General features: G+C 44.6%; 212 protein-coding genes, 4 tRNA genes, 24 pseudogenes, 4 riboswitches and 1 other annotated feature (2 of these 245 cut by a window edge). Of the genes and pseudogenes, 85 read left to right on the plus strand and 155 right to left on the minus strand.

Going from position 1 to position 230686, the window contains the following annotated elements; all coding sequences use genetic code 11:
* The 6 genes from efeB to cidR form a co-directional block, all read right to left on the minus strand.
* Positions 1–787 carry the 5' portion of an iron uptake transporter deferrochelatase/peroxidase subunit gene (efeB, locus tag NSQ09_RS04120; protein WP_341030588.1) on the minus strand. The gene continues 464 nt to the left of window position 1, outside the view, so 787 of the gene's 1251 nt are visible here — the first part of the coding sequence; its start codon is at positions 785–787; its stop codon lies off the left edge, out of view.
* An 18-nt stretch (positions 788–805) separates the two neighbouring features.
* On the minus strand, positions 806–1963 hold the full coding sequence (gene efeM / locus NSQ09_RS04125) for an iron uptake system lipoprotein EfeM (RefSeq protein WP_041334544.1): 1158 nt from the start codon (positions 1961–1963) through the stop codon (positions 806–808).
* Positions 1960–3405: a ferrous ion permease EfeU gene (efeU, locus tag NSQ09_RS04130; RefSeq protein ID WP_341032485.1), complete on the minus strand. Its 1446-nt coding sequence runs from the start codon at positions 3403–3405 to the stop codon at positions 1960–1962. Before efeU ends, efeM begins: the two co-directional genes overlap by 4 nt.
* 156 nt (positions 3406–3561) lie before the next feature.
* A complete protein-coding gene (gene thiE / locus NSQ09_RS04135; protein WP_257986295.1) occupies positions 3562–4230 on the minus strand; it encodes a thiamine phosphate synthase in 669 nt (222 codons plus the stop codon).
* Positions 4227–5045: a hydroxyethylthiazole kinase gene (thiM, locus tag NSQ09_RS04140; RefSeq protein WP_341030589.1), complete on the minus strand. Its 819-nt coding sequence runs from the start codon at positions 5043–5045 to the stop codon at positions 4227–4229. The genes thiE and thiM overlap by 4 nt, the downstream gene beginning before the upstream one ends.
* A gap of 7 nt (positions 5046–5052) precedes the next feature.
* Positions 5053–5958, minus strand: coding sequence for a cidABC operon transcriptional activator CidR (gene cidR, locus NSQ09_RS04145; RefSeq protein ID WP_003227377.1), 906 nt, complete (start codon positions 5956–5958; stop codon positions 5053–5055).
* Between the two features lie 105 nt (positions 5959–6063).
* On the opposite strand from cidR, the gene NSQ09_RS04150 reads away from it, so the two are divergent.
* From NSQ09_RS04150 to NSQ09_RS04165, 4 genes are all read left to right on the plus strand, one after another.
* A complete protein-coding gene (locus NSQ09_RS04150) occupies positions 6064–6450 on the plus strand; it encodes a CidA/LrgA family holin-like protein (RefSeq protein ID WP_003227375.1) in 387 nt (128 codons plus the stop codon).
* A complete protein-coding gene (locus NSQ09_RS04155) occupies positions 6432–7109 on the plus strand; it encodes a CidB/LrgB family autolysis modulator (protein WP_341030590.1) in 678 nt (225 codons plus the stop codon). Before NSQ09_RS04150 ends, NSQ09_RS04155 begins: the two co-directional genes overlap by 19 nt.
* A gap of 103 nt (positions 7110–7212) precedes the next feature.
* Complete coding sequence (locus tag NSQ09_RS04160; protein WP_341030591.1) at positions 7213–8415, plus strand: MFS transporter; 1203 nt, start codon at positions 7213–7215, stop codon at positions 8413–8415.
* A gap of 33 nt (positions 8416–8448) precedes the next feature.
* On the plus strand, positions 8449–8646 hold the full coding sequence (locus NSQ09_RS04165) for a YwbE family protein (protein WP_014481283.1): 198 nt from the start codon (positions 8449–8451) through the stop codon (positions 8644–8646).
* A 32-nt stretch (positions 8647–8678) separates the two neighbouring features.
* Here NSQ09_RS04165 and NSQ09_RS04170 read toward each other — a convergent pair whose 3' ends face one another.
* The gene (locus NSQ09_RS04170) at positions 8679–9866 is read right to left on the minus strand and encodes a class I SAM-dependent rRNA methyltransferase (protein ID WP_041351283.1); all 1188 of its coding nucleotides are present in this window, start codon (positions 9864–9866) and stop codon (positions 8679–8681) included.
* 120 nt (positions 9867–9986) lie between these two features.
* Here NSQ09_RS04170 and glxA point away from each other — a divergent pair, with 120 nt between their 5' ends.
* The gene (glxA, locus tag NSQ09_RS04175; RefSeq protein ID WP_014481285.1) at positions 9987–10367 is read left to right on the plus strand and encodes a glyoxalase GlxA; all 381 of its coding nucleotides are present in this window, start codon (positions 9987–9989) and stop codon (positions 10365–10367) included.
* A 49-nt stretch (positions 10368–10416) separates the two neighbouring features.
* Here the strand turns inward: glxA and celB are convergent.
* Positions 10417–11749 (minus strand): annotated as a pseudogene (gene celB, locus NSQ09_RS04180) (PTS cellobiose transporter subunit IIC).
* A gap of 226 nt (positions 11750–11975) precedes the next feature.
* Here celB and NSQ09_RS04185 point away from each other — a divergent pair.
* From NSQ09_RS04185 to sacY, 3 genes and pseudogenes are all read left to right on the plus strand, one after another.
* A pseudogene (locus NSQ09_RS04185) lies at positions 11976–13729 on the plus strand (S8 family serine peptidase).
* 426 nt (positions 13730–14155) lie between these two features.
* Positions 14156–15535 (plus strand): SacY negative regulator SacX, encoded by a 1380-nt coding sequence (gene sacX / locus NSQ09_RS04190; protein ID WP_017697037.1) that lies wholly within the window; start codon positions 14156–14158, stop codon positions 15533–15535.
* A gap of 53 nt (positions 15536–15588) precedes the next feature.
* Entirely contained in the window at positions 15589–16431 is an 843-nt protein-coding gene (sacY, locus tag NSQ09_RS04195) for a transcription antiterminator SacY (RefSeq protein ID WP_003227349.1), read from the plus strand.
* 52 nt (positions 16432–16483) lie between these two features.
* Here sacY and NSQ09_RS04200 read toward each other — a convergent pair whose 3' ends face one another.
* Both NSQ09_RS04200 and NSQ09_RS04205 read right to left on the minus strand, forming a co-directional pair.
* Positions 16484–17344, minus strand: a complete 861-nt coding sequence (locus NSQ09_RS04200; RefSeq protein WP_015714932.1) for a glycosyltransferase family 8 protein — start codon at positions 17342–17344, stop codon at positions 16484–16486.
* Between the two features lie 109 nt (positions 17345–17453).
* A pseudogene (locus NSQ09_RS04205) lies at positions 17454–18094 on the minus strand (YwaF family protein).
* A gap of 216 nt (positions 18095–18310) precedes the next feature.
* Between NSQ09_RS04205 and ywaE the strand changes: the two are divergent.
* From ywaE to ywaD, 3 genes and pseudogenes are all read left to right on the plus strand, one after another.
* Positions 18311–18826, plus strand: a complete 516-nt coding sequence (gene ywaE / locus NSQ09_RS04210) for a tyrZ transcriptional regulator YwaE (RefSeq protein WP_003243598.1) — start codon at positions 18311–18313, stop codon at positions 18824–18826.
* Positions 18821–19035, plus strand: a binding site (T-box leader). Its footprint overlaps the gene before it by 6 nt.
* 41 nt (positions 19036–19076) lie before the next feature.
* A pseudogene (tyrS, locus tag NSQ09_RS04215) lies at positions 19077–20291 on the plus strand (tyrosine--tRNA ligase).
* Between the two features lie 155 nt (positions 20292–20446).
* Positions 20447–21814, plus strand: coding sequence for an aminopeptidase YwaD (gene ywaD / locus NSQ09_RS04220; RefSeq protein WP_341032486.1), 1368 nt, complete (start codon positions 20447–20449; stop codon positions 21812–21814).
* Between the two features lie 29 nt (positions 21815–21843).
* Here ywaD and ywaC read toward each other — a convergent pair whose 3' ends face one another.
* Positions 21844–22476 carry a GTP pyrophosphokinase YwaC gene (gene ywaC / locus NSQ09_RS04225; RefSeq protein ID WP_003244564.1) on the minus strand — a complete coding sequence of 211 codons (633 nt, stop codon included), beginning with the start codon at positions 22474–22476 and terminating at the stop codon, positions 21844–21846.
* A 209-nt stretch (positions 22477–22685) separates the two neighbouring features.
* Between ywaC and NSQ09_RS04230 the strand changes: the two genes are divergently transcribed.
* A protein-coding gene (locus tag NSQ09_RS04230) for an IS3 family transposase (protein ID WP_087614167.1) occupies positions 22686–23875 on the plus strand; the annotation gives its coding sequence in 2 pieces (ribosomal slippage) (positions 22686–22986 and positions 22986–23875; 1191 coding nt in all).
* A 55-nt stretch (positions 23876–23930) separates the two neighbouring features.
* On the opposite strand, the gene NSQ09_RS04235 is transcribed toward NSQ09_RS04230, so the two are convergent.
* Both NSQ09_RS04235 and NSQ09_RS04240 read right to left on the minus strand, forming a co-directional pair.
* Positions 23931–24857 (minus strand): 1,4-dihydroxy-2-naphthoate polyprenyltransferase, encoded by a 927-nt coding sequence (locus NSQ09_RS04235; protein ID WP_144453756.1) that lies wholly within the window; start codon positions 24855–24857, stop codon positions 23931–23933.
* A gap of 162 nt (positions 24858–25019) precedes the next feature.
* Positions 25020–25154 carry a hypothetical protein gene (locus tag NSQ09_RS04240; RefSeq protein WP_003227332.1) on the minus strand — a complete coding sequence of 45 codons (135 nt, stop codon included), beginning with the start codon at positions 25152–25154 and terminating at the stop codon, positions 25020–25022.
* Between the two features lie 149 nt (positions 25155–25303).
* Here NSQ09_RS04240 and NSQ09_RS04245 point away from each other — a divergent pair, with 149 nt between their 5' ends.
* From NSQ09_RS04245 to NSQ09_RS04275, 7 genes and pseudogenes are all read left to right on the plus strand, one after another.
* A complete protein-coding gene (locus NSQ09_RS04245; protein WP_003227330.1) occupies positions 25304–25453 on the plus strand; it encodes a teichoic acid D-Ala incorporation-associated protein DltX in 150 nt (49 codons plus the stop codon).
* Between the two features lie 17 nt (positions 25454–25470).
* The gene (dltA, locus tag NSQ09_RS04250; protein WP_095010531.1) at positions 25471–26982 is read left to right on the plus strand and encodes a D-alanine--poly(phosphoribitol) ligase subunit DltA; all 1512 of its coding nucleotides are present in this window, start codon (positions 25471–25473) and stop codon (positions 26980–26982) included.
* Positions 26979–28166 (plus strand): D-alanyl-lipoteichoic acid biosynthesis protein DltB, encoded by a 1188-nt coding sequence (gene dltB, locus NSQ09_RS04255; protein WP_017697248.1) that lies wholly within the window; start codon positions 26979–26981, stop codon positions 28164–28166. Before dltA ends, dltB begins: the two co-directional genes overlap by 4 nt.
* 16 nt (positions 28167–28182) lie before the next feature.
* Entirely contained in the window at positions 28183–28419 is a 237-nt protein-coding gene (dltC, locus tag NSQ09_RS04260; RefSeq protein ID WP_003227325.1) for a D-alanine--poly(phosphoribitol) ligase subunit DltC, read from the plus strand.
* Positions 28419–29597 carry a D-alanyl-lipoteichoic acid biosynthesis protein DltD gene (gene dltD / locus NSQ09_RS04265; protein WP_003227323.1) on the plus strand — a complete coding sequence of 393 codons (1179 nt, stop codon included), beginning with the start codon at positions 28419–28421 and terminating at the stop codon, positions 29595–29597. The genes dltC and dltD overlap by 1 nt, the downstream gene beginning before the upstream one ends.
* Before the next feature lie 90 nt (positions 29598–29687).
* Positions 29688–30445 (plus strand): annotated as a pseudogene (locus NSQ09_RS04270) (SDR family oxidoreductase).
* A gap of 108 nt (positions 30446–30553) precedes the next feature.
* Positions 30554–31906, plus strand: a complete 1353-nt coding sequence (locus NSQ09_RS04275) for an IS1182 family transposase (protein WP_014478984.1) — start codon at positions 30554–30556, stop codon at positions 31904–31906.
* Here the strand turns inward: NSQ09_RS04275 and NSQ09_RS04280 are convergent.
* Positions 31903–32040 (minus strand): hypothetical protein, encoded by a 138-nt coding sequence (locus NSQ09_RS04280; protein WP_341030592.1) that lies wholly within the window; start codon positions 32038–32040, stop codon positions 31903–31905. The two genes, NSQ09_RS04275 and NSQ09_RS04280, sit on opposite strands and share 4 nt — an antisense overlap.
* A 121-nt stretch (positions 32041–32161) precedes the next feature.
* On the opposite strand from NSQ09_RS04280, the gene NSQ09_RS04285 reads away from it, so the two are divergent.
* A complete protein-coding gene (locus tag NSQ09_RS04285; RefSeq protein WP_003244231.1) occupies positions 32162–33253 on the plus strand; it encodes a branched-chain amino acid aminotransferase in 1092 nt (363 codons plus the stop codon).
* A 33-nt stretch (positions 33254–33286) separates the two neighbouring features.
* Here NSQ09_RS04285 and licH read toward each other — a convergent pair whose 3' ends face one another.
* The 7 genes from licH to NSQ09_RS04320 form a co-directional block, all read right to left on the minus strand.
* Complete coding sequence (licH, locus tag NSQ09_RS04290; protein WP_341030593.1) at positions 33287–34615, minus strand: 6-phospho-beta-glucosidase LicH; 1329 nt, start codon at positions 34613–34615, stop codon at positions 33287–33289.
* Positions 34612–34944, minus strand: a complete 333-nt coding sequence (licA, locus tag NSQ09_RS04295) for a PTS lichenan transporter subunit IIA (protein ID WP_003227313.1) — start codon at positions 34942–34944, stop codon at positions 34612–34614. The genes licH and licA overlap by 4 nt, the downstream gene beginning before the upstream one ends.
* A gap of 18 nt (positions 34945–34962) precedes the next feature.
* The gene (licC, locus tag NSQ09_RS04300) at positions 34963–36321 is read right to left on the minus strand and encodes a PTS lichenan transporter subunit IIC (protein WP_341030594.1); all 1359 of its coding nucleotides are present in this window, start codon (positions 36319–36321) and stop codon (positions 34963–34965) included.
* 15 nt (positions 36322–36336) lie between these two features.
* Entirely contained in the window at positions 36337–36645 is a 309-nt protein-coding gene (gene licB / locus NSQ09_RS04305; protein ID WP_003218755.1) for a PTS lichenan transporter subunit IIB, read from the minus strand.
* Between the two features lie 128 nt (positions 36646–36773).
* Positions 36774–38699 carry a transcriptional regulator LicR gene (gene licR, locus NSQ09_RS04310; RefSeq protein ID WP_341030595.1) on the minus strand — a complete coding sequence of 642 codons (1926 nt, stop codon included), beginning with the start codon at positions 38697–38699 and terminating at the stop codon, positions 36774–36776.
* Positions 38700–38861: 162 nt separating this feature from the next.
* Positions 38862–39020 (minus strand): hypothetical protein, encoded by a 159-nt coding sequence (locus tag NSQ09_RS04315; RefSeq protein WP_009968374.1) that lies wholly within the window; start codon positions 39018–39020, stop codon positions 38862–38864.
* A gap of 28 nt (positions 39021–39048) precedes the next feature.
* Positions 39049–39639 carry a DNA-3-methyladenine glycosylase gene (locus NSQ09_RS04320; protein WP_003227303.1) on the minus strand — a complete coding sequence of 197 codons (591 nt, stop codon included), beginning with the start codon at positions 39637–39639 and terminating at the stop codon, positions 39049–39051.
* Positions 39640–39767: 128 nt separating this feature from the next.
* Here NSQ09_RS04320 and katX point away from each other — a divergent pair, with 128 nt between their 5' ends.
* Positions 39768–41411: a catalase KatX gene (gene katX / locus NSQ09_RS04325; RefSeq protein WP_015250908.1), complete on the plus strand. Its 1644-nt coding sequence runs from the start codon at positions 39768–39770 to the stop codon at positions 41409–41411.
* A 103-nt stretch (positions 41412–41514) separates the two neighbouring features.
* The gene (locus tag NSQ09_RS04330; protein WP_015250907.1) at positions 41515–42717 is read left to right on the plus strand and encodes an MFS transporter; all 1203 of its coding nucleotides are present in this window, start codon (positions 41515–41517) and stop codon (positions 42715–42717) included.
* On the opposite strand, the gene NSQ09_RS04335 is transcribed toward NSQ09_RS04330, so the two are convergent.
* Entirely contained in the window at positions 42714–43550 is an 837-nt protein-coding gene (locus NSQ09_RS04335; protein WP_129134101.1) for an ABC transporter permease, read from the minus strand. The genes NSQ09_RS04330 and NSQ09_RS04335 overlap by 4 nt on opposite strands.
* A pseudogene (locus tag NSQ09_RS04340) lies at positions 43547–43783 on the minus strand (ATP-binding protein DrrA1-3 family domain-containing protein); the annotation flags it as partial. The pseudogene NSQ09_RS04340 and the gene NSQ09_RS04335, both read right to left, overlap by 4 nt.
* A 1-nt stretch (position 43784) precedes the next feature.
* Here NSQ09_RS04340 and NSQ09_RS04345 point away from each other — a divergent pair.
* Positions 43785–45209: pseudogene (locus NSQ09_RS04345) on the plus strand (aldehyde dehydrogenase family protein); the annotation flags it as partial.
* A 41-nt stretch (positions 45210–45250) separates the two neighbouring features.
* On the opposite strand, the gene NSQ09_RS04350 reads toward NSQ09_RS04345, so the two are convergent.
* The gene (locus tag NSQ09_RS04350) at positions 45251–46087 is read right to left on the minus strand and encodes a YitT family protein (protein WP_144453774.1); all 837 of its coding nucleotides are present in this window, start codon (positions 46085–46087) and stop codon (positions 45251–45253) included.
* Between the two features lie 79 nt (positions 46088–46166).
* Positions 46167–46269, minus strand: a riboswitch (guanidine-I (ykkC/yxkD leader).
* 390 nt (positions 46270–46659) lie between these two features.
* Here NSQ09_RS04350 and NSQ09_RS04355 point away from each other — a divergent pair.
* Positions 46660–47202: a DUF4352 domain-containing protein gene (locus tag NSQ09_RS04355; protein WP_041054187.1), complete on the plus strand. Its 543-nt coding sequence runs from the start codon at positions 46660–46662 to the stop codon at positions 47200–47202.
* Positions 47203–47273: 71 nt separating this feature from the next.
* Here NSQ09_RS04355 and galE read toward each other — a convergent pair whose 3' ends face one another.
* Positions 47274–48293 (minus strand): UDP-glucose 4-epimerase GalE, encoded by a 1020-nt coding sequence (gene galE / locus NSQ09_RS04360; protein WP_017697231.1) that lies wholly within the window; start codon positions 48291–48293, stop codon positions 47274–47276.
* 227 nt (positions 48294–48520) lie between these two features.
* Here galE and NSQ09_RS04365 point away from each other — a divergent pair, with 227 nt between their 5' ends.
* From NSQ09_RS04365 to NSQ09_RS04405, 9 genes are all read left to right on the plus strand, one after another.
* Complete coding sequence (locus NSQ09_RS04365; protein WP_029726184.1) at positions 48521–48994, plus strand: DUF1453 family protein; 474 nt, start codon at positions 48521–48523, stop codon at positions 48992–48994.
* Positions 48995–49011: 17 nt separating this feature from the next.
* Entirely contained in the window at positions 49012–50232 is a 1221-nt protein-coding gene (gene yxjM / locus NSQ09_RS04370; RefSeq protein WP_341030596.1) for a two-component system sensor histidine kinase YxjM, read from the plus strand.
* The gene (gene yxjL / locus NSQ09_RS04375) at positions 50219–50875 is read left to right on the plus strand and encodes a two-component system response regulator YxJL (protein ID WP_017697228.1); all 657 of its coding nucleotides are present in this window, start codon (positions 50219–50221) and stop codon (positions 50873–50875) included. The genes yxjM and yxjL overlap by 14 nt, the downstream gene beginning before the upstream one ends.
* Before the next feature lie 49 nt (positions 50876–50924).
* Positions 50925–52157, plus strand: coding sequence for a peptidase T (gene pepT / locus NSQ09_RS04380; protein WP_038429865.1), 1233 nt, complete (start codon positions 50925–50927; stop codon positions 52155–52157).
* 104 nt (positions 52158–52261) lie between these two features.
* The gene (locus tag NSQ09_RS04385; RefSeq protein WP_003227241.1) at positions 52262–52390 is read left to right on the plus strand and encodes a hypothetical protein; all 129 of its coding nucleotides are present in this window, start codon (positions 52262–52264) and stop codon (positions 52388–52390) included.
* Between the two features lie 298 nt (positions 52391–52688).
* Positions 52689–52943 (plus strand): hypothetical protein, encoded by a 255-nt coding sequence (locus NSQ09_RS04390; RefSeq protein ID WP_072592570.1) that lies wholly within the window; start codon positions 52689–52691, stop codon positions 52941–52943.
* Between the two features lie 128 nt (positions 52944–53071).
* Positions 53072–53560, plus strand: coding sequence for an LURP-one-related/scramblase family protein (locus NSQ09_RS04395; RefSeq protein ID WP_014481330.1), 489 nt, complete (start codon positions 53072–53074; stop codon positions 53558–53560).
* 65 nt (positions 53561–53625) lie between these two features.
* Positions 53626–53732: riboswitch (SAM riboswitch) on the plus strand.
* A gap of 82 nt (positions 53733–53814) precedes the next feature.
* Positions 53815–54948 (plus strand): 5-methyltetrahydropteroyltriglutamate--homocysteine S-methyltransferase, encoded by a 1134-nt coding sequence (locus tag NSQ09_RS04400; protein WP_014481331.1) that lies wholly within the window; start codon positions 53815–53817, stop codon positions 54946–54948.
* A gap of 68 nt (positions 54949–55016) precedes the next feature.
* Positions 55017–55123: riboswitch (SAM riboswitch) on the plus strand.
* Positions 55124–55200: 77 nt separating this feature from the next.
* Positions 55201–56337 carry a 5-methyltetrahydropteroyltriglutamate--homocysteine S-methyltransferase gene (locus NSQ09_RS04405; protein WP_341030597.1) on the plus strand — a complete coding sequence of 379 codons (1137 nt, stop codon included), beginning with the start codon at positions 55201–55203 and terminating at the stop codon, positions 56335–56337.
* Between the two features lie 49 nt (positions 56338–56386).
* Here NSQ09_RS04405 and NSQ09_RS04410 read toward each other — a convergent pair.
* The 5 genes and pseudogenes from NSQ09_RS04410 to NSQ09_RS04430 all read right to left on the minus strand — a co-directional run bounded on the left by NSQ09_RS04410 (position 56387) and on the right by NSQ09_RS04430 (position 60970).
* Positions 56387–57152 (minus strand): annotated as a pseudogene (locus tag NSQ09_RS04410) (3-hydroxybutyrate dehydrogenase).
* A gap of 16 nt (positions 57153–57168) precedes the next feature.
* A complete protein-coding gene (locus NSQ09_RS04415; RefSeq protein ID WP_017697224.1) occupies positions 57169–57819 on the minus strand; it encodes a CoA transferase subunit B in 651 nt (216 codons plus the stop codon).
* Complete coding sequence (locus NSQ09_RS04420; RefSeq protein ID WP_017697223.1) at positions 57816–58532, minus strand: CoA transferase subunit A; 717 nt, start codon at positions 58530–58532, stop codon at positions 57816–57818. Before NSQ09_RS04420 ends, NSQ09_RS04415 begins: the two co-directional genes overlap by 4 nt.
* Positions 58533–58555: 23 nt before the next feature.
* Positions 58556–59968: a GntP family permease gene (locus NSQ09_RS04425; RefSeq protein ID WP_144453780.1), complete on the minus strand. Its 1413-nt coding sequence runs from the start codon at positions 59966–59968 to the stop codon at positions 58556–58558.
* Between the two features lie 153 nt (positions 59969–60121).
* Positions 60122–60970, minus strand: a complete 849-nt coding sequence (locus NSQ09_RS04430; protein ID WP_341030598.1) for a putative RNA methyltransferase — start codon at positions 60968–60970, stop codon at positions 60122–60124.
* Positions 60971–61355: 385 nt separating this feature from the next.
* Positions 61356–61457, plus strand: a riboswitch (purine riboswitch).
* Positions 61458–61584: 127 nt separating this feature from the next.
* On the opposite strand from NSQ09_RS04430, the gene NSQ09_RS04435 reads away from it, so the two are divergent.
* Positions 61585–62778 carry a NupC/NupG family nucleoside CNT transporter gene (locus NSQ09_RS04435; protein ID WP_014481340.1) on the plus strand — a complete coding sequence of 398 codons (1194 nt, stop codon included), beginning with the start codon at positions 61585–61587 and terminating at the stop codon, positions 62776–62778.
* A gap of 39 nt (positions 62779–62817) precedes the next feature.
* Here NSQ09_RS04435 and NSQ09_RS04440 read toward each other — a convergent pair whose 3' ends face one another.
* The 3 genes from NSQ09_RS04440 to NSQ09_RS04450 all read right to left on the minus strand — a co-directional run bounded on the left by NSQ09_RS04440 (position 62818) and on the right by NSQ09_RS04450 (position 66017).
* The gene (locus NSQ09_RS04440) at positions 62818–63489 is read right to left on the minus strand and encodes a DUF3298 and DUF4163 domain-containing protein (protein WP_017697295.1); all 672 of its coding nucleotides are present in this window, start codon (positions 63487–63489) and stop codon (positions 62818–62820) included.
* Between the two features lie 127 nt (positions 63490–63616).
* Positions 63617–63907 (minus strand): hypothetical protein, encoded by a 291-nt coding sequence (locus NSQ09_RS04445; protein WP_014478421.1) that lies wholly within the window; start codon positions 63905–63907, stop codon positions 63617–63619.
* Positions 63908–63956: 49 nt separating this feature from the next.
* The gene (locus NSQ09_RS04450) at positions 63957–66017 is read right to left on the minus strand and encodes a catalase (RefSeq protein WP_341030599.1); all 2061 of its coding nucleotides are present in this window, start codon (positions 66015–66017) and stop codon (positions 63957–63959) included.
* A gap of 200 nt (positions 66018–66217) precedes the next feature.
* On the opposite strand from NSQ09_RS04450, the gene citH reads away from it, so the two are divergent.
* Entirely contained in the window at positions 66218–67498 is a 1281-nt protein-coding gene (gene citH, locus NSQ09_RS04455; protein WP_003227205.1) for a citrate transporter CitH, read from the plus strand.
* Between the two features lie 158 nt (positions 67499–67656).
* Here the strand turns inward: citH and bglS are convergent, their stop codons facing one another.
* From bglS to NSQ09_RS04470, 3 genes and pseudogenes are all read right to left on the minus strand, one after another.
* Complete coding sequence (gene bglS / locus NSQ09_RS04460; RefSeq protein ID WP_015483903.1) at positions 67657–68385, minus strand: beta-glucanase; 729 nt, start codon at positions 68383–68385, stop codon at positions 67657–67659.
* 295 nt (positions 68386–68680) lie between these two features.
* Positions 68681–69514 (minus strand): annotated as a pseudogene (gene licT / locus NSQ09_RS04465) (transcriptional antiterminator LicT).
* A gap of 94 nt (positions 69515–69608) precedes the next feature.
* On the minus strand, positions 69609–70289 hold the full coding sequence (locus NSQ09_RS04470; RefSeq protein WP_341030600.1) for a hypothetical protein: 681 nt from the start codon (positions 70287–70289) through the stop codon (positions 69609–69611).
* 206 nt (positions 70290–70495) lie between these two features.
* On the opposite strand from NSQ09_RS04470, the gene NSQ09_RS04475 reads away from it, so the two are divergent.
* Positions 70496–71782, plus strand: coding sequence for an MFS transporter (locus NSQ09_RS04475; RefSeq protein ID WP_341030601.1), 1287 nt, complete (start codon positions 70496–70498; stop codon positions 71780–71782).
* Between the two features lie 18 nt (positions 71783–71800).
* Here the strand turns inward: NSQ09_RS04475 and dbpA are convergent, their stop codons facing one another.
* The 23 genes and pseudogenes from dbpA to NSQ09_RS04590 form a co-directional block, all read right to left on the minus strand.
* Positions 71801–73240: an ATP-dependent RNA helicase DbpA gene (gene dbpA / locus NSQ09_RS04480; RefSeq protein WP_341030602.1), complete on the minus strand. Its 1440-nt coding sequence runs from the start codon at positions 73238–73240 to the stop codon at positions 71801–71803.
* Between the two features lie 81 nt (positions 73241–73321).
* Positions 73322–74470, minus strand: coding sequence for a rhamnogalacturonan acetylesterase (locus NSQ09_RS04485; RefSeq protein WP_038428036.1), 1149 nt, complete (start codon positions 74468–74470; stop codon positions 73322–73324).
* 129 nt (positions 74471–74599) lie between these two features.
* Positions 74600–74788 (minus strand): hypothetical protein, encoded by a 189-nt coding sequence (locus tag NSQ09_RS04490; RefSeq protein WP_341030603.1) that lies wholly within the window; start codon positions 74786–74788, stop codon positions 74600–74602.
* Positions 74789–74818: 30 nt separating this feature from the next.
* Positions 74819–74950, minus strand: a complete 132-nt coding sequence (locus NSQ09_RS04495; RefSeq protein WP_015714975.1) for a hypothetical protein — start codon at positions 74948–74950, stop codon at positions 74819–74821.
* 17 nt (positions 74951–74967) lie between these two features.
* On the minus strand, positions 74968–75420 hold the full coding sequence (locus NSQ09_RS04500; protein ID WP_029318613.1) for a hypothetical protein: 453 nt from the start codon (positions 75418–75420) through the stop codon (positions 74968–74970).
* A 15-nt stretch (positions 75421–75435) separates the two neighbouring features.
* Positions 75436–75732 (minus strand): YxiJ family protein, encoded by a 297-nt coding sequence (locus NSQ09_RS04505; protein ID WP_341030604.1) that lies wholly within the window; start codon positions 75730–75732, stop codon positions 75436–75438.
* A 26-nt stretch (positions 75733–75758) separates the two neighbouring features.
* Positions 75759–76247 carry a DUF2716 domain-containing protein gene (locus tag NSQ09_RS04510; RefSeq protein WP_163135978.1) on the minus strand — a complete coding sequence of 163 codons (489 nt, stop codon included), beginning with the start codon at positions 76245–76247 and terminating at the stop codon, positions 75759–75761.
* Positions 76248–76264: 17 nt separating this feature from the next.
* On the minus strand, positions 76265–76717 hold the full coding sequence (locus tag NSQ09_RS04515) for a hypothetical protein (RefSeq protein WP_341032487.1): 453 nt from the start codon (positions 76715–76717) through the stop codon (positions 76265–76267).
* A 72-nt stretch (positions 76718–76789) separates the two neighbouring features.
* Positions 76790–77116 (minus strand): annotated as a pseudogene (locus NSQ09_RS04520) (DNA-binding protein); the annotation flags it as partial.
* Between the two features lie 122 nt (positions 77117–77238).
* On the minus strand, positions 77239–77655 hold the full coding sequence (locus NSQ09_RS04525; protein ID WP_003227174.1) for a YxiG family protein: 417 nt from the start codon (positions 77653–77655) through the stop codon (positions 77239–77241).
* A 50-nt stretch (positions 77656–77705) separates the two neighbouring features.
* On the minus strand, positions 77706–78074 hold the full coding sequence (locus NSQ09_RS04530; RefSeq protein ID WP_009968394.1) for a hypothetical protein: 369 nt from the start codon (positions 78072–78074) through the stop codon (positions 77706–77708).
* Entirely contained in the window at positions 78068–78538 is a 471-nt protein-coding gene (locus tag NSQ09_RS04535; RefSeq protein ID WP_095844083.1) for a YxiF family protein, read from the minus strand. The genes NSQ09_RS04530 and NSQ09_RS04535 overlap by 7 nt, the downstream gene beginning before the upstream one ends.
* Positions 78539–78863: 325 nt before the next feature.
* Entirely contained in the window at positions 78864–79292 is a 429-nt protein-coding gene (gene wapI / locus NSQ09_RS04540; protein WP_003227169.1) for an immunity protein WapI, read from the minus strand.
* Positions 79293–79353: 61 nt separating this feature from the next.
* Positions 79354–86358 (minus strand): tRNA nuclease WapA, encoded by a 7005-nt coding sequence (gene wapA / locus NSQ09_RS04545; RefSeq protein WP_341030605.1) that lies wholly within the window; start codon positions 86356–86358, stop codon positions 79354–79356.
* Between the two features lie 165 nt (positions 86359–86523).
* Positions 86524–87459, minus strand: coding sequence for a DMT family transporter (locus NSQ09_RS04550; RefSeq protein WP_129138094.1), 936 nt, complete (start codon positions 87457–87459; stop codon positions 86524–86526).
* Positions 87460–87609: 150 nt separating this feature from the next.
* Positions 87610–88056, minus strand: coding sequence for a universal stress protein (locus NSQ09_RS04555; RefSeq protein ID WP_046161034.1), 447 nt, complete (start codon positions 88054–88056; stop codon positions 87610–87612).
* Positions 88057–88158: 102 nt separating this feature from the next.
* Entirely contained in the window at positions 88159–89568 is a 1410-nt protein-coding gene (gene bglH / locus NSQ09_RS04560) for an aryl-phospho-beta-d-glucosidase (RefSeq protein ID WP_306373003.1), read from the minus strand.
* A 22-nt stretch (positions 89569–89590) separates the two neighbouring features.
* Positions 89591–91420 carry a PTS beta-glucoside transporter subunit IIABC gene (gene bglP, locus NSQ09_RS04565; RefSeq protein ID WP_017697580.1) on the minus strand — a complete coding sequence of 610 codons (1830 nt, stop codon included), beginning with the start codon at positions 91418–91420 and terminating at the stop codon, positions 89591–89593.
* A gap of 419 nt (positions 91421–91839) precedes the next feature.
* Positions 91840–92178, minus strand: a complete 339-nt coding sequence (locus NSQ09_RS04570) for a hypothetical protein (RefSeq protein WP_015250873.1) — start codon at positions 92176–92178, stop codon at positions 91840–91842.
* Positions 92179–92194: 16 nt separating this feature from the next.
* Positions 92195–93811, minus strand: coding sequence for a T7SS effector LXG polymorphic toxin (locus NSQ09_RS04575; protein WP_341030606.1), 1617 nt, complete (start codon positions 93809–93811; stop codon positions 92195–92197).
* 19 nt (positions 93812–93830) lie between these two features.
* Entirely contained in the window at positions 93831–94100 is a 270-nt protein-coding gene (locus tag NSQ09_RS04580) for a YwqI/YxiC family protein (protein WP_213419891.1), read from the minus strand.
* Positions 94101–94111: 11 nt separating this feature from the next.
* The gene (locus NSQ09_RS04585) at positions 94112–94477 is read right to left on the minus strand and encodes a YwqH-like family protein (RefSeq protein WP_003218945.1); all 366 of its coding nucleotides are present in this window, start codon (positions 94475–94477) and stop codon (positions 94112–94114) included.
* Between the two features lie 321 nt (positions 94478–94798).
* Positions 94799–95230 (minus strand): very short patch repair endonuclease, encoded by a 432-nt coding sequence (locus NSQ09_RS04590; RefSeq protein WP_341030607.1) that lies wholly within the window; start codon positions 95228–95230, stop codon positions 94799–94801.
* Between the two features lie 153 nt (positions 95231–95383).
* On the opposite strand from NSQ09_RS04590, the gene NSQ09_RS04595 reads away from it, so the two are divergent.
* Entirely contained in the window at positions 95384–96490 is a 1107-nt protein-coding gene (locus NSQ09_RS04595; RefSeq protein ID WP_341030608.1) for a DNA cytosine methyltransferase, read from the plus strand.
* Between the two features lie 83 nt (positions 96491–96573).
* On the opposite strand, the gene NSQ09_RS04600 is transcribed toward NSQ09_RS04595, so the two are convergent.
* The 3 genes and pseudogenes from NSQ09_RS04600 to abnB form a co-directional block, all read right to left on the minus strand.
* Positions 96574–98574: a Z1 domain-containing protein gene (locus NSQ09_RS04600; RefSeq protein WP_041334044.1), complete on the minus strand. Its 2001-nt coding sequence runs from the start codon at positions 98572–98574 to the stop codon at positions 96574–96576.
* 11 nt (positions 98575–98585) lie between these two features.
* On the minus strand, positions 98586–99545 hold the full coding sequence (locus NSQ09_RS04605) for a restriction endonuclease PLD domain-containing protein (RefSeq protein ID WP_341030609.1): 960 nt from the start codon (positions 99543–99545) through the stop codon (positions 98586–98588).
* Positions 99546–99668: 123 nt separating this feature from the next.
* Positions 99669–101034: pseudogene (abnB, locus tag NSQ09_RS04610) on the minus strand (arabinan endo-1,5-alpha-L-arabinosidase AbnB).
* 16 nt (positions 101035–101050) lie between these two features.
* Here abnB and hutU point away from each other — a divergent pair.
* From hutU to NSQ09_RS04630, 4 genes and pseudogenes are all read left to right on the plus strand, one after another.
* A pseudogene (gene hutU / locus NSQ09_RS04615) lies at positions 101051–102439 on the plus strand (urocanate hydratase); the annotation flags it as partial.
* A 12-nt stretch (positions 102440–102451) separates the two neighbouring features.
* Entirely contained in the window at positions 102452–103717 is a 1266-nt protein-coding gene (gene hutI / locus NSQ09_RS04620; protein WP_048655064.1) for an imidazolonepropionase, read from the plus strand.
* Positions 103710–104345 (plus strand): annotated as a pseudogene (gene hutG, locus NSQ09_RS04625) (formimidoylglutamase); the annotation flags it as partial. The gene hutI and the pseudogene hutG, both read left to right, overlap by 8 nt.
* A 1-nt stretch (position 104346) precedes the next feature.
* A pseudogene (locus NSQ09_RS04630) lies at positions 104347–104454 on the plus strand (hypothetical protein); the annotation flags it as partial.
* A 40-nt stretch (positions 104455–104494) separates the two neighbouring features.
* Here the strand turns inward: NSQ09_RS04630 and NSQ09_RS04635 are convergent.
* The 17 genes from NSQ09_RS04635 to NSQ09_RS04715 all read right to left on the minus strand — a co-directional run bounded on the left by NSQ09_RS04635 (position 104495) and on the right by NSQ09_RS04715 (position 121026).
* Positions 104495–105796 carry a pyrimidine-nucleoside phosphorylase gene (locus tag NSQ09_RS04635; RefSeq protein WP_003227132.1) on the minus strand — a complete coding sequence of 434 codons (1302 nt, stop codon included), beginning with the start codon at positions 105794–105796 and terminating at the stop codon, positions 104495–104497.
* Between the two features lie 29 nt (positions 105797–105825).
* On the minus strand, positions 105826–107007 hold the full coding sequence (gene nupC, locus NSQ09_RS04640; RefSeq protein WP_003244143.1) for a nucleoside permease NupC: 1182 nt from the start codon (positions 107005–107007) through the stop codon (positions 105826–105828).
* Positions 107008–107087: 80 nt separating this feature from the next.
* Positions 107088–107759 (minus strand): deoxyribose-phosphate aldolase, encoded by a 672-nt coding sequence (gene deoC / locus NSQ09_RS04645; protein WP_003227127.1) that lies wholly within the window; start codon positions 107757–107759, stop codon positions 107088–107090.
* 105 nt (positions 107760–107864) lie between these two features.
* A complete protein-coding gene (gene deoR, locus NSQ09_RS04650) occupies positions 107865–108806 on the minus strand; it encodes a DNA-binding transcriptional repressor DeoR (RefSeq protein WP_003227124.1) in 942 nt (313 codons plus the stop codon).
* 133 nt (positions 108807–108939) lie between these two features.
* The gene (locus NSQ09_RS04655) at positions 108940–109767 is read right to left on the minus strand and encodes a DUF1206 domain-containing protein (RefSeq protein ID WP_015385093.1); all 828 of its coding nucleotides are present in this window, start codon (positions 109765–109767) and stop codon (positions 108940–108942) included.
* Positions 109768–109839: 72 nt separating this feature from the next.
* Positions 109840–110952 carry an ethanolamine utilization protein EutH gene (eutH, locus tag NSQ09_RS04660; protein ID WP_216995648.1) on the minus strand — a complete coding sequence of 371 codons (1113 nt, stop codon included), beginning with the start codon at positions 110950–110952 and terminating at the stop codon, positions 109840–109842.
* 69 nt (positions 110953–111021) lie between these two features.
* Positions 111022–112359, minus strand: coding sequence for an MmgE/PrpD family protein (locus tag NSQ09_RS04665; protein WP_086344509.1), 1338 nt, complete (start codon positions 112357–112359; stop codon positions 111022–111024).
* Positions 112356–113498 (minus strand): N-acetyl-sulfur-metabolite deacetylase SndB, encoded by a 1143-nt coding sequence (gene sndB, locus NSQ09_RS04670; RefSeq protein ID WP_144453117.1) that lies wholly within the window; start codon positions 113496–113498, stop codon positions 112356–112358. Before sndB ends, NSQ09_RS04665 begins: the two co-directional genes overlap by 4 nt.
* A 16-nt stretch (positions 113499–113514) precedes the next feature.
* Positions 113515–114264: an amino acid ABC transporter ATP-binding protein gene (locus NSQ09_RS04675; protein WP_014481395.1), complete on the minus strand. Its 750-nt coding sequence runs from the start codon at positions 114262–114264 to the stop codon at positions 113515–113517.
* A 12-nt stretch (positions 114265–114276) separates the two neighbouring features.
* Entirely contained in the window at positions 114277–114951 is a 675-nt protein-coding gene (locus NSQ09_RS04680) for an amino acid ABC transporter permease (protein WP_003227111.1), read from the minus strand.
* A 22-nt stretch (positions 114952–114973) separates the two neighbouring features.
* The gene (locus tag NSQ09_RS04685) at positions 114974–115768 is read right to left on the minus strand and encodes an amino acid ABC transporter substrate-binding protein (protein WP_101169692.1); all 795 of its coding nucleotides are present in this window, start codon (positions 115766–115768) and stop codon (positions 114974–114976) included.
* Between the two features lie 24 nt (positions 115769–115792).
* Positions 115793–116290, minus strand: coding sequence for a sulfur-containing aminoacid acetyltransferase SnaB (gene snaB, locus NSQ09_RS04690; protein ID WP_014478464.1), 498 nt, complete (start codon positions 116288–116290; stop codon positions 115793–115795).
* A gap of 13 nt (positions 116291–116303) precedes the next feature.
* Entirely contained in the window at positions 116304–117629 is a 1326-nt protein-coding gene (locus tag NSQ09_RS04695) for an LLM class flavin-dependent oxidoreductase (protein ID WP_003242500.1), read from the minus strand.
* Between the two features lie 431 nt (positions 117630–118060).
* Positions 118061–119047, minus strand: coding sequence for a penicillin V amidase (gene yxeI / locus NSQ09_RS04700; RefSeq protein WP_095010517.1), 987 nt, complete (start codon positions 119045–119047; stop codon positions 118061–118063).
* A gap of 154 nt (positions 119048–119201) precedes the next feature.
* Complete coding sequence (gene yidA, locus NSQ09_RS04705) at positions 119202–120014, minus strand: sugar-phosphatase (protein WP_003243315.1); 813 nt, start codon at positions 120012–120014, stop codon at positions 119202–119204.
* A 39-nt stretch (positions 120015–120053) separates the two neighbouring features.
* Positions 120054–120611: a hypothetical protein gene (locus NSQ09_RS04710; RefSeq protein WP_014481401.1), complete on the minus strand. Its 558-nt coding sequence runs from the start codon at positions 120609–120611 to the stop codon at positions 120054–120056.
* On the minus strand, positions 120592–121026 hold the full coding sequence (locus tag NSQ09_RS04715; RefSeq protein ID WP_003244165.1) for a YxeF family protein: 435 nt from the start codon (positions 121024–121026) through the stop codon (positions 120592–120594). Before NSQ09_RS04715 ends, NSQ09_RS04710 begins: the two co-directional genes overlap by 20 nt.
* 88 nt (positions 121027–121114) lie before the next feature.
* Here NSQ09_RS04715 and cotNE point away from each other — a divergent pair, with 88 nt between their 5' ends.
* Positions 121115–121480 carry an inner spore coat protein CotNE gene (gene cotNE / locus NSQ09_RS04720; RefSeq protein WP_003227093.1) on the plus strand — a complete coding sequence of 122 codons (366 nt, stop codon included), beginning with the start codon at positions 121115–121117 and terminating at the stop codon, positions 121478–121480.
* A 247-nt stretch (positions 121481–121727) separates the two neighbouring features.
* Positions 121728–122081: a hypothetical protein gene (locus NSQ09_RS04725; RefSeq protein WP_003242469.1), complete on the plus strand. Its 354-nt coding sequence runs from the start codon at positions 121728–121730 to the stop codon at positions 122079–122081.
* Between the two features lie 43 nt (positions 122082–122124).
* Here the strand turns inward: NSQ09_RS04725 and NSQ09_RS04730 are convergent, their stop codons facing one another.
* A complete protein-coding gene (locus NSQ09_RS04730) occupies positions 122125–122523 on the minus strand; it encodes a hypothetical protein (protein WP_003243293.1) in 399 nt (132 codons plus the stop codon).
* Positions 122524–122700: 177 nt separating this feature from the next.
* On the opposite strand from NSQ09_RS04730, the gene NSQ09_RS04735 reads away from it, so the two are divergent.
* Positions 122701–123666, plus strand: coding sequence for an iron-hydroxamate ABC transporter substrate-binding protein (locus NSQ09_RS04735; protein ID WP_014481404.1), 966 nt, complete (start codon positions 122701–122703; stop codon positions 123664–123666).
* A gap of 40 nt (positions 123667–123706) precedes the next feature.
* Here the strand turns inward: NSQ09_RS04735 and NSQ09_RS04740 are convergent, their stop codons facing one another.
* From NSQ09_RS04740 to iolA, 15 genes are all read right to left on the minus strand, one after another.
* Complete coding sequence (locus tag NSQ09_RS04740; protein WP_003227084.1) at positions 123707–124054, minus strand: YxeA family protein; 348 nt, start codon at positions 124052–124054, stop codon at positions 123707–123709.
* A 13-nt stretch (positions 124055–124067) separates the two neighbouring features.
* Positions 124068–125936 (minus strand): ABC transporter permease YxdM, encoded by a 1869-nt coding sequence (gene yxdM, locus NSQ09_RS04745; RefSeq protein ID WP_341030610.1) that lies wholly within the window; start codon positions 125934–125936, stop codon positions 124068–124070.
* A complete protein-coding gene (yxdL, locus tag NSQ09_RS04750) occupies positions 125911–126684 on the minus strand; it encodes an ABC transporter ATP-binding protein YxdL (protein ID WP_017696087.1) in 774 nt (257 codons plus the stop codon). Before yxdL ends, yxdM begins: the two co-directional genes overlap by 26 nt.
* A 143-nt stretch (positions 126685–126827) precedes the next feature.
* Positions 126828–127805 carry a two-component system sensor histidine kinase YxdK gene (gene yxdK / locus NSQ09_RS04755; protein ID WP_015385109.1) on the minus strand — a complete coding sequence of 326 codons (978 nt, stop codon included), beginning with the start codon at positions 127803–127805 and terminating at the stop codon, positions 126828–126830.
* On the minus strand, positions 127802–128491 hold the full coding sequence (gene yxdJ, locus NSQ09_RS04760; protein WP_003243527.1) for a two-component system response regulator YxdJ: 690 nt from the start codon (positions 128489–128491) through the stop codon (positions 127802–127804). Before yxdJ ends, yxdK begins: the two co-directional genes overlap by 4 nt.
* Positions 128492–128598: 107 nt before the next feature.
* Positions 128599–129471 carry a 6-phospho-5-dehydro-2-deoxy-D-gluconate aldolase gene (iolJ, locus tag NSQ09_RS04765; protein ID WP_014478478.1) on the minus strand — a complete coding sequence of 291 codons (873 nt, stop codon included), beginning with the start codon at positions 129469–129471 and terminating at the stop codon, positions 128599–128601.
* Between the two features lie 20 nt (positions 129472–129491).
* A complete protein-coding gene (gene iolI / locus NSQ09_RS04770; protein WP_041054239.1) occupies positions 129492–130328 on the minus strand; it encodes a 2-keto-myo-inositol isomerase in 837 nt (278 codons plus the stop codon).
* 85 nt (positions 130329–130413) lie between these two features.
* A complete protein-coding gene (locus tag NSQ09_RS04775) occupies positions 130414–131283 on the minus strand; it encodes a sugar phosphate isomerase/epimerase family protein (RefSeq protein WP_014481413.1) in 870 nt (289 codons plus the stop codon).
* A gap of 19 nt (positions 131284–131302) precedes the next feature.
* Entirely contained in the window at positions 131303–132337 is a 1035-nt protein-coding gene (gene iolG / locus NSQ09_RS04780) for a bifunctional inositol 2-dehydrogenase/D-chiro-inositol 1-dehydrogenase (protein ID WP_017696085.1), read from the minus strand.
* Positions 132338–132359: 22 nt separating this feature from the next.
* Positions 132360–133676, minus strand: a complete 1317-nt coding sequence (gene iolF / locus NSQ09_RS04785; protein ID WP_017696084.1) for a myo-inositol transporter IolF — start codon at positions 133674–133676, stop codon at positions 132360–132362.
* Between the two features lie 14 nt (positions 133677–133690).
* Positions 133691–134584, minus strand: a complete 894-nt coding sequence (gene iolE, locus NSQ09_RS04790) for a myo-inosose-2 dehydratase (protein ID WP_017696083.1) — start codon at positions 134582–134584, stop codon at positions 133691–133693.
* Between the two features lie 16 nt (positions 134585–134600).
* Positions 134601–136514 (minus strand): 3D-(3,5/4)-trihydroxycyclohexane-1,2-dione acylhydrolase (decyclizing), encoded by a 1914-nt coding sequence (iolD, locus tag NSQ09_RS04795; RefSeq protein ID WP_017696082.1) that lies wholly within the window; start codon positions 136512–136514, stop codon positions 134601–134603.
* A 32-nt stretch (positions 136515–136546) separates the two neighbouring features.
* Positions 136547–137524: a 5-dehydro-2-deoxygluconokinase gene (iolC, locus tag NSQ09_RS04800; protein WP_015250849.1), complete on the minus strand. Its 978-nt coding sequence runs from the start codon at positions 137522–137524 to the stop codon at positions 136547–136549.
* Between the two features lie 23 nt (positions 137525–137547).
* Positions 137548–138363 (minus strand): 5-deoxy-glucuronate isomerase, encoded by an 816-nt coding sequence (gene iolB / locus NSQ09_RS04805; protein ID WP_003243247.1) that lies wholly within the window; start codon positions 138361–138363, stop codon positions 137548–137550.
* Positions 138364–138437: 74 nt separating this feature from the next.
* Positions 138438–139901: a methylmalonate-semialdehyde dehydrogenase gene (gene iolA / locus NSQ09_RS04810; RefSeq protein WP_032676940.1), complete on the minus strand. Its 1464-nt coding sequence runs from the start codon at positions 139899–139901 to the stop codon at positions 138438–138440.
* A 416-nt stretch (positions 139902–140317) separates the two neighbouring features.
* On the opposite strand from iolA, the gene iolR reads away from it, so the two are divergent.
* From iolR to NSQ09_RS04835, 5 genes are all read left to right on the plus strand, one after another.
* Positions 140318–141073: a myo-inositol utilization transcriptional regulator IolR gene (gene iolR / locus NSQ09_RS04815; RefSeq protein WP_003227050.1), complete on the plus strand. Its 756-nt coding sequence runs from the start codon at positions 140318–140320 to the stop codon at positions 141071–141073.
* Positions 141074–141126: 53 nt separating this feature from the next.
* Positions 141127–142059 carry an aldo/keto reductase gene (locus NSQ09_RS04820; RefSeq protein ID WP_041333996.1) on the plus strand — a complete coding sequence of 311 codons (933 nt, stop codon included), beginning with the start codon at positions 141127–141129 and terminating at the stop codon, positions 142057–142059.
* A gap of 258 nt (positions 142060–142317) precedes the next feature.
* Positions 142318–142968 carry a hypothetical protein gene (locus NSQ09_RS04825; RefSeq protein WP_041338088.1) on the plus strand — a complete coding sequence of 217 codons (651 nt, stop codon included), beginning with the start codon at positions 142318–142320 and terminating at the stop codon, positions 142966–142968.
* A 3-nt stretch (positions 142969–142971) separates the two neighbouring features.
* Positions 142972–143280, plus strand: coding sequence for a DUF2653 family protein (locus NSQ09_RS04830; RefSeq protein WP_041338090.1), 309 nt, complete (start codon positions 142972–142974; stop codon positions 143278–143280).
* A 237-nt stretch (positions 143281–143517) separates the two neighbouring features.
* The gene (locus NSQ09_RS04835) at positions 143518–144903 is read left to right on the plus strand and encodes a sugar porter family MFS transporter (RefSeq protein ID WP_144453107.1); all 1386 of its coding nucleotides are present in this window, start codon (positions 143518–143520) and stop codon (positions 144901–144903) included.
* 42 nt (positions 144904–144945) lie between these two features.
* On the opposite strand, the gene htpG is transcribed toward NSQ09_RS04835, so the two are convergent.
* Positions 144946–146826, minus strand: coding sequence for a molecular chaperone HtpG (gene htpG / locus NSQ09_RS04840; RefSeq protein ID WP_341030611.1), 1881 nt, complete (start codon positions 146824–146826; stop codon positions 144946–144948).
* A 167-nt stretch (positions 146827–146993) separates the two neighbouring features.
* On the minus strand, positions 146994–147245 hold the full coding sequence (locus NSQ09_RS04845) for a hypothetical protein (RefSeq protein ID WP_014481429.1): 252 nt from the start codon (positions 147243–147245) through the stop codon (positions 146994–146996).
* Between the two features lie 116 nt (positions 147246–147361).
* On the opposite strand from NSQ09_RS04845, the gene NSQ09_RS04850 reads away from it, so the two are divergent.
* A complete protein-coding gene (locus tag NSQ09_RS04850; RefSeq protein ID WP_003227042.1) occupies positions 147362–148183 on the plus strand; it encodes an SDR family oxidoreductase in 822 nt (273 codons plus the stop codon).
* 29 nt (positions 148184–148212) lie between these two features.
* On the opposite strand, the gene NSQ09_RS04855 is transcribed toward NSQ09_RS04850, so the two are convergent.
* Positions 148213–149355, minus strand: a complete 1143-nt coding sequence (locus tag NSQ09_RS04855; RefSeq protein ID WP_015250844.1) for a TetR/AcrR family transcriptional regulator — start codon at positions 149353–149355, stop codon at positions 148213–148215.
* 142 nt (positions 149356–149497) lie between these two features.
* Here NSQ09_RS04855 and NSQ09_RS04860 point away from each other — a divergent pair, with 142 nt between their 5' ends.
* Positions 149498–150835, plus strand: coding sequence for an aldehyde dehydrogenase family protein (locus tag NSQ09_RS04860; RefSeq protein ID WP_003227040.1), 1338 nt, complete (start codon positions 149498–149500; stop codon positions 150833–150835).
* 186 nt (positions 150836–151021) lie between these two features.
* Positions 151022–151488, plus strand: a pseudogene (locus tag NSQ09_RS04865) (RDD family protein).
* 43 nt (positions 151489–151531) lie between these two features.
* Here the strand turns inward: NSQ09_RS04865 and NSQ09_RS04870 are convergent.
* Entirely contained in the window at positions 151532–152764 is a 1233-nt protein-coding gene (locus NSQ09_RS04870) for a PQQ-binding-like beta-propeller repeat protein (RefSeq protein ID WP_341032489.1), read from the minus strand.
* A 100-nt stretch (positions 152765–152864) separates the two neighbouring features.
* Positions 152865–153314, minus strand: a complete 450-nt coding sequence (locus NSQ09_RS04875; protein ID WP_257182412.1) for a DUF5391 domain-containing protein — start codon at positions 153312–153314, stop codon at positions 152865–152867.
* A gap of 231 nt (positions 153315–153545) precedes the next feature.
* On the opposite strand from NSQ09_RS04875, the gene NSQ09_RS04880 reads away from it, so the two are divergent.
* Positions 153546–154001, plus strand: coding sequence for an RDD family protein (locus NSQ09_RS04880; RefSeq protein WP_015250840.1), 456 nt, complete (start codon positions 153546–153548; stop codon positions 153999–154001).
* A 29-nt stretch (positions 154002–154030) separates the two neighbouring features.
* On the opposite strand, the gene NSQ09_RS04885 is transcribed toward NSQ09_RS04880, so the two are convergent.
* The 3 genes from NSQ09_RS04885 to yxaF all read right to left on the minus strand — a co-directional run bounded on the left by NSQ09_RS04885 (position 154031) and on the right by yxaF (position 157029).
* Positions 154031–155239 (minus strand): DUF418 domain-containing protein, encoded by a 1209-nt coding sequence (locus NSQ09_RS04885; protein ID WP_003227027.1) that lies wholly within the window; start codon positions 155237–155239, stop codon positions 154031–154033.
* A 107-nt stretch (positions 155240–155346) separates the two neighbouring features.
* Positions 155347–156360, minus strand: a complete 1014-nt coding sequence (gene qdoI, locus NSQ09_RS04890) for a quercetin 2,3-dioxygenase (protein WP_038428088.1) — start codon at positions 156358–156360, stop codon at positions 155347–155349.
* A gap of 93 nt (positions 156361–156453) precedes the next feature.
* Entirely contained in the window at positions 156454–157029 is a 576-nt protein-coding gene (gene yxaF, locus NSQ09_RS04895) for a transcriptional regulator YxaF (protein ID WP_087614830.1), read from the minus strand.
* Between the two features lie 130 nt (positions 157030–157159).
* Here yxaF and NSQ09_RS04900 point away from each other — a divergent pair, with 130 nt between their 5' ends.
* Positions 157160–158230, plus strand: a complete 1071-nt coding sequence (locus NSQ09_RS04900; RefSeq protein WP_341030612.1) for an SDR family oxidoreductase — start codon at positions 157160–157162, stop codon at positions 158228–158230.
* 73 nt (positions 158231–158303) lie between these two features.
* On the opposite strand, the gene NSQ09_RS04905 is transcribed toward NSQ09_RS04900, so the two are convergent.
* Positions 158304–159454 (minus strand): IS3 family transposase gene (locus tag NSQ09_RS04905; protein ID WP_087614160.1). Its coding sequence is split into 2 segments (ribosomal slippage): positions 158304–159181 and positions 159181–159454, totalling 1152 coding nucleotides; the frame shifts between segments, so codons are not numbered across the junction.
* Between the two features lie 122 nt (positions 159455–159576).
* On the minus strand, positions 159577–160008 hold the full coding sequence (locus tag NSQ09_RS04910; protein WP_003243994.1) for a MarR family winged helix-turn-helix transcriptional regulator: 432 nt from the start codon (positions 160006–160008) through the stop codon (positions 159577–159579).
* A gap of 226 nt (positions 160009–160234) precedes the next feature.
* On the opposite strand from NSQ09_RS04910, the gene NSQ09_RS04915 reads away from it, so the two are divergent.
* Positions 160235–160639: a CidA/LrgA family holin-like protein gene (locus tag NSQ09_RS04915; protein ID WP_017697266.1), complete on the plus strand. Its 405-nt coding sequence runs from the start codon at positions 160235–160237 to the stop codon at positions 160637–160639.
* Entirely contained in the window at positions 160609–161301 is a 693-nt protein-coding gene (locus NSQ09_RS04920; protein ID WP_017697265.1) for an LrgB family protein, read from the plus strand. Before NSQ09_RS04915 ends, NSQ09_RS04920 begins: the two co-directional genes overlap by 31 nt.
* A gap of 39 nt (positions 161302–161340) precedes the next feature.
* Here NSQ09_RS04920 and NSQ09_RS04925 read toward each other — a convergent pair.
* Positions 161341–162346, minus strand: a pseudogene (locus NSQ09_RS04925) (polysaccharide pyruvyl transferase family protein).
* A 92-nt stretch (positions 162347–162438) separates the two neighbouring features.
* Positions 162439–163587 (minus strand): glycerate kinase, encoded by a 1149-nt coding sequence (locus tag NSQ09_RS04930; protein ID WP_017697264.1) that lies wholly within the window; start codon positions 163585–163587, stop codon positions 162439–162441.
* Positions 163588–163782: 195 nt separating this feature from the next.
* On the opposite strand from NSQ09_RS04930, the gene gntR reads away from it, so the two are divergent.
* The 6 genes from gntR to ahpF all read left to right on the plus strand — a co-directional run bounded on the left by gntR (position 163783) and on the right by ahpF (position 171449).
* Positions 163783–164514, plus strand: coding sequence for a gluconate operon transcriptional repressor GntR (gene gntR / locus NSQ09_RS04935; protein ID WP_015715035.1), 732 nt, complete (start codon positions 163783–163785; stop codon positions 164512–164514).
* Positions 164507–166048, plus strand: coding sequence for a gluconokinase (gene gntK / locus NSQ09_RS04940; RefSeq protein ID WP_015715036.1), 1542 nt, complete (start codon positions 164507–164509; stop codon positions 166046–166048). The genes gntR and gntK overlap by 8 nt, the downstream gene beginning before the upstream one ends.
* A gap of 28 nt (positions 166049–166076) precedes the next feature.
* The gene (gene gntP, locus NSQ09_RS04945) at positions 166077–167423 is read left to right on the plus strand and encodes a gluconate permease GntP (RefSeq protein ID WP_003243139.1); all 1347 of its coding nucleotides are present in this window, start codon (positions 166077–166079) and stop codon (positions 167421–167423) included.
* A 22-nt stretch (positions 167424–167445) separates the two neighbouring features.
* Positions 167446–168852 carry a decarboxylating NADP(+)-dependent phosphogluconate dehydrogenase gene (gnd, locus tag NSQ09_RS04950; protein WP_017697263.1) on the plus strand — a complete coding sequence of 469 codons (1407 nt, stop codon included), beginning with the start codon at positions 167446–167448 and terminating at the stop codon, positions 168850–168852.
* A gap of 490 nt (positions 168853–169342) precedes the next feature.
* Positions 169343–169906, plus strand: coding sequence for an alkyl hydroperoxide reductase subunit C (ahpC, locus tag NSQ09_RS04955; protein ID WP_015483942.1), 564 nt, complete (start codon positions 169343–169345; stop codon positions 169904–169906).
* Between the two features lie 13 nt (positions 169907–169919).
* On the plus strand, positions 169920–171449 hold the full coding sequence (gene ahpF / locus NSQ09_RS04960) for an alkyl hydroperoxide reductase subunit F (protein WP_043858375.1): 1530 nt from the start codon (positions 169920–169922) through the stop codon (positions 171447–171449).
* A 111-nt stretch (positions 171450–171560) separates the two neighbouring features.
* On the opposite strand, the gene bglA is transcribed toward ahpF, so the two are convergent.
* From bglA to NSQ09_RS04975, 3 genes and pseudogenes are all read right to left on the minus strand, one after another.
* Complete coding sequence (gene bglA / locus NSQ09_RS04965) at positions 171561–173000, minus strand: 6-phospho-beta-glucosidase BglA (RefSeq protein WP_069964434.1); 1440 nt, start codon at positions 172998–173000, stop codon at positions 171561–171563.
* A gap of 85 nt (positions 173001–173085) precedes the next feature.
* Positions 173086–173235: a PTS glucose transporter subunit IIA gene (locus tag NSQ09_RS04970; RefSeq protein WP_224588604.1), complete on the minus strand. Its 150-nt coding sequence runs from the start codon at positions 173233–173235 to the stop codon at positions 173086–173088.
* Positions 173236–173258: 23 nt separating this feature from the next.
* A pseudogene (locus tag NSQ09_RS04975) lies at positions 173259–173415 on the minus strand (PTS transporter subunit EIIB); the annotation flags it as partial.
* Positions 173416–173567: 152 nt separating this feature from the next.
* On the opposite strand from NSQ09_RS04975, the gene NSQ09_RS04980 reads away from it, so the two are divergent.
* Positions 173568–174278 carry a GntR family transcriptional regulator gene (locus tag NSQ09_RS04980; RefSeq protein WP_341030613.1) on the plus strand — a complete coding sequence of 237 codons (711 nt, stop codon included), beginning with the start codon at positions 173568–173570 and terminating at the stop codon, positions 174276–174278.
* Between the two features lie 28 nt (positions 174279–174306).
* Positions 174307–174465, plus strand: a complete 159-nt coding sequence (locus NSQ09_RS04985) for a hypothetical protein (protein WP_009968424.1) — start codon at positions 174307–174309, stop codon at positions 174463–174465.
* A 133-nt stretch (positions 174466–174598) separates the two neighbouring features.
* Here the strand turns inward: NSQ09_RS04985 and NSQ09_RS04990 are convergent, their stop codons facing one another.
* Both NSQ09_RS04990 and NSQ09_RS04995 read right to left on the minus strand, forming a co-directional pair.
* Positions 174599–175321 (minus strand): peptide ABC transporter permease, encoded by a 723-nt coding sequence (locus tag NSQ09_RS04990; RefSeq protein ID WP_003226987.1) that lies wholly within the window; start codon positions 175319–175321, stop codon positions 174599–174601.
* A gap of 20 nt (positions 175322–175341) precedes the next feature.
* Positions 175342–175971, minus strand: a complete 630-nt coding sequence (locus tag NSQ09_RS04995; protein WP_014481448.1) for an ATP-binding cassette domain-containing protein — start codon at positions 175969–175971, stop codon at positions 175342–175344.
* A 448-nt stretch (positions 175972–176419) separates the two neighbouring features.
* Here NSQ09_RS04995 and fbp point away from each other — a divergent pair, with 448 nt between their 5' ends.
* Positions 176420–178345: a fructose-1,6-bisphosphatase gene (fbp, locus tag NSQ09_RS05000; protein ID WP_141237702.1), complete on the plus strand. Its 1926-nt coding sequence runs from the start codon at positions 176420–176422 to the stop codon at positions 178343–178345.
* 247 nt (positions 178346–178592) lie between these two features.
* Here fbp and NSQ09_RS05005 read toward each other — a convergent pair whose 3' ends face one another.
* From NSQ09_RS05005 to NSQ09_RS05020, 4 genes are all read right to left on the minus strand, one after another.
* A complete protein-coding gene (locus tag NSQ09_RS05005) occupies positions 178593–179447 on the minus strand; it encodes an HNH endonuclease (RefSeq protein WP_095844101.1) in 855 nt (284 codons plus the stop codon).
* Positions 179448–179703: 256 nt separating this feature from the next.
* Positions 179704–181281 (minus strand): RNA-directed DNA polymerase, encoded by a 1578-nt coding sequence (locus NSQ09_RS05010; protein ID WP_341030614.1) that lies wholly within the window; start codon positions 181279–181281, stop codon positions 179704–179706.
* Positions 181282–181330: 49 nt separating this feature from the next.
* Positions 181331–181810 (minus strand): 23S rRNA (pseudouridine(1915)-N(3))-methyltransferase RlmH, encoded by a 480-nt coding sequence (gene rlmH / locus NSQ09_RS05015; protein ID WP_003243164.1) that lies wholly within the window; start codon positions 181808–181810, stop codon positions 181331–181333.
* Positions 181811–181890: 80 nt separating this feature from the next.
* Positions 181891–182061 (minus strand): CxxH/CxxC protein, encoded by a 171-nt coding sequence (locus NSQ09_RS05020; protein WP_003219122.1) that lies wholly within the window; start codon positions 182059–182061, stop codon positions 181891–181893.
* A gap of 184 nt (positions 182062–182245) precedes the next feature.
* Between NSQ09_RS05020 and NSQ09_RS05025 the strand changes: the two are divergent.
* Positions 182246–182658: pseudogene (locus NSQ09_RS05025) on the plus strand (hypothetical protein).
* Between the two features lie 33 nt (positions 182659–182691).
* Here NSQ09_RS05025 and fdhA read toward each other — a convergent pair.
* The 6 genes and pseudogenes from fdhA to NSQ09_RS05055 form a co-directional block, all read right to left on the minus strand.
* Positions 182692–183918: a formaldehyde dehydrogenase, glutathione-independent gene (gene fdhA, locus NSQ09_RS05030; protein ID WP_187956287.1), complete on the minus strand. Its 1227-nt coding sequence runs from the start codon at positions 183916–183918 to the stop codon at positions 182692–182694.
* Positions 183919–183980: 62 nt separating this feature from the next.
* Positions 183981–184151, minus strand: a complete 171-nt coding sequence (locus NSQ09_RS05035; protein ID WP_041850289.1) for a hypothetical protein — start codon at positions 184149–184151, stop codon at positions 183981–183983.
* 104 nt (positions 184152–184255) lie between these two features.
* Positions 184256–184504, minus strand: coding sequence for a DUF2651 family protein (locus NSQ09_RS05040; protein ID WP_071578873.1), 249 nt, complete (start codon positions 184502–184504; stop codon positions 184256–184258).
* A gap of 15 nt (positions 184505–184519) precedes the next feature.
* Entirely contained in the window at positions 184520–185683 is a 1164-nt protein-coding gene (locus tag NSQ09_RS05045; RefSeq protein ID WP_341030615.1) for a hypothetical protein, read from the minus strand.
* A 9-nt stretch (positions 185684–185692) separates the two neighbouring features.
* Positions 185693–186430 (minus strand): YiiX/YebB-like N1pC/P60 family cysteine hydrolase, encoded by a 738-nt coding sequence (locus NSQ09_RS05050; RefSeq protein ID WP_341030616.1) that lies wholly within the window; start codon positions 186428–186430, stop codon positions 185693–185695.
* Positions 186431–186570: 140 nt separating this feature from the next.
* Positions 186571–187041, minus strand: a pseudogene (locus NSQ09_RS05055) (GNAT family N-acetyltransferase).
* 109 nt (positions 187042–187150) lie between these two features.
* On the opposite strand from NSQ09_RS05055, the gene rapG reads away from it, so the two are divergent.
* Together rapG and NSQ09_RS05065 are read left to right on the plus strand one after the other, a co-directional pair.
* Entirely contained in the window at positions 187151–188248 is a 1098-nt protein-coding gene (rapG, locus tag NSQ09_RS05060; protein WP_017695778.1) for a response regulator aspartate phosphatase RapG, read from the plus strand.
* Entirely contained in the window at positions 188249–188365 is a 117-nt protein-coding gene (locus tag NSQ09_RS05065; protein WP_003226961.1) for a Phr family secreted Rap phosphatase inhibitor, read from the plus strand. It abuts the gene before it with no gap.
* Positions 188366–188601: 236 nt separating this feature from the next.
* Here NSQ09_RS05065 and rocF read toward each other — a convergent pair whose 3' ends face one another.
* The 3 genes from rocF to rocD form a co-directional block, all read right to left on the minus strand.
* On the minus strand, positions 188602–189492 hold the full coding sequence (rocF, locus tag NSQ09_RS05070) for an arginase (RefSeq protein WP_003226959.1): 891 nt from the start codon (positions 189490–189492) through the stop codon (positions 188602–188604).
* A 73-nt stretch (positions 189493–189565) separates the two neighbouring features.
* Complete coding sequence (locus NSQ09_RS05075; protein WP_341030617.1) at positions 189566–190969, minus strand: amino acid permease; 1404 nt, start codon at positions 190967–190969, stop codon at positions 189566–189568.
* Between the two features lie 222 nt (positions 190970–191191).
* Positions 191192–192397: an ornithine aminotransferase gene (gene rocD / locus NSQ09_RS05080; RefSeq protein WP_014478537.1), complete on the minus strand. Its 1206-nt coding sequence runs from the start codon at positions 192395–192397 to the stop codon at positions 191192–191194.
* A 237-nt stretch (positions 192398–192634) separates the two neighbouring features.
* Between rocD and rocR the strand changes: the two genes are divergently transcribed.
* Positions 192635–194020, plus strand: coding sequence for an arginine utilization regulatory protein RocR (rocR, locus tag NSQ09_RS05085; protein ID WP_017695782.1), 1386 nt, complete (start codon positions 192635–192637; stop codon positions 194018–194020).
* On the opposite strand, the pseudogene NSQ09_RS05090 reads toward rocR, so the two are convergent.
* A pseudogene (locus NSQ09_RS05090) lies at positions 194002–195464 on the minus strand (ATP-binding protein). The gene rocR and the pseudogene NSQ09_RS05090 sit on opposite strands and share 19 nt — an antisense overlap.
* Positions 195461–196144, minus strand: a complete 684-nt coding sequence (locus NSQ09_RS05095) for a response regulator transcription factor (protein WP_048654834.1) — start codon at positions 196142–196144, stop codon at positions 195461–195463. The pseudogene NSQ09_RS05090 and the gene NSQ09_RS05095 overlap by 4 nt, the downstream one beginning before the upstream one ends.
* A 211-nt stretch (positions 196145–196355) precedes the next feature.
* Here NSQ09_RS05095 and NSQ09_RS05100 point away from each other — a divergent pair, with 211 nt between their 5' ends.
* Complete coding sequence (locus NSQ09_RS05100) at positions 196356–197255, plus strand: PepSY domain-containing protein (protein WP_041337903.1); 900 nt, start codon at positions 196356–196358, stop codon at positions 197253–197255.
* A gap of 161 nt (positions 197256–197416) precedes the next feature.
* Positions 197417–197917 (plus strand): PepSY domain-containing protein, encoded by a 501-nt coding sequence (locus tag NSQ09_RS05105; RefSeq protein WP_129138048.1) that lies wholly within the window; start codon positions 197417–197419, stop codon positions 197915–197917.
* On the opposite strand, the pseudogene NSQ09_RS05110 reads toward NSQ09_RS05105, so the two are convergent.
* The 14 genes and pseudogenes from NSQ09_RS05110 to dnaB all read right to left on the minus strand — a co-directional run bounded on the left by NSQ09_RS05110 (position 197914) and on the right by dnaB (position 209330).
* A pseudogene (locus NSQ09_RS05110) lies at positions 197914–198043 on the minus strand (hypothetical protein). The gene NSQ09_RS05105 and the pseudogene NSQ09_RS05110 sit on opposite strands and share 4 nt — an antisense overlap.
* A gap of 20 nt (positions 198044–198063) precedes the next feature.
* Positions 198064–199266, minus strand: coding sequence for a serine protease HtrC (gene htrC, locus NSQ09_RS05115; RefSeq protein WP_341030618.1), 1203 nt, complete (start codon positions 199264–199266; stop codon positions 198064–198066).
* A gap of 81 nt (positions 199267–199347) precedes the next feature.
* Complete coding sequence (locus NSQ09_RS05120) at positions 199348–200142, minus strand: MBL fold metallo-hydrolase (RefSeq protein ID WP_003226939.1); 795 nt, start codon at positions 200140–200142, stop codon at positions 199348–199350.
* Positions 200143–200163: 21 nt separating this feature from the next.
* On the minus strand, positions 200164–201006 hold the full coding sequence (walI, locus tag NSQ09_RS05125; RefSeq protein WP_003244037.1) for a WalRK two-component regulatory system regulator WalI: 843 nt from the start codon (positions 201004–201006) through the stop codon (positions 200164–200166).
* Complete coding sequence (walH, locus tag NSQ09_RS05130) at positions 200993–202360, minus strand: WalRK two-component regulatory system regulator WalH (protein WP_341030619.1); 1368 nt, start codon at positions 202358–202360, stop codon at positions 200993–200995. The genes walI and walH overlap by 14 nt, the downstream gene beginning before the upstream one ends.
* Positions 202350–204185 carry a cell wall metabolism sensor histidine kinase WalK gene (gene walK / locus NSQ09_RS05135; protein WP_009968432.1) on the minus strand — a complete coding sequence of 612 codons (1836 nt, stop codon included), beginning with the start codon at positions 204183–204185 and terminating at the stop codon, positions 202350–202352. Before walK ends, walH begins: the two co-directional genes overlap by 11 nt.
* Before the next feature lie 7 nt (positions 204186–204192).
* On the minus strand, positions 204193–204900 hold the full coding sequence (gene walR / locus NSQ09_RS05140) for a cell wall metabolism DNA-binding response regulator WalR (RefSeq protein WP_069837943.1): 708 nt from the start codon (positions 204898–204900) through the stop codon (positions 204193–204195).
* Positions 204901–205282: 382 nt separating this feature from the next.
* Positions 205283–205355: transfer RNA gene (locus NSQ09_RS05145), tRNA-Phe, on the minus strand.
* Positions 205356–205390: 35 nt separating this feature from the next.
* Positions 205391–205467, minus strand: a tRNA-Asp gene (locus NSQ09_RS05150).
* 81 nt (positions 205468–205548) lie between these two features.
* Positions 205549–205620: transfer RNA gene (locus NSQ09_RS05155), tRNA-Glu, on the minus strand.
* Positions 205621–205629: 9 nt separating this feature from the next.
* Positions 205630–205705: transfer RNA gene (locus NSQ09_RS05160), tRNA-Lys, on the minus strand.
* Positions 205706–205928: 223 nt separating this feature from the next.
* The gene (gene purA / locus NSQ09_RS05165) at positions 205929–207221 is read right to left on the minus strand and encodes an adenylosuccinate synthase (RefSeq protein ID WP_069837900.1); all 1293 of its coding nucleotides are present in this window, start codon (positions 207219–207221) and stop codon (positions 205929–205931) included.
* A gap of 205 nt (positions 207222–207426) precedes the next feature.
* A complete protein-coding gene (locus tag NSQ09_RS05170) occupies positions 207427–207810 on the minus strand; it encodes a VOC family protein (RefSeq protein ID WP_226465749.1) in 384 nt (127 codons plus the stop codon).
* A gap of 155 nt (positions 207811–207965) precedes the next feature.
* A complete protein-coding gene (dnaB, locus tag NSQ09_RS05175) occupies positions 207966–209330 on the minus strand; it encodes a replicative DNA helicase (protein WP_003226923.1) in 1365 nt (454 codons plus the stop codon).
* A 169-nt stretch (positions 209331–209499) separates the two neighbouring features.
* Here dnaB and NSQ09_RS05180 point away from each other — a divergent pair, with 169 nt between their 5' ends.
* On the plus strand, positions 209500–209700 hold the full coding sequence (locus tag NSQ09_RS05180; RefSeq protein ID WP_003226922.1) for a DUF2188 domain-containing protein: 201 nt from the start codon (positions 209500–209502) through the stop codon (positions 209698–209700).
* Between the two features lie 47 nt (positions 209701–209747).
* Here the strand turns inward: NSQ09_RS05180 and NSQ09_RS05185 are convergent, their stop codons facing one another.
* Positions 209748–209951, minus strand: a complete 204-nt coding sequence (locus tag NSQ09_RS05185) for a hypothetical protein (protein WP_003244312.1) — start codon at positions 209949–209951, stop codon at positions 209748–209750.
* 120 nt (positions 209952–210071) lie between these two features.
* Here NSQ09_RS05185 and NSQ09_RS05190 point away from each other — a divergent pair, with 120 nt between their 5' ends.
* The 3 genes from NSQ09_RS05190 to NSQ09_RS05200 all read left to right on the plus strand — a co-directional run bounded on the left by NSQ09_RS05190 (position 210072) and on the right by NSQ09_RS05200 (position 213656).
* Positions 210072–210212: a YycC family protein gene (locus NSQ09_RS05190; protein ID WP_144453085.1), complete on the plus strand. Its 141-nt coding sequence runs from the start codon at positions 210072–210074 to the stop codon at positions 210210–210212.
* Positions 210213–210284: 72 nt separating this feature from the next.
* Positions 210285–211493: a CynX/NimT family MFS transporter gene (locus NSQ09_RS05195; protein WP_017695789.1), complete on the plus strand. Its 1209-nt coding sequence runs from the start codon at positions 210285–210287 to the stop codon at positions 211491–211493.
* Between the two features lie 105 nt (positions 211494–211598).
* A complete protein-coding gene (locus NSQ09_RS05200) occupies positions 211599–213656 on the plus strand; it encodes a glycosyltransferase family 39 protein (protein ID WP_213383755.1) in 2058 nt (685 codons plus the stop codon).
* 37 nt (positions 213657–213693) lie between these two features.
* Here the strand turns inward: NSQ09_RS05200 and rplI are convergent, their stop codons facing one another.
* The 4 genes from rplI to NSQ09_RS05220 all read right to left on the minus strand — a co-directional run bounded on the left by rplI (position 213694) and on the right by NSQ09_RS05220 (position 217459).
* Entirely contained in the window at positions 213694–214143 is a 450-nt protein-coding gene (gene rplI / locus NSQ09_RS05205) for a 50S ribosomal protein L9 (RefSeq protein WP_003226915.1), read from the minus strand.
* Positions 214140–216119, minus strand: coding sequence for a cyclic-di-AMP phosphodiesterase GdpP (gdpP, locus tag NSQ09_RS05210; RefSeq protein WP_003242517.1), 1980 nt, complete (start codon positions 216117–216119; stop codon positions 214140–214142). The genes rplI and gdpP overlap by 4 nt, the downstream gene beginning before the upstream one ends.
* A gap of 36 nt (positions 216120–216155) precedes the next feature.
* The gene (locus tag NSQ09_RS05215) at positions 216156–217085 is read right to left on the minus strand and encodes a YybS family protein (RefSeq protein ID WP_003226911.1); all 930 of its coding nucleotides are present in this window, start codon (positions 217083–217085) and stop codon (positions 216156–216158) included.
* A 224-nt stretch (positions 217086–217309) separates the two neighbouring features.
* Entirely contained in the window at positions 217310–217459 is a 150-nt protein-coding gene (locus NSQ09_RS05220) for a hypothetical protein (protein ID WP_003226909.1), read from the minus strand.
* Between the two features lie 145 nt (positions 217460–217604).
* On the opposite strand from NSQ09_RS05220, the pseudogene cotF reads away from it, so the two are divergent.
* Positions 217605–218087: pseudogene (gene cotF, locus NSQ09_RS05225) on the plus strand (spore coat protein CotF).
* A gap of 31 nt (positions 218088–218118) precedes the next feature.
* Here cotF and hypR read toward each other — a convergent pair.
* On the minus strand, positions 218119–218496 hold the full coding sequence (gene hypR, locus NSQ09_RS05230) for a transcriptional regulator HypR (RefSeq protein ID WP_014478546.1): 378 nt from the start codon (positions 218494–218496) through the stop codon (positions 218119–218121).
* A 205-nt stretch (positions 218497–218701) separates the two neighbouring features.
* On the opposite strand from hypR, the gene NSQ09_RS05235 reads away from it, so the two are divergent.
* On the plus strand, positions 218702–219631 hold the full coding sequence (locus tag NSQ09_RS05235) for a manganese-dependent inorganic pyrophosphatase (protein ID WP_017695792.1): 930 nt from the start codon (positions 218702–218704) through the stop codon (positions 219629–219631).
* A gap of 32 nt (positions 219632–219663) precedes the next feature.
* Here NSQ09_RS05235 and NSQ09_RS05240 read toward each other — a convergent pair whose 3' ends face one another.
* Complete coding sequence (locus NSQ09_RS05240; protein ID WP_069837904.1) at positions 219664–220110, minus strand: DUF6376 family protein; 447 nt, start codon at positions 220108–220110, stop codon at positions 219664–219666.
* A gap of 90 nt (positions 220111–220200) precedes the next feature.
* Positions 220201–220434: a hypothetical protein gene (locus NSQ09_RS05245; protein ID WP_257986356.1), complete on the minus strand. Its 234-nt coding sequence runs from the start codon at positions 220432–220434 to the stop codon at positions 220201–220203.
* A gap of 100 nt (positions 220435–220534) precedes the next feature.
* Between NSQ09_RS05245 and NSQ09_RS05250 the strand changes: the two are divergent.
* Together NSQ09_RS05250 and NSQ09_RS05255 are read left to right on the plus strand one after the other, a co-directional pair.
* Positions 220535–221838, plus strand: a pseudogene (locus NSQ09_RS05250) (MFS transporter).
* A gap of 160 nt (positions 221839–221998) precedes the next feature.
* The gene (locus NSQ09_RS05255; protein ID WP_021481086.1) at positions 221999–222736 is read left to right on the plus strand and encodes a MerR family transcriptional regulator; all 738 of its coding nucleotides are present in this window, start codon (positions 221999–222001) and stop codon (positions 222734–222736) included.
* A gap of 37 nt (positions 222737–222773) precedes the next feature.
* Here NSQ09_RS05255 and NSQ09_RS05260 read toward each other — a convergent pair whose 3' ends face one another.
* Together NSQ09_RS05260 and NSQ09_RS05265 are read right to left on the minus strand one after the other, a co-directional pair.
* Entirely contained in the window at positions 222774–223562 is a 789-nt protein-coding gene (locus tag NSQ09_RS05260) for a hypothetical protein (protein WP_326046014.1), read from the minus strand.
* Positions 223563–223629: 67 nt separating this feature from the next.
* Positions 223630–224019, minus strand: coding sequence for a YybH family protein (locus tag NSQ09_RS05265; protein WP_326046013.1), 390 nt, complete (start codon positions 224017–224019; stop codon positions 223630–223632).
* Between the two features lie 145 nt (positions 224020–224164).
* Between NSQ09_RS05265 and NSQ09_RS05270 the strand changes: the two genes are divergently transcribed.
* Complete coding sequence (locus NSQ09_RS05270; RefSeq protein WP_341030620.1) at positions 224165–225004, plus strand: pentapeptide repeat-containing protein; 840 nt, start codon at positions 224165–224167, stop codon at positions 225002–225004.
* A 32-nt stretch (positions 225005–225036) separates the two neighbouring features.
* Here the strand turns inward: NSQ09_RS05270 and NSQ09_RS05275 are convergent, their stop codons facing one another.
* Positions 225037–226251 carry an MFS transporter gene (locus NSQ09_RS05275; RefSeq protein ID WP_168768977.1) on the minus strand — a complete coding sequence of 405 codons (1215 nt, stop codon included), beginning with the start codon at positions 226249–226251 and terminating at the stop codon, positions 225037–225039.
* Between the two features lie 187 nt (positions 226252–226438).
* Between NSQ09_RS05275 and NSQ09_RS05280 the strand changes: the two genes are divergently transcribed.
* The 3 genes from NSQ09_RS05280 to NSQ09_RS05290 all read left to right on the plus strand — a co-directional run bounded on the left by NSQ09_RS05280 (position 226439) and on the right by NSQ09_RS05290 (position 228336).
* Positions 226439–227317, plus strand: coding sequence for a LysR family transcriptional regulator (locus NSQ09_RS05280; protein ID WP_341030621.1), 879 nt, complete (start codon positions 226439–226441; stop codon positions 227315–227317).
* A 13-nt stretch (positions 227318–227330) separates the two neighbouring features.
* Entirely contained in the window at positions 227331–227774 is a 444-nt protein-coding gene (locus NSQ09_RS05285; RefSeq protein WP_017695802.1) for a GNAT family N-acetyltransferase, read from the plus strand.
* Positions 227775–227856: 82 nt separating this feature from the next.
* On the plus strand, positions 227857–228336 hold the full coding sequence (locus NSQ09_RS05290) for a DUF2798 domain-containing protein (protein WP_341030622.1): 480 nt from the start codon (positions 227857–227859) through the stop codon (positions 228334–228336).
* Between the two features lie 24 nt (positions 228337–228360).
* On the opposite strand, the pseudogene NSQ09_RS05295 reads toward NSQ09_RS05290, so the two are convergent.
* From NSQ09_RS05295 to NSQ09_RS05305, 3 genes and pseudogenes are all read right to left on the minus strand, one after another.
* Positions 228361–228503: pseudogene (locus NSQ09_RS05295) on the minus strand (LysR family transcriptional regulator); the annotation flags it as partial.
* 7 nt (positions 228504–228510) lie between these two features.
* On the minus strand, positions 228511–229173 hold the full coding sequence (locus NSQ09_RS05300) for an MBL fold metallo-hydrolase (RefSeq protein WP_144453899.1): 663 nt from the start codon (positions 229171–229173) through the stop codon (positions 228511–228513).
* Positions 229174–229343: 170 nt separating this feature from the next.
* The gene (locus tag NSQ09_RS05305) at positions 229344–229796 is read right to left on the minus strand and encodes a MarR family transcriptional regulator (protein ID WP_003226875.1); all 453 of its coding nucleotides are present in this window, start codon (positions 229794–229796) and stop codon (positions 229344–229346) included.
* Between the two features lie 119 nt (positions 229797–229915).
* On the opposite strand from NSQ09_RS05305, the gene NSQ09_RS05310 reads away from it, so the two are divergent.
* Together NSQ09_RS05310 and NSQ09_RS05315 are read left to right on the plus strand one after the other, a co-directional pair.
* Complete coding sequence (locus NSQ09_RS05310) at positions 229916–230362, plus strand: GNAT family N-acetyltransferase (RefSeq protein WP_129138052.1); 447 nt, start codon at positions 229916–229918, stop codon at positions 230360–230362.
* Positions 230359–230686, plus strand: the 5' portion of a protein-coding gene (locus tag NSQ09_RS05315; protein ID WP_017695807.1) for a YczE/YyaS/YitT family protein. It continues 275 nt past the right edge of the window; the window shows 328 of its 603 coding nt (coding positions 1–328); the start codon lies at positions 230359–230361; its stop codon lies off the right edge, out of view. The genes NSQ09_RS05310 and NSQ09_RS05315 overlap by 4 nt, the downstream gene beginning before the upstream one ends.

Consider the following 230686-nt stretch of genomic DNA (forward strand, 5'->3'; position numbering starts at 1 on the left):
CACCGGACTGAACCCACACGATCGAGTTCATCAAGCTGTCATCCTCCGTGCTCTGGTTGCCTGTTCCATCTTTAAACCCGAAGAGATTGCGCGGTGTTTCGCCATTTTTTCCTCCGCTTAAAAAGCCTTTGTTCACAAAGCGGACCTCACAAGTGCCGACCGCTTGATTTAGCAGGTTACGCAGCGCGTGAAACGCCACTTGCTCGTCGTCTGCACATACTTGAATGCAGATGTCCCCTCCTCCCTGCTTTTCATCCAGGTTGTCATTGGGCATCGCTGGAAGAGCGGCTAGGTGCTTCGGCTTTTTGCTTTTCAGCCCGAAGCGGTCCTTTCCGTCTTTTTCAAAAAAGCCAGGCCCGAATCCGAATGTGACCGTTAAGTTGGAAGGGGATAAATCAGCAGACTCACCTGTATCCTGCGGCGGCAGATACTGATTTCTCTGCTCCGCTGACATTTTCTTGCCAGATGTCAGCATCTGTGTGAGACTTGTCCAGTTTCTAAATAACGTAATGATGTCGCTTTTGTCTTTTGCTGTTACATCCAGTGCAGCAAAATAGACATACGTCTGATGGGCAGTTGTGATTCCGGCCTGATGCTTTCCGTAAAACGGAACAATCTGCTCCTCCTCTTTTTCATCCTTTTTCGATGGCTTAGCCGCGGTCTGCACAAGCCGAGCGAGTCCGCCGAGTCCGCTGGCACCGATCGCAACGGCTGCCCCCGCCATTGCCCCCCATTTTAAAATGTCCCGTCTGTGAATTTGTTCTGACTTTTTTTGTTCATCGCTCATGCTGTTACAAAACTCCTTTTATAGCACATTCGCAATCTTCGACATGGTTTCAGAAAGAGTCGTCAGCTTTGTGCTCAGCTCTCTGATTTGCTTTTCACTTAATTTATCATAAGACGTATAGGACTGATCATTTGTTTTGTATTTTGCCATTAAAACTTCAAATTCGCTGAACTCCGTATCCAGTTTTTCCGTCAAGTCGGTGTGATCTTTTACAAGCGCGCTTTTCACTGTTTGATAAACGGCTTCGGAGCCTTCCACATTTGCCATAAGGTCAACTAAATCAATTCGTGAGTAGCGCTCTTCTTCTCCCGTGATTTTCGAAATTCCGGCTTCGTTCAGAAGCTCCATCGCGCCTGCAACAATTTGTTCAGGTGTTAATTTCAGTGATTGAACTGAACCGTCAAGCTCTTTTACATCCTTGAGAAGCTGGTCAGCTGTTGCCTTTTCCCCGGAAATATCTTGATCCTTCCAAATGGCCTTCTCAAGCTTATGGAAGCCTGTCCATTTGTCTCCTTCTTCAACATCGTTTTCTCGTGCATCAATTTTCGGGTCAAGATCTCCAAGGCTTTCAGCGATCGGTTCGATACGCTCGTAATAAACACGCGCTTTCGCATATAACGTTTTAGATTTTTCGATATCACCGGATTTCACAGCACTCGTAAATGCTTCAGTCGCTTTGACAAGCTGGCCACTCTGCTTTTTGACATAGCCTTTATACTCATCTGCTGCTTTTGCCAGCTGATCGCTAGCCTTTTTGCCGCTCTTCTTCGCTTCTGTCAGGTCTTCTAAGGACGCTTTCAATGACTCGGATTCTGTCTTGATTTTTGCTGTATCCGGTTTGTCTTTTTGCGCTTCTGTGTAGATTGGCTGAAGATGTTTTTCGATTTCTGTATATTCGAATGGATAGTCGCTGCGAATGTCGTTTTCAAAGGAAAGCCAGTAGCTGTTTAACTCTTTCCCCTTCTTTTCAATCTCTTTTTGGTCTCCTTTTTCCGCTGAGTCATTCAGCTTGGAAATGATGGTTTCCATTTTATTTACGGATGCGGTGATTTCTTTAGTGACCCCGCTTTTTTCAGATGAAGCTTTTTCTTTAGTTGAAGATGTGTCGTTGGCTCCGCAGCCTGCGCACAGCGCAAGGATGCATCCGGCTGATACAGCGATTTTTGTGAAATTCATTTTGTCAGTTCCTTTCCGTTTGTAAAATGTTTTGCCGCTTCTGAAACAAGCGCAATCAGTAAAAAGAGGAAAATCAACATTTGCGGAATCGTGCTGTACACAGACGGATAAATTCCCAGCACCGATACAGACGGCAGCCAGCTTTCTGCATCAGACGGAAGAATGCCCGCCAGTTGAAGGCTGTGAACGCCGGTTCCGAGAAATTTCACGCACATATACAGGACAACCGCCATTGATAGAAGAAAAAACGGCTTCAATGGAATGCGCATTCCGAGCTTGATCATCAGAACACCGACGATGACGAGAATGATAAGCCCTGCGGCAGTTCCGCCGATCAGTTCAGTGAGCGGGAGCTTCCCGACAAGCCCGATGAAAAAGATGACCGTTTCGAGACCTTCTCTTACAACTGCCAGAAATGCAATGAGCGCAAAGGAAAGCAGGCTTCGTTTTTTTAGTGCCTGTGACTTCTGGATATTGATTTTTTCTCTCCATTTATCCATTGAGGCATTTCTGTGCAGCCACACCCCGACATACAAAAGCATGACAGCGGACAGTACGCCGGTAACGCCGCCAAGCAAGAAATTGTTTTCTCCGAATACACTGGAGGAGAACAGAACCGTGACACCGATGCCGGCTGCTAAGGAAACAGCCATGCCGGCGGACGCCCCGCCCCAGATCCATGTCGAGGAACGCGTAACCCGCGCTTTTTTTGTCATGGTTAATAGCGCTCCGATGACAAGGAGGGCCTCCATTCCTTCACGAATCGGGATCAGCGCCGCATCCCACCAGCTGTAGCTGCTTGAAGCGATCGGCTCGAGCAATTGAATCATTTCGTCAATTTGCTTTGATACCTTTTCAGGATGGCTGCCGATCTCCGCCTTCATCAGCGCCAGATTTTCCTCCGATGTCGTATAGGCTTCTTTCGATTGGGACACGACATCTCCCTCAACAGCGAGCCAGGATGTAACTAAATTGTCGATTGCGGATGACGCTTCATCCAATTGTTTTTTTTCTATGAACTGTTTTGTGTCTTTCAAGCTTTGTATATAGGCTGTTAAGGACGCCCTTGATTGACCTGAGGATGTCTTTTTCAGCACGACAGCCTGCTGGTATGTTTCTAAATGAGATGAAAGCTCTTCAAGCTGTGATTTGAGCTTGCCTGCGTCTTGATTGATAAAAGAAAGAGAAATCATCGCGATATTCGCGTCCATTTCACTGTGAGAAGAAAGGTTTTCTTTCTTAATAGAAGGTTCTTCTTTTTTCCACTTCGCTTTGAAGGTTTCAAACGTTTGTTGTGCCGAGTCTATATCTCCGTCTTGTACGGATTTGATCATTTGCTTGTTTAATTGAATTAATGCAGCGATCGGATCATCTTCCGCATGTGCCGCAAAACCGAAAACCATCAACAAGCTAAATAAAATAAGCGCCAGCCCCCGAGTCATCATGCTCCTCCTATAATTGAAAATGATTATCATTATATAACATAATCATAGCCAGTTCCTGTTCTTTGTCAATTAAAATTTGAAGGTCTGAAAACCTTGATGGAAAGCAAAAAAGCTGTCCTTTTACAGAACAGCCTTTTGAAGGAAGATGAACGATTATCTTTCTGTTTTATATGTTTGAATTTCCTCACGAAACTTGCGTGCAGCACTCTCAGGATCCTCCGCCTGACTGATGGCGCTGATCATACTGACACCATCGGCCCCCGCTTGGATAACAGGTGCGGCATTATCTATTGTGATGCCGCCGATGCCGACAATTGGAATGCTGATGCCTTGACGGCGCACTGCTTCGATAAGAGATACACCCTGTACCGCGCTCGTATCCTTTTTCGTTTCAGTCGGATAGATCGGCCCAAGCCCGACATAATCCGCTCCGTCTTCTTCGGCTTGCTTCACCTCAGACATCGTATGAGCGGAAACGCCGAGATTCATATCACCTATGGCAGCTCTTACCTCTTTCGCATTTGCGTCTTCCTGGCCGATGTGGATACCGTCAGCTTTCAGCTTCAGAGCCAATTCCACATCATCATTGACAATGAACGGAACACCAGCTTCACGGCAGGCTGCCTGCGCTTTTTCAGCAAATTCAATCCGAGCCTCTCCTGTCAGCGCATCCCCGCCTTTTTCGCGGAACTGGTACAGGGTGGCACCGCCTTTTAACGCTTTTTGTACAACTGTAACAGGATCGGCTTTCGTATTGTTTGACCCCATAATGAAGTAAACAGATAATAACTCTTTCATCATTTCCCGAGAAATACGAGTCATGAGACAGTCACCCTTTCTATAGTCGCCCATTCTTGGACGTCTTGTTCAGTAACAGTTGAAAGCTTGTTCAGCAATTCAATCTGAAAGCTTCCAGGGCCTTGGTCAGCCGTCTGCTGTGCGGCAAGCTGAGCGGCGACCCCATACGAAGTAATGGCCGCAATAGCAGCAAACAATGGATTTTCTTCCACAGCGCAAAACGCACCGACGACGGAAGTCAGCAGGCAACCGGCGCCTGTCACTTTTGTCAGCAGCTTGTGGCCGTTATGAAGGGTATATACATTTGATGTATCGGCAATGACATCGACTTCACCAGTAATCGCAATGACCGTGTTTAGCTTTTGTGCCGCCTGCTGAGCCAGCCGGATGATGTCGCCTCCGCCTTCACCTGCATCAACACCTTTGATCAGCCAATCCGTCACACCGACGGTATGGGCAATTTCCGCCGCATTTCCTCTGATTGCAGCAAGGCGAACCTCACGAATGATGTCACGTGCCGATTCAGTTCGGAACGGTGTTGCTCCGGCACCGACAGGATCAAGAATGACGGGAACGCCATGTTCATTAGCTGATTTTCCCGCGATGATCATCGCTTCGACTGACTCCTTGCTCAGCGTTCCGATATTTAAAACGAGTGCACCCGCAATTTTCGCCATATCGGCGACCTCTTCTTTTGCGTACGCCATAACGGGCGATGCGCCGAGCGCGAGCAGGCCGTTTGCTGTGAAATTCGTTACGACATTGTTGGTTATGCTATGCACCAGTGGGCTATGCCGGCGGACAGCCGTAAGACATTTTGCTGCTGATTGTGCATCCATGTTTGCATCATCCTTTACTATCTTTTTTCGGGTCCCATAAATACGATTTCGTATGTTCGAGCCAAGCTCTGGCCGCAAACGACAAGTACCGGTCCTTTCTCCAAATAATGGCGAGGTGCCAAGGGATGACCGGATCGACAAGCGGAATGACTTTCACTTTTTCCGGGTCAAGGCCGCGGCAGATCCGTTCCGGCAAAAGCCCGATCCCAAGGTTTGCTGATACCATCTCACTGATAAAATCCCATTGTGATGTTTCATAAATGATATGGGGCCGGAACCCAGCCTTGATACATTCCGTCATAATTCGGTTGTGCAGGACAAAATCCTCCCTGAAGAAAATAAAAGGCTCGTCCTTCAACTCACGCAGCTGACATTCTTTCTCATCAGCCAGCCGGTGGGAAGGGTGAACGACAAGCATTAAGGTTTCTTTTACGATTGTAAACGAATGAAAGATATCTTCGTTTGCGGGAAGGACCACAACGCCGATATCAAGAGAGCCGTCCCCGACACCTTCTTGGACTTTTATAGAACCGTCTTCGACTAGCTGAAAGGTGACATTCGGATAGTTTTCACGGAAATCGCCGAGCACTCTCGGGAAAAACCCCGATCCGATCATCGGCGGCAGTCCAATCCGTACGTGCCCTTTCTTGACTTCCATAATATCATTTAATTCTGACGTCAGGTTTTGAAATGATTTAATGATTTCCTGCGCCTGCACATACATGCTATGACCGGCATCAGTCAGTTCCACCTGCCTGCCGTTTCGGTAAAACAGTTCAATTCCGAGCTCTTCTTCTAAATTTTTGATCATTTTTGATATCGTCGGCTGAGAAACATAAAGGGATTGGGAAGCCTTCGTAAAACTTTTTAAACGGGCGACTTCCAAGAAATATGTTAAATGGCGGATATCCATGTGCTTCACCCTTTCTATAGACAAAAGGAATACTTCTTATTCTTAATATATATTTTACCTATAGCGAGACCTTATGTACAATAAGTATATAAGGGAGGCATCAAAATGAAAAAACTGTTGCTAACCGTTATTCAAATCGCTCTGTTATTTATATTTGCTCGGCTGATTAATTGGGTGACAGCCCTTCTTCATATAAATATTCCCGGCAGTATAATAGGGATTGTGATTCTTTTCACATTATTGCACTTTAACATTATCAAGCTTGAATGGATAGAGCTTGGTGCAGCGTGGCTTCTCGGGGAGCTGCTTTTATTTTTTATCCCGTCTGCCGTCGGAGTGATTGAATACGGAGACATTATGTCGAAATTTGGTGTCAGCATTCTGCTTGTTGTCATCATCAGCACGTTTGTCGTGATGGTGTCTACAGGAACGCTTACACAACTCATTGCAAAGAGAAAGGAGAAAAAGCATACGTGTTCATCGGAATTGTAAGTTTGTTTTTAACGGTTTTGGTGTATTTAGGAGCAAAAAAGGTATATCAACGCTTTCCGCGTGTTTATACGTCTCCGCTATTGGTGACGCCCGCCGTGTTAGTCGGTCTGCTGCTGCTGGTGAATGTCCCGTACGAGTCCTATAATCTCGGCGGCGGATTGCTGACCGATATGCTACAGCCGGCCACCGTGACATTCGCGATCCCGCTATATAAATATTTCCCTGTTTTAAAGAAATACGCAGTGGAAATTATTTTGAATGTGGCCGTCGGTTCATGCATCGCGATTATTTCTACCGCTCTTATTGCGAAATGGCTTCACCTCGGCACCGGCTTAATTGACAGCCTCGTCCCGAGATCAGTGACAACGCCGATCGCGATGAACGTATCTGAAATGATCGGCGGAATGCCTGCCGTCACAGCCGTGTTTGTGATTTTAACCGCTTTGCTCGGCACAGTGATCGGTCCGATGGTCATCCGTTATTTCCGCATTGATAACGAAATCGCGCGGGGCGTGCTGCTCGGCACAAGCGCGCACGGAGCGGGAACGTCAAAGGCATTTGAGCTTAGCTCTGTGTCCGGCACGATTTCCAGCGTATCGATGATCTTAGCTGCGATTATGACGCTTTGCGCGGCGCCGTTTTTGCTTTCATTTATGTAAAAAACTGTCCTCTCGAGGGCAGTTTTTTTATGTGCTTCCCCTTATTGAAAAGCTGGCGAATTCCAATATAATGTATTTTGCGGATACCAAAGGAGGCACCCTGATGCACAACTTGCAGGTGAGGCGGTATTACGCCGCGTTAAAAGGATTTTATTTGTTTGCTTTTCTCGGTACGGGCAGCATGATTCCCTTACTCAGTATGTATTTAACGAAGGAACAGCATTTAAGCGGATCACAGGTCGGCTTGATCATGTCGCTGGGCCCGATTGTGATGATTTTCTTTCAGCCGTTTTGGGGCATGCTGAGCGACTATACGCAAAAAACGAAAGGCCTGCTGGCGGTTTGCACATCAATCACAGGCATCATTGGATTAGCCTATATTGCGTTTGACGGTTTCCCTCTGTTTATTTTGATTGCGGCCTGTTTTGCAGCCTTTCAAAGCACGATTATTCCACTTTCGGACAGCATTTCACTAAGGTACACACAAGAAACAAACGGCAACTACGGCGGAATCCGCCTGTTTGGTTCTCTCGGCTTCGGCGTCGCGGTGTTTGCCATGGGACAGGTGACGAACCAGCTGTACCCCATTCACGTGATCTTTATCTTTGGCTGTGCCTTTCTGTGCATTGCCGCCATATTGGCTTCTCAAATGCCGGGCCAGCAGAAAACGAAAACAAAGGTCAATATCCGCAAAGGATTCCGGGAGCTTATCAGCAACAAAACCTTCCTCATCTTTATGATCATCACCTTTACGACATTTGCTCCAAACTTAGCGAACAATACGTATTTCAGTCTTTTTCTGGACAAAAGCGGCGCGTCTCTTTCCGCTATCGGCATTTTATTTTTCATCGGCGTGATTTCAGAAATACCATTTATGCGGTTTGCCCAAACATTTATAGATAAAATGGGGCTGCTCAACGTCATTATGCTGTCAGGCGGAGTCTCATTATTCAGGTGGGCGCTCTATTTCACGGCGCCTTCACTATGGATCATATATGTGACGGTCTTTCTTCAGGGAGTGGCCATCGGTTTATTTATCCCGGCGGCGCTTCAATATGTGAAAAAGATTACCCCAAGACACGTTGAAGCGACGGCGCTGACCATGTACGCCGCCATCGGCAACGGGTTCGGCAACTGGTTCTGCACATTTGCAGGCGGGTACATTTTTGACTACGTGTCGATTTTCGCAGTCTACTTGCTTTTTGGCATTCTGAGCATAGCAGGCTTTTGCCTGACATTATATTTAATGAAGGCTGAAAAAAACAAACATACACTTCATCAGCCGGCTGTTACTTTTAAACCATAATGACTATAATGAACAAAAGAAAGGATGTGCGTTATGAACGGGCAAGAGCGAAACAGCATTTCGAAAGGGTTGCAGGTGGATATTGTATTGAAAGAGGATCAAAAAACAGGAAAACTGACACGAGGGACAGTGAAGGATATTTTGACGAAATCAAGCTTTCATCCGCACGGCATTAAAGTCCGGCTTGAAGATGGCCGCATCGGCCGCGTCCAGCAGATCATTTCTACATAAAAAAGCTGCCCCCGAAAAGGGCAGCTTTTTCATTATTTTTTCTGCAGAAGGACCACTTTCAAGTAGTTGCCTTCCGGAAATGCCGAAATCGTTTTGAAATCCTCCGGCAGCGTAAATTCCTCAATGATGGTGTAGCGTTCGTTTGTTTCTTTAAATGCGGCATCGATAAAGCCTTTGAATTTCTTCATGCCAAATGCGCTGCTGTTTGTAGAGGCAACAATGACACCCTTGTCAGCAGTGATGGCGATCGTTTCCTTCAGCAGGTTTTTATAATCCTTGGCCGCGCTGAAGGTGCGTTTTTTTGTGCGCGCAAAGGAAGGCGGATCGAGAATAATCAGATCAAAGCGCAAATCCTTTTTTGCAGCATATGAAAAATAGTTAAAAACGTCCATCACTTTAATGTCGTGCGCTTCGTAATCCAGCTTGTTCACGCTGAATTGCTCGATCGTTTTGGCAAGGCTTCGGTTTGCCACGTCGACGCTTGTTGTTTTCTCCGCTCCGCCAAGCGCCGCCGCCACGGAGAATGCACCCGTATAAGAAAATGTATTTAAAACGGTTTTCCCTTTTGCATAGCGGTCTCTGATCGCCTTGCGCACATGTCTCTGATCCAAAAAGATGCCCGTCATGGCGCCTTCATTCAAATCCACCGCGTATTGAATGCCATTCTCCTGGATGATGATCGGGAACTCGCCTCTTTTCCCTTTCACGAAGTCATCATCTTCAACGTATTGTCCAGCTGTGTCGAAGCGTTTTTTCTCGTAAATCGCTTTATAATCAAGATCCATCTCATCCAAAGCGGAAATCAGCATGTCTTTAAAGGTGTAAACCCCCTTGCTGTACCATTGAATCAGCAGGTAGCCGTCATAATAGTCGATGGTGACGCCGCCGACACCGTCGCCCTCACCGTTGAACAGGCGGAAAGCTGTTGTATCTTGAGCCTCAAATAGTTTGGCGCGCGCTTGGGCCGCTTTTGTTAATTTGGTGAGAAAAAATGCCTGGTCAACCTGTTCATGTTTATTGCGGGTAAGCGTCCAGCCGACCCCTTTGTTTTGCAGGCCATAATAGCCCCGCGCGAGAAACTCGCCGCTCTCAGATACGATGTCAACGAGGTCTCCTTCTTTCATGTGCCCCGCACTCCCTGCGAGAGCTTCTTTTTCAATAAGGGGATAGCCTTTTTTGATTTTGGCAGCGTGTGCTTTTTTTAGGGTGAGTAGCTTCATATATGTCGTCCTCTTTCCGTTTGCTTTCTCTTATCGTACCACAAAACGCCAAGATGTCTGCATTGACAGAAAGGAAAGGTTTTTCTACGATAGACAAAAAGAGTTACGAGGAGGAGCAGCATGGCAAAACGAATTGACCATACAGGCATCATGGTAAGAGATATTAACGCGTCCATCACATTTTATGAAGAGGTACTCGGCATGAAATTGAAGGATCGCATCACACACACGAACGGTGTAATCGAGCTTGCATTTCTTGGCTTTGAAGACGGACCGGAAACAGAAATTGAACTGATTCAAGGCTACAGCAGCGAGCTTCCCGCTGAAGGAAAAGTGCACCACATTGCCCTGCTGACTGATGACATCGCGGCTGAATATACAAAAGCGAAAAAAATGAACGCAAAATTTATCGACGAGGAGATCACAACACTTCCAAACGGATACCGTTATTTCTATATCGAAGGCCCTGACGGTGAGTGGATTGAGTTCTTTCAGCGGTAATAAAAAAGCAGCATAACGCTGCTTTTTTATTATTTAAACACTTACATCACTACACATTTTTATCCCCAGATTCAACCGCACTCTCTTCCCGCCATTTTTGATGATCCCATATTCTGAAAAACGGATAGTAGATGGCACAGGTGATCAGCAGATTTACCAGCTGCATAACGGCGCCCGACATCTTTCCGCCTGTCGCCAGGTAACCTGATATGAGCGGCGGCATCGTCCATGGCACCGCGATTCCGGCCGGTCTTGCCACCAGCCCGGTGCTCATGCCGATATAAGTCGAGGTAATCGTGAGGAGCGGTGCGATGATAAATGGGACAATAAGGAGCGGATTCATGACAATCGGCATGCCGAAAATGATCGGCTCGTTGATATTAAAAAGCGCGGGCCCAATCCCTAATCGGCCAAGCTGCTTCAATTTGTTTGCTGCGGGAGCGCACAAGCATCGTCAGGACAAGCGCCAGCGTCGCCCCGCTCCCGCCGACATTGATCCAAATTTGAAAAAACTGAGTCGTAAAAATACTCGGCAGCGCCTCGCCCGCTTGGAAGGCAAGACGGTTGGCATCCATCGCGCCGTACCAAATCGGCGCCATGATTCCGCCAATGATGGAAGCCCCGTGAATCCCGCACGACCAAAGCAGCATCTGTACAAATTCAGCAATCAGGCTTCCGCCGAGACTGCCGCCAAGGATGGAAAGCGGTGTGCCAAGCAGGTCTCCTACGACATTGTGCAGACTCTGAAAAGGTGTCATTTCAATCAGAAGACGCGCCAGCCATACGAGAAGCACAATGATAAAGCCGGGAATCAGCGCGACAAATGATTTGCTTACCGCAGGCGGCACACCGTCTGGCATTTTGAAGACGATATTTTTTTGAATAATGCACCGATAGATTTCGGTTGAAAACAAGGCGATCAGCATGGCGACAAATAAGCCCTTGCTGCCAAGCAGCGTGATCGGGATTCCGCCCCCTACCATGATGGGTTCCGTTGAGCCATCCGGTGTAAACGGCACCTCAAACGGCGTTGCCAATAGAAATGCGGCAATTGAAATCGCTCCGGCCGAAAGGGCATCGACACCATAGCTTTCCGCCAGCCGATAGGCGATCCCGAAAGCGGCGATCATCGCCATAATATCAAACGAAGCATTGACGGGATATCCGAGCTTATCAGCCCACTCCTTCCCAAACACACTCGCCATGAAATCAGCATACCCCGGAATCGGCAGGCTCGTTAAAATCAAGAAGACAGACCCGATAATAATCAGCGGCATGGTCAGGATAATTCCGTCACGCAAAGCGCTGAGATGCCGCTGTCCGGCAATTTTCCCGGCGACAGGCATTATTTTTTCCTCCATTACCCGAGTGAATGCGCTCATCTTAAAAGCCCCCTTTTCACATTGCTTTGTGAACAACCTCCGCAATGTTTTCTTTATCTTATTTTGAAAACGTTTACAAATTCATTTGGAAAATTTCCTCTTCCTGCGGAAAAAATCTGCATTTTGCCAAACAATCCTGTCTATGAAAAATTTTTTCCTTCTAACTATTAATCTCTCTTTTTTCTCCGATATATATATCAAACATCATAGAAAAAGGAGATGAATCATGAAAAACATGTCTTGCAAACTTGTTGTATCAGTCACTCTGTTTTTCAGTTTTCTCGCCATAGGCCCTCTCGCTCATGCGCAAAACAGCAGCGAGAAAGAGGTTATTGTGGTTTATAAAAACAAGGCCGGAAAGGAAACCATCCTGGATAGTGATGCTGATGTTGAACAGCAGTATAAGCATCTTCCCGCGGTAGCGGTCACAGCAGACCAGGAGACAGTAAAAGAATTAAAGCAGGATCCTGATATTTTGTATGTAGAAAACAACGTATCATTTACCGCAGCAGACAGCACGGATTTCATAGTGCTGTCAGACGGCACTGACACCTCTGACAACTTTGAGCAATGGAACCTTGAGCCCATTCAGGTGAAACAGGCTTGAAAGGCAGGACTGACAGGAAAAAATATCAAAATTGCCGTCATTGACAGCGGGATCTCCCCCCACGATGACCTGTCGATTGCCGGCGGGTATTCAGCTGTCAGTTATACCTCTTCTTACAAAGATGATAACGGCCACGGAACACATGTCGCAGGGATTATCGGAGCCAAGCATAACGGCTACGGAATTGACGGCATCGCACCGGAAGCACAAATATACGCGGTTAAAGCGCTTGATCAGAACGGCTCGGGGGATCTTCAAAGTCTTCTCCAAGGAATTGACTGGTCGATCGCAAACGGGATGGACATCGTCAATATGAGCCTTGGCACGACGTCAGACAGCAAAATCCTTCATGAGGCCGTGAACAAAGCATATGAACAAGGTGTTCTGCTTGTTGCCGCAAGCGGTAACGACGGAAACGGCAAGCCAGTGAATTATCCGGCGGCATACAGCAGTGTCGTTGCTGTTTCAGCAACAAACGAAAAGAATCAGCTTGCCTCCTTCTCAACAACTGGAGATGAAGTTGAATTTTCAGCGCCGGGGACAAACATCACAAGCACTTACTTAAACCAGTATTATGCAACAGGAAGCGGAACATCCCAAGCGACACCGCACGCCGCTGCCATGTTTGCTTTGTTAAAACAGCGTGATCCTGCCGAGACAAACGTCCAGCTTCGCGAGGAAATGCGGAGAAATATCGTTGATCTTGGTACCGCAGGCCGCGATCAGCAATTTGGCTACGGCTTAATCCAATATAAAGCACAGGCAACAGATTCAGCGTACGCGGCAGCAAAACACAGCAAACCGTTGATACAGCACAAACCGCCATCAACAAGCTGCCAAACGGAACAGACAAAAAGAACCTGCAAAAACGCTTAGACCAAGTAAAACGATACATCGCGTCAAAGCAAGCGAAAGACAAAGTTGCGAAAGCGGAGAAAAGCAAAAAGAAAACAGATGTGGACAGCGCACAATCAGCAATTGGCAAGCTGCCGGCAAGTTCAGAAAAAACGTCCCTGCAGAAACGCCTTAACAAAGTAAAGAGCACCAATTTGAAGACGGCACAGCAATCCGTATCTGCGGCTGAAAAGAAATCAACTGATGCAAATGCGGCAAAAGGACAATCAGCCGTCAATCAGCTTCAAGCAGGCAAGGAAAAAACGGCATTGCAAAAACGGTTAGACAAAGTGAAGAAAAAAGTGGCGGCGGCTGAAGCAAAAAAAGTGGAAACTGCCAAGGCAAAAGTGAAGAAAGCGGAAAAAGACAAAACAAAGAAATCAAAGGCATCCGCTCAGTCTGCAGTGAATCAATTAAAAGCATCCAATGAAAAAACAAAGCTGCAAAAACGGCTGAACGCCGTCAAACCGAAAAAGTAACCAAAAACCTTTAAGACTTGCATTCCAGGTCTTAAAGGTTTTTTACATTCTAAGAAAATCGTACACAACCTTTTTCCCATCCGCCTCACAGGCTTTTCATACTATTGCTATACAGCCATGAACAGCATAAAATGAACGTTATTACAGTTATCACCACATATGGCGGGATTGTGACTGGGCAGGCAGGCAAGACCCAATGATGCAAAGGGAGTATTAGTGCCTAAAAAGCAGGGCATTTTAACTCTTCTTTTCGTGTTGGGCTCATAACGGCGCCTTGGACAACCCCTATTCTAATGCTCCGTCGTCGACGCGGGCATTTTTGTCATTTTCAGCCGGTATTTCTCACTTTTTTCATTTTGATTGTCAACTTTTCATTTGATACGATGAACAAGCCGACTTTTCTTCAGCAAAGGAGGTTTTGATTGCTTGCATAAAGAGATTGCAAAAGAATTACTGCTGCTCGCAGGAGGAAAAAACAATATTATCAGCATCAGCCATTGTACGACCCGTATTCGTTTTGATGTAAAGGACGAGACGAAAATTGATATACATGCCATTGAGAACCTGCAAGGTGTGCAGGGCACCTTTTTCCGTTATGGGCTTTTCCAGATTATCTTCGGAGCAGGCGTCGTCAACAAAATATATAAAGAAGTCGTTCATGTATGGGAGAACGCGCCTTCTGAAGAACCTGTCCACCAGAAAAAAGCCAGCCGGAAGCTGAACCCTGCCGCAGCTTTTGCGAAAACACTGTCCGATATTTTTGTGCCGATTATTCCGGCAATAACAGCAAGCGGCCTGCTCATGGGGCTGATCGGCATGATTAAGGTGTTTCACTGGTTCGCTGCCGGCAGCCCATGGATTAAAATGCTCGACCTCGTGTCCAGCACAGCCTTTATTTTACTGCCGATTTTAGTCGGCTTCAGTGCCGCACGGCAATTTGGCAGCAACCCATACCTAGGGGCAGTGATTGCAGGGCTTTTGACGCATCCTGATCTGCTGGACCCCTCTATGCTCGGCAGCAAAACCCCGTCTTCTTTAGACATATGGGGGCTTCATATCCCAATGATGGGCTATCAGGGTTCCATGATACCGATTCTTCTTTCCGTTTTTGTCATGAGCAAAATTGAGAAGCTATTAAAATCGATTGTGCCGAAGTCGCTTGATGTCGTGATCATTCCCTTTATTACGGTCATGGTGACAGGATGCCTCGCGCTGATTGTGATGAATCCCGCCGCGTCCATCATCGGCCAGATCATGACACAATCGATCGTCTATATTTATGATCACGCCGGCATTGCCGCCGGAGCTCTTTTCGGCGGCATCTACTCCACCATCGTCCTATCTGGATTGCATCATAGCTTTTATGCAATTGAGGCAACGCTGCTTGCTAATCCGCATGTCGGTGTCAACTTTTTAGTGCCGATATGGTCGATGGCGAATGTGGCCCAAGGCGGAGCGGGGCTTGCGGTATTCCTCAAAACGAAACAATCAAGCCTGAAAAAAATTGCGCTCCCCGCTTCTCTGACCGCGTTTTTAGGCATTGTTGAGCCGATTGTATTCGGGGTAAATCTCAAATTGATCCGTCCCTTTATCGGAGCAGCCATCGGCGGTGCTATTGGCGGAGCATACGTGGTTGCGGTACAAGTTGTGGCAAATTCCTACGGGCTGACAGGCATTCCGATGATTTCAATCGTGCTGCCGTTTGGCGCCGCTAATTTTGTTCATTATATGATCGGTTTCTTGATCGCAGCCGTCTCTGCTTTTATAGCTACATTGTTTCTCGGGTTTAAAGAAGAGACAGAATAACTGGATTTATTCGTTTTCATTCATAAAACGGGGGATGAAAGGACAAAAAAGCTATGAAAATTAAAAGAATCTTAAATCATAATGCTATCGTCGTAAAGGATCAAAATGAAGAGAAGATTCTCTTGGGTGCAGGAATTGCGTTTAACAAAAAGAAGAATGATATTGTCGATCCGTCAAAAATAGAAAAAACCTTTATCAGAAAAGATACACCTGACTATAAGCAGTTCGAAGAGATTTTAGAAACATTGCCTGAAGACCACATTCAGATTTCTGAGCAAATTATCTCTCATGCCGAAAAAGAGCTGAACATCAAAATCAACGAGCGCATTCATGTTGCTTTTTCAGACCATCTTTCTTTTGCGATTGAACGCCTGAGCAATGGGATGGTTATCAAAAATCCGCTGCTGAATGAAATCAAAGTCCTTTATCCAAAGGAGTTCCAGATCGGCTTATGGGCCAGAACACTGATTAAAGATAAACTGGGGATTCACATTCCTGATGATGAAATCGGCAATATCGCCATGCATATCCACACAGCAAGAAACAATGCCGGCGATATGACACAAACGCTTGATATTACAACAATGATTCGTGATATTATCGAGATTATCGAAATTCAACTGTCTATTAATATCGTTGAAGATACCATCTCTTATGAACGGCTTGTGACCCATCTCCGCTTTGCCATTCAGCATATCAAAGCAGGCGAATCCATTTACGAGCTGGACGCAGAAATGATCGACATCATTAAAGAGAAGTTTAAGGATGCCTTCCTGTGTGCCCTAAGCATCGGCACCTTTGTGAAGAAGGAATACGGCTTTGAATTTCCTGAAAAAGAATTGTGCTACATCGCCATGCATATTCAGCGGTTCTACCAACGGTCAGTCGCACGCTGAGACAAACAAAAAACGCTTTTGATCATCTCAAAAGCGTTTTTTTATATCTGTATTATTGGTTGATCGCCGGATTCCCAATCGTATTCCACTTCGTATAGGACATGTAATGGAAATACTCATCGCGATACGGATGTTTTGTATTGGAGTTCCAAGGCTTTTCTCCGCCGCAGAAGTGCACGATTGCCGGGTTTTCTCTCGTTTCATTATATTGCTTCCGCCCTAACAGAGTCGATGGGGTTTTCAGCTTTAACATGATATAGGTTTGAGCGTTCCAGCGCGGATGAAGTTCATACCACTGATCATACAAGATCGCATTCAGTGCATCTTGGTCATGCAGCACAAGAAAGTCTTCGTCTGGGTGTTCATTGATAAAGTTGATGACTTTTTCTGTGATGTTTTGCTTTCTCCAAGACTCAAAATCAATAATCATGATACCTGAGTTAAAATACTTCCCTGTATCAGTGACGTTCATTTCTTTCAGGCGTTCATGCTGCCCCGCATCCTCAACAGCGGCTACGGTGTATGGCGCAATGTCTAAGTCCCATAGCTTAGAAATATCCTCTAGGACAAGCGCATCACAATCGATGTAAATCATTCGTTTGATGCTTTCATCCTTAATTAAGTCGGGAATCGAAATGCGGTAATACGCGGCTTTTGTAATATGGCTGCTCTCTACCGCATGTTCATACATTTTGGTATCCACTTCTAAAAACTCAATCGGCACTCCGAATTTCAAAGTGGTTTCTTCCAGTCTTTTTTTGTTATCAGGCTTAATTCCGCCATCAATGACGTATAATTTTACCTCTCTCTCCTGATCCATGTTAGTCAATAAAGAAACGAACATCCCACCTAAATGACGAGCATAATTATCATCTGCGCATGATACGATATGCATGATTTCATCTTTCCTCAATGGTATTCATCTCCCTTTTTGTTGTACAAGTTACATACCCTTTTTCAAAAAAATAAACACGTTCTCCGACATTTTTTTAAACAGAATGTGTGATACAACAAAAAAGGTGTCATTTTTTGAAGATGCGATAAAGCCAATAAAGAATGAAAAAGCTTGCGATCGTGATGGCTTCAGCCGAGACGATATACCATGGCCATGGCCCGAGAACATCTAAGAGAGAGGATCCGCCCGGTTTTTTCGTCAAATACATATAATTCGCGCCAAGCCAGCGATCAATCAGGAAAATACAGACGCCGTACACATTAACAAGCAGGACTGTCACCCATAACGAGCGCTGGCCCATTCTGTTGGTGCCAATCACAGCCATCAGCAGACAGGATAAAAACACAGACCCGTGAGAAATAAAAAAGAGGATATATGCGGAAATGAAAACATTCCGAGGTCAGGAGTGGCAAGAGCCTGAATCGAACTGCCGATGCCGGCAAAAAACAAAAACACAAACAGCTTTCTGCTTTTTGTCACTAACATAATAGCTGACAAATACACCGACAGGTCACTAAGCTGGAGAGGCAATGAAGTGCGCACCGACCACCTGCCCGTGGCGACCATCCATATTTGATAGCCGATTTGCGAACCAAGCAAAAGAAACACAAACAGAGAACGCAAAAACCGGCTGGCCCTCGGCTGCTTGACCCCATCTTGGAACAAAAACAACAGAATGGCCAAAAGGGCGATAATCGCTAACGTCACTACGTGCTCTGTCGAAAACAGATGAAACGGATCATGCTTATAGTCGGATTGAACATATTTTTGCAAAACTGCACCCCCGTTTTCGGGTTTTTGTTTATTTTGGCGTTGTTTGGGCTTTTTTTATTCAACCGATATATGGGCTTGAAGTTCACACCAGACTCTGTTAAAATTCGTTTCATAGCTAATGATTCTGATAATTTAAGGCAGGCCTAAAAAATGGAACGTTCACATCAACATCAGCAGCTTCGGAAGGAAGAACACGATACACTTTCTAAGCTCAAACAAATGCCCGTCGAGTCACTCAACCTGGAAGCCATTTCGATCGCTACGAATTTGTATCGGTCTGCACAAAGGCTCCGTGTCAAAATGGAGACTGAGGTTCTTTCTACCTATAACCTTTCTTGGACCGCTTTCTCCATTCTTTATGATCTATGGGTATGGGGAGCGCTCGAAACGAGAAAAATCGCTGAGCTGTCAGGGATATCTACAGCTACAGCAAGCAACGTGATCAAAACGCTCGAAAAAAAGAGTTTTTGCCGTAAAAGCATCGACACAAGAGATCGGCGACTCGTGTTTGTCTCTATCACCGATTCCGGCAAACAAGCAATCGAAGAACTCTACCCGGAGTTTCACAAAGGGGAAACAGAGCTCATTGCGGGAATGACGAAGGACGAACAGAAAATATTGACAGGGCTGCTTAGAAAGGTAGCTGACAATCTTCATACAACATAAGCTTTGACGGGAATCCAGTAGCGGTTTGTCTCCCTGTTTCAGAGAGCCGGCGGAAGGTGCGAGCCGGCACACAGCAAACGTGAATTACCTCCCCGAGCTTTCTTTGTGAACCTTAAAAGTAGCAAAGAACGGGAAACCGTTATTCGAATGAGCGGAAGACAATGTCTTCAACCAGGGTGGTACCGCGTGCATTGAGCCACGTCCCTTATCGGGATGGGCTCTTTTTTGTGTTTGTAAAAAAGGAGGAAAAATGATGAGAACATTTGAGCAGCTCACAGCGTCACAGCAAAAAGAGGTAGAAAGACAGCTTCAGCTATACATGACAGGCGCCCACGAAGTCATACCGCCGGAGGAATTAAATCAATTTCCACAGGCACGCCGCTTAAAATTAAGCTCGGATTAGATCCGTCTGCACCGGATGTACATTTGGGCCATACGGTTGTGTTAAATAAGCTTCGCCAATTTCAAGAAAACGCAGCTGTTAATTGGGGATTTCACAGGAAAAATTGGTGATCCGACCGGAAAATCGGCAGCCAGAAAGCAACTGACTGATGAAGAAGTTCAGCACAATGCCAAAACCTACTTTGAGCAATTTGGAAAAGTGCTTGATCCAGAAAAAGTCGAGCTTCACTATAACTCAAAATGGCTGAAAATATTGAATCTGGAAGATGTCATTGAATTAGCAGGGAAAATAACGGTAGCCCGCCTGATGGAGCGCGACGACTTTGAAGAACGCATCGCCATGCAAAAACCAATCTCACTGCATGAATTCTTTTACCCATTGATGCAGGGCTATGATTCTGTCGTTCTCGAAAGTGATATTGAATTAGGCGGAACGGATCAGCATTTCAATGTCCTCATGGGGCGGCATTTCCAAGAACGATACAACAAAGAAAAACAAGTCGTCATCCTTATGCCGCTCTTGGAAGGCTTGGATGGCGTCGAGAAAATGTCGAAGTCGAAACACAACTACATCGGCATTAACGAACATCCAAACGACATGTACGGAAAAACGATGTCACTGCCCGACAGTCTGATGAAAAAATACATCCACTTGGCGACAGACTTAGAGCTTGAAGAGAAAAAACAGCTCATAAAAGACTTAGAAACCGGCGCAGTTCATCCGCGTGATGCCAAAATGCTTTTAGCCAAAACAATCGTCCGAATGTATCACGGAGAGAAAGCAGCAGAAGCTGCCGAACACTCGTTTAAAACAGTCTTTCAGGAAAACAGCCTGCCGGAAGATATACCAGCCGTAAACTGGAAAGGCGAAAAAACGATAGCGATGATTGATCTGCTCGTCAAGCTAAAACTCCTCTCTTCGAAGAGCGAGGCGCGCCGCATGATTCAAAACGGCGGTGTACGTATAGACGGAGAGAAAATAACAGATGTTCACGCCAAAGCAGAGATAAGAGAGAATATGATCATCCAAGTCGGCAAACGCAAGTTTTTAAAGCTCCAATAGTCTGATATTCCGAAACGCTTATGACCCTTCATTCATAAGCGTTTTTTTGCAGGTATAAAGCACTGTCTTTTCAAAAACGCTCTTCATCTTGCAGGAAACTCCTTTAGCATCCCGAAATATTCCCCAACCATACATTTAGGGGAGGTTTATTTTTGATGAAAAAGCTTTTGACTGTAATGACGATGGCTGTTTTAACTGCCGGCACACTGCTCTTGCCGGCACAGAGTGTCACCCCTGCCGCACACGCTGTACAAATATCAAATAGCGAGCGCGAGCTTCCATTCAAAGCAAAGCATGCGTACTCTACCATTTCTCAGCTAAGTGAAGCAATCGGCCCCAGAATAGCCGGAACTGCAGCTGAAAAAAAGAGTGCCCTATTGATCGCCTCATCAATGAGAAAATTAAAGCTTGATGTGAAGGTTCAACGATTCGACATTCCTGACCGGCTTGAGGGAACTCTGTCTTCAGCAGGACGCGATATTCTTCTCCAAGCGGCGTCCGGTTCAGCTCCGACTGAGGAACAAGGGCTGACGGCCCCGCTTTACAATGCGGGATTGGGCTATCAAAAGGACTTTACCTCTGACGCCAAGGGCAAAATCGCTTTAATTTCCAGAGGAGACCTGACTTATTACGAGAAAGCCAAAAATGCCGAAGCCGCCGGAGCAAAAGCTGTCATCATTTATAACAACAAAGAAAGCCTCGTGCCTATGACGCCAAACCTGTCGGGAAATAAAGTCGGCATTCCGGTCGTCGGCATTAAGAAAGAAGACGGCGAAGCACTTACCCAGCAAAAAGAAGCCACCTTAAAACTAAAAGCATTCACAAACCAAACCTCTCAGAACATCATCGGAATTAAAAAACCAAAGAACATCAAACATCCAGACATTGTGTACGTGACGGCCCATTACGACAGTGTTCCTTTTTCACCCGGAGCAAATGACAACGGCTCAGGAACCTCTGTTATGCTGGAGATGGCGCGTGTCTTAAAAAGCGTTCCATCTGATAAAGAACTCCGCTTTATCGCTTTCGGCGCCGAAGAGCTCGGCCTGCTCGGCTCCTCTCACTATGTAGATCATCTATCGGAAAAAGAGCTGAAACGAAGCGAAGTGAACTTCAACTTAGATATGGTAGGCACAAGCTGGGAAAAAGCGTCTGAGCTGTATGTCAACACATTGGACGGCCAATCTAACTATGTTTGGGAATCCAGCCATACGGCTGCTGAAAAAATTGGGTTTGACAGCCTGTCTCTGACACAGGGAGGATCATCTGATCATGTGCCATTCCACGAAGCCGGCATTGATTCCGCCAACTTTATTTGGGGAGACCCGGAAACAGAAGAAGTTGAGCCGTGGTATCATACCCCCGAAGACTCGATCGAACATATCAGCAAAGAACGCCTCCAGAAAGCAGGAGATCTTGTGACAGCCGCAGTCTATGAGGCTGTGAAAAGAGAGAAGAAACCCAAAACCATTAAGAAACAAATGAAGGCGAAAGCATCTGACATTTTTGAAGATATCAAATAAAAAAAGACGGCACTTGGGTGCCGTCTTTTCTAATCCACTTCTTTCTTAATCCCCAGCATTTTCTCATCTAGGTAATGGGCAATCTCCGCGGCTTCCTTCAGCTCATCTGTTAATTGCTTAGGAACGTCATTGTTCAATTTATAATAAATTTTATGTTCAAGGCTCGCCCAGAAATCCATCGCGATTGTCCGGATTTGAATTTCTGCTTTGACGTATTCCACACGGTTCGTTAAATTCACAGGCATCTCAATGATTAAATGCAGGCTTCGATAGCCATTCGGTTTGGGTGTCTGGATATAATCCTTTACCTTTACGATTCTCAAATCTTCATGCTGCTTCAACACATTCACGACATTATAAATGTCAGAAATAAAGGAACAGATGATGCGCACGCCGGCAATGTCGTGAATATGCTCCTTCATTTCCTTCGTCGTAATCTCACAGCCCTTTCTCATTAACTTATTCACGATGCTTTCAAAGCTTTTAACACGGGATTTTGTATGTTCAATCGGGTTGTGTCCGTGAATGAGGTTATATTCCTGGCTGATAATTGAGAACTTTGTATCGAGCGCATCTAGCGCAAATTTATAAACTAATAATTCATTTTTCCAATCTTCCATTACTGTTTTTAAATCGTCCATATGTGTTACAGATAAATCCATTTTCGTCATCTCCTTTAACGGAACTTTATCCGCTGTCCATGTACTAGACGTCCCTGTCTGCTGCAAGGTTCTATGATTTTTTTTACAAAATGCGGTCGATTGTAACAAAAAAAGACCGCACGAAACTGATATTATCCCCTCTAAGTAGACAGTGTAAAAAGCCCGCTTTTCAAAAGTGGCTGTTACACTATACGTGGAGGGGATTTTTTATTGCGAGAAAAGGGCAACACTTTCAGCACTATACGAAAGAATTTAAGATGAAAGCTGTCAAAATGTACGAGGAAGGAAACAAAAGCTATAACACGTTAGCTGAAGAATTAGGGCTTCGAAGTTCAACCCAGCTCAAAAATTGGGTGAAAACATATCGGGAAGGCAAGTCTTTTGATGATCAAAGGGGAAAAGATACAAAGTCAGACAATCCTTTTATTGGACGCCCTAAAACAACGTTTAAAAGTGTTGAGGAAGAACGAGATTATTTAAAGGCACAGGTCGAATACCTAAAAAAGCGCTATCCAAATCTGCATGGGGAGGACGGATTTTGAAGGCAGCACGATTTGAAGCTGTTCACGAATTGAAGGACCGTTATCCGATTACATGGCTGGTATGTATCGCCAAAGTGTCACGGTCAGGGTACTATAAATGGCGCAAGGCTCAAAGGTTTCGAATGGCAAGGCAACAGAGAGATCAGATCATAAAAGAGCACATCATGGCGATTCATCATTCACGCCCTTTCTATGGCTATCCTCGGATTACTGTCGCTTTAAAGAAAGAAGGTTTCTGCGTCAACCATAAGCGTGTTTACAGATTGATGAGAGAGATGAACATCCACTCGATTATTCGAAAAAAGCGTCGTTATTTTGGAAGAAAGGCATCGGTTGTCCTGCCAAACCGGCTTAACCGAGAATTTCAAACCAATCAGCCTAATCAGTTATATGTAACCGATATTACCTATATTGCTTGCGGACAACGATTCTATTATCTTTCTGCAGTACAAGATCTTTACAACAATGAGGTTGTCGCATGGAAACTGTCAAAGCGAAATGATCTTGAACTGGTGATGAAAACAGTGGAAAGTTTAACAGCTCAACGGGATGTCCAAGGGGCCATTCTCCACTCTGATCAAGGATTCCAATACACAACAAAAGCATATCAAAAGCGACTTGAAACCGTTGGTTTGAAGGGCAGCCATTCCCGTAAGGGAAACTGCCTGGATAACGCCTGTATCGAATCATTTTTCTCGCACCTCAAAACAGAGAATACATACTTTTCTTCATGCCAAACTGAAAAAGAGCTCCACAAAAGCATTAAAGATTACATCCAGTTCTATAATCACGAACGATTCCAGAAAAAATTAAACCAGTGTGCTCCGGTAGAATACCGTAACACACTGGTTGCTTAGGCTTTTTATGGCTGTCTACTTGACAGGGGTAAGACCAAACGAGCGGTCTTTTTTATTATCGGAAATAGCTGATCAATAATCCGATCGAGAGCAGGAATCCGAAAAATGTATTTGTTTGGGCTGTTGATTTCATTGCGACAATCGGCATTTCTTTTTGGACGAAGCCCTTCACTGCCTGAACCGGCTTAGGCACGCTCAAAAAGACGACAAACAGCCATGGGCTTGCGGCACCGGTAATAACCAAGCCGACAACCCAGATATAAGCGACGGCAAATGACACAGCTAACAGAGTAACAGCTCCCTTATGCCCCATCAAAATCGCCAATGTTTTGCGTCCGCCTTTTTTGTCCTCTTCAATATCACGAATGTTGTTCGACAGGTTAATCGCGCCGACAAGAATCGCAATCGGGATGGAAATCAAAATGCTTTGCGTGTTGATCATATCTGTCTGAATGAAAAACGAAATCAGCACAAACACCGAACCCATGCAAATGCCTGAGAATAATTCACCGAATGGCGTGTACGCGATCGGCAGCGGCCCGCCTGTATACAGGTAGCCGATCGCCATGCCAACGAGGCCGATCAAAGCGAGCCACCAGCTGCTGCTCGCACAAATATAGACACCGAGCAAAATGGCAATCCCGTATGAGGCAAGAGCTAATTGCAAAATCGTTTTAGGCTTCATTCCGTGGCGTACAATTGCCCCTCCGATTCCGACTGATTCTGCTGTATCTAACCCGCGTTTAAAATCATAGTATTCATTAAATAAGTTCGTCGCGATCTGGATCCATAGGCAAGAAAACAGCATAGCCAAAAACAGCAGCAGATCAACCTTCACATAAAACATCGCCAAAACGGTTCCGAGCAGCACAGGCACAAACGATGCGGTTAACGTATGAGGACGGGTTAACTGCCAAAGGATCTGCCCCATGCTTTCTTTTTGCGGCGCTGTCTGACCCTCACCCTTATTTGTTTGGTTCATCTTCCTCTTCCTTTCTATTAAAAGGCTTACTTTTTTTCAGCCGGCAGCTTAATAAAAAACTCCTTTTGCTTCCCTATCTATCATAATGACTTCTCCCTTATTTCACAAGATACCGCAAGAAGGCGTTTTCTTTCTTATTATACGCTTCTCGCCCTGATTTCATTAGGTTTCTGCTTTCACTTGAACGAACAGGTACAGAAAAATTTTTTTAAGTACATTACACTTTTTAAAAGTTAAAAAGATCTTTTGACTCCAGGTATCTTTTCCTTTATTATGAATCAGCTCGAAACATTCCATTCTTGCCCTTGCAGGTATAAAGATTCATTTTCAAAAACATACGCCGATATATTAATTTGAGGGAGATTAGGGAAAAAATGAAACTTTTTGAGCATCTGATCGTCAAATAATCATGTGATTGTCGAAAAAACGGGAAGGGAATTTTTGATATGCTGCAATTAATGAAACAGCTGTATGAAAAACCCGCTGTCAAGTGGACATGTCATACAGGCTTTTATTTGATGATACTGCTTGTTTTGTTTTTTATGTATGGTTTTCACACCGCGAATACCGGTTCATATATTTATAACGATTTCTAATTGGAGAGAGAATAACTATGAAACTTTTACATGCTATTCAAACACATGCGGAAACTTATCCGCAAACCGATGCCTTCCGCTCTCAAGGCCAGTCGCTCACGTATCAGGAATTATGGGAGCAGTCTGACCGCGCGGCTGCCGCGATCCAAAAACGCATTTCTGGGGAAAAGAAATCTCCTATCCTTGTGTACGGCCACATGGAGCCGCACATGATCGTTTCCTTCTTGGGAAGTGTCAAAGCGGGACATCCTTATATTCCGGTTGACCTGTCTATTCCGTCCGAACGGATTGCGAAAATTATCGAAAGCTCTGGAGCAGAATTGCTGATCCATGCAGCAGGACTCTCAATTGATGCAGTCAGCCAGCAGATTCAGACAGTTTCTGCGGAAGAACTGCTGGAAAACGAAGGCGGCTCTGTCATCCAAGATCAATGGGTTAAGGAACACGAGACGTTTTATATCATTTACACTTCCGGGAGCACAGGAAATCCGAAAGGCGTGCAGATTTCCGCTGCGAATCTTCAAAGCTTCACAGACTGGATTTGTGCAGACTTTCCAGTCAGCGGAGGAAAAATATTTTTAAACCAAGCACCGTTCTCATTTGATTTGTCTGTCATGGACCTATATCCGTGCCTTCAATCAGGCGGGACTTTACATTGCGTGACAAAGGATGCTGTGAACAAGCCGAAAGTCTTATTTGAAGAGCTGAAGAAGTCCGGGCTGAATGTGTGGACATCAACACCTTCCTTTGTGCAAATGTGCCTGATGGATCCGGGTTTTTCACAGGATCTGCTGCCTCATGCGGACACATTTATGTTTTGCGGAGAGGTTCTTCCGGTTTCTGTGGCAAAAGCGCTGCTTGAGCGTTTTCCGAAAGCGAAGATTTTTAATACGTACGGCCCGACTGAAGCGACAGTGGCTGTCACATCGGTTGAAATTACGGATGACGTCATCAGCCGCAGCGAATCGCTTCCAGTGGGCTTCGCCAAACCAGATATGAACATTTTCATTATGGATGAACAGGGACAGCCGCTTCCTGATGGAGAAAAAGGAGAAATCGTCATTGCAGGGCCGAGTGTAAGCCGAGGCTACCTTGGTGAGCCAGAGCTGACGGAAAAAGCGTTTTTCTCTCATGAAGGCCAGTGGGCATACCGAACTGGCGATGCCGGCTTTATTCAAGACGGTCAGATTTTCTGCCAAGGACGTTTGGATTTTCAGATTAAACTTCACGGCTATCGAATGGAGCTGGAGGAAATCGAGTTCCATGTCAGACAGTCACAGTACGTTCGCTCTGCAGTCGTGATTCCTTATCAGCCAAACGGAACAGTTGAGTACCTGATCGCTGCTATTGTGCCTGAGGAGCATGAGTTCGAGAAGGAATTCCAGCTGACAAGCGCTATTAAAAAAGAGCTTGCCGCTTCTCTTCCGGCATATATGATCCCGAGAAAATTTATCTATCAGGATCACATTCAAATGACGGCTAACGGCAAAATTGACCGAAAACGCATTGGCGAAGAGGTTCTTGTATGACGCCTTACAGCTCGTTTTTATTCTTTATACTGCTTGGCATTCTTCTTCTGCCGACGATCATTCTCGGCTTAAACGGAAAAAGATTTCAAGCATACAACATGTTCATATCTATCATTATATTGGCTTTAATTTTTTCGCACGACTTACACGGGGTCATCGCGCTGTGCCTGTTTACAATATGGCAGGTGCTCCTGATCAGCGGCTATCTGGCATACCGGCAGAAAGCGAACAGCGGCTTTGTCTTTTGCGGGGCTGTTATCGCGTCTATTCTGCCTTTATTTCTGTCAAAAATATGGCCGTTTCTTTCACACCCGCAGCCGCATCATCCGCCGCATAACCTGATCAGCTTTTTAGGGATTTCATATTTAACCTTTAAAGGCGTTCAGCTGATTATGGAAGCAAGAGACGGACTGCTGAAAGAACAGCTGCCATTGCACCGCCTGCTGTATTTCATCCTGTTTTTCCCGACGATTTCCTCCGGCCCGATCGACAGATACCGCCGGTTCGTCAAGGATGAACAGAAGGCTTGGACGAAAGAAGAATACGCCGACCTGTTGTATACGGGAATCCATAAAATCTTCATCGGTTTCCTGTATAAATTTATTATCGGCTACGCGATCAATACGTACTTCATCATGAATCTTCCCGCAATCACGCACAATAAGATTCTTGGGAACCTGCTGTACATGTACGGCTACAGCATGTATTTATTCTTTGATTTCGCCGGCTACACGATGTTTGCCGTCGGGGTCAGCTACATTATGGGCATTAAATCACCAGAAAACTTTAATAAACCATTTATCAGTAAAAATATTAAAGATTTCTGGAATCGCTGGCATATGTCTCTGTCATTTTGGTTCAGAGATTATGTGTTTATGAGATTCGTATTTTGGATGACTAAGAAAAAGTGGATCAAAAACCGTATGGCCGTCTCAAACATCGGGTATTTCCTGCTGTTTATGCTGATGGGGGTTTGGCACGGGCTCGCGCCGCAATATATCATTTACGGCCTCTATCACGCCGTTCTGATGACGTGTTACAACTTTTTCGAGAAGTGGAATAAGAAATATAAATGGCTGCCGTCCAACCGCTGGACAACCATTTTCGCTATTGTGATCACATTCCATTTCGTTTGCTTCGGGTTTTATATTTTCTCAGGAAAACCATTTCATCACCACCATTAAAGGAGATTAGAAAGCTATGGATTTTAAACAAGAGGTATTAGACGTTTTAGCAGAGGTTTGCCAGGATGACATCGTAAAGGAAAATCCTGATATTGAAATTTTTGAAGAAGGTTTGCTTGATTCTTTTGGAACAGTAGAATTGCTGCTTGCGATTGAAAACCGTTTTGATATTTTAGTGCCGATCACTGAATTTGACCGGGACGTTTGGAATACACCTAACAACATTGTAAATCAGCTGTCTGAGTTGAAATAATGAAAAAGCGTTTTTTCGGTCCAATTATTTTGGCGTTTATTCTATTCGCAGGCGCCATCGCAATTCCATCTTCATGGCTGACAGGCTTCATCACCGATAAGCGTGTGAAAGAGTCAGCAACAGCCTTGAATCCGAGTATGTTTCAAGGGCTATATTTACAAGATCAGATGCTCAAAGATCCGACATATCTTCCGATTTACGGGTCTTCTGAGCTTTCTCGGCTGGACGAGTTCCACCCATCTAATTATTTTCAGGTAAACAATGAGGGATTCACGCCATACCTTGTCGGCAAAGGCGGATCCCAGTCATTGATTCATTCTTTAAACTTCGCTGCCCATATGGATCAGCTGAAGGGCAAAAAAATCGTATTCATCGTGTCTCCGCAATGGTTTATTAAGCGCGGGTCTGATGAACAGCATTTCGCGCCGAACTATTCTGCGCTGCAAGGGCTTGATTTGGCATTTAACGATCAGATCGACCCTGAAATTAAAAAGAAAATGATGAAACGCATGCTTCGCTTTAAGGCTGTGCAAAACGATGCCATTCTTTCTGAGCTGTACAAAGCAATGGTAAACGGCCAGACGTGGAAAGTGAACGCGCTGAAGCCGGCGGCGAAAGTGTATTACAGCATGCTGGAAAAGAAAGATCTGTATTATTCAACGACAGAATCATCCGGGCCAAAGCGCTATATCTCGCAGTCAGTAAAGGATAAGTCATGGTCTGAATTGAATAAACTAGCGGATCAATCGGGCAAACGCCACTCCGGTTCTAACGATTTTCACATCGACAACCCTGTCTATAAAAAGCTGAAGCCGAAAGTGCCTAAGCTGAAAGGGAAAAACAAAGGAAGATCGTATGCGGTGTCACCGGAATATGGCGACTTTGAAATGATGCTCGATATCCTGAAGGATGCGGGCGCAGAGCCTATGTTTGTCACCATTCCTGTTAACGGGAAATGGTACGATTACACGGGCTTCCCGAAAAAAGGACGCACTGACTATTACAAAAAGGTAAATAAACAAATCAGAGCGAAGGGTTTCCAGGTTGCTGATTTCTCAGGGCATGAATATGACCCGTATTTCATGAAAGACACCATTCACATCGGCTGGAAAGGCTGGGTGTATGTCGATAAAGCAATTGACGAATTTTATAAAACCGGAAAAGTCACTTCATCCTGAGCATCTCATAGGACGCGGCTGCATATTTCCTGCTAAGATTTGAAATAGTAAAGGAATCACAGCCAACTTAATTAAGAAGTGTTACATCCAATGAAGATGACAGGCAATACGGTTTTAATCACAGGGGGTTCTGCTGGCATCGGGCTTGAACTGGCCAAGCGCCTGCTGGAGCTCGGCAATGAAGTTATCATTTGCGGGCGCAGCGAAGCACGTCTTGCAGAAGCGAAGCAGCAGCTCCCAAACATCCATACAAAGCAATGTGATGTTGCAGACCGTTCGCAGCGGGAAGCATTGTATGAATGGGCTTTAAAGGAATATCCGAACTTGAATGTTCTCGTCAACAACGCCGGCATTCAAAAGGAAATTGACTTTAAAAAGGGACAGAGGATCTTTTTGTGGACGGTGATGAAATTGAACTTAATTTCCAAGCGCCTGTCCATTTATCCGCCCTTTTCACACCTCATTTGATGAAGCAGCCTGAAGCGGCAATCGTTCAGGTCACATCCGGGCTTGCGTTTAACCCGTTAGCTGTTTATCCGGTGTACTGCGCAACAAAAGCGGCACTTCACTCGTTCTCGCTTACGCTCAGACACCAGCTCCGCGACACGAGCGTGGAAGTGATTGAAATGGCACCGCCTATGGTGGACACGGGCTTAAACCAAAAATCACGCGATAAACAAGGCCTGACGTACCGGGGCATTTCATCTGAAGAATATGTTCAATATTTCTTGGACGGCTTGAAGGAAGGCAAACAGGAGATTACAAATGAACGTGTTGAAGGTCTTCGTGATGCCACTCGCGCCGATTATGACAGGTTATTCGAGCAAATGAACACGCAGGAGAATTAATTTCTCCTCAGGCTGTCGAGAAAATCTCGTCAGCCTTTATTTTTCCTTAAAATATCCATTCTTCTGTAATAAAATAAAAGAAAGACTTAAAAGGACGGTGTCTTTCTCATGTTCCACACAAGAAACTCTTCTCAAAACACAGCCGAATTTGTTCTGCTTGACCAACTCGTTGAAGAGGATCACCTGCTTCGGAAAATTGATAAACACATAGACTTCTCTTTCATCATTGAAAAGGTGAAACCTTACTACAGTGAAAACAAAGGCCGCCCCTCACTTGATCCGCTTATTTTATTTAAAATGATGTTTATCGGATACCTCTATGGTATCCGTTCAGAAAGACAGCTTGAAAAAGAAATTTACTACAATATGGCGTACAGATGGTTTCTCGGATTGAACATAAACGACCCGGTTCCACACCACTCCACCATCAGCTGGAACAGACGCACACGCTTTAAAGATACAACCATCTTCCAAGACATTTTTGATGAGATCGTTCTTCAGGCCATCAATCATGACATGGTGGGCGGACGAGTCCTATTCACCGACTCCACACACCTTAAAGCCAATGCCAACAAGCATAAATACACAAGAAAAACAATTGCGCAGGATACCCAAAACTATATCAAGGATTTAAATGAAGCCATTCAAGAGGATCGGGAGGAACACGGAAAAAAACCATTAACAGCCAAAGAGGAGGTGAAAGCTGAAAAAGAGATCCGCCACAGTACAACCGATCCGGAAAGTGGCTATCTGTATCGTGAAAACAAACCAGAAGGTTTTTTCTATTTAGATCACCGCACAACAGATATGAAATACAACATTATCACCGATGCCTACGTCACACCTGGAAATGTCCATGATTCTGTGCCTTATCTTGACCGATTAGACCACCAAATCGCACGATTTGGTTTTCAAGTAGAAGCCGTCGCCCTTGATTCCGGATATTTAACGACTCCGATCTGTAAAGGATTATCTGACCGCCAAATCTTTGGTGTCATCGCACATAGACGTTATCACCCTATCCGAGGCTTGTTTCCAAAATGGAAATTTCATTATGACAGTGAACAAGACAGATACATTTGTCCAAATCACCAAACACTTACATACTCAACAACTGACCGAAAAGGCTACCGGTCATATAAATCAAATCCTGAAATATGTTCCTCATGCCCACTGCTTGAAAACTGTACAAAATCAAAGAATCGGCAGAAAGTGATTACTCGACATGTATGGGAAGATCATAAAGAAAAGGTCAGACAAAATCGCTTGTCTGTTTCAGGAAAAAACCTCTACAAAAAAAGAAAAGAAAAAATAGAGCGAAGCTTTGCAGATTCAAAACAGCTGCATGGGCTTCGCTATTGCAGGTTGAGGGGAAAACGAAATGTGAGTGAACAAGTTCTCCTCACAGCCGCATGCCAGAACATGAAGAAGATTGCCACATACCTAGCCAAGCAAGGCTAGGCATGTGGGAGCGCTTTTTCTGCATCTGAAACCTGGTGAATATCTAAAGAAACAGTATAAAACAAAAAAGCTTGTAGAAAAAACATCGTTTTCTCTACAAGCTGAGGAGAATTAATTTCTCCTGCTTTTTTCATATGAATTTCTTACAAATTTGAGCAAACCTATTGCGATTATTTGTTGAAGGTATACAATAGAATATAATTATTTTCAAATAAGTTTGATAATATAAACAATTTAACAGCAGGGAGATTGACCATGACTAAACAAACGATTCGCGTTGAATTGACATCAACAAAAAAACCGAAACCAGACCCAAATCAGCTTTCGTTCGGAAGAGTGTTTACAGACCACATGTTTGTAATGGACTATGCGGCAGATAAAGGTTGGTACGATCCAAGAATCATTCCTTATCAGCCCTTATCAATGGATCCGGCCGCAATGGTCTATCACTACGGCCAAACCGTGTTTGAAGGGTTAAAGGCTTACGTGTCAGAGGATGACCATGTTCTGCTTTTCAGACCGGAAAAAAATATGGAACGCCTGAATCAATCAAACGACCGCCTCTGCATCCCGCAAATTGATGAAGAACAGGTTCTTGAAGGCTTAAAGCAGCTTGTCGCAATTGATAAAGACTGGATTCCAAATGCGGAGGGCACGTCCCTTTACATCCGTCCGTTCATCATCGCAACCGAGCCTTTCCTTGGTGTTGCGGCATCTCATACGTATAAGCTCTTGATCATTCTTTCTCCGGTCGGCTCTTATTACAAAGAAGGCATTAAGCCGGTCAAAATCGCTGTTGAAAGTGAATTTGTCCGTGCGGTAAAAGGCGGAACAGGAAATGCCAAAACCGCAGGAAACTATGCTTCAAGCTTAAAAGCGCAGCAGGTCGCCGAAGAGAAAGGATTTTCCCAAGTGCTCTGGCTGGACGGCATTGAGAAGAAATACATCGAAGAAGTCGGAAGCATGAACATCTTCTTCAAAATCAACGGTGAAATCGTAACACCGATGCTGAACGGGAGCATCCTGGAAGGCATTACGCGCAATTCAGTCATCGCCTTGCTTAAGCATTGGGGCCTTCAAGTTTCAGAACGAAAAATTGCGATCGATGAGGTCATCCAAGCCCATAAAGACGGCATCCTGGAAGAAGCCTTCGGAACAGGTACAGCAGCTGTTATTTCCCCAGTCGGCGAGCTGATCTGGCAGGATGAAACACTTTCGATCAACAACGGTGAAACAGGAGAAATCGCAAAAAAACTATATGACACGATTACAGGCATTCAAAAAGGCGCTGTCGCAGACGAATTCGGATGGACGACCGAAGTCGCAGCGCTGACTGAAAGCAAGTAAGAAAAAAGCCGGCCCATTACAGGCCGGCTTTTTTTACGCTTCAATTTTGTTGAAAAACTGCGGCAGATACGCTTTGTGCGCCTCCAGCATTTCATCTAAAATCTGTTTGGCCACAGTATTGGACGGGACAAGCGGGTTAATCGTCATGGCAAGGAGTGCAGTTTGGTAGTCACCTGTAACTGCCGCTTCTGCCGCGACACGTTCAAAGGATTTGATTTGCTGGACGAGGCCACGGACAGACACCGGCAAGTCGCCGACAGCAATTGGCTTAGGGCCAGTTTTCGTCATCACACAGTTCACTTCAACTGCGGAATCGTCTGGAATGCTCGCTATTGCACCATTATTGATCGTGTTCACCGGCTGAATGTCATGTTTATCATTATAAATGGAGCTGATTAAGTTACATGCTGCATCACTGTAGTAAGCTCCGCCCCGTTTTTCCAGCTGCGGCGGTTTGATCGCAAGGTTCGGATCTTTATAAAGCTCGAACAGCTCTTTTTCGACCTTCTGTACGACTTCTGCGCGGGTGCCCTCCGTTTGTGATGCTTCCAGTTCGTGCTCCAGCATCTCTTTTGTTTTGAAATAGTAACGGTGATAGCCGCAAGGGATGACATTGAGCGCTTTTAAGAAATCCGGTTCCCATTCGGCGCCTGAGATATTTTTCATTGTCATCGCGTTTTTCGGGTTGCCCATCGCCTCGATGACTTGCTCCTTCACACTTACGCCGTCCAAGAAAACATCCAGCCCAAATACCATATGGTTCAGTCCGGCGAATTGGACTTCTACGCGGTCCACATCTACATCAAGCGCTTTGGCTACGCCCATTTTGATGCCGATTGGAACATTACAGAGACCGACGACTTTCTTCAGGTTGGAGTAGCGAAGCAAGGCTTCTGTTACCATGCCGGCAGGGTTTGTGAAGTTAACAAGCCAAGCGTTCGGGCAAAGCTCTTCTATGTCCTTTGCGATCTCAAGGATGACCGGAATTGTGCGCAATCCTTTAAACAGGCCTCCCGGGCCGTTTGTTTCCTGGCCAATCACTCCGTATTTTAGCGGAATGCGCTCATCCTTTGCTCTTGCCTGCAAAAGTCCGACACGGAATTGGGTCGTGACAAAGTCTGCGTCTTTCAGCGCTTTTCTCCGGTCGAGCGTAAGATGAATGTCGATCGGGACGCCAGCTTTTTCAACCATCCGTTTGGCGAGTGTGCCGACAATATTCAGCTTTTCTTCGCCCTCAGGGATATCGACGAGCCATAATTCGCGCACAGGCAGCTCATCATACCGTTTAATAAACCCTTCCACTAGCTCGGGCGTATAGCTTGAACCTCCGCCAATCGTTACAATCTTCAATCCTTTTGTCATATGCTTGCTCCCCTTTGCTCGGTGATTTTTTCATATAACTCAATGATCTCTGCAGCCATATCCTTCACTGTCATTGCATTCATTAAATGATCCTGTGCATGAACCATCAGAAGCGTCATTTCCGTCTTTTCTCCGCCCGCTTCATTTTGGATCAGCTCTGTCTGATAATGATGGGCTTTTGACAATTCTTCAGCAGCGTCTTGAAGCTTTTTCCGCGCTTCTTCTGCGTCACCGCTTTTCGCAGCGGCAATGGCCTCCATTGCGGAGCTCCTACCGTTTCCTCCGTGAAGGATGATTTGAAAAATGATTTGTTCCATTTCCTCATTCACACGATTCACTTCCTTTCTCTACAGAGCCGCTTCTTTGTCATCTGATGCTGCAGGCGTTTGGACCAGCTCCAGATCGTTTTCTTCTTTCAGCTTCTGCTTATCCCACATTCTGAAGAATGGATAGTAGACAACAAAGGACACGGCGATATTAATGGCTTGCATGACCGCGCCTGAGACTTTTCCTCCTGTCGCCAAGTAGCCTGAAAAGATCGGCGGCATGGTCCACGGCACTGCGATACCCGCCGGTTTTGCGACAAGGCCGGTGCTCATTCCGATGTACGTAAGTGTCACTGTGACAAGCGGTGTGATGATAAACGGAAGTAAGAGCATTGGGTTCATGACGATCGGCATTCCGAATATAATCGGTTCGTTAATATTGAAGATGGCCGGGCCGACCGCAAGCTTCCCGAGCTGCTTCATTTGTTTGCTTCGGGCGCGCAGGAACATCGTGACAACCAGTGCCAATGTGGCGCCGCTTCCGCCAATATTGACCCAGATATCGAAAAATTGCTGGGTGAAAATCTTAGGAAGCTCCTCACCGGCTTGGAATGCGATCCGGTTGGCATCCATTGCGCCGTACCAAATCGGTGCCATGACGCCGCCGACAATGTTTGCAACGTGAAGGCCGCAGGCCCATAAAAGCATTTTGACGGCTTCGGCGACAAGGCTTCCTCCAAGGCTTCCTCCCAGAATGGAAAGCGGAGTCCCCAATAAAACGCTTACAATATTATGAAGGCTTTCAAACGGTGTCGCTTCAACAATCAGCCGGGCTGCCCAAATCAGGAAGATGACGGCAAAGCCGGGGATTAACGCGACAAATGACTTGCTTACCGCCGGCGGAACACCGTCCGGCATTTTGAAGACTAAATTGCGCTGGATAATGAGGCGGTAAATCTCTGTGGACACCATTGCGATAATCATGGCGACAAACAGGCCTTTGCTTCCCATGAGCGAAAGCGGAATCCCGCCGCCAACCATGATTTCTTTCGTCGCGCCATCCGGCATAAACGGCACTTGATAAGGTGTTGCTAATAAAAATGCCGCAAGGGAAATGGCTCCGGCCGACAAGGCATCAACGCCGTATTTCTCGGCGAGCCGGTAGGCGATGCCGAACGCGGCGACAAGACCCATAATTTCAAAGGTCGCGTCGACTGGGTAGGCCAGTTTTTCAGACCAGGAGCTGCCAAACGTTTTTGCCATAAACTCAGCGTATCCCGGGATCGGGAGGTTGCCAATGATGAGGAAAAAGGAACCGATGATAATCAGGGGCATCGTGAGGATGATACCATCACGCAGCGCCTGCAAATGACGCTGTCCCGCAATTCTTCCCGCTATAGGCATGACCTTTTCTTCTAAGATCTGATTGACTTTATTCACATAGCCCGCCCCTCTCTATGACACATGTCCAAGCTGTTCAGCTGATTTCAGCACTTCCGCCCCATTGCACGTGCCATAATGGACGGTATTAATGACGTCTACCGGAACCCCCTTTGACTCTCCTAATTTTTTGAGCTGCGGAAGCATGTAACGGACTTGCGGACCAAGAAGCAATACATCCGCTTTATCGATATGATTTTGTACAGAATCGCCTGAAACTGCCCAAATGGTATAGTCTTTTCCCTGTTCCTGCGCACTTTTTTCCATCTTGCTCACCAGTAAGCTAGTAGACATGCCTGCTGCACAAACGAGTAATATATTCATGTAAAAGACCCCCTAAAGTTTGATCAATTTTGTAATGTCCTGCTGTTGCTATCATCATATTATGAAATCGCTTTCATAAACACTCAGGGTTTTTCCGCAGGCAACGGAAAAAAGGTATATACAGGCTGTCAGCTCAGCATTTTTTGGTCAAACACATCCGAAAGCTCTTGATATGAACGGCATTTGATCAGCTGGTTTACCGCCGCCGGGTCATCCAAAATGCTGCCAAGCAGTTTATACATGCTTTGCAAATCCGCTTTGTTCTCCTTTTCGACACAAAGCAGACAGACAAATTGAACTCGCTGACTCTCCCAATCGATCGGTTTTTTGAGCGTACAAACGGCCCAAAACGTTGTTTTCGTCTGCGGAACAAGCGGGTGCGGGATGGCAACAAGATTGCCAAAACACGTTGGCGACATGTCTTCTCTTTCAAAAATGGAATCTATGATTTCTTCATCGGCAAAGCCGCATTCGACCGCTTTCTGCCCTAAAAATTGAATCACTTCTTCTTTTGAGCGCAGATCCTCCTGAAAAAAAACGAGTTCTTTTTTTAGGTAGCGATTGGCTTTTTCCTTTTCATCACTCAGAATAGATTCTATTTTTGTAAAGTCAGTTCCGCCTAAGATGGTGTTAACCTTCAGTACTGGTACAGGGAGCTCTTTTTTAATCGGAATGGTGCTGATGACAAAATCAATTGATTCGTAGGACATTTGATCAAGACTATAATACTCAGCCGTTCCAAGAATATCGAGCCGCTTGCCGAAATGGGAACGCAGTTTTTCGCGCAGAAGCTGGGCGCTTCCGGCTCCCGATGCGCATACAATGATACAGCGTTTCGGCGGGCTTTCTGTTTTTTTTCGTTCAATCGCGGCGCCAAAGTGGAGAGCCAAATATCCAATTTCGTTTTCATGAATCTCAATATCCGTTTGTTCCTTTATCACGATTCCGGCAATGATCCCGGCTTCAAAAGCGAGTGGATAATGTTCCTTGATCGCTGCCAGCATCGGATTCCGAAGATTCATGCCGTATCGGTTGCGGGTGATCGCCGGCTTCATATGCAGGGCCAAGCCGATTTTCAGCTCTTTGTCATGCAGGATGCCAAGCTTCAGTTCACGATCAACAGCTTTGATCATGGCAAGTGTCAGCTGATCGGTTTCCTCTTCTATTGAAAATGTGTCCTCTCCGCATTGTGATTGTGTCATTCGTTTTGTGCCAAGGAGATGCATGGTGATGTAGGCCGTCTCGTCTTTCGGAAATGTAACGGCAAGCGCTGATTCCAGCTCTTTTACGATGGCTTCTGCAGCCTGGTACTCCTTTTGATGCAGGATATGATCCATATCTTTCGGGAAAAGAGATACATAGTTTTCCGTTCTGATCCGTTTACAGGAGATCGCGATATGGATAATGAGGTTATTCAGTCCCATGTTGGACAGAGGGATGCGGTCGTTTTTCATTTTTTTCAAGATGGCGGAACGGATGATCTCAATTTCTTCTTTTGGCAAAATATCAGCCTTTTCATTCAAAACATCTATCTCCATTTCTCTTTCATCAACAATGTACTCCGCCATGCAGTACCTCATCTGCACCTCGTCCCCGCGCAGCTTGAAGCCGTAATTCGGACGTGTTTCCATGACGATGCGGTAAGGCAGCAGACGTTTCTTTACTTCCTTTAAATCCGTTTGGAGTGTAGATTTTGAGATAAATAGTTCTTCAGCAAGTTCATCGAGCTTGAGATAATGGTCCGCCAGCAGCAGACGTTTCATAAGATAGGCCATTCTCTCCTCCGGCAATACCGGCAGGCCCTTTTTTTGCTGAAATACATCTTGCAGCAGTGTTCTGAATACTTGCTCGTCATCAATGCGGAGCTTGTAGCCGGAGCCTCTTACAGATTGTACAAAGGCACCGTGGCCGCTTAGCACACCTTGCAGTTCCTTTATATCATTGCGGACTGTCCGCGTCGTTACGTTTAATTGCGCGGCAAAAAACGAACTTGTCACCGGGGCTTCAGCCGCCATCAGCAAGCGCAGAATATCACGAAGTCGCCCATGAAGCATGAGAAAAACCTCCTATCTAGTAGATGCAGGGATTCAGTGAATAGGCAGAAAGGATGATGAAGGGATGCGAAATGTATATAAATTCTATAATGGAGAGAATGGCAAGTCAATGAGCATCCGGAGGACTAGAGGGAAAACTGACCTATAAAAAAACAGCCGGGGTCAGCCGGCTGTTCTAGATGCGGACATATTCTTTTGTTTAGACGCCTTGCGGTCCTTCATGATTTTTCGAACAATCGGGTAAATGACCGGCGCCCATTTGATAACGGTTTTGATCATCTTTTTCAAAGCTCCGATTCTCCCTTCTTTTTTCTCAACCATTCCCCTGATTGCCTCTTCCTTAAACATGCTAACGCGACACGTACCTGTTTCCCGTCACCCAGAAACGCCATGGATAATCGCGTGCCTCCCCGCTGTTGTCAATGCCGATGCGCGGGCCGGTTGAAATTGCTTCCGGTGTGTACCCGCTTTCGATGTAAAGCGGCTGTTCCGTGATCCAGCGTCCGTAGTCATTCATCGTGACGCCAAGCGCTTTCGTCAGCTTTCCTGGTCCGTTTGTCCATTCCCTCGGACTCCTGCCCGGCCTTCTCTCCTCCATTAACAGCTGGCCTTCATGCGGCTCAATCGCCCTGATTAATACCGCTTGCGGGACATCCTCTTCCGCGGCAACGACATTCAGCAATGTATGGGTGTGCATCACGTATGTATATACCCGCCCAGCTTCTGCAAACATGATCTCAGTCCGCTTCGTCCGGCGGTTGTTAAAGCTGTGGGCCGCTCTGTCTCCAGCCCCCATATAGGCCTCTGTTTCCACAATATAGCCTGACGCTGTGCCTTCGTCTGTTTCTTTTACAAGAAGGCAGCCCAGAAGCGATGGGGCAAGCTCAAGAGCGGTTTTTTGATAAAACGTGATGGGCAGCGGATTTTTTTCTCTCGTCACGAATCGACCTCTCCTTTTACCGATTTTTGTACATTGTACCATTCCCGAAGCAGATCAAAAAAAACGGCTGTTTTAAAATCTTTCCATTCAGGGAATATTGTTACCGTTCAAAAAAGGAGGGCCAACCATTGAAAGATGATCATCAAAACAAGCAGCACCAAACAAATGCCCAAGGAAGCGAGGAAGCGCTTTCCCATAAGACATCCGGGAAAAACGAGTCAGAGGATACCTTAACGAATAGGCAGGGGCATCCTGTTACTGACAACCAGAATGTGAGAACCGTCGGGAATAGAGGGCCTACAACACTTGAGAACTATGATTTTCTCGAAAAGATCAGCCACTTCGACCGGGAACGCATCCCTGAGCGGGTTGTTCATGCCAGGGGAGCAGGTGCACACGGGTATTTTGAAGCGTACGGAAGCTTCGGAGACGAACCGATTTCAACATACACAAGGGCCAAGCTCTTTCAGGAAAAAGGCAAGAAAACACCGGCATTTGTCCGTTTTTCAACTGTGAATCATGGAAAACACTCGCCTGAAACATTGAGAGACCCGCGCGGTTTTGCTGTAAAGCTATATACAGAAGACGGAAACTGGGATTTGGTCGGAAACAACCTGAAAATCTTTTTTATCCGCGACCCGCTGAAATTTCCGGATCTTGTACACGCATTTCAGCCTGATCCAGTGACAAACATCCAGGATGGTGAACGTATCTTCGATTTCATTTCTCAATCTCCTGAAGCGACACACATGATCACCTTCTTGTTTTCGCCTTGGGGCATTCCGGCCAACTACCGGCAAATGCAGGGTTCAGGCGTACATGCCTATAAATGGGTGAATGAGGAGGGCAAGGCCGTTCTCGTGAAATACCATTTTGAACCGAAGCAGGGCATCCGCAACCTGACACAGAAGGAAGCAGAAGAGATTCAAGGGAAAAACTTTAACCATGCCACACAGGATTTATATGACGCGATTGAAAATGGCGATTATCCAGAGTGGGAAGTGTATGCACAAATCATGAGCGATGATGAGCATCCTGAACTGGACTTTGATCCTCTTGATCCGACAAAACTGTGGTATAAAGACGATTTTCCATGGAAACCGATCGGCAAATTGGTTCTGAACAAAAATCCGGAAAACTACCATGCGGAAGTGGAGCAAGCTTCATTTGGAACGGGGGTGCTTGTCGACGGGCTTGATTTTTCAGACGACAAATTGCTCCAGGGGCGTACGTTTGCCTACTCTGATACGCAGCGCTACCGTGTAGGCGCAAATTACCTGCAGCTTCCGATCAACTCGCCGAAAAAGCATGTCGCCACCAACCAGGAAGGCGGGCAGATGCAATATCGGGTCGATAGAGCAGAAGGACAAAACCCGCACGTCAACTATGAGCCATCCATTATGGGCGGGCTGAAGGAAGCGAAGCAGGACGGAAAAGACCATACGCCGCATGTCGAAGGTGATGTAAAGCGTGAAGCGATTGACAGAACAAACAACTTCGGACAGGCTGGAGAAACGTACCGGAGATTTACTGAATTTGAGCGGAACGAATTGATTACGAATTTGGTGAATACGCTTTCTACGTGCCGAAAAGAAATTCAGGATCAAATGATTGAGAATTTCACAAAAGCTGATCCTGACTACGGAAAACGTGTAGCAGAAGGGCTAAAAAAGGTTTCCGAAAACAACAGCAACGGGCCGATCGGCACAACTGAAACGGAACAGGCTGCAAAGCAGGCTGAACAGGAGAGCCATCCATCTGATCCGTATTAACAACAGCGAACAGGGCTTTTTTTGAAGCCCTGTTTTTTTATTTTTCTATTGAAACGCTTTCAACAATTGTGTTGTACTGGAAGGAAAGGGGTGGAGAGATACGATGGAATTACAGCAGGACTTGATTCCTCAGAAAAAAACAATCGGCGCCTTAGATCACGCCGTTTTTTTATGCATGGTATTTTGTTTCTGGTTTTCAGGCTATATTTACGTTCCTGTATTCAGTCTGTATTTGGAGGATCTGCACTTTTCATATGGCGCAATCGGCATCATTCTCGGCAGCTACGGGGTCACGCAAATCCTTCTGCGATTCCCGCTCGGCCTTTTGTCAGACATCCTGTTTTCCTTGCGCAAGCAATTGTTAATTGCCGGGTTCGGCTTTTCCGTCCTCAGCAGCCTGCTTTTTCTGATGTTTGATTCTTTCTTCTTCGTGCTGGCCGCCCGGCTTTTCGCGGGAATCACTGCTTCTACGTGGGTGATGGCGACCATTTTATACGCACATTATTTCAACAATGGCAATGCATCAAAAGCAATGGGCATCATGCAGTTTTTTACCGTCATGCCTCAGTTTGCCAGCATTGTGTTCTGCGGGCTCGCCGCAGCCCATTTAGGGAGGCAGGTTCCTTTTTGGATGGCGCTGGCAGCTTCTGCCGCAGGTCTGGTGATCTGCTGCTTTATTCAGGATCCGTCTGCTCCTCCCGCAAACCGTGGCACCATTCGTGTCAATCAGTACATCAAAGATACATTGCGGCTGCCAAAGCTGAAGCTTTTCACCATCCTGTCTATGACGGCCCATGCCGTATTATTTATCACAGTGTTTGGTTTTACGCCGCTTTACATGAATCAGCTCGGAATGGGCGACGCGGAGCTTCTTTGGGTGATGAGCGCCTTTTTCCTCCCACACGCAGCCGCCACATTAAGCTTTGTGTTTCTGCGCTTTACAAGCCGTATCGCTTACTTCGTGATGCTCATTAGTTTCGCTGTCACCGGGGTCTGTTTGCTATACGTTCCTTTTTCAGCTGCATTGTTCACGGTTTGCATCACACACGCCTGTATCGGACTGGCGCTCGGCTTCGTTTTTCCTCTGCTGCTAAGCCATGTCGTCGAAATCAGTTCTGCCCGTTTAAAAATGTCAGTGATGGGGTTTTATCAATCATTTTATGCGCTAGGCATCTTCCTCGGGCCCCTTCTTGCCGGAAAAATCGCACAGCTTGTCGGGCTTGCGGGAGTTTTTTATGGAGCCGGGTCTCTGGCATTTGCCGCCTTTTTTGTGATGCTCGCGCAAAAACGTAACATGATCAATTAATAGCTTTCATACCGCCGGAAGCGCCACACAGAAAACACGGCCAGAAGCATGATGCACAGAATGGAGAAAGTGAGTGACCATCCGAAAAAATCTGCCCGCTCTCCATGAAGAAGGATATGCTCCGCCTGCTTGCAAATCTCAGCCGGAAGCCACTTCGCACCATCTGGAAATAATGAAACAGCAAAGGAAACGGCTGCTGTGAGCCCGATCCCGCAAGCCGCAGCTGCTCCGACAGACCGGAATATCGTACTTCCGGCAAGGCCGGCGGTCACAATAAATATCACCCAAAGCGCGTAAAGGCCAAGGCTTGCGGCAAAGCGGCTGAATGATGCGTCCTCAAACAGCAGCCGGACGTAATAATACGCAAGCCCATATCCAGCTGCGAACGACAGAATGCCGATCACACTTTGGGTGAGCCATTTACTCACGATATAATGGGCTGCCGTCACAGGCCGTGACATGATCAGCGCCGTTACCCCTTGATTTCTTTCATTGGCTACACAGCCCATCACACTAAAGATGATTAGAGCCATGCCAAGCGTGTTGAATTGAGAAAGCGTGCTGACCATCACACTAAAGATGATTAGAGCCATGCCAAGCGTGTTGAATTGAGAAAGCGTGCTGACCATCACTTCAGACCCGGAGGGCACCGTAAAACTGATTTTCATGCCATCAGGAAGATTTCCTCCATGTGCGATGATGTCCGGCATATAATAAATGGTCAGCGGCTGTGTCAGCCCGACGATCATCATCGCAATCGGCAGCCAAACCAGCTTGCCGCTTTTCCATCCTTCCAGCCACTCCTTCTGCAATAGCGCCGTCATCACTTTCATGCGTGCACCACCTTTAGATAGACGTCTTCTAGAGACTCCGTTTTCTGTTCAAAGCGGGTGACGGTCAACCCCTTTCGGATACAGTCACTTAATAATGACCGGCCAGCGTTTATATCAGACAGCTCGAAAACCGCTTGGGACAGATTCTTATAGACAATAGCTGAGACGTAAGGCTTCTCTTCAAGCCAGCCTTCCAGCTTCTCTTTCACTGAAAGGGTAAAAACGTTCGTTTGCAACGGAAAATGGACTGGGGGAGAAAGCGGACGTACGGAGGACATTTTGAATCCGTATGACCAGTCTGTGATCACAACAACATCTTTGGCAACGGGCAAACAGCTGGAGGATGCGTTTGACATTGCACAGAAAGCCCAAAAAGAGTGGGCCAAGAGCACGACGGAAGACCGAAAAGCCGTGCTGCAAAAAGCGCGCGGCTATTTACAGGAAAACCGTGATGACATCATTATGATGATTGCCCGCGAAACTGGCGGAACGATTATTAAATCAACGATCGAGCTGGAACAAACGATTGCGATTTTAGATGAAGCCATGACGTATACCGGCGAGTTGGGCGGCTTCAAAGAGGTTCCATCCAACATTGAAGGGAAAACCAATAAGATTTACCGCCTTCCGCTTGGTGTCATTTCATCGATTTCTCCATTTAATTTTCCAATGAATCTATCCATGAGATCCATTGCACCCGCAATTGCGCTGGGTAACAGCGTTGTTCACAAGCCTGATATCCAAACTGCTCTTTCCGGCGGGACCATCATTGCGAAAGCGTTTGAACACGCCGGTCTTCCTGCCGGTGTCCTTAACGTCATGCTGACGGATGTAAAGGAAATCGGGGACGGCATGCTCACCAATCCAATCCCGAGATTAATCAGCTTTACAGGGTCAACAGCAGTCGGGCGCCACATCGGTGAAATCGCCGGGCGTGCCTTCAAACGAATGGCACTTGAGCTCGGCGGCAACAATCCATTTGCCGTTCTTTCAGATGCTGATGTCGATCGTGCTGTGGATGCCGCGATTTTCGGGAAATTTATTCACCAGGGACAAATCTGTATGATTATCAACAGGATCATCGTTCATCAAGATGTATACGATGAGTTTGTAGAAAAATTCACCGCCCGTGTCAAACAGCTTCCGTACGGCGATCAAACCGATCCGAAAACCGTTGTCGGCCCGCTGATCAACGAGCGCCAAATTGAGAAAGCGCTGGAGATCATTGAGCAGGCAAAGGCAGACGGCATTGAGCTTGCGGTTGAAGGAAAACGCGTCGGAAACGTGCTGACGCCGTACGTCTTTGTCGGTGCGCACAACAACAGCAAAATTGCCCAAACGGAGCTATTTGCCCCAATCGCAACCATTATTAAAGCTGGCAGCGATCAGGAAGCGATTGACATGGCAAATGATACTGAATACGGCCTCAGCTCTGCGGTTTTCACTTCTGATTTAGAAAAAGGCGAAAAGTTCGCCCTGCAAATTGACAGCGGCATGACCCATGTCAACGACCAGTCCGTCAATGATTCGCCGAATATTGCCTTTGGCGGAAACAAAGCAAGCGGTGTCGGCCGCTTCGGTAATCCGTGGGTCGTCGAGGAATTTACCGTGACCAAATGGATTTCGATACAGAAGCAATACCGCAAATATCCGTTCTAATTGAAAAAATCCCTCTGCTTCAAGTACAGAGGGATTTTTCTTTATTTAGATATATCCACAAACCCTTCGCCAAACACATCGCGTACGTCATGAACGATCACAAACGCTTTTTTGTCGTAGCTTCTAATGATTTTTTTCAGCATAGACAGCTCCTGTTTGTTAATGACGATATACAAAATCTCTTTTGATTGGCCCGTATAATTTCCCTTCCCTGATAAAATCGTCACGCCCCGATCCATCAAGGTATTTACCTGCTCTGCAATCTCACTCTTATTTTCTGAAATGACCGTAATCGCTTTTTTCGTATTCAAACCTTCAATAATGAAGTCCATCACTTTGGTACCAATATACAGCATCACGATCGTAAACATCATTTTTTCTGCACCAATAATAAAATAAGAGCTAAATACTACGATTAAATCAAAAAACAAGAGTGCATAGCTGATATTCCAGTCTAAATATTTATTAGCAATTCTGGCCAAAATCGCGGAACCAGCCGTCGTCCCGCCGACCCGGATAATCATGCCGATCCCGACTCCCGCAAATACACCTGCGAAAATCGTATTAATGATCAATTCATCAGACGGAATGCTCCACCCATGTGTCAGATGAAGAAAAAGCGAATTTGCCGCAACCGCAATGATCGTATAAACCGTTGTTTTTCCATCCAGAAACTTGTAGCCGATTAAAAGCAAAAACGCATTTAAGATAAAGTTCGTGACACCAGGAGACCATTGAAACAGATAATACAAAATCAGCGTAATCCCAGTGACTCCGCCTTCCCCAAGATCATTGGGAATCGCAAATAAATTAACCGCAAGCGCGAAGAAAAAAGCGCCAATCACAAGCATAAGTACATCCAGCATTCTCTTTTTCATCACGAAAACACTCCTTTTCATTGTTCTGTTCTACTAGCAAATAAAAAAACCCAGGAGAACGCTCTCGAAAAAGAGCAGAAACTCCTGGGCTTTTATCCCACCGTGTCATAACAGCCAAACTGCTATGTGTTTTCTCTCGGTCACAGTCCAATTTGCATTGCGGAACCCTAGAAAACCACTGTTTTTATCATATCCTTTTCACTTTCCAATATTAGCATTATAAGGGACGGTTCGAATTGGTTCAAGGGGTATTTGCGGAGTTTTCATCAGATAAGCTGGAAGAAAAAAACGATTTATCTATTAAAAAAGAACAGATATAGCCGATAAGAAAAAAAGCATATATTTTACAAGTGAATTCAACTATAAAATGATAATAATTATGATAAATTCATAATTTTATATTGACTAAGTGAAATAATATAGGCATTATAGTACATATGTTTCGTACATTTTATTACATAGGAGGAAATATAATGGCAGGAAAACTAGTACCCTGTAAAGCTTGCGGTCAAGAAATTGCAAAGGGTGTAAAAAAATGTCCTAACTGCGGTAAGGATCAACGTAACTTTTTTATGCGACATAAAATCATTACGTTTATTCTCGCAGTTGTTGTCATCATTATTATCGGTAATATGATTGGCGGCGGAGGCGGTTCAGAAGCCACTTCCAAAACATCAAGCGGAAGCAAAGCAGAAACTGAAAAAACATACAATATCGGTGATACTGTAAAAACTGAAAAAACTGAAGTGACAGTTACGAGGGTAGAGGACAGAGATACTGTCGGTACTCAATATGTTGAAAAGAAAGCATCTGATGGTGGTACAATTGTAGCTGTTCAATATACAATTAAAAACGTATCTAAAAAGCCAATAAGTTCTTTTTCAATTCCAACTGTTAAATTAGTTGATGCTGATGGTACTTCTTATGATTCTGATATTGATGCTTCTGTAAACTATGCAACTGAGACAAAAGTTGATAACTCTAAAATTTTGAGTGATCTAAATCCTAATATTAAAGTAACAGGTGTAAAAGCATTTGAAGTTGACAAGGAAGCTTATGCAAAAGGCACTTGGAAACTAAAATTCAGTAATGATGTTATTGTGAAAATCAAATAACAGCTAACAAGGGTGCCTGTTCAGGCACCCTTGTTCTTTAAAGGCCTTCTCTATTGAGAAGGCCTCCATTCTTATTCCGCACTCTTATACCCATTCACATTAGAAGACTGCCATCTCCAGGAATCAGCACACATTTCCTCAAGGCCGCGTTTCGCTTCCCAGCCCAGTTCCCGCTTGGCTTTCGCAGGATCTGCAAAGCATGTGGCGATGTCTCCCGGACGGCGGTCCGCAAAACGGTACGGAACCTCTTTCCCTGACACTTTTTCAAAGGCTTTGACCATTTCAAGCACGCTGTAGCCTGTGCCTGTTCCAAGGTTGTATGCATCGGCTCCTGTAGTGTTCAATACTTTTTCCAGCGCCTTGACGTGGCCTTCTGCGAGATCAACGACGTGAATATAATCGCGTACGCCTGTCCCGTCTTTTGTCGGATAGTCATTTCCGAATACGCTTAATTGCTCGAGCTTCCCGACTGCTACCTGTGCCACATACGGCATAAGGTTATTTGGGATTCCGTTCGGGTCTTCACCGATCCGTCCGCTTGGATGCGCGCCGAACGGGTTAAAGTAACGAAGCAGCGCAACGCTCCACTCATTGTCGGCTGTATGCAAATCACGCAATATTTGTTCAAGCATGAGCTTTGTCTGCCCATAAGGATTTGTCGCGCCTAATGGAAAGTCTTCCGTAATCGGCGATGTTTCCGGAACGCCGTATACTGTCGCAGATGAACTGAATACGATTTTCTTGACGCCGTATTTCTCCATGGCCTCGCATAAAATAAACGTTCCTGTCAAATTGTTATGATAATATTTGAGGGGAATCGCCACAGATTCGCCGACTGCTTTTAACCCTGCAAAATGAATCACAGCTTCGATTTCATTTTCAGCAAAAACGGAATCTACCGCTTCCCGGTCCAATAAATCCGCTTCGTAGAACGTTAAATCTTTTCCTGTAATCTCCTTGACACGGTTCAGCGCTTCAGCTGAACTGTTGGACAGATTATCAAGAACAACAATCTCGTAGCCGCTGTTCAATAGTTCAACACATGTGTGGCTGCCAATGTACCCGGCACCGCCAGTAACAAGTATTGCCATGATGTAACCCTCCTAAAAAATGACCTGTTTTCATTATATAGTGTTTAGAACCGGTCCACATCCATTTTTAAGAAGTTTAATCGTTTATTAATAGTTTTTTCATATATTATCAGCATTTTCATACCTTTATGCAGCGCGAACAAGTATAGCAGCTGAAAAATCAATCTGCCGGTTGACGTTTTTCTTTCCCTTTTTCGCTATGCTTAATGCAGAAAGGATTTGATGACATGGCGATGAGCCCATATATTTTTATTGTATTGATTCTTATTATTTTATCGATGTACCGAGAGAGAGCTGTCAGACCCGGGAAGTTGCTGATCATTCCGCTGCTGCTCTTATGGGGCGTATCAGCATCGTTTCAGCCGGCGTATTTTCATTCCGTATTACATGTGGCGATCAGCGGCATTTTATTATTAATCGGGCTGGCCTGCGGGTTTGGCATTGGGAAGATGGTAAATGTACGGATTCACCCGGAAACCGGAAAGGTCACTTCACGCGGCTCACTTGGGAGTGTTATCCTCATTCTAGTGATACTTTCTTTGCGCATGGCCGCGAGAACATGGCTGCCTGAGAGCAACGAGATGTTTATTGCCATTATTCATTCTATGTTCTTCATTCCCCTCGGCACCATCACAGCACGCAACATCATGCTTTACAAAGCATACCGACGGCTGACCGACGGCAAAGTATCCATTCAATAACCGAAAGAAGGATCAGCATGAACGGACAAACTCCGGCTCGGCACTACTACAAGAAGCTTGTGCCGAGCCTTATTCTCATTTTGAATTGCATACAATTTTTATCTCACCCAGCCAAAGCTGATCCCATTTTGTTAGCATTTGTATTTGCGGTATACTTAGCATTCATTTGGATCATTCCCTATGTGGCTTCCGCTGCTGTTAGTTTGTGCATATTCATCGGACTCTGGCTCCTGACCGTTTTTCTTTGGGCTGTTTCCGGCCAAGAGCAGGGAGCCGCCTTTTTCTTACTCGTATTTTTAATGGTTTATGCGGCCATAAAGCTCCCTGCACGGCTGTCTTTGATCTTCACAGCATGTTTAATTGGAGGCAACATATTACTCCTATCCTCACAAGGGGGAAGCTTGAATACCATCATCAGCAACATCTCGATCATGCTCGGTCTGTACGTCCTCTTCTCCTCCATGCGTTTCAGACGAGAAGCGAGAAGGGAGGCTGAACGGAATCATGCTGAATTGGCAAAAATGCATGTGCAGCTGGAGCATGCTCATAAAGAACTCCAGAAAGCGCATGCAGAGCTGCAGGAGGCTTCTGTTCTTTCATTAAGGTACGCGGTCCTTGAGGAACGTACAAGAATTGCCCGCGACATTCATGACAGCATCGGTCACGAGCTGACTTCTGTGATTGTTCAGCTTCAATCCCTTCCCTATATCCTTAAAAGCAGCAAGGAGGATTCAGAAAAAGTCATTCAAAATGTACTGAGTGTCGCCAGGGAGTGTCTTCAAGAAGTGCGGTCTGTTGTTCACCAAATGGGCCGTAGTGAATCGATGGTGGGGCTTACCGCTTTGCGGGGGCTCATTCATCAAGTGGAGGAACGGAGCGGCTTGCACGTTTCTTTAGATACTGCCGGACTGTCAGAAGAGTCTTGGCCTCCAAACGTGAGCGAAACGATCTACCGCATCTTGCAGGAAGCGCTGACCAATATCATTCGTCACGCTGACGCTTCTCATGCGGCGGCCGTCATTTCTAATGACAAGTCCCATCTCTATGTCACAATCACCGACGACGGACAATTCACCGGCAGCCTTACTTATGGATTTGGCCTGACAGGAATGAAAGAGCGCGCAGAAAAAGCAGGCGGTTCCCTTACTTTCAGTGCCGTACAGCCGAGCGGCCTGAAAATTGAGCTGTCATTGCCGCTCATGACAACGCATAAGGAGCAAAAAGATGAACAAAGATAAAATACGCGTCGCGCTTGCCGATGATCAGCCGCTTGTGCGTGAAGGCTTCCGCTACGTCATCAACGCACAGCCGGATATGACGGTTTTTGGCGAGGCCGGCGACGGTCACGATATTATAGCACTCGCAAAACAAACAAAACCCGATGTCATCCTCATGGATGTCCAGATGCCGCGTTGCTCAGGCATCGAAGCGGCGAAAGACATTATGTCCGCACTTCCAAATACAAAGATAGTCATTTTAACCACCATTGACACGGAAGAATACGTATTTGAAGGCATCCGTGCGGGCGCAGTCGGCTATCTGCTGAAGGATACACTTCCTGAGGAGTTGATAGATGCGATTCGCGCTGCGGCGAGAGGCGAGGCGATTTTCCGTACAGTCACAGCTGCTAAAATTATCAGTGAGACATTTCGAGCGAAGCAACAGCCCCATGCCGAAGAACTGGCAGAGCCGTTCACCAAAAGAGAGCTTGAGGTTCTTCAGCAAATGGCCTACGGACTGAGAAATGAGGATATTGCTGAAAAGCTTTTCGTCAGTGAAAGCACTGTGAAAACCCACGTGCACCGCATCCTGCAAAAATGCAATGCCCAAGACCGGACACAGGCAGTCGTTTTTGCCATTCGAAACGGTATTGTGCAATAGAAATCTCTCATCCCGCCATGCTAAAATAAGACAAAGGAGATGATTGGAAATGAAAGAAGAAATCATTGAACGGTTTACTACATATGTAAAAGTCGACACACAGTCCGATGAATCCGTTGACACTTGTCCTTCCACACCCGGCCAATTGACATTAGGAAACATGCTCGTTGATGAATTGAAGTCCATCGGCATGCAGGATGCAGCCATTGATGAAAACGGCTATGTCATGGCAACTCTTCCCTCCAATACTGAAAAAGACGTGCCGACAATCGGCTTTCTCGCTCACGTTGACACCGCTACAGACTTTACCGGCAAAAACGTGAATCCGCAAATCATCGAAAGCTATGATGGAAAAGACATCGTTCTTAACGAAAAGCTGCAGGTCACCCTGTCACCTGATCAATTCCCTGAGCTGTCCGGCTATAAGGGCCATACACTCATCACCACAGACGGCACCACCCTTCTCGGCGCAGACAATAAGGCCGGTATCGCTGAAATCATGACAGCCATGGATTACCTCATCAAACACCCTGAAATCAAGCACGGCACAATCAGAGTCGCCTTTACGCCTGATGAAGAAATCGGAAGAGGGCCGCACAAATTTGATGTGAAACGGTTCAATGCTTCCTTTGCCTACACGGTTGACGGCGGGCCGCTCGGCGAGCTTGAATATGAAAGCTTCAATGCCGCTGCCGCAAAAATTACGATTAAAGGCAACAACGTACATCCCGGAACAGCTAAAGGAAAAATGATCAACTCTGCGAAAATCGCGATGAAGCTGAACAGCCTGCTGCCGGCAGACGAAGCGCCTGAATATACGGAAGGCTATGAAGGCTTCTATCACCTGCTGTCGATTCAAGGAGACGTAGAGGAAACAAAGCTCCACTACATTATCAGAGACTTTGACAAAGAGAATTTCCAAAACAGAAAAGAAACAATGAAGCGTGCCGTTGAAGAACTTCAAAACGAATACGGGCAAGACCGGATTCTGCTGGATATGAACGACCAATACTACAATATGAGAGAGAAAATTGAACCTGTCATCGAAATCGTCAACATCGCCAAGCAAGCGATGGAAAACCTCGGCATCGAACCGAAGATTTCTCCCATCCGCGGCGGCACCGACGGATCGCAGCTGTCCTACATGGGGCTTCCGACGCCAAACATCTTTACAGGCGGGGAAAACTTCCACGGCAAATTTGAATACATCTCAGTTGATAACATGGTCAAAGCCGTAAATGTCATCGTTGAGATTGCAAAGCAGTTTGAAGCGCAAGCCTAATGCCAAAAGCCAGTCCAAAAAAGGACTGGTTTTTTTGTGTGAAAATGAAACATTTTAAACACGTCCTCCGTAAAACAAGTATCAACAAATGAGGAGGAAAAACAATGACAAAACATGCAATCGCTGCAAAGAGTCTCTTGAAAAAATGGATCATTTCCAGGCCGCTTAACATGCAAAAGAAATCCAGCCCATTTCAAAAAATCAGAAAAATGTTCAAACGCTTCTTCAAATAAAACATTCAAATCCCCAAGATACAATCCGTATTCACCCGTACCGCCCAAATGCTCCGAAATTTGGGTTTTTTGTGTTCAATTCCGCAAAATAGGGTATAAACCAAACAAGCAAGAAAACAGCACCCAAAAACAGGCAATTTGAATTACGAAAACTTAGGTTAAAAGTTATATAAAGGAATTTATTTTATCGTCGATAGTAACTATAGAACCAATCATCAACAAGAGCAAACAGCGTAATTCAAGACTATTTTCAGGTCATCAGGTAATACTGTTTTAGAGGGACAGTTTCTTATTATTTATTGATTTAGAATTTTTTGAATACTTTTTGGCATTTTATCCATACAATAGAGAGTACCAAAACTTTTTTTGGGAGGTATGTAATATGATCCTATTTATTATCATCGCATTATGCGGCTATCTTCTTTTTTCTTTCAGCAAGGACAATCGCCGCAAACCGCAAAAGACAAGCCCTCTGCCAGCAGCCGCACCTCATCACAACAACCTAATCGACCTTGACGCCATCCGCCAAAAACGCCGGATGCATCTTTCCTAATTCTATATTTCAAACGAAAAGGCTGCTGAATCACGCAGCCTTTTAAAATTGGTTTGATTTAGAGCCTGAAACCTTTTCGCCACCTATCCGTAATTTCATACAAGGCAAACCCAAAGGAGACTTCAGCAATGATCGAGTTATTTATGAAACAAAAAATGTTCTCATTTAAAGATGCATTTCACATTTATGACCGGGATGAACAAGAAACATTCAAGGTGGAGGGGCGTTTTTTCTCGTTAGGAGACTCATTACAAATGACAGACTCATCTGGGAAAACGCTCGTTTCCATAGAACAAAAACTAATGTCTTTATTGCCGCGCTATGAGATTTCAATTGGCGGGAAAACAGTTTGTGAGGTAACGAAGAAAGTAACGTTTTTCAAACCGAAATTTGTGATTTCCGGGCTTAACTGGGAAATCGATGGTGATTTATGGAGGGATGAATTCCAGCTGACGGACGGGGAAAATGTCCGGATGTCAGTGAGCAAAAAGTGGCTCAGTTGGGGTGATTCCTATCACTTGCAGATTGCAAACGAGGGAGATGTTCTGATTTGCACTGCCATCGCTATCGTGCTTGATATGGTTTTATATAACGATGAAGATGAAAGTATTTTCTAAAAAGCATTGACAATTGATCCAAAAGTAATAATATTAAGATAATTGAAATCTGAATATGAAGTTGTACCTTATCAAGAGAGGTGGAGGGACTGGCCCTATGATACCCGGCAACCGCTGTTTCAAACAGAATGGTGCTAAATCCTTAAGAACATTGCGTTCTTGCAGATGAGGCGGAGATTTGATCGTTCAAGCTCTTCCTTACACAAAGGAAGAGCTTTTTACATGCTCAATATTTCAGAAAAGAGGCGAATAACATGGCTCAACAAACGAATGTTGCAGGACAAAAAACAGAAAAACAACGCAAAGCACCTTTCCGCGCCGATCATGTCGGCAGTTTGCTTCGTTCCGTTCCGGTGAAGGAATCCCGGCAAAAAAAAGCGGCTGGTGAGATGACAGCGGAACAGCTTCGTGATATCGAAAATCAAGAGATCACCCGCATCGTGGAAAAACAAAAAGAAATCGGTCTCGATGTGGTAACAGACGGGGAATTCCGACGTTCCTGGTGGCATTATGACTTCCTGGAAGGACTTGACGGTGTGGAACCGTTCATCCCGGCTGAGGGAATTCAGTTCCATAACACAAAAACGAAAGCGCGCAGCATCAAAGTGACGGGAAAACTCGATTTTACGAGCCACCCAGCGCTTGCTGATTATCAATTTTTACATGAGATTGCTGGTAACGCGACGCCAAAATTGACCATTCCCAGCCCAAATATGCTGTTTTTTGGCGAAAAGGCGGATAAAGGGATTTATGACGATCAAGAGGAATACTTTCATGATCTGGCCCAAGCGTACAAAAAAGCAATCAAAGCCTTCTATGATGCTGGCTGCCGTTATCTCCAGCTCGATGATACGTCATGGTCTCTCTTCTTTGAGGAAAAAGGCAGAGAGGTTGTCCGGGCGCTCGGCGGCGATCCAGAAACATTGCCAGCCATATTTGCCAAAACAATTAACGATGCCGTCGCAGACCGGCCTGACGATTTAACGATCACAATGCACATTTGCCGCGGCAACTTCCGCTCAACCTGGGCGGCATCAGGAGGGTACGACGCTGTAGCGGAAACGATTTTGGACGGCTTAAACCTTGACGGCCTTTTCTTGGAATACGATGATGACCGCTCCGGAAACTTTGATCCGCTCCGTTTTGTGAAGCGCAAGGATCTGCAAATTGTGCTCGGCTTGATCACATCGAAATACGGCGAGCTTGAAAATCCTGAGGATGTGAAACGCCGTATCAATGAAGCCGCGCGTTTTGTCAGCTTGGACCAGCTATGCCTGAGCCCGCAGTGCGGTTTCGCCTCTACAGAAGAAGGCAACCTTCTGACAGAGGAGCAGCAATGGGCAAAGCTTCGCCATGTCATCGACATTGCCAACGATGTGTGGAGATAATCTATCATTGACAGAAATAGAAAATGTGTGAATAATAGATACTATCAGAAAATTTCATAAAAAGGTTTTCCTTATCAAGAGAGGTGGAGGGACTGGCCCTGCGATACCCGGCAACCGCTGTTTAACAGAATGGTGCTAAATCCTTTAGAGCAATGATTGCTCTTGAAGATAAGGTTGAGATTGTCACGCAAGCTCTTCCTTATCCAAAGGAAGAGCTTTTTTACATTTGAATGGAAAGAAGGAATGGACAACATGTCACAACAAACAACACCCGCAGAACAAAAATCACTTCAAAGAAAAAAACCGCCGTTTCGCGCGGATCAAGTCGGAAGCCTGTTGAGATCTGAGCCCGTTAAAAAAGCGCGGCTGCAAAAAGCGGCCGGCGATATTACGGCTGAGCAGCTTCGCCAGATCGAAAACGATGAAATTATCCGCATTGTGGAAAAACAGAAGGAAACCGGCCTGAACGTCGTGACAGACGGTGAATTCCGCAGAGCATGGTGGCACTTTGATTTCCTGGAAAACTTAGATGGCGTTGAGCCGTTTACTCCTGAGCAAGGCATTCAATTCCATAACGTACAGACAAAAGCACGCGGCATTAAAGTCACAGGTGATATCGACTTTTCAACTCACCCAATGCTTGAAGATTACTCATTTCTCCATAGCATTGCCGGTGACGCGACGCCAAAGATGACGATTCCAAGCCCGAATATGCTGTTTTTCCGCGGAAAATTGGAAAAAGGTGCATACAAAAACGACTATCACCTTTTCCAGCATGATGTATCCAAAGCATATAAAAAAGCGATTCAAGCGTTTTATGACAGAGGCTGCCGCTACCTCCAGCTTGATGATACAGCGTGGGCCGTTTTCTTATCAGAAAAAGGCTTAAAACAAATCGAAGCGTTCGGAACAACGCCTGATGAGCTTCGCCAGCTGTTTGCGCAATCGATTAACGACGCGATTGCAGACCGCCCGGATGACTTGACGGTAACCATGCATATTTGCCGCGGCAACTTCCAGTCCACTTGGACAGCGGAAGGCGGCTATGACGCAGCAGCCGAAACCATCTTTGACGGCTTGAATCTTGACGGACTTTTTTTAGAGTATGATGATTCACGCTCAGGCGGATTTGAGCCGCTCCGTTACGTAAAACGGTCTGATCTTCAGCTTGTTCTTGGCTTAGTGACATCTAAATTCGGTGAGCTTGAACATCCGGATGACGTGAAACGCCGTATCGAAGAAGCGTCCCGTTATGTAAGCTTAGACCAGCTTTGCCTCAGCCCTCAATGCGGATTTGCTTCAACTGAGGAAGGCAACAAGCTGACTGAAGAACAGCAATGGGCGAAGCTCCGCCATGTGGTTGAGATCGCTAATGATGTTTGGAAATAAGCAAAGAAAAAACACACTTGATTCCCTAGCGGAAGTGTGTTTTTTTATGTCATTGTGCGGTGTAGCCCCCATCAAGGACGACAGCCTGCCCAGTGACGCCCTTCGCCTTCTCGCTTGCCAAAAACACGGCATAATCCGCAATTTCCTTGACGGAAAGCAGTCGCTTTTGCGGCACAAGCGGAAAAATGACTTGTTCAAGTACAGAGTCGTAAGGGACATTTCTAGTTTTCGATAGATCGCTAAGCTGATTGCGTACAAGCTGGGTATCGACATAACCCGGGCAGAGCGCATTGACTGTTATGCCGTGGGGCGCGCCTTCCAGCGCCCCTACTTTTGTGAGTCCAATGACGCCATGCTTGGCGCTATTATAAGCGGATTTCCCTGCAAAGCCGACTAATCCATTAACAGACGCGATATTAATGATTCTGCCAAACTGCTGTTTTTTCATGATCGGAAAAACATGCTTCATTGCAATAAAGGGCGCCGTCAGCATGACCTTGATAAGCTGTTCAAAGGTCTCTGTCGGAAACTCTTCAATCGGAGCGACGTGCTGAATACCGGCATTGTTCACCAAAATATCCAAGCGGCCGTATCGTTTTCGGATGACATTCACCAACTTGCGCTTCCTTTGTCACATCATACGGAATGGCCGCCGCGTCAAAGCCTTCTTCTTCAAGCTTGGAGGCTGCTTGTTCACATGCTTCCGGACGGAGGTCTGAAACGATGACGCTGGCGCCTTCCCGGGCGAATTCTCTTGCCATTTCGAATCCGATTCCGCCGGCAGCCCCTGTCACCAAGGCGACTTGTTTTCTCATGTCAAACACCTTCCCATTAAGAATTGAGTACAGACTGGCTTACAGCGAAATCAGCTTCTGTTTTTTCATAAACCTCTTCAATTGTGACACCATCCTGAAGCTCCGTCAGTGTCATGCGGCCGTTCACAAAATCAAATACAGCCAAATCCGTAATCAGCCTGTGTACGACTTTCTGGCCTGTCAGCGGAAGGGAGCATGTTTTTTTCACCTTTGATTCACCATGCTTATTGACGTGCTCCATGATGACAACGATCCGTTTCGCCCCGTTGACGAGATCCATAGCGCCGCCCATCCCTTTTACCATTTTGCCCGGGATCATCCAATTGGCCAAATCACCCTGCTCCGAAACCTCCATTCCGCCGAGAATAGCCAAATCGATATGCCCGCCTCTTATCATCGCAAATGACTCAGCGCTGTCAAAATAAGAGGCGCCGGTCACTTCAGTGATCGTTTCCTTTCCCGCATTGATCAAATCCGCGTCTTCCATTCCTTCCAGAGGATAGGGGCCAATTCCGAGCAAGCCGTTTTCCGACTGAAGCATGACGTGAACGCCATCGGGTATCTCATTTGCGACAAGCGTCGGCATTCCAATCCCGAGATTCACATTCATGCCGTCCTTGATTTCTTGTACAGCCCGTTTGACCATTCGTTTTCTCGCTTCCTTCACTTGGCCTCACCCTTTCCCGATGCTTGCTGAACTGTTCGTTTTTCAATCCGTTTTTCTTGGCTCGCGCCAAGCACGACATGCTGTACGTATATTCCCGGCGTATGGATGTGATCTGGATCGAGCTCTCCTGCTTCCACGATTTCTTCCGCCTCGGCAATCGTGATCTTGCCTGCCATGGCGGCAATGGGATTGAAATTTCTCGCCGTTTTCCTAAAAACCAAATTGCCCATGGTGTCCGCTTTCCACGCTTTGACGATCGCCACATCGCCGGTAATGCCTCGCTCCAGCACATAAGTCCGGCCGCCGAATGTTTTATGTTCCTTTCCCTCGGCTATGGAGGTGCCGACGCCTGTCGCCGTATAAAATCCCGGTATGCCTGCACCGCCTGCACGAATTCTCTCAGCGAGCGTTCCTTGGGGAACAAGCTCGACCTCAAGCTCTCCGCTTAAAAACTGCCGCTCAAAAATTTTATTTTCACCGACATAGGAAGCAATCATTTTCTTGATTTGCTTGTTAGCCAGAAGCAAACCAGGCCCCCAGTCATCGACTCCGCAGTTATTGCTGACAACGGTTAAATCCTTTACTCCCTGATCTCTTATAGACAAAATGAGCTGTTCAGGGATGCCGCACAGCCCAAACCCTCCCGCGATCAGCGTATCCCCATCATGAATCAGTTTCGCAGCTTCCTTGCTTGATGACAGCACTTTTCCCATATTGATGCACCTTTCGTTTTCTTCTACACTAGACCAGTCAGGCTGTAAATCGCGATCACAGCAAATACGGCAGCCGTTTTAATGAGCGTGATCGCAAAAATATCGCGATAGGATTGCCGGTGGGTCAAACCCGTCACGGCCAGAAGCGTGATAACGGCGCCATTATGCGGCAGTGTGTCCATCCCGCCTGATGCCATTGAAATGACCCGATGCATCACCTCTGGCGGAATATTGTAAGCCTGAATCGCCTGTAAGTATTGTTCTGACATCGCGCTTAACGCAATGCCCATTCCTCCTGAAGCCGAGCCGGTGATTCCCGCCAGCGCAGTTGTTGTAACGGCGCCATTTACAAGCGGATCGGTAAAAGTATGTGAAATTCCGCTGCTCAGCTTATGAAACCCCGGCAGCGCGGCGATAATGCCGCCGAACCCGTACTCGGCACCCGTATTCATAGATGCCAGCAAGGCGCCGCCGATCCCTTCATTCAGCCCTTCCTTCATTTGGGCAAACACACTTCTCCAATCAAATAAAATCGTTGTGATGATGCCAATCACTAAAGCAATCTCCACCGACCAAATAGCAGCCGCTGAAGAAATATCAAGCCTGCCGAACTCCTTTAATCCTATGGAAGAAAAATCAAATCCATTCGGATACCACTTTGGCAGGTAAATGGTGAAATATTTATTCACTGCACCGACGAGAATAAGCGGGACAAAGGCAAGCGCGTGCCGAATCGGGCTTTTGTCCGGTTCAGCCGCGGACTCAATCGATTCAGGAGCATTCTGCGAATCAAAACCGCCATATCCTTCGCCAGATGCCTGCGCTTTTTTCCGCCTTGATTCCAAATAGAGCATCCCAGCTGCCAGCACAATCACTGCGCCCATCAAGCCCAGCCAAGGGGCGGCATAAATGTCTGTTTTGAAAAACGACGTCGGAATGACATTTTGGATTTGCGGCGTTCCCGGAAGTGCGTCCATCGTAAACGTAAAAGCCCCTAAAGCAATCGTTCCCGGGATGAGGCGTTTCGGTATGTTTGCTTCTTGGAACATGTTTTTCGCAAAAGGATATACGGCAAATACGACAACAAACAGGCTGACACCGCTGTACGTCAAGACAGCACCCATCAGCACAATGGCAAGTATCGCTCTTTTTGCCCCGACAAGCCGGACAATTGTTTTCGCGATTGATGCCGCAAGCCCGGCCATTTCAACGACCTTTCCGAAAATGGCACCGAGCAAAAACACTGGGAAATACAGCTTAATAAAACCCGCCATCTTCTCCATAAAAATTGATGAAAAAAAAGGAAGCACATGGCTTGGATCTGTCAGCAGCACCGCGAATAACGCGCAAATCGGCGCAAACAATATGACAGAAAATCCCCGATACGCCGTAAACATCAGCAAACCTAACGCCAATAGAATGATGATCAGTTCCACACACACATCCCCCGTTTCCGCGAACTAGAAAGCGTTTACATAAACCTGTCCGCATCGGCTGTTTCCGTCCCCTTTCCATATGTACGAGAAGCGTGGGCCAACTATTCCGATTAAAAAAGGAAAGCTCCTTTTTTCGGAGCTTTCCTCTGCCATTCATTTCATTCCTATTAGGATATCAACATCAACCGTAATATCGGCTGATTTCATCTCTTTCAGCAGGCTGACTCGATCTTTCGGCGCCGACCAGGCAAGCGGCGTCATCTTGAGAAGCCAGTGGATCGCCTGCTGGTCAAGCGTTTTAACATAGCGCAGCCTGACAGGACGGCTGTGTGCTGCATTTGCTGTAAAACGCTCAACAGCTGCCGCATTGGAATACGTGCGCCTTGGTGAATCATTATATAAAAATTGCCTTAATTCTATTAAATAGTCGCTTCGCGGCACTACTTTTACGAGCATGCCATCATTCTTCAGCAGTCTATGAAACTCTGCATAATTGGACGGCGAAAAAATAGACAGAACAACATCAAATTGGCGATCATGAAAAGGAGCACGCGCCACATCGGCAACCGCCCACATCTGATCTTTGAATGCCTTAGAAGCTTTTAAGATCCCATCCTTCGAAAGATCTATGCCGGATCCTATCGCTGCTTTCCCTGCATAATCAAACCCGCAAAGCGCATTCAAATGAGAACCCACACCGCAACCGCTGTCCAGGATGGTGAATGCCTCATGACCAGATTTGGGATGACTGATGAGTTCTGCAATCGCATCATGGAGCGGGTCAAAAAAACCACATTCTCCAATCAGCCTGCTCCTCGCTTCAAAAAGCTCAGCACCGTAACTGGTTTTGACCGGCTTCGTCAGAAAGTTCACGTAGCCGTGCCGAGATAGATCAAATGTATGTCCTCGTTCTGTACAAATCAAGCTTTTCCCTGATGCCGCATCCATAGAAGAAACGCAGAGCGGGCATCGAAACATGCTGAAATCAACTGTTCGCTTCATGATAAAAACACCTCATTCATTCATTTTTAGATAAATGAAAAAGGCATAGACAAATAAACCTAGGCCTATCTCAAAAATTGGCCAGGTCTGGCAGTTTGTCTACACCTGTCATTATCTATAACGAATGAATTGGATAATCATGAAAAAAACTCCCTTTCTGCTGTATGGGTTTCCCCGTTTCCATCATACAACAAATATCCAGGAGCTGGAACCTTATAGTGAAGAAAAATCAGTACTGACATGCTGGTATCCCGCCAACATCATATCAGCATAGCAATCCAGCATGTTTTTCCTTTATTTTCTCATTTTAGAATATAAATTTTATTATTGTGAAAATAGTTAAAAAGGTTGATTTTCAAAAAGTGAAAGGATATAATACTGCTATCATCTTAGAAAAAGACATTCTTGTATATGATCAGTAATATGGTCTGATTGTTTCTACCTAGTAACCGTAAAAAACTAGACTACAAGAAAGTTTGAATAAATTTGAACGAGTTGAAAAGGACAAGTTCTTTTCTGTTTGCTCTTATTTTTCACACTTTCTGCACTTCCAGAATTTGTGAAAAATAAGAGCTTTTTTTGTTTCCATAATAACCCTCATAGGAGTTGCTATCATGTACTTTTTACTAAACCTTGTCGGTCTCATTGTGATTATGGCAGTTGTATTCCTATGTTCTCCGCAGAAAAAGAAAATCAAGTGGCGCCCAATCATGACGTTAATTGTTCTGGAATTGCTGATTACTTGGTTTATGCTGGGAACAAAAGTCGGAAGCTGGGCTATCGGTAAAATCGGTGATTTCTTCACTTGGCTGATTGCTTGCGCCAGTGACGGTATCGCGTTTGCCTTTCCGTCAGTGATGGCGAATGAAACAGTAGACTTTTTCTTTAGTGCGCTTCTTCCAATTATCTTTATCGTCACATTCTTTGATATTTTAACGTATTTCGGTATTTTGCCTTGGCTGATTGATAAAATCGGATGGGTGATTTCAAAGGCTTCCCGCTTGCCGAAATTAGAAAGCTTTTTCTCTATTCAAATGATGTTTCTGGGAAATACCGAAGCACTTGCGGTTATCCGCCAGCAGCTAACGGTTTTAAGCAACAACCGCCTGCTCACATTCGGCTTAATGAGCATGAGCAGCATCAGCGGCTCCATTATCGGATCTTATCTGTCAATGGTGCCTGCGACATACTTGTTTACAGCCATTCCTTTGAACTGCTTAAACGCGCTGATTATCGCAAACCTGCTGAATCCTGTTCACGTGCCGGAGGATGAAGATATCATCTATACACCGCCTAAAGAAGAGAAGAAAGACTTTTTCTCTACGATTTCTAACAGTATGCTTGTCGGCATGAACATGGTTATCGTTATTTTAGCAATGGTGATCGGATATGTCGCATTAACGTCAGCAGTTAATGGCATTCTTGGCGTTTTCGTACACGGCCTGACCATCCAGACGATTTTTGCTTATCTGTTCAGTCCATTCGCATTCCTGCTTGGATTGCCAGTGCACGATGCGATGTATGTTGCTCAGCTGATGGGCATGAAATTAGCAACGAACGAGTTTGTTGCTATGCTTGACTTGAAAAACAATCTCAAATCCCTTCCGCCTCACACCGTTGCGGTGGCGACGACATTCCTGACGTCCTTTGCAAACTTCAGTACGGTCGGCATGATTTACGGCACGTACAATTCGATCCTTGACGGAGAAAAATCAACGGTCATCGGGAGAAACGTGTGGAAACTGATCGTAAGCGGAATTGCAGTATCTTTATTAAGTGCTGCGATTGTCGGCCTGTTTGTGTGGTAGAAACATTGAGCCATATCCTTTTCGGATATGGCTCTTTGATTATTGATAAATAGAGGCTGGCACCTGCACATCCCGGATTCCCGCTGCATAAGGCCCCAAGTCATACTGGCCAAAGACGATAGCGATTCCGTTTGCCGTAAAGTAAAACATTGTGTCTTTGTTTAGGGTTATATCCTCTTTCTTTACATCAGGGAAAAACAGCTCATCGTGTTTTTTGATATAGCTATATAGGTAATCTCTCGTTTTGCTGACTTTTGTTTTGGTGCTCAGAATCTGATCCAGCGTCACCCGCTTTTGTGCTTTCAAGTCATAGTTGAAGGACTGGACAGACGTTAAACCGTGGGCGCCGCCTGAATAGATATAATTGAGTGTTTGAATGCTGAGCTTGCCTGCCGCATTGTATTTGACGCTGAAGGATGTTCGATATTCCGTTTTAAAGCCCTGCTGTTCGCCTGCTTTTTTGTTTTTCAGATATTCCTGATACGATTGTTCAATGTAGGCTTTCAGCTCTTGATTGATTTTCTTTTCAAACGCGGCATTCCCGATGTGATGCACTTGTGGATACGTTAACTCCTTGATCTTTTTGTACGTATGGGTGCTGACAGTCGGTGTTTTCGCTTGAACTGCTTTTAAAGATGGGGCCGCATATGCTAATACGGAAAAAAACAAGACTGCAATCCCCGCAGCTTTCAGCATTTTATTCCATTTCATATAATATCCTCCTTTGATGTCGTTGTTTATCATTCCCTTATTTAAGCAATAAATTAAATCGAAAGAAGTTTCTAAGTCTAACAGCATGATTTTTCCAATAAAAAAAGAGACACAGGATGTCTCTTTTTTACTGTTTGCGCCCAGAAATCGCTTCATGAACGGCCTGTGCCAAATCTGTATTTCCGAACATCTCTAATACCGCAATGACAGTCTGGTCCGGAATGTGCTCTGCTTCGTGTTTTGGCACGACCAGATCGTCCATGGTTTTTTTCAAGCTTTCATTCAGCTTTTGCTGCGGATACGCTTTGGCGTACAGCTCCATCGGATCAAGATCATGGTTCACGCACCATTGGGCAAACACCAAAATCATCATATTTTCATCGCGTTCGTAAGCTTCAGCGAGCTGTTTTTCGTTCATTTGTCATGCTCCTTATGAAAAGTATCTTCCTTAAAGATACAGGAGCAGGTCAAATTCGTCTATCCCAATGGCGATGAGCAGCAACCGCATTGATAAATGCCTTGCTGAAAGCGGTGTAGTCAGGTTCATCTTTAGCCGTTACGATGCCTGGCCCCTCTGTTGTCCCGACAGAGGATTGAAGAAGGTCAATTCCTTCATTTGCTGCACCGATCGCCTTGTAGTGATTGTAAGCTTCTCTGATAAACGCCATCGCTTGTTTGTTGTCTTTTAACTCCAGCCCTCCTGCGGCATAGACGGCATCATACAGAACAGAATCAACCGTCAGGAACGTGCCGCTGGCCTCAAGCTGCTGTCCGCTGCCGCTTGTCATATACCCCAGATTTTGACTGATGATATCCACTGTGATTCCTTCTTGCTTTAAGGCTTCCAGCACTGTTTGCAGCTCTTTTTCATGAAATCCGTTTCCGGCCAGTACAGCGACTTTTCTTGTTGACGCGGCTTTCACTGTACGGGCTTGGCTTAACGCAGGCGAAGTAAGAATTTCTTTAGATGCTTTACGCTTCGCGGGCGCCGCCACGCCTACTCCTTTGGCGATTTCTTCTGCTAAATCTGCATCGACATTGCTGAAGACATCAACGACCTGCCGCTGTACGTCTTTGCTTTTGACCTTCCCGACCTCGAAGCAGAAAGCAGAAATGATATGCTGTTTCTCGACAGGAGACATGCTGTTCCAGAAAAGCTTCGCCTGTGAGTAATAATCGTTGAAGCTGTCGCTTCGCTGGCGGATTTTTTTGCCCTCGACTTTTTCCTGATAGTGGACGTAGCCGCCTTCTTCAGCTGTCGCAGGCGACGGATCATTGTTTTGCAGTGAGTTTTTATGATAAGCGACAGGTCCCTTATTGATCGTCATCCGGTGATAGCCGTCATATTGATTGTTATGGAATGGACATACCGGCCGGTTAATCGGAATCTCATGGAAGTTCGGACCGCCAAGACGGATGAGCTGTGTGTCTGTATAAGAGAAAAGCCGCCCCTGCAATAGCGGGTCATTGGTAAAATCGATGCCCGGCACGACATTTCCCGGGTGGAATGCGACTTGTTCTGTTTCCGCAAACACATTATCCTGGTTGCGGTTCAGCGTCATTTTCCCAATGATCTTCACCGGCACAAGCTCTTCCGGCCACAGCTTAGTCGGATCAAGAATATCAAAATCAAACTTGAATTCATCTTCCTCATCAATCATCTGCACGCCGAGCTCGTATTCAACCTTGCCGCCGTTTTCAATTGTTTCCCACAGGTCACGGCGATGGAAATCCGGATCTTTCCCGGCAATTTTCTGCGCTTCATCCCATACGAGAGAATGCACGCCGAGCACCGGCTTCCAGTGAAATTTCACGAAACGTGCCTTTCCTTGTTCATTGACAAAACGGAACGTGTGAACGCCGAAGCCCTCCATCATTCTGTAGCTGCGCGGGATGCCTCTATCTGACATCGTCCACATCACCATGTGAGCCGACTCAGGGTTATTGGCGACAAAATCCCAAAACGTATCGTGAGCAGTCGCGGCCTGAGGCATTTCATTGTGAGGTTCAGGCTTAAACGCATGAACCAAATCCGGAAATTTGATTGCATCCTGAATGAAAAACACCGGGATGTTATTTCCCACAAGGTCATAGTTTCCTTTTTCAGTATAAAATTTAGTCGCAAAGCCTCTGGCATCCCGCACCGTGTCTGCGGAGCCTTTAGAACCCGCGACCGTAGAAAAACGGACAAATACCGGTGTCTTCACTGAAGGGTCCTGAAGAAATTTGGCCCGAGTATATTCCGTCATTGGTTCGTAAACCTGAAAAAAGCCATGCACGCCAAATCCGCGCGCATGCACAACACGCTCCGGAATCCTCTCATGGTCAAAGTGCGTCATTTTCTCCCGGAAGTGAAAATCCTCCATCAGCGTCGGGCCGCGAACCCCGGCTTTTAACGAATGCTCATCCTCTGACACCCGCAAGCCTTGGTTTGTCGTCATTTTCTTCCCGCTGTTATCGGCCCTGTACTGCTCAAGCTGCTCGTCCTTTGAGTGTTCATTTACACGTTTGTTTTGGTCTTCACACATGTCTGCTCCCCCTTTTTAAAACGAAACATTCTACAGCACATTTACCCGTGGCGTTCTTCATATAAACTGCTAATCCGCTCATTAGGATTTTTGGTCTACATATAGATATGCGGTCATACACATTTGAAATAAGCCTTCTTCACAGAAAGAAAGGATGGAAGCGCTTACCAAAAAAGCTGTTGAATAGGGGAGGTCATATCATGCTTGCCATACTCGGTTTTGTGATGATGATTGTCTTTATGTACCTTATTATGTCTAACCGGCTTTCCGCTCTTATTGCTTTGATTGTCGTTCCTATTGTGTTCGCCCTGATCAGCGGATTTGGCAAAGATCTCGGCGAGATGATGATTCAGGGCGTTACAGACCTCGCCCCTACCGGTATCATGCTGTTATTCGCCATCCTGTATTTCGGCATTATGATTGACTCGGGCCTGTTTGATCCTCTCATTGCCAAAATCTTATCGTTTGTCAAAGGAGATCCGTTAAAAATCGCCGTAGGCACAGCGGTTCTGACCATGACCATTTCGCTGGACGGAGATGGGACAACAACCTATATGATTACCATTGCAGCGATGCTGCCTCTCTACAAACGGCTCGGCATGAACCGTTTGGTGTTAGCGGGAATAGCGATGCTCGGTTCGGGGGTTATGAATATTATCCCGTGGGGCGGCCCGACTGCGAGGGTTTTGGCCTCCTTAAAATTGGACACGTCAGAGGTCTTCACGCCGCTGATTCCCGCTATGATCGCCGGCATTCTCTGGGTGATCGCCGTTGCTTATATCCTCGGAAAGAAAGAGCGGAAGCGGCTCGGCGTCATTTCGATTGATCACGCACCGTCTTCCGATCCGGAGGCCGCACCGCTCAAGCGTCCCGCTCTTCAATGGTTTAACCTGCTGCTGACTGTCGCTCTGATGGCCGCACTGATCACCAGCCTGCTGCCGCTCCCTGTTCTTTTTATGACTGCGTTCGCCGTTGCCTTGATGGTTAACTATCCAAATGTCAAAGAGCAGCAGAAACGAATCTCGGCGCATGCGGGTAATGCGTTAAACGTTGTCTCAATGGTGTTTGCTGCGGGCATATTCACAGGCATTCTCTCCGGCACAAAAATGGTCGATGCCATGGCGCATTCTCTCGTTTCACTCATCCCTGATGCCATGGGCCCGCACCTGCCGTTGATCACTGCGATCGTCAGCATGCCATTCACCTTTTTCATGTCGAATGACGCCTTTTACTTCGGTGTCCTTCCCATCATCGCCGAAGCCGCTTCCGCTTACGGAATAGACGCCGCTGAAATCGGAAGGGCCTCCTTGCTGGGGCAGCCTGTGCATCTGCTCAGCCCGCTTGTGCCTTCCACCTATCTATTGGTTGGAATGGCAGGCGTCAGCTTTGGCGACCATCAAAAATTCACTATTAAATGGGCCGTGGGAACAACGATTGTGATGACGATTGCCGCACTTTTGATTGGGATTATTTCTTTCTAAATGTATGAGCTTGATCGTAGCATTGAGTGAGTACGTGATTTACAGAGGGGAGAAGATTAAATAGGATATTATGAGTGAATAGAAGATTCACGCCAACAACTTCTCATTACAATCATAAGAGCCTGCTATATTTGCAGCAGGCTCTTTCACCTTTGGCATTATTTTTTTGTATAGCGCACCCAATCATAATGAGCGTATAGCGGATTTACACCATTGTAGGAGCCAAGCCATTCATCGACACCCGTGCCATTCCACAAGTTCATCATGATCTTTCCAGGTGTTGTCGGAATTTGGTTTGTTGCAGTATGTTTTAATTGCCCATCGACATACCATTTAATAGAGTTTGGCTGCCAATCGAATGCATACGTATGATAGGCATTGGCTGCATCAAACCCGAGATCCACAATCTTCTCATGGTTTCCTGCACCATTTGTATAATAGTTAAATTGAACCTTTGTTGTATCTTTTCCTAAAAATTCGATATCAATCTCATCCCAAGGAGTTCCATCTGTTGGACCTGTGTAAGTGAAGAACGATGAAACGATCCCTGTGTTTTTAGCTGGTTTCATTCTGACTTCATAAAGTCCATAGCCATATGTTTGAACAGAACGGTTTTCCCCGCAGTCAAACTTGTTATAAGATGGGCTTGTTAGCGCTAAACGCATTTCACCCAATGACGTCATTGATACGTTATTAGCCCGCCACGTGCAGTTGAACATATTTCCATTCGAATAACCATCTGCTTTTTGCCAAAAACCGGAGTTATAGCCGTTAAACGGGTCAAAAAACGATCCACCTGTTTGAGCCGAGGCAGTAGAAGTGACTGCAAACAAACTCATAAACAACCCAGTGACAAGAAGCAGCAACACTCGTTTCAGATAAGGCATATTGGCATTCCCCTTTCATCGAAAGCGTTTTCTATGTTGATCTTACATGATTCTTTTAAAAGGGAACATCGGTCAAAATAATGATAATACCGAATCTTACTGACTTGAATCCTGTAACTATCATCATCTTCCCTCTGAAAAAAATAAAAACCTAAATTACCATCAGCACAGACAGAGATGATCCGCACTCATTGTAATTTAGGTTTTGCCTGCTTTATCAGTAACAATCCTAACATTATCATATGTGAATGTAAGAAAAAATTAACATACGAAAATAAAAATGTCAGCGCTCTCATTATACTTGTTTAACTACCCTTTCTATATGAATGGTTAAATACAGCAGCTCGTCACTTGTGAGCTTGTGCTCATACTCCCGCTCAATGTAGGTTTGGATTTTCTTCGTGCATTCATACGCGCGATGATACTTTTCTTTCACTGTATCCAGCAAAAAATCGTCCTGGCTTTCCATGTGAGTGCCGTTAAAAAGACGCTGCGCGAAAAACTTTAAGTGGGTGACGAACCGATAATAGTGAAGCGATTCTTCGTTGAATTCAATCTTAAAATGGTATTTTACAATACTCAAAATCTCTTGCATGACTTTTGTAATGTTGATAATATTGGGCATCTCTTCATTCAGCTCGGCATTTACAATATGCAGAGCAATAAAGCCCGCTTCATCCTCTGGAAGAGACACACCTGTCTTGTTTTTCACCATGACCAACGCTTCTTTACCGATCGTAAATTCGTCTTTATACAGCCGTTTTGTTTCCCACAGCAAGGCGTTTTTGATATCAAGCCCTTTCTGGTTGCGCTGGATGGCAAAGTTAATATGGTCGGTCAGCGACACATAGATGCTGTCGTTGAGCTTTTTGCCGAGCTGTAATTTTGCGTAGCTGATAATCTCTTCGGATACTTCCATACACTCGATCGGTATATCATACAAAAGGGTTTTGAACTTTTCTGATACATCCTTGTTATCGAGCGTGAACACTTTCTCAATGCGGGCTTCATCGACATCATCGCCGGACTTTTTCTGAAACGCGAGCCCCCTGCCCATGACGACCAATTCTTACCCTTGTTCATTGACCACGCTGATCACATTATTGTTGATCACCTTCGCAATTTTCATGACATGTCCCTCCAATCAACTAAGAACAGACTATATCTTGATTGTACATTCTTTTTGTACTAGGTCAATATCATCAGGGAAAGACGGAAGCTGATCAGTACAATTCACTCCGTACCTGCTGCCCGGGCTGTTTTTGAAGCAGCGCCTCCAGATGGCGTTCAAATGATGCCTTGTCAGCTTTCTGCTTTTTGACAATGCTGTTCATGATTTTAATGCTTTCAGCGCTGTATTGTGTATATTGTTTTTTCAGCTGATCCAGCTGCTGTCTTGTCTTCTTCGCGTTTTTCGGTGTGACTTGGCTGATGAGTTTGATCATACTGTCTGCGGTCTCAAAAAAAGCGGCTCTATTTTCTGTCAGCTGCTGAATTTCGATGCGGCTCATGTCTTGATTACGCGTTTTTTGTAGCAAGGCAACCGCCTCGCTGTTTTGTTTTTTGAGCGATTTGTTCTCAAGCTTAATCGATTCGAGATTCTCCTTCGCAATGTCTGCTTCTTCTTCAGTCATGCTGCTTCGCACGAAGTATTCTGGATTGCCGATTCCGTAATCAAATGCTTCGCTCACTTGTATAATGGAACTGAACACAATGGCCAGCTGCCTGTCGCTTGCGAGGGCTTGGAAATCCTGCTTTTTCTTACTGCTCATCGGTTTGGCTGCGGTTTGTTTTACTGTCTTTTGATCACAGTCTGCGAACATCTGAGCCTCACCTTCACTTTCGCATGCGCTCATCACAAGAACTGTGACCAGCAGGCTTATACACAAGCCTATTCGCCTCATGCTCTGTCTCCTCTCTGCTGAATCCCTTCTGGAAAATACCATAAAATATAGTTAAATGGTACCAGATGCACCTAACCCCAGCAATAAATCAAAAGTATGATTTGAAGCGAAAAAACATAAATATTTTGTAAAAATTGACGTGCATTCCATTCTTTTCAGGCCCATTTCTCGTACAATAGAAGTATCGTTACCGGAGAGGGGCTCTGATGATGAAACGTTTTACGAAACAAGAAAACAGCTGGGTGTTATATGACTGGGCAAATTCAGCTTACTCAATTGTCGTGACCACCGCGGTATTTCCGTTATTTTATAAATCAGCAGCTGCGGAAAGCGGTGTCAGCGCCGCTCAATCGACTGCCTATCTGGGCTATACCATTGCGATTTCAACGTTTATTCTTGCGATGCTCGGCCCTATTTTAGGCACAATCGCCGACTATGAAGGGTGCAAGAAAAAGTTCTTCGGTTTCTTTGTGTCAGCCGGTGTCGCCAGCACCGCGATGCTCGCCTTTATCCCTAGTGAACATTGGCTGCTATTGTTGCTGTTTTATACGATATCGGCTATCGGTTTTTCCGGCGCCAATGTGTTTTATGATTCCTTTCTCGTTGACGTCACGACTGAGAAGCGGATGAATCTCGTCTCGGCACGGGGTTTTGGCTTAGGATACATTGGAAGCACGATTCCATTTATCATCAGTATTGCTGTCATCCTGCTCGCGCAAGCGGAGACTATTCCAGTGTCTGTACCGGCCGCAAGCCAGCTGTCCTTTTTCATAACGGCTGCCTGGTGGGGGCTGTTCACTATCCCAATGATTAAACATGTCCATCAACGCTATTACATCAAAAAAGAACCTCATATTGTCATCAACAGCTTTAAGAGGCTCGGCCAAACGATGAAACGGATCAGGCAATACCGGGCACTTTTCCTCTTCTTGCTCGCTTATTTCTTTTATATCGACGGAGTCGGCACGATTATTACGATGTCGACATCCTATGGATCAGATTTAGGGATCGGTTCCTCAAGCCTTCTGATCATCCTATTTGTCACTCAGGTGGTCGCCGCGCCGTTTTCGATTGTATACGGAAAACTGGCAGAACGCTTCACGGGGAAGACAATGCTGTATGTCGGGATCGTCATTTATATGATCGTCTGCGTGTATGCCTATTTTATGGAGACAACGCTTGATTTCTGGATACTGGCTATGCTTGTCGCCACCTCGCAAGGCGGTATTCAAGCCCTCAGCCGTTCCTATTTCGCCAAGCTTGTGCCAAAGCGCCACGCTAATGAATTCTTCGGTTTTTACAACATTTTCGGAAAATTCGCCTCAATTATGGGGCCGCTGCTCATTGCCGTGACAGCCCAGCTGACCGGGAAATCCTCGACTGCGGTGTTCAGTCTGATCATTTTGTTTGTAATTGGTATTGTGATTCTTGCCTTTGTTCCGGAGGAGACCAGCGCCAATGTCAGCCAGCAGCAAAATGACCTGCCCCTTTAACTGGGAGCAGGTCATTCATCATTTATTCGCTTTATTCACCTTCAGCTTTTTCCGTTTGACGGTTGTGTTCTTCATCACTTTGAGAACATGAGGGCCTTTACCATTTAAAATCTCAACGTATGAGGCGTTATCCATGATCGTAATGATGCCGATGTCGTCAGCTGACACACCGTCAATTTTTGCAATCGTTCCTACAAAATCAACGGCTCTGATTTTCTTTTTCTTTCCGCCGTTAAAATACAGCTTCATAATGTCTTTATTCAGCTCTTCGCTTTTGTCCTTTTTGCTTTCCGGACGGTCATTCATTTTAGCTAGAAATTCAGGTTTTTTCCTTGCTACTTCCTCTTGAGAAGGTGCTTCTATTTTTTGAATTTCAAATCCGATATATTCTTCAATATCGGCTAAAAACCGTTTTTCAAAGGCCGTGACAAACGAAATGGCCTTTCCTTTGTTCCCTGCGCGTCCCGTTCGGCCCGTGCGGTGGACATAGCTTTCTTTTTCAAGCGGCAGATCATAGTTGATGACAAGGGAGATATTTTCAATATCAATCCCGCGCGCGGCGACATCCGTCGCCACTAAGTAACGGTACTCGCCACGTTTAAATTCATTCATGACTTCGAAGCGGTCTTCCTGAATCATTCCGCCGTGAATTTTATCGCATGGATATCCTAAGTCATCCAATTCATCGGTCAGCTGATTGACGTGCTCTTTCGTTCGGCAGAAAATGATGCAGCTGTCGGGATTCTCCGTCATCAGCACATCTTTCAGCAATGAAAATTTATTCTCTTCTCTTACTTGAATCACCGCATGTTCAATATTTCTTGTGGTAAGCCCGGCCGCTTTGATTTCGATATGCTCCGGGTTTTGCATATATTGACGGCTTAATTTCTCAATGTCCTCTGGCAGCGTCGCCGAAAACAGCATCGTTGTGCGCTCAGTCGGAAGATGCTTGATAATCGCCTCCACCTGCTCGATAAAGCCCATATTCAGCATCTCATCCGCTTCATCAATGACCAAATAAGAGAGACGATCCAACGGCAGCGTGCCTTTTTCGATATGATCCAGAACACGTCCCGGCGTACCGACAACAATGTGGCTTTTTTGCTTAAGCTCAGCTTTTTGTTTATCAAAGGAGGATTTTCCAAATACGGCTGTCGCTTTGATCCGTTTAAATCGTCCGATGTTCGTGATATCTTCCTTTACTTGCACCGCAAGCTCACGGGTTGGAGTTAAAATAAGCGCCTGCGGCTTGTTTTCATCCCAATCCGCCAGCTCACAGAGAGGAATCCCGAACGAAGCCGTTTTCCCGCTTCCCGTCTGTGATTTGACGACAAGATCCTTTCGTTCAAGGGCAGCGGGGATCACGCTCTGCTGCACCTTGGTCGGTTCTGTATATCCCAGTCCTTCCAATGCTCGTAAAATGTCATGACTGATTTGATAGTTTTTAAAATGACTCATGTATAAACTCCTGTCTCTTGCAGATGTTCTCATTATACTCTAATTGACGAAGGCATATGTGTTTTGTCGAAAAGTGATGTATTAAAAGCCATCGATTCCCTGGCGTTTTAGCTCCTGAACAGCCAATCGCGCCAGTGCGTCGGCCCCCGCGCGATTCGGATGCAGCGTATCTCCATCCATATAAAGCCCGAGTGTTCTTTCCGGACCGATCGATGTAAAGTATGCCGAGCTGAGGACATTTAAGTCAATGAGGTGTGTTTTTTCCTCTTCGGCCAAAGCTAAAATAGAGGCCCTGTACCATCTGTTTACAGACGAATGGATGCCTTCAGAAGTAAAATCGGTCGCCCGGCCCTGAGGCGTTGATAGGATGACGTCCGCTCCTTTCGCTTTTACCTGACGAATCATATCACGCATCATCTCTTTAAACTCCGCTTCAGATTCATTATGCTTCGGATTTGTGTCATTAATGCCAAGCTGCAATATAAAATAATCTCCCGGTTTAATATACTTCAGGATCGCCTCAAGCTGTCCATCATTTCTGAACCCTCTCGCGATCTGCCCGCCGGACGCCATGTTTCTCACTTGAAAGGTGTGTTTATCGATATAGTGAGGCAGCATCTGCCCCCAGCCCGCCTGCTTGCTGCTGTTGAGCGGATAATAATTGCACACCGTCGAGTCGCCGCCGACATAAATGGTTCGGTTCGTCACCGGCTGATCAGACAATTTCTTTATTTTCAAGGCGCTAAGCGTAAAAGCGGTGCCAGCTTTCCCCTCTGTCACCAGCAGATTCAGCTGCCCGTCGGTGACAGGAATTTGGAACGTATCCTCCGCGCCATCCCCTGTCATATTAATAACCTGAAACACGCCCTCCGCCGCCACACTGGCCCTTGCCGTATTGCCAAGCGTCACCTTCACCTCATAAAGGCCGTTCGGGAGATCCACATTAAACGTGTTATTGCTTTTCGTCCCATACGCTAAAAACTGAACCGCATCACTCTTCACACCAGTCCCGGATGCCGCCACATCCCTCATATTCTCCGGTGTTTGAAAACCGTAGCCCTTTGACCGATCATATCGATCAAACGCCCTGACACCAATATAACCAGGCTCCACCGAACCGCTTCCAAAGTCAAATTGATACACCTTCGGCTCCGCCGCCTTCACACTCTCATTCCCGCCAAAACACAGCATCAGCATCATCACAAAAACCGCTGCCATCCATTTTTTCATCAAGACTCCCCCTCTATGAAAACACATACATTAATGCATACTCGGTGATTGTTTCTTTATGATGACTGAAGGGAGAAAAAAATTGCGTTGAGGAATAAAAATGAGGGGAGAGTCTCAAGAAGGGGAAAATTAGTGTGACTTCTTGTCACACTTGATCACATCCCAACCTCCGCAATAGAAGCTTATTTGGTTTTCTTCGTCATACACATAATAACGGAGTCTTTCCCATTGATCGTCAGTCGGTTCAATCTCCAACTCAACCGCATCGATGGATTCAAGGTCATCCAGCTTTGATGCACTAATGTCTTCAAACCGCAAATGAATGTCACAGGTTTGAGCTGATCGTTTTCATTCAAACACAGGAATTTGAATATAACGATCATCTTCTTTCATATAGAAAGAAAACTCGTTTAATGTAAATGGACCTGTATCCTCATCAGAAAGATGCTTTTTCAATTTCTCGTATTGTGTGATATTCAAATGAATTCCTCCTATTTTTAGTTACCGCTAACCATATAGATGTCAACAGCATCATATTCAAACCACATGATCCCTTCGCCTGAGTCCGTTAGACAATGGAGCTTCCCTTCTGAAAAATAGCTTTTATCCGGTTGAGGATCAGTGATCAGAAAAACATCGTCATTTATAGAAGCTAACAGAAAGAGAAAGCCTGCAATGTCCCGGTCTGCATCATGTAATATGCATTGGAAATGGAATTCTCGTTTCGCCAACTTCGTCACCTTGTAAGCATAACCTTCAAAGTACTCGGACAGGTCTTCTATAAATGAACCAGTCGTTATCACTTGTATCATGATTTGCTCATAGTCAAGCCCTTGCCAAATACGATAAAATGACTCTGCATCTTCAAGCTCACATGACATAACAACTTGGTAAGGCTTAAGAGCGATCATGTCCAAATTGCCGATACTGCTTATAGCGGTTATTTCCATAAAATCTTCCCCTTATCAGTTGGATAGCGCAACGGAAATCTCTTGTCTGACTTGTTCATACAAGAGAATGTGCTGATACAGATCTTTATCGTTTTTGATCATACCCGGAAGTATGTCAGGATAAAGCTCAAAAAAGCTTTTCTCCAACGTACGCCGCTGATGCCGGGGCATCCTTTTATTCGCCAGCACATAATCCAAACTGCCATCAACAAGCATAAAAAACTCATAGATTTCCGCTTCAAATTCGTACAGTTCATCAGGGTATGCCTTTTCTTCAAGCTCTTGCTGTCTTTTTCTCAGTTTTTCAAACATGCTGATCCCCTCCCTTCGCAACAATCTCATTTATCTTGAAACAAGATAGGCGGATCATGATCAATCGCCTCCAACAGCTCCTCACCAAACACTGTGATTGTACATTTCCACGGGTCTCCCAAAAGTCCCCAAGAGAAGTCCTGATGAAAGAAGAAATAATAGTCTCCGTTTGGAAATACCGGAACAGGCCATTCACCAAATTCATCCTGAGGCATTGCCTGATGAGGACTAAAGGTATATCCGTCATGCTGCCAGTCTAATGCGTACATCACATCGTTCTTTCCAGTACATGATTGAAATGCTTTTAAAATAGAAGTCTCTAAATCACTTAGCACTCCGCTCACATCATTATGACCAGCTTTACTGCTCATCGCGCTTGAGATATCAAACACTCGATATGGATCAGACGGGATGATGTGATGACATCTGCTTCCGGGTTTCCATTTTATGATCTTGTTCACTTCTGACCAGATGCGGTCTTGTTTTGTCTGACTTAAAGCGCGCCAATTCATCATAATCTCATCCCTACACCTTATTGGACATCCTGCTTATAAACACCAGATGAGGCCACTGCGTAAACAGCGTTACTTGTCAGTTTCAGCTGTTGAACGTCTAGGGCTTCACCGTTCGAGTCACAGCATGTTATCTCTTCCATCTCTTGACTCACATCGGCAGAAATCAAATAAAGAGACGACTCAAGCTCTTCACTGTAACAATTGAACGTCCCAACCAAAAAACCTTCTTCAGATATTGCAAGCTGATAAAATGCTTCTGAGTTCGGCTCTTTATCCGACAGAATCCACACCCGTCTCACGACCGTTTCATCAAATGCGGCAATGACTGCATCTCCGTAATACAGCATATAAATCAAGCCGTTTTTTTCTGCAAGTCCATAACAATCATCTACAGCAGGCGCATCCATTTCTTCAAGCTTTCTATCAATGTGTATTTCCTTCTGCTGACCATCTAACGTAAAACACCACACACTATGGCCGTTGGGATTCTCATCATGATAAATCCCTTCATCACATAAACCGACCCAAAGCTGTTGTTTCTCATCCAAAAGACAGCAGGAAACCCCTGAAGGCAAGTGAAAAACACTTTTCACCCTTCCCTCTTCTGAAAAAACCTTTACCTTCGGCTCGTACGATTCGTAATAAACGAAGACATAGCCATCTGCACATTGTTGAAAGAGCAGAATATCACTGTATGAAATCTGCTCTTTCACTCTAAAATCCCGAACATCACCGGAAGGATCATAGATTGTAATGGTGATACCACCTTTCAACCCTTTTCCAATGTAGACACGCCCCTGTGGATCAGCATGGAAAAAACAATCTTGGGTGTTCTCGTTGATGATTTTATTCAATTTTAATTTTTTCATTGGTTATGCTCCTAGGTTCGAAATGAAATGATAAGAATAAACCATTTATTAGCTATTAGTAACGGACAGCCTAGTTTCATTAATCGTTTTGGGATAAATCTACTTTCCAATTCAGCCTTAAATCATTTAGTGTTTAATTGGTATGCATAAAACGATTGATCATCAAAGCGAACTGTTTCAGCTTCTATAGCAATCAGCATTCTGTTCATGTCAATAAGAAAGTTAGCATTTGATTGATACTCCGGAATTATAGAATTTGATAGATTCCCGATTCCTTCTGGATGATAACTCATCTCAAATACTTGCCAATTGTATTCTTCCGGATCTATTTTTTCCAATCTCATGTCGCCAACATCTGCACTATAATAAGCGGATGCCACATTTTGAAATGAAATTTTATGCGTATATTCACCTTCATCTTCAAAAACCTTAATATCAAGTGAGAGTTCTTTTTTAAACACATTAAAATCTAAATGAAGGACACTGCACCCCTTATCTATATAATCAACCCATTCATTAATCGTTTGATACATTGTCATCCCCTGCCTCTTTTTAAACAATAACGCCTTGCCACCAAGCAGAAAACAAATTACTCCGTATATTGTTTGATCCAATCATTTAAATCATCTGTTGAATGCAAATAAGTTTCTGATGAATCTTTCAAATCAATCCCACTTAGAAGGATTAACATATCCCAGACTCTATCGTCTTCTACTTCGGGGTCATCCGCATAAACATAAGTTCCAGCCCAATCCGACACTTCTTCTCTTGTTGTTTGTCCATTTAAGACACTTTTGATTTTATTTATGCATTCTATTAGATTTGTCTCGCTCAATTTGATCACCACGTATTCAAGTACTAAATGATTTTTTATTAGTATGCAAAGCACCGTACTGATATTTAGATATTGAAGCTTTTTCCGTAAAAGATATGTTCCAAAAGGTTTCCAATCTACCAATAAACAAGCTCACATCCGTATTCCGTGTGCAATATACATAAACCAAACTGGCACTTAGGCTCAACCAAAATAAAACTATGATTGAGAATCCCTTCATCGAACTCAATACACTCCAATAAGCAGTCAAGGTGCTTGAGACATTTTCCAAAAGAACAAACTAACGCACCAATTTCGCTGCTGTATTGATGAAACAGCAGAACGTCCCGGTCATCGTAAGCAACATATGACTGAGATATTTTCCAGATCAGCTGTTTCGCTTCCGTTTTTTCGAGGGCATCAACCTCACGGGTGTTGGCTGGTATTGAATTTGATAAAACCAGCTCAAGCAATTGCCTGCTTTGCGCCAGATCAGCAAAACGATAAGTGAAGCCTCTTTCTGCACAAGGGACTAGTTTTTCTTTGATTTCGCTCATCAATAAACGTCTTTTATTCTCGGCGAGTTTTTCGATCAATCTTTTTTGCATGAGCCGCATTCCCTCCGCTGTCAATTTCTCAAGTTCTTTTAAATTGATTCATCATTCTCTTGTTTTCGTTGTCGTTCATGTTTAGATTTGTTCTAAAAAAGCTTGTATCGCTTATCGATACAAGCTTTATCTTCAACTGCTTAAAACTCACCCAGTGGGCTTTTCACAAAACGCTGGGAACCTTTTTGGCAAATCCTCTTCATCCCAATCAATTCTATATTTTTAGATTCTTTTGTCATACAAATAAGAGAGGATGGTAACATCTCTTATTTAATGTTCCATCAATAAATGCCCCATTTTTATCCAATGCAGAAATTATTTATAATTAAGGAAGTTTAGAAGGATTTTTTGTATTTTCAAGATTTAATTTTAAAGCGGTCACAAAAGACTCTAGCTTTTCTTCATTACAATTAATTTCGAACAAGTTGGAGTTCGACTTACTTTCTTTATAATCATCAAATATAATTTTAATCTTAATTCTGTAATTTCCGTTTTCTTGATCAATACTAAGAAATAAGAATGGTTCAATAGTCTCTAAACTGATACTGTCTTGATTTCCTTTTATCATAGTTTCGATCCCAGATATCAACACCTTATATTCACTTTCTAATAAAACAGCAGAAAAATCGCGAACGACGGCTTTCTTATTTTCCAACAATTCAAATACAGATAAAATAAATGGATCATCGTCCAACTCTTGATACCTTCTCGGTGTTAATTCAAGTTCTATACAATCATCTTTTATTTTGGCCATATTTCCTCCTCATTTAAAGTTTAAGTGAGGGTAGTTGTCATCCCCCCCTCGCTTAACCTTATTAACGCCTTCTCTTAGATTTATTTCCTTTTCCGTGTGTATGGAATACGTGTTTAGAACCCTTAGCTCTTGAACTTCCATAAGCTGTGATTACTTTACCCCTTTTATTTAAAACAACTGTAGCTTTTTTTCCAACATATTTCGTTGCCCCATTAGGTTGTTTTATTACTTTTTTAGGGCTTCGCACAGCATTCAGTTTGGCCCTTAAATTGACTCCACGGCCTCCATTTCTTCCTATAGATTGATTAAGTCCATGTCTTGTATGACCTGTGATTTTAACTGCCTTCTTCGTAAACTTATAGGCGCGACTAGCACCCTTAAATATCTTCCCAGGACCAAAATTAGAAGCAGCTGCCCAAGCAGCACCTTTCCATCCTTTACCTGATTTATATGCCTTATATCCATCATAGGCTGCAAATCCGGCATTTACCACAAGCCATACCCAATGCCCGTCCGGGTCAACATTCATCACAGGGTTATTATTTCCATAAGCATACCCATTCTGATCCAATGAGTCTCCGTCGCTGCCTGGGTCTGGGTCGAGCGATAGGAACACGCCGTTTCTTGGCTCGTAGTAGCGGGCCATGAGGTAGTACAGGCCGGTTTCTTCGTCGTATTGGTAGCCTGCGTAGCGGTAGCGGTTGTCTTTTACTTCGTCGCTTGCTTCGGTTTTTGTTGGATTTCCCCATGCGTCGTACTGATATTTGGCAACCGTTTTTCCGGTGCTGTCTGAGATCGCGATGATGTCGCCGTGAGCGTTGTAGTGATAGAAATATTTCTTGCCATTTTCTGTGTAGGATAACAGCTGGCCGCTGTCTCCGTACGTGTATGATTTTGTGACGTTGTTGTCCGCGTCTGTTTCATACAGGACGTTCAAGCTGTCTCCGTCGTAGAAGTAGTTCGTGACTTTTCCGTTGACGGTTTTTTGGATTCTGTTTCCTTTTTCGTCATACTTATATGTTGCGAATGGCTTGTCTTCGCCTTTTTTGGTAACGGCGGTCAGGTTATCTTCTGCATCCCACGTATATGTGAATTTGCCGTCGGATGTGCGGTTGCCGTTTTTATCGTAGGAGATGCTTTCATCATTGACTTTTGTCAGCTGGTTCATGATGTTGAAGGAAGCGTTCACCGTTTTGCTTGAGCCGTCTTTTACAGTTGTAACGGTTTTCCGGTTCCCGAATCCATCATATGTGTATTCAATGACAGTACCGTCTTCATGGGTTTCTTTGACAAGCTGATTCAGCTTCCCATACTCATATTGCACCTTGCCGCTTGCTGAGCTGTTTATCGTTGTGCGATTGCCGTTGGCATCATATTCATAGCTTTCCGTCAGAATGCTTCCGCCGTTTTTGTCACCGATATGCAGCGAGCTTACAAGGTTTCTTTCGTCATATGAAAAACTTGTTCCGCCGCCGTTGCCCGTAATAAAGGTTTGGACGTTGCCATTTTCATCATAATCAAATGAATATGAAGATGTACTGTCTTTCATCTCAATCATTTGATCCAGCTTGTTATACGTAAATTGATTCGTTCCTTTTTGGTCCCCATGAGTCCACGAGAAGGTTTTCAGCTTATCGGAGTCACTAGGATATGTCCAAGTTTGACTGCCGCCGCGGTCAGTCAATTCGGTTAAACGGTTTTTATTGTCAAATGTCCGTTTCTTTGTGGTGTTCTGCTCTTTATTAACGACCGACGTTTCATTTCCATTTTTGTCATACGTGAAATTGTACTTTTCTGTACCGTTATACGACTTTGATTTCACCCGGTCTGTTCCATCATAAGAAAGAGATACTTCGTTGCCATTCGGTGAAATGGTTTTGGTCAGATTGCTGTTGGCATCATATTCGCTTGCTAGCACATTGCCCAGAGGGTCAGTTGTTTTGACAAGCTTGCCCATCACATCATATTCGTATTTATAGGTTTGATCTGCTCCCGCCCGGATGGTTTTGCTTACCTCATTGCCTTCCTTATCATAGCTGTGAAGGATAGAAGTGCCGTTGGAGAGCGTCATGTTTGTCAGTTGGTCTGCCTGATCATACGTATAGGATGTTTTTTCACCTTTTGCATCCGTTTCAGACGTTTTCTTACCAGTTTCATCGTAATCAGTTGAAGTGGCGTAACCTAGTTCGTCCTCTTCCTTGGTCACATAGTTGCCATTACTGTCATACGTGCTTTTAGTCAGAAGGCTTCCTTCAATCAAACGGATATCATCAAACCAGACTGTGCCTGTCGCACTCTTTTGGAACAGAATACTAATATCTACTTTATTGATCGGCTTTGTTTTAGGGATGACGACAGCTGCCCGGTTCCATTCCTGTGTTCCAGAAGGGAATTTCGCATTGTAGACGCCTGTGCTGCCGTCAGCGTAAGTGACATTCGCCTGCAGAGAATAGTCTTTTTCATCTGTAAATTTGACGCTGCTTGCTTTCGACATTCCTGTCAGTGTGAGATAAACCGGTTTGTCATTTGCGCTTTGCCCTAAGACAACGGTTTGTTTTGTTACTGATCCGGCTTGGGACGCACTGGTCCGGGCAGCTTTTAATGATACATCATCATTAAAGCCTTCTTCAGAATCAACGGATGCTCCGCTTACATTCCAGTTTTCCGTCGCTGATGTGAAGCTGCTGTTTTGAACTGGGTTATAGCTTGACGATACTTCGCCTTTTTCCAGCTGGACTTCATCGAACCATGCTTTTCCTTTGCCATCTTTATCATTATGATCGACTTCCATATACACAACGGCTTTTCCTGCATTTGCTGGAGTCGTAAAAGTGATTTGCCGTTTTGTCCAGTCATTTTTTCCGGCTAATGCACTGTATTCATTGTGAATCCATTGAATTCGTTTTTGATCTCTGTCTCGCAAATCAATGTTAAAGTAGGCTCTTGATTTCGCAAGATCTGTTTTGATTTTCCCGCTTAATGTATAGGTTGTATTCGGCTCCAGCTCAACTGTTTGTGTCGCTGAGGAAAACCCGTGATCGGTTCCGGCAGACGTTGATTGACTCAAGATTTCCAATGCCTTTGATCCGGAAAGAACTCCGCTTTTATCGGTGATAATTGAGATTTTGCCGCTGTCTTTAGAAGCAGTCAGATTCCAGCCGGATTTTTGCGCTTCAAAGCTTCCATCTTTCAAAATATTAGTTGAAGCTGATAAATCTTTGCTGGATTGAATCTGATTTCCGTATTTATCATAAACGGCTGCTGACGATGATTTTCCACTCTGATCGGTTTCGGATACAGCATCCAGTCCGTCATAAGCAATATCCGTGACATTGCCCTCGGTATCCTTCATTTTTGTGACATCGTTGTTTTTGTTGTATTCGTATGTCTCAGTTCCATATGCGTCTTTAACAGACGTAACGTTGCCATCTTTGTCATATTGATAGCTTTCCGTTGCTTTTCCGGTGCCGACGTCGTTTGGATCGACATCTTCTACAACATTGTTGCCTTCATACTTTGTATTCGTTGTAATTTTTAACCCTTCCGCATCATCAATGACCTGAATCGGATTTCCCGCTTCATTATAGCCGTACTGTACTTTCCGGCCATTCGGCTGTGTCATGAGAAGCGTCTTTTTATCAGCATCATAGCTATAGACATATGTTTCTTTCTTAGCGTTAATCGCTTTATCGAGACGGTGTCCGTTATACTGATATTCGGTAAAGACAGGCTTTGCTTCGGTACTATTGGATGAATACTGTTTGACAAGGCGCCCTTCGCCATCATAGTCATAGCTTGTGACAGTCCCGTCTGTATCCGTAACCTTCTTCAACAAATCATTCTCATATGAGTAGGTGACTTTCTTATTCTTAGGTCCGGTGATGGAAGTCACATGGCCATTTTCATCATATGTGAATGTAAGCTTGCGGCCTGAAGCATCTGTAATGGCTGCCAGTTGATTTTTGTCGTTGTAAGTGTAGACGGTTGCATTGTTGTGGCCATCCACTACCTTTTGAAGCTTACCGCCTTTTTTATTGAAATAAGCATTGGTTTGATCTTTTGTTTTTAATATGAACTGATCAGCAGTTTCTGTTAATTCAAGATATACACCGGTCGGCGGCTGATACGTGCCATCGGCTTTTTTCGTGAATCGATGTGTCGTAGCGTCTTCATCGATATACATTGCCCCGCCATCCGTTGAGATGACAGATGTTTCTGCATCAGCATACCAGCCTTGTCCAAATAAGTGATCAGAGCTGTCAAGACTGTTGTAGGTTCTCGATAAGCCAAGTCCCGGACCGCGTCCGTCAATTGACAAATCTTCTTCATTCACAATGACATTGCCTGTCGCACCATTTAACTGGCCGCTTGGGATATCAATGATAGACCAGTATTCTTCTGTCCCAAGGAATTCTGCGCCTTCATGGAACGTTGGGTTAAAGGGCGCTGTCGGAATCGTTTCACCATTCGCATCATAAGCGACAAGCGTGAAAGAATAATTCTCCTTCCCTTTGTAATTTCCATTTGCATTGTTATAGACAGGTGACGGATCGAGGGCTAATTCCCCGCCTTTTCCATCTGTATGAAGCTTATAGCTTCCGGCTTTGATTTCCTCAGAAGTCGGCCAGATGTTTTTATTTTGGGTTGTCCAATGATCCGCGTCACCCACATCAAAGGATTGATATTCTTTACCGTTGTAAATGTTAACTTTATAGCCTTTCGCATTTTGAACCTTTTCCCATATCAAATTCACATAGCCCGTTTGACTCGATTTTGTATTTGTATACAAATAGCCAGTTAAATTCTTTGGCTTAGCGATATCAGGAAGTGCCGGGTTAGCAGCCGGTGATGCAATGGATTCGCCGTCTTTGTTGTATGCGATAATTTTAAACGAGTAATTTCTTTTGGCTCCATCTCCCCCGGCGTTTTTATAAGTTGGGCCGGGATTGATCGGCAGCCCTGCTCCGCTCCCGTCCTTTAGGTGAAGAGCATATTTTCCCGCCTTGATTTCTGCACTTGTCGGCCAGATCTTTTTCCCTTTTGTGGTCCAAGACGTCTGATTTCCGAGATCAAGTGTCTCAAAGCCTTTCCCATTGAACACCTGAATCTTATAGCCGGTTGCACCAGATACAGCTTTCCAAGAAAGATCGAAATAACCTGTGGCATTCCCATTATTGTAGCCCTTTGCTGATGGTGCTTGTGCTTTTCCTACATTAGGGATAACGGGCTTTGCCGGTGCGGACATCGCTCCTTCACCTTGGTCAAATACTGCACTGACGCCAATCCAGTAGTTTTTGCTTGTAGCATAGCTTCCGCCGGAATTCTTATAGACCGGGGATGGATCTAATGCCAATTCAGCTCCATCCTTGCCGTCCAGATGCAGTTTATATCTCTTGGAGGCAATTTCTGCGCTCGTAGGCCAGATTTTTTTCCCTTTTGTGCTCCACGACGTGACGTTGCCTGCAGAAATCGCTTGATATTCCTTACCATTGTAGATCCATACCTTATATCCTTTTGCGCCTTCAACCTTTTTCCAACTGATATCGAAATAACCTGTGAAATCGCCGTTGTGATAAGCTTTAATTGTAGGGGTGTTTCCCTTTGGTATGGTATACGTCACTTCAATATACGGTTTATTGGCGGAGTTCGCTGAAGAAATTAGTTTTTTCCAATACTCCTTGCCGTTTCCGTTTGTATGAAGCTTAAATCCATAGTTGGCCCCGCCAGAGTTCCATGACTTTACAGCAGCAGTCACGTCATAACTCGCCCATTGTCCTTTATGGACGTCGGCTTTTCCGATATTTTTAGATGCCGGTTTGGTGTTCCATGTCACTTTTGCATTATCATAATTGCTGTTTACCGTATCCAGCCAAAGACCGGTTGCCTTTGTTCCATAATAGGAATGGGCTACGTATGTTTTTAATGTAGCTTTAGTGACAGTCATATTTTGAATTGGCTTTAGGTTGTTAAATTTCATGAACGCATAGTTTGTGCCTGTTGTTTTGTCATAATAGCCCGTTTTCAGTACATAGGCCTTTAAATTAGCATCCCATTTTTGTGAGGAGGCCGAATAGTTCGTCGTCGGGTAGGCACTCATGACAAACGTGTCCGATGAAACAGATAAAGAAGTTGACGGGTCAATAGAAACTGGATATACGCGTTCCGGGTCTTTCAGCCAGTTCTCGTCTGCCGTAAGATGAAGCAAATACCCTTCTTCATTCTTTTCCAGCTTATAGCTGACTTTGTCTGACCGTTCAACCTCGCCGGAAATCTCATCTAGTTTTGAATCCGTCATAAAAGGCTTAGGCACAGAAAAAACAACTTTGCCTTTTTCATCAGAAAAATCAATGGATCCATCCTCTTGCTCTTTAGCCTGCAAATCGGTTTTTAACTGAAATGTAAATGTGTTGTATCCATCATACTGATGAAGGACTAAATCTTCTTTTATGTTTTCATTGAATGTGAAAGTCTGAAGATCAATATTCGGAAAAACATCCGGATATACAATCTCATTACTGTCAGTCTTATAATCTGCTGAGGTATCTTTCGGAGTAAGTGAAGTTTTATTCGGGCCTTTCGCTTCTACAAGTGAATATGTAACCTTATGGTCATTATGCTCAAAAGTCGCGTAAAGCCCGTTCTTCATTTGCTTTTGAAAATCTGAATTCAAAATGGCGTTCTCTGTCTCGACTTGTTTGCTTGTCGACTCTTTTAACTCAGGAGAAATGTCTTCCCAGTCGGCATCAGGTGTTTCCTTTATATGAATAGGATCAAGATATACTTCCTGTTTATAGACACCGTCACCTTCATAATAGAGTTTTGTATTTTCTGTTCTTTCAGAGGTGATCTCACCCTCTTTGTTTATATCTTTTGGATCAAAAGGTACAGCTTCCTCAGTTTGTTCTTTCTGAAGAGTTTCTTCTGGATCATCGGCAGCAATACGATTTCCATTCTCTTCTTCTGTGGTTTTTGCTAGTACATCGGCTGGCACTAATGAAATGATTAAAGCCAACACTAAAAATGCTGCTATGAACCTTTTAAAGTTTCGCCTCTTTCTTTTTTTCATTTTCTCTCTCCTTTTGTAATAAAAGTAATATTCACTCAATAATCTTAACTAGACTGAAATATTATTACAATATTTTTCTAGAAAATTTATCTTGTTTTAAGGATTAACGAGAGTCTATTGACCTAAAATAAAAAAAGGCCGCATAGGCCTTTTTACATTTTTTCATTATTGGATTTGTTCAATATCCGTACCTTCAGCTGCCACATTCTCCTTCCCCTTCCTCCTGACAAGCGTCAAGGCCATGCCCGCAAAGATCAGCACGATGCCGAGCGTTTGATAGAGGTCAGGGCGGAAACCTGTGAAGACGGTATCGAGCACGATCGCGACAGCGGGGTCAAGAAATACAATGATTGAAATAAATTTCGTTGATAAAAATCGCAAGCTGTCAAAAAACAACAAATATACAATACCCGTATGGATAATGCCGGTAGATACCACCATAATCCAGTTTCCCTGAGACAGGTCAGCAAAAGCGCCAAAGTGAATAAATGGAATCAGGATGATAACCCCTAAACCCGTTTGCAGGAAGGTGGTCGTATAAGGACTGAGGTTTTGAATGCCTTTTCCCAATAAAGTAGTGAACGCATAAAACAGCGCGGCGAGAACGGCCCATATGATCCCTGATCCCATCAGCTGTGTCAATGAAGTGCTGCCGTTAATCCCGGAAATCAGCGCAGTTCCCAGAAAGCAGATGATAATGGAGCTGACGGAGATCACATTTAATTTCTCTCTGTAGAGGAAGCTACCCAGAAGAAGAACAAGCACCGGCGCTAGATGATAAACGGAGATGACAATTGTAACGGACGTTTCTTCAAAAGACTTAAATAAGAACACCCAGTTGAATACAAGAAAGAAACCGCACACCAATGTTTGCAGCACGTCTCTCTTGCTCCATTTTTCAGTTTTATACTGGCCGGACGCCAGCCAGCAAAGGCCTAAAAACAGCGTCGCGCAAAGGCAGCGGACAAAGACCAATTCAAATGACGGCAGATTGGTATGCTCTGAGAAAAAGCCGATGGAGCCGAAAATCACCATAGAGATGACCATTTTGATTACGGCTGTTGATTTTTGTTTTGACGATATGGAAAGATCCTGTTGCATCAAACGTATTCTACCTCCAGTACTGCATAGCATAAACTGTTTTTTATGAATTCAGAAATCTACACATAGAATTCCTCTTTTTTACATGCAGATATTATAACACTTCTATTCTAAATAAAAAAAAGCGCCCTTGGGCGCTTTTTTACAAATCTATCGAACAATCAAAACCGGGCATGTTGATAATTGAGACACTTTATGGCTGACGCTTCCAAGCATCATTTCTTTCAGGCCGCTGATCCCCCGGCTGCCAACTACAATCAGGCTGACGCCTTTCTCTTTTGCGTGATTTAGTATCTCATACGCCGGCTCGCCATTAGCGTAAATGGTTTCAGCTTGAACGCCTTTTTCGGCTGCTTTTTCTTTTGCATTCTCAAGGATTTTCAGGCACTCTTTTTTAACCTCGTTCCTGATTTCATCAATAAAGTGTTCAGGCACATAGACAATTCCCGTCAGAGAAGAAGTCGTGACGACGGCTTCTCTCCCCACATGAAGAATGCTTAGTTCCGCTTGCTGCTCTTTTGCCAAATGCACTGCGGCATCAAGCGCTTTTGCACTCATGTCTGATCCGTCAATCGCTACTAACATTTTGTTAAACATGCTCTTCCCGCCTTTCGGACTGTGGGTGGTTCATCTTTCTCTTTTATTGTCCGCCTGCATTTCGTTATTGTCAATTGAAGCGCATGAGTTTTCAAAAAATTGTCAGATACTCTCTCCGTTTGTGGCGATAACCTGCTGATACCAGTTGAAGCTTTTTTTCTTGATGCGGTTAAATGTTCCATTTCCTTCATTGTCCCGGTCTACATAAATGAAGCCGTAGCGCTTTTTCATTTCCGCAGTAGATGCGCTGACAAGGTCAATTGGCCCCCATGATGTGTATCCGATTAATTCAACGCCGTCCGCAATGGCTTCGCGCGCTTCAATTAAATGATCACGCAGATAGTTGATTCTGTAATCGTCCTGAATTGAGCCGTCATCCTCAACCTTGTCTACAGCGCCAAGGCCGTTTTCAACGATGAACAGCGGCTTCTGGTAACGGTCGTATAAGGTGTTGAGCGTGATGCGCAAGCCTTTCGGATCAATCTGCCAGCCCCATTCTGATGATTTGAGGTAAGGGTTTTTGACTCCGCCCAGCAGGTTGCCCCCTGATTTTGCAAGCTCTTCCGGATCTGTGCTCGCCGCCATCGACATGTAGTAGCTGAATCCAATATAATCCACAGTATGTTCTTTCAAGAGCTCTTCATCGCCTTCAGCCATTTCAATTTCAATATTGTTTTCTGCCAGATAGCGTTTCATATATCCCGGGTATGCGCCTCTTGCCTGAACATCTGAGAAGAAAAGTGTTTTGCGCTCATTCTCCATTGCCGCGAAGACATCCTCCGGCTTAGAAGTCATCGGATAGGTTGTCGTTGCCGCTATCATACAGCCGATTTTCGAATCAGGAATGATGTCGTGACCCGCTTTGACAGCAAGAGCACTGGCCACAAATTGGTGGTGTGCCGCCTGGTACATCGCGTTTAATTTGTTTTCTCCTTCTTCAAAAACAAGACCGCCTCCGGTAAACGGCGCATGGAGCACCACGTTAATTTCATTGAACGTCATCCAATACTTCACTTTGTGTTGATAGCGTTTGAAAACCGTTTTGGCATAGCGTTCATAAAACTCTATGACTTTGCGATTCTTCCAGCCGCCATAATTTTTCACTAAACCGAGCGGCATTTCATAATGAGAGATGGTTACGACAGGCTCAATATGATGCTTTAACAGCTCATCAAACAGATCATCATAAAATCTGAGGCCTTCTTCATTGGGCTCCTCTTCATCGCCATTCGGAAAAATTCTCGTCCACGCAATCGATGTGCGGAACGCCTTAAATCCCATTTCTGCAAATAAGGCGATATCCTCTTTATAACGATGATAAAAGTCAATCCCGTTGTGATACAGATTCAAGGAAGTCATTGATTCATCAAATGGAGACATGATCCCGTTCGGCGATACGTCAGCTGTCGAAAGCCCCTTACCACCCTCGTTATAAGCACCCTCCACTTGGTTGGCAGCAACTGCGCCGCCCCATAAAAATCCTTCTGGAAATCGTTTTGCGTTTGAACTCATATTGATCACCCCATTAGTTTTTTCAAGATAAAGCAAGCAGCGCTTCTTTTGTCTGTACTTTACCGATCTCTTTCACCGGCGAAAATGAATATTGGTCTGTGTTGGTCACGATCACCGGGGTAATGACGTCATATCCCGCGGCTTTGATTTGCTCCAGATCAAAGGACACGAGCGGATCTCCCGGTGCGACCTTGTCGCCTTCTTTGACGTGAGCCGTGAACCATTGTCCCTCCAGCTTCACTGTGTCCAATCCAATGTGTATGAGTATTTCAGCTCCCTGATCACTCGTAATGCCAATTGCGTGTTTTGTTTTAAAAATGGTGGTAACGCTTCCACGAACAGGCGACACAACTTCTCCTTCTTCAGGCTCTATGGCAAATCCTTTTCCCATGATCCCGGCAGAAAACACTCCGTCTTTGACTTCACTTAAGGCTTTCACTTCTCCCTTAATCGGGCTGTGAATGATCTCTCTGCTGCCTTCATGCAGTGCCGGCTGCTGGCTGCCGTCAGAAGGCACATCCTCGAATCCAAGCAAATACGCAGCTGCTGTTCCCGCCGCAAACGCAATCACAAGGCCGATCATCGCGTAAATAAACGTTGGGCCGATAAAGACAGGGATGCTTGGGAGACCTGCATTACCTCCGACGATATAGGAAGCAACACCCGTCATGCCGTAAAACGCGCCACCGGCTGCACCGCCAATCAAAGCGGCCGCAAACGGCTTTTTCAATCGCATATTCACGCCATACATCGCAGGTTCTGTGATCCCCATCAGCGCCGTGATGCTTGTGGTAAGCGCGAGTGATTTAAATTTTTTGTTTCTGGAGCGAAGGAAGACGGCAAATGATGCTCCCGCCTGCCCCATATTCGCCAAAAACATAGCCGGCAGTAAATAATCGTGGCCGTTTTGAGCGATGTTGTTGATCATGATCGGCACAAAGGCATAGTGCATGCCCGTCATAATGATTAAAGAGAATGTACCCGCCAGCAAAATCATCGCCACAAGCCCTGCATGATCAAACAAATAATTGACCCCAGAAGACAAGTATTCTCCTAAAATAGCGCCAAGCGGACCGACTGTAATCAATGTCAGCGGCACGACAATCAATAATGTCAACGTCGGAACCACAATCAATTTGAGAGATGCGTGTGTAAAACGGTCAATCCATTTTTCTACGTACGAAGCAATCCAAATCGCCAGCAAAATCGGGATAACCGTTGACGAATAAGTGGCAGCGGTTACAGGAAGCCCGATAAAGGAAATCGGTTTCCCCGCACCGAGCAGGGCTGTCAAATCCGGATGCAGAATCGCCGCCGCAATGGCTGCCGCTACGTACGGATTGCTTCCGAATTTTCTCGCCGCACTCATCGCTAGCAGGAGCGGCAGGAAGTAGAACGCGCCGTCACCGACAGCCGTCAAAATGACATGAACCTGGCTCTTCTCCGCCATCCAGCCAAACGTAACTGCCAGCGCAACAAGCCCTTTGATCATCCCCGCTCCCGCAATCGCAGGCAGAATCGGGGTAAACACACCAGAAATCACATCAAAGACCGCACTCAGCACATTCTTTTTCTGAGAGGATGAACCAGCGCTCTTTTCATCACTGAGATTGCTGTGCCGCACAATCGCCTGATACACCTTCGGCACATCGTTTCCGATAATGATTTGAAACTGCTCGCCGCTGATATTGGTGCCCATCACCCCCGGCAGCTGCTCCAGCTGACTGCGATCCGCCTTCGCGTTGTCATGAAGATTAAAACGCAGCCTCGTCATGCAGTGGATCACGCGCTGAACGTTGTCTTCACCGCCTACGAGTTGTAATATGTCCTTCGATAATTTATCATAATCCATGTGTATACCTCCTTTTTATGGGGGGACTGCTGGATGAAAGGTGGCCGCCTTTCACCAGCTTTTTTTGTATCAAATGCTGCATCACCTCCTAAAAGAGAATAAAAAAACCTAAATGACACAGATTGCGAGAGTCTCCTCCTGCACCTGCACCATTTAGGTTTTGCCTGCTTTCGCAGTAACAATCCTGACGGGTCGTTTTATTTGTTTGTAGGTATACTTTAGCACTAGATTCGCGGGATGTCAACGCTTTCATTTTTTGGTGTTGACTAAGGTGATTGCTCAATAAGGACTATTTTTTATAACGGTAAGCCATTTTGTATATTTTGTTTTATTTTTCCGAAAATACTATCAAATATATCAGCTGACTTAATATAAAAGTAAAAAACCTTGAAAGGCATTAGCCCATCAAGGTATATGTTTTATTTTTGACTATCCCTTTTCCATATACTTTCTCCGTCAGTTAAAAAAACTGCACTTGGCGGATCATCATAAAGTGAAATTTCAACTAATGAACCTTTCTTTTGTATTAACCAATTATATAAACTACTTTCTTCACTAGTAGGATGAGCTAAAATATCATTTACTTGAAATGTAACTGCATAATATTCGATAAAATTCACATCATCGTCATCCAACCCATTGTCTGTTTCAAAGAGTGTGTCTGGTTCACCAATAATCTTTAATCCACTATCCCACTCTATTATCAAGTCACTATCTTTATACTCTTTTAACGCTTTTATTAAAGGATCATATTCCATGTATATCCTCCTCTTATTACTTCTTTAATGGTTCTGAAGGCACTATATGCGCTCCGTCTTTTCCGTAATGAATCATTCCTCTAGTAGTTTCAATGTATTCACCAGTATCACGATCATAGTATTTTCCAATTGGTTTACCAAAGTCTACTCTTTCTTTTTTACCGTTTGGTAGTAGTTGACCTTTTCCTGCAAACTTATCAAGCAATTCCTGTGCTGTTTTATTATCACCATAGAAAATACTCTTGTTTTTACCATTTGCTATTTCTTGTTTGTAATTTGGCGTATTAGGAATATGTTTCTCTTGAGCACCTGGCTTTACTTTAACTGGGAATCCATGTACTTCTCTGTAAGGTCCTTTAGGTACTGACTTCTTTCCATAAGAAGGTACACCATTACCCGTATCCTTAGCAACGTTTTTAACTTCCGAAGCCTTCTTAGCCTTTTTCCCATCATTAATAAGTTTATTAATATCTATTAACTTTTCTAACTTAGCTATTTTGGCAAATGGTACTGAGTTTATGGAGGCAACAACACGGTCTTTCCCTGTGACTTTTTCGCCTGATACCGGATCTCTGCCCGTGGCTGCCTTAAAAAGATCATACACGCCGGTAAGTTCTACAGCCGTCTCTAAAATTTTCACATATCCATTCTTATCCACTTTAATGTCCGAAAGCGAGACGACAGGTTCAAGCTTCATGTCATTACCAGATATGTATACATTGTAAAGTGTATCATTATAAACGACTTGCTTAACCTCTGCATTTGAGAAATCAGTTTTTATATGTTCTCTATGTTCACTCGTATTATACACTTTACCATTGATAACGATGATATTTTTACTTACCTTTTTAGAATGACCCGTTTTGACAACTGAATCCACTTTAGACTTTTCATTCTCGGCTAATTTCTTCAGCATCATCTCCATCGGTGAATCATCCGGCTGCTTCATTTGCGGGTTAATCGCGCCGAAGGTTTGGTTGATGTTTTCTTGTTCCTGTGATTTCAGGATGGAGCCGCTTTTGTAGCCCGTGATTTCAATTTTCGGGCCGGTGTACATGGTTTCAAGCTGATCCATGTATTTTTTCATCGTTTGAAAATCTGATTTTGCGGTTTCTAGTGCTTGGGTTTGCTGGCCGTCAAATTGAAAGAGCTTATGCAGGGTGTCTGTAATCAGCCGCTCAGCCTGTTCTGTTTCCATTCGGAAAAAGGTATCATTGACTGCCGGCAAGCTGACGATGTGGCCGATGGCTGATGTCTGGCGATTGACTGCGTCAGTGAGCTGTTCTGTCACTTCTCGTGCATGCTTGACCCCGTGTCTTGCGTCGTGTGAGAGAAAAGCCTCTGCGATCATGCCGTGGGAGTCAGATTCTACTGAGGAAATCGCATGCTGGGTTTGTTTCAGCACTTTTTTGTATTCGTCGATAAACATACCAAAGAAAAGGAGAAAAGGCTTGTGGCACTCCTCGTAAAAGGTCCGGATGGCATCTCCGCCTTTTCCTTTCAGCGCATCCTTCATGCCTGCCAGGTGCTCAACGCTTTTTTCCAGCTTCTCCAGCTGTTGTTTTTGCTTGTCCAGTTTCTCAATCGTATGCTGAATGCCCTCGTGAAGAGCGTGGACATCTAATGTTTTCAATCCCTTGTCCTCCCGCGCTTTATTTCATGGAAGATGATATGTTTTCGTCCGTTTCCTTCATGGCGTTTACCGCGCTTTCCGTTTGTGCGATATGCTTGGCCAGAACAGACGCATATGCTTCAGTGAGCTCTTTGATGTCCTTATTTAATTGCTCGATGGACTTCACAACATTCAAATGGTTTCTGCCTGAGAGATGGCCGGGCAAGGAGGACTTGAGTGCAGCTGAATTCTTGAGCTGAGAAAGCCCTTGCTTCACTGTGCCATACACCATTTTAATTTCCTGTGCCATTTGTGCTCACCTCACTTTTTATGTTTTTCCTTCTCTATTTCATGCTCTATCCTCGTAATTTGGCGTCTTATGGAATAGACATCGCCCTCTAATGAGTGGATTTTTCCTTCTATGCTTTCGATGATTCCGCTGACTTGATCGCTTTTGATTTGCTGATATGCTTTGTTCATTCCTTCACGAATATCTTCAAACCGCTGAGCATGTGTTCCTCTCCATGCCTCCCGGTTAAGATGAGGCCGGTGAATGAGATGCTGGGCCTCAGAGAATTCGTGTTTGATTTGCCTGATTTCGTGCAGCACTCGTTTTAATTGATGGATCTGTTCCTGTTTTTCATGTAAGTCGGCTTTTACCGAATGTAACAACATTTCACTATGCATGCCGCAACACCTCGTGTTTCTATCAAACTGTGTAAATCCTTTACAATACAGACTATTTTCATATTACATGATGGGTCATATTGGATAAATAGGTAAAAAGGTTTGTCTTGAAAAGGATTTGAATAAACCTAAATATCTACTTATCTCTTTGTTTTATTTTCTCCTGATTAAAATCCAGCATACAAAGGACTATGTATCTAGGTTAATTAACCTCATTCAATTCGATAAAATTAGGATCTATCTAAATTTCGAGGGGGAAAATGTTATTTCAATGGGAATTAATTTAAGAGAAACAATTTAAAACCTGGATAACTAATCCTCTTAGTGTCTTTTAGAGAATTCATCTTTTGTTTCTTTTATAAACTTTTCAATTTTATCTATTGCCATGTTAAAATCTTTCTTAAATTCATGCTCCCATATCCTTAAGATATTCCATCCTTTCTCTTTGTAATAAGACGTTACTTCACTGTCCCTAACTTTATTGCGTTTTAGTTTTGCCTCCCAATATTCTTTATTGCTCTTTGGCATATTTCCATGAATGTCACAACCATGCCAAAAACAAGAATCTATAAAGACCACTATTTTATATTTTTTTATTGCAATATCAGGTTTTCCGAAGAGAGATTTTACATTCCTTCTAAAACGCATTCCTCTTCTCCATAATTCAGCAGTTGCTTTAGCTTCTAACTTAGATTGTGATTTTATAGCCTGCATGTTTTTTCTTCTTTGTTCTTTTGTATGTTTATCAGCCATTAAATCATCCCTTTCAACTTTTGAATATTCATTTTTCCGTTTAATTTCACTTAAATCTTTTAAAAAGGTAAAAACAAACGTTCCCCTTGCTGCAAAAAAATATGTTATAGTTTATAATATGTATTACTTAGATTAATTAATGGAGGTTTTTATATGATCTTCCGTAAAGGAGAGCTTTTTAGCGGACCCGGAGGACTTGCTTTAGGTTTAACAAGCGCGTGTATTGTTGATGATTCTGGTAATGAATATAAAATCAAACACGAATGGTCTAATGATTATGATGAATCAGCTTGTAAAACATACAGACGTAATATTTGCCAGAACATAGATGACTCGAGTGTAATTGAAGGTCCTGTTCAGGAACTTGACATTGAAAGCCTCCCGCCAATAGATGCTTTAGCGTTTGGATTTCCTTGCAATGATTACAGTGTAGTAGGTGAGCACAAAGGGATGAGCGGTGATTATGGTCCGCTTTATTCTTATGGTGTTAAAGTTCTTAATTATCATAACCCTAAATTTTTTATTGCTGAAAATGTAGGCGGACTTCAAAGTGCAAATGAGGGAAAAGCGTTTATACAAATATTAAAAGAACTGGCCTCTGCAGGACTTGGCTATCATTTAACACCTCATTTATATAAGTTTGAAGAATATGGTGTTCCTCAAAAAAGACACCGAATCATAATAGTTGGTATTAGAAAAGATCAGGACTTAGTATTTAAAGTGCCTGCACCTATTACACCAGATAAATACGTAACTGCAAATGAGGCTCTTAATAACCCTCCAATTCTAGATTTTACAGAGAATCATGAACTAACAAAACATAATCCTAAAACAATTGAAATGTTAAACTATATTCCTCCCGGCAAAAATGCTTGGTATGAAGGAATTCCTGAAGAGTTGCGGCTAAAGGTCAAAGGGGCGCGAATGAGTCAGATTTATAAAAGGCTCCATCCAGATGAACCTTCTTACACCGTAACTGGCAGCGGAGGTGGGGGAACTCATGTTTATCACTGGAATGAACCAAGAGCATTAACTAATAGAGAACGTGCTCGCCTTCAAACCTTTCCGGATCATTTTGTTTTTGAAGGAAAAAAAGAAAAAGTAAGACAGCAAATTGGAATGGCTGTCCCTCCTAAAGCAGCTAAAATTATTGCGGAAGCTGTTTTAAAAACCTTTGCAGGTATTGAATATCCCTTTGTCAAACCTAAATGGACATTTGATGAGTTAGTCCATGAAGGAAAAGTACCTTACACTGTCTAAGCTTATTAAAAGCTTGTAGAAGTTTTACTTCTACAAGCTTTTTTGATAGGATTAGCAACTTCCTCCTATACAACTTTTAAAAGTTAACTAAACATTTCATTCGCGGAAAACATAAAATATGTATTTCCATCAGGAAATCTTAGATTTGGAACCCATAACGGCTTGTTATCAGTCCAGCCCTTATCTAAAGAACCAGTATATTTATACATTATCAACGTAGGACCATCTGGGTTATACAATTGATTATCATCTGAAGATAACATTGACCTTGCATACTTTTGTATATCTCTATTTCTTCGTACAGCAAGATAACCACGATTATTATACATATTTTTCATATTTTTCAAACATGCTAATACAGCCTCATCATCCCAGCTGCCTCCTTCAAAATTCTCTGATTTAGTTAGATTTATAATCTCAATCAGAGTCTGAATCGGCACCATAGTTAGTCCCTGATCACTCTTGTAACTTGCTAATAGTTGATCTAATAAACTAACATTACTCACTAATGGATTTCTAGGAAAATACCGTTTTCCTGACATATAAAAAAGTACTGAATCCAAATAAACAACGTTTGATCTTGTCGGTTTAATTATAGAATGTTTTGTTCTTGATAAAACTAATGCCTGCAAGTCATTCGGATTAGATTTATCAATTACTTCTCGAAGCCTTTTTTCTGAAAGATAAACCTCCTTAAAAATGTCTGAAATTGAATGAGATGTATAAAACCTCAAAGCGCCCAAATCTTTTTGTCTATAACCGTACATCCTTGCATGTTGAAGAATAGTGTCAACCTTGGGAGCTTGGCTTGTACGCCCATAATAGGTTACTAGCAACCTTTTAATCGTTACTCCTCGTCCTAGCTTATTTCCACCTATCAATATATTAAATGGAGCACTGTAGTTTGGTCTTTTAAAATGACTTCCAGATATAATTAATTGTGATTGTGTACTAGTAATATTATCTGCAATTTCGCTTATAACTGATTCAAAAGAAGGTACTCGACTATTAGTCTGAGATAAGTCACGGTAAGCTTCATTCAAATATGTATAAACAATATCTCGTTCTTCCTCACGATTTTCCTCATGTAAAGCTATAGATAAACTCGTAATAAAACCATTAATTATAGCTTCAAGTCTTTTATGATCATCCTGTTTATGACTGACATGGCATAAGAATGTATAATTTGTTTCCTCTTCATTACATATTTTCATAGCAGCCCCTACAAAAAAGGTGCACAGTGCCTGTCTCAAGCCAGTGGGAATTGCCAAACCTCCTGTGTAAAAGGACAGATTGGAATTTTCATTCATTATGTCATCTATTTCTGTATCTGCAAATGACTTCATAGCAAATGATTCGTCCTCAAAAAAAACTTCTCCTCCTACATAACCTACTCCCGGATCAAATTTTTCAATAAAATCTGGACGAAAAGCTTTATTAGCACCTTGTAAAAAGAGAGCTTGAGGGGTAGCCGTAACCTGTACGTACACATGTTTTGGAAAATAATCTCTTAACTTAACTATAGAAGCACTTACTTCACTTAACTTACTTTGCATATCACTGTTTGCAAATGTATTTAGACTAGCTTGGTCAGCTTCATCATCAAATATTATTGCTCTGGTAGAAGTCGAAATATACTGTTCAATAAACTCTTGCATTTTGGGCAAGATCAATTTATTCTTGGTTGTGACCAATACTATCCCACTATGCTGAAGAGCTGTACGGATTCTGGTTGTCATTGATTCAATTCCCCAGGAGTCCTTACCAAGTGTTAACAATCCAGGTAATGCTTCTTGTATACGTTCAAGTGTCTGATCATATAACCAAAGATTATCAGAAGTTAATACTATAAATAATCGGTGCCCATTATCAGCTGCTTTTGCGATTGTCATTAGCATATTGTTAGTTTTACCGCTTTGAACCTGGCCAAAAAGCAATCCTTGACGAGTTTCATCATAAGGTTTCCCTATTTTTATATTCATTTTCTCTGCAGTTGTCATTATTCTATCTATTTCTTCTTGTGGCAAATCCCTTTTAAGGACCCGATTGAATTTTTTCACCTTACTAATACCTGATTGAATCATTTACAGTCTCCTCAGCTAAAATCCATAAAATACGTTTCATTATTTATTTTATAAATAGTTACATAGTGTCTACCATACATATCTAAATCTTCAATACTTACAAAACCTCCCAATGGGACACCAAGGCGATTTCTAAAATATTTACCCAAAATACTATTATCTCTACATGTCTCAAGAGCCTTATTATCATCTTGAGCTACCACACAAATAAAACTCTCTCCATCATCAGTAATAACTGTAAATTCTATCTTCTTATCTGGAAAGAAGTCTGTTTTTCTCACTTCTTTAGGTACAGGTATGTATGCTTGATTTAATTCTCTTCCTGGTCTTTGTCCCCAATTCAAACCCGACTTTTCATGAATTTTTCTTCTGTTATTATTTACGGTTAACGGAAAATTAAAATGGCAATAACCTTTTTCTTTTACTAAGTTACCCAGTGCAGAACCATCAATATTTGAATTGTTAGAATTTGATTGATATGTGAATTTCATAGTTTTTTCAAGACTTGGTTGATCAAACGGTACATAATCTTTTAAATTAGAAAATATGTTTATCACTTGCGAAGGATTAACACTAGCCATTGTTTCACTATAATTAGAGTATCCATTTCTTGTGAAATTAGCAGATCCTACAAAAGCTGATTCAGAAATAAATAAACCTTCCTGTTCCCACAAAACTATCTTAGAGTGTACAGGTTTATTGCCATTATGATAATTCACAGTCAGTCGCTTTGTATCATCTGCCATCTTCAAATATTCTTTGTGGTCCCAAATAGTTATTGGCTGGACTTTTGTCATGCCTATAAATAACTCAATTTCTACTTCATTAAGAGTATAAAGTACATGATGTAAAAAAGAAGGAGAAGCATAAGCAGTAATAATTTTCAACTTTCTCCTTCCTTCATTGTAAGGATTAAGTATTATGTTATTAAATAAATTGCTATTAAATACAGAAATAGCGCTGACCTCCAATCAATATTTTTATACAAAATAGAATCTTAAGTATCATAGATTTTTAACAAAATATGCTTTTCACTTATTATATATTGTTTAAACTAGTAGAGTCTAGAATTTTCACACCTTTATTTGAAAAAATCAGTTCACTCCCCAAACAGCCTCACCGCTGCCATTCAACACACTAAACGTCATGACGTTCTTCTCTCTCACCGAATCCCACTGGCGTAAAAATACCCCGTTATACGTCTTGCCCGCTAACGTGATGTCGGCTGTATTTTTTCCGGTTTTCTTCCATGTTCCGGTCATTTCCCCGGAAATGGTGTGGTTTTTGTTGAGCTGGATGTTGATGGTTTGTTTGATGTCGGCTGAGATGTCTTTTCCGTGCTGGATAAGTTTGTATGTTCCTGTGATGTCTTTTTGTTTTACTTCTTTCAATGTTTCGCCCGCATAACGATATGGTGCTGCTACCGGCCAGCCGTCTTTGTTCATGAACAATTGGTGGACTCTGACTTCGTGTTCTTCACCCCTGCCCGGGAAGCGGGTGTGGAAGATTAAATAGGAACGCCCGGTTTTCTCGTCATAATATGCGGAGTTGTGGCCTGGTGAGACGTACCCGGTGCCTTTTTCATTTTCTGTTTCAAAAGTGTAGCTGCCCATGAGTTTGACGCCGTATGGTTCGATGGAACGGTCGTCGAAGAATGTGCCTCCCTTGCCGCGGACGTCGAGCATTGGATTGCCTTCTGCATCATAGTAAGGGCCGTCCGGTTTCTTGGAGCGGGCCACACGGATGTTGTAGCCGCCTGTTGCATCGAGACTGCCATATGATAGGTATAAGTAGTAGTATTGGGTGTCTGGATTGTAGAGAACATACGGGCCTTCGATTCTGCTGTGGTTGCCGCCGAGCAGTTTTTTCCCGTATCCCTGTCCAGGAAGCGGGAAGCCCGTTTTCGGATTCATTTCAAGTATGAAAATGCCGCCTGAGTATGATCCGTACACCATCCATAGCTTGCCGTCTTTATCAAAGAAGGTATGCGGGTCGACGACATTCGGGTGTTTGGTTGCGTCATACGGTGTTCCATCGTTGCTTGTGCCTTCCATTCCTGATTTCAAAAAGATGCCTTTGTTTTTGTATGGGCCTTCGACATTGTCAGCAACAAGCAACACCCATGGCGGACCTAGGCGAGTCGCCGCGGCAGGCGTTGTAGTACATGTAGTATTTGCCGTCCGCCAGCTGCGTGACGTCAGCCGCCCAAAGAGTATCGGATTGCGCCCATTCGAAGGTTTCTTTTAATTCTTTATAGACATTCGGGATAAGTGGGTTGTCGTTGCTTACGCTGGTGGTCAGCTGCTGCCATTGCATGAGGTCATTTGTTTTTGCGGAAGCGAGATGAGATCCAAAAACATAAAAGGTGCCGTTTGTTTCAATGATGGAAGGGTCATGGACGCTGACTTCTTTAAATATAGGTTTTTGTGCATAGACGTAGTTTGGGAGGGTGAAGGCCATGATAAGAGCTGCAAGAAACCCGCAGGCCCCGCGCGTGCTCCTAGCAAATTCTGTTCTTGTTCCGAAGTGGGCAGACTGGGAGCATTTCCACGAACTTGAGAAAAAAGGGTTAATGATGTACGGACAGATGACGGCTGGCAGCTGGATTTACATTGGCTCACAAGGCATATTGCAAGGAACCTATGAAACCTTCGCTGAGCTGGCGCGACAGCACTTTGGGGGCAGCTTAAAAGGAACGTTGACGCTGACAGCGGGTCTCGGCGGAATGGGAGGCGCACAGCCGCTGTCTGTCACGATGAATGAAGGCGTCGTTATTGCCGTCGAGGTTGACGAGAAACGCATCGACAAGCGGATCGAACCAAAATACTGCGATCGAAAAACAGCATCGATTGAGGAAGCCTTAGCTTGGGCTGAAGAGGCAAAGCTGGCAGGAAAACCTTTGTCCATTGCGCTTCTCGGAAACGCGGCTGAGGTGCATCACACACTTTTGAACCGAGGCGTCAAAATTGATATTGTGACAGATCAGACATCAGCCCATGACCCTTTAATCGGTTATGTTCCCGAAGGCTACTCCCTTGATGAAGCTGACCGTTTGCGTCAAGACAATCCAGAGCTTTACGTGCGCCTTGCGAAGCAAAGCATGAAAAAACATGTCGAAGCCATGCTGGCCTTTCAGCAAAAGGGCTCTATTGTATTTGACTACGGCAACAATATCCGGCAAGTCGCAAAGGATGAAGGGCTGGAGAATGCCTTCGATTTTCCGGGTTTTGTCCCTGCCTACATCCGCCCCTTATTCTGTGAAGGAAAAGGGCCGTTCCGCTGGGCGGCGCTTTCCGGAGATCCGGCAGATATTTACCGTACGGATGCGTTATTAAAAGAGCTGTTTCCGACAAATAAAGCCCTTCACCGCTGGATTGATATGGCACAGGAAAAAGTCACCTTCCAAGGCTTGCCGTCCCGTATCTGCTGGCTTGGATATGGAGAACGAAAAAAGATGGGCCTCGCCATTAACGAGCTGGTTAGAAGCGGGGAGCTAAAAGCGCCTGTCGTTATTGGGAGAGATCATTTGGACTGCGGGTCTGTCGCCTCTCCAAACCGGGAGACAGAAGCGATGAAGGACGGAAGTGACGCTGTTGGTGACTGGGCTGTGCTAAATGCGCTTGTCAACACGGCGGCGGGTGCAAGCTGGGTTTCCTTCCACCATGGCGGCGGTGTCGGAATGGGCTATTCCCTGCATGCCGGCATGGTTGCAGTGGCCGATGGAAGTGAGCTGGCTGACGAGCGGCTCGCGCGGGTCTTAACGAGCGACCCAGGAATGGGCATTATCCGTCATGCGGATGCGGGTTATGAACGTGCCGCTGAAGTAGCGAAGGAACAGGACATTATCGTGCCGATGCAAAAATAAAGGAGTGATGACATGCCAAAGCAAATTGATACGATTCTCATCAACATCGGTCAGCTTTTGACGATGGAAAGCAGCGGTCCGCGGGCAGGCAAAAGCATGCAGGATCTTCATGTGATCGAAGACGCTGTTGTCGGCATCCATGAACAGAAAATTGTGTTCGCCGGACAAAAAGGGGCTGAAGCCGGTTACGAGGCAGACGAAATCATTGACTGTTCGGGACGCCTTGTAACGCCTGGCCTCGTTGATCCGCACACCCATCTTGTATTTGGCGGATCTCGTGAAAAGGAGATGAACCTTAAGCTTCAGGGCATTTCATATTTGGATATTCTGGCGCAGGGCGGCGGGATTCTGTCTACAGTCAAGGATACCAGGGCGGCTTCAGAAGAAGAGCTGCTGCAAAAAGCCCATTTTCATCTGCAAAGAATGCTGTCCTACGGCACAACCACAGCAGAAGTGAAAAGCGGCTACGGCTTGGAAAAAGAGACAGAGCTCAAACAGTTGCGTGTCGCAAAGAAACTGCATGAAAGCCAGCCTGTTGACCTTGTTTCCACATTTATGGGAGCCCATGCGATTCCTCCCGAATATCAAAACGATCCAGATGAATTTCTGGATCAAATGCTTTCCCTTTTGCCGGAAATCAAAGAGCAGGAGCTCGCCAGCTTTGCTGATATTTTTACAGAAACAGGCGTTTTTACAGTCAGCCAATCCCGCCGTTATTTACAAAAAGCAGCTGAGGCAGGCTTCGGATTAAAAATACACGCAGATGAAATCGATCCGCTTGGAGGTGCTGAATTAGCAGGTGAGCTAAAGGCCGTCTCAGCCGACCATTTGGTAGGTGCATCGGACGAAGGCATAAAGAAATTGGCTGAGGCAAGAACGATCGCCGTCCTCTTGCCGGGCACGACATTTTATCTTGGCAAAAGCACATACGCCAGGGCTAGAGCTATGATTGATGAAGGTGTATGTGTCAGCTTGGCAACGGATTTTAATCCTGGCAGCTCGCCGACTGAAAATATCCAGCTGATTATGTCCATTGCCGCGCTTCATCTGAAGATGACTGCAGAAGAAATATGGCACGCGGTCACAGTCAATGCCGCATACGGCATAGGGAAAGGAGAAGAAGCCGGTCAGCTCAAAGTCGGCCGCTCAGCTGATCTAGTCATTTGGCAAGCCTCGAACTATATGTATATTCCGTATCACTACGGGGTCAATCATGTACATCAAGTCATGAAAAACGGAACAATTGTTGTCAACAAGGAGGGAGCCATTCTTGGATAAGTACCCTTTTCTCAGAGAGGCCGGATCTTCGTTTAAAGACCGGGATGTCACAAAAATGAGCGACCTGATCGCAACATGGGACGGCCAGGACATTAAGGGACCGGCGTTGATAGGTGTCCCCCTATCAAAATCCTCCATCAGTCATTCAGGCGCTTCCTTTGCACCCGGAACAATACGCCAGGCTCTGAAACATTCATCAGCCTATTCTGCTGAGCTTGGAGAGCACGTCGTATCAGAGCTTCTATATGATCTGGGGGATATCGATATTCATGTCACTGATATCGTAAAGTCACATCATCACATTTTCCAAACCATGCACGCTCTGCTTTCGGATCATCCGGATTGGGTGCCGCTCATACTTGGGGGAGATAACTCTATCAGCTACTCCACCATAAAAGCGATAGCACAAACGAAAGGAACGACAGCGGTGATTCAATTTGATGCCCATCACGATGTACGCAATACGGAGGACGGGGGGCCGACAAACGGCACCCCCTTCCGCCGCCTTTTGGATGAAGAGATCATTGAAGGTCAACATTTGATCCAGCTGGGTATCAGAGAATTCAGCAACAGCCAGGCCTATGAAGCATATGCAAAAAAACATAGCGTGAACATTCACACGATGGAGCGGAGTTCCTTGTATCATCCTTTGCTATCTGATCTACCATTTCAAAAGAAGTGTTACAAAAGCGAAAAAAATCAGCCAAGAGGAATATCAGGCTGATCACATCCTTTAATCAAAAAAGCACACCCCACTCAGGATGGGATGTGCTTTTTTTATTCAGTAATCAACGTATGAATCAGCTTCGGCGCCTTCGCTTCCGCGGCGATGCGGATGTTGTCATAGACTTTTGCGATGACTTCATCAACATTTTCGCGGTTGGCGTAAAGTGTCACGAGCGGTTCGCCTTTTTCTACTTTGTCGCCGACCTTTTTGCGGAGCATGATGCCGACGGCTAAATCGATCTCATCTTCTTTTGTGGCGCGACCGGCACCTAACAGCATCGCCGCGACGCCGATTTCGTCCGCAACGATTTCAGAGACGACACCCGCTTCTTTGGCAGGCACATCAATTTGATATGCGGCTTGCGGAAGCTTAGACGGATCGTCAACAATTGAGCTGTCGCCGCCTTGGTTTTTCAGGAAATCCTTGAATTTCTCAAGTGCTTTGCCGTTTTTCATGACTTCTTCCAGCTTCGCTCTCGCTTCGTCCAATGTATCGGCTTTTTTCGCAAGCACAACCATCTGGCTGCCGAGCGTTAAGACAAGCTCATGAAGATCCTCGGGTCCCTCGCCTTTGAGCGTGTCGATCGCTTCTTTGACTTCAAGCGCATTTCCGATCGCAAAGCCGAGTGGCTGGGACATGTCTGAAATGACAGCCATTGTTTGACGGCCGACGTTATTTCCGATGCGTACCATCGCTTTGGCAAGTTCAGCTGCGTCTTCTTCTGTTTTCATGAAGGCGCCCGCTCCCGTTTTTACGTCAAGCACGATGGCGTCCGCCCCGGCAGCGATTTTTTTGCTCATAATCGAGCTTGCAATGAGCGGAATGGAATTGACCGTTCCCGTTACATCACGAAGCGCGTACAGTTTTTTATCAGCCGGCGTTAAATTGCCGCTTTGGCCGATGACCGCAACCTTGTCGCGGTTCACAAGTTTAATAAATTCATCCTTCGTCAGTTCCACGTGGAAGCCGTCGATTGCCTCTAACTTATCAATCGTGCCGCCCGTATGGCCGAGGCCGCGGCCGGACATTTTGGCAACCGGCACGTCAAGAGCCGCAACAAGCGGAGCGAGAACGAGTGTTGTCGTGTCGCCGACGCCGCCGGTGGAGTGTTTATCCACTTTAATTCCTTCAATGGCAGAAAGATCAATCGTTTCACCGGAGTTCACCATAGCCATCGTCAAGTCCGCGCGTTCACGGTCACTCATATCCTGGAAGAAAATCGCCATAGCAAGCGCGCTTGCCTGATAATCAGGAATGCTTCCGTCTGTGTAGCCGTTCACGAAAAATTGAATTTCTTCAGTGGTGAGTTCTTTTCCGTTTTGTTTTTTGATGATGATATCTACCATTCTCATGTTTGGTCACCGATCCTTTTCGATTAAGTTCAGTAAATCAAGCCCACAATTGCTGCTGATAAAAAGCTGACAAGCGTAGCACCGTATAATAATTTCAAGCCGAAACGAGCGACGACATTTCCTTGCTTTTCATTCAGTCCTTTTACGGCACCGGCAATGATTCCGATTGAGGAGAAGTTCGCAAATGACACAAGGAATACCGATACGATCGCTGTTGTACGGCCGCTGAAATGGAAACCGTTTTGCGTAAGCGACGTCATGGCGACAAATTCATTCGATACCATTTTTGTTGCCATAATGCTTCCAGCATTAACAGCTTCATTCCATGGGATACCGACAAGAAAAGCGAATGGAGCAAACACATATCCAAGAATGCCTTGGAACGAAATACCGAATACTGCATTAAAAATGCCATTGATCAAGGCGATAATCGCGACAAATCCAATCAGCATCGCAGCGACGACAACCGCTACTTTGAAACCGTCAAGGATGTATTCTCCGAGCACTTCGAAGAAGGATTGTTTTTCTTCTTCCTCAACACGAAGCATATCCTCTTCTTTTGCAACCTCGTACGGATTAATAATAGAAGCAATTATGAAACCGCCAAATAAGTTCAAGACCAGCGCTGTTACAACATATTCCGGTTTCAGCATTGTCATATACGCGCCGACAATCGACATTGATACAGTTGACATCGCAGATGCGCAAAGCGTGTACAAGCGCTGCTGATTTAAAAGACCGAGTTCTTTCTTCAAGGAGATAAATACTTCTGACTGCCCTAAAATCGCAGAAGCCACTGCGTTATACGATTCCAATCTTCCCATACCGTTTACCTTGCTGAGGGCAAGGCCGATATATCTAATAATAAACGGGAGGACTTTCCACTTTTGCAGAATCCCGATCAGAGCGGAAATAAACACGATTGGCAAGAGAACATTCATAAAGAATGTCGTTTGGTCCGCATTCACCAAGCCGCCAAACACAAAGTTAATTCCCTCTGCCGCGTATTCAAGCAGGTAACCGAAACCTTTTGCAAATCCTCCCACGAGGAAATTCCCTATCCCGGTATTGAGGAGAATGTAGCCAAGAATAAATTGCAAAATGAGCATAACAACAATTGGGCGGATCTTAATTCTTTTTTTGCCGCTGCTCGCGATCCACGCGAGGCCTAAAAACACGATTAAACCGATAATCCCAATCAAATACTTCATATGTGTTTCTCCTTTATTTGTATTCGCTTACAATCACTGTTTCCTCAGAAAACGGAAAGCAGTCTGCCTTCCGTCAGCTCTTAATAGTTGTCTCCTCCTGATGCATTTTCTCCTTTTACGATAGAAACGCCTGCGCTGGCGCCAATTCGGCTTGCTCCGGCCTCTACCATTGTGTCTACATCTTCTTTCGTTCTGACGCCGCCAGATGCTTTCACGCCGATATCAGGTCCTACTGTTTTGCGCATTAAGGCGATATCTTCCTTCGTTGCGCCGCCTGTAGAAAAGCCTGTTGATGTTTTTACGAAATCCGCTCCCGCAGACACCGCTAAACGGCATGCACGTTCTTTTTCTTCATCAGTCAGAAGGCACGTTTCGATAATGACTTTGACAAGCGCTTTTCCGGCTGCAGCTTCCACTACACCGCGGATATCAGCTTCCACCACATCGTCTTCCTTGTCTTTTAAAGCGGCAATATTAATGACCATATCCACTTCAGTGGCGCCTTTTGAAATGGCGTCTTTTGTTTCGAACGCTTTTGTTTCAGTTGTATTGGCACCGAGCGGGAAGCCGATGACCGTACAAACGTCGACTCCAGTTCCCTTAAGCTCTTTTGCAGCAAGCTCCACCCATGTCGGATTGACACATACTGAAGCAAATTTGTATGTTTTCGCTTCTTCAATTAGTTTTAGAATGTCCGCTTTTTGTGTATGCGGTTTCAAAGCTGTATGATCAATTATGTTGGCTAATGACATCCTTCGCACACTTCCTTTTTTGTTAAGATATTTTTTAGCATAACCGACTTTTGAACATATGTAAATTGGTAATTGAAATTTTGTTCAACGAAAGGTTTGAGCGTGTCACAAATCATTAACAAGCGCCCTCGCGGTATGCTGGTCAATGATTAAAACGTTGGCATATTTTCCGGTTAATGCTCCGTGAATGGAAGATACTTTTCTGCTTCCGCCGGCAACTAAAATGGAGCGTTCCTTCAGTCTAAGGTCTTGAAGCTCAACACCGATGGTCCGGTCATTGATGGCGCTGCTGCAAATATTCCCTTTCGCATCAAAAAAGCGTGAACAAATATCCCCGACGGCCTGTTTTTTCAGCAGGGCTTTCTCTTCTTCGTTAAAATATCCGAGCCGGAACAACAGCGCTTCGTCACGGACAGTCCCCACCGTAAAAAGAGCGATATTCGCCTGCTTTCCCATCTCGATGATCCGCTCAATATGACGGTCTTTCTCCACCATTCGCTTCACATCCGCATTATCAAACACGACGGGAAGTGGGAGATAGCGCGGCATCGTTTGAAAAGCCTCCGCAAACAGCTGAATCGTTTCAGCCGAATACGTGTTTACCCGGGAATGGCTGATGCCGCCTTTTAGCTGGACGACCTCGACGCCTTTTACCTGCTTCGGCTGCATGTTTTGCGCGATTTGATACATGGTGGTTCCCCAGCTGACGCCGACAATGTCGCCGTCTTTTACCGTTTCATGCATATATTCTGCACCATAGCGGCTTAGGTCATGTGTAATTCCTGCATAATCGGGTGTCGGGGAAAACACAACATGCGCCTCGAGGAGACCGTATTTCTCTTCAAGTATGGAACCGAGCGCATCCAAATCCTCAAAAGGGTCCATGACGCGAATCTGGACATACCCTTTTTCCTTTGCATATTGCAGCAGCCGGGAAACGGTTGGCCTTGAAATGTTGAGCTGCTCAGCAATTTGCTGCTGACTGTAGTCAGACTGATAGTAAAGCCTTGCCGCTTCTATGCTTAATTGTTGTTTTTCCCGATCCATTCCGCACCTCCCTGTGGATCAGTCCTGATAAAACTGCTTTTGATTTGCTTTTATTATACAGGCTGGCGCCGGCTTTCATCCACCTGATTTCTAAGAAACTGAAAAACGCTCTGGGCGCGGACCTGCCCAGAGCTTACTTCTCCCAGGTCATATGCTGATAAATGCCTTTCATAATGGCGTACATTCCATATAGGATCAGGCCTAATGCCAATATAGACAGAATCAATTTGCCATGCGGCTGCTGCGCGAGTTCGGCGAGCGCGCCGTCAAAGCCTCTTGTGTCGTCAGGATCAGCGGTCATGGCTGTCTTGATGAGAAAATAGCCGATGGCTGAGAAAATAATGGCGCGGGCGATATTGCCTGCGCGCCCGGTGTTTTTCGTGATGCATATCATCTGTTTGTTCATTTTTGATGTATCGAATTCTTTCATAAAAGCAGCCCGAACGCCTTTCATAAATTGAACAATCGCAAATACGATAAAACCCGCACCCGTAAGCCCTGTGAGCCATTGGCCGAACGGCTGCGCCAATACATAAGCGGACCACGTCTGTTCTGAAGTGCCGCCGTCCCCTTGGCCAAACACAAATCGCAAGGCATTCCAAGCGATGGATGTGTAAACAGCGGCACTGAAAAAGTTTCCTATTCTCCGTGACAGGCCTCGCCTGCTGTTTCCGTGCCCCTCCGTGTCCTTGATCGCGCTTAACACCATCCAGATCACATAGCCGATAAGGCCGATGCCTATTAAAAAAAGCAATAGTGACCCATACGGCATGCGTGATAGCGTTTGGAGAGCTCCGCTCGAATCTTTCGCGCGGCCTGCCCCGGCAGCCGTCATAAAGGCCAAAACCCCAAGCAGAATAAAAACGCCGCCGAATGCAAAATAACCAAGCCTCCCGAATCGTTTGATCCAAGGCTTGGTTTCCTGTTTTATTTTTGACATGTACCGGTCTTTCACCGCCATGTGTTCAACCCTCTTTCACAGAAATCTTTACTGTAACATTCCCGATTGGACAAAGTTGAAACAGCTTCTGCCTCAGCTATGGCCGGCTGAGATACGTTTTTGCTGTTTAGCTGATTGTGCAGGTGTCATCCAAGCAGCCGCTGCGGCAGCTGTGACTCCGCCTGCTAATTTCCCAATGATCATGGCCGCCGCCATTTCTTTTTTCATTCCAGCCACAAAACCGAGATGGCTGCCGAGTACAAAGGCGCCGCTGACCGCAAACGCGACATTGATGACCTTTCCTCTCGGCGTCATATCCTTTAATGAAGCCAGCATTGGGATATGGTGCGCCAAAGAGGTCACCAAGCCTGCTGTTGCTGTCTCATCTAAATGAAGGTGTTTCCCCAGGGCCTGAAGCGGTTTTTTAAAGGTTTTTGTAATAAAAGCCGTCATTGGAAACGCCCCTGCCAGGGCAATGGCGATGGTCCCTGTCGTTTGTATCCCTGTCTCGACATTCTCCATTCCCGGAATCAGCACAATACCGGTCATCGTTTCAACAGAAACAGCTGCAAGCCCGATAATCGCAACCACACTGACCGCTTTCCCGAAGAGATGAAACAACCGAATCATACTGTCGGTATACCGCCATAATCCAAAAGCGATCACAGCAGATAACAGACTCGGGATCAGAAGGTTTTTACCTATCATGCCGATGTCAAAGCCCGCGCATAATCCGCCGATGAAACAACCGATCGGCACTGTGCACAGCCCGATTAATATACCTTTCGCAAAATACGGATGATCCTCTATTTCGATGATGCCAAGAGCGACGGGAATCGTGAAGACGATTGCCGGTCCCATCATTGTTCCTAAAAACACCCATGAAAACAGCCCGGCCTGCGGATCTTTCGCCATTTCTCCAGCCAGCGCATATCCTCCCATATCAATCGCCAAAATGGTGTTCGCAAAGGAAGAAGGGTCCGCGCCAATCGCTGTGTAAAACGGAGCAACAATGGGAATCAGGATTGCTGCCAGCACGGGCGCCAGCGACACAATTCCGATCATGGACAGCGCCAGCGGCCCCATAGCCTTAAAGCCGTCCGCAAACCGCTCGCCTAGCCCCCATCTGTTTCCCAAACAATAATCCGCCGCTCCCCATAGTAAAAAGGCAGCCAAAATGAATACAACCGCGTCATTCACCGTCATGGTTTTCTCCTTTTTCAAACGTATGATTGGTTTTATCATATCATCTGAAATCACCGAATAGAGTTGATCTTATTCAATATGAGCTAAAAATTCTTTTATATCGGCTTTTTCAACGGCTGTTATGATGCTCCGCGCTTTTTCTTGCGGGACCGTTAATGTCAATTTTTCTATTATGTCTTCTTCAGACAGCTTATTTCCTGGCGCCCCTTTTGGGCAGTCCACACGCGCTTCGCAAATCCGGCCGTCTGATAAATAGGCCCGGACAATCGTGAAACGGCCTTTTGGAACGGCATGGGGAGCCGGCTGAGTAGCATTGTCATATACGCGCTGAATATGCCCTATTGTCGTTTGAATGCCGTTTGGGATCGGCTGGCTGTTGAAATGTTCAACGGTCAGGTCGTGTCCATGCAAAGCAAGAGCAATCACATATTCAACGCTGAAACGGCCTTCCTCTCCAGTTTTCGGAGATCTTTCCGTCAATGCAGCATCTCCGCCTGGCGGAAAAATCACTTCAATACGTTCGGTATTGGCAGCAGAAATGGTTTCTTCGGAGATAAGCTGTCGTACCGCATCTGCAGCATGGTGTGCCGCGGAACAAAATGGATAGATTTTAAACCATAGACCCGGCTGCACAATTCTCCACGGTGCCCCCCAATCGTTTAGCAAAGTATGTTGTGCTTTTTCAACGTCACCGTACAGACTGAAGAAACCAGTTTCTCCATCAAGTGCCGTGCGGGACCCGCCAAATTCTGATTGGGCCAGCTTAACGGCCAGCAAGCCAGCCTGAGCAGCCAGACCGGCGTGCAGCGGTTTCATTTCTGTTCCAAATTGCACCCTCATCCCAGCAGATTGCGTAGCCGCAAAACCAATCGCTTTTTCCAGCTTTTCCTGAGTCAGCTCCTCAGCATAACCTACGGCGCAGGCAGCAGCGATGGCACCAAGCGTACCTGTATTATGCCAGCCCTTCTCATAGTGGCGGCTGCCAATTGATTCTCCCAGCCGTGCCATCACTTCAACACCAACAACATAAGCGCCAAGAAGCCGCTCGTCATGTCCGCGAGCGGCAGAAGCAATAAGGGCCGGTACGATGACTGCACTGGGGTGTCCTCTTACATCGGAGTGGACATCATCAAAATCCAATGCATGGGCGATAAATCCATTGAGCATCGCGGATTGTAATGGCGCGGCCTTTTTGCCCTGTCCGATAACAGGAACAAGGGGCCGGCCTCCTTCATCCTCTATCAGACGGAGGAGCTTTTGAATTCCTTTATCTTCTCTTCCTGCGAATGAAGCGGCAGTAAAATCAAGTAATCCTTTTTTTGCTTCGTGAATCGCGTCAACTGAATGCTCAGGTTGTGACGTTCTCACAGCCTCTGCAAGACCTGCTGTCAGCCCTTGTTTGCTCATTTGATGGTCTCCAATACAATAACCGCCAGCTCCGCAAAGTATTGAGAGGCAACCGTAAGGGCTTCTTCATCCAGTGTAAAGGCCGGATGATGCCACTCCTCCGTCCCGTTCGTTCCCATCCAGACAAAAAATCCCGGAATCTTCTCTTGATACAGAGCGAAGTCTTCTCCGCCCGGAGACTGCTCAGCGTGAACGGTTTGATAGCCAAGCCGTGCCGCAGCTTCGGATGCCGCATTCAAAAATGTGCCGTCATTCTGAACGGAAGGCAAATAAGGAAACCACTTGAATTCTGCTTGTGCCCCATAGCCCGCTGCAATTCCTTCAGCCACTCGTCTCATATGCTCCGGAACAGCCTGCCTCGCTTCTTTTTGAAAGGTTCGAACCGTCCCCTCCATTTCAGCTTGGTCTGGAATCACGTTCCACGACGTGCCCGCCTGTACTCTTGTGATACTGACGACTGCGTTTTGCAGTGAGCTGATATTGCGGCTGACCACAGATTGCAGCCCGCTGATGATTTGCCCGGCTGCAGCGATTGGATCAATACTGTTATTCGGGATGCCGGCGTGTCCGCCTTTCCCTTTGATGACGATTTCAAACCGGTCAACACTTGCCATGAGCGGACCTTCCTTTACACCAATGGTCCCGACAGGCAGATCCGGCTTATTGTGCATGCCGAAAATCGCAGAAACGTCATTAAGTACGCCAGCTTCTAGAACCTTTCTTGCTCCTGCGGCAATTTCTTCGGCCGGCTGAAAGATAAAGCGGACTGTACCTTTCAGCTCGGCCTTTCTTTGATTCAGCAAAATCGCTGTGCCAATAATAGAAGCAGTATGAAAATCGTGTCCGCACGCATGCATTGTGCCATCAACCTTAGATGCAAACGGGAGATTCGTCTGTTCTTGGATCGGGAGCGCGTCAATGTCCGCTCGTATTGCTATCACGGGGCCGTCTTCCCGTCCTTTGATTTCTGCAATCACGCCAGTCTCCAATTGAGGAACATCAAGTATTTCGATTTGCTCCTCCTCAAGCCAGCGGCGGATTTTTTTCGTCGTTTCAATCTCTTGAAATGACAGCTCAGGATGTTCATGAAGATCACGCCGCATATTGATTAAACGGGTATGAAACGCTTTGTCGGCCATTGTTCTTCTCCCCTTCTTATATAAGCTCTGCAGGCTCTCCCACCTGCTTGATAAATCGTTTCGTCCGTTCGTTTTTCGGATGGTCAAACAGTTCTTTTGGCGTTCCCTGCTCGATAATATGGCCGTCTGCCATAAAAATCACTTTATCAGCGACCTCTTTTGCAAACGCCATTTCGTGTGTAACAATGATCATCGTTGTTTGCTTTTCCGCAATGGACTTGATGACCTGAAGCACCCCTGTGACGAGCTCAGGGTCAAGCGCTGACGTTGGTTCATCCAGCAAAATCGCGTGCGGATTGACCGCAAGCGCCCGCGCGATGCCGATTCGCTGCTGCTGGCCGCCGGACATTGTGATCGGATAGCTGTCAGCCTTATGCTCCAGACCGACTTGTTTCAGAATCTCCATTCCAATACGTTTCGCTTCGTCGCGTGGTTTATGTTGAGCCACGATTAAAGCTTCTGTAATGTTTTGCAGAGCCGTTTTATTTTTAAACAGATTGTAGTTTTGAAAGACCATGGCCGTTTGCTGGCGAAGCCGATATGCTTCCTTGCGTGTAAACTTTTCCGCGTTCAGTTTGGCTTCTCCGATTTCAATAAGTCCTTGATCCGGACGCTCTAATAAATTTAAGCACCGGAGAAGCGTTGACTTTCCGGAACCTGACGGACCGATGATTGCCACCACTTCTCCGCGTTTCACTTCTAGATCGATTCCGTCGAGCACGACGAGATCTTTAAACGCTTTGCGAATATTTTTTACTGTTATCAACTGATTTCACCTCTAAGTCCGGTATGGCTTGCTCATGGCACGTTCAAACAAGTCCTGCAACATGCTGTAGATCATGGTAAGAACCCAATAGACGATCGCAACCGCCAAGTACGTCTCAAAATATTTGAGGTTTCCTGAAGCGTACATCTTCCCTTGGGCGAACATCTCCATGACCCCTAATGTAAAGGCCAGTGACGTTTCTTTCAGGAGCCCGATAAATGTATTGCCCGTTGCCGGAATCGCATTTCGGATCGCTTGCGGCAAAATAATCCGTCTGTATGCCTGAAATTTTGTCATACCGACAGACAGGCACGCCTCCAGCTGCCCGTCATCAACAGAATTGAGGGCGGCCCGGAAGATTTCTGCCAAATATGCTGCATTTTTTAAGCTTAACCCGATGATGGCAGCTGTGAGAGCTGTCATTTTGCTCATCTCTGGAAACAGCTGCGGCAGCCCGTAATAGATTAAGAACAGCTGCACCAGTGTCGGCACGCCTCGGAAAAAGGATATATACAGCTTTGACAGCTGATGAAGCACTGGAATTTTGTTCTTTGTAATGAGTGCGAGAATAAGTCCTCCGATAATGGCAAAAATCATAGCCGCTATGGCCATAAACAACGTGATCGGAAGGGCCTGAATTAAAGTCGGGAACGCTGATATCATGAATTCCCAATCAATCGTGTTCATTCTGGTGAGTCACCGCCGTTTCTTAATGCTTCTGTTCTACTGTGATATCTTCATTAAAGTATTTTTCAGAGAGTTTTTTCAGTGTTCCGTCTTTACGCAATTCATCTAGCGCCTTATTGACTTTTTTGCGGAGCTTGTCGTGCGCATCGTCCTTGGCAAATGGGAATGCAACCTGTTCGTAAACAATCGGATCTCCTGCAAGCTTTAATGGCAAACCGGTCTTCTTGATTTGCGCGATCAATACAGTTCGGCTGTTGACATAAGCGTCTACACGGCCGTACGCAACATCCTTCAGCGTACCCTCTTGTGTTTCATACGTTTTGATATTGATTTTTTTATCAGGATCTTTGCTTTCAAGGTTTTTCGCGTGGTTTGAACCGAGAACGGCTGCGACTGTCTTGCCTTTCAAATCGTCTACTGATTTGATGTCTGTATTGTCTTTTTTGACGACAATCTGTGTTCCCGCATAAGCGTATGGTTTCGTAAAGTTATACGTTTCCTTACGTTCGTCTGTCACAGCTACCTGGTTTGAAATGGTATCAAGCTTGCCTGTTTGAAGCTCCCCCATCAGCCCGCTGAATTCAAGCAGCTTCCAGTCCAGTTTCATGTCAATTTTCTTAGCGACCGCTTCCATCACTTCCACGTCAAAACCTGTCAGCTTTCCGTTTTCTTTATAAGCAAATGGGTAACTTTGTCCTGTCGCACCGACATGAAGCACATTGTCATCCTCTTTACTGCTGCTGTTTCCATTGCCGCAAGCTGAGAGCACCGCTAATAATGCAGCAACGACCAGCACAATCCATTTTTTCATTTTCATTTGATTTTCCCGCCTTTTCTTTTTTTATAGATCATGTCGCAATTGTTTTTTCATATAGACTGTGATATGCCCTTTTCCAAGGTCTTGTTCACCTGAGCGGACATACCCTTTTCGTTCGTACATCTCTATCAGCCACGGATGCTTATCCGCTGTTCCGAGTGAGACAAACGGAACCTTTAACGTATCGCGAAGGATTGTTTCCTCCAGCCATTGAAGCAGCTTTGTTCCGATTCCTTTTTTACCGGTGTCGGGGTCCACAGCGAACCACCAGATATGCGGAACGCCATACGGTCCCGGCTGTTTTCCCCAAGGCATTCTCAAGGTGATGGTCGCGATGATCCGCCCGTCTTCTTCCATGACGTAGCAAGCGTTTTTTCGAATATTTTGCAGCACCAAATCTAAATCCGCATGAGCGGCGGCAAAACGAATGCCGAGCTTTCGAATCGGTTCATAAGCCCGCAATGTCAGCGCGAGAAGCTGTTCGGCATCACGTTCAACTGCAAGGCGATATTGTGGCTTCATCTAGCGTTCCTCCTTACTTTGCATAGCGGTTTACCGGCTTTTCCAAACCGAAGTGCTCTCGTAATGTTGTGCCTTCATATTCTTTTCTGAACACGCCGCGCTCCTGTAAAATCGGAACCACTTGATCAACAAACACTTCAATTCCTTCTGGAAGAAGCGGAGGCATGATGTTAAACCCGTCACACGCTTTCGTATCCACCCATTCCTGCATTTTGTCGGCGAGCTGCTCCGGCGTGCCGACGAAGATATGGTGGCCTCTGGAGCCTGCAACGTATTTGTAAAGCTCTCGTATCGTCATATTGTCACGTTCAGCCATCTCCTGAACAAGCTTGAAGCGGCTCTTCACCGCATTGGAAGCTTCGGCGTCAAGCTTCGGCAGCGGCCCATCAAGCGGATATGCCGACAAATCAATTCCGCCCAAGTAATTTTGGAGAATTTGCAGACCGACAGATGGGATAATCAGATCTTGAAGCTCCTTGTATTTGGCTTGCGCCGCTTCTTCTGTATCGGCAATGATCGGGAAAATACCCGGCATGATGGCAATTTTTTCTGGATCACGTCCGAATTCCGCAGCCTGTTCTTTAATGGATTGATAAAATTCTTGAGCTGATTCCAGGTGGTTTTGTGCTGTGAAGATCACTTCGGCTGTTTTGGCAGCCAGCGCTTTTCCGTCTCCTGATGATCCTGCCTGGATAATGACCGGCTGGCCCTGCGGGGTTCTTGAAACGTTTAGAGGTCCGCGAACCGAGAAATATTCTCCTTTGTGGTTCAGCTCATGCATTTTTTCTTTGTCAAAGAATTCACCCGTTTCTTTATTACGGATAAAGGCGTCCTCTTCCCATGAATCCCAAAGCCCCTTTACAATCTCGACAAATTCCTCTGCCCGCTGATAGCGCAAATGGTGTTCAAGGTGCTTTTCACCGCTGAAATTCAGCGCTGTGGATTCAATAGATGAAGTGACGACGTTCCATCCGGCACGGCCGTTGGACAGATGATCCAATGACGCAAACTGTCTGGCAATATGGAATGGCTCGCTGTATGTAGTGGAGGCTGTTGCTGTCAGTCCGATTTTTGATGTGACCTGCGCCAAAGCAGAGAGCAGGGTGAATGGCTCAAACCTTGTTAATACATTTGGATGTGATTTGCTGTCAATTGAAAGGCTGTCCGCTAAAAACAGCATATCCAGCTTGCCCCGCTCCGCTGTTTTCGCAAGCTCTTTAAAATAATCCAAATTCATGCTCGCATCTGACGGCGCGTCCGGGTGCCGCCAAGACGCGACATGATGGCCTGTACCCGCTAAAAATACCCCTAATTTGATTTGTTTCTTTTTGCTTGTCATGACGATACTCCTTTTATCATGTTTTTAGGCTGAATAATCCGAAAAACAAACTCCTATATTCCTAGTCGTTTAATATGAATAAATCAAAATGTACCTTTGTCTTGGACGTTTGTCAATGAGTTAAGATCAAATTTTTCTTTTTAAGCTGAAAGAATCTCGCGGGATCATGGGGCGGCATTTGTGCAACCTGTATACTGGCAAAACCAGTCTGATACTGAGACTCGTTTTGATCCAAAGTTTTATATAAATGTAGCTTGCACCTTATCTCTACTTCCGACCATACGCATTTTGCCGCCGCTTTTGCTCTTTGCTAACAAACGCGCGTGGTCGCCGTCGTAGAACGGTCCATTTTGCCACTCATTCAGAAGCTGAGACATCACATAAAAAAATAAGCTGATCCCGGATTCATACCGAAATCAGCTAATTGAATCTTAATTAAGTTCTAGAATGCTTTCTTCTGCTTTAGCAGAAAACACTTTAGGCTCCAAACAGTCAAGGTCTTCATGAAATAAATTTACTTTTTGGATTTGCCGATTGTCATAGTGGTAGAAATAGTAGTTTCCAGTTTCGTTGCACATCACGGAAGTATATTGCGTATAATGAATTTCGTCTTCTTCCGTTATCACTGCGCCCTTTGGTATCGTCATATTTGCCAAAATGTGAAAAGCGGCTGTTACACCTTTCGTTTCATCGGCCGCCGGCTCTAGGTGTTCTTTCAAATAAACAGCTCTGACAAACCGGGAAGGCGGTGTATAATCTCCCGGCAGACCAACAGTTCCTAAGCCTTGGCCAAAAGCGGAAAGGGCTAATCCGCCCATCTCTTTGCTCTCTAATTGCTTCGGTCTGATTCCTGTATATTGCTGCAGATTGGTTACATGCCATATAAAGTCGGGGCTGTTCGTCATGACACCAGGTTGATTATCATAGACTTTGAGGCCGTCTGCTCTTGGTTCTATCGTCAGGCTTCGGCCCGTCCGGTCTGACAATATCCAGTGAAGCGGTAAAACTGTATCCAATAGATCTAATTTTTTCTCTACAATCGTTAAAGATCGAATCTTTTCTTTTACGTCTTCCAAAGACTGACAGACTGACAGCACCCATGTCACAAACTCATGCGGGACAATGTGAACGGTATCTTCCCGTATCGTTTTTTCGTACTCCGCATAGCCCGGAAAATAAAGCGCCGCACAAGATAAACCGCTTTCATTAACGCCGTCGGCAAATAATATATTTCCAAGTTTTCTCCCCATACCGATAAACGCGTACTGTGTCTGATGGGCCCTTCCGTCAGCTTCACTGTTCCAGCTGTAACGGCGCGGATAGAGAATCACCTCTGTCCCCAGCTGAAATGCAAAATCCATTGTTCTTGCTAATACATGTTTAGGGTCAGCAGTTTCCAATGTAAGACTTGTGCACATTTGATCAGTCCCCTTTTCAATTCAGATTAATATCATATATATTGTGAACGAATTGGTTTTATCAGCATAACGAAAGTCAAATCGATTCGTCAAAGAATTGACATTACATCAAATAAAACGAAAAAATCCAGCCTTTAGAAGGCTGGATTTTTTATTATTTAGCCAAAACAAGCTCGTGAATCGCATGTGCAACGCCATGTTCATTATTGGAGCGTGTTTGAAAGTTTGCGGCTTCCAAAACTTCTGGGATGGCGTTTGCCATGGCAACCCCGCAGCCCGCCCATTCGATCATTGTCAGGTCGTTCCCGTTGTCGCCTATGCACATGACTTCCGCCTGTTCAATTCCAAGCAGCTGAGCCAGCTGGCGTACAGCATTTCCTTTGCTGGCTTCCGAGTGCAGAATTTCATAAAAGAAAGGCGCGCTTCTGACCATTGTATATTTTTCTCTCACGTCTTTTGGAATCGATGTAATGACGCGGCTTAAGTTCTCCGGTTTATCAATAAACATCACTTTCGGGATGAGAATATCTTTTGGCACCTCGTCAATCTTGCGGAAATGAAGCGGCACCTGTGTCACATAGGATTCGTATACGGTAAATTCGCTAATGTCCCGGTTAGGCGTATACAAATTAGATGAGTCAAAGAAATGCATCGGCGTCTTCAGCTCTAAGCTCAGGTCATATAATGAAGTCAAATCATCATAACCGAGAGACAGCTCCGAGACCACTTCATTTGTATGCGTATTTTGAACAAGCGCTCCATTATACGCAATAACATAGTCGCCTTCTTCAATTAAATTCAGTTCATCTAAATATCTCTGCACACCCCCGATAGGCCGGCCGGTGCAAAGCACAATTTTGACACCTTCCGCTTTTGCCGCGTGAAGGGCGTCGCGGACCTCCTCTGTTACTTCATGATGATCATTTAAAAGTGTTCCATCCATATCAATTGCAATTAGTTTGTACATCCTGCATCTCCTTCATGTCGTTTTCAGGCTATAGTCCCATCATATCGTTTTTTCTTTTTGATATTCAACCGGAAGGGATGGTTTTCTCCGAATTCTATTTAGACGACGCCCTTGTCTTCGGATACGCAAGCGCGGTTTCCGCTTTCTTTCTGCCTTGACGCCGTTTTCTGCTTTTTTCTGTTTCATCAGCAGAAAGCCGGCAGCTAAAAATGGAATGCCGGTTATATTCAAGATGGCAAGCTTCACACCCGCCGCAATGAAAAAGAACCCCCATGAAGATGATGGATTCCGCCTGATCATGACGTAAGCCGCCATTTCCAGAACGATCAGGATGGCATGAAGCGCTATGCCATAAATCAGCAATACAAGGGCAAAAAACAAAACATAATTCACGATTGCCCCTGAGTACATCATAGCGCGCATCATTTGTATAAACGATAAGGACTGCATGGAGCCGCTGATGACATTAGGGTTATAGATCGTATAGTCACTAAATAAATGTTTGACTTTGAGAAAAGCCCATAATATAAATATCCACTGAATGATATGTAAAACAAGCCCCGCTGCCACCAGTCTTTCAGCTTTTTGATTTCTCATCTTTCTCCTCCCTGCCGGTCTTTGATTCGATTCTTGTCATCGTTTTTCTCTGTCCATTTTGCTCCCATATCAATGTCCCGTTTTCTCCTCTTTTCAGCGTGCTTTTGAGCGGATAATAAGGGCCGAGGTACTGAATCTCGATAGACCCGTCAGTGCTTTGGGAAATCACCTTGTATGCCATAAAAGGCAGCTGTACCTCTCCTCTTCCTTCCATCACTTCCGTTTCCACAACCTCGTCTTCGGTAAATGTGACTGTTGCTGATTTCACACCGTCCGTTGGCCCGGGGGCACGCCCCTCATCCCACGTTCCGTAATAAAACGGCGTCTCTTCTTTTTGCTGCTGGCAGCCCGATACCATGATGCATACAGCAATTAAAAACAAAATGCCATATTTGTTTCTCAAGGGGATCACCATTCTTTCCTCCTTTTTTGGGCGAATGCCGTGCCACTGTGCCAATGACTACATAAGTTATAAGGAATTCACCCACAAGGAGACTGATCACATGAACCCTTATCAATATTACAGCCCTCAGCTGCCTCAGCAGGAACCTTACTATAGCCACTATGAGTACAATCCTTATCCGCAGCAGGATGTATACGATCCATACCAAATGGACAGACAGCCGGCATTGGAAAGAAGAATCGCAGCACTTGAACGGCAAAATGAACAGCAGTCAAGAGAATTAACCCGTCTGACAAACGAAGACCGCCGTCAAAATCGGGAAATTGCACGGATTGCCGAACAGGTCAATCAGTTAAGCCAGGCTGTTGAACGCCATACACGCCGCCTAAATCGGCTCAATCAGCGCCTCCGTACAGTAGAAAACCGGCTGAATATCCCATTTACTGCAGGGGAAGGCGGTTTCTGAGCGAAACAAAGAAAAAAAGCGGAATACGATTCTCCCATCTCAGGGTTTCGTTTTCCGCATTTCTTATATGTTAAAACGGAACATTTACATAAAAAGGGTTTGTACCCAGTATACAATCTTTACCGTTTTCATTCAAAGATAGAGGGGCTGAGGAAAATAATTGTAGTTCCTCTTTGACGGAATTTCTTTTCATTCAAGTTGCATGATAATACCGACTCACGTCAATCGATACATGGAGGGATCATTCATGCATAATACACAACACGGCTTGCAGCAGCTGAACCAATGCCGCCAAACTGCTCAGCAGCTCATTCAGCAAACACAGCAAAGCAGCCAGCAATATCGCCAAATGCTTCATCAGGAACAGCAAAACATCCAAATGCTGCAGCAGATTCTAAACCACGAACAACAAGCTGCACATACCATTCAGCAAGCACTGCACGGGCATGACATGGCGATTCAAAAGTGCCAGCAGGTTGTCAACATGTGCAACCAAATGCAACAGGAACTTACTGGACAATCCAGCGTCATGAATACGAATGTGTCTACACTTCCATTCGGCCAAAACACGACATTTCAGCAGCAATCCTACCAGCAGTAACATATAAAAAGCTCAACACAATGCGAGTGTTGAGCTTTTTTTCTTACTGTTCTTTGCGAATATGTATATCCTGAATAGACTGTTTCGGTGCATGAAATCTGCTCTCGGCTTCACTTCTTGCCTCGGCAAAAGCCCGCGCCTCCACATGATCTTTGTAGACATCCAGCTGAATCAAATACAGCGGGCGCACTTTAAATCCATGAATAATGGTTACCGCCCATAACGGGACCACAATAAAAACACCGGGCAGATCGGGCAAAACAAAACCAAACGCAAAAATGAAAAAATAAATGATGCCGTACATGATCCACTTTCTATTTCTAACCTTGATGCCAATAAATAAAAAGGCAAAAAAACTGGTAATGGCAAAAGGCATGAAAATAAACAGCATCCACCAGCTATGCAGCCATTCCCAAGCGGCACCTCTTTTTGTAATTCCCATATTTTTCTCCTCCTATTTACCTATAATAATCGATTAGGCATACCGCGTCACCCATAAACGGGAAAAACTTTCTCCCTTAAAAATAGTGATAGACGGAGAACAGGTTTCTTGCTATATTATTAATTGATAATGATAATCATTACTAATCTATTGAGATACATAGTGGGAGGGTTCTTGATGAAAAAGAACATATTGCTCGTGGGCATGCTTGTGCTGCTTCTCATGTTTGTCAGCGCTTGCAGCGGCACGGCTTCTAAAGGGAGCTCAAGCGATTCTGCTTCCGAAAAAACAGAAATGAGAACATACAAATCACCAAAAGGGAACGTCAACATTCCTGCACATCCGAAACGCATCGTCACTGATTTTTATGCCGGTGAATTGCTGTCTGTCGGGGCCAATGTGGTCGGCTCAGGCTCATGGTCATTTGATAATCCGTTTTTAAAATCAAAGCTGAAAAATGTGAAGGATGTTGGTGATCCAATAAGCGTTGAAAAAGTGATGGAGCTTCAGCCTGACTTAATTGTTGTCATGAATGAAGAGAATGTTGATAAATTAAAGAAAATCGCTCCGACTGTTGTCATACCTTATAACACAGCGAAAAACGTAGAAGACACAGTCAGCATGTTCGGAGATATCGCCGGAGCGAAAGACAAAGCAAAATCCTTTATGGCTGACTTTAACAAAAAAGCGGAAGCAGCTAAGAAGAAAATTGCCGGCGTCATCGACAAAGATGCAACCTTCGGCATTTATGAAAACACAGACAAGGGCGAATTCTGGGTGTTCAATGACAATGGCGGACGCGGCGGCCAAGCTGTATACAATGCACTTGGGTTAAAAGCGCCTGAAAAAATTGAGCAAGATGTCATCAAAAAAGGAGAGATGAAACAGCTCTCTCAAGAGGTTATTCCTGAGTATGCCGCAGATTATATGTTCATTACGGATTACAACCCGAAAGGCGAAAGCAAAACACTCGACAAGCTGGAGAATTCCTCCATTTGGAAAAATCTTGACGCTGTTAAACATAATCGCGTGTTTATCAATGACTTTGACTCGTTCTACCCGTACGACCCGATTTCTGTCAGCAAACAGGTGGATATCATCACCGACATGCTGATCAAACGGGCCGAAGAAAATAAAAAATAAAAAAACGGCACAGTCATGACGCTGTGCCGTTTTTTATGATTCACTTTAATTTTGACTGTACGGAGTCCGGCATATCTTCAAACTTGACTTCTTCCCAAGTCTCGACATACTTTCCTTTCGCCTTCACCTTCAAATACGCGTTCTTCCGAAGCTCTTTGCCGGCGAAAAAGGTCACTTCTTCTTTTTTCCCGGATGCATTATATCCGTCTAATGTATATTCAGTACCGCCCGGACTAAGATGTCTGCCATCTCGATCAATCTGCACATAGACATCTTGCTGGTGAATAAACGGATTAAATCTGTCTGTAACATCGTTATGAAAAAAGAGAAGCCCGCATATTACGGCAGCAGCCGCCAAGACGGCCAGGATTGCCATTGCTTTTTTCATCTTTGCACTCCCCTTACTTGTTCATTTTTTTCAAATAGCTTGACCGCACCGCGAGGAAGAATAGAAGCTGAAAAATGAAAAACCCTCCGATGGTGAGACTGAGCGGCCCCGCGACATCGGAATAGCCTTCCACAGCCAATGTTCTCAAGGCAAACAGTGTATGCATGACGGCAATGACAAATGGAAAGAAGAAAAGAATCGCCAATTGTATTGTCACGCTTTGTGCCATTTCACGCTCACTCAGGCCGATTTTGGCCAGTGAACGGTAGCGCTCCCGGTCTTCATCTAAATCAGTGAACAGCCTGAAATATAAGAAACTTGCTGCCGCGACAAAGAATACAATTGCGATAAACAGGCCGATAAATAAACTCAGGCTCGGCAGCTGCACCGTATCATAGTAAGTCCCGGCTTTTGAAGCAAAGTCAGAATGCACGTCGATATAATTGCCGTAAATCTCATTTTGCAAGGATTGGCTGATCTCAAGACTGTCTTTCCAATGATCATAGCTGTAGCCGTATAATGACGCTTTATCACCGAGTGATTTCAGCTGATCAAAGGTTTGATCATTCACCGCGATGATGGCATTCAATGAGATCAGCGGTTTTTTGACTTCTTTTACCGACAGTTTTTGATCAGACAGCTCCCCTTTTTGGTTCAGCAGCTTCAGCTGATCCGGCGCTTCGTTTTTGAAATTGCGGTCATACGTTCCCGGGAAATAGACAGCCTCGTCTTCTTTCAGGCCGTTCACTTTGACATGGAAGTATTTTGCCGCATCCGATTCACTGATCATGTAAACAGGGGGAACAGTTTCTCCTTCCTGATAGCGAACATAGGAAACATCTATTTTGTCTTTCTTATACGTAAAGCCGTGTGTTTTCAGTTCATGGTCAATATCTTTCAAATGAGTCTGTTCTTTTGGATTGTTGCTGTAAGATAAATACTTCATTTCATAAGCGGACTCTTCCGCTCCGACGGTCGATTTGTACATTGCGAGCACGCCTGTCGCAGTAAACGCAACCGCGGAAATAATGCTGACAATAAAGAACAGGCGGGCGTTGTCTTTTAGACGATAGACAAGGTCAGAAACCCAAATGATGTTTTTCCCGCGCAGATAAAAGGTTTTCCACTTCTTCAGCGCGCGCAGAATCCATATGCTGCTTTGGCTGAAAAAGAAGTATGTTCCGATGACGGTGAGCAGTAAAATGATAAACGGTTCGGCCCCGTGGACGTTGCCTTTAAGAACCATGCCGTACCCGCCGCACAGACAGGCGATGCCGAATAAGGACAGAAGCACGGACGGCTTAGGCTCCGGTTTAACCTTGCCAGTGCCCTTTATTAATTTGATAACCGTATTTGATCTGACAAAAAGGATCGTAAACTGCGATAAAAAGAAAAATAAGAGCAGAAATCCGCAGGCCGTAATACCGAGCGCTTTCCAAGGCATATACAAAGGCAGCGCGTCCATTTCTAAAATATAAGCGCCGACCGTAAAGAACGTCTTTGAAAAAATGAATCCTCCGATAATGCCGGCTGCAATTGACATGACGCCGATGATCATATTTTCCGCCGTAATGAGCTTTCTCAGCTGACCCGGCGTGATGCCCTGCATGAGCAGAATGCCGAATTCTTTATTTCTCGATTTCAAAAATGCGTTAACCGAATACAGAACAAATAAGAAAGAAAAAACAAAGATCATCCATTCCGCGGCGGTTAAGCCTTTTTTGGCGATGTTATTCAGGTAGCCTTCCTTTAATGCCGGATGAAACAAGAACATCGCAAAGGTAAAGAAAATCAAAACGGAAAAGGCGCTGCTTAAAAAGAATGCAAGATAGGCCCTTTTGTTTCTCGTGACGTTTTTATAAGCGAACTGAAGAAAGGTCATTTGCGTTTCCCCCCAGCATAGACAGCACATCGAGAATTTGTTCATAAAAGACTTGGCGGTTTTCCCCGCGGTAAATCTCATTAAACAGTTCGCCGTCTTTTATAAAAATGACGCGGCGGCAGTAGCTTGCCGCAACAGGATCGTGGGTCACCATCAAAGCCGTGACATGATCATCCTGATTCAGGCTCTGCATCGTTTCCATGACGTCTTTTGACGCTTTGGAATCAAGGTTGCCCGTCGGTTCATCGGCCAGGATGAGTGACGGCTTATGAATGACCGCTCTTGCGATGGCGGCACGCTGGCGCTGTCCTCCGGATACTTCAAACGTTCGTTTGTTGAGCAGGTTTTCGATTCCGAGCTTTGCCGCGATGCCTTGCAGTTTTTCTTCCATGACAGACGGCGCTTCTTTTTCAAGCGTTAACGGCAGCATGATATTTTCACCGATTGTCAGCGTGTCCAGAAGGTTGAAATCCTGAAACACAAACCCGAGCTGCTTGCGGCGGAAATGAGCGAGCTTTGTCCGCTTCAGGTGATGCGGGTTTTCTCCGTGAATCAGGATATCGCCTGAATCCGGACGGTCGATCGTTGAAATGATATTCAAAAGCGTTGTTTTTCCGGACCCGGACGGCCCCATTACCGCCGTGAACTCGCCTTCTTCTATTGAAAATGAAATTTGCTTTAAGGCCTGATAGGATACTTGTCCTTTATAGGTTTTATTTATATGTTTGACTTCAAGCATATTCGCCATGAAAATCCTCCTTATGGTTTTATTCTTGTTGATCTGGGCTGCTTTCATGTAGTGCCGGGACGTTCAACATAAAAATCCCCTTGACATAAATCCATGTTATCAAGGGGAAACAAAGCGGGCTATGTTGTTTTCTTAACGCAGCCTTACATTTTTGTAAGAAATGAAAATCGAACTGATGTCCCTTCACCGGGAGACGAGCTGATGTCCACCGTATGATTGAGCTTATCTGTAATTTCTTTGACGAGATGGAGGCCGATTCCCGTAGATTCTTGGAAACGCCGCCCGTTTTCACCCGTGTAATAAGGGTCAAACACCCGCTTGATGTCTTGTGAGGGAATCCCGACACCGTAATCTTTGACTTCAAGCACCGTCCTGTCTTCATCGCGGAAGACATTCAGCTCAAGTCTGTCACTCTTGCCCGCTGAATACTTGACCGCATTTGTGACCACTTGGCCAATCGCAAATTTGAGCCATTTGGCATCGGTGTAAATCTGATGATCATCGCAAACGTTCATTTTCGGATAAACGCGATATTGAATAAAAAATCGTTTATAGCTTTGAATGACTGATTGGAGAAGCTCGGACAGGGAAACCGCTTCGATTTTAAAATCCCGTTCAAACAAGTCGAGCCTTGAAGAATAAAGAAGCGTCTCCAGCCCGAATTCAATCTGCCGGACTTCTTTTTTGATTTGTTCAAAAACGGGCTCATCCTCTTCTTGAATGATTAAATTAATGACCGACAGCGGCGTCTTCACTTGGTGCACCCATTGATTCATATACGTCACCCGCGCGTCAAGCTTGGCTTCGGTCTCATGGAGCTTCTGGTGCTGCAGCCGGATCAGCTCCATCTGCTTTTCATACAGCTCTGAACAGAATACTGAAGAACCGAGATACGGGATATCCGTCCCTTCCTGCCCCGAGCTGAGCCAATGATACACGCCGCGGTCTTTGTACCAGCGATAGGCAAGATAACCCGCCAAAATAAGAAGCTGCACGCCCAATATGTAAAACAAGTGAGAAAAAGAATGAAGACCCGCAAACCAGTAATAAAAGAAGACAAACAGCCCTTGAAGGAGAAAAAGCAGAATCAGCACTGCATGAGACCGGAGAAACAGCTTCATGACTGCGCCCTCAGCTGGTAGCCTTCGCCCCGCACCGCTTCAATAGAAACAGGCGCGTTCAGCTCCCGCAGTTTTTTTCTGAGCCGCGTGATATACACGTTAAGTGTATTATCATCGATGAATATGTCGGTGTCCCACGTCTTTTCCATGAGACGGTCCCGACTCGTCACCTTTTCTCCCCGCTCAAGCAGCACTTCCAAAAGCTTGCTTTCTTTTTTAGAAAGCTCGCTTTTTTCATCCTGAAAACGCAGTTCAAACCGTTCCACAAAGAGCTGAACGCCGGCATATTCAACCACTTTCTCTCCCTGCTTTGCGGCGTACTCCCCGTACGCCCTCCGGATCTGGCTTTTGATTTTCGCCAGCACAATATCATAAGAAAACGGTTTTTCGATATAATCGTCTCCCCCATTTTCAATCGCCATCACCTGATCCATTTCCCCGCTTCTGGCAGAAATAAAGATGATCGGGCTTGTGGAGTGCTGGCGGATCTGCCGGCACCAATAATATCCGTCATATGCCGGCAAATTGATATCAAGCAGCACCACATCGGGCTTTTCCCGCAAAAAGACATCAAGAACAGCTGTAAAATCCGCGGCGACCACTGTTTGATAACCGTATTTTTCAAGGTAATTCTGCAATAGTCCGCGAATGTCTTCACTGTCTTCCACAATCATGATTTTATTCAAACTGAACCACTCCCGTTTCTTACACTGCTGCCATCATCATAATCGTTTTGGGCGTATGGACGCAACACCGCACAAAAAAACCGCCATCTCGGCGGTTTCTGGTCTCTTTAGCCGACCTGCTGCTTAGCTGCTTTACCGGCTGATCCGAACTCTCTCATTTTGCTTCGCACTGTCTCTTCCACGGCTTCAATGCCGGGTGTCAAATAGCCGCGCGGTTCGTACAGATCGCTGTTTTCCTGAAACATGCGGCGTGTTTCGTCTGTCCACGCTACCATACATTCCGTATTGATATTGATCTTCGCGTGGCCGAGCGTGATGGCTTTTTTGATCTGATCCTGCGGAATCCCGGATGCCCCGTGAAGAACGAGGGGAATATCAGTCATGCGGGAGATAGCCTCCATTTCCTTAAATCCGAGATTCGGCTCACCCTGATATTTGCCGTGTACAGAGCCGAGGGCGGCGGCCAGCGCGTCGATATTGGTTTCTTTGACGATCCGCTCACATTCCGTGATATCGGCATAGCAGACCCCGCCGACAAGTCCGTCTTCCATTCCGCCGACCGTGCCGACTTCGGCTTCTACTGACACGCCGTGTTTTGCGGCATAATCGGTGACTTCTTTTGTCATCGCGATATTCTCGTCAATCGGCTGATGGGAGCCGTCAATCATCACTGAGCTGAATCCGGCATCAATGGCCTGTCTGCAGCGTTCCGCACTGCTGCCGTGATCGAGATGAAGCACGACCGGAACGGTAATCGCCATGTCCTCTATTAACGCGCCGACCATGGCGGCAATCGTTTTAAATCCGCCTAAATAGTCGACCAGGCGATCGGAAGCCGCGGCGATGACCGGTGATTGCTCCTTTTGCGCCGCCTGCAAAATCGCCTTCGTCCATTGCAGGCCGTTGATATTAAACTGGCCAATTGCATATTGCTCCCGCTTTGCATCTTCAAGAAGCTCTTTCATCGATACAAAAGCCATATTCACCCCTCCTTTATCCATTACATGCTGAAGTATTTTGATACGACGTCCACTGTTGTTTTTTTCGCTGTTTGAATGGCTTCCTCAGCAGTCAGCTTATAGTATTCAGGCCGGAAGAGCTCAACCGATACAACATCAGAGAAGCCGATTTCCTTCAGTGCTGATAAGTGGGCATCTAAGTCAATTGCCCCTTGTCCCGGCCATACACGATCCGCATCTGTTAAAAAGCCGATTGGGAAATCTTCTGTATCATCAATATGATAGATGAAGATTTTCTTTCCGTCCGCCTGCTTTAAGCTCTCAATATTTGAACCCATTGCATGGAAGTGAAAACTGTCAAGGACAAGCCCGACATTGTCACGGTTAACTGTGTTTACGATCTCATACGCCTGTTCAAACGTATTGACCGTACATTGCGGATGGCCGACAAATTCAAGCGCGATTTTTACGCCGTACGGCTCCGCGATATCTGACAGCTCAGTCAGCACGTCTACACTGCTCTTTTTGATCTCTTCTTTTACAATCTTCTGCTCTGTCACAAGCGGAACAGCCACCACATATTTCACACCGAGGGTTTTGCATGTTTCCATCATGCCTTTAAATTCAGTGATGATCTCGTTGTGGCCCTTTTCATCACGGTTGTTGAAGAAAACAAGCGCGTTTAGAGCAAGCGGTTTGATGTGATGGGTTTGAAAATATTCCGCAAGATCTGCCAATGAATGATCTTTTAAGTACTCGGGCAGCTTATCCATTGTGCGGATTTCAATATAATCATAGCCGTGCTTTTCGCATAGTTCTAAATCCTGTTTAAGGTTTGAGTTTTCCAATGTTGTCGCTTCATTAAAACAAAGTTTCATGCCAGACTCCCCCATCTGCGTTTTAGATATGAAGGGAGTTCGGCAGGAAGGCTGTCGCCATATCCCGCCGAACTCCATGCTCAGCTTATGCCAGACCTAATTCTTCTTTCATTTTCTTAAGCATAAATCGGCTTGATTCATCCGCTCTTTCATCGACCCAAGCAAATACGGCATTCGTCGCAATTCCGTCGAACTTCATCTCTCTCAGTTTTCTGAAAATCGTATCAAAATCAACCTCGCCTTGACCAATGTCCAAATGCTGGTGAACCGTTACTTGCGCGTCAGGCGGATTGACGATATAGCGAAGACCATGAGCCGCTTTATGATTATAGGTATCTGCAAATAAAACATGTGTGAGGCGGTCGCCGGCTTCGTCAAACATGGTCTCGATGTCGCCTTTGCCGTCATCATAGAAGAACGTATGCGCAGTCGAGTAGACAAGATTGATCCAATCCTTGTCAAGCGCGCGGATCATATCCATCGCACCTTTGTGCGTTTCGATAAAATCGTATGGGTGGGCTTGAAGATTAAGTTTAATACCTTCTTTTTCAAAGACTGGCAGAAGCTCATCCATGGATTTGATAAATTTTTCTTCACTTGTTAAAGGATCATATTTTGAACCGCTGAATTCGCTGTTCATCAAATCCACTTCAAGTTCAACCGCAATTTCGATTGCCCGTTTCCAATTGCGCACCGCTGCCTGCCGGCGGTCTTCATCGGGTCCCGCCCAGTGGTAAAGAGGAAGAAGCGATGAAAGCTTAACACCTGTATCTCTTAAAAGGCGCTTTAATTGTTTGATCTTTGCTGAATCGACTTTCGGATATTTATAAAACGGGCAAAAATCCTCGCGCGGAGACAATTCGATATATTCATAGCCAAGCTCCGCCGTTTTATAGACCGTTTCCTCTAAAGTTAAATCATCACGATACATGGATGGATCCAATGCTAACTTCATATTTTCACTCCTCTGTTTTTTAGTTTTGAACTGTTGTAAAAGATTGATAGAATTCCGGTTTTTCCTTCAATTCAACCTTTTCTTTTTGTCCAGATTCCTGGGCTTTTACACACGCGTCAGTCGTGACAGCAGCAATATAGCCGTCCCATGCCGTCGGTCCGCTGACCTCGCCTTTCTTTTGAATCGAATCAATAAAGTCTTGGATTTCCACATCATACGCAGCGACAAAGCGTCTCTGCCAATCCATCAAAATATCAGTGCTGAATTTGCCTTCTTTTCTCAAGCTGATGCTTGATGGTTCAGGAAGCTTGATGATGCCGTCTTCTCCGACGATTTCACATTGAATGTCATAGCCATATTTACAGTTCACATAGATTTCAGCATTGATGACGATACCGCCTTTTGTTTCAATCACGACGATTTGCGGATCTTTTAAATGCGGCAGCGCGTTTTTTGATTTTTTCGGGTAGATGACTTGAACGGACTCGTAGTCATCGTTGACGAGCCAGTGCAGTACATCAATTTCATGAACGAGCGTGTCGACTACGGCCATATCGGTTGTGTAGTTATCTCCTACAGTCGGGTTGCGGTGCGCGCAGTGAATCATAAGCGGTTCGCCAATCACATGGTTATCGAGTGCTTCCTTCAGCTGTACGTAACCGCTGTCATAACGGCGCATGAAGCCGACTTGAACAAGGCGTTTGCCCATTTTGATTTCTTCTTCGACGATGCGCATGCATCCTTCAGCCGTTGTCGCGAGCGGTTTTTCACAGAACACATATTTCTGGGCTTTAATGGCTTTCAGCACGCTTGACTCATGCGCAGGCCCCCAGCTTGTCACTAAGACAGCGTCTACATTTTCGTCTGCAAGCAGGCTGTCATCATTCGGATAAACCGTCGCGTTTAATTGGTATTGCTCAACGACCTTTTGTGCAGCTTCTTGATTAACATCCGTTACAGCTACGATTTCCGCGCCGGACAGCTTGTTCGTGATGCGGTTAATATGTTCTTTTCCGATTGCTCCAGTTCCAATTACGCCAATACGTAAACTCATTGACAGCCACTCCTTCTGTTGGTTACATGATTTTGCTTTCTGTTTCTTGCTTTACTTGGCTCTGAGGAGATCCGTAGAGTTCCTCTTGAATTTGCTCAAGCGACTTGCCAGACGTATTCGGCGCAAAGAGCAGCCCGATGATCATACTGGCCGTCACACATCCGAGAAGGATTGCAGCCATCGTTCCAATGCCGAAATTGGTGATAATCATTGGGACAAACAGACTCCAAATCCCTATTGAAATACGGACAAGGAAAAACATCAGTCCTTGTGCGGAAGCACGATATTGCGTAGGAAAGATTTCACTGGCCCATAACTGATAGTTCGCTTGCTGCCCTGCTCCGTTATTGATGCCGATCACGACAATAAACAGGAGCAGAATCGGCAGGCCTTCAACTGGCAGCAGAAACAGTGTCCACCCGATCACCGCCATGAAAGCGGCGATTCCAAATACGGTTTTTCTATATTTGTCGGCAAAGGGCATGAAGATCAAGGCGACCCCCAATCCTGTGAAGATAAACAGCCCCATTTGCAAAAGGTTGGCCATGTTGGCAGATACACCGCCGACCTGCTGATAAATGTATGGCATAAAGAAGCCCATGACCCCGGCGGCTAAGTTCCAAACCAAGTACACACCCATCAAAAACAATATGCTTTTGAGATACATAGGCTTGAGCAAATCAAAATACGATGTCTTATGCAGTACAGCCGGCTTCTCTGCCTGAGCATCCTCCGGCTGATTTTTTGTCTGCCAGGCGTCTGATTCCGGAAGCCTGATTCTCAGGATGTACGTAATCAGCGCAATCACAAGCAGATGGGCAAATACGATTTTATTCCCCAAGAGTCCCAAGTCACCGGCCAGTACGGAGAGGAGCAGTACAACGACAGCGCCCGCGGCCCAAGCGACTTGTGCTACGCCGCAATGTCTGGCCCGATTCTTCTTTGGCGCATTTTCCGCAATAATGGTCCATGACGCGGTTATGTCAGCTCCTACTGATAAACCGATAATGATGTAACCGCTTAACAACATGGGGAAATTAACCCCGAACAAAACCAAACAAATCCCTAGTGCATAAACCAGCATGCTATTGGTGTAAACAGCCTTCCGTCCGACTTTATCAGCCAGAAACCCGCCAAGCAGCGCGCCGACAGCGGCAGAAATCGCATTTGCGCTCAGCGCGCCAAGCAGCCCGATTTGCGTATCGGATAGCTTAAGGTAACTGACCCATAATGATAAACCGGCGGAGCCTGCCACAATTGAACCGGCATCAATATAGTTGGCCAATGCTGCCGCGATTGTCCGTTTATTGAAGGCTGAATCTCCATTGGTATTACCCATATGTTCATTCCCCATTAAGCCAGATCCAACAACTGCTGATCAATATAGTTTCTCGCAATCAATGCATACTCCAGCGGGTTGGCAACATCAGGGTCCTGTTCAGCTTCAATGACAATCCATCCGGAATAACTGTGATTCAACAGCAGCTGATATACTTCTCTAAAGTCAATGCAGCCGTCACCGGGAACCGTAAACATGCCTTTTAAAAATGATTGCCGGAACGATTGTCCTTCGAGCCTGCATTGTTCCATGACATTCAGGCGGGCATCCTTAAAGTGCACATGCTTAATGCGCCCGATATGCTTCTCAAGCATCCCCATGTAATCGCCGTCAGAAATATACGCATGGCCTGTATCATAGAGGAGGTGTACATGCGAAGGGTCAGTTCCTGCCATCAGGCGGTCCACTTCTTCCGCTGTTTGGACACCAGTGCCGAGATGATGATGATAGACAAGCTTCAAGCCATGCTGAGCGGCAATTTCGCCAAGGTGATTCAGCCCTTCGCAAAGCCGCTCCCATTCATCATCCGTAAAGTGCGGCTTCTCTGTGAACACGTTTTTCTCCAAGCTTTGCACGCTGTACGTTTGTTCAGAGACAACTGCGACATCCGCGTTTACTTGCTGCAAATACTCACAATGCAGGGTAAATGCCTTTGCCGCTTCACCAAGTCCGTCACGCAAAATAAAACTGCTGAACCATTTTCCTGCAATGCGTAAGTTCCGAAGCTTCAGCTCTTTGTTCAGGATGGCAGGTTCGGGGAAAAAGCCCCCGACCTCCGTGCCTTGAAAACGTGCGACAACGATATCACTTAACAAATGCTGAAGTGTATTTCCCGCTCCAATTTCAGGCATGTCATCATTCCGCCACCCAATGGGAGCGATTCCCCACAGGATTTCATTTTTGCCCATCTATGGTGCCTCCCCTCTAATACTGCTTCGCAGATTCCAGCTTTTTCTCTTTTGCTTCGTATGCTTTCTGAACGCTTTCTTGTTCAGATACCTCTGCCACCCCGACATGCCACCAGCTGTCATAGCCGTCCGTCATTGTTTTTGGCAGAACTTTCATTTCTATTAACGTTGATACATCCTGTTTCTTCGCATCCTCTAACGCCGCTTTTAATTCTTCTACTGTGTTCGCGCGGTAGGTTTTCGCGCCGTATCCCTCAGCGACTTTTGCGTAATCGACATTCAGGATTTGGTTGTCATCTGTGCGGAACTCGCAATAGTAGCTGCCGCTGCCATGATCCATTTGCAGGTTGTTGATGCATCCGAATCCTGAGTTGTCAAAGAGCAGCACATTGATTTTCTTGTTGTACTGAATCGCCGTGATCAATTCAGAATGAAGCATCAGGAAGCTGCCGTCTCCAACGATTGAATACACTTCTCTGTCAGGGTGGGCCAGTTTAAGACCGAGTGTCCCGGACACTTCATAGCCCATGCAAGAATATCCATACTCCAGGTGATACGTATTCGGAACATTAGAATGCCACAGACGCTGCAAATCTCCTGGGAGTGAGCCTGCTGAACAGATGATGACGCTGTCTTCAGGAATCGTCTCGTTGATTGTCAGCAATGCCGTTGTTTGCGGAAGCTCCGTATTCAACGCGTCAGCATATTCATTCAGGACCTCTTGAGAAAAGTGATTTTTGATTTCCGGATCAAATGCTTCCCGCTTAAACGTCACTTTGCTGAGACGCTCGCGTTCAGCTAGCCATTCGTCCTTCAGCTCCCGGATCGTTGTGCCGAACTCGCTCTCATAGCCTTCAAGCAAGGCATGCAGTTTGCCAAGCGTCACTTTCGCATCCGCTACCACTTGGAATGCATCAAGTTTATACGCCTGCATTCGGCTGACGTTAATGTTCAAAAACTTCGCCTTATCAAAATCAAAAGCGGTCTTAGAGGATGTCGCAAAATCTGTATACCTTGTGCCGATGCCAATAATCAAATCAGCTTGGCGGGCCGCTTTGTTTGCCGCAAGTGTACCTGTGATGCCCATTCCGCCAAGGTTGTTCGCAAAATCAGCCTCAACAGTAGACTTTCCTGCCTGCGTTTCAACTAACGGAATGTTATAGGCTTCAGAAATGGCGACCAATTCATCGCGCGCACCGGAATATTTTGCGCCTCCGCCGACGAGAATCACAGGTTTTTTGCTGGATTTAATCAGCTCCGCCGCTCCTTGAAGCTCGCGCTCGCTCGGCTGCATGCGATCAATATAGTGAACCCGTTTGACGAAGAAACTTTCATCAAAATCGTATGCTTCCCCTTCAACATCCTGAGAAATACAAATCGTTGCCGGACCTGCTTTTGCCGGATCAGTCATGACTTCAAACGCGCGCAGCAAACTGCTCATCAGCTGCTCAGGGCGCGTAATGCGGTCCCAGTATCTCGATACAGGCTTCAATGCATCGTTTGTCGTAATCGCCGCACTGTATTCTTGCTCCATTTGCTGCAGTACAGGGTCTGGCTGTCTTGTCGCAAATGTGTCTGCCGGAATCAAGAGAACTGGGATATTGTTTGCCAATGCAGTGCCGGCTGCCGCCACCAAGTTAGCCGCTCCAGGTCCGACGGATGTAGACACCGCATATATTTTTCTTCTCAGCATTTGCTTGCTGTACGCCATGGCCGCATGCGCCATTCCTTGTTCATTTTTCCCTTGATAGACTTTCAAATGGCCTGCATCCTGCTCAAGCGCCTGCCCGATCCCTAATACGTTTCCATGACCGAAAATCGTGAAGATCCCTTCGACAAAAGGCTCTTCCTTTCCATCTACATGGATGTACTGCTGGTTTAAGAATTTAATCAGCGCCTGTGCTGTTGTTAAGCGAATTTTCTTGCCCACAAACGATCCCACCTTTACTCGATCTTTTTCAATTATGACTGTGCTTCAATAAGCTGTACGATTTCATCAGCAGTCGGCATCGCTTCTGACGAACTGTGCTTGCTCACCACAATGGAAGCTGAAGCACTGCCGTATTTCAATGCCGTTTCGATGTCTTTTCCGGTGACAAGGCCATAGATAAAGGCTGACGCATAGGAGTCACCGGCTCCAAAAGTTTTCAGCACTTTTGTCTTGTACGCTTGAGCGCGGAATACCTCGCCGGATTTGCTGTATGCGTAAGAGCCTTCGACGCCGTGTTTGATGACAACGAGGTCGGCTGAATGGCCAAATAAATGATTGACGGATTCTTCATTGCTTCCGCCTGTGCGGTTTTCCATCACATCAAATTCATCGCGTGTGCCGATGACGATATCAGACTGCTCGGCAACCAAAGAATAATAAACGGCTGTTTCATCTGATGACTGCCACGTATACGGGCGGTAATCCAGTTCGAACACCACTTTAACCTGATGCTTCTTCGCGTATTGAACAGCTTTTAATACCGCTTCCCGTGACGGGCTTTTGGCGAGCGCTGTCCCGGAAACAAGCAGCATTTTCGCATTTGCGATATAGTCTTCGCTTACCTCTGAAGGCTCAAGATAAAGATCCGCCACATCATCGCGATACATTAAAATGCTGCATTCTTCAGGGCTGAGGATTTCTGTAAATGCAAGGCCTGCTTTGTGTCCATCTTGATCAACAACCATCTGTGTTGTATCAACGCCGGTCTTTCTCATATAGGACTCTATGAATCTTCCATGCTGGTCATCCGGAATTTTGCCGATGAAGCCCGCTTTTAAGCCAAGCTTCGCGCTGCCGATCGCGATATTCGCAGGTGAACCGCCGACATATTTCGAAAATGTCATCGTTTCTTCCATTGGGCGGTTGTATTCGACTGCGTTCAGATCAATACATGCCCGGCCGATGGCAACAATATCAAAAGCCTTCTCTTCATTGAATGTATACTTCATCGTAAACAGCCACTCCTCACTTGTTAGCGTTCTAAAATCCATTCATGCGCCGGGTCGTTATAAAACTTCCATTTTCGCGTCGGCCCTGCCATGACATTTAAATAGTAGGATGTGTATCCGTCCGGAACGCCTACCGGGTGGTATCCCGCAGGAACGATGACAACGTTTTCATTTCCCACAGTCATTGTCTCGTCAATAGAACGGTCATCTGTGTATACGCGCTGAAACACAAAGCCCTGTCCCGGGTCTAACTCATGGTAGTACGTTTCTTCTAAGAAAGATTCTTCCGGCAAGTTGTCTTGGTCATGTTTGTGAGGCGGGTAGCTGGACCAGTTGCCGCTGTCTGTATAGACTTCAACTACTAATAGACTGTTAGCTGAAGGGTCTGAATCCGGAAGAATGTTATGAACAGTACGTTTGTTTGAAAATTGCCCGCGATGCTCAATTCCGTTGTCTTCCGCTTTGATCAGCTTTGTCGGAAGCTGCTTTTCCGATGGAGAATAGCAAAGCGCCACTCTTGCGTCGCTGACCGCTGTGATCTCAAATGCACGGTCATTTGAAATATAGACGCTGTCTGTCGGTTTTCGTTCAAATACGCTTTCGCGCGTGCCGATATTCTCAAAAGTCGACTCATGATCTGTCACTGTAATTTTCCCCGTTACCGCCACAATACAGATTTCTTGTTTTTTCAATTCTTCTGTATAGCTTGAACCTGATGCAAGATCTAACACTTTAAACTCTACATAAGTGAGATCAGAGTTGGATGTCGTTACTTCGTGCACGAGTTTGACCCCATTAGACACTTCATGCGACTGCGGCTTACGCAACAAATAACTCATAGAGAAGCCCTCCTCTTTCTATTGGCAGAATGAGTCCGAACAGCGCACATGGACGCCGTTCGGCTGTTCGTCGTTTAGTTGAAATCAGGTGCCGGATATCTTGCCGTCACCACTTTTTTACGTGTATAGAAGTCGACGCTGTCTTTTCCGTTCGCATGCAGCGTTCCAAAGAATGAAGATTTCCAGCCTGAGAATGGGAAGAACGCCATTGGAGCCGGCACACCAAGGTTGATGCCTAGCATTCCCGCATCAATGTTTTCACGGAAGTAGCGGATTGCGTTTGAGTTGGATGTGAACAAGCAGGCGCCGTTCGCAAACTCAGACTTATTGGCGATTTCAATCGCTTCTTTCAGGTTTTTCACACGGATGACAGATAAGACCGGAGCGAAAATTTCATCTTTCCAGATCGTCATTTCTGTTGTGACATTGTCAAAGATCGTCGGGCCGACAAAGTAGCCGTCGTCAGACACATTTTCACGTCCGTCACATACGAGTCTGGCACCTTCTTCAAGACCTTTTTCGATATAGCTGAGCGTGCGCTTCTTGTTGTCTTCGCGAATCACCGGTCCTAAGAACACGCCGTCATCAAGGCCGTTACCGATTTTAATGTCCGCCACTTTTTCCTGCAGCTTCGCCATAAATTCATCGGCGATTCCTTCTTCAACTGTCACAACCGCACAAGCCATGCAGCGTTCACCGGCAGAACCGAAGGCAGCTCCGACGATGTTTGTGACCGTGTCTTCAAGATTCGCATCGTTCAAGACAATCGTATGGTTTTTCGCACCAGTCAGAGATTGAACGCGTTTTAAGTTTTCGCTTCCTTTTTTGTAGACGTATTCGCCGACTGGCTTTGAGCCTACAAATGAAATCGCTTTAATTTCGGGATGCTCGAGAATCCCGTTTACAACGTCATGCGCACCGTATACGACGTTGAATACCCCTTTCGGAAGGCCCGCTTTTTCAAAAAGCTCAACCAATTTCTCTGTTAACAGCGGAGTCCGCTCAGATGGCTTTAAAATAAATGTGTTGCCGAGCGCGATCGCCATCGGGAACATCCAGCAAGGAACCATCATCGGGAAGTTGAATGGCGCGATTCCGCCGACAACTCCGATTGGGTAACGGTAGTTCGCCGCTTCAACGTCCGTTGCGATGGAAGCAAGCGAGTCACCCATCATCAGGGAAGGTGCTCCAGCGGCGAACTCTACGTTTTCAATCCCGCGTCCCACTTCACCTAAAGCTTCTTTTGTGTTTTTTCCGTTTTCAATGGTAATTAGATGAGCCAGTTCTTCTCTATGCTGGGACAGCAGCTGCTGAAAGTTAAATAGAATTCTGGCACGGCGCGGAACCGCCACCTTTGACCATGTTTTAAATGCTTCAGCCGCCGTTTGCGCTGCGTAATCAATATCCTCTTTTGTAGAAATCGGCACTTGGCATAGCACTTCTTTCGTCGCCGGATTGACGACATCTTCATATTGATCTGTTTTGCTTTCAACCCATTCACCGTTGATGTAGTTTTTTAATTTTCTGATTTCTGCCATTCTTATTGCCTCCTTCATTAGTAAACACATACACTTGTATGGATGGTTCAGGATAGATTCATATCAATATCCACTTTTCAGCAAGCCAAGAATTAAACGCTTTCAAAAAAACCAAAAAAATAAATGGCGGATGCATATTTACATACAAGCAACCATTTCATGCACAACAGGTTACTTTTTGGTCATTTCTTGGTTATATTTTAATCGCATAATACCCATAAGTCAATCATAAACACTACATTTTTTCATTATTTTTATTATATTAATCTTTTAATCAAGTAAGAGAGGTAAGAGAAGGCCGTAGAATCTTGCAAAAGATATACACCGATGTTATCATTTTTTAAGCAACTATTGATTAACTTTTGGTTTTTATTATATATTTATGTTACGTAAAGATTCAAGAAGGAGTTTTTTATATGAAACTGATGCGGATTCAGGAAATGGAGGAGTACATTTTATCGCATGGCACTGTTTCCTTAGATGAGCTGTGCCAGGTGTTCAATGTCTCCAAAAACACAGTAAGACGTGATATCAACAAGCTAACAGAAAAGGGTGCGATTGAAAAAGTATACGGCGGCGTAACATCTATTGAAAAAACCGCATTAGTTCCTTTTGAAAATCGCACCATTCAGCACCAGGATGAAAAAACAAAAATCGCCCATTATGCTTCCCGATTTATTGAAGATCACGATTTGGTCTTCATTGATTCAGGAACGACGACAAAGTCTATTCTTGATACGCTTGATCCAGCCAAAAATGTCACCATCTTAACCAACAGTTTAGACATTATCAATGCGGCGTCAGCTTTGAAGAATATCAACTTAATCATTATCGGAAACAACTATAAGAGAAAAACCCGCTCCTTTGTCGGCATGGACGACCCGGCTATGCTTGATAAGTACAATATCAACAAAGCCTTTATGTCCGCTACCGGAACGACGCTGACACACGGATTGACCAACTCGGATCTGCTGGAGTATGAAATTAAAAAGAGGATTTCAGAAAAAGCAAAAGAAGTGTATCTATTGGCTGACCATTCTAAATTCGGAAAATCAACGCTTCTGACGTATGCACCGTTTGACAGGCTGCATTGCATTGTGACCTCTCAGCCATTAGACGACGAGTACACGCAGTACTGCAATGAGCATCAAATCGGCATTCATCTGGCCTAACGTTTACAATAGTGTTGAGAGTCTATCATCCATTTTATTCTAGGAGGCAGATCATGAAAAAAGCGAAGCTCGGAAAATCAGACTTGCAGGTATTCCCTATCGGATTAGGAACAAATGCTGTCGGAGGACATAACCTCTACCCGAACCTAAATGAAGACACCGGAAAAGAATTGGTGCGCGAGGCGATCCGTAATGGCGTGACAATGTTAGACACCGCTTATATTTACGGGATCGGCCGTTCCGAAGAATTAATTGGTGAAGTGCTGCGTGAATTCAACCGTGAAGATGTTGTCATCGCGACAAAAGCCGCTCACAGAAAACAAGGCAATGACTTTGTCTTTGATAATTCACCAGAATTTCTTAAAAAATCAGTTGATGAAAGCCTGAAGCGCTTGAATACCGATTATATCGATTTGTTCTACATTCACTTCCCTGACGAACATACGCCTAAGGATGAAGCCGTTAACGCGCTGAATGAGATGAAGAAAGCCGGAAAAATCCGCTCCATCGGTGTATCCAACTTCTCTTTAGAGCAATTGAAAGAAGCAAACAAAGACGGTTTGGTAGATGTATTGCAAGGCGAATACAACCTGTTAAACCGTGAAGCGGAAAAAACATTCTTCCCGTATACGAAGGAGCATAATATTTCATTTATCCCTTACTTCCCGCTCGTATCAGGTTTATTGGCAGGAAAGTATACAGAAGATACAACGTTCCCAGAAGGCGACCTGCGAAACGAACAGGAACACTTCAAGGGCGAGCGTTTCAAAGAAAATATCAGAAAGGTCAACAAGCTTGCGCCGATTGCCGAAAAACACAACGTGGATATCCCTCACATCGTATTGGCCTGGTATTTAGCAAGACCGGAAATTGATATTTTAATCCCGGGAGCAAAACGTGCCGATCAGCTGATTGATAACATCAAAACAGCCGACGTGACGCTTTCTCAAGAGGATATTTCATTTATTGATAAGCTGTTCGCATAAGAAGAAAACAGCCTTCTCCATTGGGGAAGGCTGTTTTTATTTGCCTATAAATTGGGTTGATTTTGATGCAAAAACTTACAAAAAGTGTCATGAATCCGATAAAATAAAGGTAGTTTAACTCAGAAAGAAAGTGATTGAAAAACTAAAATGATATGTAAGATTGATAAAACTCTAGAATCAGAACCAGCTTCTATTATTTACAGCTGACGATTCAAAACAGATTAACGGACCGTTTCAGCGGTCTATGGAGGAAACAGAATGAAACTTAAATATGTAAAAGCCTTAGTTGCAGTAACCGTTGCTTTAGGTGTACTGCTGCCATCAACGATTTCTCATGCAAAGAGCTTTAGCGGCCGCTCATCGTCTAGTTACAGCAGCCGAAGTTCAAGCTCATCATACAGCGGAAGCTATAAATCAAGCCCGAAATCAAGCTACAGCTCAGGATCAAGCTCTTCTAGCAAAAAATCCAAGACGTCTGACGATTCATCATCATCGATTTCGCTTAAAAAGAAGCCTTCGGAAAAGGCAAGTTCATCAAGCTCTAAAAAATCGTCAGGCACCTTTTCCGGCGCTACATCAAAAGTAACCGGAAAGACATACAGCGGAAAAACGTCTAAAGCCTATATTGGCGGACGATATGTTTCAGTCAATCATTACTATCACGCAGGTTTCGCGCCATCAGGATGGTTTGGATATTATAGCGGATTTACAATGGGTATGTTCATGATCAGCATGATGCACCCGTGGGGTTACACCTATCATCCAGTCGGAGGCCCAGGTTATGTTTCTTATGGCGCTTCACCCATTGCCTGGATCGTTGATATCATCGCTTTGATTATTATTTTAATCATTGTCATCGCATTGATTCGCGCATTTAAAGCACCGAAGACGTACAGAAGGAGATTTTAGGCAATGAGATTAATATTAAATGAGCAAGAAATTGCAGACGGAATTTGCGTGTATATTTCCAATGAAGAAGATATCTACCCTGAAGACGTTGAAGTAAAAGAACTATCGTACAACAAGCGTACAGGGTTCTTCGCTGAAGCCACATTTGGCCTGCACCACAAGCAGCTTATGTCAGATGACATTTCAGAAGGCATTATTCAGTTCTTAGAGGAATACCACAACTTCAATCCAGACGTTACCGTCGTTGAATTGCAATTTGATAAGAAAAAAGGCTTCTCCGCCTTGGTTTTCGTCAACGAAGCAGAAGAATAAAAATGTCTTAATCAAAACCTTACTCCGCGCGGGTAAGGTTTTTTTAATGGTTTCTCTGAGCATAAAGTTATTTCGTTTTTCCTAAACTCAGCGGATCTGTGATCATCTCTTTTGGCTTTAACGTTTCCGTTTTTTCAAAACAAATGTTTCAAATGAGATAGGAAATGGGTACTAATCTATTAACTTTGTTATACATTTTAGATACTCATTGGCTCAACAACTGAGGAGGAGACATTTGTGAAGAAAGACACAAGGAAATATATGATCTACTTTTTCGGCGCTTTAGGGGGACTGCTATATGGTTACGATACAGGCGTTATCTCCGGAGCACTCCTGTTTATCAATAACGATATTCCTTTAACGACATTGACAGAAGGATTGGTTGTCAGCATGCTGCTCCTTGGCGCGATTTTCGGTTCTGCCTTGAGCGGCACATGCTCAGACCGCTGGGGCAGGAGAAAGGTTGTATTTGTCCTTTCCATCATTTTTATTATCGGTGCGCTCGCTTGCGCATTTTCTCAAACAATCGGCATGCTGATTGCATCTAGGGTGATACTCGGGTTGGCCGTCGGCGGTTCAACGGCACTTGTGCCCGTGTATCTTTCCGAAATGGCACCGACGAAAATTCGCGGGACACTCGGCACAATGAACAACTTAATGATTGTCACCGGGATTTTGCTCGCCTATATCGTTAACTACCTGTTCACACCGTTTGAAGCGTGGCGCTGGATGGTCGGTCTGGCCGCAGTGCCTGCCGTGCTTCTATTAATCGGCATCGCGTTCATGCCGGAATCGCCAAGATGGCTCGTGAAGCGCGGCCGTGAAGAAGAAGCGAGACGAATCATGAACATCACTCATGATCCCAAAGACATCGAAATGGAATTGGCAGAGATGAAGCAAGGAGAAGCAGAGAAAAAAGAAACAACACTCAGCGTCCTGAAAGCCAAATGGATTCGCCCTATGCTTCTGAGTGGCGTCGGTCTTGCCATTTTTCAGCAGGCTGTCGGCATTAACACGGTCATCTACTACGCGCCGACCATTTTTACGAAGGCCGGTCTTGGCACGTCAGCTTCCGCACTCGGCACAATGGGAATCGGCGTCCTTAACGTCATCATGTGTATCACTGCCATGATTTTAATTGACCGTGTCGGCCGCAAAAAACTTCTGATCTGGGGAAGTGTCGGCATCACACTGAGCCTTGCTGCTTTATCAGGCGTGCTCCTGACACTGGGGCTTTCCGCATCAACAGCGTGGATGACAGTAGTCTTTCTCGGTGTCTATATCGTCTTTTACCAGGCGACATGGGGTCCGGTAGTGTGGGTGCTCATGCCTGAGCTCTTCCCGTCCAAAGCACGCGGAGCCGCGACAGGGTTCACGACTTTGGTGTTATCGGCGGCCAATCTGATCGTGTCGCTCGTCTTCCCGCTGATGCTAAGCGCGATGGGCATCGCATGGGTCTTTATGGTTTTCTCAGTCATTTGTCTTCTCTCATTTTTCTTCGCGTTCTACATGGTACCGGAAACCAAAGGGAAAAGCTTGGAGGAAATTGAAGCAAGCCTGAAAAAACGGTTTAAAAAGAAGAAAAGCACCCAAAACCAAGTGCTGAATGAGCGTACTTTATAAAAAAAAGGAATCGTCTCCTTATGGGACGATTCCTTTTTCTGTTTACACCATGACCTTGCAAATATTGTTCGTAAATTCCACAGGGTCCTGAATCGGCAGGCCTTCGATGAGAAGCGCCTGATTGTACAGAAGGTTTGTGTACAGTCTCAGCTTCTCTTTATCTTGTTCAAACGCGTCCTGCAGCGTTTGGAATACCTCGTGATTCGGGTTGATTTCCAGCACTTTTTCCGCCTTCACATTTTGGCTGTCAGACATCGCGTTTAAGATTTTTTCCATCTCAATTGTCACTTCGCCGTCAGCAGCAAGGCAGACTGGATGTGATTTAAGCCGTTTTGAGATTCTGACGTTTTTCACTTTGTCTGACAGAATGTTTTTCATTTCCTCAAACAGATCCTTATACTTGTTTTCCTCTTCCTCGGACTGCTTTTTATCCTCATCCGTGTCTATGCCAAGGTCTCCGCTTGATACGGACTTGAATTCTTTTTCCTGATAAGAAGCCAGCATTTTAATTGCAAACTCATCGATGTCCTCAGTAAAGTAGAGGATTTCATAGCCTTTGTCCGCCACCATTTCCGTTTGCGGCAGTTTCTCAATGCGGTCGTAAGAATCACCGGTCGCGTAATAAATGTATTTTTGCTCCTCTGGCATTCTGGAAACATACTCGTCTAAGCTGACCAGTTTTTTCTCTTTTGAAGAGTAGAATAATAGGAGATCCTTCAATTGATCCTTATTCGCGCCAAAATCATTATACACGCCGAATTTCAGCTGTCTGCCAAACGACTTGTAGAACGTCTCGTATTTCTCGCGGTCTTTTTTCAACAGGCTTTGCAGCTCGCTTTTGATTTTCTTGCTGATGTTTTTCGCGATCAGCTTCAGCTGGCGGTCATGCTGCAGCATTTCTCTGGAAATATTCAGCGACAGATCCTCGGAATCGACCATGCCCTTCACAAAGCTGAAGTGGTCCGGTAGCAGGTCTGCGCACTTATTCATGATCAGCACGCCATTGGAATACAGCTCCAAGCCTTTCTCATATTCCTTGGAATAGTAGTCAAACGGCATGTTTTCAGGGATGAATAGAATCGCGTTGTAGCGAACCGCTCCATCCACACTGATATGAACGTGTGTCAGCGGTTTATCAAACCCGTAATGCTTTTCAGCATAGAATTTTTCATAATCCTCATCTGTCAGCTCGCTTTTGTTTTTTCTCCAGATCGGCACCATGCTGTTGACCGTCTGCTCTTCCTGCACCTCTTCGAATTCATTTTCGCTGCCTTCCTTCGGCTTATTAATGGTCGTATCCATTTTGATCGGGTAGCGAATGAAGTCGGAGTACTTCTTGATGATCGCTTTTAAACGATATTCTTCTAAGAATTCGTCATAGCTGTCATCTTCTGTGTTCTCTTTGATTTTCAGGATAATGTCTGTACCGACAGAATCCTTTTCACACGGCTCAATTGTATAGCCGTCTGCACCCGCAGACTCCCATTTATAAGCCTCTTCGCTGCCAAGCGCTTTACTGATGACTGTCACGACATCGGCAACCATAAATGCCGCGTAAAAACCGACACCGAACTGCCCGATAATGTCATGTCCGTCTTTCAGCTCGTTTTCCTTTTTAAACGCGAGGGAACCGCTTTTTGCAATTGTTCCAAGATGCTGTTCAAGCTCATCCTTTGTCATTCCGATCCCCGTATCAGAGATGGTTAATGTTCTCGCATCTTTGTCAGCTGCGACCTTTATGTAGTAACTGTCTTTATCAAACGTAAGCGCATCGTCCGTAAGCGCTTTGTAATAGATTTTGTCAATCGCATCACTCGAATTGGAGATTAACTCGCGCAGGAAAATTTCTTTTTGGGTATAAATGGAGTTAATCATCATATCCAGCAAGCGTTTAGACTCTGCTTTAAACTCTTTTTTCGCCACTCTTGATCGCTCCTTTACCATTATGTAAACCCTTTTTAGCATCTATTTATCACATAAGATGACAATTGTCAATTAGATTGATAGATGCATATATATGTAAATTTAACATTAGTTGGATTTGCTTTCACTCTTTTTCTCACTCATTCTCATAAAAAAGAGAGGCTTCATCATCCTCTCTTTTTTTCTGTGTCATTCCAGCGGCCAAACTCCCGCTTCATCCATATATGCACCGGGTAGAAAAACAAACCGAACGGTATCAAAAACAAAAGATTATGCCATGAAGCATTCAGAAATGCGCTTGCAGTCACCGGAAACGTAATCTCTTGCAATAAAAAAGAGATGACAGTCAGCACAACAAATGCAGATGGAATGGTAATGAAGCAATAAAACTTGAGCTCCTTCTTATGCTGTACCTTCAAACATACAAACCTCCCAACAATTTCTAATTCATCTTAACATATGCTGGCCTTTCTTTTCTCGCATGTTTATCACTGCACATAGCGGGAAGACAATTAGAAAAAGGAGGTCTCGTATCATGGGAAGACTTGAAAACAAAACAGCAGTGATCACAGGCGCCGCGACAGGCATTGGGCAAGCGACGGCAGAGGTTTTTGCCAATGAAGGCGCGCGTGTGATAATCGGAGATATCAATAAAGATCAAATGGAAGAAACAGTTGACGCAATCAGAAAAAACGGAGGACAGGCAGAATCCTTTCACCTCGATGTGTCAGATGAAAACAGTGTGAAAGCATTTGCTGATCAAATCAAGGATGCATGCGGAACGATTGATATTCTGTTTAATAATGCCGGCGTTGATCAGGAAGGCGGAAAGGTACACGAATATCCGGTTGACCTGTTTGACCGCATTATCGCCGTCGACCTGCGCGGCACGTTCCTTTGCAGCAAATATTTGATTCCGCTCATGCTCGAAAATGGAGGCTCCATCATCAACACCTCCTCCATGTCAGGCCGTGCCGCGGACCTTGACCGCTCCGGCTACAACGCCGCAAAAGGCGGTATCACCAACCTGACAAAGGCAATGGCAATCGACTACGCACGAAACGGCATCCGCGTCAATTCCATTTCACCGGGTACGATCGAAACCCCGCTGATTGACAAATTAGCAGGCACCAAAGAACAAGAAATGGGTGAAAAATTCCGCGAAGCCAACAAATGGGTCACGCCGCTCGGCCGCCTCGGCCAGCCGAAGGAAATGGCGACAGTGGCCCTGTTCCTCGCGTCAGACGACAGCTCATACGTCACAGGAGAGGACATCACCGCAGACGGCGGCATCATGGCATACACATGGCCAGGGAAAATGCTGATTGATGAGAAATGGAAGAAAGAAACGAGATAAGAGAGGGGATATCCCTCTCTTTTTGTCTTTCAAAGCAATACAACCTTATACTTTTTCACATCCAAAAACTGCAAAAATTCCCTCGCCAGCACTTCAGGCGGATGCGCCTTTCCTTCATCCAGCCGATACAAAAGCAACCCAATAATCATTGCGGATACATAATGGACATAAAGCTTTTTCTCTGCGTGAATATCAGTTTGCTGATGCAGATAAAACGATTCCAGCGCTTTGAACATATCAGGTATCACATGAGGAACACCCCATTCCCGATTGAGAAAATGGACAATGGGCATGTTTGACAAAGCAGAAAGCAGACTGGCGAGCGCCTTCTCCGCTTCCTTTAAGGAAAATTCATTCGGGCTGGAGGCAATCGTCAGGTGATCAATGATCTCCGCACATGATCGCTGTATCATGGTTCGGAGCAATTCCTCCTTATTGGCATAGTGATCATAAAAGGTTGCACGGCGGATATTGCTTTTCCGGGTAATATCCGAAATCGTGATGGCTGCGTAGTCTTTTTTCTCCGCCAGCACGTCCAGAAATGCCTTCTGGAGCGCCTCTCTCGTTCGAACCACACGCCTGTCGATTTGCTTGTTCTTCTCTCGCTCTCCTGGCACAGCTTGTCCAAACAGCCAATAAAATCTCTTTTGAGAAACAAGCTCCCATACCTTTTGGCTGATAGCTTCCGGAGTCGCGGCCGCATCCTCATTCAGCCAATACAGGATAATCGCGTACGTGTACAAGGCCCGGTAATGTCCGTAAATTTCCCGTTCGATCGGCGTCAAATTCACATGGACCGGAGTCAGCAGAACATCCTGCTGAAACACATCCCTAAAAAAACGATGGAAATGCCCTCTGTTCATCATCACAGAAAAAAAGGATCGATGCTCATGAACAAAGGACAGCGTCGGATGCACCGTTTGCCGTTTTTTGTTCAAATGAAGGGTATCCATATGACTGAAGGCGTCAAAAAGCGCTTTGCCCAGTCCTTCCTTCATGTCTTCGATCACATCCTCAATGATTGAAAACTTATCCTCATAATAAAGGTAGAGCGATCCGCGGCTCACTTTGGCCTTTTCAGCGATTTCTTTCATTGTGATGTGTTGAATATCTCTTTCTTCCAATAAAGCCAGCAGCGCCTCTTTCACTTGAGCTTCGGCAGATTCCGGCACAAAAGACACCCCCAATCATTAGACAGATCTTCGATATATGTACGGTAACGTATAGATGGTTCACCGTTGTCTTTCTTACAGAAAAGGTACCACCTTATAATAGGTCCGAGAAAAGAAGAAAGCAAATGAGGGGGATTTTACAATGGAACAGCAAGTAAAGGACGACATCCATCGTGTCTTTCAGCTTCAGAAAAAACAGCAAAAAGCCTTGCGCGCTTCAACAGCGGAACAGCGGAGAGAAAAGCTTCAACGCTTTTTAGATTCCGTCATCGCCCATGAAGAAGAAATCATCGAAGCGATCCGCAAAGACGTCCGCAAACCATATCACGAAGTCAAAAAAGCGGAAATCGAAGGAACAAAAAAAGCGATTAGAGATAATATGAATAACCTGGAACAATGGATGGCGCCTAAAGAAGTCGGTTCATCGTTAAGCCCTGACGCAAACGGAATTCTTATGTACGAGCCTAAAGGCGTCACACTCATCCTCGGCCCGTGGAACTATCCGTTTATGCTGACGATGGCGCCGCTTGCCGCTTCTCTCGCAGCCGGAAACAGCGCGATTGTGAAGCTGTCCGATTTCACGATGAACACGAGCAACATTGCCGCTAAAGTGATAAGAGACGCTTTTGATGAAAAAGAAGTCGCGATTTTTGAAGGAGAGGTTGAGGTGGCAACCGAACTACTTGATCAGCCGTTCGACCATATTTTCTTCACTGGAAGCACAAATGTCGGGAAAATCGTCATGACAGCGGCTGCCAAACACTTGGCATCTGTCACACTTGAGCTTGGCGGCAAGAGCCCGACGATTATTGACAGTGAATACGATCTGATGGACGCAGCGAAAAAGATCGCCGTCGGGAAATTCGTAAACGCCGGCCAAACCTGCATCGCACCTGATTACCTGTTCATTAAAAAAGACGTTCAGGACAGGTTCGCGGGGATTTTACAAACAGTCGTCAACGCTGGATTTATGGAGGATGATCATACCCCAGACCGCAGCAAATTTACGCAGATCGTCAATGACCGCAACTTCAACCGCGTCAAAGATCTGTTCGACGATGCCATCGAAAAAGGGGCGGAAGTGGTGTTCGGCGGCGTATTTGATGCCAGCGACCGCACGATCTCGCCAACCGTTTTGAAAAACGTCACGCCTGATATGAAAATCATGCAGGAGGAAATCTTCGCACCGATTCTGCCAATGATGAACTATGAAGACATCGACGAGGTCATCGATTACGTAAATGACCGCGATAAACCGCTTGCACTTTATGTGTTCAGCAAAAACCAAGACCTGATTGACAACGTCCTTCAGCACACGACATCAGGAAATGCGGCCATCAATGATGTCGTCGTCCATTTCAGTGACGTCAACCTGCCATTCGGCGGCGTCAACACAAGCGGAATCGGCTCCTATCATGGGGTATACGGATTCAAAGAGTTTTCTCATGAGAAGGGTGTATTTATTCAAGCCTCTAAATAATCATAATGAAGAGAATCTGCATCATCTTGCAGGTTCTTTTTTTATCTTTATATCACCTAAATAAAGAGATTAAAAGTGATAAAATACAATTTTCAAACGAGACAAAATTCCTCTAGTCTATCTCATTGAAACCCTGCAGCCCCTAACGTATAATACCCAGAAAACTTTAAAGGAGTAAAATGATACATGGAAAAACCAGCAGGATTTTGGATTCGGGCAGCCGCCTCGATTATTGATGTATTTATTATAGCTATATTCTCTTTCATTATGATTTTCATTAACACCTTCATTGTGTTGCCACTCATTGATGCAGCAGGTACACACATGTCAGAAGCCCAATATGAGTTTTTCATGTTGATCATTGGCACAATCCCTGTTTTGGCCATCATATTTATTTTCGCTATTCTTTACTATAGCTTGCTGACTTCCTCAAACATGCAAGCAACATTGGGAAAAAACTCATGGGCATCATCGTTGTCAATCAGTATGGCGAGCGTATTTCTTTTTGGCACAGCTTCGGCCGTTTCTTCGCTTACACATTATCTAAGATCTTATATATCGGTTTTATCATGGCGGCCTTTCCCTCTAAACTGGCATTACATGATTATATTTGCGGGACAAAGGTTGTCTATAAAAATAAATATCTTGATTGATCAAAAAAACAGGCTGCCGAGTTAACCTCGCCAGCCTGTTTTACTATTTCCCAAAAGCCATCAGCTTCGTATAACTTCCAATATAAAGCGTTCCGTCCTCAGCGAGCTGAGGAGAAGACACGACGTTGCTGTCGGTTTGATAGCTCCATAATTCATTGCCGTTTGCGTCTGCCGCATAAACCTTCATATCATCTGACCCGAAATACACCGTTCCCTTCGCGTCAATCAGCGGCGCCGTTCTGACAGGACCGTCTGTATAGAATGACCAGTTCATATCCCCGTTTTTGCTGATGGAAAACAGCTCGCCGCTTCCTGAGCCGATGTAGATATTGCCATTATGATCAATCGCAGGAGATGAGCTGGAGAACCCGTTTAACGGGAATGTCCATTTCAAACTGCCTGTTGATGTATAGGCATACAGCTGTCCATCTTGGTTGCCGGCATAAATGTTTCCGTCCTTATCAATCACCGGATATCCTTTAAACGCATTTGACGTCGTTCTGGACCATTTCACCTGTCCGGTTCCGGAGTTGATCGCATAAAACACGTAATTATATGTGCCGACATACACGGTGCCGTTTTTGACAAGCACCGGCACAGAGCTGACGACACCATTTGTTTTCAACTTCCAGCGCTCTGTCCAGGTTGATTTTGACGTCGGTTTGATCGCGTGAACATAATTATCAAGTGTTGAGAAATACAACGTCCCGTCTGAACCGATCACCGTTTCAGAGCTTGGCCCGCCGCTTAACGGAACCGTTGTTAAAATTTCTCCCGTTTCTTTGTCAATAAAATAAATCTTTTTGTCATAGGATGCCAAATAGATAACGCCGTTGGTCCCAAGTACAGGAGATTGCGTATATGTTTTTCCAAGATTGCCAGTCACCCATTTGACTGAGCCGTCTGGATTAAAGGCTTTCATTTCCCCGTCTCTGGAATGAAGATATACTGTGCCGTCTCCGTCAATCACAGCCCCCGCTCCATTTTGCGGAGTCGTTCTGATGTCGTTTTGCCATTTCAGCGTCCCGTCTGTATTTCCGGCGAACCGGCTTTCGCGTGACCAGTTAAACATGGCAGGCGCCATCGCTTGTACATCATATCTTCCTGGCAAAAAGCCAGATGCTCCATTATTTTGAGAAAACACCGTTTCCGCCGCATAAGCAGCTGTCGACTGAAGCACTTTGGCAGCGGGCACATCAGAAACAGCGCCGGCCGAAACAGCCGCCGCCACCGCAGCTCCCGCAATCAAAGCTTTCATACGAAATGACTTGACCATCATTGAGACCCCCATTATATGTAACTTCTAATTTGCGACCATCATAACATATTCATCCATTTTATAAATCTATTTCACAAAAACATCACAAACTAGAAAACTATGTAAGAGTATTCACGGACGTTTTTTCAGCACCCGATCGAAATGCAGCCACAAACCAAATGACGTTGACAGCAGCCGCAGCGAGACTAATTCCGAAAACAAAGATCACCTCAGAAAGCAGATGGTCACTAAAGAAACTAAACATCAAGATAAAACCGGCCGAAGACAAATGAATCAAAAGCCCGAAGCCGCAAAGCACCGCCATGACATACCTCATTGCATCGACTCCGAGCATATAAACGAGAAATGGAATGAAATACAAGACAAGGATCATACCGACAGCTGACCACATGCCAGCTGAATTAAACTGATTGGCCGCCGCTCCCGTTCCGGCCAGCGGCGAAAGTGAAGCCGCCACAATCACGGCGCAAAAAAGAAACGCAGAAATGGTTGTCATGATCGCCACGCTATTTTTTTTGACATCAAACTCCTCCTTTAATAGAAATATTAACCTTTTTTATTATAAGTAAGTTGAATGTTATATTCATTATATTTTTAAAAAATTCCAGAACACATACACAAATGCTATGCTTCTTTCTAGTATATTTATATAGTAAAAAACAAAGGATAAAAGACTCATTTTTCTGTAATGTCAGGATTTTATCACCATACCATATTGCATGTACTTGTTTTTCAAAGTATACTATTCCAGATTAATTCAGAGGAGAGAGAAAAATACATGGAAAAACCAGCAGGATTTTGGATTCGTTTTTTAGCTTATTTTATTGATGGCATTATTGTATCTGTTCCTAGTTATATTATTCTATTTGTGATCAATTCTGTTTTTGTAGCTGGGGCTGTGGCAACAAACCCTTACATGACGGAAGAAGAGTATTTAGTGAAATACATGACGCTTGCATTTTTGCCTACTATGCTGATCATGATCGTCATCAGTGTGTTATATTACGGGCTGCTCACAGCTTCTAAAATGCAAGGCACACTTGGCAAAAAAATTCTTGGCCTGAAAGTGGTCAATGAACAAGGTGAACGGGTTTCTGTCGGACAGGGAATTGGCCGTTACTTTGCCTATATCTTATCTGGAATCATCTTTTATATCGGGTTTATCATGATCGCCTTTGGAGAGAAAAAAGGCCTGCATGACATCATTTGCAAAACACGTGTCGTGTATAAATAATAGAAAAAAGTCTAGACGCCAATAGGCATCTAGACTTTTGTTTTCTTTACAATAGGCTGCCACGACAGATACGTAGCGCTTCTCCACAGCCACTCAAACGGCCCCATCCGAAAGACACGAAGCCAAAGGTGGCTGAAGGCCATTTGAACGGCACAAACAGCAATTGTAATGAGCACACCCGCAGCAGGGTACACTTTTCCATACAGGCCCAAGCCGTAATGATAAAAAATCCAAGTACACACAATAGACTGCATCAAATAATTGGTAAATGCCATCCTCCCAACAGCGGAGAATGATTGCAGCACTGTTCTCACTCTTGTTTTATGATAAAGATAGACAACCGTTGTAACATAGAAAAACATGAGGAAAGGCGCGCCAATCAGCAGAAATAGTTCCTTTTCCGTTACACTGTACAGCACATGGGCGCCGATGCCGATGACAAGCCCAGCCATCCATAATCGTTTTAATCCTTTGCGATGCTTTTCCGGTTCATGCAAATACCGTGATTTTGCTGCCTCAGCTCCCAGCAAAAACATGCTGAAATAAGGAATGGATGCAAAGAAGAAGTTGAGCGGATTATACGTAAGCATGCCATTCGAAGACATATAAACAAGACGGTCATGGATCCGCTGTTCTGCAATGTCCTTCAGGCTGCCGCTTCCATAAACATGAATCGCTTGTGTTGCCTGCTGTGTTACCGCTTGTACCCATTCCTGTCCGTTTGATTGATCAAAACTTATCAACATGAACGGAATGGAAAACAGAAGATACAAAGAGACCGCCCATATCAGCAGTGTTTTCGGCTTTGCTTTTCGAAACAAGAGCAGGACAAAACCGAGCAAGGCATATTCTGTTAAAATATCCCCGTCCCATATCAAAAAGGCATGAATCGTTCCAAACAAGAGAAGCGCCATTAACCTTCTCACATATAACGGAACAAACCGTTTCCCTTTGTTTTCTGCTCTCTCCATCATGACAACCATGCCAAATCCAAATAAAAAGGAAAACAATAAAATACATTTTGTTTGAATGAAGAATTTCAGTATATCTGCGGCGGCAAAATCAGCTTCAGACCACTTATCCATGAAAAAATTCTCTTTTCCAAGCATAGACAAATACATATCCGGATAACTGAAATGTGCCAGATTGACAAATAAGATGCCGAAAATCGCCATTCCTCTCAGCACATCAAGCACACCGATCCGCTCATTTGTTAAAGTCGGCTGTAATGAAGACATAGCCATCACGCTCCTTTTTTCTGTACCTTAAGGGTATGAAAAAATGAAGCGCGGAAACATCGATTTAGGTGTCAGGCCGGCATGAAAACCTTACAATCTTGTCATCTTTATGGTTTCATCACCTTTAAATCTAATGCTTCGATATTCTGCAAAACGCGATCAAAGCGCAAAGCCTGAGGCTCACATGGGAAGATGTGGCCTTCATACGGGTCGCCTAACGTCCGGAAAAACGGTTCAAATAAACCAGGAACCAATACGCCCACCATCTTTGTATAGTAAGAATCAAGGCGATAGGAGTGAACGGTATTTGCAGGGACATGCAGGAAATCTCCCGGATTCAGCTGAATTTCCTGGCCATCTGCCCACATCGTCATCTGGCCTTCAAGGCAATAAAATGTTTCTGTATGATGTTCATGGTAGTGATCAACGATTCGGTCACCTTTAGGGCCTTCAGAGGATACGACGATAAACTGGCCATCTGTATTTTTTTGTGCAGCCACAATGCGGTGAAGCTGATCTCCAGTCAACAGGCGATCTCCTTCTCCTGATTCAAGAACGTATGGAACGGCTCCATCTGGCAGCTCTGTAAGTTCCGCTAATTTGGCCGAACATGCAGGCTTTCCTTCATCTAGAAATACAATGTCCGCTACAGCGGCTGCTTCTGCAAACCGCTCGTTTGAGACTTCTTCGCTTGCGTACGGCGGATGTTCAGCGTGATCATACGGATTCCCAATAACGGAATACAAGTGCGCTACGTTTCCTTTCATCGTGTAAGACACCAGTCTTGTTCTGTGGCTCTGCATCCGGTAGCTGTGCGGTGTTCCCGCCGGAATGTTGGCATAATCACCTGATATTAATAAATAGCGTTCACCATCAAGTGTCAGTTCCAGTTTCCCGTCCAAAACGAGAATTCCTTCATGTGTGTCCTTGTGGACGTGAAGCGGAAAGGCATCTCCTTTTCCCCCGGAAAGAAGCACGATCTCAAACAAATCACCTGTGCTCCTCCCATTCGCCATCACCGTGGCGACCTGTCTGCCGAACAGATAGCGCTCGCCTTCTCCGCTCCGGAGCAAATAAGACATTTTTTCTTTAGGCAACGAATGTGTACATAATGTTTTCATATTATCGCTTCCTCCAATTTAGACCAGTCTATATATTATCATTCATTTGTCTAGACCGTTCTATATAATTGTAGGAGAAAGGATAACAAAATGCTACCCTTTTTTTCTCACCAGCACTGGTATTTGTTCGGCAATGAGAAGAAGAGGCGTTTTGTCTTTATTCGTTAACGAAAGCATGATGCCCCCCTCAATCATCGAATTAATCAGCGTTCCAAGCTGATTTGCTTCTTCTTCTGCAAATCCGTTTTCCATTAATTTTCTGGAAAAAACCGCTTCCCAGCTTTTAAACACCTTCATGCAAACCGTCCGCAGCGGTTCACTGATTAACGCTGTCTCACTCGCCAGCAAACCGACTGGAATACCTTTAATGCTTTCTGTGTTGTCAAATTGGCTGGCTGTTTTTTTGATAAAAAGCTGAATCGCTTCAACAGGATCAGAGGATTCATCCATGCTTTGCTGTATCAGATGTTCAACGATCTTACCTGTATATGTAACCGCTTCAATTGCTAGTTCTTCTTTGCCATTCGGAAAAAAGTGATAAAGCGATCCCTTAGGAGCACCGCTTTCTTTTACAATCTGGTTCAAACCTGTCGCGTGATATCCTTGCAGCTGGAACAGACGTGACGCCGTGTGAAGGATTTTTTCACGTGAATCTCCTCTGCTAGTCATTAAAACATTCCCTCCTAGGTATGGTAGAGCGACTTATATAATATAAAAAAGAACCCTGTGATTGTCAAAAGGGGTAAGACCCTTCCAGATGGGGTAATGTACAAAAACAGCGTCTAGGAGGGATCTCTCAATGACAATCGATCATTCAGTCACGAATACAGAACAGCTTGAACGACAAAACCCCGCCATAAAAACAAAGCTCAAACTGAAAAAGCTTAAGGATCAGGTGATCGTCATTACCGGCGCTTCAAGCGGAATCGGACTTGTCACGGCACGAATGGCAGCTGAAAAAGGCGCAAAGGTCGTGGCAGCAGCGCGAAATGAAGACGCGCTGAAGGAGCTCACTGATGAACTTAAGGAAAAAGGGCACGACGCCATATGGGTAAAGGCGGATGTCGGAAAAGAAGAGGACGTCAACCGCATCGCAGAAACCGCGATCAGCACATTCGGCCGCTTTGACACATGGGTCAACAATGCGGCCGTCTCGACTTTCGGACATGCCATGGACGTCACCGTCGAAGACATGAAGCGCATGTTCGACACAAATTTCTGGGGACCTGTTTACGGAACAAGAGCGGCTGTCAAACACTACACCGGCAGAGGTGTGCCGGGCGCACTCATTAATGTAGGAAGCCTGTTCGGAGACAGGGGAACGGTCATTCAATCCACATATGCATCTGCCAAATTTGCGCTTCACGGCTGGACGGAAAGCATCCGAATGGAGCTCGAAAAGGAACAGGCGCCCGTCTCGGTAACGCTCATCCACCCGGGCAGAATTGACACACCTTATAACGAGCACGCGCACAGCTACCTCAACAAACAGCCGGCTCATTACCGCTCCATGATCTATCCGCCGGAAGCAGTCGCCGAAGCTATCCTGTTTGCCGCCGAAAACCCTAAGCGCGACATGTACATCGGCTCACAGGCCAAAGCCATCGCCATGCTGGGCGCGCTTTTCCCTCGTCTGACCGACAGACTGATGGAAAAAATCATGTATCACAGCCAGCATGCCGAAAGACCGTCCAAACCGCGAGAAGAAAGCGCTCTTTATGATGCGGGCTGCGGTATGCATGACAGAGGCACAAATAAAGGATGGATGAGGTCAAGAAGCTACTACACAAAAGCGACGAAGCGCCCTATTGTATCGGCGGCTGTTGTTGCCGGACTAGTGGCTTGGGCTGCCGCCAAACGATGCAGGTAATCACTGACCATAAGAAAAACCCATGCTGTTCCGGGACTGACCCCCGTTTTTGAGACAGGGATCAAAACACCTTTTAAACAGCCAATTGCCGATAATTTATCGGTGATTGGTTGTTTAGTTTCGTTTGAATACGAATATTGTTATAATAATGAATGTATTCTATGACAGTGCGTTCTACGATGGCGGTCGTGGTTCGATCAATGCTGTTAAGATAGAACGTTTCAGACTTTAGTGAGGAATGAAACGATTCGATGGAGGCATTATCAGCGGGTGTCCCTTTGCGGGACATGCTCATGGTAATGCCTTTTGTTTTAACAGCTTTCTGATACTCGTAAGATGTATACACAGATCCTTGGTCACTATGTAACACGCAGTTCTCAGGCAGTGTTGGCAGTTGATCAAGTGTGTGTAAGACAAAGTCTGTGTCCTGCTTATCTCCAATCGTAAAAGCAATCACTTCTCCATTATATACATCCAATATACTGGAAAGGTACAATTGTTTCTGTCCATAAGGCAAATACGTGATGTCTGTTACTAGTTTTTCAAGAGGATGATCAGACTGAAAGTTCCGATCTAATATATTGTCGACCACGGCATATGGCTGCCCATTCTTCTTGCGCTTTTTCACCTTAACCCGGCACTGCCACTGATTTTTCTGCATAATACGCTGAACCGTTTTATGGTTAATACACATTCTCTTTTTTAATATAGCTGTGATTTTTCGATATCCATATCGATACTGGTGCTCTCGGCACAACGTGCCGATTTGTTTTTCTAAATGGCGCTTGGGATGATCTTTCTTCAGATTCTTCTTCCAACGATAATAAGACGAGCGAGAGATACCTAAATGAATACAGATATCCTGCACGGTCATTGTGCTGTGCAATTCTTCTACAAGTTCGACTGACGTTTGGCTATCAACTTCCTTTCCAATTCGTTGTACTTTTTTAACACTTCATTCTGTTGTCTCAGATATCGATTCTCTGCCTGCAGTTTCTCTAATTCGGAAGAATACTCCGGACCTTTTCCATAAGTGTATTGCTTACCAACAGGCTGTTCAAATCGATGTGTATCACCAGCCTTATACCATCTGACCCATGTCTTAATCTGCGTATTATTTTTGATATTCAACTCCTGCATGATCTCTTTCATAGGTACGCCTGCCAATCTCATTTCTACAGCCTTCTGTTTCACTTCAACCGGATAACTCACTCTTGTCCCCATAGAAAAAACACCTCCAAGTCTAATTTCGGATAACAATCATCCGTATTCAAACTTGAAGGTGTTTTTATTTGTCTCATCTTATGGGGTCAGTCCCTCCAGCGGAACCATGGGTTTTTTAGCTGTTAATCGATAAAAGCCTTGTTCATACGCTGCAGCAGCTCGCCGAACATCTCTTTTTCCTGTGTTGACCATTCTTTCAGCATCTGTTCATAACGTTCAAGGCGCTTTTGCTGATCGGCTTTTAATAGTTGTTTGCCGAGTTTTGTAATGGTAAACAGGCTTACTCTCCCATCAGATGGGTCTGAGAAACGATAGATGAGCTCCTTTGCCTCTAATGCAGCTGCTTGTCTTGAAAGAGTAGAAATATCAAGCTTAAACGATTCTGCCAATTCCTTAACACGAGCAGGCCCAAACTCATCCAATTGTCTCAGTAATAAGTACGAAGATCTCTCCAAATTCCCTGTTCTTTTCTCTGATTGATCCAGATAAACAGCTCTCCTGATAAAAGTCGTCAGCTCATATTCAATTAATTCAACTGGATTTTGATTTTGCAATCGCTCTCGCTCCCTATTCCAATCTCCGGCATTGACAACATCATATATACTTGTATAATACAAATGTACATTAACTGAATAAACACAAGTCGTTATATGACTAAATCAATTATTATACTTGTATAGTACAATCATATAAAAAGAAAGTAAAGCGATTCCTCAGAACCATCCTAGAAGCAAGCACCAGAAAGGAGGAAGCTGTTCTCATTGGAGAGCAGCACTTGATGTGAAAGTCATACGAATTATCTTGCAAGTGTTGATATTATATGTATTTTTTATGATCGGGGAAGCCATTCAGCATCTGTTTCATTTACCCGTATCAGGAAGCATCGTTGGATTGGTATTGCTTCTGATCTGCTTAGGCCTCCGTATTGTTCCCGTCTCCATCATTGAAGACGGAGCAGGGTTTTTATTATCCTTCCTTCCATTGTTGTTCATCCCGGCAATGACAGGAGTGATAAACTATCCGTCTCTCATTTCATTCAATGGCCTGATGCTGCTGATTACAGTCGTTCTGAGCACCATCGTCACGATCATTGCAGCTGGATTCGCCAGCCAGCTATTAGAGAAAAAAGCAAAAAAACGGGAGGAGAAAGAGAAATGCAGCAAGCATGCATCGCGATCATTATAATTCTTTTAACAGTTGCCGCTTATTTAGCGATGGTCAAACTCTATAAGCGATTCCCGCTTCCATTTCTGATCCCCGTTCTGACAACGACCATTTTGATTGTAGCGGTTTTGATGATATTTCATGTTTCCTATGAAGGCTATATGATCGGGGGGAAATGGATTAATTCTTTGCTTGGGCCGGCTGTCGTGGCGCTGGCCTATCCGCTTTATAAACAATGGCATATCATAGTCAAATATTGTGTTCCCATTCTAGGCGGCGTCCTGGTCGGATTATGCATGGGAATGATCAGCGGGCTGATCTTCGCAGAAGCATTCGGGATTGATCATGATCTCTTATTATCCATTCTGCCAAAGTCGATCACAACCCCTGTCGCTATTCAAATCGCCGCCGGTCTTGGCGGCGTCCCTTCCATGACAGTCGTATTTGTCATGATTGCGGGCTTTTCAGGCGTCATCCTAGGGCCGCTTTTCCTAAAATGGCTTCGCATACGCAGTTCCCTTGGACAAGGCATTGCATTAGGCAGCGCCTCCCATGCACTGGGCACCTCCAAAGCATTGGAATATGGGGAACTGGCCGTCTCCATGAGTTCCGTATCCATGACGCTTTGTGCGGTGCTCGGCTCATTCTTCTGCCCGCTCGTCGTCTGGCTGTTTCATATTTAACAAAGAAAGACTGCCCCGGTGGAGGGCAGTCTTTTTCGTTTAAGAAGCAAAAAAATCAATCAGCGGCTGAAAGTCCTTAGATAAATCAACGTCATTCGGTTCTGCTTGAAGCAGGCGGTCAATCAGGCCCTCCAGCTCCCCAACATCATTCTTATCGGTATACTCAATGAAGTTTAAGCTTTCAAGCCAATCCCGATATGAATGTTTGGCTTTGCCATAGCTGTTTCCAAAGACAAGGCAAGGTGTTTTGGTGATAATCGAGAAAATCATCGCGTGAAGGCGGTCGGTAATCACCAATTTACTGGAGCCGATGCGGTCCAGCATCTCCATAAAATGCTTTTCACGATCGGCGTAATCGATGGTGTCGACCGTATCCAGCACCGTATCGGTACGCTCTGTGTAAGTTGTTTTTTCTGCCCATTTCTTCATCTGTGAAATAAAATCTTCGTCAGTCACTTTCTCCTTATCCGCTCTTAAAATAAAGAGAACGCCGTCCCACTCAAGCTCTCGCGGCACAATGTCCAAGGAAAGCACCATGTCCGGCGTAAAGATCACATTGGAATTGAAGGTCTCTTTCACCACATCCAGTGTTTGCGTCTCACGCGCAGCAATCGTTAAGTTTGTATTTTGATGGTACGCATCCTGTGTTTTTTTCTTTTCCTTCTGTCCTTCCTCTGTATCCTCAAAAAGAGAAATCGATTTGTAGTCTTTAAACGCCGAAAAGACCTTTCTTCTGTCTTCCTCAATATCGAGATAAAGGTTTCCTAAGTTCCCTCCGCCTGTAAAGCAGTTCACGAATGATCTCCTTCACCAGTTCAATGCCCTCATCCGTCGCATAATCCATAATCTCAATGTATTCATAATACGGAAAATGATTTTTGATAAATTTCTCTTCCGCATACGCAATCGCTTGGTCGCCAATGTTTGTGTAACTAGGGGAACCAAACAAAAATACTTTTCGTTTATCATTTAACAGAGCTTCCGGCTCCACACTTGGCGCAATGCCTTTTACTAGTTTTTTGCCTTTGATTTCTTGTACAGTCATATCTGCGTCCTCCTTCTGGGATGAATTCCTCATTGTGTGTTAACTGTCTCTACCCAAAAAGAAGGATGGCTATGCATTGGCGTGTGCATCGGCTATATCAGAAACATCGTTTTCGCCAATTTGATAGTCGCTGCAATGTCCCGCGCCGTTCTTTCCATATATTCCGCGGCATGTTCAAACGCGTCTTCTAGCGGCACGGCTCCGGGGACGATGCTGAAAAGCGCATCGATTCCGTGCTGGTAGACGGCATCACTGTCTCGTGATATTGATCCCGCAATGCCGATGACAGGCACATCGTATGATTTAGCCGCCTTGGCTACGCCGATCGGCGTTTTTCCATGAACCGTTTGGCTGTCGATCCGTCCCTCGCCGGTAATCACAAGATCTGCATCCTGAACGATACTTTCAAAATCAATCGCATTAAGGACAATATCAATGCCTCTTTTCAGGTCAGCCTGAAGATAAGTCAGCAGGCTCCATCCAAGACCGCCCGCTGCACCGGCGCCCTCTGTATCTCGGAAGGTTGATCCGAGCTCTTTTTCTGCCATATCAGCGAAATGGCTTACGTTCTGGTCTAGTACATCCAGCATGTCGGCCGTCGCGCCTTTTTGCGGCCCGAAAACAGCCGTAGCGCCCTTTGGTCCTGTTAACGGATTGTCCACGTCACAGGCAACTTCCAGTTTGACATTCCGCAATCTGGAATCAAGCCCGCTAACATCTATTGATGCAAGCTGAGATAACGCGCCGCCCCCCGGGCCAATCTCGCGGCCTGAGTTATCAAGAAGCCTTACGCCCAATGCCTGAATCATCCCGGCTCCCCCGTCGTTCGTGGCGCTTCCGCCGATTCCGATGATCAAACGCTCCGCTCCCGCATCAAGAGCTGCCCCGATTAATTCTCCCGTTCCCCTTGTTGTAGTGATGAGCGGATTTCGCTTATCTACAGGCACCAGATGCAGCCCTGAAGCAGCAGCCATTTCAATCACAGCTGTTCTCCCATCTCCCATCATGCCAAAGAAAGCTCTCACCGGTTCCCCCAGCGGCCCTGTGACAACTTGCTCTATGATCCTTCCGTTGGTCGCATCGACCAGAGATTGAACGGTTCCCTCGCCGCCATCCGCCACCGGCAATTTTCTGTAATCAGCACCCGGAAAGACCGATTTGAAACCTCTTTCTATCGCTTCGGCTGCCTCCAGAGCTGATAAGCTTTCCTTAAAAGAATCAGGTGCAATGATGATTTTCATCCAAATCGCCTCTTTCAAAACATGATTCACTTACGCTAGTTATCTCCAATGTACCATATTCCATTTAGAAATAAATACCATAATGATTGGGAAAAATTTTATTAAAAATTAGAAATGAAAGTGTTTGCATAAAAGAAATATTCACGTTATCATACTTGTATACAAGTATACTTCTTGAGTGAGGAAGGTGAGTGTATGCTAGACTCCAAAGACCTGTTGTATCCCGCAAAATGGCTCTCAAAAGCGTCAACCGGGGTTCGTGTCGCATACGAGCTGAGAATGCGGATCGTTTCAGGTCTGATTGAAAGCGGTACCATTTTATCAGAAAATACAATCGCCGCCGAGTTTTCAGTAAGCCGTTCGCCGGTTCGCGAAGCGCTAAAAATACTCGCATCCGAAAAAATCATCCGCTTAGAACGAATGGGAGCGGTCGTAATTGGTTTAACTGAGAAGAAAATCGCGGAAATTTATGATGTGCGGTTACTATTAGAAACATTTGTCTTTGAACGGCTTGTCAAAATAGACATTGAGCCTTTAGTTAAGGATCTCAGCAAAATTCTTGAAATGATGAAAGTCTCAATCAAATATGAGGACGCTGACGAATTTTCATTTCAAGATGTGCTGTTCCATGAAACGATTATCCGAGCGATTGATCATTCATACATTCAGATGATCTGGAACAATCTAAAACCCGTCATGGAAAGCTTTATTCTTTTATCGATGCGGGTACGGTTAAAGGAAAAGTATGAAGACTTCACAAGGATCTTAGATAACCACGAGCTTTATATTCAAGCCATCAAAACAAAGGATAGGGTGCTGATGATTCAGTCTCTTCACCAAAACTTTGATGATGTGCAGGATAAGGTAGAAGACCTATGGCTCTCACAACAAATGCTGGCAAAAGGAGCTGAATACAACAATGACTAGTTATATGTTAGGAATCGATATCGGCACGACAAGCACAAAAGCTGTGCTGTTCAGTGAAAACGGGGATGTGGTACAGAAAGAAAGCATCGGCTACCCGCTCTATACACCGGACATCTCAACAGCAGAACAAAATCCGGAAGAGATTTTTCAGGCAGTCATCCATACAACAGCGAGAATTACAAAACAGCATCCCGAAAAACGGATCTCTTTCATTTCGTTCAGCAGCGCCATGCACAGCGTCATTGCAATCGACGAAAATGACAAGCCGCTGACGCCATGCATCACATGGGCCGACAACAGAAGTGAAGGCTGGGCGCATAAGATCAAGAAGGAATTGAACGGACATGAGGTGTACAAACGGACGGGAACACCGATTCATCCGATGGCACCGTTAAGTAAAATTGCCTGGATCACGAATGAAAGGAAAGAAATCGCTTCCAAGGCAAAAAAATATATCGGCATCAAAGAATACATTTTTAAACAGCTGTTCAATGAGTATGTCATCGATTACTCATTGGCATCAGCGACAGGCATGATGAACCTGAAAGGCTTGGATTGGGACGAAGAGGCACTGCGCATCGCAGGCATCACGCCGGATCACTTATCCAAACTCGTGCCGACAACCCAGATCTTTCAGCACTGCAGCCCGGAAATAGCGATCCAAATGGGAATCGATCCGGAAACGCCTTTTGTCATCGGGGCCAGCGACGGCGTGCTGTCCAACCTCGGCGTCAACGCCATTAAAAAGGGCGAAATCGCCGTCACCATCGGTACAAGCGGTGCCATCCGGACGATTATTGACAAGCCGCAAACCGATGAAAAAGGGAGAATTTTTTGCTATGCCTTGACGGACAAGCATTGGGTTATTGGGGGACCTGTGAACAATGGGGGCATCGTCCTTCGCTGGATCAGAGACGAGTTTGCCTCCTCCGAAATCGAAACAGCGACACGGCTGGGCATTGATCCATATGACGTGCTGACGAAAATTGCCCAACGCGTCAGACCCGGTTCTGACGGTCTGCTGTTCCACCCATATCTCGCCGGAGAACGCGCTCCGTTGTGGAATCCGGATGTACGCGGCTCATTTTTCGGCCTGACCATGTCGCATAAGAAAGAGCATATGATACGCGCGGCATTGGAAGGCGTCATTTACAACCTGTACACGGTGTTCTTGGCGTTAACTGAATGCATGGATGGCCCGGTAACCCGCATCCAAGCGACAGGGGGATTTGCAAGGTCGGAGGTTTGGCGCCAAATGATGTCGGATATCTTCGAATCAGAGGTTGTCGTTCCGGAAAGCTACGAAAGCTCATGTCTCGGCGCCTGCATTTTAGGCCTGTATGCAACAGGAAAAATTGACTCTTTCGACGCCGCGTCCGACATGATCGGCAGCACATACAGACATACGCCGATCGAAGACTCAGCCAAGGAATACAGAACATTAATGCCGATTTTCATCAATCTATCAAGATTATTAGAAAATCAATATACACAAATTGCAGATTATCAGAGGGGCTTAATCACACACAAATAGTACATGACATGAAGGGGAGGGCATTACCATGCCGTTAATCATCGTTGCACTTGGGATCTTAGCATTACTATTTCTGATTATGGGCTTAAAATTAAACACATTTATTTCCCTGCTGGTCGTATCGTTCGGCGTGGCACTGGCACTCGGGATGCCGTTCGATAAAGTTGTCAGCTCCATCGAAGCAGGAATAGGGGGGACTCTTGGCCACATCGCGCTCATCTTTGGACTCGGTGCGATGCTGGGCAAGCTGATCGCGGATTCAGGAGGCGCACAGCGCATTGCGATGACGCTCGTCAACAAATTCGGTGAGAAAAATATTCAATGGGCCGTTGTCATTGCCTCATTCATTATTGGGATTGCGTTATTTTTTGAAGTAGGACTGGTTCTATTAATTCCGATTGTCTTTGCGATTTCAAGAGAATTGAAGATTTCTATTTTATTTCTCGGAATCCCGATGGTCGCTGCACTATCCGTCACACACGGTTTCCTGCCGCCGCACCCGGGACCTACGGCGATCGCCGGTGAGTATGGCGCAAACATTGGAGAAGTGCTGCTGTACGGCTTTATCGTTGCTGTTCCGACAGTGCTCATCGCAGGGCCGTTATTTACAAAGTTCGCGAAAAAAATCGTTCCTGCATCATTTGCGAAAAACGGCAATATTGCATCACTCGGCACACAAAAAACGTTTAACCTTGAAGAAACACCCGGCTTTGGAATCAGTGTCTTTACCGCAATGCTCCCGATTATCATCATGTCGGTCGCGACCATTATCGACCTGCTTCAAGAAACAATCGGGTTTGCAGATAACGGCGTTTTAGCTTTTATCAGATTGATTGGAAACGCATCGACTGCTATGATTATTTCGTTATTGGTCGCAGTCTATACAATGGGCATCAAGCGCAACATTCCAGTCAAAACCGTGATGGATTCTTGTTCAACTGCCATTTCACAAATCGGCATGATGCTTTTGATCATCGGAGGAGGCGGCGCCTTCAAACAAGTGCTGATCAACGGCGGTGTCGGCGATTACGTAGCAGACTTATTCAAAGGAACGGCATTATCGCCAATCATTCTGGCATGGCTCATCGCGGCGATCCTGCGCATTTCTCTAGGATCAGCGACTGTTGCCGCACTAAGCACAACAGGTCTGGTCATCCCGTTATTGGGCCATTCTGATGTTAACCTGGCGTTAGTCGTGCTCGCAACAGGCGCCGGAAGTGTCATCGCTTCACACGTCAATGATGCCGGCTTCTGGATGTTCAAGGAATACTTCGGATTAAGCATGAAAGAAACATTCGCCACATGGACATTGCTGGAAACCATTATTTCCGTTGCTGGACTGGGATTCATTTTATTGTTAAGTTTAGTTGTATGAAATTAAGAAGGAGCTGTAACACATGTTCAATACGATTGGTGTCATAGGCTTAGGCGTAATGGGAAGCAACATCGCCTTAAACATGGCAAATAAAGGTGAAAACGTCGCTGTCTATAATTACACCAGAGATTTAACGGACCAGCTTGTCCAAAAGCTGGATGGACAATCTCTCAGCCCGTATTACGAGCTTGAGGACTTTGTTCAATCGTTAGAAAAACCAAGAAAAATCTTTTTGATGGTCACAGCGGGAAAACCCGTAGATTCCGTCATCCAATCATTAAAGCCTTTGCTTGAAGAAGGCGACGTCATCATGGATGGAGGAAACTCCCATTATGAAGACACAGAAAGAAGATATGACGAGCTGAAGGAAAAAGGGATCGGCTACCTGGGAGTCGGCATTTCCGGCGGTGAAGTCGGTGCGTTAACAGGGCCTTCCATCATGCCGGGCGGAGATCGCGACGTCTATGAGAAAGCCGCTCCTATCCTGACGAAAATCGCAGCCCAAGTCGGAGATGACCCTTGCTGTGTCTATATCGGACCAAAAGGGGCAGGGCACTTTACAAAAATGGTGCACAACGGCATTGAATATGCCGACATGCAGCTGATTGCAGAAGCGTATACGTTTCTAAGAGAAACGCTTCGTCTGCCGCTAGATGAAATTGCATCTATTTTTGAAACATGGAATCAAGGTGAGCTGAAAAGCTATTTAATAGAGATTACAGCTGAGATTTTACGCAAAAAAGACGAAAAAACAGGACAGCCTCTGATCGATGTCATCCTTGATAAAACCGGCCAAAAAGGCACTGGAAAATGGACGAGCATGCAGGCGATTGATAACGGCATCCCGTCCACGATCATCACAGAGTCCTTGTTCGCCCGCTACTTGTCATCCTTAAAAGAAGAACGGATGGCAGCTCAAGACGTATTAGCAGGCCCGGAATCCGAAGAAAAACACTTGGATAAAGACACCTGGATTGAATACGTCAGACAGGCTCTTTACATGGGGAAAGTATGCGCCTATGCACAAGGCTTTGCCCAATATAAGATGTCATCTGAGCTTTACGGCTGGAATCTGCCGCTCAAAGACATTGCCTTGATTTTCCGAGGCGGCTGCATCATCCGCGCTGATTTCCTAAACGTGATCAGCGAAGCATTCAGTGAGCAGCCAAATCTGGCTAACCTGCTGATCGCGCCTTATTTCACAGATAAGCTCCATGCCTATCAAACAGGCCTGCGAAAAATCGTTTGCGAGGGTATCAGCACCGGAATCGCTTTCCCATGCTTAACTACCGCGCTCTCTTATTACGACGGCTACCGCACAGGGCGTTCCAATGCGAACCTCTTGCAGGCGCAGCGCGATTACTTTGGCGCTCACACGTACGAACGGACTGATATGGACGGCGTTTTCCATACGAATTGGTCTGAATAACCTGTCATCAAAAACACGGTCAGTTTCAACTGAACCGTGTTTTTTTCATCTATGATTTCTTCTATCTCAAACAACAGAAGACAAGAGTTATGTTTTAAATATCATAAACAGTGATACAATATTAGCTAGAAACAATCCCCAAGATGATCATGTGACAACATGCCTGCTGTTCCGTTCTATTCTGCTCTTGGCCATTGTCCTTTGCCCCTTGTCCAATGGTGTCATAAAATGTTCAAATGCCAAAACGGCCTGTCATTCTGATTTACAAAAGTCCCTGAAAACCTTGTCTAATTGAGAATCAACCCATATCAATCATCTCATCTGTTATAAAAGAAATACCTAAATCCTACCTGTCACACCTTTAGTAAGATCAAAAAAAGTAGGTTATCGCTTGACAAAAAATATATATTAATTAATAATTCATATATAATTAGAATTATTATTGAAAGCGGATATGCTTTCTAATACATTTTTAGGAGGAATATACATTATGTCTTTAATCGGTAAAGAAGTACTTCCATTCGAAGCAAAAGCATTTAAAAACGGTGAATTCATCGATGTAACAAACGAAGATTTGAAAGGCCAATGGAGCGTATTCTGCTTCTACCCAGCAGATTTCTCTTTCGTATGCCCAACTGAGCTTGAAGATCTTCAAGAACAATATGCTGCACTTAAAGAATTAGGTGTTGAAGTATACTCTGTTTCTACAGATACTCACTTCGTACACAAAGGCTGGCATGACAGCTCTGAAAAAATCGGCAAAATCACTTACGCAATGATCGGTGACCCATCTCAAACAATTTCTCGCAACTTCGATGTTCTTGACGAAGAAACTGGTCTTGCTGACCGCGGAACATTCATCATCGATCCAGACGGCGTTATCCAAACTGTTGAAATCAATGCAGGCGGTATCGGCCGTGACGCAAGCAACCTTGTAAACAAAGTAAAAGCAGCTCAATACGTTCGTCAAAACCCAGGTGAAGTTTGCCCGGCTAAATGGGAAGAAGGCGGCGAAACTCTTACACCTAGCCTTGATCTAGTAGGTAAAATCTAAGGAGTGCATTCAATTGGTACTTAATGCAAATATCAAAGCACAATTAAATCAATATATGCAGCTAATTGAGAATGACATTGTTCTCAAAGTTAGCGCAGGCGAAGATGACATTTCAAAGGACATGCTGGCTCTCGTTGATGAGCTGGCTTCCATGTCATCGAAAATTTCAGTTGAAAAAGCTGAATTAAACAGAACGCCAAGCTTCAGTGTCAATCGTGTCGGAGAAGACACTGGCGTAACTTTCGCTGGTATCCCTCTGGGCCACGAATTCACATCATTAGTGTTGGCGTTGCTCCAAGTGAGCGGCAGACCGCCTAAGGTGGACCAAAAAGTCATTGATCAGGTGAAGAAGATCAGCGGTGAATACCACTTCGAATCTTATATCAGCCTGACATGTCACAACTGTCCTGATGTTGTACAAGCTTTAAACATGATGAGCGTGCTGAATCCGAACATTACGCACACGATGATTGACGGTGCAGCATACAAAGCAGAAGTTGAAAGCAAAAACATCATGGCAGTGCCGACCGTTTACCTGAATGGCGAATCCTTCGGAAGCGGCCGTATGACGCTTGAAGAAATCCTTGCGAAAATGGGCAGCGGCGCAGATGCATCTGAGTTTGCTGACAAAGAGCCGTTTGACGTTCTTGTTGTCGGAGGCGGACCTGCTGGTGCAAGTGCAGCGATCTACACTGCACGTAAAGGCATCCGCACTGGGGTTGTCGCTGAACGCTTCGGCGGACAGGTTCTCGACACCATGAGCATCGAAAACTTCATCAGCGTCAAAGCGACGGAAGGGCCGAAGCTTGCGGCAAGTCTTGAAGAGCATGTGAAGGAATATGATATTGATGTTATGAACCTTCAGCGTGCGAAACGCCTTGAGAAGAAAGATCTGTTCGAACTTGAACTCGAAAATGGCGCTGTCCTGAAAAGTAAAACAGTGATCCTTTCAACAGGTGCACGCTGGCGCAATGTCAACGTACCCGGTGAACAAGAGTTCAAAAACAAAGGTGTCGCATACTGCCCGCACTGTGATGGGCCATTGTTTGAAGGCAAAGACGTTGCGGTAATCGGCGGCGGAAACTCTGGTATCGAAGCAGCGATTGATCTTGCAGGTATTGTCAATCACGTTACTGTACTAGAATTCGCGCCGGAACTGAAAGCAGACGAAGTCCTGCAAAAACGTCTCTACAGCCTGCCTAACGTTACTGTCGTGAAAAACGCACAAACAAAAGAAATCACAGGTGATCAGAGTGTTAACGGCATCACATATGTAGACCGCGAAACAGGCGAAGAAAAACACGTTGAACTTCAAGGTGTATTCGTCCAAATCGGTCTCGTGCCAAACACAGAATGGTTAGAAGGAACGGTTGAACGCAACCGCATGGGCGAAATCATCGTCGACAAACACGGCGCAACCAGCGTGCCAGGCTTATTCGCTGCCGGCGACTGCACAGACAGTGCGTACAATCAAATCATTATTTCGATGGGATCAGGAGCAACGGCCGCTCTCGGCGCGTTTGATTACCTAATCCGTAACTAATATAAGAAATCCGCTATATTGCCAGATTGGCAGGATAGCGGATTTTTCTTTTTCTACAGAAAAAACCCGAACCAGGCACTACGGTAAAAGTGCTCGATTCGGGCCAGCTTCTTATAGTTCCTCGCCGTTCGTTTGAATGACATTTTTGTACCACTCAAAGGAATCTTTCTTATACCGCTTCATGGATCCGTTTCCTTCATTGTCACGATCAACATAGATCATGCCGTAGCGTTTTTTCATTTCGCCAGTTGTGAAGGAGACAATATCAATAATGCCCCACGGCGTGTAGCCAATTAAATCAACACCGTCGTACGTGACCGCTTTTTCCAATGCTTCAATATGCGATTTTAAATATTGAATGCGTTCCGGATCATGAACCTTGCCGTCCTCCTCCAGCGTATCCACTGCGCCAAAGCCATTTTCAACGATGAATAACGGGATTTGGTATCGGTCATAAAAACGATTTAACGTATATCTCAGCCCGGTTGGATCAATCGCCCATCCCCAGTCACTCGAAGTGATGTACGGATTTTCGACACCATTCGGCAAGCCGCCATTTACAATATCGCCAGTGTTATCATTTTTCACATCGCTTTTCACAGTTGTTGACATGTAATAGCTGAAGCCTAAGTAATCGACGGTTCCGTTTCTTAAAATCTCATCATCGCCGTCTTCGAATGTGATGTTGTAGCCTTCGCGTTCAAATTCCTTCAACGCGTAGCTTGGATAATAACCGCGAACCTGTACATCAGGGAAGAAATAGCGCTGCCTCATTTCTTCTTCAGCCAGCATCACATCTTCAGGATTGGAGGAGAAAGGATAAATCGGCACGTGTGATACCATGGCCCCGATCTGGAACTCTGGATTGATGTCTTTTCCTTTTGCCACTGCTAAGGCGCTCGCCACTAGTTCGTGGTGTGCCGTTTGATACATGACCTCCTTGGCGTTTTCGTTTTCGCCAACCACAACACCTGAATTCGTCCATAGGAACAACGGATTGTTCACATCCATTTGGTTGTTGATCTCGTTAAATGTCATCCAGTACTTTACTTTATCTTTGTAACGGGTAAAGCAAGCCTCTGCAAAGTTGACGAAGAAGTCCACGACTTTCCGGTTTCTAAAGCCGCCATATTCTCTTGCCAGGTGCAGCGGCATTTCAAAGTGAGACAGGGTAATGACCGGCTCGATCCCATGCTTCAGCAATTCATCAAACACATCATCATAAAACTGCAAACCAGCTTCGTTCGGTTCAGCCTCATCGCCTTTCGGAAAAATCCGGCTCCAGCCGATGGACGTCCGCAGACATTTTAATCCCATTTCCGCAAACAAAGCGATATCTTCCTTGTATCTGTGATAGAAATCAATGGCTTCATGGTTTGGATAAAATTCGTTTTCTTCAATCGTGTCCGTGATTTTTCTCGGCACGCCGTGCGCACCCGCTGTCATCACATCGACGACACTCGGCCCTTTACCGCCTTGATTCCATCCGCCTTCAAATTGGTGGGCAGCTAAAGCACCGCCCCATAAAAAATCCTTTGGCATGTTTCCCATGTTTAATTCCTCCTCAGCTTACGACTGTAAATATTTTTTGATGTAATGCACTTTCCTCAATCTCTTCAATGAAAGCTTATCAAACTCAACAAGCACTTCGCCTTTTTTCGGTATCGCCTTCTTTTACCTTCAAGGAAAAAGACGTGCCGTCTAATGTCACTCTATCCAGTCCGATGTGCGCAAGCAATTCGACGCCGGACGCTGAACGCAGGCTTTGTAGGCGCCACCATGACAACCGTAATGACGGCGGGATGGTAGCATCGATTTCACGATATCCTTCGCTTTAGGGGTAGACCGCTTCAGCCAATCGAAGTCTGGTAGCGCAGCGAGAAGCCCCAATCACATTCTCTTCCCCGCCTACGGCCTCTAAAATGTCTTTTGCTAGTCTCGTATAATCTCTCACTTTCCCCGACATTTCACCCACCCCGTTTTGGTTGCGCTTTCATTATAATTGTACCGGTATAATATATCAATACCGAAACAAAATATTTACGCACTTACTATCATTGTAAGCGGTTTATGCTATAATTTTGGCAGTGAAACTAAACGAATAAATGAGGAATGCGTATGTTAAAATACCAGCAAATCGCAGCGGAAATTGAAACATATATAGAAGAACACCAGCTTCAGCAGGGAGACAAACTGCCAGTCCTGGAAACCCTCATGGCCCAGTTTGAAGTCAGCAAAAGCACCATCACAAAGTCCCTGGAGCTATTAGAGCAAAAAGGCGCGATCTTTCAGGTCAGAGGAAGCGGCATTTTCGTCAGAAAACATAAACGAAAAGACTATATCAGCCTTCTGTCGAATCAGGGATTTAAAAAAGACCTCGAGGATTTCAACGTCACCTCAAAAGTTATCGAACTGGACGTGAGAAAGCCAACTCCGGAAGCGGCGGAAAACCTGAACATCGGAATGGACGAGGACATCTACTATGTCAAAAGGGTCCGCTACATCAACGGCCAGACCCTTTGCTACGAAGAGTCTTACTACAACAAATCGATCGTGACGTATTTAAACAACGAAATCGTCTCCCACTCCATCTTCCATTACATCCGGGAAGGACTGGGGTTGAAGATTGGTTTTTCTGATTTGTTTCTGCACGTGGGCCAGCTTAATGAGGAAGAAGCGGAATATTTGGGATTAGAGGCTGGACTGCCGAAGCTGTATATAGAAAGTATTTTTCACCTGACAAATGGGCAGCCGTTTGATTACTCGAAGATTTTGTATAATTATAAGCAGTCGCAGTTTGTGGTACAGGCTAATAGTTTTTTATTATAGGGCTGCTTCACTATGGAAGGTGATCGACATGTACAAAATTATCATTCCTGCCATACTAGCCATCTTTGCGCTCTGGATACTCTTACAGATTTCACTAGAGATGAGCATCGTTAAGAATCCAATGAACTACTTTATCGTATTCATTATCTTTTTCCTCTTTGTAAAGATGGTGAAAGAAAAACAATAATAGTTTGGGCGATGCAAACAGAAAAACATCCTTCCCTTAACAAACTCAGCCAGTCACATGCATTAATCTTGATGTTAATGGATATATAGGTGCACATAAAGGAAGCTACTTCACTGTGAAGTAGCTTCCTTTATTAAATGCCCATTTTGATCCATCTAGTTTTAGAAAAGCGAAGGATAATCGCATTTATGATAATAATTGAAACTAAATACAAAATAATAAATAAAACATCATTACTCCCAAGTGTCATGTTATCAGATTGCAGCACTCTTTCTATTCGGGGATACATAGTGTTACCTGCCTCAAAAGGAGCAATGAAACCAAACGTTTTATTGCTTATAGCTACTAAGATAACAGAAGTCATCCAATAAACGATACTGACACCTATACTAATTAATATATTAGGACATAACATGCTTATAGTTCCGATAATTAGAATATACTGCAGTATAACTGCAGAAAATAAAAAAAGTAATAATGCAAAATGCGAAAAATCATGGTACATCAACGATATGATTAGCAGGCCTAGCGCTATAAATGCAAAACATTCTAAAAATAAAACAGCTATCTTTTTATAAAAGAAAGTATAGATGTTCTCTCCAATTAATTTGTAAAAGAGAATATTTTTGTTTGAATACTCTCTATTAATAAAGAAAGCTATAACAAATGAAAATAACATCAAACCAAACTGGGTCGCAACAGTATAGGAGCTAAAGAAAAACATTTCAGGTGTAACATTGCTGACTTTATCAATTCCAACAAGTAAAAAATAACCCAGCAAAAATAAAAATACAAACATTGCTCCTAAAATAATGATAACTTTGTTGCTGATACTCTTTTTAAACTCTAATTTCATCTCAAGCCCCCACTGTTTTATTACTCATTTATATACACTTCAATTAATTTATCCACTGAATGATATTGTTGAATTTCTTGGTGATTAAATATATAATAATCCCCTTCTATCGCCTTTAAATCAGACAAATCATGTGTAATGTTGATGATAATCTTCTCGGGGTTCTCCTGAATATACTTGTTTAAGAAGCCATGAATCTCTATAACCGTTTTTTTGTCTAATGAATTCGTTATTTCATCTAAAACAATAATATTTTTATCCTCTAATAAGAAACTGAGCAATTTTAATTTTTGCTTTTGTCCATCACTCAAATTTTTGATCAGAACTTTTCCATCAATATTATCCAGATTAAGTAAATGTGCGATTTTATCTATCATTTCTGCATCAAATTTTTTACTCAAAAAGTGTAATAAAAAGTCCTTAGAAACATCATTAGGTATATTCGACGAGCTGGATATTAAAGAAACATTTTGACGAATATCTCTGCCGATTCTTTTGCTATTATTCAACAAAAAGTCTTTAGCAAGCTGTGATTTACCGACTCCATTTTTTCCGACAACGTGATTAATTTTCCCGCTCGAAAAATGCAAGTCGGTGTCCTGAAGTAACGTTTTGCCTTTCACTTTTAAAGTGTAATTCGCTATATTCATATACATACTCCTAGGAAATATTTGTATTTTCGCGGTACCTCTTTCGTTTCCGGTTTGGAACTGTAAGAAATGTTTTTCGATGATTAATCTGGATATCTTTTACTCTAGTTTACAATATATAACACTCAATGTACAACAACGGCAGTTTCCTCAAGGCAATTCCTTACAAGATAACTGACAAACAAGCTAAATAAATGGATCGTCAATACCATATCAATGCATATTGATAACAACAATAAGGAGGATACTGAACCTTTAAGCCTAAGCCCTTGACTAAATAACCTCCTCCATAGATTCTGCTGCACTCGTTTCAATTGTCTATAAAAGCAGTTATGCGGTACTATCATATAAAGGTCCAATGTTTAAAAATAATGTCATACTTTTAAATTCACCTTATCATGCACATGCTCATAAATAGGGGTTTATTCTAAAAAGGGGATGGACGGTTTTGGAAAGCAAGTACCTAGATCTACTCGCGCAAAAATACGATTGTGAAGAAAAAGTGGTAACAGAAATCATTAATTTGAAAGCGATATTGAACCTGCCAAAGGGCACTGAGCATTTTGTCAGTGATTTGCACGGGGAGTATCAGGCATTCCAGCACGTGCTGCGTAATGGTTCAGGACGAGTCAAAGAGAAGATACGCGACATCTTCAGCGGTGTCATTTACGATAGAGAAATCGATGAATTAGCAGCATTGGTCTATTATCCGGAAGACAAACTGAAATTAATCAAACATGACTTTGATGCGAAAGCAGCGTTAAACGAGTGGTATAAAGAAACGATAAATCGAATGATTAAGCTCGTTTCATATTGCTCCTCCAAGTATACCCGCTCCAAATTACGCAAAGCACTGCCTGCCCAATTTGCTTATATTACGGAGGAGCTGTTATACAAAACAGAACAAGCTGGCAACAAGGAGCAATATTACTCCGAAATCATTGATCAGATCATTGAGCTTGGCCAAGCCGATAAGCTGATCACCGGCCTTGCTTACAGCGTTCAGCGATTGGTGGTCGACCATCTGCATGTGGTCGGCGATATTTACGACCGCGGACCGCAGCCGGATAGAATTATGGAAGAACTGATCAACTATCATTCTGTCGATATTCAGTGGGGAAATCACGATGTCCTTTGGATCGGCGCCTATGCCGGTTCCAAAGTGTGCTTGGCCAATATTATCCGCATCTGTGCCCGCTACGACAACCTGGATATTATTGAAGACGTGTATGGAATCAACCTGAGACCGCTGCTGAACCTGGCCGAAAAATATTACGATGATAATCCAGCGTTCCGTCCAAAAGCAGACGACAACAGGCCAGAGGATGAGATTAAGCAAATCACCAAAATCCATCAAGCGATTGCCATGATCCAATTCAAGCTTGAGAGCCCGATTATCAAGAGACGGCCGAACTTTAATATGGAAGAGCGGCTGTTATTAGAGAAAATAGATTATGACAAAAACGAAATCACGCTGAACGGAAAAACATATCAGCTGGAAAACACCTGCTTTGCGACGATTAATCCGGAACAGCCAGATCAGCTATTAGAAGAAGAAGCAGAAGTCATAGACAAGCTGCTATTCTCTGTCCAGCATTCCGAAAAGCTGGGCCGCCATATGAATTTTATGATGAAAAAAGGCAGCCTTTATTTAAAATATAACGGCAACCTGTTGATTCACGGCTGTATTCCAGTTGATGAAAACGGCAATATGGAAACGATGATGATTGAGGATAAACCGTATGCGGGCCGTGAGCTGCTCGATGTATTTGAACGATTCTTGCGGGAAGCCTTTGCCCACCCGGAAGAAACCGATGACCTGGCGACAGATATGGCTTGGTATTTATGGACAGGCGAATACTCCTCCCTCTTCGGAAAACGCGCCATGACGACATTTGAGCGCTATTTCATCAAAGAGAAGGAAACGCATAAAGAGAAGAAAAACCCGTATTATTATTTACGAGAAGACGAGGCAACCTGCCGAAACATCCTGGCAGAATTCGGCCTCAATCCAGATCACGGCCATATCATCAACGGCCATACACCTGTAAAAGAAATCGAAGGAGAAGACCCAATCAAAGCAAACGGAAAAATGATCGTCATCGACGGCGGCTTCTCCAAAGCCTACCAATCCACAACAGGCATCGCCGGCTACACGCTGCTATACAACTCCTACGGCATGCAGCTCGTCGCCCATAAACACTTCAACTCAAAGGCAGAAGTCCTAAGCACCGGAACCGACGTCTTGACGGTGAAACGATTAGTGGACAAAGAGCTTGAGCGAAAGAAAGTGAAGGAAACGAATGTTGGTGAGGAATTGCTGCAGGAAGTTGCGATTTTGGAGAGTTTGCGGGAGTATCGGTATATGAAGTGAGGGATGTGGGCTCAGAGAGGACTTTCTCTGAGCTCTATTTACGTTTTCCACTAAGTACAGCAAATTGCTAACAAAGTCTGGTTTTATGCTTGTTTGATAGTATTTCAATACAAATACAGAGAGCGTTATTTGCGCAAAAACAAAAAAACTATACAGAATTAATTAGTGTAAAGAGTAGTGATTATCAAGTGTTCTTAAATTAGTTACTTATTATAAATAAATTTCAATTAAACCTTGAAATATACCTTTATTCTCTTGCTTGAATCAATCCCTTGACATCATAAAGTCTAGCTTTCCCAGGAACATCTTGAAATATAAAACCGAATTTTTGTTGAGCCCATACAAGAAAATTCTCATTATTCTGTCCACATTCAGGACAATTAATAGTAGAACTATTATGTGTATCTTTATTCCAAGTACAAATAATAAAGTGTAATCCGCATTCTAAACATTTTACTTTCATTTGAGTGTAAGTTGCTGTAGTTTGAACTAATGTACTAATTAGCTGTTCACCTTCCTCAGTGATTTCGATTGAATTTCCATTCGTATAAATTAGGCCTTTAGCAAGTAACTCTATAACAAATCCAGGGTACTGTGCTTTTTCATTAAATTTTTTAGTAATATATTGTCCGCCAATTTCAAACAATATAAAATCCTCTCCCACTTTTTTAAAAGTTGCTGGTTTCCCTTCACATAGAATGGTGGAGAGTAATTCTAGTGCTTCACTACTCAAAGACTTCTCTTCATCTTCTTTACTGAGTTTGAGCGTATCAGCGAATATAGATGATATTAATTCAATTTCTTTTCTCTCTATTGATCTGCTTTTTGGAAGGTAACCTGTGCTCACCAATTCATAAACATCATCTCGAATCTTTTTAAGTTCTTTTTCAGAAAAATTTTGAGTCATTTTTGTTTTTGTATGAATACTAGCGTGACACTCAATACAGACAGGTATTAAATTATCGAAATCATCTGATCCTCCATCAGCCTTTTCCCGTATATGATGCACCTGAACATGTAGTGGTTTAAATAGTCTACAAATGCAACAAATTCTTGCACACTTAGCCAGAACTTCCGAACACACTTCCAAAGTTAATGCCACTTTTAACTACTCCTCTCATAAATTCTTTTGCTTTCTTTTTAACTCATGTATTCTATTTTGTTTTGAAAGAAAGTTCTATTTTTCTGTTAACCTTTACTTATGACAGAATAAAATTTCTTGGTGTATCGAATTTAAAGATAAATAATAAAATACCTCCAAATTATTTGGAAGAGACTTTACTTTTTTAACTCTTTAGTTTTTCTTCAGGAATTAAATTATTCATTAATTTCACATTCACACCATTTCCCACTTTTATTCAAAATGGAAATTTAGTCCGAGAGTCATCAGCAATTAGTTTATAAAAAGTAAAACAGTTATATTTTAGTTTTCTATAAAAATGTTTACTCTTGTTTAATCCAACACGATTCTCAAATTCATCCGTAGAAATATAGTTTTTAAGAAACAATTGATATAACAGTATCCATGAGCTCGATAGTGCGGTTAATTCATCCATAATATTGTCATCTAAATCTTCGGTGTATTCTTCAATTATCATAATAATTGCTAGTTCATTTTTACTTCGGATGACATTTTTCACAATATCCCTTTCAATACTATTGACCCCTAAATTTTTCAATAAATAAATTAACCAAATAACCTCTAAATCTTTTTTATCTCTTACATACTGTAAAATCAGTTTTTTTATTATTTTTATATGATTGTCACCAAATGTAAGTTTATCCTTATCTTTTATTATTAATTCACACACTTTAATTAATGATCTATTATCATTAACTAATATATTAAGTAGATAAGATACATAAAGTTCGTAATCTTTTACCTGGAATCTTTCATTAATTGATTTCACCAAGTACCGGATGGCACCCTTATTACCCTCATTCTCTAGGTTGAAGTATTTATTAAAAATTTTAATAAGATCATTAGATTCAGCTTTACTACTTACATATTCTTCATAAATCATCTGAAGATTTTCAACCACATAATAAGGAAATTTTACATACTTAGTTTTTTCATTATTAATCGAAAAATGATATTTCCCAAGTATATCCGAAATAATAGTTTTGTATAGGTCTATATCTTTATCTTCGTAAATAATAATTTCGAAGTCATCGACGTATCTAACAAAAGAGACTCCAACGCTTTCTATTTCTTGATCAATACGTGTCAATAAAGCTTCAGCTAGGAAAAATGAAAGTAAAGGACCCGTAAGCAAACCGTTTGTTCTATTTGAATTTAGTCCCCTCACTTTTCCATCTAACTTTTCATATCTCTTATATATATCGGAAATACGCCCATCTGCTTTATTACCTTGAAAATATTTATATTGCTCTATGGCCTTATCATAACCCAACAAAATAGCAGGAAAAATATGAGTATATACACTGCCATAGAAATTAGATATATCTAGATATAAAGCTCGCTTTATTTTTTCAGCTATATTTGGTATATAAGTTGATTGTATAAATCTACTTTCATCCACCCCTTCATCCTCAAAATATCCATAACTTGTTTCATGCTTCAATATTTCACCATTACTTTGTACTATTTGAGAAAATGAATTTTCACTTTCGGCTGACAACTCGATTAGTTCTTTGATTATTTTCTCGCTATCCATATAGTTAACTGCTGAAATATAAGCAGTTATTTCCGGTAGATGAATTACCCTTCGACTTTCATTATCTTTAAATCGACTCATAGTAAATTTATAAGGCTCTATGTAATCAATACTATTCGGTACTTCTATATCTTTGAATATATCAAACGTTTCACTTTTTAAATTAAAGTTACTAGGGAGATACTCTGAGAAAAGTCCTTTAATTTTAAATTCCTTGACTACTTTCTCTATGATTTCTTCTCCTATCTCAGCCTCCATAATTAGGACCCACTCCTCTCTTTTGAGATTTCAAACTTCTGTTTTACTATCACTTATGATAAGGCTCCCCACGATTAATCCGAAAAGCCCGATAAATCTGCTCAACTAGTATGAGCCGCATTAACTGATGAGGAAACGTCATTTTTGAAAACGACAGCTTCTCATCCGCTCTCTTCATCACTGTGTCACTCAATCCGAGTGATCCGCCGATGACGAAGGTGACTTTGCTTTTTCCATATGTAGCCAGCTTATCTATTGTATCGGCTAGTTCTTCGGATGTTTTCATTTTTCCTTCGATGGCGAGGGCGATGACGTGGGCGTCGGGGCTGATTTTGGATAGGATGCGGTCGCCTTCTTTGTCTTTTATGATTTTCATGTCCTGGTCGCTTAGGTTTTCCGGCGCTTTTTCGTCCGGGAGTTCGATGATGTCGATTTTTGCGTAGGCCGAAAGTCGTTTGGTGTATTCTTCAATGCCTTGCTTGAGGTATTTTTCTTTTAGTTTTCCGATTGTCACAATATTGATATTCACAGGTCATCCCCACTTTAGAAACAAGTTATTCATATATGTTGTCCACAATTGTGGATATCTTTTCTGTATTTTGTGTAAGATCATTCGTTCCCCACTATATATACTGCGGGGTCTCCACATAATTCACAGGCTGTGGATAAACTGTTAGTATGTTCGATTTTTCTGATTTCGGGCGGCAGCTCGTGGTCGTCTATGTACATATCCAGCACCGTTTCGATGTGTTCTTCACAAGAATAATACGCTTGTTTCATGTTCAAATCCTCCGATGTTTTCTTCCATTTTTACAAATGTTCTCTTCTCAATATAACCTATTTATTCACATGTTAGTAGTGCTTCGGGCTGAGTTTTATCCACAATTCGACAAACAAGCTGTTGATGACTCTATTTCGCTCGTGTGTTAGTTTGGATGTAACCGATGTGTGGGGAGGTCTGCATTTGCGCTTTAGATGGGTTTGGCTTTTTGTGATCATGTTGCTGCTTGCTGGGTGTCAGCCGTCTTATTGGGTGTTGGAGAAGGATCGAATCGGTGAAGGCAGTCCAGACTTAGAAATATACGCTAATTATCTCCAAATGCATGATGGCGTGAAAGGATATCAAGTCTTCATCATTTTAGAAGGGAAAAAATGGTTATTGTGTCTCTCGGAAGCAGCGAGAAAGATAAGAAGCTTGAAGTGTCAGACGTCAAATTCTCACCTAAAGAAACGATTGTAACTGTGAAACGAAAACCTGCTCCTACGGCAAATGAGAAAAACCCTTATATTTTGATTGGACTGGACAAAATCGAAGGGGACTTAATTGTCCAAGACGAAACAGGAGATCGCTTTGAAGAAACAGATTATCAGCAATAAAGCCGGCGTTCTGAGAACGTCCGGCTTTTTCTTTTACTTCAGTGTTCCATGCGGGTCGATGACGAATTTTTTGGCTGCGCCTTTGTCGAAGTCGCTGTAGCCTTTTGGCGCGTCGTCCAGAGAAATGACGGTGGCATTGACGGCTTTTGCGATCTGCGCTCTGCCGCTCAGGATCGCTTTCATCAAATTGCGGTTGTATGTCATGGCGGGCGTTTGTCCGGTGACGAAGGTGTGGGCTTTGGCCCAGCCGAGTCCGAATCGGATTTTTAGTGAGCCTGTTTTGGCGTCCGCATCCTTTGCGCCGGGATCTTCGGTCACGTATAAGCCTGGAATGCCAAGGCTGCCTCCGACCTGGGTGACGTCCATGATTGAGTTCAGCACGGCGGCTGGCGCTTCCCCTTGATTGCCGTGCCCAGATGCTTCAAAGCCGACACAGTCCACTGCGGCATCAACGGTTGGTTCACCTAGTATTTGTTCAATTTGTTCGCCAAGGCGGTCGTGTTTTTGCACGTTGACCGTTTCACAGCCGAAGCTTTTCGCCTGTGCCAGCCTGTCTTCGTTCAGATCGCCGACAATCACGGTAGAGGCGCCTAGGAGCTGAGCGGAGTGTGCAGCTGCCAAGCCGACAGGACCCGCTCCCGCGATATAAACGGTTGAACCTGTTTGCACGCCCGCTGTGTAAGCTCCATGGAAGCCGGTCGGGAAAATGTCGGACAGCATGGTCAAATCGAGAATCTTTTCTAACGCCTGTTCTTTATCAGGGAATACCAAAAGCTGAAAATCAGCGTATGGCACCATGACGTATTCAGACTGGCCGCCGACCCAGCCGCCCATATCGACGTAGCCGTAAGCCGATCCCGGCCGGTCCGGATTGACATTCAGGCACACATGCGTTTTCTGCGTTTTGCACATCACACAGCGTCCGCAGGCAATATTGAAAGGAACGGATACGATGTCGCCTTTTTTGATAAATTCAACATCACGCCCCGTTTCAATGACTTCTCCCGTAATTTCATGCCCGAGCACCAAGCCTTCCGGCGCCGTTGTGCGGCCTCTGACCATATGCTGGTCGCTTCCGCAAATGTTGGTTGTAATAACTTTGAGAATAACCCCATGCTCACATTTTCGATTCACATTCGCCTTCGGAACGCCGGGCCCGTCCCTCAAGATTAACTCCGGATAGCCGATATCCTCCACCGCCACGTTTCCTTTACCTTTGTACACAACCGCTTTATTTCCTGTCAACGCCATTCCTCCCATTCATGTGTTTGGACTCTTCGTCCTTGCACATGACTTCGGTTCGGTCTGGCCCTTTCCCTTTTTCACGACTGTTTTTTCTGTATTCTTACAACAACAAATATGCCAAGAAAGCAGCCAATAATGGTTCCGGCTATGTCTAAAAAGTCGACTTTACACCCATTTAACAGGAACACAGTAATGGCCGAAACCAGGCAGATCATAACTGCCAGAAGAATAACCCGTTTGGTGCGCATGTAATTCCTCCTTTAGATTCGTTTCTAAACCATACCCAAAATCCTCTGTAAACTTCGGCTCAACAAAAAAAGAGACTACACACCAGTCTCTTCATAATTAGAGATCAATTTAAAAATTTCCTGAGAAATAATGTGACAATACTCGTTACTAACGCAATCGCCGTATACATAACAACCCAAAACATGAATGAGCTATTGCCCGAAGCTAACGTAAATAACAATATCAAGCTCGCGATAAGGACGATGAGCGGCGCCACCCAAAACCTCTTAAATAAAAAATGACCCGCTATACCAAATACACCTGCGATGATCGGAAAACCAAAAACGATAAATAAAACGGCGATGGCTCCCATACTAACCTCCTTGCCTTAAAACCTCTTCATCACCTCAACATCATACAGCTTCAAATGACTCTTCGGCGTCACGACATCCTTTACCTTCCTAATCTCTTTTTCTTTCATTTTCTTTCCGGTTTTCAGACTGTACTGTTCAATGTAGGCAGGCTTGTTATACGTGTATGTGAAGAAATAGAGGCTGCTGCCTTTTTGGGTGCTTTCTTTGAAGTCGGCTTTCATTTTGTCTCGGGAAAGGGTGAAAGCGATGTTTGTTTTTCCTGTCTTGGCATCGATTTCATATACCTTTCCGAAGCCGTCAATGAAATACAGGTTCCCGTCATAAGGGAAAAAGCTGTTTTTAAAGCTGAAGGGCATGGAGCTGTATATCGTTTGTTCGTCGTTTTTGTATTCGGCGATGTCATGCAGCTCTACTATGCCGCTTTTTTTGTTAATCTTGACCATTTGATAGAGATTGTGGGCTTTTTGGCCGCGAACCATGACATACACAGCTTGGTCGTCCACAGCAAGCTGGGATTCGACTGAGGCTCCTTCCCGGTACTGCCATTCCGATATCGTGTGATAAGTGAGCTTCTTTTGATCTGCTTGAATCTGAAGGAGCTGATAGCCTTTTTCGTCAGCTGTCGGGACGAGTGCGTAAATGGCGCCATCATGGAAACCGGAGGCTCGGATGTAGTAGGGGATGACGTCTTTTTTCCACTCTCCGTCCATTTGGCGGTACAGCTCTGAGCGGTATCCTTCTTTCTTTTTGTCGTAGCCGGAGTTGTATAAGGTGTAAAAGCCGTCCGTGTTTTGCAGAAAGCCTGCGCTGTCCCCTGTGTGCTGATAGGTTCTTTTATGAGATCTCAGGCCGTCTTTAATCGTATAGATCGTGTTTTTGTCCTCCAGCATCACGCTGTCACCGTGAACCTTGGCTGAGCCCAGCTCAAGGCCCTTCATCTTAAAGGAAGACAGCGTCCCGTCCTGGCTGATAAACAGGGCGTAGCTTTTCCCGCCGCCAAATGCATCTTGATCTGCAGAGGATGAAAAATACAGCAGGACTTCTTTGTCATCCAGGAAATCGGGGTTTCTGAGATCCTGCTGACTTACGGTTTTATGGCTTTTGAGAGGAGAAATGAAGACAAATAATGCGATTCCTGCGAGAATCAGCATGGCGATGGTAATCATCCACTTTTTCATATCCTTCTCCTAGTAAATGGTCATGATGGTTGTCGTATACGAAGAACTTGTGATGTCGCGCGGATACACGCCTAAGCCTCCGTTGCTGTCTATATCAATGCCTGCTTTCAGCAAAAAGGCAGACCATAGGAGCTTTGAACAGTTTTTGGCGCCGTCATGGCCGGTATTTCTGTTATTGACGAAGTTAAATGAGTATGGGTCGCCGACTTTTGATACCGCCCAGTCAGCGGCAGCTGTTTTTTGAGATGAGGATACGCTGACGGTTTGCACAATGGAGTTGTCTTCCACGTCTCTGGCATTATAAGCGATCTGCCTGACGCCGTCGCCCGGGACAGATTCAACAATTTTGTCAGCAGCGGAGTACATGCCGACGTGGCCGTGATTGTAGTAGGCTGTGTAGGAGTTCGTGTAATAGATATTGCCTTTCGCGCTTGTCGGGAGTTTTTTCGTGCCGGACGAGCCGCCCATGATAGACATGCCGCTTTCCTTGGCGAGCCGCTCTCCCTCTGCTTTATCAGCCGTGATTTCCTTATAGAACTGTTTTAAGATAACATCCTGCTTTACGTGCTGCTGTTTGGCAATCTGGCTGGCAGATTTCATGATTTCTTCCGGTGTCGTGCCTGGCTGCAGTGCGGCGATTTCTTCAGCATAATTTGTGGTCTTTACGGCTTTGGCGGGAGAAACAAATAGGCCGCCGCATATTGTAAGCGCTACCAAAAACATCGACACTCGTTTCTTCAACTTCATTACATCTCCTCTTTTCTTGTGAGTGTAGGAAAGGTAATTTCCTCACCCACATTATATTAGGAAAATAAGGAAAGTAACTAGGTTATTTACAGAATTTTTAGATATCATTTACAGAAAAAGGCCTTTATCGGCCCTTTTCGTTAAAGCTTCTTGCTCATCACTACGTCTGTTTCTTGAAATCCGGTTTGCTCATATAGCTTTCGCGCCGTCTGATTATGAGCAAAGACATGAAGGGACAGCTTGCGGATTCCCATACTGCGTGCTGCTTGATCTAATGCCGCCAATGCTTGCTTTGCGTAGCCCTTTCCCCGATACGGTTCATATAACCCAAAATCATAAATAAACGCTTCCTGCTGCGGATGTTCCGGTTCAGCATGTATCCAGAGCCAGCCAACGATATCCTTTTCATTCAGCTTGAGGCTTCACAAATGGTGATGGGGTGTTTCCAGCCCTCTCGGAAGCAGATCAGTAAATGCCTGCTTAGACAAAAGCTGTGCATCTTCAGGCAGCCATGTTCCCGCTTTTACCTTTTCTTCCGCGTAATGCTTTGTTGTGTACGTGAGATAAGACCGAAATTCTTCTGTCTGCATAGGGGTCAGCATGATTGTCATATCATCTCCCCTTCATATATTGACTAGAGGATTTTACATAAAATAGAAAGAGGTGTTACTATCAGAATAAGCAACTGAGATTGATAAGTCACTAGGAAAGGAGTTTCACATGAATAAGATTGCACCCGCAGAAATCGCTAGCATGCTCAACGATTGGTACCTTGCCATCAAGAAACATGAAGTTGAAGAATCCTCCCGTTTATTTGAAGAAGTGAAGCCTTTATTGGATGACATGGAAGAGGATCAGGAGGTGCTTGCCTACTTCTCCTTATTGGAACTGCGCCACAAGGTTTTGCTTCACGAGGCGAGAGGACAGGGCTTTCAGCATGAGGAGCCTTCTCATATGAATGCTACGTCTGACATGCTGAAATATTACTTTTTTCTGTTTGAAGGCATGTATGAGGCCTATAAAAATAATTATGATATTGCCATTGGGCTGTATAAAGATGCAGAGCAGTATCTCGACAACATTCCCGATCCGATTGAGAAAGCTGAATTTCACCTGAAGGTCGGAAAGCTCTATTATAAGCTGGGACAAAATATTGTGTCCCTCAATCATACACGGCAAGCGGTCAAAACGTTCAGGGAAGAAACTGATTATAAAAAGAAGCTGGCTTCAGCCCTGATTACCATGTCAGGCAATTTTACAGAGATGAGCCAGTTTGAAGAAGCTGAGGCTTATTTGGACGAAGCAATTCGGATCACGAGTGAATTAGAGGATCATTTTTTTGAAGCCCAGCTTTTGCATAACTTCGGCCTTCTTCATGCGCAAAGCGGCAAATCAGAAGAAGCGGTTTCGAAATTAGAGGAGGCTCTACGGAACGATGAGTATGCCCGCTCCGCCTATTATTATCATTCTGCCTACTTGCTGATACGAGAGCTGTTTAAGATCAAAAAGAAAGAACAGGCCTTATCTTATTACCAAGACGTGAAGGAAAAATTGACTGCTGAGCCGAATAGAATATGTGAGGCAAAAATAGACATTTTATATGCCATTTATGCAGAAGGGGGTCATGCGGAAACGTTTCACTTATGCAAACAACATATGGATGACTTGTTGTCCGAGAAAGAGTATGACAGTGTAAGAGAACTTTCCATTTTGGCTGGCGAACGGTATAGGGAACTTGAGCTTTACAAAGAAGCTGCCCACTTTTTTTATGAAGCATTACAGATTGAAGAACTGATTAAACGAACGGAGGTTATATAAATGAAAAGATTTCTGATTGGCGCAGGCGTCGCAGCGGTGATTTTATCAGGTTGGTTTATTGCGGACCATCAAACCCATTCACAGGAAATGAAAGTCGCTGAGAAAATGATTGGATAAATGAAAAACCCCCGCGGGTGCGGGGGTTCAATTTAACGAAAGAATCCTAAAACGGTTTGTAGTTTTAGGATTCTTTCATCTTTTCAGCGTGATTGAAAACCCTTGAAGTCTAGGAAGAACGAGCATTGGAGCGCAGCGAATGTTTGGAATTCGTGAGCACCGAAGCGCAGGCCTGACAACGAATGCGAGGGTTTGTCGACACGCTGAAACCCCCGCGGGATGCGGGGGTTTTCTTATTACAGCAGCTTCTTCCCTAACAGGGATTCTACGAGCTCTACTGCTGTTTTGCCCGTTTTGTTTTTGTGATCAAGGATCGGGTTAACCTCAACGAATTCGGCTGAGGTAATGATGCCTGCGTCATACAGCATTTCCATAGCCAAATGGCTCTCCCGGTAGCTGATGCCGCCGACGACAGGGGTTCCGACACCCGGTGCGTCGTTCGGATCAAGTCCGTCCAAATCAAGGCTCAGATGGACGCCATCACATGCTGATAAATAATCAAGGGTTTCTTCAATGACCTTTGTCATGCCAAGACGGTCGATTTCGTGCATTGTGTACACCTTCATGCCGCTTTCCTTAATGTACTTGCGCTCCCCTTCATCAAGTGACCGGGCGCCAATGATGACGACGTTTTCCGGTTTGATTTTAGGCGCGTAGCCTTCAAGGTTAACAAGTGACTCGTGGCCAATGCCTAGGCTGACCGCGAGCGGCATGCCGTGAATATTGCCCGATGGTGAAGTTTCAAGTGTATTCAAATCGCCGTGCGCGTCATACCAGATGACGCCGAGATTATCGTAATGCTTCGCTGTGCCTGCAAGCGTGCCGATCGCAATACTGTGGTCACCGCCCAGGACAAGCGGGAATTTTTTCTCTTCAATGACTTTGTTGACCTTTTGCGCGAGTTTTTCATTTCCCGCCAAAACGGAATTCAGGTTTTTCAGTTCCTCGTCATTTTTGATTTTTTCGCGGTTGATCGGAATGTCACCGAGATCTTCAACCGTATACCCCATGTCTGACAGCCGCTCGATCAGATGAGCGTACCGGATGGCACTCGGGCCCATATCCACTCCGCGTCGTGCTTGTCCTAAATCCATTGGCATTCCAATAACCGAAATCGTTTTATCCATCTGTGATTCCACCTCAACATTTAAGATAATGTCCTATGCGGGTTATAACAAAGATGACTTGCGGACAACGTTTTTAAAGCTCTAGCTGACGATTTGCCTGCTGGCGTTTTTTAATGACGACATGATAAATGATGTAGCAAATGATCATAAACGGTACGCCGCAATACAGCGCGATACGCTGCTCCGGATCAAATGCAAGGCTGATAAGCACGACCGTATTTAACGTCAGGCCGATCAGCGGAAGCACCGGATACAGCGGTGTTTTGAATTTCAGATCTTCTGTCTTGCCGCCTTCGCGGATATATTTGCGTCTGAACATGATTTGGGAAAGCGAAATCGTAATCCAGCCGACCTGCGCGCTCATGCCCGCCAATGATAACAGCACCATATATACGGTTTCAGCCTGCGCAAACTTTGTCAGAAGTGATAGGCAGGCCACAGCCATCGTTACGATTAACGAGTACATCGGCACACCGCGCTGATTTGTTTTTCCGAGCGCTTTGAAGGCCTGTCCTTCATTCGCCATCGCGTACAGAATACGTGTCGATGCGTATAAACCTGAGTTCGCAACAGATAACAGTGCGATTAAAATAACAAAGTTCATGATATCAGCTGCATATGGGATTCCGATTTGCTCAAATACGGCAACAAATGGACTTTCCACGACACCCGCCTGTTTCCACGGAATCATGCCGGCAATGACAATGATTGAAAGCACAAAGAAAACAAGCGTTCTCCATACTGTCTGTTTGATCGACCGTGGAATCGTTTTTTCAGGGTCTTCACTTTCTCCGGCTGCAACCCCGATCAGCTCAGTTCCCTGAAACGCAAAGTTCACGGTAATCATCGTAATCAGCATTGCCTTTATGCCGTTCGGAAATAACCCGTCTTCATAAAAATGTGTCAAAAACGGCGCATGCTCTCCGCCCTTCAGATCAATCAGGCCAAACATGGCAGCTCCGCCGAGAATAATAAATAAAAGGATAATCAAAATTTTAATGCCTGAAAACCAGAATTCTGATTCTGCAAAGGCTTTTGTGGTGATTGCATTTAAAATAAACATCAGTGCCGCAAAGACCAGACACCAAATCCACACGTCTATATGCGGAAACCAGCGTTGCATCAGCTGCCCCGCTGATAAAAATTCAATGGCGCATGTAACCGCCCAGCCGAGCCAGTACAGCCAGCCGAACGCAAACCCGAAAGCCGGGCTGATAAATTTCGTGGCATAGGTCTGGAAGGACCCCGACACAGGAAAGGCGACTGCCAGCTCTCCTAAGCAGAGCATGGTCAAAAACATGATAAAGCCGCCCACTAAATAGGACAGAACCGCGCCGAGCGGTCCCGCTTGGTTAATGGTAAACCCGGTTCCAAGGAAGAAACCGGTTCCGATCACTCCGCCCAATGAAATCATAAACAAATGGCGTGATTTCATTGTCCGCTGGAGCTGATTTCCGTTATCTTGGTTTGTATTCACATTCTGCACCCCTTCAGCAACTTGTATTGGATCTAAGCTGGAACATCTGCATGGTGCTATCCCAGTTTGCTGTCCAAAGAGTCTCTATCTATTTAATATAAAATTCACTTCTTCTCATAAAGATACATTATACTAAAATACTGTAGCTGAGCAAATAGGGAGTGCTGATTTTTCTGTTGTAAATTTATACAAACGAAGTGAATATCCCGCCATGGTGCGGATTTATGCGTTTTGCAGCACGTGCTTAATTTTCTCTATCGCCCAATCCAAATCCTCTTTGGAAATGATTAATGGCGGTGCAAAACGAATGACTGTATCATGCGTTTCCTTGCATAAAAGCCCTTCTTCCTTCAAACGCTCACAATACGGACGTGCCGCTTCCGTCAATTCCACACCGATAAACAGCCCTCTGCCGCGGACTTCTTTAATAACCGGGCTGTCAATGCTCTCAAGCTCGCTCTTAAAGTATTCGCCGAGCTCAAGAGAACGATCCGCCAGTTTTTCATCCTCCAGCACTTCTAATGAAGCGATAGACACTGCACATGCAAGCGGGTTTCCGCCAAATGTTGAGCCGTGTGAGCCCGGGTTAAACACGCCTAGGATCTCGCGGTCCGCCGCAATGCATGAGATCGGAAACACACCGCCGCCAAGCGCTTTGCCCAAGATATACATATCAGGAACAATGCCGTCCCAGTCACAGGCAAACGTCTTGCCTGTACGTCCGAGACCCGTTTGAATTTCATCCGCAATAAACAAGACATTCTCTTCCTTACAAATCGCCGCCGCTTCCTGTAAAAATCCTTCAGGCGGAATCACAATGCCCGCTTCGCCTTGAATCGGTTCAAACAAGAATGCCGCTGTATTCGGCGTAATGGCCTGTCGAAGCGCTTCCACATCGCCGTAAGGAATGAGTTTGATTCCCGGAAGCATCGGGCCGAATCCTCGTTTATATTCTTCTTCAGAAGAAAGAGATACCGCCAGCATCGTACGGCCGTGGAAGTTCCCGACACATGCGATAATTTCCGCTTGATTGTCTGCTACGCCCTTCACTTCATACGCCCAGCGTCTCGCCGCTTTCACCGCGGATTCAACCGCTTCGGCTCCTGTATTCATCGGCAGAATCATCTCTTTGCCTGTCAGTTTAGCTGTTTTTTCGTAAAACGGCCCAAGCTGATCGTTATGAAACGCGCGTGACGTGAGGGTGATTTTATCAGCCTGATCCTTTAATGCCTGAATGATTTTCGGGTGTCTGTGTCCCTGGTTTACCGCAGAGTAAGCACTCAGCATATCCATATATTCATTGCCTTCCGGGTCCTTTACCCAAGCACCCAGCGCTTCAGAAATAACAATTGGGAGCGGATGATAATTGTTGGCTCCATAATGAGACGTCTGATCAATAATTTCTTTGGATTTAGATAAAGCTGGCATATTTAAATTCCCCCTTGTTTTCTGTTTCAACATGTTATCCTGCTTTCCCTTTATATAAATGCAAGTTCTGTGCCAAATCAAGAATTCGTGTGTTTTCTACAATTTTCGAGGGCAAGGTGCAAAAACATTCTGATATTTCGAGCAAAAATTTCAGCAAGTGCAAAATTCTTTTGCATATCCTCTCCATTTTTTTATAAAATAGAAGCAATATTAAGAAAACTGAGGGAGGTTCATACAGTGGTCAAAGACAGCGAATTCCTCACATTGGTTTTTCAGAGCATTTTAGATGAAATCGATGTTGGCCTGCACGTGGTAGACGATCATGGAAACACAATCGTTTATAACAATAAAATGATGCAGATTGAAGATATGGAGAAGCATGACGTCTTAAATAAAAACCTGATGGATGTGTTTATGTTTTCAAAGCAGCAGGACAGCACACTGGTACAGGCTCTTCAGGAAGGCAAGACGATTAAAAACATCAAACAGAGCTATTTCAATAATAAAGGCCAGGAAATTACGACGATCAATCATACATATCCCATCGTCCAAGACGGCAAAATCAGGGGCGCCGTTGAAATTGCCAAGGATGTGACAAAGCTTGAACGGCTGATCAGGGAGAATATGAACAAAAAAGGCAGCACAACCTATACGTTTGACAGTATTCTCGGCACCAGTCCGGCCATTCAAGACGTCATCGAAAACGCCAAGCGGGCAACGCGTACGTCATCATCTGTCCTTCTCGCAGGCGAAACCGGCACGGGAAAAGAACTGTTCGCGCAAAGTATCCATAATGGAAGCGATCGTTCTGGCGGCCCGTTTATTTCGCAAAACTGTGCGGCACTGCCAGACAGCCTTGTGGAAAGCATTTTGTTTGGGACGAAAAAAGGCGCGTTTACCGGCGCTGTCGACCAGCCCGGCCTGTTTGAACAAGCCCACGGCGGCACGCTGCTGTTAGATGAAATCAACTCGCTGAATCTCAGCCTTCAGGCGAAGCTGCTGCGCGCCCTTCAAGAACGGAAAATCAGGCGCATCGGTTCGACAAAGGATACACCGATTGACGTACGTATTATTGCCACGATGAATGAAGACCCAATTGATGCGATTGCAGGCGAACGAATGCGGAAGGACTTGTATTACAGGCTGAGTGTCGTCACACTGATCATCCCGCCGCTTCGGGAACGAAAAGAAGACATTTTGCTTCTCGCGTCGGAGTTCATCCAGAAAAACAACCATCTGTTCCAAATGAATGTTGAACACATCAGCGATGACGTGAAGCAATTTTTCCTTTCTTATGACTGGCCGGGAAATATTCGCGAGCTTGAGCATATGATCGAAGGCGCAATGAATTTCATGACGGACGAGCAAACGATTACGGCTTCCCATCTGCCCTATCAATACCGAATGAAAATCAAGCCTGCTGACATCCCAGAGCCGGAAACACCAAGACACCAGCCGGCCGCGGACTTAAAAGAAAAAATGGAAAGCTTCGAAAAATATGTGATAGAGAACGTGTTAAGAAAACACGGCCATAACATCTCGAAAGCTGCTCAGGAGCTTGGCATCAGCAGACAAAGCCTCCAATATCGGCTGAAGAAATTTTCTCACTCGTCTAACGAATAATCCGGAGCAGGAAGCCTGATCAGAAAAACAGTGCCTCTGCCTATTTCACTTTTCACGTCAATCGACCCATTGTGGCTGTCGATAATCGATTTCGTTATGGCAAGACCCAATCCCGACCCTCCATATTTCCGGGAGCGGGATGGGTCTGCCCTGTAAAACCGGTCAAATAAATGCGGCAAATGCTCCGGCGCGATGCCTGTGCCATTGTCTGCTATCATCAGCATCACGCCGGAACTGCCTTTTTGCAGAGAAATGGTGATGGCACCGGTTCTCTCATTTGTATACTGCACCGCGTTATAAACCAAATTCAGAATGACCTGTTTCATCTTATCCCGGTCAAACACCGCTTTAGCGTCATCCTCAAGCAGCAGCTGCAGCCTTCTTTCTTTCGCAAGCAGACTGAGCTGCGGCTCCATCTCCCTTATGAGCGCATCGAGATTTCCTCTCTTCATTTCAAAGCTCGGCACCCGATCAATTTTTGCTAAAAACAACAGATCCTCAATCAGCCGAGTGGCTCTCTTCGACTCTTCATACATACTATTCAGCGCCCTATCTCTCTGCTCCGGCTGAAGCGCGGCGCCTCTCAGCAGCACTTCGATAAAGCCGTGTATGGACGTTAAAGGTGTCCTCAGTTCATGTGAAGCGTCTGATACAAATTGCCGGATGCGCTCCTTCGCTTCTTTTTCTGCTTTAAATGACGTTTCAATCCGCTCCAGCATGCGATTAAACGAAATAGCGAGCGTGTCGATTTCCATTTGTTTTCGATATACAGGAAGCCTTTTATTCAAATTTCCTGCATTGATTTCTCCCATCATATGTACCATTTGTGATAACGGTTTAAGCGTATGTCTGACCACAGGCAAGAACGTGAAAAGCCCGAGCAGGAGCGCAACCAGCGAGAGCGTGGAATAAATGCTGATTTGCCGGAGCAGTACGTCCTTCAGTGGTTCTGTTAAAGTACTCATTTGGATCACGCCTGCTTCTTTTCCATAGTAATAGCCTGAAACACAATCAGCACTTCCTCGCCGGATTCATTTTTCGTGATTTTGTAATGCAAGGCCATCGTATCTTTTAATGCCTCATCATATACACTTTTTTTCACTTTTGGCGGTGCTCCCGCATATGGATCGGTCGACAATACCGTACTGTCTTTTGTTTTCTTATCGATAAAAACAATGGTCACGCCCGGATAGATAAAGGCGGGACGGACAGCACCATCTGACTTTTCCGAGCTGTCGGGATGGCTTTTGTATGTTTTAATATTATTCCAGATGGTTGGCTCCGTTGAGTTGATATAACTTTGAATGCTGACAGCTCGGTTTTCATATAAGAGGCGTTTTCCAAACACATATTGCATAGCGCCGACAAACACCAATAGAAGAACGAGAATGCATAATGAACGGAATAAAAGCTGAAAGCGCAGTGTTTTGAATCGTTTTTTCATTCAATATCCACCCGATAGCCCGCACCCCGAACCGTTCGGATCACTTCATGCTTTTTGTCATTCAATTTTTCCCGCAAGGAACGAATGTACACTTCAACAATATTCTCTTCTCCATAAAAATCATACCCCCATACTTTATCCAGAATCCTTGCTTTACTGAGCACAAGGCCGTGATTCAGCACCAAAAACTTTAAAAGCTCGTATTCTGTTGCTGAAAGCTTGAGCACCTCTTCCTTATAGCGGATTTCTCTGCGCCGATCATCAATTCGAAACGGACCGAGCGCGAATTCTTCAAACAGGTTGGGAAAGTGATCCCGAATTCTTGCATAGATTCGCGCCAGCAGCTCTTCAAAGCTGAAGGGTTTGATCATATAATCATCAGCGCCCTCTGTCAGCGCTTTTACCCGAACCCCCACCTCATCCTTGGCCGTAAGCATAATAACCGCGGTATGGCCGGTTTTTTTTATCATTTTTGATACTTCCAGTCCATCCATTCCGGGCATCATCACATCCAAGATGGCCACATGCGGCTGAAATGTCTTTACGGTGTTCATCGCTGTCATTCCGTCAGCTGCTGTCTTCACTTCAAAGCCTTCATTTTCAAGACCCATTGTCAAAAAATCTAATATCGCCGGTTCATCGTCCACGAGCAAAATCTTGATGCCTTTCATCCTATTCATGCTGTGCTCTCTCCTTAGTTGGCATAAACCTCTGATTAGTTTTTTCCCTTCCCCTCCTATTATTCGTTTTTACCTGAAAACAAACTGAATCTTCCCTAAAAATCAGCTGAATTCAGCAAGTTTTCAGCCAGCCCTCATTTGATTTTCAGCTTCGGCCTATACAATTGCCTTAGTTGGTACAGCCAACAATGAAATAAAGGAGGAATCTCACATGAATATCACTAAAGTTTTATCAGGAGCTGCACTGGGAACGATTATTTCAATCAGTTCTTTCACTTCTGCTCACGCCGCTGTCATTCAAAAGGATGATACATCAACGAAGGTTGAGACGAAGCAACAGGCTTCCATCACAATAGCAAAGGCAAAACAGGTTGCGTTGAACAAATGCAAAGGTACTGTTCAAACGGCCCAAATGAAGAAAGTGAATGGCACATACGTATATGTTGTGAAAGTTCTCGGTGAGGACGGCAAACAGCATACGATGAACGTCAACTGCAACAGCGGCAAAGTTGTGAAACATGATGTTCAAAAGAAACAAAGCTATATCAGCAAAACAAAAGCCCAATCGATCGCTTTGAAAAACTGCAAAGGTGCGGTTCAATCTTCTGAGCTGAAGCAAGAAAACGGTGTTTACGTTTACGTCGTAAAAGTAATGGGTGAAGACGGAAGCCTTCACACGTTCCATATCAATGGAGAAAACGGCAAAGTCGCAAAACACGAGCAAAAGAAGCAAGCACATCTTTCTAAAACAAAAGCGCATCAAATCGCACTCAACAAATGCAAAGGCGCAGTTCAATCTTCTGAACTGAAGAAAGAAAACGGCGCATACATCTACGTTGTCAAAGTGCTTGGCGAAGATGGAAGCACTCATATAATCCATGTCAACTGTGACAGTGGTAAAATCGTAAAACAAGAAGTGCAAAAGAAAAACGCAGCCGTTACAAAAACAAAAGCACATCAAATTGCACTAAATAAATGCAAAGGCACAGTGAAATCTACTGATTTGAAGAAAGAAAACGGCACATTCGTTTACGTGATTAAAATCACTGCCCAAAACCACACTGAACAAACAGTGAAAGTGAACGCTGAAAACGGAAGCATTTGCAAATAAAATAAACTGCCTGCCAGCAGTAAAATAACTGAAATTCAACGTATAACACCAGTCTTGTTTTAACACAAAGTTCTAAGTTCATGTCTACCTTTTTCTAAATACTCTTTTTAACTGAACGTGCGTGACCCGCGTTCAGTTCTTTTTCTAAGGAGGACCTACAAATGAATATGAAAATATGTTCTGCAGCTGCTTTAGGCGCGGTCATTTCAATCAGTTCTTTATCATCCGCACACGCGGCTGTTCTGCATAAAGAGAACACTGCTAAAGTTCAAACCCAGCAGCAGGCTTCTATTACGCTCTCTAAAGCAAAAACTGTCGCTTTAAAGAACTGCAAAGGCGCAGTTCAATCAGCACAAATGAAGAAAGCAGATGGCGTTTATGTCTATGTCATTAAAGTGCTTGGTGAGGATGGCAAAATTCACACCTTTAACATTAACCGCAGCAGTGGAAAAATAGTCAAGCATCACGTTGAAAATAAACAAGCCGCGATCACAAAAGCAAAAGCACAAAGCATTGCGTTGAACAAGTGCATAGGCACCGTCACATCTTCTGCATTGAAGAAAGAAAATGGCACCTATGTGTACATCATCACCATCACAGCCAGCAACCACACGGTACAAACCATTAAAGTGAATGCTGAAAATGGAGGTATTTGCAGTTAACAGCCATTTGCTGCTGTTTCACGTGTAACAACCATCTTGTATTTTTCTTCATATTCGATATATCCTTTTCAACTGAACGGGCGTGACCCCCGTTCAGTTTTTTTGCATATCAAAACAGCCTGGCAAACGATGCCAGACTGTTTTGATTAACTTCCTAATTGGTCTGCGGAGGACAGCTTGATATCAACAGATTTTTCTTTTCCGCCGCGATAAAACTTCACCTTCACCCAGTCACCGACTTTTTTCTGATAAAGCCGTTTTCGCAGGTCAACAATATCATTTACTTTGTATCCGTCAAATTCCGTGATGACATCCAGTTCCTTCAGCCCCGCTTTTCCGGCAGGTGAAAAGGCGTCTACACCCATCACAACCACTCCATTGGTGACGTTCTTAGGAAGCTTTAATGTTTTATCCCAATGATAGCTTGCGATGTCGCTTAGGGATTTCATCTCAATGCCAAGGAACGGGCGTTTGACCTTTCCGTATCTCTCTAAATCCTCTATCACAGGGATCACGAGCTTAGACGGAATGGACAGGCCAATCCCTTCAACCGCTGACTCGGCAATTTTCATTGAATTGATGCCAATGACCTTCCCATCCATATTTAACAAAGCGCCGCCGCTGTTCCCAGGGTTAATGGCCGCATCTGTTTGCAGGACTTCTGCGTTCCAGTCAGGCTGTCCATCACCGTTTGAATCTACTGGGATCGCCCTCTCCGTACCCGAGATGACGCCTTGTGTGACAGAGCCAGCAAACTCAAGGCCTAACGGGTTCCCGATCGCGATAACCGGCTCCCCAGACTTCACTTTATCTGAATTTCCGAAATCGGCGACTGCTTTAATTTTATCGCTTTTCACCCGTAAAACGGCAAGGTCCATCAGCTGGTCGCTGCCGACAAGATCAGCTGGTACACGCGATCCGTCTTTCAAGCTGATTTCAATTTGGGAAGCGCCTTCGATGACATGATGGTTGGTCACGACATAAGCGGAATGGTCATTTTTCTTATAGATGACGCCTGAGCCGCTCCCAGCCTCGCCGCTCTCTCCCCAAATATCTGATTTTTGGATGTTCACAACACCGACAACGGCGGGCGACACATTGCTGACAATCTTGGTGACGGCATTGTTGACACTGACATTCACCGTCCTGATTGATTCCCGGCCGTTGTTGTTTTGCTGCTGATCTAAGACGCCTGTATCCAGCCCTTCATTTGAAAGGTACGGCATGATAAACGCCATTAATACGGCACCGACAATCACGCCAATCAGACTCGAAAGAAAATATCCTTTTTTGCTTCTCTTTGGCTGTTCAGGAGTAGTATGTTCTTCCTCACGTTCGTAATTCACCATATTCCATCCTTTCCAAGAACGTTAATATGGTTATATTGTGGGTTAGAAACTGCTAGAATAGTCATGATTTACACAGAAAAATTATACAGCGCAAAGCGGAGTGGCCTTCTTCGGATCGGTGTCATATAAGTCAAATGTCTCACCCGTCACAAATCCTTTAGAAGCCAATGTCTGCTGCACAGACATTCTTGCCAGCTCCTTCATGTTGTTGTCCTGGCTCAAATGCGCCAGGTAAATACGAGACGTCTCATCGCCAATGACATCCGTCATCGCCAAGGCAGCATCTTCATTTGACACGTGCCCGACGTCACTTAAAATCCGCCGCTTAATGCTCCATGGGTATCTTCCCATTTGCAGCATACCGACATCGTGATTGCTTTCAAACACAAATACATTCGCTGAACGGATAATGCCTTTCATCCGGTCGCTGACATATCCCGTATCTGTCATTAACGCGAGCTTTCGGCCGTTATAATGGAATACATAAAACATCGGTTCCGCCGCATCGTGGGAAACGCCAAACGATTCAACATCAAGTCCGCCGAACGATTTCACCGTCTCCATTGGAAATACAAACTTTTGATCGGTGTCAATTTTGCCAATTTGATTCTCCATCGCTTTCCAAGTCTTCTCATTCGCATAGATCGGAAGCTTGTACTTTCTGGCGACGACACCAAGGCCCTTAATATGGTCACTATGCTCATGCGTCACAAAAATGCCGTCTACATCATCCAGCTTACGCCCGATCTGTGCCATTAGCCCATCCATGGCTTTTCCGCTCAAACCGGCGTCCACTAAAAATGCGTGATCCTCTGTTTCGAGGTAAAACGCATTTCCCGTACTCCCGCTCGCAAGTACGCTAAATTGCAAGCTCATGTTTGTCTCACTCCATTATTTTCATTGATCTGTATCTAAAATCGTACTCTCCAAAGCATTCACAGTAAAATACTCTTGTACTGTCTTTTTCTCACCGTTCACTTTTTTCTCGTACTCGACCGTAATTCTCCATACCGGCGCCAGCACCTGCGTACTTGTCAGCGGATATTGTGCTACATAGCCGAATTTACAGCTCTTCACAGTGCTGTATTCTTTTAATTGATTTTGATAGTACAATAGCTCAACCGCATCCATTTCAGTAATTAAGCTTTCTTTCTGGATTTGCTTGAAGGTCTCAAGTGTAGTCTGGTCGTATGACACAACCTCGTTTTTACCGTTTAAGTGCAGCACCACTTGCCCGATCATATTAGAGGGATTGTCGGTCTTTTGGTAAATATAATGACCTTCGTACGTTTGGAAGAAAATAATTTCTTTCTTCGATTTATCAACCTTCCAAAGCTTATATTTTTCGCCATCTTGAATTTTCGAAGAAACAAGTGCCTGAGCATCGTCCTCGATATCCTTCTTTGATAGTGCGATTGGATTTGCAAACTTCATTTTCAGGCTCGTTACTTTATGATCATCACTAGGCATGTCCATCAAAGGCTTTTGATCCTTCAGCGCCTCAATTTCCTCCTTGGAGAAAGACTTTTGATTTGCCGTGATCCGATAGCCTTCTGTCGCTTCCTTATTCAAGCCTTCATACGTGATATGATCGGCCTTCATGTCATGCTCGACATCATTTTTAATGACTTCATATTCTTTGCCGGTAGCCTGCCATTTTTGAAAAAACTGATAGCCTAAGAAAATATCTAAAATGAGGAAGGCAACGATGAAGATTGATTTTGTCTTATTCCACTCCACTGTTAGCCCCCTCCTTCCTCAATAAATCCTTTGTAATCGGCACAATTTTTCCATTTACTTTCATCGCCCAAACCGGTTCCAATTCAACGAGAGGATCATCGTTGGTTGATGTTGATACCAATTGATAAGCAAGGAAGATCTGATCAATTTTGTCCGTATCATAAGCGGTTTGTTTCGAAAGCAGCATCCTCACTTCGCTGCCGCTCATGAGCTCTGTTTCACTTGTTTTAATCGGATTCGTTCCGAGACTGTAATTCGGCCGCTTATAGCTGAGAATATCATCATTCGCCCATTGCACCGTAATCGCCGATGTCACCCCGAAAGGTTTGGCGGTGCTGTTAATGACCGGGATCTGATCCATAAAGATATAGAAGCTCAGCTGCTGGCTGTCATTAATATTGAAAAATTGATAGTGATCCGTCCAGCTTCCGGTATCCTCAAGGTATTTTTGGCTCTTTTTGATTAATTCACCTGTTTGATAGGATGTGCTCTGCACCAAATTGCGCTGTTGAAATTGCACCTGTCGCTGGCTTAGATTCACATCTAAACGGCTGATCCCATCTGTCAGCACATTTCTGTTGTTGTAATTCGAATCTTCCCTTACGATGCTCGGATCGCTAAACAAAGCCTGCTTAAAGGTACTTGTTTTAATCGATTCAGTGACAAATTCTTTTTTGTCCATCGTAAGCGGTTTGTTTGGCAGCAAAAACTCTTTCTTTGAGCCAATGGAGAACAAACTGAACGCCGGCATATTTGATTGCCTGTTTTTCAAGTCGTTCATAATATTCCGGTAGTTTGCTGATTCAACCGTCACTTCAAGAATGAGCTGCTTGCTGTATGACACCAAATAGATTTTCTTGTTCGCTTTTGTTTCATTGAACGGGATCAGAATATGGTCAAACGAACTGTATTCAAACGACTGATTAGACCATTTAAACAACGTTTGGAAAATATCAATCGGGATCGTATCGCTGAATTGCAAGTCAAGCTTGGCTTCAGAACCGCCTATTCCATAAAACCAGCTTTTGAATCCAGCCTTGTCATACTGATCCGAAATATCTTTAATTCCTTTCACATCCCAATGCGGCAAGTCAGACCATATTTCTTCATAGAGGGCATTGTCATCCACTTTGTAATGAGCGCCGTCATCATGGATAAACATGTCCCTTGGCCTTACCGTTTCAGACAGCTTTTGGGTGGTTTTTTCGATTTTATGTTTCACACGAACAGTAGACTCTGTTGAGGATGAGCCTTCAGAAAAGTTTGGCTGGAACGTCCATATCCCCCATGTAAAAACAAGACTGATGACGACGAGTACCGTAAGTAATATCGTTTTTATATTTTCACGCTTCATCCCAATCATCCTCTTGTTCCTCTTTATATGGAAGAGTAAATGTAATCGTCGTGCCTTTTCCTTCTATGCTGTCCGCCCAAATATCTCCGCCGTGCGCCTGTACCATTTCCTTGGCAATCGCCAATCCCAGACCGGTGCCGCCAAGTTTTCTCGTTCTCGCTTTATCCACCCTGTAGAAGCGGTCAAAGACTTTTTCGACATCTTTTTTCGGAATACCAATCCCTTCATCCTTCACGCTGATATAGAGAAGTTCTTCCTCTTCATTGACATCAATCGAGAACGTGACATGTCCGCCTTCCGGTGAATATTTTAAAGCGTTAGAAATAATATTATCGAGCACCTGCGTAATTTTATCCTGGTCGATCTCGACGTACAGATCTCTGTCCGGCAGATTGCGGATAAACTCCACATGCTGCTCTTTTGTCATTTCAAAACGGTCAATAATAAGCGACATAAACCGGACAATCTGAATCCATTCCCGGTTAAATTGATAATCCTTACTGTCAAATTTCGACAGCTGAAGCAGATCATTGACAAGCCGGATCATACGCTCTGTTTCATTTTGCGTCACCATTAAGAAGCGCGGAGCAATGTCTTTATTTTCCCACGCGCCTTCAGCTAACGCTTCTAAATAGCTGCGCATTGTCGTAAGCGGCGTCCGCAGCTCATGTGATACATTCGCAACGAATTCTCTGCGTTCCTGATCCATTTTCTCTTGTTCGGTTACATCGTAAATGACAGCGATTAAACCATCAATTTTGCCGTGTTCCCTTTGAATCACAGAGAAATTCACGCGAAGCACCGTTAATTCATCATCGCGCTCAATTTCAAGCAGCATAGAATCCTGTTGCTCCACTAAATCTTCAAAAGTATAATTCTCTTGAAGCCCCAGCAAACTCGTAATCGGCATTTCTAAGGCTGTTTCACGTGAAACGTTCAACAGTTCCAGCGCCGGGCTGTTTAAGAGAATAATCGCTCCGTTTCGGTTTGTGGCGATAACGCCGTCTGTCATATAAGCAATGACAGAGGCTAGCTTTCTGCGTTCTCCTTCAGTCATCGCCTGGGCATCTTCAAGCTCTCTCGTTAAGTGGTTAAACGTTGTGGCCAGCTGCCCAATTTCATCATGCCCGTACTTTTTAACCTTCCTCGAGAAATTCCCTTTCGCAAGCTCCATCGCCTGCTTTCGCATATCTGAAAGCGGGTGGGTAATGGTTCTTGCCAGAAAAATACCAAGAAGAGCCGTCAAAACAAGTGCCAAACCTGTGCCGGACGCCAGTATCGTGTTGATCGTCTTCATTTGATTAAAGACATCTTCCATACTCGCGACAACATAGATCGCGCCCACAACCTCTTGATTTTCAGTCATGACGGGCTTCGCGGAAATAAGAACTCTGATTTTGCTTTTCGGGTCATAATATTTTCTTAAATACGACTGTTTGGTAGAAAAAATTCTTTTGAAAATCAGATCGGTCGTTTGTTTCCCAGCCACTTCCTCACCGTACGGCTTTGAAGAACCGACCACTTCATAGCTTTTATCTACAAAGCTAATTTCCCGAACCTCATCACTTTTCGTGAAGTCATTCAAAATACGGCTGACGTCATCCTTTATGACGGTACTGTCGTTATCGCTCTTATATTCTTGTTCGATATAATAAGAAAGGTTGTCGATTCGCTGATTCAACGATTGTTCATAAGAGCTGATCAGCGACTTCTCTACCTGATTGACAAAATACACACCAATGATTTGCATGGCAATGATAATCAAAAGCACATAAATCAAGGTAATCTTAAATTGGATCGACCGAAAAAAACCAACCTTATTCATATGGGCATTAGTCCTGTTCTGGGTTTCTCAAGTAATAACCTACACCGCGGCGTGTGACGATCCAATTTGGATGGCTCGGGTTGTCCTCGATTTTTTCACGAAGCCGGCGGACTGTTACGTCAACCGTTCTGACATCGCCGAAGTAATCATAGCCCCAAACGGTTTGAAGCAAATGTTCACGGGTCATCACTTGTCCGATATGTTTTGCTAAATAATGAAGCAATTCGAACTCACGATGAGTCAATTCGATTGTTTCATCTCGTTTTGATACAACGTACGCGTCAGGGAAGATGACGAGAGAGCCGATATGAATCTCGTTAGAGGAAGGCTCTTCCTCCGCAGGCGCTGTTGTCAGCTGGCGGCGCAGGTTCGCTTTTACACGCGCCAAGAGCTCGCGTGTGCTGAATGGTTTTGTGACATAGTCATCAGCACCGATTTCGAGCCCGATAACCTTGTCAATTTCTGAATCCTTAGCCGTCAGCATAATGATTGGCATATCGTATTTCTTTCTGACTTCACGGCATACCTCAACGCCGTCTTTATTCGGGAGCATAATATCTAAAAGAATTAAATCAGGCTGAAGCTCTTCTACCATTTCAATGGCTTCGTTTCCGTCGTGGGCACAGTGCACTTCATAGCCTTCTTTTCTTAAGTTAAATTCCAATATATCTGCAATCGGTTTTTCATCATCTACTACAAGGATCTTTTTATCCATCATTTTGATTTTCCTCCTGCCGAATGACTTCATTTCATCTATATAACATTCGTTTCATCACTTATGGCCCATGTAAAGAATGGGTCCTTGTCTATTATAACGGTTTAAGGTCAAAAGATAAAAAAAATAAAGGTTTAGAAAAAAACACATGTTTCACCTTTATCCCCAGTTGTTTATCTATTGTCATGCTGGTCAACTTTTTTAAAAAAAGATAACTTTATTGAAACCTCCCCTCACCGGAGTGCGTCTTTATCAATGACGTCTTCTTCTTTGAACCGGCTGCAGGGCCGGTTCTCCCTTTTTCTTCTATTATAACACTCCTCATGTTTGCCTTTTTCCTAAAAGAAAAAACGCACCTACGATTGCAGATGCGTTTGGTAAGTGGCTCGGGACGGAATCGAACCGCCGACACACGGATTTTCAGTCCGTTGCTCTACCAACTGAGCTACCGAGCCAAATGTTTTATTTTTCTCTACTAAGTAAAGTAAAATGGCGGTCCGGACGGGACTCGAACCCGCGACCTCCTGCGTGACAGGCAGGCATTCTAACCAACTGAACTACCGGACCTTACAGTAATTGCCCGGAGAGCTGTCGTGTCAGCTCTCACAGACAAATAAGGAATTTAGCAATAACGCTAAAGTAAATCAATGACCCGTACGGGATTCGAACCCGTGTTACCGCCGTGAAAGGGCGGTGTCTTAACCGCTTGACCAACGGGCCTTCACGAAATGGTGAGCCATGAAGGACTCGAACCTTCGACCCTCTGATTAAAAGTCAGATGCTCTACCAACTGAGCTAATGGCTCTTAAAGATGTCGGAATTTCTATAGAGCAAACGACTTAGATCTAGTTCTCATCTTGTACTCTATTGAAGCAGTTTCCGTAACAACGAGATTTATAATATCACGAACAAATAGAAGTGGCAATAACTTTTTTGGTTTTTTTCATATTTTTTTCTCAGACCAACTTATATGCGGCTTTCAAACAAAAAACAAGCCCCTGATATAGGGGCTTGTTGGCATATTCTATTTAGTTCGCACGGTACACACTGCGAAGGACATTTGTTTGTGAGCGGTCTGGACCGACAGAGAAAATAGAAAGCGGAATGCCTGTCAGCTGAGACACACGCTCAAGATAATGGCGCGCATTCTCCGGAAGCTCGCTCAAGCTCTTCGCATCTGTAATATCCTCAGTCCAGCCTGGCATTTCTTCATATACCGGCTCACATTCAGCAAGTGCCTTAAGACTTGCTGGAAATTCTTCAATGATTTCGCCTTTGTAGCGGTACGCCACACAGATTTTCAACGTTTCAATTCCTGTTAGGACGTCAATTGAGTTCAGAGAAAGATCTGTAATTCCGCTCACACGGCGGGCGTGGCGGACAACAACGCTGTCAAACCAGCCGACACGGCGCGGGCGGCCTGTTGTTGTTCCATATTCGCGTCCGACTTCACGGATTTGATCGCCGATTTCATCTTTCAGCTCAGTCGGGAAAGGACCGTCGCCGACACGAGTCGTATATGCTTTTGATACACCGACAACGTGCTTGATTTTGGTCGGGCCGACACCAGAACCGATCGTGACACCGCCGGCAACCGGGTTAGATGACGTAACAAACGGGTATGTTCCTTGGTCGATATCGAGCATAACCCCTTGTGCGCCTTCAAATAATACACGGCGCCCTTCATCAAGAGCATCGTTTAAGACAACAGATGTATCGCAAACATATTTTTTAATCTGCTGGCCGTACTCATAATATTCGTCTAAGATATCCTCAAGTTTAAACCCTTCTGTCTCGTACATTTTCTCGAGAAGACGGTTTTTTTCTTCAAGATTGCGCTCAAGCTTTTCCGCAAACGCGTCACGGTCTAACAGATCCGCGATGCGAATTCCGATGCGGGCTGCTTTATCCATGTAAGCAGGGCCGATTCCTTTTTTCGTTGTGCCGATCTTGTTAGCCCCTTTACGCTCTTCTTCCACTTCATCCAATTTCAAATGATACGGCAGAATGACGTGAGCTCTGTTGCTGATTCTCAGGTTATCTGTACTCACGTTGCGCTCATGAAGATACGCAAGCTCTGTGACTAATGCTTTCGGATCTACAACCATTCCGTTTCCGATTACACACGTTTTATCCTTATAGAAAATTCCAGACGGGATTAAGTGAAGCTTATATGTGATTCCGTCAAACTTGATTGTATGCCCTGCGTTATTTCCGCCTTGATAACGGGCGATCACTTCTGCATTTTCTGATAGGAAATCTGTAATTTTACCTTTTCCTTCATCGCCCCATTGCGTACCTACTACAACTACTGAAGACATGTCCGTGCACCTCCGTTAAACTTTCAAAACGATTCTATTCAAACAAATCAAGTTTATCAGTGAAGAAACAGAAAGTCAATTGTAAATCCGAACATTAAATTAATGTAAATCTATATTCGTTCGCTTCCATTCGTTTTATAAGCGTTTTCTCACTGCTTTGTCATAAAAAGCTTGCGAAACTTTCATCCTTTAGCATAAGAAAGAATCACTTGCCCGATATCCCTTTAGAATTCATAAAAACGATTCGCCAGCCGTCCGGGTCCTCTATCGTCACGCCCCCATTGCTCCAGTACGGGTTCTCTGATTCGACCTCTTGATAGCCCATGTGTTTTAGCTTTGAAGTGATCGCTGCCAGTTCATCTGCGTTCGGCACATAAAAAACAAGAAGGCTGTCGGGATGGAGAATGGGGGCAGTGCTTTCCCCTTCATACTGGGTGAATTCCAAATGATAATCGGCATGAGGAAGGCCGAACATGACACCGTCATACCCGTTATGCTGTGAAAATTCTCCTATTCGTTTCAAACACAGTCCCTCTTCGTAAAAACGAATAATCTCATCAAGCTGGCCCGTAGGACGCGCAATTCGGATTTATGCTGCGTGAAAAGACGAAAAACCTTTTCCCATATTGTTACCATCTCCTTTTTGCACCATTTTATTAAAACGCTTTCAAAATCTCATCTGCTGAGCGAACGGTATTTCTTCCATCTTTCGAATGAAAAAACCCCAAGAGCAGCTCTTGGGGCTTATGCGCCGGGCGGAACACCTGCGTCATCAAAACGCCGTTCCAGGTTGACGAATTTGTTGTATTCTTTTACGAACGCAAGAGACACGGTTCCTACCGGGCCGTTACGCTGTTTGGCGATAATAATTTCGATAATATTTTTATTCTCGGTTTCTTTGTCATAGTAGTCATCACGATAAAGGAACGCGACAATATCCGCGTCCTGCTCGATACTTCCTGATTCCCGGATATCAGACATCATCGGCCGTTTATCCTGACGCTGCTCAACACCCCTGGAAAGCTGGGAAAGCGCGATAACTGGGACTTGCAGCTCCCTGGCAATCGACTTCAGTTCACGGGAAATTTCAGATACTTCCTGCTGACGGTTGTCCTTTGAACGACCGCTTCCCTGAATCAATTGCAGGTAATCAATCAAAATCATGCCCAGCCCGCTTTCCTGCTTCAAGCGGCGGCACTTGGCACGGATTTCGCTCACCCGAATACCCGGTGTATCATCGATGTAAATCCCGCTGTTCGACAGGCTTCCCATTGCCATCGTCAGCTTGCCCCAATCCTCTTCGGTCAGGTTACCTGTACGGAGATTCTGGGCATTGATATTTCCCTCGGCACAGAGCATACGCATAACGAGCTGCTCGGCACCCATCTCAAGACTGAAAATCGCGACGCTCTCATCGGTTTTCGTCGCCACGTTTTGTGCGATGTTCAGGGCAAAGGCTGTTTTCCCTACTGACGGACGGGCAGCCACAATGATCAAGTCGTTGCGCTGAAAACCCGCAGTCATCCGGTCAAGCTCTGTAAACCCTGTTGGAATCCCCGTGATATCACCTTTTCGATTGTGAAGCTGTTCGATATTATCATAGGTTTGGACAAGGACGTCCTTAATATTTTGGAAGGCACTCGTGTTTTTGCGCTGTGCCACTTCCATAATCGTTTTTTCCGCTTCACTGAGTAAATCCTCGACCTCATCCTCACGGGTATACCCGTCTTGAGCAATCGTTGTCGCAGTTCTGATTAATCGGCGAAGAATCGATTTTTCCTCAACGATTTTCGCGTAATATTCTATGTTAGCCGCTGTCGGCACCGAGTTTGCAATATCTGTCAAATATGAAATGCCGCCTACTTCTTCCAGCAGGTCTGTGTTCGCAAGCTCTGATGTTACCGTCACCAGATCAACCGGTTCACCTCGGTCACCGAGCACCAGCATCGCATTATAGATTTTTTGGTGGGACATTCTATAGAAATCATCTGGAATCAATACTTCTGAAGCCAGTGTTAAAGCAGACGGCTGTAAAAAAATAGCGCCTAACACGGCTTGTTCAGCTTCTATATTTTGCGGAGGAAGCCGGTCATTCAGAAGGTCTGTCATGCTAAGCACCGTCCTCTCATTAAAAAATCTCCAACCTCCATTCTACCATTTCTACAGAAAAAAAATAGAAAAATTGTCTGTTTCCTGTTTTTTTCAGTTAGCAGATTGGATCGTTTCGGACAGCAACAAGGCGGGAAAAATGCAATAAAACATGAGGGAGGAATGAAAGATGATAAAGAAATATGCGATTACGCCTAATGTTGATGCGGACGGCTGGTTTATTGAGGTGGAGAATGTAGCGCCGACAGCTTTGTATACGTCTAAAGACGCCGCTATTGAAAAGGCCAAACAGGTGGCTAAGGAAAACAGTCCGTCTAAGCTTGTAATTTATGACCAGTTTAAAAATGTGGAAGAAGAACACTCATTTTAATGAATGAAAGCCTTCGCTGCAGCGAGGGTTTTTTAGCGGTTATCGGTTTATTTCATCCATTGGATGCCTATGTGCATCATCAAATCTGCCGCTTTTTGATACAGATCCCACTCCCCGATCGAAGCAAATTTCCCCATCAGCTCCTGAAGCTTTAGCCTCATTGCTATATATTCTTCGAAAGTGACAGCTTTTTCAGTGTCTATTTGGTGTTCCTTCAGCATTTGTTTTAATAAGGATAACGGTGCGTGCATAAGAACCCTCCTTACCTCTTTTATAACGGTCATTTTCCGATTGCTCTATTCCTTTGTGACATCTTCTTACATTTCACATCTGATTCTTGTACAATGGACAGAAGAGAGGAGGGATCTTTTGTGAGACCTTTGCAAATTTCTGCTGAAACTGCACAAAAGCTTGCAGAGTCCTTGAATCTGCCGCTTGAACAGATCATGCATATGCCTCAGTATATTCTGCTTGCCAAAATGGCTGAACTGCAAAAAGAGGACAAATCATAGCCTTCATTCACATACTTGCTTACCTGTTTCGGGATAATATCATGTATATGTTAGAAAAGAGGAGTAACTGCTTTGCCACATCCACATAATAAAAAAATCCAATCATTTTGGCTGATCACCGGCATTATCTTTATCGCCTTTAACTTACGGCCCGCGATCACTTCAGTCGGTCCGGTCATTAGCTCTATCCGGGCAGAGCTGCACATGTCCAATGGGGCAGCCGGTTTTTTGACCGCACTGCCGCTGCTTTCGTTTGCAGTTCTTTCTCCGCTTGCACCTAAGCTTGGACAGCGCCTCGGAAATGAGCGAACTTTATGGCTAGGTCTCGTGATACTGCTTATCGGCGTTTTGACTCGTTCTACCGGCTATACTGCCGCTTTGTTTTTCGGAACGGCACTTATCGGCGTCGGGATTGCGATTGGTAACGTACTTTTGCCAAGCTTAATCAAACATAAATACCCTGAAAAGCCAGGGATCATGATCAGCCTGTATACGACATCAATGAATATATTCGCAGCTTTAGCATCGGGTGTCAGCGTTCCTTTAGCGACCCAGATGGATGGCGGATGGAAACAGGCCTTTCTCTTATGGGGCGGGCTGGCTTTACTTGCATTGCTAATCTGGATACCTCAGCTGCGCCACCGGGATACGGCAAACCAGACAATGAAGCTGCAATCCAGTTCCATTTGGGCTTCCAAAATGGCATGGTATGTCACCATCTTTATGGGCCTGCAATCGTTTTTATTTTACAGCAGCATCGCTTGGTTTCCTGAAATTCTCCGTTCACACGGGATTGATACGGCAACAGCCGGATGGATGGTATCACTCATGCAATTTGCGAGTCTGCCTTCCACTTTTCTGACACCAGTTTTAGCTGACCGTGTGAAACAGCAGCGCGGTATCGTTGCGGCGCTGGCCTCAGTTTATCTGATCGGCCTTTGCGGATTATTAGCGGGCGGAAGCCATACATTGCTTGCCATCTGGATGATCATTATCGGTATCGGACAAGGCTCCAGCATTAGTCTGGCGCTCACTTTGATTGGTCTCCGCAGTGAAAATGCCCAACAGGCCGCTGCGCTGTCAGGCATGTCTCAGTCATTCGGCTACCTGCTGGCAGCAGTCGGGCCAATCTTTGTCGGCTATCTCTTTGACCAGACGCATTCATGGACGATGCCGATAGTGCTTCTCATTGCTGCCCTGATCGTAATGGGAGCAGCTGGACAGAGAGCCGGACGAGATCGATACATTTTTCAGTCAGAAAAACAAAGAAATTCAGCATAAAAGCGGGGAAAATATCTCCGCTTTTTTCTTTGAATATTTATTGTTTATTCATAAGTTTTTCATATTTGTTTTTTACAATGAGACACCATAAAGAGGTGAAAAACGATGAAAACCAAACGATTCGACGCAGCCCTTATTCTTATTTTGCTGGCAGCAGCTTTTTTGAATACGTATCACATTTGGCAGGATGATACAGCGAACCAGTACTATTTGGCGGCTGTAAAAAGCATGACGCAAAGCTTCCATAATTTCTTTTATGCGTCATTTGACCCTTCTGGATTTGTGACAGTAGATAAGCCTCCTGTCGTGTTATGGATTCAAACGATTTTCGCACTGATTTTCGGTGTTCACACGTGGAGTGTCATCATTCCCCAGGCTCTTGCCGGAGTTGGATCTGTCTTCCTTCTCTACAGAATGATCAAGCCGACTTTTGGAATTGGAGCGGCCCGCATTTCCGCACTTGTTATGGCACTGACCCCTATCGCAGTAGCTGTCAGCCGGACAAACAATATTGACAGCATGCTTGTCTTTACCATATTGCTCGGTTCAGCTTGCCTGTTTCGGGCAGTAAAACAAGGCAAGCTGGTTTGGCTGCTGACGGCATTTGCCCTAATTGGGCTCGCCTTTAATATGAAGATGATGCAAGCGTTTATGGTATTGCCTGCATTTGTGTTATTCTACCTGGTTGCATATCGGGTTTCTCTGAAGAAAAAAATCGGGTCCCTGCTTCTGTCTCTTGTCCTTCTGACAGGCCTTTCACTCTCATGGGCGATTGCAGTGGATTCAGCCTCTTCCTCAAGCCGGCCTTATGTAGGAAGCAGCCAGACCAACTCAGTGCTAGAACTGGCCTTTGGCTACAACGGCACAGAGCGTCTGCTTGGGCAAACTACGGGCCTGGCAAAGGGTGATATGAATGCTGCTGGCGGAGGGAAGATGCAGAATCAAGACAACATGCAAGCGCCAAATGGCAACGGTTCATCTTTTTCTCAGAACGGAAATCAATCATTCGGAAACCATTCACATGCGCCTCAGCCGTCTAACGGACAAACCGGCGCTCTCAATGGAGGCGGAGGCACACCTCCCACAGGTGGCAACGGACCTGGAAATGGAGGGCCTGGCGGTGGAGGCGGAAAAAGCGTGAATATGTTCGGCACCGGTGATCCTGGACCGCTTCGTCTTTTCCAATCAGCACTCTCCGGCCAAATCAGCTGGATGCTTCCATTCTCATTGATCGGATTACTGGGCGCAATCGTCAGCTGGTACCGTGATCGCCGCGGACATGCTGCTGAAATGAAAGAAACGCTATTCTGGGCGGCTTGGCTTGTTCCCGTGGCTGGTTTCTTCAGCATCGCAGGATTCTTCCACCAGTATTATTTGATTATGCTGGCACCGCCGATTGCCGCCCTTTCTGGTATCGGATGGTATACGATGCACCGCTTATACAAAAATAATAAAGACTGGTCCAGCTATCTTCTGCCGGCAGCCGTTCTGATCACAGCCGCGTTCCAGGTGTATATTCTGAGTGCTTATACAAGCCAAATCGGCAGTGTATGGATGTATGTCCTGGGGCTCTTAGGACTGGGCATCACCCTTGCACTTCTGATGCTTAAACGCAGCCATCCGTTCAGTAAGCAGCTGACCATCATCAGCTTGTGCGTTCTGCTTCTCACACCAGTTTACTGGTCAGCAACGCCGCTTCTATACGGTGGCAACAGCGTCCTTCCTGAATCCGGCCCGCAGCTCAAAGGCTCAGCAAACGGCGGGAACATGTTCTCTTCAGAGGTCGACAGCGGGCTCCTGTCCTATCTGAGAAAACACAATACCGGCGAAGAATATTTATTTGCTACTTTGACAACCGTAACAGCTGCGCCATACATCATTTACGAAAATGAATCTGTTATGGCAATGGGCGGATTTAACGGCACGGATCCCATTCTGACTGTGTCGGAACTGAAAAAACTGATCAAAGAAGGCAAAGTGAAATACTTCCTTCTGTCCGAAAACAACTCAGGCAACAGCGAACTTGTTTCCTGGATTAAGAAAAACGGAAAAGAAATAACATCTGACGAGTACAGCGGTTCCTCCAGCAGCACGAACAGCGTGCAGGGAATGCGAGGAGGACCTGGCGGAGAAAGCCAGCAAACTCTTTATCTCGTGGAATAAAAAAAAGAGGCTTGGATGAATCCAAGCCTCTTTTCTATTAAGCTTCTTCTTTTACATGTACCTTTAACACAGCCTGCACTTCAGGATGCAGCTTCACAGGCACGTTCGTATATCCTAATGCACGAATGCCGTCCGGCAGTTCAAGCTTCCGCTTATCTACTTTAATGTTATGGTCTTTTTGGAGCTGTTCAGTAATTTGCTTGCTTGTCACTGAACCAAATAAACGGCCGCCCTCACCTGATTTTGCGCTAAGCTCAACAGTCAGTTTTTCTAATGTCTCTTTCAAGCTCTTAGCCTGCTCAAGCTCAGCAATGGCTTCTTTTTTCTCTTTCTGCTTTTGTCCGTTTAGCGCGCTGATGTTTGAAGCGTTCGCTTCAACCGCGAGGCCTTTTTTAATTAGAAAGTTATGCGCATAACCGTCTGCTACGTTTTTGACTTCGCCTTTTTTTCCTTTTCCTTTTACATCTTGTAAGAAAATAACCTTCATCTCTGTACGCCTCCCTCAAAATACTCATCTATGGCGTGCTTCAGCCGTTCCAGCGCTTCAGAAACTGAAATGCCGGACAACTGAGTCGCCGCATTTGTTAAATGCCCTCCGCCTTCCAGGGCCTCCATGATGATCTGAACATTTACCTCGCCAAGCGACCGCGCACTGATACAAACCGTTTGTTCATCCCGTCTCGCCACCGCAAATGAAGCCTCAACCTCACTCATCGACAGCAGCGAATCGGCAGCCTGCGCAATCAGCACTTGATCGAAGTATTCCTCTTCATTTTCAGGAAGAGAAGCAATCGCAATGTTATCTTTATAGAGGACCGTATGCTGGATCAGCTTCGCCCGTTTAATATAGGAATCAACGGTTTCTTTCAGGAACTTCTGCACCAGCACCGTGTCGGCGCCTTTTGCCCTTAAATAAGAAGCCGCATCAAAAGTCCGCGAGCCCGTGCGGAGAGAAAAGCTCTTTGTATCCACTATTATACCAGCTAATAGGGCCGTTGCTTCAATCATATTGATTTTTAAACGCTTCGGCTGATATTCAAGCAGCTCTGTCACCAATTCCGCTGTGGAAGAAGCGTATGGTTCCATATAAACAAGCAGCGGATCTCTGATAAACTCCTCACCTCTTCGGTGATGGTCGATGACCACGATATGTTCAATTTTATTGACCAGCCGTTCCTCCATGACGAGTGACGGCTTATGTGTATCAACGATCACAAGCAGTGTGTCATCATTGGAAATCTCCATTGCTTCTTCAGGCGTAATAAATCTTGACCACAGTTCTTCATATTTTTTGATTTCCCCAATCAAACGCTGCACACTTGATCCGATTTGGTTTGGGTCAATCACGATAAAACCATCTTTGTTATTTGCCTGAGCCACCTTTAAAATCCCGATCGCTGCGCCGATAGAATCCATGTCGGGGAATTTATGCCCCATGATAATCACATTGCTGCTTTCGGTGACGATTTCCTTTAAGGCGTGAGAAATCACGCGGGCCCGCACCCTTGTTCGTTTCTCCATTGGGTTTGTTTTACCGCCGTAAAACTTCACCTTGCCGTTTGGCAGCTTAATGGCTACCTGGTCTCCGCCGCGTCCCAGTGCTAAGTCCAAGCTGGATTGCGCCAAATCGCCAAGTTCTTTCAGGGAAGAGACTGAAGCCCCGACACCGACGCTTAACGTCAGCGCTACACCGTCAAACGAGGTTTTTTCCCGCACTTCATCAAGAATCGAAAACTTCGAATTTTCGAGTTCAGTTAAGATGTGTTCATTAAGTACAGCGATAAAGCGCTCTGAAGACGTCCTTTTCAAGAAGATCCCGTACTCCTGCGCCCAAGCGTTCAGCAAAGATGTCACCTGGCTGTTCATCGTGCTTCTCGTCTGGTCATCCAATCCTTGTGTCACATCATCATAGTTATCAAGGAAAATATATGCCAGGACGGTTCTTTCGTTTTCATATAGCTTTTCAATCTGAATTTGTTCTGTTACATCAAAGAAATATAAGAGACGCTCATCCCGTTTGATGACAACCCTAAACTTGCGGTCATTCAATGTAACCGTTTCCGATTCCACCTCTTGTTTGATAAGCGGCACTACCGATTCACAAGTATCGTAAAGTGATCTCCCCACTAAAGTGCTTTCATTAAAGCAAGAGGAAAGAAACGGATTTGCCCATTCTATATAATATTGGTCATTAAAAAGCATGATTCCAATCGGCATTTCCATCAATGCCTCTTCACCGACTTTTTTCAACCTGTAGGACAACGTAGAAATATAAGCATCAATCTCTTGTCGAATAAGAGAATCAGCACGCTTAATAAAAAACAAAATAACTGCCAGCAGCAGCACTTCGACGGTTCCTAATATCCAGTTAAAATAAAAGCTGATGAGGATTGTAATAATTGACAGAGCAATCAATGCATAGATGGGATACCGAAACAGCGGTTTTTCATAAAAGCTTGGCATTTCTATCACTCCCCACCATGTGAGTAAAACTCATGTTCACTTCACCTTATTCCTTATATGAAAGCCCATATCTAAAACGCCTAAAATGCGAATGGCCGCCATGAAGACCGGATGCACAAACCCAAGTATGACAGCAATCACAGCCGCAGCCTTTGGATATTGTTTCTTATGGCAATAGAAAAAGATAAATGATAAACCTTGGATGAAAATCAGAAACCCGAGTATAAACTCCCCATTTAAAGCGATAGAGTACAGCATTTGGCCTTTTTCTAAAGGCAAAAATGAAAGCATGACAATAATCAAATACAGTACTACAACACTTTGCGGAAACTTCAACTCTCTAAAAGGCTTTAGATTAGGAATATCGGGGGAGAATCGCCTTAAGAGCGGCTTAGCGATAAGGTAACTGAGGAAAGAAAAAATAACTCCTACCATCACAATAGCTGTTGGAAAAAGATATTGAACGATACCCAATTGTTCTTCCATCAGTTTTAATTGCTTCTCAAACTGTCCAGCATTGCCCGACTGCTTCGCTACAGTTTCTACCATATCAAGAGATTGCCGGTATTGTGTCATCGCCTCATCAATGATATTGATACCCAAAAACTGAATGCTTATCACAAAATAGAAGACAATACTAAGCATATAAATAAGAGCGCCCGAAATAATGGCGTGCCCGGGCTCTTTCCTTTTGAAAAAATGTCCCATGGCAATGCCGGCGCAAGCTGACATAAAAGCTACAATAAGCCCGTTAAAGGACCCGACAATAAAAACAACCGGAAGACTGACAGCGCCCATCCATATCCCTAGCTTCAATCCATGTCTGATCGTATACAAGATCATTGGCAGCGGCAGTGCAAATAACAGAATTGTTCCAATCACAGGAACATAAACGACCAGAAGCGTGATGATCGCAAACAGACTGATTAAAATAGCACCTTCCATTAAAGCTCTCGTTTGTTTCACTTAGTCACCTCGTATCATCCTGAACATACGAATAGAAAAGAGCAGCATAAACGACTGCTCTTTTTCATCGCTGCAACATACTTTGCACCGAATGTTTTTATATCATCTCTAAATTTTACTTTTATATTTTAACATAAGTCCAAATCGTAAGTAAAATGACGCTAATGTTTCATGTGAAACATGAAAAATGAAAAGACATTCTTTGAAAAGAATGCCCATCACAATTAATGTTTATCATCCATAAAGCCAGAAGATTCCTTGTTTTTCTTTTTCGTTTTTCTGACATACATAAAAATTAAGATCACCAGTAAAAGGGTTGTTGCTTGCAGAACGCCGCTGCTAAACAAGAAAAAGTTCTTTATCATGTCCCACATTGTGTTTCACCTCTTTGTGCATGTTCTCAACCCGTATCCTATATAAGGTGAATTTCCCTTTTTAAAAACTTCAAAACATCATGAACAACATTGAGCATTGGGCATATGCTGATATGGAATCTGATCGATAAAGGAGAATTTTCACATGGATGAACGCAGAACATTGGCTTGGCATGAAACATTAGAAATGCACGAGCTGGTTGCTTTTCAATCAAACGGACTCATTAAACTGAAGAAAATGATAAGAGAAGTAAAAGACCCTTAGCTCAGACAGCTTTATAACGTGTCTATTCAGGGTGTTGAGCAAAATTTAAGAGAGCTTCTTCCGTTCTTTCCACAGGCTCCGCACAGAGAAGATGAGGAAGAAGAACGCGCAGATAACCCATTTTACAGCGGTGACCTGCTCGGTTTTGCTAAAACATCTGTCCGCAGCTATGCCATCGCAATTACAGAAACAGCAACACCTCAATTAAGAAACGTACTGGTCAAACAGCTGAATGCTGCCATCCAGCTGCACGCCCATGTTTATCGATACATGTATCAGCATGGATATTATCCGTCTTACAACCTTTCTGAACTGTTGAAAAACGATGTCAGAAACGCCAACAGAGCCATTTCAATGAAATAAAACAAGCAGCAAAGGAGTTTTCCCTTTGCTGCTATTTCTGCTGATCCTTCAGTAAGCCGTTCGAACGATAAGATTCCAGCACGTCTCTGTTGGATTCTCCCCATTCTTTCATTTGCAAAACAATCGGTTCAAGCGTTCGCCCGAATTCCGTCAGAGAGTACTCAACCTTGGGCGGCACCTGTTGATAAACCTCACGATGCACGATGCCGTCCGCTTCCAGCTCCCTCAGCTGAAGAGTAAGCATTCTTTGAGTAATACTCGGGCAGATTCGCCGAAACTCATTAAATCGTTTCTTGCCATCTATCATGTGATAAAAAAGAATTCCTTTCCACTTTCCGCCAATGACATCTAGAGTAAATTCAACTGGACAGCCTTCTTTGTTCGGGTATATATTCTTTTTTCCACTCATTCTTGATCCTCCAATAGTACCTTTTTTGATACTACATTACATTTTGCAACTAAGCTACCCAGTATTTTACACACCTTTTCTCCTTAGCTCAAAGAAAATGCTTCTTATTCACATCAATTTTTAAGGGTTTGCATGATTACACCTGCAGCCAGACGTGTTAAACTATATAAAGATTACACTACTTAAAAAAAGGATAGGAGCTATCATGGAAAAGATACTTATTTTCGGACACCAAAACCCAGACACAGATACGATTTGTTCTGCGATCGCTTATGCTGATTTGAAAAACAAACTCGGCTACAATGCTGAGCCTGTCCGTCTCGGACAAGTCAACGGCGAAACACAATACGCGCTTGACTATTTCAAACAAGAAAGCCCGCGTCTTGTTGAAACAGCTGCAAACGAAGTAAACGGCGTTATCCTGGTTGACCATAACGAACGCCAGCAAAGCATCAAAGACATTGAAGAGGTTCAGGTTTTAGAGGTTATCGACCATCACCGCATCGCTAACTTTGAAACAGCTGAGCCGCTTTACTATCGTGCTGAGCCTGTAGGCTGTACGGCTACCATCTTAAACAAAATGTACAAAGAGAATAACGTGAAAATCGAGAAAGAAATTGCCGGCCTTATGCTGTCTGCGATCATTTCTGATTCCCTGTTATTTAAATCTCCAACTTGCACGGACCAAGACGTAGCGGCAGCAAAAGAGCTTGCGGAGATCGCTGGCGTAGATGCTGAAGAATACGGCTTGAACATGCTGAAAGCAGGCGCTGATCTAAGCAAAAAAACAGTGGAAGAGCTCATTTCTCTTGATGCGAAAGAATTTACACTCGGCAGCAAGAAAGTCGAAATCGCACAAGTAAACACAGTGGACATTGAAGATGTGAAAAAACGCCAAGCTGAATTAGAAGCTGTGATCTCAAAAGTTGTGGCTGAGAAGAATCTTGATCTGTTCCTTCTCGTTATCACAGATATCTTAGAAAATGATTCACTTGCTCTTGCAATCGGTAACGAAGCAGCGAAAGTGGAAAAAGCGTTCAACGTTACTTTAGAAAACAACACAGCCCTCTTAAAAGGCGTTGTTTCCCGTAAAAAACAAGTCGTTCCTGTCTTAACAGACGCAATGGCTGAATAAGCAAAAAGCATCCCGCGTCGGGATGCTTTTTCTTATTCACCCAGCTTCTCAATTTGTCCCATCACATCAGTAATTTGCTTTGCGTTTTGGACCAGGTCTGACTGCTCCAATTCTTCAAGCGATACCTTGCCTTCCTCCACTTGCTTCAGCACATCTTCAGCGCTTTTCTGCAAGGTTTCGTTATGCTCCTGAATGGTTTGATGAATCTCCGCTGCGGCATCAGGCGGCGTTAATTCATTAAAATCAGCGGCAGCCTTCTGAATCGACTCAAGCTGCGCTTCAAGTTTTTCTTTCGCCTCGGTGTCATTTACAGCTTTCTCAGCCAATTCAGGCGCTTCCTCTGCAAATGTCTTGACCTTCTCCACATACCCCGCTGCTTCGCTCGTATAGTTCAAACCGTCATTCACCTGATCAAGCATGCCGCATCCGCCTGCACTCAAAAGTCCCACTCCGGCAAGTACTGTCAAAATGATCTTCATCTTCAGCCCCCTCATCGTTTCTTCTTCATTTTTTCTTTTAAGATCGGAATCAATTTCTCTTTCGCTAACGGCAGCCCTTTCCTCACCAATTCACGCTTCAGCCACTTTCAGACATTCTGATGCTCCTCTCCCTTTTTGATAAAAATGAAAAAACTCCACCGATTTGGTGAAGTTCTCAAACAAAAAGACCTTCACCAAATCAGATTTGGCAAAGGTCTCGCTAACAATGAGATTGCCAGCAAAGCCGAGGACACCTTGTCCCGTAATGACGACTTTACTGTGAAAGCTACTCCCCTTTGGAGTGTTCATTTTTATTACTTTCATTCTAAAGCACCGATCTGTTCCAGTCAAATTCCTGCCGTTTATATAAAAGCGCGCTGTGGTATTTAAAATTTGAATGGTTTTTCTATCAGGAGATCATGCTATGACAGAGGAGGTTTTCATCATGAGTCAAGAGCGCGTGAAACGGCCTGGGCATACCAGATGGTACATATCTTCGTTACTTAGCGGCATTATTATTCTTAATTATTTTGACCGAGTGGCCATCTCGGTAGCGGCCCCTGCGATACAAGATTCGTTTCACCTTACTGCAACCGCATCGTGTTTTCCATTTACACCCATTCCTATACACTGATGCAGCTGCCTGTCGGAAGTTTGCTGGACCGTTTTGGGGTGGCATGGGTCACGAGGGTTGGAATGACAATATGGAGCTTTTTAACGATCATTCTTGCTTTTTTGCAAGGAAAATTGCTGTTGTATCTGTTCCGGTTTCTCATTGGGCTGACGAGCGCCTCTGCGTTCCCTGCTGCCTCTAAAGCAACCGCTCTCTGGTTTCCTCCAAGTGAGCGGGGATTGGCAAACTCACTGTTCGATTCGGCCGCCAAGTTTTCAAATGTAATCGGCGCGCCATTGGTCGCCTTTCTTGTCACAACATTTGACTGGCGTGTCGCTTTTTTGACGATTGGATGCATCAATGTGCTGTTTACGATTTTTTTCTGGCAGTATTATGAACAGCCTGAACGGCACAAACGCATTTCTAAAAGTGAACTAAACTATATTCAAAAACACAATGCCATTACAACAGAGCAAATCCCTTACAAAACGGGCCCGCTTTTAAAAAAGCTTTTCACCAATCGGAAAGTATGGGGCTTAATGATCGGATTTACAGGGTACGGGTATACATTCAACCTGCTGCTCACCTGGCTTCCGACTTTCTTTAAACATACATACGGTATGGATCTCATGTCGTCCGGTTTATTTACAGCAGTGCCGTGGCTGATCTCAACCATTTCCGGAATTGCCGTCGGCGGCTGGCTCGTCGATTATTTTATTAAGAAAGGCTATCCTAACACCAAGGTGTACCGAACCGTAATCATAGTCGGAATGAGCTTTGGCTTTTTCTTTTTAGGATCCATTCTGACGAACAATATTACCGTAGCCATTATTTGCATTTCCATCGGCCTCGCCGGAATTTCCGCAACCGCTCCGGTCGGCTGGTCCATCTCCGCAGAACTCGCGCCGATCGGTTCCGTATCCATGCTGAGCTCCATGGTGAATCTCGCAAACAACCTGTTCGGAGGCATTATTGCTGCGTCACTGACAGGGTATTTGTTTGATGTGACAGGCTCCTTTACCCTCAGCTTTCTGGTAGCTGGTTTTGTGCTGTTGCTGGGATTGGTTTTTTATGTGTTTGTACTAGGGGATGTAAAACGAATTAAACTGGAATGAAGAGTGCTTGCTGAAAAGCACTCTTTTCTTTGAATCCGCCAGGTGTTATTTTCTTTCTCCCAACATTCACTAGGCTGTTCTCGGACGAAAACACCACCATTTTATCCTTGACTCCAACCAAAGGTAAGGCCTCATAGTGAAAGAAGAAAGGAGGAGTCAGATGGTGAAATTAACAGTAAAAGAACTATCCAATATTGCGAATGTCACAATCAAAACGCTTTATCATTACCACAAAATCGGCTTGCTAGCCCCAAAGGAAATAAGCGAAGCCGGATATCGGTACTATGGTGCTGACGAACTAAAAAGACTGCAGGAAATCCTTTTTTACAAAGAATTAGATATTCCTTTGTCAGAAATCAAAAGATTATTAAATGAGGATGCTGAAAGAACAAGTACATTAGAAAAACAAAAAAAGCTGTTTGAAAAGAAAATTGAAAAGTATCAGCGTCTCATTCAAACAGTCAACACATCTTTAGAATACACGAGAAAAGGTGAAAACATGGATCATAAGGTAATGTTTAAAGGATTTGAAAGCGCTGAAGAATGGAAACAATCTTTAGCAGAACAAAATGGGTATTTAAAAGAGCGTTACGATTTTGAATTGGATACACATACAATCAATGTCGATGAAATGAACAAAATGGCAATAGAGGCTAAACATTTTCTTGATAGGATGGCTGATTTTTTAAGAAACGGTGTAACGTATCATGACCCTTCCGTGCAAGAGCATGTCATGAATCATCTTAAGTTCCTAAATCAGAACGGGCATCCGACAAGTAAAGAAGATTACGTAAAACAAACACGTTTTTTTATGCAAGATGATTTCCATAGAGGAATGTTAGAAGAGCAGCAAACCGGTTTATCTTATTATTTGGTTGTCGTTGCAGAACACCTGTAGTGTTTTGTCACCCTTTATAGGGTGACAGCCATCAGGATTACGAGACAGCACCGCCAACAATCGAAACATTCTGCCGGTCAACGGCAAAACGCCGTCCGTTCCATTTCAATACGGTTTGAACATATCCCAATGAGTCGGCGTTATACCTTCCCGCTATCCGCTGGTACGCCAATAATTCGTATACGCCGTCTCTGTCAAAATCAACCGGATACAAGCCCGATAAAGGATTCACCCATCCTTCTATCGGCATTTTTAACACACCTTGGCTGTTATAAATCTCATTCAAATATTCCCTGCCTTTGTAAGTAAGGTCGAGGATATACATTTCGTTTTGCTGATGACTGATGACGCTCGCTTTATATTGATTTTGATACCTCACACTGTACTTTAATTCATCATTCAATACATCTGAATTGAAAATTCGCCGAAACTGCCTGTTTAGATAGGCAAACACGTATGCATAAATAGCACCGCCGCTTCCCCCTGTATCTATTACCACTGCCACATCCTCAATCTTGTCGCCTGTCATATCCCCCAGAAAAAGTGACGGATTGTATCCCATATTGTTTTGAAGCTGAATCCGCTGCTCCTGATGGGTTCTGCCATCACGGATCACCAATGTGATATTTCTCCATAACGGGCTGCCGGGCATTTGATTTCCAGTTAGAAAGACCTCGTCAATAACGCCGTCTCCCGTTACATCGCCGCGGGTAGATGCAATGATTGCACGTGAGGAGACAGGCTGACGAAATACGTATGGATGTTGAACAAGTCCTCTGCTTTCATAAAACCAATAAGGAGCCATTCTGATGTCATACACATTCAATTGTATCACCTTCCCTAATCAGCTGAATGAATCATTATATGCAGAAATGGCACATCAAAGACATATCTTACACACCAATTAAATCCGTACCATATGAGTTATCGATTACACAAAGCCACTCGCCTTGCGCATTCTTCTTAAATACATAGGTCGCCCTTCTTTCCATCGCATACTCGGAGTCCTTTTTATCTGAATCAAGCAGTGTCTGAGAAAGGACGAGTACCGTGTCACCTGCTTCCAGCATGATCATTTCCCTTTGTCTCGGCACAATATGATGATTGAAATAGTTCGCAATCGTGATAAACGCTTTTTTGATTTCTTCTTTGCCTCGCGCGATCATGCCCGGCTTCACGACTAAAACGGCATCTTCCGAATAATAATTCATCAGTGTATCAAAATCTTCATTTTGGATTGCCAAATCACACGCAGAGATGATGTCTTTCAATTGCTGTTCCAAATGAATTCCCCCAATCATCATGATTGGATATATTATACATCGCTAGACCACTGAAACCGTGAAAACAAAATGAAAAGTATCCTTTTTTCCTATATAATCAAATAGATATATTTAACAAAGTACCCAAGTGAAGGGGTGAACATTATTGTCTGCGGAAGTAACGTTACATGACAATATACATCATGATTTAAGTGCGGATTGCCAGCACTGTTTTGGCCTGTGCTGTGTCGCCTTGCCTTATGCGAAGTCGGCAGATTTTGCTTTTGATAAAGACGGGGGCACGCCTTGCCGCAACTTACAATCAAACTATCAATGTTCTATACATAAAGATCTCAGAGAAAAAGGATTTCGAGGCTGCTCTGCATATGAATGCTTTGGCGCCGGCCAAAAAGTATCCCAAATCACTTATGAGGGAAAGGATTGGCGAAACAGCCCCGAAACGGCCAACCAGATGTTTGACGTTTTTCCTATCATGCAGCAGCTGCACGAAATGCTCTGGTATTTACATGAAGCTCTTTCTATAGATATAGCCAAGCCGATTCATCCCGAACTGAGAACCAGTTTCGAAAAAATAGAAAAGCTCACCAGACTCAGCAAAGAACGCCTGCTGACACTGCAGGTGGACGAGCATCGAGCTGAGGTCAATGAATGGCTGTTAAAAACAAGTGAGCTGGTGCGTGCCCAAGCCCGCCATCCAAAACTCCCGAAAAAGGTCAGCCGGGGAAGTGTCCTGATCGGCGCGAAACTGAAAGGGCTTGATCTGCGAGGAGCAAATCTAAGAGGGGCGCTGCTCATAGCCGCCGATCTGAGAAATGCCGATTTGAGAATGACAGACTTTATCGGTGCAGATATGAGAGACGCTGATCTCAGCGGCGCCGACCTGACCGGGAGCATCTTTTTGACACAGGCACAGGTGAACGCCGCCAACGGCGATTCGAATACAAAGCTGCCGCTGTCTGTACGAACCCCTGCCCATTGGAAATAAAAAAGGACCCGCTAACGGTCCTTTTTTACTGATCAATTCAATCCTTTTTCGTTCCTTTTATCCGGCATTTTCACACTTCTTGCCAAGTATCCCGACAGCCATAACGCAACCAGCAGCATGAAGGTGATCATACCGACGACGCCCAGCCAGTGAAAAGCAGACCAGAATAGCCCTCCGACTGTTCCGCAAACACTTGAACCGGCGTAATAAAAGAACAAATACAGCGATGAAGCCTGTGCTTTGTTATGAAGGGCTCTCCTGCCCACCCAGCTGCTGGCAACTGAATGTCCTCCGAAAAAACCGAATGTAAAGAGGGCAATCCCCAGAATTTTCACTGCCAGCATACTGTTTATCGTGAATAAAGCACCTGCAATGACGATGAAAATATTCATCACCAGTATTTTTGGATAGCCATATCGATCAACCATTCTTCCAATGAAAGACGAGCTGAAAATGCCTACAATCATCACAATAAATATCCAGCTGGCAAATGCTTTATTAAGCGAATACGGCGGGCCCAACAGCACATACACAATGTAATTAAACAATGCAACATTGCTTCCGAGCAGCAAAAAACCAATGAGAAACAAGCTGAATAGTTTACGGTCCCTCAAGTGGTCGATCAGAGACATTCCCAATTTCCCGAGCTTCAATTTTCTTGGCGTAAAATGCCTGGATGGCGGCAAATTCATAAAAAATATAATACTAGCAATCAAACTAATGACACCAATTGACCCCATCGCCATATGCCAATTCAAGTACTCGCTCAGGAGCCCGGAAACGATCCTTCCGAAAACGGCGCCGATTGCATTTCCGCTGATATATAGCCCCATCGCCGACCCAAGACTTCCGGGTTCAATTTCTTCCCCAAGATAAGCCATCGCAATCGACGGAAGGCCTGCGAGCGCAACGCCTTGAATGGTTCTCAATACGAGCAGTGTATGAAAGCTCGGACTAAAGGCCGATGCCAGACAGAGAACCGATGCGGCCAGCATGGAAATACCCATAATAGGCTTGCGTCCCCACACCTCGGATAATGAACCAAAGACAAGCATGCTCACAGCTAACAGCATTGTGGTAACAGATAAAGAAAGACTCGCCGCAGTAGGCGTCACATGAAATTCCCGCGTGAATTCCTCCATGAGCGGCTGTACGCAATATAGAATCGCAAATGTATTGAAACCCGCAGCGAAGAAAGCAAACGTAATTTTTCGAAAAACCGGTGTGCCTTTTCGAATGTATGTCATCAGGACTTTATCGGTCCCTCATCATGTTGTGGAGCACTGCCATTCATAAACAACCATCCTTTATTTCTTCCGAATTCAAACATCCTCGAGTCTGTTTATATTACTATCTTAGCACCGTTGATATATGTTGTATAATGCATATAAAATATTATTTTCATGCTTATATGTAATAAAGGAGGGATGATAATTGGAATGGGAACAACTTGAATATTTTCAAACACTGGCCCGAATGCAGCACGTCACGAAAGCCGCAAAAAGCCTCTCCATCACACAGCCTGCGCTTTCACGCTCTATCGCCAGGCTGGAAAATCATTTGGGCGTGCCGCTATTTGACAGGCAAGGACGATCCATTAGCTTAAATCAATACGGACACATTTTTTTGCGGCGGGTTCAGGCGATGATGAAGGAGTACACCGAAGGAAAAGAAGAAATCCAAGCCTTATTAAAGCCAGACCAAGGCGTAGTCTCTCTCGGTTTTTTACATACATTAGGCACCACGCTCGTGCCCGATCTCATCGGCTCCTTTCAGCAGGAATACTCCAACATTTCCTTCCAGCTGAAGCAAAACCACTCTTATTGGCTGCTTGAACGATTAAAATCCGGGGATCTGGACCTCTGTCTCCTCGCTTCGATTAAGCCTGAAGATCCGATCCAATGGATCAAGCTGTGGAGTGAAGAACTCTTTGTATTTGTGCCAAATGATCACCCATTAGCCAGTCACGAAAGCATTACCCTGAATGAGATTGCCGGGGAGCGTTTTATTTTATTGAAAAAGGGCTATGCGCTTCGGATGACCGTCGATGAGCTGTTTGAGAAGGCTGATATACAGCCGAACATTATGTTTGAAGGAGAAGAAGCAGCTACTGCCGCAGGTTTTGTGGCAGCCGGACTGGGCATATCTATTCTCCCAGACCTGAAAGGCTTAGACCAAAGCAAAATCACCAAAATCCGCGTCAGCTGGCCGGAATGTCAGCGTGTCATAGGAATTGCCTGGATAAAAGGCAGGTTTTTATCACCGGTTGCTGAGACCTTTAAACAATATGTGATCAGCCATTTTTCTGAGTAGGGAGGATTCAAGCATGAATGTCAAAAAAATCACGTCAGAACAGGATTTACATACAGCTTTTGAAATCAGAAAGGCAGTATTTGTAGAGGAACAAGGCTGTCCCATTTCGGATGAATTCGATGAGTTTGATACACTCCACGGTGACTGCCAGCACATCCTGGCTTATCATCAGAATGTACCTGTTGGCACTGCACGTGTCCGTATCGTTGGCCACACGGGGAAACTGGAACGAATCTGCATTCTGAAGCCTTACCGCAAATTCGGTTTGGGAAAAGTGATCGTCGGTGCATTAGAACGTATTGTGAAAGAACAAGGCATTTCTGCCTTCAAACTGCACGGCCAGACACAGGCGGCAGGCTTTTATGAAAAGCTCGGCTATCAGACTGCATCAGAAGAATTTATGCTGGACGGCATTCCGCATGTGCTGATGACAAAACAAGACGATTCTGCGCTATAGATTGTTCACAAATTTGTCACTTATGAGCATGAACAGTTCATTGGTATACTAATCACCGATTATGAAGAGAAGGAATGATTGTATGCCAGCAAATAAAAAAGAGAGTCTTATATTTGGCGTGATGATGTGTTTTGGAATGGTCTGCGTCATGTCGATTTACAATACCATCAACAACGGAGCCATCCACGATTTTTCACTGATGACGGTTTTTGAAATGGTCATCGGTTTTATGGTCGCCCTCCTGTTAGATTTACTGTTAGTGGGCCCCCTCGCCAAGAAGATTGCATTCCGCATGCCGTTCGACAAGACTAAAAAAATTTATGTCATCCTTGCCATGTCAACTTGTATGGTGATTGGCATGGTACTTTGTATGTCTGTGTTCGGTTTAGTGACAGCGGTTCTAGCAAATGGGCTGAACGGGGACAGCCTCTTCAGTGCTTATCTTATGATTGTGTTGAAAAATTTCATCCTGGCCTATCCATTGCAATTACTGATTATGGGCCCATTAGTCAGAGGGATTTTCATGAAATTTGTAAAACCAAAGCTCACAGCCACAATTTAAATAGAATAGGAGTGAGCCTGACACTCACTCCTTTTGCTCATGAATCGAATGTATAACAAGCTCCGCAAAAGCCTCTGCGGCAGGCAGCTGCCATTTTTTCTTTTTGGGTGTGAGTAAATCGGATCGAGAGCTGCACCATGCTGAAGAATTTTCAGCTTATGTTTTTCACTTCCATTAATCCCTATACCTTACCACATAGTTTTTATACAATTCTTCGTTATAAAGAATTTCTTCGCCATGTGAAGAGCAAATGAGCGTTGGTTTGATTTGATCTATGATTGAGCCGCTATCGATGTTCTCATTTATATCAACACTGAATCTTCTTATAGGTGGGTGTAAATCCTTCTTACTTGTGATAAAAAGGTCGCCCGTTAATAGCGTACGATCAATTTTATGATCATACACGACATGCCCCGGCGAATGGCCAGGTGTTAAATAGTATTTCAGAGGCAGGTGAGCAAGCGTTTGCTCCGTCAGCGGCTGGACAATATGGGCTACCCCTGTGTTCTCCACTTCATTTTTGTTCGGATATGGCTCTTCCCCATTGATGTACTTTAGTTCTTTCTGGTGCGCAAAAATCGGAATATCAAATCTCTCTAACCATTTTGATGCACCTCCGATATGATCACTGTGGCCATGGGTAAGCAAAATGGCTTTTGGATTGCCGATCGCTAACGCTGCCCTAATTTGAGCATCAGCAAAACGTTCTATTCCCGTATCAACAATATAAACATCATCACCATCTTTGATAAACCAAGTATGAACCGGAATACGAAGAGGCACATCAAGCTCAAATTCACATTGATAGACATGTTCTGATAGTTGTCTCAAGTTCACGCAAACCATCTCCTTTGGAAATTTTTTGATAGTTTTAAAGAAAACAGAAGTGAACGGACCATTTTCCAGGCAGATTATCTTGAAAATGGTCCCACACTCCAGCAGACTGGTATTCTTGAGAGGAGACGCCGATTTTCGCCAGCATCAGCTCAAATTGTAAACGTTATCCATTAATAATCCCTTTTGTTCCCCTTCTTCACATATTCCCAATCACGTTCTATATTCTTCCTCACTCGATGAAGGAGTGCAGAAATGGTTTCCTTTTCCTCTGAAGTAAAACCGGACAAGGCCACTTCCGTGGAATGTTCTCCTTCTCTTCTTAACAATGGATATACCTTTTTCCCTTTCTCAGTCGGGAACAGTTTTTTTATTTTTTTATTTTGCTCATCTGGCAGTTTTTGAATAAATCCCTGCATTTCCAGCTTCTTAATGGCCCGCGCGGCCGTTGTCCGGTCCACTTTTATCATTTCCGCCAATTTTTCTTGAATAATTCCCGGATTTTCGTATATACGTACGAGATAGAGATACTGCCCTCTTGTTAAGTCCAAATCTTTAAATTCGATGTTGCTTATGGAATCCAACGCTCTTGCTATCATGCCGATCTCACGCAAAATATCATTCATTCCTAAAACCCCTCACGTACTTTTGTTGCAATTACAACAAAAATGTTTTAACCTTACTATAATAAGACCACATGCATGCTGTACAGTCCAGACTAATATCAGAAAAGGATTGATTCATAATGAATATAAAAAGAATAACAACTGAAGCTGATTTACATGAAGCTTTGAATATTAGAAAGACGGTTTTCATTGAGGAGCAACATGTATCGGAATCCGAAGAGTTCGATGAATTTGATACGCTCCAGGAACAATGCCAGCATGTCTTGGTATATCATGAGAATCAGCCTGTCGGCACGGGCCGTGTGCGCATCGTTGACCATACAGCAAAGCTGGAAAGAATCTGCATCCTAAAACCTTACCGTAAGTACGGATTGGGGAAAGTCATCGTAAGCGGGTTAGAAGAAATCATAAAAGAAAAAGGATTGACTGCATGTAAGCTGCATGGTCAAACACAAGCAGCAGGCTTTTATCAAAAACTGGGCTACCAGATTTCTTCACAGGCATTTATGGAAGACGGCATCCCTCATGTCTTGATGACAAAAGACATATCGCGGAATATAACATGAAATATATTTTTTACGGATTAGGCATACTCATATTAAGTTTGGGCATTTCCTTAACCATACAATCAGGACTGGGCACATCACCCTTCGATGCCCTTTTGGTTGGTCTGTCAAAAGAAATCGGTCTTACCGTAGGGAGCTGGGAGGTCCTTATTTCTGTGATCCTCTTAATCTGCAACGCTATATTAACGAGAAAAAAACCTATTTTGCTAGGCTTAATTACAGCATTCATTACTGGAATAGGCATTGACCTATGGTTGTTTGTTGTAAAAAACACCATCTATCTAAATGCGTTGTTAAGCAAACTGATTTGTTTCGGAATTGGTT

This window comes from Bacillus sp. FSL W8-1202, from assembly GCF_038006165.1.
Classification (GTDB): Bacteria; Bacillota; Bacilli; order Bacillales; family Bacillaceae; genus Bacillus; species Bacillus subtilis.

Coding starts and splice junctions, on each gene's coding strand:
- NSQ09_RS04355 (WP_041054187.1), top strand. CDS start 46,660: ATGCGACATAAAATCATTACGTTTATTCTCGCAGTTGTTGTCATCATT.
- dltD (WP_003227323.1), top strand. CDS start 28,419: ATGAAAAAGCGTTTTTTCGGTCCAATTATTTTGGCGTTTATTCTATTC.
- NSQ09_RS04850 (WP_003227042.1), top strand. CDS start 147,362: ATGGGAAGACTTGAAAACAAAACAGCAGTGATCACAGGCGCCGCGACA.
- NSQ09_RS04365 (WP_029726184.1), top strand. CDS start 48,521: ATGGCGATGAGCCCATATATTTTTATTGTATTGATTCTTATTATTTTA.
- dltB (WP_017697248.1), top strand. CDS start 26,979: ATGACGCCTTACAGCTCGTTTTTATTCTTTATACTGCTTGGCATTCTT.
- iolE (WP_017696083.1), bottom strand. CDS start 134,584: ATGGGCAAAAATGAAATCCTGTGGGGAATCGCTCCCATTGGGTGGCGG.
- iolF (WP_017696084.1), bottom strand. CDS start 133,676: ATGGGTAATACCAATGGAGATTCAGCCTTCAATAAACGGACAATCGCG.
- NSQ09_RS04735 (WP_014481404.1), top strand. CDS start 122,701: ATGAAAAAGAACATATTGCTCGTGGGCATGCTTGTGCTGCTTCTCATG.
- NSQ09_RS05285 (WP_017695802.1), top strand. CDS start 227,331: ATGAATGTCAAAAAAATCACGTCAGAACAGGATTTACATACAGCTTTT.
- NSQ09_RS04985 (WP_009968424.1), top strand. CDS start 174,307: ATGTACAAAATTATCATTCCTGCCATACTAGCCATCTTTGCGCTCTGG.
- NSQ09_RS05040 (WP_071578873.1), bottom strand. CDS start 184,504: ATGGGAGCCATCGCCGTTTTATTTATCGTTTTTGGTTTTCCGATCATC.
- NSQ09_RS04240 (WP_003227332.1), bottom strand. CDS start 25,154: ATGGAATGTTTCGAGCTGATTCATAATAAAGGAAAAGATACCTGGAGT.
- yxdM (WP_341030610.1), bottom strand. CDS start 125,936: ATGACCTTTCTTCAGTTCGCTTATAAAAACGTCACGAGAAACAAAAGG.
- hypR (WP_014478546.1), bottom strand. CDS start 218,496: ATGAGTGGAAAAAAGAATATATACCCGAACAAAGAAGGCTGTCCAGTT.
- efeM (WP_041334544.1), bottom strand. CDS start 1,963: ATGAATTTCACAAAAATCGCTGTATCAGCCGGATGCATCCTTGCGCTG.
- NSQ09_RS04400 (WP_014481331.1), top strand. CDS start 53,815: ATGGCTCAACAAACGAATGTTGCAGGACAAAAAACAGAAAAACAACGC.
- NSQ09_RS04550 (WP_129138094.1), bottom strand. CDS start 87,459: ATGCAACAGGATCTTTCCATATCGTCAAAACAAAAATCAACAGCCGTA.
- NSQ09_RS05255 (WP_021481086.1), top strand. CDS start 221,999: ATGGTGAAATTAACAGTAAAAGAACTATCCAATATTGCGAATGTCACA.
- walH (WP_341030619.1), bottom strand. CDS start 202,360: ATGAAGCGTGAAAATATAAAAACGATATTACTTACGGTACTCGTCGTC.
- iolG (WP_017696085.1), bottom strand. CDS start 132,337: ATGAGTTTACGTATTGGCGTAATTGGAACTGGAGCAATCGGAAAAGAA.
- bglA (WP_069964434.1), bottom strand. CDS start 173,000: ATGGGAAACATGCCAAAGGATTTTTTATGGGGCGGTGCTTTAGCTGCC.
- citH (WP_003227205.1), top strand. CDS start 66,218: ATGCTTGCCATACTCGGTTTTGTGATGATGATTGTCTTTATGTACCTT.
- NSQ09_RS04160 (WP_341030591.1), top strand. CDS start 7,213: ATGCACAACTTGCAGGTGAGGCGGTATTACGCCGCGTTAAAAGGATTT.
- NSQ09_RS04280 (WP_341030592.1), bottom strand. CDS start 32,040: ATGAAAAAAGCAGGAGAAATTAATTCTCCTCAGCTTGTAGAGAAAACG.
- NSQ09_RS04900 (WP_341030612.1), top strand. CDS start 157,160: ATGACAATCGATCATTCAGTCACGAATACAGAACAGCTTGAACGACAA.
- NSQ09_RS04440 (WP_017697295.1), bottom strand. CDS start 63,489: ATGAAATGGAATAAAATGCTGAAAGCTGCGGGGATTGCAGTCTTGTTT.
- NSQ09_RS05120 (WP_003226939.1), bottom strand. CDS start 200,142: ATGAGCTTGCAATTTAGCGTACTTGCGAGCGGGAGTACGGGAAATGCG.
- yxjL (WP_017697228.1), top strand. CDS start 50,219: ATGAACAAAGATAAAATACGCGTCGCGCTTGCCGATGATCAGCCGCTT.
- dbpA (WP_341030602.1), bottom strand. CDS start 73,240: ATGAGTCATTTTAAAAACTATCAAATCAGTCATGACATTTTACGAGCA.
- NSQ09_RS05245 (WP_257986356.1), bottom strand. CDS start 220,434: ATGAAAGTAATAAAAATGAACACTCCAAAGGGGAGTAGCTTTCACAGT.
- pepT (WP_038429865.1), top strand. CDS start 50,925: ATGAAAGAAGAAATCATTGAACGGTTTACTACATATGTAAAAGTCGAC.
- NSQ09_RS04170 (WP_041351283.1), bottom strand. CDS start 9,866: ATGAAGCTACTCACCCTAAAAAAAGCACACGCTGCCAAAATCAAAAAA.
- NSQ09_RS05185 (WP_003244312.1), bottom strand. CDS start 209,951: ATGCACGCACCGTTATCCTTATTAAAACAAATGCTGAAGGAACACCAA.
- NSQ09_RS05050 (WP_341030616.1), bottom strand. CDS start 186,430: ATGAAGTTGAAGAAACGAGTGTCGATGTTTTTGGTAGCGCTTACAATA.
- licR (WP_341030595.1), bottom strand. CDS start 38,699: ATGCTTCATGGGCGACTTCGTGATATTCTGCGCTTGCTGATGGCGGCT.
- deoC (WP_003227127.1), bottom strand. CDS start 107,759: ATGTCATTAGCCAACATAATTGATCATACAGCTTTGAAACCGCATACA.
- wapI (WP_003227169.1), bottom strand. CDS start 79,292: ATGGCCAAAATAAAAGATGATTGTATAGAACTTGAATTAACACCGAGA.
- NSQ09_RS04475 (WP_341030601.1), top strand. CDS start 70,496: ATGATGAAACGTTTTACGAAACAAGAAAACAGCTGGGTGTTATATGAC.
- NSQ09_RS04820 (WP_041333996.1), top strand. CDS start 141,127: ATGAAAAAAGCGAAGCTCGGAAAATCAGACTTGCAGGTATTCCCTATC.
- htrC (WP_341030618.1), bottom strand. CDS start 199,266: ATGGTGAATTACGAACGTGAGGAAGAACATACTACTCCTGAACAGCCA.
- NSQ09_RS04570 (WP_015250873.1), bottom strand. CDS start 92,178: ATGGAATATGATCCTTTAATAAAAGCGTTAAAAGAGTATAAAGATAGT.
- licH (WP_341030593.1), bottom strand. CDS start 34,615: ATGACAAAAGGATTGAAGATTGTAACGATTGGCGGAGGTTCAAGCTAT.
- NSQ09_RS05240 (WP_069837904.1), bottom strand. CDS start 220,110: ATGAAGATCATTTTGACAGTACTTGCCGGAGTGGGACTTTTGAGTGCA.
- iolI (WP_041054239.1), bottom strand. CDS start 130,328: ATGAAACTTTGTTTTAATGAAGCGACAACATTGGAAAACTCAAACCTT.
- NSQ09_RS05290 (WP_341030622.1), top strand. CDS start 227,857: ATGCCAGCAAATAAAAAAGAGAGTCTTATATTTGGCGTGATGATGTGT.
- NSQ09_RS04510 (WP_163135978.1), bottom strand. CDS start 76,247: ATGATGAATTGGCGCGCTTTAAGTCAGACAAAACAAGACCGCATCTGG.
- NSQ09_RS04870 (WP_341032489.1), bottom strand. CDS start 152,764: ATGGTCAAGTCATTTCGTATGAAAGCTTTGATTGCGGGAGCTGCGGTG.
- NSQ09_RS04435 (WP_014481340.1), top strand. CDS start 61,585: ATGTACTTTTTACTAAACCTTGTCGGTCTCATTGTGATTATGGCAGTT.
- NSQ09_RS04885 (WP_003227027.1), bottom strand. CDS start 155,239: ATGTCTTCATTACAGCCGACTTTAACAAATGAGCGGATCGGTGTGCTT.
- bglH (WP_306373003.1), bottom strand. CDS start 89,568: ATGAGTTCAAACGCAAAACGATTTCCAGAAGGATTTTTATGGGGCGGC.
- rocD (WP_014478537.1), bottom strand. CDS start 192,397: ATGCCAGCTTTATCTAAATCCAAAGAAATTATTGATCAGACGTCTCAT.
- licB (WP_003218755.1), bottom strand. CDS start 36,645: ATGAATATATTACTCGTTTGTGCAGCAGGCATGTCTACTAGCTTACTG.
- nupC (WP_003244143.1), bottom strand. CDS start 107,007: ATGAAGTATTTGATTGGGATTATCGGTTTAATCGTGTTTTTAGGCCTC.
- NSQ09_RS04555 (WP_046161034.1), bottom strand. CDS start 88,056: ATGTTTAACAAAATGTTAGTAGCGATTGACGGATCAGACATGAGTGCA.
- efeU (WP_341032485.1), bottom strand. CDS start 3,405: ATGACTCGGGGGCTGGCGCTTATTTTATTTAGCTTGTTGATGGTTTTC.
- eutH (WP_216995648.1), bottom strand. CDS start 110,952: ATGACGGTGAATGACGCGGTTGTATTCATTTTGGCTGCCTTTTTACTA.
- NSQ09_RS04930 (WP_017697264.1), bottom strand. CDS start 163,587: ATGAAAATCATCATTGCACCTGATTCTTTTAAGGAAAGCTTATCAGCT.
- NSQ09_RS04775 (WP_014481413.1), bottom strand. CDS start 131,283: ATGAAGTTAGCATTGGATCCATCCATGTATCGTGATGATTTAACTTTA.
- NSQ09_RS04860 (WP_003227040.1), top strand. CDS start 149,498: ATGGAACAGCAAGTAAAGGACGACATCCATCGTGTCTTTCAGCTTCAG.
- yxjM (WP_341030596.1), top strand. CDS start 49,012: ATGAACGGACAAACTCCGGCTCGGCACTACTACAAGAAGCTTGTGCCG.
- gdpP (WP_003242517.1), bottom strand. CDS start 216,119: ATGCCAAGCTTTTATGAAAAACCGCTGTTTCGGTATCCCATCTATGCA.
- NSQ09_RS04315 (WP_009968374.1), bottom strand. CDS start 39,020: ATGGTTGAGAAAAAAGAAGGGAGAATCGGAGCTTTGAAAAAGATGATC.
- NSQ09_RS04535 (WP_095844083.1), bottom strand. CDS start 78,538: ATGCAAAAAAGATTGATCGAAAAACTCGCCGAGAATAAAAGACGTTTA.
- gntR (WP_015715035.1), top strand. CDS start 163,783: ATGCTAGACTCCAAAGACCTGTTGTATCCCGCAAAATGGCTCTCAAAA.
- NSQ09_RS05065 (WP_003226961.1), top strand. CDS start 188,249: ATGAAAAGATTTCTGATTGGCGCAGGCGTCGCAGCGGTGATTTTATCA.
- rocF (WP_003226959.1), bottom strand. CDS start 189,492: ATGGATAAAACGATTTCGGTTATTGGAATGCCAATGGATTTAGGACAA.
- NSQ09_RS04450 (WP_341030599.1), bottom strand. CDS start 66,017: ATGTGTGAAGACCAAAACAAACGTGTAAATGAACACTCAAAGGACGAG.
- NSQ09_RS04505 (WP_341030604.1), bottom strand. CDS start 75,732: ATGTTTGAAAAACTGAGAAAAAGACAGCAAGAGCTTGAAGAAAAGGCA.
- NSQ09_RS04405 (WP_341030597.1), top strand. CDS start 55,201: ATGTCACAACAAACAACACCCGCAGAACAAAAATCACTTCAAAGAAAA.
- NSQ09_RS04285 (WP_003244231.1), top strand. CDS start 32,162: ATGACTAAACAAACGATTCGCGTTGAATTGACATCAACAAAAAAACCG.
- deoR (WP_003227124.1), bottom strand. CDS start 108,806: ATGGATCGGGAAAAACAACAATTAAGCATAGAAGCGGCAAGGCTTTAC.
- NSQ09_RS04725 (WP_003242469.1), top strand. CDS start 121,728: ATGCATAATACACAACACGGCTTGCAGCAGCTGAACCAATGCCGCCAA.
- NSQ09_RS04335 (WP_129134101.1), bottom strand. CDS start 43,550: ATGAAAGTGATGACGGCGCTATTGCAGAAGGAGTGGCTGGAAGGATGG.
- sndB (WP_144453117.1), bottom strand. CDS start 113,498: ATGGCCGACAAAGCGTTTCATACCCGTTTAATCAATATGCGGCGTGAT.
- yxdL (WP_017696087.1), bottom strand. CDS start 126,684: ATGGCGAATATGCTTGAAGTCAAACATATAAATAAAACCTATAAAGGA.
- NSQ09_RS04420 (WP_017697223.1), bottom strand. CDS start 58,532: ATGGGAAAAGTGCTGTCATCAAGCAAGGAAGCTGCGAAACTGATTCAT.
- NSQ09_RS04470 (WP_341030600.1), bottom strand. CDS start 70,289: ATGAGGCGAATAGGCTTGTGTATAAGCCTGCTGGTCACAGTTCTTGTG.
- NSQ09_RS04680 (WP_003227111.1), bottom strand. CDS start 114,951: ATGAACACGATTGATTGGGAATTCATGATATCAGCGTTCCCGACTTTA.
- thiM (WP_341030589.1), bottom strand. CDS start 5,045: ATGGATGCACAATCAGCAGCAAAATGTCTTACGGCTGTCCGCCGGCAT.
- NSQ09_RS04710 (WP_014481401.1), bottom strand. CDS start 120,611: ATGAGAAATCAAAAAGCTGAAAGACTGGTGGCAGCGGGGCTTGTTTTA.
- glxA (WP_014481285.1), top strand. CDS start 9,987: ATGGCAAAACGAATTGACCATACAGGCATCATGGTAAGAGATATTAAC.
- NSQ09_RS05305 (WP_003226875.1), bottom strand. CDS start 229,796: ATGAATGATATTTTGCGTGAGATCGGCATGATAGCAAGAGCGTTGGAT.
- NSQ09_RS05105 (WP_129138048.1), top strand. CDS start 197,417: ATGAATATGAAAATATGTTCTGCAGCTGCTTTAGGCGCGGTCATTTCA.
- rapG (WP_017695778.1), top strand. CDS start 187,151: ATGAATAAGATTGCACCCGCAGAAATCGCTAGCATGCTCAACGATTGG.
- NSQ09_RS04245 (WP_003227330.1), top strand. CDS start 25,304: ATGCTGCAATTAATGAAACAGCTGTATGAAAAACCCGCTGTCAAGTGG.
- NSQ09_RS04980 (WP_341030613.1), top strand. CDS start 173,568: ATGTTAAAATACCAGCAAATCGCAGCGGAAATTGAAACATATATAGAA.
- NSQ09_RS04730 (WP_003243293.1), bottom strand. CDS start 122,523: ATGGGAATTACAAAAAGAGGTGCCGCTTGGGAATGGCTGCATAGCTGG.
- dltA (WP_095010531.1), top strand. CDS start 25,471: ATGAAACTTTTACATGCTATTCAAACACATGCGGAAACTTATCCGCAA.
- NSQ09_RS04595 (WP_341030608.1), top strand. CDS start 95,384: ATGATCTTCCGTAAAGGAGAGCTTTTTAGCGGACCCGGAGGACTTGCT.
- NSQ09_RS04600 (WP_041334044.1), bottom strand. CDS start 98,574: ATGATTCAATCAGGTATTAGTAAGGTGAAAAAATTCAATCGGGTCCTT.
- gnd (WP_017697263.1), top strand. CDS start 167,446: ATGTTCAATACGATTGGTGTCATAGGCTTAGGCGTAATGGGAAGCAAC.
- NSQ09_RS04635 (WP_003227132.1), bottom strand. CDS start 105,796: ATGAGAATGGTAGATATCATCATCAAAAAACAAAACGGAAAAGAACTC.
- NSQ09_RS04445 (WP_014478421.1), bottom strand. CDS start 63,907: ATGAACGAAAAACAGCTCGCTGAAGCTTACGAACGCGATGAAAATATG.
- NSQ09_RS04830 (WP_041338090.1), top strand. CDS start 142,972: ATGAGATTAATATTAAATGAGCAAGAAATTGCAGACGGAATTTGCGTG.
- NSQ09_RS05275 (WP_168768977.1), bottom strand. CDS start 226,251: ATGACATACATTCGAAAAGGCACACCGGTTTTTCGAAAAATTACGTTT.
- NSQ09_RS04685 (WP_101169692.1), bottom strand. CDS start 115,768: ATGAAAATGAAAAAATGGATTGTGCTGGTCGTTGCTGCATTATTAGCG.
- NSQ09_RS04430 (WP_341030598.1), bottom strand. CDS start 60,970: ATGAAGCGAACAGTTGATTTCAGCATGTTTCGATGCCCGCTCTGCGTT.
- NSQ09_RS05095 (WP_048654834.1), bottom strand. CDS start 196,144: ATGAATAGGATGAAAGGCATCAAGATTTTGCTCGTGGACGATGAACCG.
- NSQ09_RS04920 (WP_017697265.1), top strand. CDS start 160,609: ATGCAGCAAGCATGCATCGCGATCATTATAATTCTTTTAACAGTTGCC.
- iolJ (WP_014478478.1), bottom strand. CDS start 129,471: ATGGCTTTTGTATCGATGAAAGAGCTTCTTGAAGATGCAAAGCGGGAG.
- ywaC (WP_003244564.1), bottom strand. CDS start 22,476: ATGGATTTATCTGTAACACATATGGACGATTTAAAAACAGTAATGGAA.
- NSQ09_RS05020 (WP_003219122.1), bottom strand. CDS start 182,061: ATGAAACAAGCGTATTATTCTTGTGAAGAACACATCGAAACGGTGCTG.
- NSQ09_RS04740 (WP_003227084.1), bottom strand. CDS start 124,054: ATGAAAAAAGCAATGGCAATCCTGGCCGTCTTGGCGGCTGCTGCCGTA.
- NSQ09_RS04880 (WP_015250840.1), top strand. CDS start 153,546: ATGGAAAAACCAGCAGGATTTTGGATTCGTTTTTTAGCTTATTTTATT.
- NSQ09_RS04825 (WP_041338088.1), top strand. CDS start 142,318: ATGAAACTTAAATATGTAAAAGCCTTAGTTGCAGTAACCGTTGCTTTA.
- NSQ09_RS04165 (WP_014481283.1), top strand. CDS start 8,449: ATGAACGGGCAAGAGCGAAACAGCATTTCGAAAGGGTTGCAGGTGGAT.
- iolA (WP_032676940.1), bottom strand. CDS start 139,901: ATGGCAGAAATCAGAAAATTAAAAAACTACATCAACGGTGAATGGGTT.
- NSQ09_RS05200 (WP_213383755.1), top strand. CDS start 211,599: ATGAAAACCAAACGATTCGACGCAGCCCTTATTCTTATTTTGCTGGCA.
- NSQ09_RS05180 (WP_003226922.1), top strand. CDS start 209,500: ATGATAAAGAAATATGCGATTACGCCTAATGTTGATGCGGACGGCTGG.
- bglS (WP_015483903.1), bottom strand. CDS start 68,385: ATGCCTTATCTGAAACGAGTGTTGCTGCTTCTTGTCACTGGGTTGTTT.
- NSQ09_RS04715 (WP_003244165.1), bottom strand. CDS start 121,026: ATGGTGATCCCCTTGAGAAACAAATATGGCATTTTGTTTTTAATTGCT.
- NSQ09_RS04235 (WP_144453756.1), bottom strand. CDS start 24,857: ATGAACCAAACAAATAAGGGTGAGGGTCAGACAGCGCCGCAAAAAGAA.
- hutI (WP_048655064.1), top strand. CDS start 102,452: ATGCCAAAGCAAATTGATACGATTCTCATCAACATCGGTCAGCTTTTG.
- galE (WP_017697231.1), bottom strand. CDS start 48,293: ATGGCAATACTTGTTACTGGCGGTGCCGGGTACATTGGCAGCCACACA.
- NSQ09_RS04485 (WP_038428036.1), bottom strand. CDS start 74,470: ATGAAAAAATGGATGGCAGCGGTTTTTGTGATGATGCTGATGCTGTGT.
- NSQ09_RS04990 (WP_003226987.1), bottom strand. CDS start 175,321: ATGAAATTAGAGTTTAAAAAGAGTATCAGCAACAAAGTTATCATTATT.
- cidR (WP_003227377.1), bottom strand. CDS start 5,958: ATGGATATCCGCCATTTAACATATTTCTTGGAAGTCGCCCGTTTAAAA.
- yxaF (WP_087614830.1), bottom strand. CDS start 157,029: ATGACTAGCAGAGGAGATTCACGTGAAAAAATCCTTCACACGGCGTCA.
- NSQ09_RS05045 (WP_341030615.1), bottom strand. CDS start 185,683: ATGAAAAAGTGGATGATTACCATCGCCATGCTGATTCTCGCAGGAATC.
- yxdK (WP_015385109.1), bottom strand. CDS start 127,805: ATGAAGCTGTTTCTCCGGTCTCATGCAGTGCTGATTCTGCTTTTTCTC.
- purA (WP_069837900.1), bottom strand. CDS start 207,221: ATGTCTTCAGTAGTTGTAGTAGGTACGCAATGGGGCGATGAAGGAAAA.
- ywaD (WP_341032486.1), top strand. CDS start 20,447: ATGAAAAAGCTTTTGACTGTAATGACGATGGCTGTTTTAACTGCCGGC.
- NSQ09_RS04655 (WP_015385093.1), bottom strand. CDS start 109,767: ATGGCGGTGAAAGACCGGTACATGTCAAAAATAAAACAGGAAACCAAG.
- ahpC (WP_015483942.1), top strand. CDS start 169,343: ATGTCTTTAATCGGTAAAGAAGTACTTCCATTCGAAGCAAAAGCATTT.
- NSQ09_RS04525 (WP_003227174.1), bottom strand. CDS start 77,655: ATGACAATGTATCAAACGATTAATGAATGGGTTGATTATATAGATAAG.
- qdoI (WP_038428088.1), bottom strand. CDS start 156,360: ATGAAAACATTATGTACACATTCGTTGCCTAAAGAAAAAATGTCTTAT.
- NSQ09_RS04580 (WP_213419891.1), bottom strand. CDS start 94,100: ATGGCACAGGAAATTAAAATGGTGTATGGCACAGTGAAGCAAGGGCTT.
- NSQ09_RS05220 (WP_003226909.1), bottom strand. CDS start 217,459: ATGTGGGACATGATAAAGAACTTTTTCTTGTTTAGCAGCGGCGTTCTG.
- NSQ09_RS04500 (WP_029318613.1), bottom strand. CDS start 75,420: ATGGAAATAACCGCTATAAGCAGTATCGGCAATTTGGACATGATCGCT.
- yidA (WP_003243315.1), bottom strand. CDS start 120,014: ATGTACAAACTAATTGCAATTGATATGGATGGAACACTTTTAAATGAT.
- iolC (WP_015250849.1), bottom strand. CDS start 137,524: ATGAAGTATACATTCAATGAAGAGAAGGCTTTTGATATTGTTGCCATC.
- NSQ09_RS05010 (WP_341030614.1), bottom strand. CDS start 181,281: ATGGAGGCTGAGATAGGAGAAGAAATCATAGAGAAAGTAGTCAAGGAA.
- walR (WP_069837943.1), bottom strand. CDS start 204,900: ATGGATAAAAAGATCCTTGTAGTAGATGATGAAAAACCGATTGCAGAT.
- sacY (WP_003227349.1), top strand. CDS start 15,589: ATGAAAATTAAAAGAATCTTAAATCATAATGCTATCGTCGTAAAGGAT.
- fdhA (WP_187956287.1), bottom strand. CDS start 183,918: ATGGGAGGAATGGCGTTGACAGGAAATAAAGCGGTTGTGTACAAAGGT.
- NSQ09_RS04275 (WP_014478984.1), top strand. CDS start 30,554: ATGTTCCACACAAGAAACTCTTCTCAAAACACAGCCGAATTTGTTCTG.
- gntK (WP_015715036.1), top strand. CDS start 164,507: ATGACTAGTTATATGTTAGGAATCGATATCGGCACGACAAGCACAAAA.
- NSQ09_RS05035 (WP_041850289.1), bottom strand. CDS start 184,151: ATGCGCACCAAACGGGTTATTCTTCTGGCAGTTATGATCTGCCTGGTT.
- iolR (WP_003227050.1), top strand. CDS start 140,318: ATGAAACTGATGCGGATTCAGGAAATGGAGGAGTACATTTTATCGCAT.
- NSQ09_RS04995 (WP_014481448.1), bottom strand. CDS start 175,971: ATGAATATAGCGAATTACACTTTAAAAGTGAAAGGCAAAACGTTACTT.
- NSQ09_RS05235 (WP_017695792.1), top strand. CDS start 218,702: ATGGAAAAGATACTTATTTTCGGACACCAAAACCCAGACACAGATACG.
- ywaE (WP_003243598.1), top strand. CDS start 18,311: ATGGAACGTTCACATCAACATCAGCAGCTTCGGAAGGAAGAACACGAT.
- NSQ09_RS04590 (WP_341030607.1), bottom strand. CDS start 95,230: ATGGCTGATAAACATACAAAAGAACAAAGAAGAAAAAACATGCAGGCT.
- NSQ09_RS04385 (WP_003227241.1), top strand. CDS start 52,262: ATGACAAAACATGCAATCGCTGCAAAGAGTCTCTTGAAAAAATGGATC.
- NSQ09_RS04585 (WP_003218945.1), bottom strand. CDS start 94,477: ATGCATAGTGAAATGTTGTTACATTCGGTAAAAGCCGACTTACATGAA.
- NSQ09_RS04150 (WP_003227375.1), top strand. CDS start 6,064: ATGAAAAAACTGTTGCTAACCGTTATTCAAATCGCTCTGTTATTTATA.
- NSQ09_RS04665 (WP_086344509.1), bottom strand. CDS start 112,359: ATGAGCAAACAAGGGCTGACAGCAGGTCTTGCAGAGGCTGTGAGAACG.
- NSQ09_RS04330 (WP_015250907.1), top strand. CDS start 41,515: ATGGAATTACAGCAGGACTTGATTCCTCAGAAAAAAACAATCGGCGCC.
- wapA (WP_341030605.1), bottom strand. CDS start 86,358: ATGAAAAAAAGAAAGAGGCGAAACTTTAAAAGGTTCATAGCAGCATTT.
- thiE (WP_257986295.1), bottom strand. CDS start 4,230: ATGACTCGTATTTCTCGGGAAATGATGAAAGAGTTATTATCTGTTTAC.
- gntP (WP_003243139.1), top strand. CDS start 166,077: ATGCCGTTAATCATCGTTGCACTTGGGATCTTAGCATTACTATTTCTG.
- snaB (WP_014478464.1), bottom strand. CDS start 116,290: ATGAAGCCACAATATCGCCTTGCAGTTGAACGTGATGCCGAACAGCTT.
- NSQ09_RS05310 (WP_129138052.1), top strand. CDS start 229,916: ATGAATATAAAAAGAATAACAACTGAAGCTGATTTACATGAAGCTTTG.
- NSQ09_RS04350 (WP_144453774.1), bottom strand. CDS start 46,087: ATGAAAAAGAGAATGCTGGATGTACTTATGCTTGTGATTGGCGCTTTT.
- NSQ09_RS04695 (WP_003242500.1), bottom strand. CDS start 117,629: ATGACAAGCAAAAAGAAACAAATCAAATTAGGGGTATTTTTAGCGGGT.
- cotNE (WP_003227093.1), top strand. CDS start 121,115: ATGAACCCTTATCAATATTACAGCCCTCAGCTGCCTCAGCAGGAACCT.
- rplI (WP_003226915.1), bottom strand. CDS start 214,143: ATGAAGGTTATTTTCTTACAAGATGTAAAAGGAAAAGGAAAAAAAGGC.
- iolB (WP_003243247.1), bottom strand. CDS start 138,363: ATGAGTTATTTGTTGCGTAAGCCGCAGTCGCATGAAGTGTCTAATGGG.
- dnaB (WP_003226923.1), bottom strand. CDS start 209,330: ATGACAGACCTTCTGAATGACCGGCTTCCTCCGCAAAATATAGAAGCT.
- dltC (WP_003227325.1), top strand. CDS start 28,183: ATGGATTTTAAACAAGAGGTATTAGACGTTTTAGCAGAGGTTTGCCAG.
- walK (WP_009968432.1), bottom strand. CDS start 204,185: ATGAATAAGGTTGGTTTTTTTCGGTCGATCCAATTTAAGATTACCTTG.
- NSQ09_RS05100 (WP_041337903.1), top strand. CDS start 196,356: ATGAATATCACTAAAGTTTTATCAGGAGCTGCACTGGGAACGATTATT.
- NSQ09_RS04395 (WP_014481330.1), top strand. CDS start 53,072: ATGATCGAGTTATTTATGAAACAAAAAATGTTCTCATTTAAAGATGCA.
- bglP (WP_017697580.1), bottom strand. CDS start 91,420: ATGGATTATGATAAATTATCGAAGGACATATTACAACTCGTAGGCGGT.
- yxeI (WP_095010517.1), bottom strand. CDS start 119,047: ATGTGCACAAGTCTTACATTGGAAACTGCTGACCCTAAACATGTATTA.